The organism is Pseudomonas sp. MHK4 (genome assembly GCF_054600775.1).
Genome location: NZ_BAAIAK010000004.1, coordinates 169,269 through 399,954, shown reverse-complemented (window position 1 = coordinate 399,954; position 230,686 = coordinate 169,269). Strand labels below are relative to the sequence as shown.

Sequence of the window (230,686 nt, the reverse complement as noted above, 5' to 3'; positions counted from 1 at the left end):
AACTGACTCATGACTTGGCCTTAGGTTTACGCGCCCCGCCGCTTTTGGCTGGAGCCGAGCCCGCTTTTGGCGGGCCTTTACGATGTTTGCTCGGTTTGGCTGGCTTGCCGCCGGAGGCCTTTTCAGGCGCCGACCGTCCGGTCTTTCCCGTAGACGCCGCTTTACCGCCGCTTTTCGCGCCGGCGAGCAACGCCTGCTTCATTTCACGGCTCTTGCGCACTTCGGCGTTTTTCGCCGCAGCATCACTCGGGCGATAAGCCTCGACTGCCTTTTCCTTGGCAGGACGACGACCGGTTTTTGCCGGTGCCGGCTCTACTTCGGCTTTCGCGGCAGGCGCTGCGGTTTCAGCACCGCGCTTTTTGCGGCCGATCGGTGCGCTGATGGTTTTTTCGGCCATCTCGAAATCGATCTTGCGCTCGTCGAGGTCGACGCGCATGACCCGTACTTCAACGGTGTCGCCCAGACGGAAGCTGCGACCGGTACGCTCACCGGCCAGGCGGTGATGCACAGGATCGAAGTGGTAGTAGTCGCCCGGCAGCGCGGTGACGTGCACCAAGCCTTCGACGTAGATGTCGGTCAGCTCGACGAACAGGCCAAAGCCGGTCACGGCAGTGATCACACCCGGGAACGACTCGCCCACGCGATCTTTCATGAACTCGCACTTGAGCCAGTTCACCACGTCGCGGGTCGCTTCGTCGGCACGGCGCTCGCTCATCGAGCACTGCTCGCCGAGCTGCTCCAAGGCCGCCTCGTCGTACGGATAGATGCGCGCCTTCGGAATGGTCATCGCACCGGCACGGCGAACGTGCGGGGTGTTCTGCTTGGAATGGATCACGCTGCGGATCGCCCGGTGCGTGAGCAAGTCCGGGTAGCGACGGATCGGCGAGGTGAAGTGGGTGTACGCCTCGTAATTCAGGCCGAAGTGGCCCTGGTTATCGGCGCTGTACACCGCCTGGCTCAACGAACGCAGCATCACGGTCTGGATCAGGTGGAAATCCGGACGATCCTTGATGCCGGCCAGCAACGCCTGGTAATCCTTCGGCGACGGGCCGTCCTTGCCTTTGTGCAGGGACAGGCCGAGTTCACCGAGGAACGCGCGCAGTTTTTCCAGGCGCTCCGGCGGCGGGCCGTCGTGCACACGGTACAGCGCAGGAATTTCGTGCTTTTTCAGGAATTCGGCGGTGGCCACGTTGGCCGCCAGCATGCATTCCTCGATCAGCTTGTGCGCATCGTTGCGCACGGTCGGACGGATTTCCGCGATCTTGCGCTCGGAGCCGAAGATGATCCGGGTTTCCTGGGTTTCGAAATCGATCGCGCCACGCACGTGACGAGCGGCCAGCAACACCTTGTACAGCGAATACAGCTGCTTGAGGTGCGGCACCACGTCGGTGTACTCGCCACGCAGCTTGCGCGCTTCGGTGGCTTTCGGCGTTTCCAGCATCGCGCTGACCTTGTTGTAGGTCAGGCGGGCGTGGGAGTGGATCACCGCTTCGTAGAAGCAATAGTCGGTCATCTCGCCGGATTTGGAGATGGTCATCTCGCAAACCATGGCCAGGCGGTCGACCTGCGGGTTCAGCGAGCACAAGCCGTTGGACAGCTGCTCTGGCAGCATCGGAATCACGCGCTCGGGGAAGTACACCGAGTTGCCGCGAACCTGCGCCTCGGCATCCAGCGCCGAACCGAGTTTCACGTAGCTGGAGACGTCGGCAATCGCCACGTACAACTTCCAGCCGCCGGAGAACAGGCGCAGCTTGCCCGGACGGGCCTCGCAGTAGACCGCGTCATCGAAGTCGCGGGCATCTTCGCCGTCGATGGTGACGAACGGCAGATGACGCAAGTCGATGCGTTTCTCTTTGTCTTTCTCCTCGACTTCCGGCTTGAGCTTGCCGGCTTCCTTGAGCACGGCGTCAGGCCAGACGTGCGGAATGTCGTAGGTGCGCAGGGCAACGTCGATCTCCATGCCCGGCGCCATGTAGTTGCCCACGACTTCGACCACGTCGCCTTGCGGCTGGAAGCGTGGCGTCGGCCAGTGAGTGATCTTCACTTCGACGAACTGACCGATCTGCGCGTTGGCGTTACGGCCCGGCGTCACCAGCACTTCCTGCTGGATCTTCGGATTATCCGCGACGACAAAACCGATACCGCCTTCTTCGAAGTAGCGACCGACGATGGTCTCGTGAGCACGGGACACCACTTCGACGATCATGCCTTCGCGGCGACCGCGACGGTCCAGCCCGGAAACACGCGCCAGTGCACGGTCGCCGTCAAACACCAGGCGCATTTGCGCCGGGCTCATGAACAGGTCGTCACTGCCGTCGTCCGGCACCAGGAAACCGAAACCGTCACGGTGACCACTGATGCGGCCCAGGATCAGGTCGAGCTTGTCCACCGGCGCATACGTGCCGCGACGGGTATAGATGAGTTGAGCATCGCGCTCCATGGCGCGCAGGCGGCGGCGCAGGGCTTCGATCTGGTCTTCCGTGGTCAGACCAAACTCTTCGACCAGTTGCTCGCGGTTAGCAGGCGAACCCCGATCAGCAAGGTGCTGAAGGATCAGTTCGCGGCTAGGAATGGGGTTTTCATATTTTTCCGCTTCACGAGCGGCCTCGGGATCGAGGGACTGCCAATCGGCCATTAGAGAGTTTTCACCTTGTCTATATACGGGTTAGTTTGGCATAGGCGTAATGAAACGGGAAATTTCAGGCTAAGACGCCTCATCTAAAGCCCTTTATCGACACCAGGATGTTGATTTGAATACCACTGGTGAAATTTTTCAGGTTTTTTTGGTGTCGGGGGTTTACAGTTAAAAAGACGCTCCGTATAGTGCGCGCCATCGACGACGCACAACGTTGCCGATACTGCCCAGATGGTGAAATTGGTAGACACGCCAGCTTCAGGTGCTGGTGACCGCAAGGTCGTGGAAGTTCGAGTCTTCTTCTGGGCACCAATTTCGAGTTTGAGATTAGTTCAATTTCAAGGCTCACACAAAAACCCGCGAAAGCGGGTTTTTGCATTCTGGAGATCTGATTAATTAATTTTAAATCAGGGGTTTACAGATCAATTGGCGCTCCGTATAGTGCGCCACATCAACAGCGGCAACGCTAGCGATGAAATGCCCAGATGGTGAAATTGGTAGACACGCCAGCTTCAGGTGCTGGTGACCGCAAGGTCGTGGAAGTTCGAGTCTTCTTCTGGGCACCAATTCAAATTCAAGGTTACGGCCTTGAATTTCACAAAAACCCGCGAAAGCGGGTTTTTGCGTTTCCGGGGTTTGAAAACCTGCCCCCGCAGAGCCCATTTGAGAAACAATATCGTTTATCATTGTTGCAAGTTTTTGCAATGCGACAGTGAGGAACCCTGCGAATGATGTTTCGAAATACCCTGCGCCGCGGCCTGACCACCACCCTGCTCGGCCTGGCACTCGCCACTCCCCTCACCCAGGCTGCGGACCCAGTTTCCCTGACCCTCTACAACGGCCAACACAAGGAAGTCGGCGACGCAGTCGCCAAAGCCTTCGAAGCCAAGACCGGCATTCACGTCAATGTGCGCAAAGGCAGCAGCAACCAGCTCGCCAGCCAGGTCGTCGAAGAAGGTGATCGTTCCCCTGCCGACGTAATCTACACCGAAGAATCGCCGCCCCTGAACAAGCTCGGCGAGCAAGGCCTGCTGGCCAAGGCCGATGACACCACGCTGGCGGTCCTGCCCAAGGACTATGTCGCCGCTGATAGCACCTGGATTGGCGTCACCGCCCGGGTGCGCGTCGTCGCGTTCAACCCGAAACTGATCGACGAAAAAGACTTGCCGAAATCGGTCATGGAATTCTCCGATCCAAAATGGCAAGGCAAGGTCGGCTTCGTACCCACCAGCGGCGCGTTCCAGGAACAAGCCGTGGCGATCATCAAGGTGCATGGCATGGAGGCGGCCGAAGAATGGCTGACCGGCCTGCGCGCCTTCGGCAAGACCTACAGCAACAACATGGTTGCCCTCAAAGCCGTGGAAAACGGCGAAGTGGCGACGGTGCTGGTGAACAATTACTACTGGTTCGCCTTGCAGCGTGAAAAGGGCCAGCTCGATTCGAAACTGCATTACTTCACTGGCGGCGACGTCGGCGGCCTGATTACCGTATCGAGCGCGGCCGTACTGAAATCCAGCAAGCATCCAAAAGAAGCCCAGCAGTTGCTCGCCTACATGGCCAGCGAAGAAGGCCAGCGCGTGATCACCCAGACCACCGCCGAATACCCGCTGCACAAAGGCATGCAATCGGATCGTGGCCTCAAGCCTTTCAGCGAGCTGCAAGCGCCGAACGTCACGCCCGCCGACCTGGGCAATGCCGAAGAAGCCCTGGACCTTGAACGCGAGGTTGGCCTGAACTGATGAGCGCTTCGCTATCCGCCTCCGCCACCTATGGCCGGTATGTGCCAAGGCGCAAGCGGCCCTCCATCTGGCTGGTACTGCCGGTTCTACTGCTGGTAGTGCTCAGCTTGCTGCCCTTGGCCTACGTCGGCTTGAAGACCTGGCAAGCGGGCTGGGCGCAAGCGCTGCATTTGCTGTGGCGGCCTTATGTGTTTGGCCTGCTGCGCAATACCCTGGCACTGATGGCCGGCGTCACGCTGGCCTGTGGCGTGATCGGCCTGTCACTGGCCTGGCTGCTGGAGCGCAGCAATCTGCCGGGGCGGCGCCTGTGGGGGGTGATCCTGTGCTTGCCATTCGCCGTGCCGGCGTTTGTCAGTAGTTTTACCTGGGTGTCGCTGAGCGCCCATTTCGAAGGGCTCGGCGGGGCGATCCTGGTGATGAGCCTGTCCAAATACCCGCTGATCTTCCTGCCGGTGGCGGCTACCCTGCGCAATCTCGACCCCTCGCTGGAAGAGTCCGCCCGCACCCTGGGGCAGAATCGCTGGGGGGTATTTTTCCGCGTCACCCTGCCGCTGCTCTGGCCTTCGCTGCTGGCGGGGTCGTTGCTGATCGCCCTGCACATGCTGGTGGAATTCGGTGCGCTGTCGATCATCGGCCTACAAACCTTCACCACCGCGATCTATCAACAGTTCGAGCTGGAGTTCAGCAACGCCAACGCCGCGATGCTCTCGGCCGTGCTGCTGGCGCTGTGCCTGATGTTGTTGTGGCTGGAACTGCGCGTTCGCGGTAAAGGCCGGCACGTGCGCACAGGGCAAGGCGCGGCGCGCCAGGCAGAACAGGTCCGATTGGGCCCTTGGATGGTGGCTGGGCAGCTTTATTGCCTGTTGCTGGCGATCATCGGCAGCGGCATTCCGCTGGGGATGCTGGCGTACTGGCTGGCCGTGGGCTCTTCGGCGGCATTCCCGGTGGCGGCCATCGGCGAGGCGTTGCTTTCATCCCTGGCGCTGTCATTGGGCGGCGCGGCGCTCTGCCTTGTCCTGGCGGTGCCGGTGGGACTGCTGGTGGTGCGCCACAAAGGCCAACTGGCGATCTGGGCCGAACGCTTGCCGTATCTGCTGCACGCGCTGCCAGGTCTGGTGATCGCGCTGACCCTGGTGTATTTCGCGTTGCACTATGTGCCAGCGCTGTACCAGACGTCGACGCTGTTGCTGATCGCTTACGCACTGCTGTTCTTGCCACTGGCCCAGGCGCCGATTCGCACGGCGCTGAACAAGGCTGCACCGCAACTGGAAGAGGCGGCGCGCACGTTGGGTGCGTCATCGTTCAGTGCGTTTTGCCGGGTGACGTTGCCGATCATTTTCCCGGCATTGGGGGCGGCGTTTGCGCTGGTATTCCTGGATGCGATGAAGGAACTGACGGCGACTTTGCTGCTGAGTCCGACCGGGCTTAATACCCTGGCCACCGAGGTCTGGGCGCATACCGCGAACGTGGAGTTTGCGGCGGCGGCGCCTTATGCGGCGTTGTTGATATTGGTGTCGGGGTTACCCGTGTACCTGTTAACGACCCGGATGTATTTGAGCCGCTGAGGCCGTCATCGCGAGCAGGCTCGCTCCCACAGGGTTCGGTGGATCAACTGTGGGAGCGAGCCTGCTCGCGATGAGGTCAGCCCTGGCAACCCATCAAGCCCTGAACTGCCCCAGGCTCGCTTTCAACTGTGCCGCCAGGCCATCGAGCACCTTGCCGCTGGCCGTGGTTGCCACCACCGCCTGAGCCGCCTTCTCGGCCTGCACATGAATGGTCTCGACCCGACCGCGCACCGCCTGGGCTCCGCGAGCCTGATGCTCGGCGGCCTGGGTCGCCAGGCCGATCGCCGTGTGCACCTGCTCGACCGAAGCCTGCACCGATTGCTGCAACCGAGCACTATCACGCAGAACCAGCAGGCCTTCGCTAGCCTGACGCCCGGCCTGGCCGATCGCCGCCACGGCTTCGCGTGCGCCTTGCTGCAACGCCACGATATGCGCCTGGATATCGCCAGTGGAGCTTTGGGTCTTGCTCGCCAACGCGCGCACCTCATCAGCCACCACCGCAAAGCCGCGCCCGGTCTCGCCTGCGCGCGCCGCCTCAATGGCCGCATTAAGCGCCAGCAGGTTGGTCTGCTCGGCAATCCCGTGGATCACCGTCAGCACCACCTCGATCTGCTCGCTCTGCTGCGCCAGGCGCTCGATCACTTGCGCGCCGGTTTCGACCTGGCCAGCCAATGCTTCAATCAGGTTGCCAACTTTCGCTGAGGTCCGGGTGTTTTCATCGGTGGCCTGACGAATATCCACCACCTGCTTCAAGGCCGCCTGCATGGCCTGGCTTTCGGACTGCGCTTCATCCGCCATTCGCGACAGGGCCCGCAGACTTTCCGCCACTTCATCGCGTTGCATGCCTGCCGCCGCATCCGCCCCGGCGTTACGCAACGTCATGGCACCGATTTCCACACCGGTACGCTGAGCGACATCCCCCGCCTCGCGCACGATCGGCTGCAACTTATCCACAAAGCGATTGACCGCCGAAGCCATATCACCGATTTCGTCCTTGCTGCTGATCTGCACGCGCTTGGTCAGATCGCCCTCGCCTGCCGCCAGGTCATCCATGGCGACAATCAGCATCTTCAAGCGATTGACCACTCGACGCCCGAGCACTACCGCCAGCAACAGCAGGACACCAAAGCCCACCACCGCCAGGCTCACACCAATTCGCCAGCGCAAGGTTGCCGCGGCTTCCTGCACGGTGCTGGTGGTGTTGGCCTTCATTTCAGCGGCCGTAGACTGGGCCGATTGCAGACGCGCACGCATGGCGGCTGCGCTATCGGCCGCGGCGCCTTTCAGGCTGTCGCCCACCAACTGGTCGCCACTGGCGATCAAGGCCGAGAAGCGCTTGTCCAGCGCCGCCAGATCGGCCTCCACCGAAGCCGTCGAGACGCCCATCAGGACCTTGCCGATTTCCACGCCATTGGGGTTGATCGAAGCCTCGATGTAGAACACCGATGGATCGTTCTTAGCCGCATCCAGCACCTTGTCCAGCGCACGTTCGCCCTGGCCTTTTTCCAAAAGGGCCTTGTTGATCGGGTTTTCCCGGTTGAGGTAACGCGTCAGGTGCTGGCCGTTGGCGTCGTCGTACACCACGAACAGGACGTTGGGATTGCGCTGGGCCCGACGGGCGAACTCGGACAAGGTCGGAACGTCGTTGTCCCACATGGCGCGGGGAGCCACCGATGCCAGAAGCTGGGCCATGTCGCTGGCGGAATCCTTAAGGTCTTTTTCCAGGGTCGAACGCAACTGCGCCTGCTCATCCTTCAACCGCGAAGACAAACCAACCGTGAGGCGCTGACGGGTACTGGCAGACAGACTGTCGAGGCTCGACGTGACTTCACGTCCCGCCTGCTCGAGCTCACCGGAGAGTTTTTGGCTGTCCGCGCCCAGGCGCTGACCGAGATCGGCTTCCAGCGCCGTCACGGTGCTCCGGGTCAGAGCGACCGCCACCAGCACCTGCACTAAAAGGGCGATACCAAGGGTAACGAATACGGGCCGCAACAAACGGCTTTGTAACAATGAGAGAACGGCCGACAATTGAAATCCCTCTGCTTTAGCGCCATTAAATTGATGGCACGCCCGAAAGTGACGCTTTAGGCAAAGCTAATAGCAAAGGTCATGCCGTTCGACAGGCATAAACGACAAAGGCCCCTATTGAGGGGCCTTTGTGTTTTACATCAACAGCTTATCAAGCGAACGGATGGCGCAGGACGATGGTTTCGTTGCGGTCCGGACCCGTCGAAATAATGTCGATCGGCGCGCCGATCAGCTCTTCGACGCGTTTGATGTAAGCACGGGCGTTAGCTGGCAGCTCTTCCAGGGTTTTGGCACCCACGGTCGACTCGGTCCAGCCCGGCACTTCTTCGTACACAGGCTGCAGGCCCACGTAGCTGTCAGCATCAGTCGGGGCAACGGCGTTGCCTTCTGCATCCTTGTAGCCGACGCAGATGTTGATGGTTTCCAGACCGTCGAGCACGTCCAGCTTGGTCAGGCAGATGCCCGAGATGCTGTTCACATCGATAGCGCGACGCAGGATAACAGCGTCGAACCAGCCACAACGACGAGCACGGCCGGTCGTCGCGCCGAACTCGTGACCTTGTTTAGCCAGGTGTGCACCGACTTCGTCGAACAGCTCAGTCGGGAATGGACCCGAACCTACACGCGTGGTGTAAGCCTTGGTGATGCCCAGGATGTAGTCCAGGAACATAGGGCCAACACCCGAACCGGTAGCGACGCCGCCAGCGGTGGTGTTAGAGCTGGTCACGTACGGGTAGGTACCGTGGTCGATGTCCAGCAAAGAGCCTTGGGCGCCTTCGAACATGATGTCTTTGCCAGCGCGACGCAGGTCGTGCAATTCGGCAGTCACGTCCAGCATCAGCGGCTTGAGCAGCTGCGCGTATTCCTTGCATTCGGCCAGGGTCTTGTCGAATTCGATGGCTGGCTCTTTGTAGTAACCCACCAGCATGAAGTTGTGGTAATCCACCAGTTCACGCAGTTTGTCTTCAAAGCGCGGCATGTTGAGCAGGTCGCCCACACGCAGGCCACGACGTGCAACCTTGTCTTCGTAGGCCGGGCCGATGCCGCGACCGGTGGTGCCGATCTTCAGCTCGCCGCGGGCCTTTTCACGGGCCTGGTCCAGCGCTACGTGGAAGGACAGGATCAGTGGGCAGGACGGGCTGATACGCAGGCGCTCACGCACCGGTACGCCTTTCTCTTCCAGCTTGGTGATCTCACGCAGCAGGGCGTCAGGTGCAACCACCACGCCGTTGCCGATCAGGCACTGCACGCCTTCGCGCAGCACGCCCGACGGGATCAGGTGCAAGACAGTTTTTTCGCCATCGATCACCAGTGTGTGACCAGCGTTGTGGCCACCCTGGTAGCGCACTACGGCGGCAGCATGTTCGGTCAGCAGATCAACGATCTTGCCTTTGCCCTCATCACCCCATTGGGTGCCCAGGACTACGACATTCTTACCCATAACACTTGTCCTCATTCGCGCAAACTTGGTGCCGGCGGCAGCCGGCGGGAAATCTCAAGAAGCCAGTGGCGATACTTGCCAAAGCCCGTTCTGCTGGATCAATTGCCGGTCGCAGTCCGCTTCACGGGCGGCGGCCAATGGCTGCCCAGGCAACGCCTGGACGACACGCTGACCCTCACTGCGCAACTGGCAAACCTGCTGCCAGAGTGCCGCATCCGTACTGTCAGGCATCCAGATACCGCCAGACGGTAGCTCGATTTCAGCACGCCCCAGGGTCACCAGGGTTTTCAAATCGGTGGAGAAGCCGGTGGCCGGACGGGCACGCCCGAAGTCGGCGCCGATGTCGTCGTAGCGACCGCCCTGGGCGATGGACTGGCCAACGCCCGGCACGAATACCGCGAACACTACACCGGTGTGGTAGTGGTAACCGCGCAGCTCGCCCAGGTCGAAGTACAGCGGCAGCTCCGGGAAACGCACGGACAGACGCTCGGCAATCGCCAGCAAGTCATCCAGTGCCGCCAGTACCGGGGCCGGAGCCTTGGCCAGACGCTCACGCGCGGCCGCCAGCACTTCGCGGCCGCCACACAGGTCGACCAACGCGCGCAGCATGCCCGACAGGTCAGCCGGCAAGCCTTCGGTCAAGGTAATGACCTCGTCGATGGCCTTGCGTTGCAACGCATCGAACAACTGCTGTTCAACTTCGCCGGACAGGCCGGCGGCGCGGGCCAGGCCGCGGTAGATGCCGACATGCCCCAGGTCCATGTGCACATCCGGCACATCGGCCAGTTGCAGCATGGCGAGCATCAGGCTGATGACTTCCACGTCGCTGCTCGGGCTGGCATCGCCATACAACTCGGCGCCCAACTGGATCGGGCTGCGCGAGGACGACAAGGCCCGCGGCTGGGCATGCAGCACGCTGCCGGCATAACACAGGCGGCTCGGACCTTCGCGACGCAGGGTGTGTGCATCGATGCGCGCTACTTGCGGCGTGATGTCGGCACGGAAACCCATCTGCCGGCCCGATTGCGGGTCGATGACCTTGAAGGTCCGCAGGTCCAGGTCCTGGCCCGCGCCGGTCAGCAGGGATTCCAGGTACTCGATATGGGGAGTCACGACAAACTCGTAACCCCAGCTCTGGAACAGATCCAACACCTGACGACGCGCGACTTCAATGCGCGCCGCTTCAGGTGGCAGTACTTCTTCGATGCCATCTGGCAGAAGCCAGCGGTCTACCGTTGCCATTACGCCTTCCCCTGTATCCGGGCGGTCAGCCTGTGGCCGAGCCTTGAGTGAAGCAGAAAATGATCAGCCCATGTGCATAAATCAGGCGCAGGAGCAACGAAGCGAAACGCCTGCTACCGGCTTCGCCAATCACTTTCCTCGAAAAACCTGTCGAGCATTCAGCTCGGGCGCCTGCACAAAACAGCAATCAAACATGCAGACGCAAAAAAGCCGGGAATTTCCCGGCTGCCGCATCATACACACGTTTTCCCAAAGGATCACCCCGCCAGAGGTTTTAGCCGCCCGGCGGGATGAATCAGGTCAACGTCGTATCAAGGCTTGGCTTTTTCCAGGTAATGGAAGAAGTCACTGCTTGGGTCCAGGACCATGACGTCGGATTTGTTCGCGAAGCTTTCACGGTAGGCACGCAGGCTACGGTAGAACGCGTAGAACTCCTGATCCTGACCGTAGGCCTTGGAGTAGATCGAAGCGGCCTGGGCGTCGCCGTCACCGCGAATCTCTTCGGATTCACGATAGGCTTCAGCCAGCAGCACGCGGCGTTGACGATCGGCGTCGGCACGGATGCCTTCAGCCAGCTCGTTACCCTTGGCGCGATGCTCGCGAGCTTCACGCTCACGCTCGGTGCTCATACGTTCGAACACGCTACGGTTCACTTCCTTCGGCAGGTCGATGGTCTTGACCCGAACATCGACAACCTCGATGCCCAGCTCTTTTTCAGCCATCTTGTTCAGCGAAGCGGTGATATCCGCCATCAGCGCATCACGCTCACCGGACACTACTTCGTGCAGGGTACGCTTACCGAACTGGTCACGCAGGCCCGACTCGAGACGACGGGACAGACGCTCGTCGGCAATTTGCTTCAGACCGGAAGTCGCGGTGTAGAAACGCTCGGCGTCCTTGACCCGCCACTTGGCGTAGGCATCGACCATCACGGCTTTCTTTTCCAGCGTCAGGAAGCGTTGCGTCGGTGCATCCAACGTCATCAGGCGTGCGTCAAATTTACGCACCTGGTTAACGTAGGGCACTTTCACATGCAGGCCTGGCTGAACATCGGCCTGGACCACGCGTCCGAACTGCAGCAACACCGCACGCTCGGTCTGAGCCACGATGTAGAAGCAGTTCCAGGCAGCGATCGCCACGACGACGCCGACAATAAGGGCGATCAGCGATTTATTGCTCATCAGCGACTCTCCCTGGTACGTGCTTGCTGTTGCTGCAGATCAGCTGCCGCACGCGCATTCGCTTCATTGCTGGTGGCTGCCGCGCCGGTCACCTGAGTGCTGGTGCTGCGACCACTTTCGACCATCTTGTCCAGAGGCAGGTACAGCAGGTTGCTCTGGCCATTCTTGTTGCCGGTCACGAGAACCTTGCTGGTGTTGCTGAAGACTTCCTGCATGGTGTCCAGATACAGACGCTGGCGGGTGACTTCAGGTGCCTTGCGATACTCGGCGACCAGCTTGGTGAAGCGATCGCCCTCACCCTTGGCGCGCGAGACGGTTTCGTCACGGTAGCCATTGGCATCTTCAAGGATGCGCTGGGCCTGGCCACGGGCTTCCGGCACGACGCCGTTGGCATAGGTTTCAGCCTGGTTGCGCGAACGCTGCTCGTCTTCACGGGCGCGGATCACGTCATCGAAGGCTTCCTGCACTTCACGCGGTGCCGCTGCGCTCTGTACGTTGACCTGGGTGACGGTGATACCGGTGCGATAGGTATCCATGAAGCGTTGCAGGCGCTCCTTGATTTCGCTGGCCATCAATTCACGACCTTCGGTCAGCACCTGGTCCATCGCGGTGGAACCCACCACATGGCGCAGGGCGCTGTCGGTCGCGTGCTGCAGGCTGATTTCCGGCTGATCGACGCTCAGCACGAAGTCCTGCAGGTTGCTGATCTTGTACTGCACGGTCAGCGGCACTTCGACGATGTTCTCGTCTTCAGTCAGCATTTGACCCTGCTTGGTGTACGCCCGCTCACGCGTGACGTTTTCCATGTACTTCTTGTCGATCGGCGGGAAGTAGATATTCAGGCCGGGGCCGACGGTTTCGTAGTACTTGCCGAAGCGCAGCACCACGGCTTGCTCCTGCTCGTCGACGACATAGACCGCGCTGTACAGCCATACGGCTGCCAACACGACCAGGCCGATGCCCAGCAGGCCGCCGAAGCCGCCGCTCTTGCCCGAGCCACCACCATCATCCCCGCGTTTCTTGCCACCACCGAACAACCCATTCAGGCTTTCCTGCAGCTTTCGGAAGGCCTCGTCGAGATCTGGTGGTCCCTTGCGGTCGCCATTATTGCGGCGCTTGCCACCCCAAGGATCCTGATTATTCGAGTTGCCACCCGGCTCATTCCAAGCCATAGCGCTCTCCATCTGATAAAGCAAAGACGCACCCACGGCGCGCCGACCAATGCTACAGAATGCCTGTCACCACGGCACAACCGCTTTCTCAGGCTTTTATTGCAAAGTGTGTTGCTCGATGAATTCCATCGGCTGCAATCCTTCGCGGCTTACCAGTCGATTCAACTCGACCCGGGGCAAACGAACGGCCAGCAAACTGATGCCTTCTTCGTCGTGCTCTTCTTTTTGCACCGCACCGAGTTCGAAAAACTGCGCACGCAGTCGGGCGAATCGTTGCGGCAAGCGCAGGGTACCGATAAACAAATCACTGCCAAGCAATTCGGCAATGGCTTGCTCAAGCAATTCCAGACCAGTGCCATCGCGCGCCGACAGCCAGACCCGCTGGGGTTTGCCGTTTTCATCGCGCTGGATTTGTGGCTCAACGCCTTCAAGCAAATCGAGTTTGTTATAGACCTCGAGGATCGGCAAGTCCTGGGCACCAATCTCGCCCAGCACCACCATCACCTGCTCGATCTGCAACATGCGATCCGGTTCCGCCGCATCGATCACGTGCAACAACAGGTCGGAGTTGCTCGACTCTTCGAGGGTAGACCGAAATGCCTCGACCAGCTTGTGGGGCAAGTGGCGAATGAAACCCACCGTGTCCGCCAGGACAATCGGCCCCAGATCGTCCAGATCCAGACGACGCAAGGTCGGGTCCAGCGTGGCAAACAGTTGGTCAGCCGCGTAGACGTCGGATTTCGTCACATTATTGAACAGCGTGGATTTACCGGCGTTGGTATATCCCACCAGCGACACGGTAGGGATATCCGCACGGGATCGGCCACGCCGCGACTGTTCGCGCTGGCTGCGCACTTTCTCCAGCCGACCCTTGATCTGGCGCAGGCGCACCCGCAGCAAGCGGCGGTCGGTTTCCAGCTGGGTTTCACCAGGGCCACGCATGCCGATACCGCCACCCTGGCGCTCAAGGTGAGTCCACCCGCGAACCAGCCGGGTGCTCATGTGGTCAAGCTGGGCCAGTTCTACCTGGAGCTTGCCTTCATGGGTACGGGCGCGCTGGGCGAAAATATCGAGAATCAGGCCGGTACGGTCGATCACGCGACACTCGAAAACACGTTCGAGGTTACGTTCCTGACTGGGCGTGAGGACGTGATTGAAAATCACCAGATCGGCTTCTTCGGCTTTGACCAGGTCGCGCAGTTCCTCGACCTTACCGCTGCCAATCAGGAATTTGGCGGTTGGCCGATGACGCGGCACGTTAAAAAACGCAACGGTCTCGGCGCCAGCCGAATTAGCCAATTCCTGAAACTCCTGCGGGTCTTCGCGCGCCTCAGGGTCCTGTCCATCCAAGTGAACGAGTATGACTCGCTCACCACCACCGTGGCGCTCAAAGAACAAAGGAGACTCCTATCAGGCGTTACCTGGCTCAGCATCACCCGCTTCCGATTCGGTTGCGCTAGGCAGACGAATTGGACGAACCGGCACTACTGTAGAGATAGCGTGCTTGTAGACCATTTGGCTGACGGTGTTTTTCAGCAGGATAACGAACTGGTCGAAAGACTCGATCGTACCTTGCAGTTTGATACCGTTGACCAGGTAGATGGACACCCCAACTTTCTCTTTACGTAAAGTATTCAAGTAAGGGTCTTGTAGCGAATGCCCTTTTGACATGTGCCGCACTCCTTTAAGGATTCAAAATAAAAAAATAGGTAAACAGATGGCTTTGGCCGCCCCACCCCCAAGGATAGACGGCAATTGCAAGGACTCAGCTCAATATGGAGATGGTCCCCAGGTATTTCAAGGCGCGCGGCAGATTGTCGCAATCGAGGCTGTCCAGCCAGTGCAAATCAGCCCAACTGCGAAGCCAGGTGAACTGGCGCTTCGCCAATTGGCGCGTGGCAATGATTCCACGCTCCTGCATCTCGGCTGACGTCAGCTTGCCATCCAGGTAATCCCAGACTTGGCGGTAGCCTACCGCACGTATAGACGGCAACCCGGTATGCAGGTCACTTCTATTACGCAGGGCTACGACCTCGTCGATGAATCCCTGTTCCAACATTAAAGTGAATCTTTGTTTAATTCGCTCGTGCAATACCTGGCGATTCGCCGGGGCAATGGCCAAGTTCGCGACAGTATAGGGCAATTGTGCCCGTCCCGAAGCGGCTGCTTCAGTACTTTGCGCAGATTGTTGCAAGCGCAGCTCGGTCATGCTCTGACCGCTAACACGAAAAACTTCCAGTGCTCGACTCAGACGCTGAGGATCGTTCGGATGAATACGCGCCGCGGAAACCGGGTCAATGATCGCCAACTGATCGTGCAACGCCTGCCAGCCAAGGCGAGCGGCCTCTTCCTCGATCTGCGCGCGGATCTGCGGGTCGGCGGCCGGCATGTCCGCGAGCCCTTCGACCAAAGCCTTGTAATAGAGCATCGTGCCGCCGACCAACAGCGGAATCTTACCCCGCGCGGTGATCTCGGCCATGGCTTGCAGGGCATCGCGACGGAAATCCGCCGCCGAATAAGCCTCGGCCGGGTCGAGAATATCGATCAGGCGGTGCGGAAATTCTGCCAAAAGCTCTTTTGAGGGCTTGGCGGTACCGATGTCCATGCCGCGGTAGACCAGCGCCGAATCGACGCTGATCAGCTCGCAAGGCAGGACCTTGGTGAGTTCGATGGCCAGGTCGGTCTTGCCGGCGGCGGTCGGGCCCATCAGGAAAATCGCAGGAGGGAACTGGCTCATCAACGACCGCGCAAGAACAGTTTGTCCAGATCGTCCAGGCCCAATTGGGTCCAGGTCGGTCGGCCATGGTTGCATTGACCGCTGCGCTCGGTGTTTTCCATGTCACGCAGCAGACCGTTCATTTCCGGCAAGGCCAGGCGCCGATTGGCCCGGACCGCGCCGTGGCAGGCCATGGTCCCGAGCAGTTCGTTCAGGTGCGCCTGGATCCGGTCGCTGGTGCCATATTCCATCAGGTCGGCCAACACGTCACCCACCAGTCGATTGGCCTCAGCCTGCTTGAGCAAGGCCGGTATCTGCCGAATGGCCAGGGTTTCCGGACCGAGGCGCTGCAGCTCGAAGCCCAGGCGCTGGAACCAGGCGATGTGCTCTTCGGCGCAGTCGGCTTCACGCTGACTGACCGCCAGGGATTCCGGCACCAGCAGCGGTTGCCCGCTCAAGCCTTCGCTGGCCATGGCGACTTTCAGTCGTTCGTACATGATCCGCTCGTGAGCGGCATGCATGTCTACCAGCACCAAACCCTGGGCGTTCTCCGACAGAATGTAGATGCCCTTGAGTTGCGCCAATGCATAGCCCAGCGGCGGAATGTCGTCCTGACCGGCTGGCAGCGCTACCGCGTTGGCCTCGGGCAACGGCGCGAAGAACTCGCGATAGGCGGCCTGCGCTTCTGCAGCCGGAACCGCTGACTGCGGACGCGGAGTGTATTGATACTGGTATCCGGCGCCAGAACCCGAACCGGCCGGCGCATTGAACGACGGCTGGGCCTGAGGCTGCTCCAGCAGCGCATTGGCGGCCAGGCGCATTTCGCCCTGGGGGCCGAATTCACCGGCTTCGAGGCCAGTAGGCCGGACGATGGCCGTGGCAACCGGCGCCGCCAGCTGATCGTCGGGTCGCACATCGCCCAAGGCACGGTGCAAAGTGCCATAGAGGAAATCGTGAACCATGCGCCCTTCACGGAAGCGTACTTCGTGCTTGGTGGGGTGCACGTTGACGTCGACGCCCGTCGGATCGACCTCGAAAAACAGCACGAAGGTCGGATGCCGGCCATTGAACAGCACGTCGCGATAAGCCTGGCGCACGGCGTGCGCCACCAGTTTGTCGCGCACGGCACGGCCATTGACGAAGAAATATTGCAAGTCGGCCTGGCTGCGGTTGAAGGTCGGCAAGCCGACCCAACCCCATAGATGCAGGCCATTACGTTCGATTTCGATCGGCAGCGCCTGCTCCAGGAACCCTGGCCCGCAGATTGCCGCTACGCGCCGGGCGCGAGCCGCGTCATCGTGGGCTTCGTGCAGGCTGAGGATGGTCTTGCCGTTATGACGCAGATGAAAGGCCACGTCGAACCGCGCCAGCGCCAGACGCCGGATGACTTCCTGCAGATGATCGAATTCGGTTTTTTCGGTCTTGAGAAACTTGCGCCGCGCCGGCGTATTGAAGAACAGGTCGCGCACTTCAACCGAGGTGCCGACCGGATGGGCCGCGGGTTGTACGCGGGGCGCCATGTCTCGACCTTCAGTTTCGACTTGCCAGGCCTGCTCGGCATCACGGGTGCGCGACGTCAGGGTCAGGCGCGCCACCGAACTGATCGATGCCAGGGCCTCACCACGAAAACCCAGGCTCATGACCTGTTCAAGGTCTTCCAGGTTACGGATCTTGCTGGTGGCATGTCGCGCCAGGGCCAGCGGCAGGTCATCGGCGGAAATGCCGCTGCCATCGTCGCGCACCCGCAGCAACTTGACGCCGCCTTGCTCCACGTCGACATCGATGCGCCTGGCACCGGAGTCGAGGCTGTTTTCAAGCAGTTCCTTGATCACCGAGGCCGGGCGCTCGACCACCTCACCCGCAGCGATCTGGTTCGCCAGGCGCGGGCTGAGCAGCTCGATGCGAGCGCCGTTGTTCACCACCTGATTCATTCTTTGGCCGCCAGTTCAGTTCCCGGGATGGTCAGGTGCTGACCGATCTTGAGCTCATCACTCGACAGGTTGTTGGCGCTGCGCAGGGTCGCCGGCGACACCTGATAGCGCACAGCGATCATCGCCAGCGTCTCGCCCGGGTTGACCCGATGGTCACGGGGGCCTTGGGCGATTTTGCCGGAATCACGCAGCCAGGCAATGTAAGTGCCTGGAGGCGGGTTCTGCTGGAAGAACTGGCGCACGCCGCTGCTGATGGATCGCGCCAGCGCCTGCTGGTGGCTCGCTGCAGCCAGTTTCGAGGCTTCGTTGGCGTTGGAGATGAACCCGGTTTCGACCAGGATCGATGGGATGTCCGGCGATTTCAGCACCATGAACCCGGCCTGCTCGACCCGTTGCTTGTGCAGCGGCGTGACCCGGCCGATGTTGCTCAGGACTTTCTGGCCGACGTTCAGGCTCGAGGTCAGGGACGCGGTCATCGACAGGTCGAGCAATACACCGGCCAGCATGCGGTCCTTGTCGTCGAGGCTGACATTGCCGGCGCCACCGATCAGGTCGGAACGGTTTTCACTGTCGGCCAGCCAGCGCGCGGTTTCCGAAGTGGCACCGCGATCGGACAGGGCGAACACCGAGGCACCGAAGGCCGCGGCAGAAGGCGCGGCGTCGGCGTGAATCGAGACGAACAGGTCGGCGCCTTTCTTGCGGGCAATTTCCGTACGGCCACGCAGTGGAATGAAGTAGTCGCCGGTGCGGGTCAGTTCGGCGCGGAAACCTTTCATGCCACTGACCTGGCGCTGCAGTTCGCGGGCGATGGCCAATACCACGTCTTTCTCGCGCTGACCGCGGGAGCCGGAGGCGCCCGGGTCTTCACCACCGTGACCGGCGTCGATCACCACAATGATGTCGCGTTTGCCAGCCGGTGCTGGCGGCAACTTGATTGCCGGCTCCGAGGGCGTGACCGGCACGGCCGGCACTGTGGCGACCGAAGGGGTCGGCGCTGGCGGCGGCGCGGCGTCGGCCGGGTTGTCGAACAGATCGACTACCAGTCGATTGCCGTACTGGGCGTTGGGCGCCAGGGAGAAGCTTTTCGGCGTAACGGCCTTTTTCAGGTCGATGACCACCCGCAGGTCGGTCGGCGTACGCTGGGCCGAGCGCATGGCGGTGATCGGGGTGTTGGCGCTGTTGACGTTCAACGGCGCACCGAGGCTCGCGCCATTGATGTCGATGACCAGGCGATCCGGGGACGTCAGCGTAAAGACGCTGTGCTGCACGGGGCCGGTCAGGTCAAACACCAGTCGCGTGTTATCCGGCGCCCGCCACAGGCGAACGCTGTTGACCTTCGTCTCGGCCACAGCGTCGACGGTCACCGCCAGAAACAACACCCCTACGGCAGCCACCAACGCGCGAAAGCGCATACCTAACCCCATCATCTATTTGGATTCCAATGCCAAAGCGGCACACCAGGCCTCGCCACGCGAGCCCTGGGATAAAATTTTCAGCGAACGCCCGCTGTCTTGCGGGCTAATGGTAATGGTCAGGTCGGGCTTTGGCAAAAAGCCTGCACCTTTATCAGGCCACTCGATCAGGCACAGGGCATCGTCTTCGAAATAGTCGCGGATGCCCAGATACTCCAGCTCCTCCGGATCGACCAGGCGATACAGATCGAAATGGAAAGCGCGAATGTCGCCGATCTCGTAGGGCTCGACCAGGGTGAAGGTCGGGCTCTTGACCGCGCCGACATGCCCCAAGGCGCGGATGATACCCCGGGACAAGGTGGTTTTGCCCATGCCGAGATTACCTTCAAGGAAGATCAGGCCATGCCCCTCGGTGATACGGGCGATGCGTGCGCCAAAGTCGCTCATGGCCTGCTCGTCGGCCAGGTACAGGGTTACTTCAGACACGGTGCTTGCTCCTCCAACAACTGACGAATGGCTGGTATCAGATCACTGGCCGCCAGCCCACGGCCGAATTTACCCTGGTGCTCACCGGCATTGGCGTGAAGCCAGACCGCCAGGCAAGCCGCGTCGAACGCCGCCAAGCCCTGCGCCAGCAATGCCCCGACCAGACCGGCCAGAACATCGCCCAGCCCCGCCGTGGCCATCGCCGGATGGCCCTGATGACACAGGGCAAGCCGCCCGTCAGGACAGGCGATCAGACTACCGGCGCCCTTGAGCACGACGACAGCGGTGTATTTTCTACTCAGCGCATGGACCGCCGCCGGGCGATCCGCCTGAACCTGGGCAGTGCTCAGACCCAGCAACCGCGCGGCTTCCCCCGGGTGCGGCGTGATCACACTCCCCTTGGGCAAGCACACACGGCCTTCCGCAAGCAGGTTCAGCGCATCGGCGTCCCAGACTTGCGGCAATGGCGCGTTGGCGGCGGCCGACAACAGGCTTCGTCCCCAGGCGCCCTGACCCAGCCCAGGACCTACCACCAACACGGACACCTTTTGCAGCAAATCCATCAACTGATTGGCCGACGCGGCGCCCAACACCATCGCTTCGGGGATCCGCGCCAGCGCAGCGGGCACATGCTCGGGACGGGTCGCCACCGACACCATGCCCGCGCCGCTGCGCAGGGCACTTTGCGCGCTCAACAGGATCGCCCCGCCCAGGCCACGATCACCACCGATCAACAGGACATGGCCGAATCGGCCTTTATGGGAAGCAGGGGCTCGAGGAACCAGGAGTGGCAGATTGCCAGCGGCGAGTCGGCGAGCAGTGGTCGGCGCGCCCTCAAGCAGCTGCGGATCGGCGTGCAGGTCGTTGAAAACCAGCTCACCCACGACATCCGCCGCGTCACCGGTGAACAGGCCCAGTTTCAGCCCGATAAAGCTTACCGTCAGATCGGCGCGCACCGCGCAACCGAGGATGCGACCGGTATCGGCGCAAAGCCCCGAGGGGATGTCCACCGCCGCCACGCAAAGGCCGCTGGCGTTGATCGCAGCGATGACACTGGCATACGGTTCACGCACGTCACCGCTCAGGCCGGTTCCGAGCAAGGCGTCCAGCACGATGCCACGAAAGTCCGATTGCGCGCTCCACGCTTCGATCACAACGTTTTCGGACACTGCTTCGGCATGGGCCGAAGCCGCATCACCGCGCAGCTGCTGCGGATCGTCCGCCGCCAACACCCGCACCGTCCACCCGGCGCGCCTGGCCAGCACGGCGACCAAATAACCGTCGCCCGCGTTATTGCCGCCACCTACGACCACCGTCAGCTCACTGGCCGTCGGCCATTGCCGGACCAGTGCCCGCCAGGTAGCCCGTGCGGCGCGCTGCATCAGTTCGAAGCCCGGGGTGCCGGCCGCGATCAGGCTCGCATCGAGCCCTCGGACCTGCGCGGCGCTGTACAGCGCGTCGGGTAAATCATCTTTAGCGTGCGGCATGCGTCTATGGGCTCCGATGTCTGGCAGAATTATACGCACCTCAGCTCCGGTTTCTCTCGCCTCATGCCCGCTATTACTACAGATTTGCCCGCTCTCGCCCAATCCATCAAGGACTGGGGCCGCGAGCTGGGCTTTCAGCAAGTCGGCATCAGCGGCCTGGACCTGGCCGAGCATGAGCAGCACCTGGAACGCTGGCTCGCCGCCGGCTACCACGGCGAAATGGAATACATGGGCGCCCACGGCAGCAAACGCTCGCACCCCGAAGAACTGGTGCCGGGCACTCTGCGCGTGGTGTCGCTGCGCATGGATTACCTTTCGGGCGATACCAGAATGGCGCAACTGCTCGCCCAGCCGGAAAAAGCCTACGTCTCGCGTTATGCCTTGGGCCGCGATTACCACAAATTGATCCGTAAACGTGTGCAACAACTGGCGGACAAGATTCAGGCAGAAATCGGCCCATTTGGTTTCCGGGCCTTTGTCGACAGTGCCCCGGTGCTGGAAAAAGCCATCGCAGAGCAAGCGGGCCTGGGCTGGATCGGCAAAAACACCCTGGTCCTGAATCGTAAGGCCGGCAGCTATTTCTTCCTCGCCGAACTGTTCGTCGACTTGCCGCTGCCAGTGGACCCGCCCCATGCCACCGAACACTGCGGCCGCTGCAGCGCCTGCCTCGATATCTGTCCGACCAATGCCTTCGTCGGGCCCTATGTGCTGGACGCCCGGCGCTGTATTTCCTACCTGACCATCGAACTTAAAGGTGCAATTCCGCAAGAACTGCGGCCGCTGATCGGCAATCGGGTGTTCGGTTGCGATGACTGCCAGATCGTCTGCCCGTGGAACCGCTTCGCCCGGCCGTCCGGCGAAAGCGACTTCAAGCCTCGGCACAACCTGGACAACGCCGAACTGGCCGAGCTGTTCATGTGGGACGAGGGCAAGTTTTTAAGCAGCACCGAAGGCTCGCCGCTGCGCCGGACCGGGTACGAAAACTGGCTGCGCAATCTGGCCGTCGGCCTCGGCAACGCGCCTTCGACCATTCCGGTGCTGGAAGCGTTGAAGGCGCGACGGGAGTATCCGTCCGAATTGGTCCGTGAGCATGTCGAGTGGGCGTTGCAGCAGCACGCCGAGCGTCAGGCCTCGTCGTTGTAGACGAATTTGGGCATTTCCCAGTGAAAGCGGATCGCCAGCAAGCGCAGCAGGAAACCGCCGAACAGGGTGATCAAGATCGCCTGTTCCCCCGGCAAGTTCAGGTATAGGCAAAGCATGTAGCACCACGCCGCCGCGAACGAGACGCTGGCGTACAGCTCGCGCCGGAAGATCAGCGGAATGTCATTGCAAAAGATATCCCGCAGGATGCCGCCGAATACTCCAGTGATCACACCACTGACCGACGCGACCAACATGCCATGCCCCATTTCAAGGGCGGTCATGCAGCCGATCAGCGTGAACGCCACCAGGCCGACGGCGTCGAGCACCAGAAACAATGAACGCAGATGACGCATCCAGCGCGCGGTGAATACTGTGAACATTGCTGCGATGGTGGTCAGCACCAGGTATTCCGGGTGTTTCACCCAGGTCAGTGGATAGTGGCCGAGCAACACGTCGCGCACCGAACCACCGCCCAGCGCCGTGACACATGCAATCAGCACCACGCCGAACCAATCCATGCCGCGACGCCCCGCAGACAGGGCGCCGGTCATGGCCTCGGCGGTGATGGCGATCAGGTAGAGCATCAGCAACATGGTGGCGATCCTTGCAAAAAGGCGCGCAGTCTACGCACTTCGCCGAGGCACCAAAAGAGGGCACCGCTATCTGTAGGGGCCGGCTCGCTGGCGATAGCGTCTTCAAAGCCCCCTTCGCTGGCAAGCCAGTTCCTACAGAACCGCGCAAACCTGTAGGAGCTGGCTTGCCAGCGAAAGGGCCATAACAGACGCTACACAATCAGGCCTTGATGAAATGCTGGCGATAGTGCTGCAGCTCGGCGATCGACTCGCGGATGTCGTCCAGCGCCAAATGAGTGCTGCCCTTCTTGAAGCTGTCACGCACGTCCGGCGCCCAGCGCGCAGCCAGTTCCTTGAGGGTCGAAACGTCAAGGTTGCGGTAGTGGAAATAGCTTTCCAGGGATTTCATGTGGGTATAAAGGAAGCGACGATCCTGGCAGATGCTGTTGCCGCAGATCGGCGATTTGCCCTTCGGCACCCACTTTTCCAGGAAGGCGATGGTCTGGGCTTCGGCTTCGGCCATGCTGATACGGCTCTCCCGCACGCGCTGGGTCAGACCCGAACCGCCGTGTTGACGGGTGTTCCACTCGTCCATGCCGGCAAGGATTTCGTCGCTGTGGTGAATGGCGATCACCGGACCTTCGGCCAGTGTGTTCAGGTCGCTATCGGTGACAATGGTCGCCATTTCGATGATGACATCGGTATCCGGGTTCAGACCGGTCATTTCCAGGTCGATCCAGATCAGGTTCTGCGGGTTTTGCATGTGTCGGCTCCTAGGCAATGCTGCGCAGTTTAGCCTAGGCCGGTGGCCGGGCGTGCTAAACTCGCGGCCGTTTTACCTAATCGCTGCATTCTTGATACGGAACACCCATGGCCAAACGCCAACTCAATCGTCGTCAAAACTGGCGCATCGAAAAGATTCAGGGCGAACGCGCTGCCCGCGCCGCCAAACGCGAGTCCTCGGCCGTCGAGGCACTTGAGGGTGGCGACCTGGGCCCGGAACAGCACGGCCTGGTGATCGCCCACTTCGGCGTGCAGGTCGAAGTCGAAGCCCGTGATGGCGAGCTGGCCGGCCAGGTGTTCCGTTGCCACCTGCGGGCGAACCTGCCCGCACTGGTGACCGGCGACCAGGTGGTCTGGCGTGCCGGCAACCAGGGTATCGGCGTGATCGTGGCGCAATTGCCGCGCAATACCGAACTCTGCCGTCCGGACAGCCGTGGCCAGCTTAAACCGGTGGCGGCGAACGTCGACATGATTGTCATCGTATTCGCGCCGCTGCCTGAGCCCCATGCCAACCTGATCGACCGCTACCTCGTCGCCGCCGAACACGCGGGCATCAAGCCGCTGCTGTTGCTGAACAAGTTCGACCTGATCGACGAACACAACGCCCCGGCGTTGAACGCATTGCTCGCGGTCTACCGCACCCTGGGTTACCCGGTGCTGGAAGTGTCGGCCCACCACGGCAACGGCATGGAACAGCTTCAGAAGCAGTTGGACGGGCGCATCAGCGTGTTCGTCGGCCAGTCCGGCGTCGGCAAGTCGTCGCTGGTCAACAGCCTGCTGCCAGAGGTGGAAACACGCGTCGGCCCGTTGTCCGAGCTGTCCGGCCAGGGCACCCACACCACGACCACTGCGCGCCTGTTCCACTTCCCCGGTGGCGGTGAGCTGATCGACTCCCCGGGTATCCGCGAATTCGGCCTGGGTCACGTCAGCCGTGCCGATGTCGAGGCTGGCTTCATCGAGTTCAGCGACCTGCTCGGTACCTGCCGCTTCCGCGACTGCAAGCACGACCGCGAACCCGGTTGCGCCCTGCTCAAGGCCCTGGAAGATGGCCGAGTGCAGCAGCAACGAATGAACAGCTACCGCTCGATCATCGCCAGCTTGCCGGAAAACGGCTACTGAGCCGCTTCCCGCAGACATGAAAAAGCCGCGATGATCGCGGCTTTTTTTTGCGTTACGGCTTCGGGGGCTCTCCCGGCTTCGGCGCAGGGTCATCGAACAGGTTCAGCCGTTCGCGCAGTTCGTGAGCCGGCAACGGCTCCTTGTCTGCCGGCAACGCGTTCGGGTCGGCTGGAGTGGCCGGCGTTGATTCCGGAGTTTCCTGTGAGCTATCGGGAGCCGGCTCCACCCCTTGCGAACCTTCAATGGCACGCTGGGCCTTCTTGGTCAGCACGATAATGTCGATACGGCGGTTCACCGGGTTGAACGGATGTTCGCGATCGAACAGGGCCGACGAGGCGTAACCGACCACACGCGCCACCTGTGCCTCCGGGTAGCTGCCCGCCACCAGGGCACGGCGCGCGGCGTTGGCACGGTTGGCCGAAAGCTCCCAGTTACCGAATTCACCGCTGCCGCTGTACGGCTTGGCATCGGTGTGGCCGCTGATGCTGATCTTGTTCGGCACCGCCTTGATGGTGTCGGCCATGGCCAGCAGGATGTCTTCGAAATACGGTTTCAGGCGGGCCGAGCCTGAGTCGAACATCGGCCGGTTCTCGGCATCCACGATCTGGATACGCAAACCATCCGGGGTAATCTCGAACAGGATCTGGTCCTTGAACTTCTGCAGTTGCGGGTTCTCTTCGACCTTGTTCTGCAGTTCTTGCAGCAGCAGTTCCAGGCGCTCCTTTTCCACCGTCTCGGCCATGCCTTCGACCTGATCGACGTCGACCGTCACTTTGTCCGGCTGCGGCTGGGTCTTCATCTCGGGGTTGAGGGTGTTATCCGGCGCCATGGTCGGCGTGCCACCCAGATCGATGACGTAGGGCGTGCCACTTTCGGAAAAGCCGATCGGGTCCTTGAAGTAACCGGCGATGGCGATTTTCTGTTCCGGCGTTGCCGTGGATAGCAGCCACAACACCAGGAAGAACGCCATCATCGCCGTGGCGAAGTCGGCGAAGGCGATTTTCCAGGCGCCCCCGTGATGCCCACCGGCGATGCGCTTGACGCGCTTGATGATTATCGGCTGGTTATTTTCCATAACTTAACGACCGCGAACCGCTTGTTCCAGCTCGGAGAAACTCGGACGGTGCGCCGGGTACAGGACCTTGCGCCCGAACTCCACGGCCAGCGATGGCGGCATGCCCGAAGCGGAAGCCACCAGTGAGGCCTTGATGGCTTCGTAGACGTTCAGTTCTTCCTTGGCATCGTGGGCCAGGGAATGCGCCAGCGGGCCGAAGAAGCCGTAGGCGGCGAGAATACCGAAGAAAGTACCGACCAGTGCCGCACCGACGTGCAGGCCGATGGACTTCTGGTCGCCCTCACCCAGCGAAGCCATGGTCACCACGATACCCAGGACCGCCGCGACGATACCGAAACCGGGCATGGCGTCGGCGATACCGTTCACTGCGTGGGACGGGTGCTCCAGGTCTTCCTTGAGGCTGTAGAGCTCCATGTCGAACAGGCCCTCCAGTTCATGGGGCGCCATGTTGCCGGAGGACATGATGCGCAGGTAGTCACAGATGAACGCGGTCATGCGCTCGTCCTTGAGAACAGTCGGGTATTTGGCGAAGATCGGGCTGGCCGCGGCGTCTTCGATGTCCGCTTCGATGGCCATCATGCCTTCGCGGCGGCTCTTGTTGAGAATCTCGTAGATCAGGCCCAGCACCTCAAGATAGAAGGCATGGCTGAAACGCGTACCGAACATGCTCAGGGATTTCTTGAGCACGTGCCTGGTCATGTAACCGGGGTTGGCCTGCAGGAATGCGCCGAGGGCCGCACCACCGATGATCATGACCTCGAAAGGCTGGATCAGGGCGGCAATCTTGCCATGGGAGAGCACGTATCCGCCGAGCACGCTCGCGAATACGACGATGATGCCGATAATTTTAGCCATAGGTAGGAGAGCACTTACTGAGTCGGGTTCAAGGTCATATTCGGAAGTTAAAAAATCTCTTCTTCTACTTATCGGCAAAACTGCGCCAGACTATAGCCAGTTCAGGCGAAAAGCCAATTTGACCCCCTCCGGGCCCAGGTATTGTTGACGATGATCGCCTCCAGACATGGCTAGACAAACGAACTCCCCGACGCCAACACCGGACACGCTCGAAGGCTGGGTCAAGCTTCTCGACGGCGTGCGCCTGCCGGTTCCGCAGGCCAGTCATGACCGCGTGTGCCGAGCCCTGCGCGACAGTCGCAGCTCGCTGCGCAATATCGCCGACTTGATGCAGGGCAGTCCGGCCTTGGCCTTGAGCGTGATTCGCGAGGCCAACCGGTACAACCATGGCGGCATGAGCGAGCCTGCGGAAAACCTTGAGGTCGCCATCAACCGCCTCGGCTTGAAGCGTACCGAGGAGCTGCTCGCGCGACTGCCCGCCATGCCCCAGGCCGAGATTCCGAAAGCCCTGCGCCAGTTGCAGATGATCAGCCAACACGCCAGCCAACAGGCCAACGGTTTTTTTGCCAGCCGCCTGGCGCGCCTGTGGCAGGACATCCACTGGGGCAGCCTGCTGTTCCTGTCACCGCTGTGGCCGCTGGCCCTGACGCATCCGCACCTGCTCGAAGCCTGGGAGCTGCGGGTCATTCATAAAGGCGAATCGGCGCGCACCGTCGAACAGCAACTGTTTGGCGCACGCCTGCTTGAAATCGGCCAGGCCCTGGTGGACCTCTGGCACCTGCCGATCTGGGTGCAACAGGGGTATCGACTGCTGCTCACCGAACAACGGGAACTGGTAAAAGTCCTGCGCATTGCCCGCGACAGCGAACATCCGCTACGCCAGCAGAACCGCCTGGATGACGACCCGACCCTGCGCCGCTGGCTCAATCAACCGGCCAACACGGTGCTATTGGCCAACGGCCTGGCCCTCTCTGCGCAGCAGGCCTGGGACAGTCCGCACAGTGAGCGCTGGCAGTACTTGACCAGCCTTTACCTGCAAATACCGATGGACGAGGTGCAACAGCAATTGCACCAGCAAGCCGCCAACAGCGCGCGTTATCACGCCATGCCCGATCTCTGGCATCCCGCTGTTTCATTGATCTGGCCGTGGGGCACGAATCCTGTGCATGCCGGTTTGCAGCCAGCCCCGGCCCCCACCGCCGAGGACCTGGCGAAGTGGCGAAAACAATGTGCCGAGCTGTTGCACGAGCCAAGTCGCTTTACCAACGCCTTCCACCTGACCACCTCTGCCCGCGACGCACTGGTGGCCTGTGGCATGCGTCGGGTGATGATCCTGATGGCCGACCGCACCCACGCCAATCTGCGGGTACACCAGACGGCCGGCCTGCCTGACGAAGTGGCCGGGCTGAATTTTGTCGTCAGTCAAAGCCCGGTATTGCAACGCCTGCTCTCGCAACAGGCCCAGGTACGCCTGACACCGCTCAACAACGCGCAATTTTCCGCCTTGCTGCCCAACAATCTGCGTAGCCAGTTCAGCGGCGAACACCTGTTGCTGCGTTCGCTGCTCAACAATGGGCGGGTGATCATGATCGTCGTGGCGGACCAGGGTGGCGGGCCGTTCTCGGACATCACCGTGCAAGCCTTCGGCAAAACCGCGCAATGCATCGAAAAAGCACTGCACAGCTTTAGTCAGCGCGGCCAATAAGGCTGCGCTACAATCCTCCCTTTTGTGCCCTGGAGACCTCACATGTCTGACTTCTCTGGCTTGCCGCTGGTGATCGAGCCGAGCGACTTGCTCCCTCGCCTCGAAGCCTGCCAACTGATCCTGGTGGACCTGACCAGCCACGCCCGCTACACCGAAGGGCATATTCCCGGTGCGCGGTTCGTCGATCCGAAACGCACACAACTCGGCCAGGCGCCCGCGCCAGGGCTGATGCCGCCGCAAGCGGCCCTCGAAGCATTGTTCGGTGAGCTGGGGCACAACCCCGATGCCGTCTATGTGGTCTATGACGACGAAGGCGGCGGTTGGGCCGGGCGCTTTATCTGGCTGCTGGATGTGATTGGCCACAGCCAATACCACTATCTCGACGGCGGGCTGACGGCCTGGCTGGCAGAGGGCATGCCCATGTCGATCCAGATCCCGTCGGCCGCTGGTGGCCCGGTTGCGTTGACCTTGCACGACGAACCCACTGCTACCCGCGAGTACCTGCAAAGCCGTCTCGGCGCTGCCGACCTGGCGATCTGGGATGCACGCGGGCCGCTGGAGTACTCCGGTGAAAAAGTCCTGGCAGCCAAGGTCGGGCACATCCCTGGTGCGGTCAATTTCGAATGGACCGCCGGCATGGACAAGTCACGTCAGCTGCGCATTCGCAGCGACATGCCGCAGATCCTCGAACAGCTGGGCATTACGCCTGACAAAGAAGTGATTACCCACTGCCAGACTCACCATCGATCTGGCTTCACCTATCTGGTGGCCAAATCCCTCGGTTATCCGCGGGTCAAAGGCTACGCCGGCTCCTGGGGCGAATGGGGCAACCATCCCGACACGCCCGTAGAGATTTAAGGTTTTTAAGGACAGTTAATGAACAAGCGTCTGTTTATCGTCAGCCAATACCTGCTGCCCCACAACCTGCTCTCGCGACTGGCCGGCTGCATCGCCGAATGCCGCGTGCGCTGGTTCAAGAATGCGTTCACCGCGTGGTTCGCCAAGCGTTACCAGGTGAACATGTCCGAGGCACTGGTCGAAGACCTGACCGCCTACGAGCACTTCAACGCGTTCTTCACTCGCGCGCTGAAAGACGGTGCCCGCCCGTTGGACGAAACCCCGGGCGCTATCCTCAGCCCCGCCGACGGCGCAGTCAGCCAGCTCGGCCCGATCGAGCACGGTCGCGTGTTCCAGGCCAAGGGCCACAGCTTCAGCGTGCTGGAACTGCTGGGTGGCGATGCGGCGAATGCGGCGCCGTTCATGGGCGGCGACTTCGCGACCATCTACCTGTCGCCGAAGGACTACCACCGCGTGCATATGCCGCTGGCCGGCACCCTGCGCGAGATGGTCTACATCCCGGGTCGCCTGTTCTCGGTCAACCAGACCACCGCTGAAAACGTGCCGGAGCTGTTTGCCCGCAACGAGCGCGTAGCATGCATTTTCGACACCGAGCGCGGGCCGATGGCCGTGGTGCTGGTGGGCGCGATGATCGTGGCCTCGATCGAAACCGTGTGGGCCGGACTGGTGACGCCGCCGAAACGCGAGCTGAAAACCTTGCGCTACGACGAAGCCGCGCGTGCGCCGATCCACCTGGAAAAAGGTGCGGAGCTGGGTCGTTTCAAACTGGGGTCGACCGCTGTCGTGCTGTTCGGTCCGGATCAAGTACAGTGGGATGCAGAGTTGCTGGCTGGTTCGCCGGTGCAGATGGGTCAGGGTATGGGTCTGCCGAAGGCCTGATAGAGACTGCAACTAACTGTAGGAGCGAGCTTGCTCGCGAAAAAATCGAAGGCGCCGCGGACATTCAGAATGCCCGCGTCATCGTTAATGTCCTTCGCGAGCAAGCTCGCTCCTACAGTAGTTTTGTGGTGCTGTTAGAGCTGGCCGTCGCGGTCGCGGAAGCCCAGCAAATACAGCACGCCATCCAGCCCAAGGGTGGAGATCGCCTGTTTCGCCGACTGCTTGACCAGCGGTTTGGCGCGGAACGCCACGCCCAACCCGGCAATCGCCAGCATCGGCAAGTCATTGGCACCGTCGCCGATCGCAATGGTCTGCTCCAGACGCAAGCCTTCCTTGTGTGCCAGTTCCTTCAGCAGATCAGCTTTGCGCTGGGCATCGACAATCGGCTCGACCGCCACACCGGTCACCTTGCCGTCGACCACTTCCAATTCGTTGGCAAACACGTAGTCGATACCCAGCTTGGCCTGCAATTGCTTGGCGAAGTAGGTGAAGCCGCCCGACAGGATGGCGGTCTTGTAACCCAGGCGCTTGAGTTCGGCGAACAGGGTTTCAGCGCCTTCGGTGAGGCGCAGCGAGGCGCCGATCGAGTCCAGCACGCCGACATCCAGCCCTTTGAGCAACGCCAGGCGCTCCTTGAAGCTGGCGCGGAAATCCAGTTCACCGGCCATCGCCCGCTCGGTAATTTCCGACACCTTGTCGCCCACGCCGGCTGCCTTGGCCAGTTCGTCGATGACTTCGGCTTCGATCAGGGTCGAGTCCATGTCGAACACCGCCAGACGGCGGTTACGACGGAACAGCGAATCTTCCTGGAAGGCGATGTCCACGTTCAGTTCCTGGGCAACGCTGAGGAATTCGGCCCGCAGCGCCTGCGGATCAGCCGCTTCGCCACGCACGGAAAACTCGATGCAACCCTTGCCTTTATCAGCCGGGGTGTCCAGCGGCATGCGCCCGGACAGACGATCGATATGGTCGATGTTCAGGCCATATTTAGCGGTGATCGAACTCACGGCCTGCAATTGCCCGGCAGTAACCTTGCGAGTCAGCAGGGTCACGATGTGGCGTTTTTTGCCCTGGTTGCCGACCCACTGCTGGTAATCCTCTTCGGACACCGGCGTGAAACGCACCTGTTGATCAAGCTCGTAGCCCTTGAACAGGATGTCCTTGAGCACCGACTTGCCTTGTTCGGTGTCAGGAATTTCAACCAGGATGCCGAACGACAGGGTGTCGTGGATCACCGCCTGACCGATGTCGAGAATGTTCACACCACCCTGGGCCAGAACGCCGGTAATGGCCGCAGTCAGACCCGGACGGTCGACTCCCGTGATGTTTATCAGGACGATTTCGCGCAAGGCGCACCCCCGCAGGTGGAAAAAAACCGCATTCTACCCACATTCAGTGACCATCGGGCACCGTGAGCGCTTTGACGGCCTAGGGCCTGTCGCTATACTGCGCGTCAACTTCACGGACAAAAGAGCCGAGCTCAAGTGAACCGGCCCACGCCAGTAAAAACCGATAACTTCTTCCTGCTGATCTTCCGTGCACTGCGCCACCGCCGTGTACCGATTGCATTGCGCATTGCCAGCCATAACGTGATCCTGGTCGCTCTGGCCCTGGTGATCTACGCCTGTGTGATGGGTTTGCAGTTCAAGCAGGCCATGCACGAGCAGGCGGATGCGCTGGGTGAAAGCCTGACGATGCAGACGGCCACCTCGGCCACTGAGCTGCTGGTGTCCAACGACATCCTCAGCCTCAACGTCCTGCTCAATAACCTGACCAAGAACAAGCTGGTGGCCCACGCCGCCATCTACAGCGTGGATAACCGTATCCTCGCCGAAGCCGGCCAGCGTCCCAAGCATGGTTTGTTGGGCGAGGCCGAGGGCATGTACCAGAGCAAGATCACGTTCCAGGATGTGACCGCCGGTCAGCTGCGCATCAGCCTGGACATGGATCAGTTCCAGCAGCCGATGACCATCAGCCTGCAAAGCATGGGCATCTTGAGTGCGATCCTGCTGGCCCTGTCCCTGGCCTTGAGCCTGCGCATGGGCCGCTACCTTTCCACGCCGCTGCTGCAACTGCGGGTATGGCTGCGCAACATCGACGAATACACCCCGGCCACCGAGCGTAATGACGAGATCGGCGACCTGGCGCGCCAGCTGCACGCCGACTTCGCACCGGAACCGGTCGAACCGCAACCCGAGCCGGAACCCGAATTCGACGACAACGATGACGACGAAGGCGAGCCGGGTTTCGAAGTGCGTAACCTGCGCGATCCGAGTTTTGATGAAAGTCGCCCGATGGCCGCGATGAAAGCCGCGCCACGGCGTGTCGTCAGCACCGTTGAAGACGATGACGATGATGCGTTCGCCGATTTGCTCGATGAGGCCCCGCAGAGCGTGGCGAAACCGTTGGCCAAACCCGTGGTTTCCAACGTGCCGCAGCACAGCGCCGTGCTGGCCGTACAGCTGGGCTCACAGGAACAGCTGCGACGCCTGCCGCGTACCCGCCTGGAAGAACTGCTCAAACGCTACCGCGACTGCCTCGACCAGGCCGCCTCGCTCTACGAGAGTGAGCTGCACACACTGAACGATGGCAGCACCCTGATGCTGTTCCACTCCGAAGACAGCGGCGACGATTACCTGACCAACGCCATCTGCTGCGGCGAGCTGCTGCGAGCGCTGGGGCATCAATTGCAGATCGAAGTCGCCGACAGCGGCATCACCTTGCAATTGCAACTGGGCCTGACCCTGGGCGAGGAGCTGTTCGGCCTGAGCCAGATCGACCTGTTGCTGACCGACGCCGCGCAGGATGCCCTGGCCCTGTCGCAACACAGCCGCAACCTGCTGCTGGTGGAGCGCAAGATCAGTGACGATGCGCTGATCCGCCAGCGCGCACGGATCCGCCCGATAGCCAGCCCTGAAGGCGCCTGCTGCGTAGAGCGGCTGATGGAGCCTTATCCGTCGATGCTGGAACGCCAGCTGGCGCGGATGCACGAACGCCGGGCGTAAAAACCCTGTTATAAAAAAGCCCGCAGACAAGTGATTGTCTGCGGGCTTTTTTGTTGCCTGTCCTTCCGCTAACGCTGGCAAGCCACCATACGAACCCTGAGCTGGCTTGCCAGCGATGAGGCCATCAAAAGCGCTGGAAATCTCCAACCTGCAGAAACAACAAGGCCCGCATCAACGCGGGCCTTGTTTCACATCCATCAGGCTTTAGAAGCGAAACACTTCCATATCCGTACGAATCGGCGCAGCCATCGGGATCTTCGGCTGTTTTTCCTGTTCCGCCGCAGGTGCCGCTGGCTTGGCTGCCGGTTTGCGTGGCGCTTCGGCAATCGGTGGCTGGTTGGCCAGCGGCTTGAGCGCTACCGAGAGCTGTTCAGCGAGCTTCTGCAGCAACACACCCTGCGCCTGGACCTGTGCGGCCGTGTTGCCGGCGTGCTGTTCCTGCAGGTGAATGATGCGGTTATCGCGCACCTGGCCACGACGGTCGATCAAACGCCACTGGGCATCGAGGATCGCCGGTTGCGACTTCCCCGAATCCAGGCGCGTGATGGTCAACAGCACTTGGACATCCGGTGTGAACCCGGTTGTCGCAGGTGCCAGCACGACACGCTGGCTGTCCAGGTGACCGGCCACTTGACGCAGCAACAGCTGGTCGATGTCGGAGGACAGGCTGCCAGCCCAACGGCCGTCGACCGAGGCTTGCAGGCTGCCATCGGGCTGACGCTGCAACAGGGTTTCGCGCTGCAGGTAATCCGCCACGGTTACCGGGCCCAACAGAACCGCCATGCCCGCGCTTTGCGCAGGCTGAACCGGACTTCCGCTGTCCAGTTGATACAGCGACACCGGCTGGTGAACGCTGCAACCCGCCAGGCCAAGTACACCGGCGAGCATCAAAATAAAAGGAAGGCGCAGAGCAGTCATCGTCCCATCCAGGTGATTGCCACAAGGCTAATCACAGTGAAAATACTCAATAAATATGAAGAACGCTCGGCCACGCCGGCGCTTGAAAGGCCATATCATCCGTGAATATGCGTTCCGACTCCAGCGCCAAAGCGTCGATCTACGCGTTAAATCGTAGATCGAGCGCTCTAGGACGCTTAATTGAGGTTTTCGACGAGCAGCGCATCCACCCGCTGAAAGCCACGTGGCAGTTTGTTACCACGACGGCCACGCTCACCCTTGTAGTGTTCGAGGTCGTCCGCTTTCAGTGACAAGGTACGTTTTCCGGCCTGTAGCACCAAAGTGGCGCCATCCGGCACAACGGCGATGTCCGTGACATATTCTTCGCGACTGGCCACACGCTCACCGGAAATCCCGATGATCTTGTTGCCTTTGCCCTTACCTAATTGTGGCAGATCGCTGATCTTGAAGATCAGCAGGCGACCTTCGGTGGTCACCGAAGCCAGCCAGTTCTGCTCACGGTCAGCCACCGGACGCGGCAGGATCACCTTGGCGTTGTTCGGCAGGCTCAGCAGGGCCTTGCCCGCCTTGTTCTTGGCCTGCAGGTCTTCACCCTTGACCACGAAACCGTAACCGGCGTCCGAAGCGATGACATACAGCGCATCGTCTTCGGGCATCAGCACGCATTCGAAACTTGCCCCTGGCGGTGGTGTCAGACGACCGGTCAGCGGCTCGCCCTGGCCACGGGCCGAAGGCAAGGTGTGCGCCGCCACCGAATAACTGCGCCCGGTGGAATCGATGAACACCGCAAACTGGTTGGAACGCCCCGCCGCCAGGGCCTTGAAACCATCCCCGGCCTTGTAGGAAAGCCCGGTGGCGTCGATGTCGTGGCCCTTGGCGGAGCGCACCCAGCCTTTTTCAGACAGCACGACGGTGACTTTCTCGTTTGGCAGCAGGTCGTGCTCGGTCAGCGCCTTGGCTTCGGCACGCTCGACGATTGGCGAGCGACGGTCGTCGCCATAGGTCTCGGCGTCCTTGATCAGCTCGGTGCGTACCAGTTTTTTCAGCTTGGCTTCGCTGCTCAGCAGGGCTTGCAGCTTGGCTTGTTCCTTGAGCAGTTCGTCCTGCTCGGAACGCAGCTTCATTTCTTCCAGTCGCGCCAATTGGCGCAAACGCGTGTCGAGGATGTAGTCGGCCTGGATTTCGCTCAGGGCGAAACGCTCGATCAGCGCGGCTTTGGGCTGCTCCTCGGTGCGGATGATGTGGATCACTTCATCCAGGTTGAGGTAAGCGATCAACAAACCGTCCAACAGGTGCAGGCGACGCTCGACCTTGTCCAGGCGGAATTGCAGGCGACGACGGACGGTCCGGACCCGGAACTCCAGCCACTCGACCAGCAGGGCCCGCAGGTTTTTCAGCTGCGGCTTGCCGTCCAGCCCGATGATGTTGATGTTGACCCGGTAGCTCGACTCCAGCTCGGTGCTGGCGAACAGGTGCTGCATCAACGCATCGTGGTCAAAGTTTTTCCGCGCGCCGGGAATAATCACGATCCGGCACGGGTTCTCGTGGTCCGACTCGTCCCGCAAGTCGGCAATTTGCGGGGCTTTCGACGGTTTGGCCTGCATCATCGCCGCGATCTGTTCCAGCACCTTGGCACCGGAAACCTGGTGCGGCAGCGCGGTGACAATGATGTCGCCGTCTTCAATGTGATAAACGGCGCGCATGCGCACCGAACCGCGTCCGGTCTCGTAGATTTTCAGCAGGTCGGCGCGCGGCGTGATGATTTCCGCTTCGGTCGGGTAATCCGGGCCCTGGATATGCTCGCAGAGTTGTTCGACCGTGGCCTTGGGCTCATCGAGCAAACGCACGCAGGCGCTGGCGACTTCGCGCAGGTTGTGCGGCGGTACGTCGGTGGCCATGCCCACCGCGATACCGGTGGTGCCATTGAGCAGGATATTCGGCAAACGTGCCGGCAACACCAGCGGTTCGTCGAGGGTGCCGTCGAAGTTCGGCCCCCAATCCGCCGTGCCCTGGCCCAGCTCGCTGAGCAGCACTTCGGAGTAGCGAGACAGCCGTGCTTCGGTGTAACGCATGGCGGCGAAGGACTTGGGATCGTCCGGCGCACCCCAGTTACCCTGGCCGTCCACCAGCGTATAGCGATAGCTGAACGGCTGGGCCATCAGGACCATGGCTTCATAGCAGGCCGAGTCGCCGTGCGGGTGGAATTTACCGAGCACGTCACCGACGGTACGCGCCGACTTCTTGTGCTTGGAATCGGCGTCCAGCCCCAACTCGCTCATCGCATAAATGATGCGGCGCTGTACCGGTTTCAGGCCGTCGCCGATATGCGGCAAGGCACGGTCCATGATCACGTACATGGAGTAGTTGAGGTAGGCATTTTCGGTGAAGTCAGCCAGTGACCGGCGTTCTACACCGTCCAGGCTGAGATCAAGGGAGTCGCTCATGCGGGCCTCATCGGTTCGTTGTCTGGCGCAGCAGCATGGTGCCACCGCGCTGGGTAAATTCAAGTTTGTTCAGTGCGCTCATACCGAGCAGCACTTGCTCGCCATCCAGGCCTGGCACGACGATGGCGCGCACATCACGCAACACAATATCGCCCAGTTGCAGCCGGTCGACGCGGGTTCGATAACCCTCGGTGCGACCGTTGGCGGTGCTCAGGATCACCCCGAAGCCTTGTTCCAGTTTCAGCCGTTCGGCCATTTGCGCCGGGATCGCCACATCGGTCGCCCCGGTATCGAGCATGAAATTCACCGGCTGGCCATTGATATGGCCGCTGGCAACGAAATGCCCCTGGCCATTGCTGACCAGTTTCACTTCGACGAAACCCTCGCCGCGTTCCGAGCTGACGACCACGTTCGGATTCTGCTGGCGCTCTTCCCACTGGCCGAAAAACCGCGTCGCCAGAAACAGCGCGGCACACCAGGCCAGTACCATCAATACCCGACCAGCACGTTTGCCCGGCGTTTGCTGGCTCATGACTTGGCGCTCCAGCCACCTTCAGGCGCGGCAAAGCGCCAGACGATCGGACGGACCTCGCCGTCGGCGCGGGGACCGGTGTTGTTGTCGATACCGATCCAGGCACCCTCGGCGTCCACGATCAAGGCTTCCGTCAACGCAAAGTCCTGGGGAAAACGGCGATTTTCCTGCAACGCCTCATCGGCAAACGACCAGCAGCGTTCAACCTTGGCCGTCAGCGCATCACGGCGGCAAATCTCGTACGCATTGCGCTCGAGGGTAAACAGCTTGCCGTCGAACCATGACAGATCGGCAAAATCCCGAGGCATCGCCCTGGCATTGGGAAATTGAGCTGGTTGCATTTCCTTTCCGCCTTCGCTCAACAGCACACAGCCGCCATCGCAGTCCCAGACGGTCTGCTTGCGCTTGACCAGTAGCAAGCCGCGGCTTTCGCGCTCGGCAGCCAACCACAACTGGTCGCCTTGCGGGTTAATCGCCAGGCCTTCGAACAACGCATTGAAGCGCAACAACATACCGCTGGCCCGCGACTCGCGAACCATGATTGGCGAAATCTTCAGCCAGGAGGTCGGCCCGGTTGGCGGAATTTGCAGGACCGCCGCATGGGACTCGCTGACCACGTAGCGATTGCCGGCGCTGTCGCAGGTGATCCCTTCGAAATCCAGGTCACCGCCGCGCACGAACGACGACACCCAGGCCCGCGAACGCAGGCCCCAGGGCAAGCCGCTGTCCGGCACGGGCGGGATGCCGATGCCCACCGCCTCTGCTTGCCAGACACCCTCGCCCGTCTGGAGGCGGTAGATCTGGTCGTCGTCGCGGTCGGAGACCGTCCACAACTGCGTACCGCACTGGGCCAGCCCGGACAGGTTGCCGCCGCGCATGCCGTCCACGGCGTGCTCGGACAACAGACGCAGCTGCGGTGTCGGCTTGGCAGACACCGTGATCGAGGTCAGCAGCAACGCACACGCCAGGGCAAAGCCCAGCCGCATCAGCCCAGCACCTCCGCCAGGTTGCCCTTGGACTCCAGCCAGGTCTTGCGGTCGCCGGCGCGTTTTTTCGCCAGCAGCATGTCCATCATTTCCGAGGTCGCGTCGAAATTATCGCCCAAGGTCAGTTGCACCAGGCGCCGGGTGTTCGGGTCCATGGTGGTTTCGCGCAGTTGCGGCGGGTTCATTTCACCCAGGCCCTTGAATCGGGTGACCTGCGGCTTGCCGCGCTTCTTCTCGGCCACCAGGCGATCGAGAATGCCATCGCGCTCGGCTTCGTCGAGGGCGTAGTAAATCTCTTTGCCCAGGTCGATGCGGTACAGCGGCGGCATGGCGACGTAGACGTGGCCGGCATCCACCAAGGGGCGGAAATGCTGGACGAACAACGCGCAAAGCAGGGTTGCAATGTGCAGACCGTCGGAGTCGGCGTCGGCGAGGATGCAGATCTTGCCGTAGCGCAGCTGGCTCATGTCCGCGGCGCCCGGATCGACGCCGATGGCCACGGCAATGTTGTGCACTTCCTGGCTGGCCAGCACTTCGCTGCCGTCGACTTCCCAGGTATTGAGGATCTTGCCGCGCAACGGCAGGATCGCCTGGAACTCCTTGTCCCGCGCCTGCTTGGCCGAACCGCCGGCGGAATCACCTTCCACCAGGAACAGCTCGGAACGCATCGGGTCCTGCCCGGCGCAGTCAGCGAGCTTGCCCGGCAACGCCGGCCCCTGAGTGATGCGCTTGCGCTCGACCTTCTTGCTGGCCTTGAGGCGACGACCGGCGTTGTTGATCGCCAGTTCCGCCAGCGCCAGGCCGGTTTCCGGGTGCGCGTTGAGCCACAGGCTGAACGCATCCTTGACCACGCCAGAGACGAACGCAGCCGCTTCACGGGACGACAGGCGTTCCTTGGTCTGGCCGGAGAATTGCGGCTCCTGCATCTTCATCGACAGCACAAAAGCGATGCGTTCCCAGACGTCTTCCGGCGCCAGCTTCACGCCGCGCGGCAGCAGGCTGCGGAATTCGCAAAACTCGCGCATGGCGTCGAGCAAGCCTTGGCGCAGACCGTTGACGTGGGTACCGCCCTGGGCCGTCGGGATCAGGTTGACGTAGCTTTCCTGCACCGCGTCGCCACCTTCCGGCAACCACAGCAGGGCCCAGTCCACAGCTTCCTTGTTACCGGCCAGGCTGCCGCAGAACGGCTCGTCCGGCAGGCGCTCGAACTCGCTGACGGCGTCGACCAGGTAGGAACGCAGGCCGTCTTCGTAATGCCACTCGACCTTCTCGCCGGTGGCCTTGTCTTCAAAACTGACCAGCAGCCCTGGGCACAGGACAGCCTTGGCCTTGAGCACGTGCTTGAGGCGGCTGATGGAGAATTTCGGTGAATCGAAGTATTTGGGGTCCGGAGCGAAGAACACGCTGGTGCCGGTATTGCGCTTGCCAACCGTACCGACGATCTCCAGCTCGGTTTTCTTGAAACCGTCGGCGAAGGTCATCTGGTATTCGTTGCCGTCACGTTTTACACGCACCCGGACTTCGGTCGACAAGGCGTTGACCACCGAAATACCCACCCCGTGCAGACCGCCGGAGAACTGGTAGTTCTTGTTGGAAAACTTGCCACCCGCATGAAGCTTGGTGAGGATCAGTTCGACCCCGCAAACGCCTTCCTCGGGGTGAATGTCCACCGGCATGCCGCGGCCGTCATCGCTGACTTCCAGCGAGTGATCGGCGTGGAGGATGACCTGCACCGATTTGGCATGCCCGGCCAAGGCTTCGTCGACGCTGTTGTCGATGACTTCCTGGGCGAGGTGGTTCGGCCGACTGGTGTCGGTGTACATGCCGGGGCGTTTGCGCACCGGGTCGAGGCCCGAGAGGACTTCGATGGCGTCGGCGTTATAAGAGCTAGCGCTGGGAGTGGCCATGGGGTCTCGTCGTCAGTCTTTCATTGAAAATAGGGGCAAGGTTTCACAGCGCGGTGAAATCAATCGCCTGATACAAATCTGCGCCAATGCCGGCAAAACTCAGCATTGCCGGAAGCTGCGCGGCAAAACCCTGGAAACCATGGTCGCCACCGGCCTGGATGCGCAAGGCACAGGCCCGGTAATACTGCTGTGCGAGGCGATAGTCCAGCGTTTCGTCACCGGTCTGCAACCATACCTGATAGCGGTCCGGGTCCTGGGGGGCCGGCACTTCCAGCTCGGCGAGGGCCGTCACATGGTCGTGGGTCATTTCCCAGGTCTCGTCGGTATACAGGTTTTTCTGTGTACCCAGGAATCCGTCGAACATCCGGTGGGGACTGACGGCAGGGTTGATCAACAGGGCTTTCAAGCCATGGCGCTCGGCCAGGTGAGTCGCATAGTAGCCGCCGAGCGAGCTGCCGACCAGCAGTGGCCGTCCGAGCGCCTCAATCGCCTGCTCCAGCTGACCGATGGCCTCGCGGGGATGGTGATGCAGGGCCGGCACACGCAAATGGTCGCTCAAGCCCAGGCGTTCCATCACTTCGCTCAACTGAGTGGCCTTTTTCGACGCAGGCGCGCTGTTGAAACCGTGGATATAAAGGATCGAGCCGGACATTTGAACTCCCTGAGCGTCGGGCAAAGAGGCGGAGTTTACAGGGAGACGCAGATGTTGGATGCACCTGTAGGAGCGAGCATGCTCGCGATGGTCGTCAACGATAACGCTGGCTGCCTGATTTCCAGTGTCGTCATTGCGTTTTTCGCGAGCGTGCTCGCTCCTGCAGTGAAGGCGGGCGTGTCAGTAGCCGTCGGAGCCGTAATCGACCTGAAAATCGAATCCGGTGAGCCGCTCCACACCCGTTTCCAGCCGCCCATCCGGCAACAGCCGCAACCACCGATACCCCGGCGCCTGCTCCCCGACCTTGAAGTCTTCGCTGCCTGGCTCGAACTGGATGCACGTCGACGGCGAGGCGATCAGACGCACGCCTTTACGCAATTGATCGATTTCCTGATGCACATGCCCCCACAGCACGGCACGTACCTGTGGAAAACGATCCAGAACGTCAAAAAACGCTTCGGGATTGCGCAGCCCGATCGGCTCCATCCACGCACAGCCGATCGATACCGGGTGATGGTGCAGGCACACCAGATGGTGCCGCTCAGGCGCTTCGCTCAACGACCGGGCGAGCAATTGCAGCTGGTCATCCTGCAAATACCCGGGCACCGAGCCCGGCACTGCCGAATCGAGCAGGGTGACCCGCCAATTGCCGGTATCCACCACCGGTTCCAGCAAGGCACTTTGCACCGCCGCCCCGGCCATGATCCGTGGTTCGTCGTGATTGCCGGGAATCCAGCGCGCCGGCGCGTCGAGCTGTCGGGTCAATTCGCGAAACTGCTGATAGGACGCCAGCGTACCGTCCTGAGAAAGATCGCCGGTGGCCAGGATCAGATCGATCCGAGGCTGCTGCTCGCGCACCAACTCGATGACCTTCTGCAGGCTGTCACGGGTATTCATGCCCAGCAGCGAGCCGTCCGCCTCGGCAAACAGATGACTGTCGGAGAGTTGCACCAGCAACGCCGGATCGGCGGTGGTCAAGTTGGATACGCTCGGCAAGGCGTTCTCCCAGGGCGTGATCGCGGGATTGGATAATGACGCAATTATGCTGGGGGATGATCGAAAAGGGGAATCCGCGAACCTGACGCTGTTCACAAGATCGCTAACGGACCACTTCGTACTCGTGCCCCAACGCCAGGCAATGGCTCAACCACTCGCCCAGGAACATGTTCAGCTGGGCCTTTTCGTCGGGCTGATGCATCGAGGCGTTCGGGTAAGGATAGATGCCGCGAAAGCGTCGCGCATGTTCGGCGCTGACCACTTCGGCCATGCACGCGTCGTGATAGACCTGCACTTCCAGTTGCGGCACCGGTAGCCAGGGCAGGCTGTGTTCCTGGCGCACCTGCAGGGTAGTGGTATAGGGACAGACCTGCAGCACCTCCAGCGCCAGCACGCCGAGCATCTGGTCGCCATGGGTCACGGCGATACGCCGTGCTGCCGGCTCGCTGCGCATGTCCGGCAACAGTCGCATCAGGCGCGCGTAATTCGCCTCGCAGGACGCCTGCAGCCCCACGAGGTCCACCCGATAGCGATCGCGCAGCTTGTTTACGACCATAGCCCCCTCACTTCAACGCGATTAAGTGCCAGCCATTGCAAGGCAATGATGCTGGCCGCGTTGGCAATACGTCCGTCGCGTACGGCTTGCAGGGCATCCTCGAACGCCCACACCGTGACGCGAATATCTTCAGCCTCTTCCTCCAGCCCATGCAGGCCGCCTACCCCACTACTATCGCAACGTCCCAGGTACAAATGCACGAATTCGTTGCTGCCGCCCGGCGATGGAAAATATTGGGTCATCGGCCATAGTGCCCCGATGACAAGCCCAGCTTCCTCCTGCGCTTCGCGGTGAGCAACTTCTTCCGGTTGCTCATCCTTGTCGATCAGACCAGCGACCAGTTCGATCAGCCACGGATTGCCGGTCTTGCCCAGGGCGCCGACGCGAAACTGCTCGATCAGCACCACTTCGTCGCGCTGCGGATCGTAGGGCAGCACGCACACCGCATCGTGGCGCACGAACAGTTCACGGCTGATCTCGCGGCTCATGCCGCCGGCGAACAATTCGTGGCGCAAGTGCACGCGATCGAGCTTGTAGAAACCCTCGAAGCACTTTTCGCGCCGAACGATATCCACGGCGGTCGGAATGGCTTTGGCAAAATCAGTCATGACAATCCTCGTATCTAACACCGAGGCTCCAACCTCGACTTCGCGCCATCCTAACGCGCCCGTGAGGTTTGATGCAGCCCCTTTACCTTCATCGAGATGGACGGTGAGGGCGAAACCCACTCTAATTAGCTTAGTGGCGAACTGACTGCTCCGTTGATAGTCGAAGCGGGTAACTTTTTGCCTTTCCCTGTTTTATGAAGGACGCCCATGTCGCTTTTTAAAATTGCCTCCGTGGCCGCTCTCGCCCTGACCCTGGGCGCTTGCCAGAGCCTGTTCCAGCCCAATTATCGCGCGCCGCTGGAAACCACCCGCGACGCCACCGAGCAACTCAAGCCAGGCTGTACGGACCAGGACTGTCCGCTGGTGAACATCGACACCCTGCACTTCCCCGCCGAGCCTGAACTGGACGGCATCATCGAAAAACGCCTGCTGCAAATGACCCGCACCTCGCCCGATGCCCCGGTGGCACCGACCCTGGCGGCCTATCGCGAACAGTTTTTGCGCACCGCAGGCCCGCGCAACAGCATTTACCTGCAGGCCAAGGTACGTGAGCAGCATGACGGCTTGGTGATCATCGAGTTGTCCAGCTACCTGGACACAGGCGGCGCCCATGGCACGCCGGGTCGGGGTTTCATCAACTATTCGCGTCAGCAGCATAAAGTGCTGACGCTCTCGGACATGCTGGTACCCGGGCAGGAAGAGGCGTTCTGGAAAGCCGCGCAGGTGGCGCACAACAGCTGGTTGATCAGCACCAAGCTCGATCAGGAACCGGAGTTCGTCAAGAGCTGGCCGTTCCAGAAAACCCAGAACGTGGCGCTGACCTACGGCGGGGTGATCCTCAAGTACGAAACCAGCAGCATCGCGCCTTACGCGCTGGGCCATGTCGAACTGAAGATCCCCTACCCTCGCCTTAACGGCATCATCAAGCCCGAGCTGTTTCCCGGCCGTAACTGAAGGCCCGGCCCAGCACCAGCTGCAGCAGCCCTGCCAGGATCAACGCCGGCAGGGTTGCGCCGATGTCCGGATACAGATTAGCCAGCAAGTGATAGGTGCTCACCCCGCCCAACCAGGCAAGCAGCGCCGGCCAACGCAATGCGGCTGACGCCACTTGGCCACTGCGTTTGCGCAGGATGAAGTGATCCACCAGCACCACGCCGAACAGCGGCGCAAACACCGAACCGATCAACAGCAGGAAGTTCTGATACTGGGCCAGTGGCGCCAGCAAGGCGACCAGGGTGCAGACCACGCCGATGGCCAAGGCCAGGTGCTCGACTTTCAGGCGCAACAGGATCCCGCTGGAAACGGCTGCCGAGTGAATGTCGGCAAAGGCGTTTTCCGACTCATCGAGCAGGATCAGCAGCAGCGGAATGCCCAGGCCTGCGCCCGCCAATGCCAGCAGCAAGGCATTGACTTCACCACTCGGCGCGAACGCCAGGGTGTAGGCTACGCCCAGGCTCATCAGCCAGAAATTACCAATAAAGAAACCGATCGCCGTACCGCCGAAGACATTCTTCGCACGCTTGCCGAAACGCGAGTAGTCGGCAATCAGTGGCAGCCACGACAGCGGCATCGCGATAGCGATGTCGAAGCCCACGGCGAACGGCATCGAACCGTCACCGGCCTGCGCCCACAACGCGGCCAGATCGGCTTTGGCGAACAGGTTCCAGGTCAGCCAGATGCACGCGGCCAGCAGCAGCCAGATGCCCCATTTGCGCAGGATCTGACGCACGAAGGTCAATGGACCGCTGACGGCCAACAGGGTCGCCAGTGCACCGAAAAACAGGGTCCACAGCACTGGATTGGACAGCACGCTGCCATCGCTGAAGGCCTTGGCACCCAACAGACTGGCGGCATCGCGCATGACGATGATTTCGAACGAGCCCCAACCGATCAGTTGCAGCAGGTTCAGCACCGCCGGCAGGCTTGCGCCACGTTTCCCGAGGCTGAGCTTGAGTGCAGCCATCGACGACAGGCCGGTGTCACTGCCGATCACGCCGACAGCGGCCAACAGCAGGACGCCGACCAGCGTGCCGAGGAAAATCGCCAGCAACGAGCCGGACAGGCCCAGGCCTGGCGCGAGCAATGCGCCGGTCTGCAGGACCATAAGGCCGATGCCGAGGGAGAACCACAGGGAAAACAGATCACGGCCGCCGAACACACGCTTGTCGGTCGGCACCGCGATGTCGGGGGAATAAGTACTCGGTTGAATGCTCAAGGGTGTTATCTCAGAGGGACATTTGTTGTAGTGTCGATCGCTATCGCCAGCAGGCTGGCTCCCACAGGGGACTTGTGCAACTCACAGATCCAATGTGGGAGCCAGCCTGCTGGCGATGGGGCCTGTGCAGGCCCCACCCTTTCAGGTCAGATCAAACTTTCTGGTACAGCTGACTGCCTTCCTGCTTGAAGCGCTCGGCCTGTTCGGCCATGCCCTGGGCGACCTCCACGTCGACCGCCTCGATCCGTTGGTTGGCCGCATACTCGCGGACTTCCTGGGTGATTTTCATCGAGCAGAATTTTGGCCCGCACATCGAGCAGAAGTGCGCGACCTTGGCCGAATCCTTCGGCAATGTCTCATCGTGATACGAACGTGCGGTGTCCGGATCAAGGCCCAGGTTGAACTGGTCTTCCCAACGGAATTCGAAGCGTGCCTTGCTCAAGGCATTGTCGCGGATCTGAGCGCCCGGATGCCCCTTGGCCAGATCGGCGGCGTGGGCAGCGATCTTGTAGGTGATGATGCCGGTCTTGACGTCATCCTTGTTCGGCAAGCCCAGGTGCTCCTTGGGCGTGACGTAGCAGAGCATGGCGCAACCGAACCAACCGATCATCGCCGCACCGATGCCGGAGGTGATGTGGTCGTAGCCCGGCGCAATGTCGGTGGTCAGCGGGCCGAGGGTGTAGAACGGCGCCTCGTCGCAGCATTCCAGCTGCTTGTCCATGTTCTCTTTGATCAACTGCATCGGCACGTGGCCCGGGCCTTCGATCATGCACTGCACGTCGTGCTTCCAGGCAATCTTGGTCAACTCGCCGAGGGTTTCCAGTTCGCCGAACTGCGCTTCGTCGTTGGCGTCGGCAATCGAGCCCGGACGCAGGCCATCGCCCAGCGAGAAGCTGACGTCGTAGGCCTTCATGATTTCGCAGATGTCTTCGAAATGGGTGTAGAGGAAGTTTTCCTTGTGGTGCGCCAGGCACCACTTGGCCATGATCGAACCGCCACGGGAGACGATGCCGGTCACGCGCTTGGCGGTCATCGGCACGTAGCGCAGCAACACACCGGCGTGGATGGTGAAGTAATCGACGCCCTGCTCGGCCTGCTCGATCAGCGTGTCGCGGAACAGCTCCCAGGTCAGGTCTTCGGCCACGCCGCCGACTTTTTCCAGGGCCTGGTAGATCGGCACCGTACCGATCGGTACCGGCGAGTTGCGGATGATCCACTCACGGGTTTCATGGATGTGCTTACCGGTGGACAGGTCCATGACAGTGTCCGAACCCCAGCGAATGCCCCAGGTCAGTTTCGCCACTTCTTCTTCGATGGACGAACCCAGGGCGCTGTTGCCGATGTTGCCGTTGATCTTCACCAGGAAGTTACGGCCGATGATCATCGGTTCCAGTTCGGTGTGGTTGATGTTGGCCGGAATGATCGCGCGGCCACGGGCGATTTCGTCACGGACGAATTCGGGGGTGATGATTTTCGGCACGCTGGCGCCGAAGCTGTGACCGGCGTGTTGCTGGTCCAGCAGGCCGGCAGCACGAGCCACTTCCAGCTTCATGTTTTCGCGGATGGCGACGTATTCCATCTCGGCGGTGATGATGCCCTGGCGCGCGTAGTGCATCTGGCTGACGTTGGCACCCGGCTTGGCGCGGCGCGGGTTGTTCACGTGGGCAAAACGCAGCTTGGTCAGTTCCGGATCGGCGAGGCGTTCCTGGCCGAAGTTGGAGCTCAGGCCGCTCAGGCGTTCGGTGTCGCCACGGGATTCGATCCACGGTGAGCGCACATCGGCCAGGCCTTTGCGCACGTCGATGATGACGTTGGGGTCGGTGTACGGGCCGGATGTGTCATAGACCACGACCGGTGCGTTGACCTCGCCGCCGAAGTCGGTCGGCGTCACGTCGAGGCTGATTTCGCGCATCGGCACGAGGATGTCCGGGCGAGTGCCCTGGACATGGATTTTTTGCGAGCGGGTAAACGGCTGCACCGATTGTTGATCGACCTTGGCCGAGTCACTCAGGTTGGTGGCGATTTTTGCTTTTGTAGTCATCACGGGCTCTCCAGACAGCATCCAGGCAGTGGAATTTTGTCGGAGCGAACCTGCAAACGAATGGACGCACGGGCGCTGGAAAACCAGCTGTGCTGTGCTCAGTGCTCGAGGGGTGTTCGATTGTCGAACAACATCCCGGACGAAGCACAAGAGGACTCGCCGGGTGACGAGAAATCTTGTTCCCTACGCAGGCGCTAACCTGATCAGGTTCAACGGGATCCGAAATTATTCGATCTCAGCCTCATAGCAAGGCACCCCGACAAGAACCCGGCCAGTCTAGACACAACTGGCAAAGAACGCCAACACCGTTGCAAACACCGTGATGAATGGCGCAATTACCGGGATCGTCAGGATTGTTGCCGCTCGAATGCACAACTACACTCGCTACGCCAAGCTGCGCATTGACGTTGCACAGGCAGCGCCTTAGCCTTGGCGCTCAAATTACTTGTGTAATATTTTTACTAGGGAACGCCTATGCTGCGCAAACTCTCACTGGCCCTTGCCGTGTCTTGTGCGTCCAATGGAATGGCCTGGGCAGCAGAAGCGCCCTTATCGACCAGGACCGACCTGGTCAGCGTCTACCAGGAAGCAGTGAACAACAACGCCGACCTCGCCGCCGCCATCGCCCAATATGGCGCCCAGAAGGAAGTCGTACCCCAGGCCCGCGCCGGGTTGCTGCCCAACCTGTCGGGCGGCGCCGATGTTGCCAGCGTGCGCACGGCGATCGACCAGCCTTCGGCCACGACCAACCGCAATGCCCATTCGTACCAGGCGACCCTGGCGCAACCGCTGTTTCGCGCCGACCGCTGGTTCCAGTTCCAGGCCGCCAAGGACGTCAACGAACAGGCTGCGCTGCAACTCTCCGCGACCCAGCAGAACCTGATCCTGCAGACGGCCGACAGTTACTTCAACGTGCTGCGCAGCCAGGATAACCTGGCCTCGACCAAGGCCGAGGAAGCCGCGTTCAAGCGTCAACTCGACCAGTCCAACGAGCGTTTCGATGTCGGCCTCTCGGACAAGACCGACGTGCTGAACTCGCAAGCCAGCTACGACACGGCACGCGCCAACCGCATCGTTGCCCAGCGCCAGGTAGATGATGCCTTCGAAGCCCTGATCACCCTGACCAACCGTCAGTACAAGTCGATCCAGGGCATCAGCCACAACCTGCCGATCCTGCCGCCCGCGCCCAACGACGCCAAGGCCTGGGTCGAAACGGCGGCCAGGCAGAACCTCAACCTGCTGGCCAGCAACTACGCCGTCAGCGCCGCCGAGCAAACCCTCAAGCAGCGCAAGGCCGGACATGCCCCGACCCTCGACGCCGTGGCGCAATATGAAAAAGGTGACAACGATGCGCTGGGGTTCAGCAACCCGAACAACCTCCCACAGGCGTATGGCGGCAACGTCGAGCAAACGACTGTAGGCCTGCAACTGAACATCCCGATCTACAGCGGCGGCCTGATCAATTCCCAGGTGCGCCAATCCTATGCGCAACTTGACCAGACCGAGCAGCAACGCGAATCCCTGCGCCGGCAAATCGTCGAAAACACCCGCGACCTGCACCGCGCGGTGAATACCGATGTCGAGCAGGTTCAGGCGCGCAAGCAGTCGATCATTTCCAACCAGAGTGCGGTGGAAGCGACCGAAATCGGTTATCAGGTGGGCACGCGAAACATCGTCGACGTGCTGGATGCGCAACGCTCGCTCTACACCTCGGTGCGTGACTACAACAACACCCGCTACGACTACATCCTCGACAACCTGCGTTTGAAGCAGCAGGCCGGTACCTTGAACCCGGGGGATTTGCAGGATCTGGCACGTTGGCTCAATCCCAACTACAACCCGGACAAGGACTTCCTGCCGCCGGATCTGGCGAAAGCCGCGGCTGAACAGCTCAAAGCCAGGCCCTGACACAGATCCTGTAGGAGCCGGCTTGCCGGCGATGGCGGTTTCAAAGACGCCATCGCCGGCAAGCCGGGCTCCTACAAGTCAGCGGTCAATTAACCGGCCTAGTCCATCCAGCAAACGCTGTAACGCGCCCTGATTGGCCCGCATCACTTGCAACCCCGCCTGCGACATCCGCTGCGCATCGCGCGGCAATTCGAACAAGCGCTGCACTGCCACCGCCAGCCCTTCGGCATCCTCAACCTCCTGCAACGCCCCGGCACTGCGCAACTGCGCGGCGATTTCAAGGAAGTTGAACAGGTGCGGTCCACTGAGCACCGGCTTGGCCAACGCCGCCGGCTCAAGCAGGTTATGCCCGCCATTAGGCACCAGGCTACCGCCGACGAACGCGCTGTCTGCCAAGGCATAGAGAAACAGCAACTCGCCCATGGTGTCACCCAACAGCACCGAAGTGGCGGCGGTGACCGCCTCTGCGCTGGAGCGCCGCACCGTGGCAAAACCCTGCTGGCGGCACAAGTCGAATACCGGATTGAAACGCTCAGGATGGCGCGGCACCAGAATCAGCAAGGCATCGGGATGGCTGGCGAGCAACTTGCGATGGGCCGCCAGGACCACCTCGTCTTCACCATCATGGGTACTGGCGGCGATCCATACCGGGCGATCCTGCGCCTGCCATAACCCGCGCAACTCGGCGGCGCGCTGTAACAGTTTCGGGTCGATGGCCAGGTCGAACTTGATCGAACCGGTGACTTCGACGGTTTCCGCCCGCGCACCCAACTCACGAAAACGCTGGGCCTCGGCTTCGGTCTGCACCGCAAACAGGCTCATCTCGGCCAGCATCGGCCCGGTCAGTTTACCGAAGCGGCCATAGCCCCTGGCCGAACGCTCGGACAGGCGCGCATTAGCCAGCGCCACGGGAATCCCGCGCTTGGCGCATTGATGAATATGGTTGGGCCAGAGCTCGGTTTCCATGATCACCGCCAGTGTCGGCTGGACCCGATCAAGAAATCGCCTGGCGGCGCACGGCAAGTCGTACGGCAGATAACAGTGCTGGATGCGCGGTTCGTTGGCGAACAATGCCTGGATGCGCTCCGAACCGGTGGGGGTCATGCAGGTCACGGTGATCGGCAGCTGTGGATAACGTTGCAGCAAGGCGCGAATCATCGGCGCGGCAGCGATGCTTTCACCCACAGACACCGCGTGCACCCAGATTCCTCCGGGTTTCATCGTCGGCATCGCGTAGGAGAAACGCTCGCCGATGCGCTTGGCATAGGCCGGCGCCTTGCGCGAGCGCAGCCACAGACGAATCGCCACCAATGGCAGCCCCAGGTAAAACAGCGCGGTATAGAGAGTTCTATTCATGGCGGCGGAGTTTATCGGTTTTTTCGCCGATCGCCTGCAGATGCACGGCAAAACGCTCCGCCAGCCAGCGAGCGGCGGGGCCAAGTGGCTCGTCACGGCGCCAGACCAGTTCCACCACCAGGGCAGGAGGAGTCCATTCGCTGACCAGTTCGACCATCAAATCCTGATACGCCGGGTACTGCACCACGTGCCGTGGCAGCCAGGCCCAGCCGAGGCCGCGCACCAGCCATTCGGCCATCACGTAAAAACTGTCGGCCCGCCAGACCTGCGGGCTGGCCGGCTCGCTGCCGGGGTAGACGCTGGACTGGGTGGACATCAACAGCTGGCGATGCTGCGCCAGTTCCTGGCAGTTCACTTCAGTCTTTGCCGCCAACGGATGCCCCACACCGCACACCGTGACCATCTCGACACTGCCCAGCACCCGCCGCTCAAGGGCCTCAGGAATTTGATCGTGGTAAAACAGCAAACCCAGATCGGCCCGACGTTCCACCAGTTTGCGTGCCACATCGCCTTGGGCAGCACTGGTCAGTTGCACTTCAATGCTGGGAAATTTTTCCGCCAGGGCCTCAAAGCTTTCGATGATCGGCTGGTATGGCATCGCCTCGTCCTGGGCCAGACGCAGGCGAGCCTCCTGGCCGCGCATCATTGCCAGCGCCCGGCCATTGAGGCGCTCGCATTGGCGCAGCACTTCCCGCGCCTCTTCCAGCAACGCGTTGCCGGCCTCGGTGAGTTTCGGCTGGCGGCCGCTGCTGCGGTCGAACAGGCTCACGCCCAGATCTTCCTCCAACAGCGCAATCGCACTGCTGACTGCGGACTGGGCCTTGCGCTGGTCCCGCGCCACGGCAGAAAACGAACGTTGCTCTGCCACTCCGACAAACAGGCGCAGTTGTTCAAGGTTCCATTGCATCGGCAAACCCATCTTCATAACAGATAGGTAATGACTTTACCGCATCTGGAGAATCTCTAGAATGCCGAACTCAGCAAGCAACACTTCATACGAGGATTGACCCATGACCGCTTACTATTACCTGGCCATTGCCATCTGCGCCGAAGTGATTGCCACTGTTTCGATGAAAGCGGTCAAAGGCTTCAGCACCCCGTTGCCGCTGCTGCTGGTGATCGTCGGCTACGGCATCGCCTTCTGGATGCTGACCCTGGTAGTGCGCAGCGTGCCGGTGGGCGTGGCTTACGCGGTGTGGGCCGGCATGGGCATCGTGATGGTCAGCGTCGCGGCGCTGTTCATCTACGGGCAGAAGCTGGATGTGCCGGCGATGCTGGGGATGGCGTTGATTGTGTTGGGGGTCGTGGTGATTCAGCTGTTCTCCAAGACCGCGGGGCATTAACACTCTGTAGGAGCCGGCTTGCTGGCGATCCGGCCAACGCGGTGTGCCTGATACACCGCTATCGTCGGAACGCCGCCCGCAGCAAGCCGGCTCCTACAGGGTCACCTGTATCCTGAAGATGCCTTGTATACTGCGCCCTCGTCTTGAACACTGAGGTCGCCGCATGCCATCCGTTATTTCCACCGACGTTCTCATTGTCGGCGCCGGTGTCGCCGGCCTCTGGCTGAACGCGCGCCTGCGCCGCCAGGGTTTTTCGACCGTGCTGGTGGAAAGCGCCAGCCTCGGCGGCGGGCAGAGTGTGAAGTCCCAGGGCATCATCCATGGCGGCGCCAAGTACGCACTGCATGGCGCCCTGACCGGCGCTTCGGAAGCCATCGCCGACATGCCGCGGCGCTGGCGTGAAGCCCTGGACGGGAATGGCGAACTCGACCTGTCGGGCGTGCGCCTGCTGTCCGAGGCTCACTACCTCTGGTCCCCGGGGACGATCGCCGGCAACCTCACCAGCTTCTTCGCCAGCAAAGCCGTGCGCGGTCGCGTCGATCAAGTCAAGGGCGACCAACTGCCTCCCGCCCTGCAAGACAAGCGCTTCAAGGGCAAGGTCTATCGCTTGGCGGAACTGGTGATCGATGTACCGAGCCTGATCCAGCGCCTGGCTGACCTCGCGGGTGACGGCCTGCTCGCCGGTCAGAAGATCGAGCCGCTGCTGGAGGGTGGTGTGCTGGTCGGCCTGAAGGTCGACGAACGCGAGATTCGCGCCCAACGCATCGTCTTGAGCGCCGGTGGCGGAACGGCGGCGTTGCTCGAAGCATTGGGGCTGACTCAGCCCGCCATGCAACGGCGCCCGCTGCACATGATCATCGCCAAAGGCCCAAGCCTCAAACCGCTGTACGCCCATTGCCTGGGCGGCGGAACCAAACCACGCATTACCGTGACCACGCACCCGGCGGCCGATGGTCAGTGGGTCTGGTACCTGGGCGGCGATATCGCCGAAGCCGAGGGCGTGGCCCGAGAGCCCGCCGAACAGATCGCTACTGCGCAGAAAGAACTTGGCCAGTTATTGCCATGGATCGACCTCAGCACCGTGCAATGGGCAACCTTGCGCGTTGACCGCGCGGAGCCATTGCAATCGGGGCTGACCCGTCCCGACAATGCTTTTGTTGCCGAGGAAGGTCGCCTGGTGGTGGGCTGGCCAACCAAACTGGCACTGGCGCCGGACTTCGCCGACCGGGTGATCGCCAGCCTTGCGCGCGATGGCATTCAACCAGGTCCGGCCAGCGCGTTGCCGCCGCTGCCAAAACCGCCAATGGGCGTCCCGGCCTGGGAGCAACTGCTGCCATGAGCCAACCAACTTTGCACGACCTTCACCGCCCCTTGGGCAGCACTGGCCTGACGGTATCGCCACTGGGCCTGGGCACGGTAAAACTCGGCCGCGATCAAGGGGTGAAGTACCCTAGCGGGTTCAAGATCCCCGATGATGACGAAGCGCGCATGCTGCTCAAACTCGCGCGTGATATGGGCATCAACCTGATCGACACTGCGCCGGCCTATGGTCGCAGCGAAGAGCGCCTCGGCCCGCTGCTGCGGGGCCAGCGTCAGGATTGGGTGATCGTCAGCAAGGTCGGCGAAGAGTTCGCCGACGGGCTGTCCCGCCACGATTTCAGTGCCGCGCACACCCGCCTCTCGGTGGAGCGCAGCCTGCGACGTCTTGAAACTGATTTTATCGACCTGGTGCTGGTGCACTCTGACGGCAACGACCTGGCGATCCTCAACGACTGCGAAGTCTATGCAACGCTTGCCGCGCTCAAGGCCGAAGGCAAGATTCGCGGCTTCGGCTTTTCTGGCAAAACCGTCGAAGGCGGCTTGAAGGCGCTGGAGCAAGGTGATTGCGCCATGGTCACCTACAATCTGAACGAGCAAAGCGAAAAGGCGGTCATTGACTATGCTGCTGCTCACGGCAAGGCCATTCTGGTCAAAAAAGCCCTCGCCAGCGGTCATGTGTGCCTGAGTCCAGGCGTGGACCCGGTGCGCGCCAGTTTCGAGTTGTTGTTCGAACATCCCGGTGTGGCCAGTGCTATTGTCGGAACGATCAATCCGCTGCACCTCGCCCATAACGTGGCGACCGTTGCCCAGGTCCTACGTAGCAACTGATGCCGCCTCACGCGGCCTAAAGCAGGAGCCGACATGCCGCGTACGCTCATCAGAAAGAACCCGAGCAACTTCAAGACCCTGCCGTTATTCGTCGAAGCGACTCCCGAAGGCTTGAGTTATCAGAGCGTCGGGAGGCCGTTGAATTTCTCTCAGATCCTGCAACGTCGGCGTCCGGTGACCGTCGCCGATTCGCAACGGTTTTCCCTTGAGTTGGCCAACCTCGGGGTTTCGGTACGCCTGACACTGCATTGGCAGAATCGCGATTACTGGGTGCTGGTGCGCCAACGGCGGCAGGACCGCGGTGACGTGGTGCTCAAACTGATTTCCGGCTACGTGCCGGCCCATGAGCTGAATCTGCCGTTGCACACGGCCATCCAGGAAATTGCCGAGGAATGCCTGCTGGAAACCCCGGAAGGCTGGCTCGGCGGGCGCTTCAATGACACCTGGCTACCCGCGCCCTACTCGAGCGCCCTGCACTATCGCGAAGCCCTGCCGTTTCGCCTGTCACCGTTGTCCGGATCGGCGCGCCCGGTGCGATGCGCCAACCTGCCATTGATCGAACGACCACGGGCTTACGTGCACTTGCCGACCGCATCGCTACAGTTGATTTACGACTTGCGCCTGGAGGTGCCCAAGGAAGCCAAATCCCTGAGCCTGTTTCACGTCGACGAACGCCTGGAAGGCGATCAATTGGTAGCCCGTCTGGATCGCAAACGTCCCGACCTGTACCTGATGCCTTTGAAGGACGGCCACCCCCTGGCCGAGCTCTACACCTTGAAAAAGGATCAACTGCACCCGGCGAGCACACGTGGACTGTACCTGGCCGAAAGCTTTGCCCGACAGGAAGGCTGGCTGGTGAACGATGAGCGGATTCGCTGGAAGGACTGGGTGCGGCAGCAGGGTTTGACGCCGCCGGGGAAGGCTTCGGGATTGGCGCGATTGCGTGGCAAGGCCAGGCAACTGCTCAAGAAGATCGTACCGCGTGCCTTGTAGGAGCGAGCTTGCTCGCGATGGAAGTAGGGGCACCGCGTTGAATCAGGTAGCCCGCGTTATCGTTAACGTCCATCGCGAGCGAGCTCGCTCCTACAAGGGCTTTATTCTGACTTGCGGATCTTCTCGACAATGGCGGTGGTGGAGCTATTTTCCACCAGCCCCAGCACTTTCACGGTGCCGCCGTAGGCGGTAACGATGTCCGCGCCGACCACCTGGTCAATCCCGTAGTCCCCACCCTTGACCAGCACGTCCGGCTTGACCTCGCGCAGCAGGTTCTCCGGTGTGCCCTCAGCGAAACTGATCACCCAGTCGACCGCGCCCAGACCTGCCAACACCGCCATGCGCCGATCGACACTGTTGATCGGACGGCCAGGCCCTTTCAGGCGGCTGACCGAGGCATCGTCATTGACTGCAACGATCAGGCGATCGCCTTGAGCCCGTGCCTGCTCCAGGTACGTCACGTGCCCGGCATGCAGGATGTCGAAGCAGCCGTTGGTGAAGACGATCTTCTCGTTATGCGCACGCGCATCATCGACTGCCAGCAATAGCTGTTCCAGGCCCAGCACGCCGCGCTCGGAGCCTTCTTCACGCTGGATAGCCCGACGCAGTTCCGGCGCGCTGATGGCCGCCGTACCGAGCTTGCCAACCACGATGCCTGCCGCCAGGTTAGCCAGGCCCACCGCGTGCGGCAGCTCTTCACCCGCGGCAATCGCCGCTGCCAGGGTGGAAATTACCGTATCGCCAGCACCGGTCACGTCGAACACTTCACGGGCGCGAGCCGGCAGGTGCAATGCCGGATGATCGGGGCGCAGCAAGGTCATGCCATGTTCACCACGGGTCACCAGCAAGGCGCCGAGGTCCAGGTCTTGCATCAGCTGCGCGCCTTTGCTGACCAACTCGTGCTCATCGGCGCAACCACCAACGATGGTTTCGAATTCGCTGAGGTTCGGCGTGATCAGGCTCGCACCACGATAAATGGAGAAATCCTTGCCCTTGGGATCGGCCAGCACCGGAATGCCACGGGCACGGGCGGCCTGGATCAACACCTGATGGTTTTTCAGCGCGCCTTTGCCGTAGTCGGACAGTACCAGCACCTTGATGCCTTCGAGCAGTTCGTCGACTTGTACGGACAACGCCAGGGAGTCAGTGGCGAACGGTTCTTCGAAGTCGATCCGCAACAGTTGCTGGTGACGACTCATGACCCGCAGCTTGACGATGGTCGGCTGGTGGGCAATGCGCTGAAACAACGCGCGCACACCGGCACCCTTGAGGCTATTGACCAGACTGTCGGCGGCTTCATCGTCGCCGGTCACGCCGACCAGCGAGGCCGGCGCGCCAAGGGCGGCAATGTTCAACGCAACGTTGGCGGCACCGCCCGGGCGGTCCTCGATGTGTTCGACCTTGACTACCGGTACTGGCGCCTCAGGGGAAATCCGTGAGGTACCACCATGCCAGTAACGGTCGAGCATGACATCGCCGACCACCAAGACAGGGGCTTGATCGAATCGCGGCATGGACAACTTCATGGAGCAACCCACATACAAAATGAACAGGGGCGCGATATTAACACAGGGTGGGCACAGGCTTGTGTGACGGCTGCAACGGGATCTTGCCGCAAGGCTTTTTGATCAATTAATGAGCAAGAACAGCGCGCGGATACTGGTCGGCGCATTGCACGCCGCAAGAGCATCAGGGTGAGCCATGCCCACCCTGAAGTCGGTATCAGGCGATGTCTTCGGCCGGAGAATCGAGCCCCATCGCATGCAGGCGTGAATAGTAGCCATTTTGCGCCAGCAGTTGCGTGTGGGTGCCACGCTCGACGATTTCGCCGTGATCCATCACCAGAATCAGGTCAGCCTTTTCGATAGTCGACAACCGGTGAGCGATGACCAGCGTGGTACGACCTTTCATGACTTGATCCAGCGCTGCCTGAATGTGACGCTCGGACTCGGTATCGAGTGCCGAGGTTGCTTCGTCGAGAATCAGTAACGGCGCATTTTTCAGCAAGGCCCGGGCAATCGCCAGGCGCTGGCGCTGACCGCCGGACAGCAGTACGCCGTTCTCCCCGACCTGAGTATCCAGGCCTTGCGGCATCTGCGCGACGAAGTCCATTGCATAGGCGTCCGCAGCAGCCTTTTCAATGTCGGCGCGAGGTGCGCCGGCCAGATCACCGTAGGCGATATTGTTGGCGATGGTGTCGTTGAACAGGGTCACATGCTGTGTGACTTGCGCTACGTGCCGACGCAGATTGCGCAGGCGATAGTCTTCGATTTCAACATCATCGAGCAGGATCTCGCCGACGTCATGATGGTAGAAGCGCGGAATCAGGCTGGCGAGTGTCGATTTGCCACTGCCAGAGCGGCCAACCAGAGCGATCATCTGCCCCGGCGCTGCAGTGAAGCTGATGTTCTTCAGCACTTCTCGCTCTGTGCCAGGATAGGTAAAGCTCAGGTTGCGCACCTCCAGGTAGCCGTTGACGCGGTCGCGCTCAACGGTACCGAGGTCGACTTCCGGCTCGACGTCCAGTTGCTCGAAAATGCTTTCGGCACCGGCGACACCTTTCTGAATGGTCGAGCTGACTTCCGACAACTGCCGGATCGGCTTGGGCAGCAGACCCGCCGCAGTGATGTAGGCCACCAGGTCACCGGCAGTTGCATCACCACGCAGGAACAGCACCAGGAACATCAATACGGCCATGGCGGTGTAGATCACCAGCTGCAACATCGGCGTGTAGACCGCCCCGGTCTTGGTCATGCGCAATTGCTTGTCGGTATTGCCCTGGCTGGCTTCGGCAAAGCGCCGCTCTTCGTAGCTCTCGCCACCGAAGCTGCGCACCACGCGATAACCCTGGATGGTCTCGGACGCCACATGGGTCACATCGCCCATGGCCACCTGGATCTTCTTGCTCTGCTTGCGGAATTTCTTGCTGGTGTTACCCACCATCAGCGCAATCAGCGGCAGGATGGCCAGCATCACGATGGTCAGTTTCCAGTTCATCCACAGCAGGTAGGCAAACAGGAAGACCACCGTCAGGCCTTCGCGGATCACTACCTTGATGGCATCGGTAGCGGCACCGGTAACCATGGTCACGTTGAACGTGATACGCGAGATCAGATGCCCGGAATTATGGGTATCGAAATAACGGTTTGGCAGGACCAGCAATTTATTGAACAACTCGACGCGCAGGTCATGCACCAACCCCAACGAAACCTTCGCCAGGTAATAGTTGCCGAGGAAGGAGCCCAGGCCTTGCCACGCCGCGATCAGGATGATCAGCAATGGCACGGCCATCAGCAGTTGCAAGTCCTTCAGATAGGGGACGTCAGGGAAGAGCACCGCTTCAGGATTGCTCAGGCCATCGACGAAATACTTGAGAATCCCCGCCAGCATCGGCTGTGTGGAGGCGAAGATCACGAAGCCCACGATACTCAGCAAGAAAAGACCGAGATAAGGTTTTACATACCCCAACAGCCGAAAATAGATTTTCAGGCTGGAGTCCTGTCCCGCTTTGGGCGGTGCGTCACTCATCGTAGAGCTCACTGGTTAGGAAGAACGCGAAATTTTATCACAAGCGTCGGGATTGGCCCGCGCCCATACCAAAACACTGGCCAGGCCAATGGGCAACCAGCTGATAAACCATTCAGCCCTCGGTGTCCCGTTCAGGCTGGCGGCATCGAATTGCATCGCCAGGGTAGAGAATAACCATATGCCGATGATCCCCTTGGCATAGAGTGTTTCCCGAACCTTCCAGGCCTCGCGCAGGACTGCGATCCAGGTCGCCGCCCACAACAACAACCCTGGCAGACCCAATTCGATGGCCACATGGGTAAACAGGTTATGGGCGTGATCAAAGGACTGCCCATCGGCGAACACCCTGTAGTTACTGCCAAGGCCCAGGCCCCGCCATGGGTGCTCAGCGATCATTTGCAAACTGGCCATCATGATCTGCGGGCGATAGGAAGCGCCGCGCGCCAGGACCAGGGACTCGAAAAGCCAGAACGCCAGCATGGCGACGATCAGCGCGAGCGCCGCGACGATGCGACTGCGCCGGTCACCGCACCAGATCGGCATGGCCAGTATCGTGAGAAACAATGCCAAGGCAGCACCTCGACTCTGGCTGAGCAGAACGAAGACACCCAGAAAGCCCAACGCAACAGCACAGACCACCTGCATCACACCTGTACGCGGCGTCCAGAGCACCAGCCACACTGCTGCCAGCCCGATGACGTAGCCGCCCAGAATCGGATGGGCCAATTCACCCAGCCCTTCCACGCGAGAACTCCAGACGTTGCCATGCATTCCATAAAATTTGACGATCGCCACCAGCGCGGTGACAGCCAGTCCTACCCCCCCCCATTGCATGACGCGGATCACGCGCTCAGGTCGGGCATTGGCGAAAATCGGAAAAAACAACAGGAACACCACGATGTACAGCACGCGCTTGGCCGCTCGTTCCAGATCAGGCGCGTTCGACCATGAAAGACTGAGCAGTGACCAGATCACCAACCCAAGCATCGGCAGGTAGATCCAGCGCTGGTCATGGAACAATTCCCGAAGCCGGGCCCGTGCGGGCCAGCAGAGCATGATTGCAGGCAACCAGAGAAACACCACCAAGCCTTGCTGATAGAGCTTGTTGGTAGGCGCAATGGCGATGGCCAACAAAAACCACAAAAGACCTGTTGCCATCCATGCTTGCGCCCAACGAGTTTCTTGCATCAAATTGCTCCTGTAAGCGTTCGCTCACCCAACCCGACATGGTTAAAGCTGAATTTTTTCGGCATCATTGCCCGCCATGACGCCCCGTTCTTCCAACAAGGCTTTCTACGATGCAATGTTCCCGGCTCCCTCAAGCCGCCCTAAATCAAATGATTGACGGTGCCAAAGTACTGGAGGCCGATAGTTACGGGCCAAAAGTCTACCTGTTGCAAGATGGGAATATCCTTAAACTATTTCGTCGCAAGCGTATTTTTTCATCCGCCCTGTTCCGGCCTTACTCGAAACGCTTCATCGACAATGCCGTAGAGCTGCAAAAGCTCGGCGTTCCGACCTTGCAGGTCCTGCAGTATTACCGACTGCAGGCGCCCGGCATGACAGCCGTTCTGTACCAGCCACTGCCAGGCGAGACCCTGCGCCAGATCGCCAGCAAAGACGGTTTCAACTGGCCGCAAGCCTTGCCTGAGCTGGCCGGACTGATACGCCGACTTCATCAATCGGGGATTTACTTCCGGTCACTGCACCTGGGCAACATCGTGATCACGCCCGACAATCAAATGGGCCTGATTGATGTGGCTGACATGCGCTTCCTGCGAGCCCCCTTGCCTCGGCATCTGATCAAACGCAACCTGCAACACTTCGCGCGCTATATTGCGCGCGAGAACCTGAACGACACCTTTCCGATGCAAGCATTGGAGCAGGCAGTGCTGCCCTCATGAAAGTAGCGCACGGGCAGTCTGGCTGAAGCTCTGCCAGGCTTGGTCCGGCCCTAAGGCCTGAAACTGATCCGCGGCGACCGCTTCGGCGCAAACGCTGAACGCTCGCAAGATCGCGTCACTCCAGGCGTTCACATCATCAACCGGGGCGTACCAGCCGCTATCGGCCAACTGTTCGCGAAATACCGCCAGGTCACTGGATAGCACCGGAACGCCAGCCATGACTGCTTCCTGCATGATCAGCCCCAAACCTTCCTCCCGCGACGGAATCGCGACCCAGTCGAACGCACGATAAAGACGCGCCGCATCGTCGAGATGGCCCGGCAGCAAGACTTTGCCGCGTAGTTCCAACTCATCGATACGTGCTTGCAGCCTGGCACGAGAGCTTCCCTCCCCGAGGATGACCAGTCTCATGTCGGCGCGCTCCTGCAATGCCTGCGCAAAAGCGTCGAGCAGGCAGTTGAAGCCTTTTTCCGAAACCAGGCGCCCCACCGCTCCCAATACCGGGCCACCATCCGCAGGCAGGCCCAATCGGGTCCGCGCCTCCTCCCGAGGAAGCAAAGCGCTACGGAAAGCGGCAGGCTCAAAGGCACTGCGCAAGGTCACGACCGGTATGTGCAAGTCACTGCTCAGTGAAGCTGCGAGGGTGTTCGACACTGCAGCCAATGCCAGCTGGGAAGCCGGCAGCTGTTGAAAGAGCACTCGGTCATCCGCATGCAGTCGCGTCGCCCCATGAAAAATCACCACAACACGGATATGCGGCAATGACTTGAGTATCGGCAACAGCGTGCGCGCAACCCCCAACCCGTCAAGCAATAGCAGACGCGCATCGCTGTCCTGGAGGGCGCGGTGAAACCGGGCTCGCATCCAGGGTTTGGTCAATCGCCAGAAATGCCGTCCTTTCAAACGTGCAGAAGACAGCCCCCATTCCCGTATCTCACCGATGTTCACGCCACATTCGGCGGCGCCTCCCTGAAGCAACCAGGTTTTCACCGGGGCCGAGGGCAAGGCCTGAGACAGTATCTGCTGATGCACCTTGTGGATCGAGGCAAACGGAGCTCCACCGACCCACATCACGTTGAGAATACTCATAGGGCAAGCAGCCAATACGGAAGGTTATGGGGATACGCTGCGGTGTCGCTACTTGATGGTCCAGCCAATGCAGACTCCCAACAACAAAAACAATACGAACTTGACCTGTTCGCGTCGACTGCGACGCGCTTTGCGCTGTCGCTCGACAGGCGTTTGCACGTGCAGGCCAAACCCGGTGTGCATGACTGCGTCCGCTTCAAGCGTCAGGGCAGCCAGATTCAACTGTGCGTATCGCTGTGACAGCGCTTTCTCGCCAGTGTGCCCGGAAAAGGGCGCGCACAATCGATATTCCTTTACCCGGCGCAGGCCCGGGTTCAGCGAGAACCCCTGCCACTGCGGCTTGTCGGAAATCAATGGATGGCAAGCCACTCCACCGACGACCTCACGGGGTCCCAGATGAATATAGGGACTGTGAACCCGCAGATCATGAGTATAGCTACGCAACCATATTTGCAGGATTTCCGGGCGGGATTGGAGAATGGTCATGGAGTCTTCCACAAACCCTGGGCGATAGAATTCCCAGTCATCCTCGCAATGGAAGATGTAGCTCGTGCCGACATGTTCGTACGCCAGGTCGATCGACGCCAGTTGACCCAGTTTGGGCCGATTGACGAACACCGTGCAGTGGTCCTTCCAGTGGGTTGGAATGACCGAGTGAACACCTTCGTCACCTGCATCCTCAGTGATGAACACTTCGCGGATCGGGGCCGTATTGAATCGGTCGAAGCTCTCGAGTGTGGTCTTGAGCAGATCCAGGCGACCACAGCTTGTGACCACTAGCGTGATGTCACTCTCGCGGGAAAAATGCACGGCTGTCTCAATAAAGTAGAAGTGGCCAGCAATATCGATGGCTGGCCAACACTTGTCAAACGCCCAAATTGAGTCGAATTCTTTCCAGCAGACTCAACGGCGCGCGAGTGCGCAGTGCAGGCTCAAGTTCTTCAACGATACGTTGGCCAATGCGTGCAAAGCTGAACTGGCTGACCGCCAGCTCCCGACCATTGCGAGCGATGCCCTGCGCCAGTTGTGGGTCGCTGCGCAATCTGGCCAACTTCTCCTGAAGCTGCGCAATGTCCTGGTAGAACACCACGTTGTGCATGTCCTGCAAACCCAGCGCCTGGCTTTCCGCAGCGCCCTGATCAAAGGCCAGCAATACACAGCCACAGGCCATGGCCTCGAAATTCTTGATCATGAATTCGCCCATGCCGACGTCGGCACTGACGAAAAAGCGAATGCGGTTGAGCGTGTCGCGGTACTCCTCGCCGGATTTCGTGCGAGTCACCACCAGGGGCTCGACGCGGCCCAGCTCATCGAGCAGGGCCTTGCGGCCACTGTAGGCAACGCTGTTGGTACTGCCGACGAACGCCAGCTCGATATCGCGCTCGCGCCCCTGATCCTCAAGCTGCGTCTGGTCATAGCCCTTGGGCACGAACACCGCATCGAAACCTTCTGCACGCAGGCGTTCGGTGACAACGAAACCGGAACTGATGACCCGCGCCCACGGCAGGCGACGGTAGTGCGCGCTGAACTTGCCGGTGTACTTGCAAGGAATGTAGTTCTGGTAGGCATCGTGTTCGAGAATGACCAGGTTGGGAATCGTGCGGATAAATCCAACCTGGCGGATCTCCTGCTTGAAGCGCAGGAAAAACACGATCCGGTCGTAGCGCGACACATCGACTTCACGCCGGAAATAACTGCGCAGGTTGCGCTGTTCCTTGCTGCTCAACCACCGCAGGTCGCACTCGCAATGAGCCGCCACGCCGTCGTACAGACGGTCCAGAATGGCCCGCTGATCTTTCTGCACCAGAAATAGAACTTTCATCGTCTTCCTTGCCACAACAGGCAAATGGAGCAACACCTGAATCCGAATCCGCCTTCAGGCAGCCGACCTTCAGGCCCATGACACCTTACAAACGCCAGAACAGTTCCTGGCGCCGCACAGCCTTGCGAAAAAACTCATTTTCGCCGTATCGCGAACCGACCCGACCCGCCAGCAACCGCTGCAATCCGCGCCGCAGGCGACGCTTGAAGGGTGCCGGTGGTTGCAGGTCGTGCATCATTGCCAATGCCATGGCCTTGTCACGCTGCTGCGCCAGGGAAAGCTGCAGGCAGTAGGGATGCATCTGCTGGCCGAGATCGAAGCCGGGAGGTAGGGCAATACCGGCTCCGGTGTCCCCCATGGGCCAGCGATCGTTGTCGTGCAGGTGATTGGCATACCCCAACAACGTCGGTTGCCAATCAAGACCTTTGAGCGCTTCGAGCACCGCGGCCTGCGCACAAATGTGATCGGGGTGCGGGTCGAGGGTCGGGTGCGGCAACACGATCACCTCAGGTCGAGCCCGCAGCAGCAGGGCCTGCAGATCCGCCAGCAGGTTGTTCCAGGTTGGCGCGCCGTCAACATCGCCCGGCAGGCCAAACGGGTTCAATTGGCGAAACAACCGGGTGTCGCTCAAATCCGCTTCTCGCGAGCCTATCGGCTTGGCGGGCGATGCCTGCATGGCTGCCAGTTGCAGGCAGAAATAACCCAACTGCACGCAATGGGCTTGCGGGACGCCGGCCCAGCGCGGCACGGCAATGCTGTCCCAGGCGCGCAACCGGCCTTTCAGGCGCGCCGCCTCGACCTTGTTCATGCCCATGCGCTGATAATGTTCGGCTTCGATTTCACCAGCGGTGAGCGTCACGATCCAGGTCTCGTCCGCCTGGCTGTACAACCCGTAGGCCGCCAGCTCGGCATCATCGGCATGCGGGGCAATGACCATGACCCGTTGGCGGCGAAAGTCCGGGTGCTCGAATGCCCACAAGACCGGCTCGCCCAGCAGTCGGCAGAAACGCCCGCGCAGACGCAAATCACCACGCGAGAGCACCTGGGCCTGACCACTGAGGTTGAGGTAACGCAGGCCATTCACACCCCGCTCGAAGGTCTGCCGGTCAGGATTGTCGCCACCTTCCAACTCGACCACAGGATCGAAGAAGCGTCCCAGCCACGTGCTTTTTACCTTCAGGGCCAGCACCAGCGTCGCGTCGTCGACCAGCATCACCCCCTCATCCAGGCGTAGGTGCTCCCCGCTCAAGTGCACTTTGGGCTGCGGGGTGTAGGGTGCAAAGGTGTACTGATAGTCGTCTTTTGGCGAATAGAACAGGTGATCGGCAAACCAGGCTTCGTGGGCCATCCAGCCCACCAACGCAAGCACCAGCGGCAGCCACCACGCCACCAGGATGCCGCAAAGGACCAATAGCACCAGCGCGACCAGCAGACCGATGCGTTTGTTGCGCCGGTGGCGCTTGAGCAATTGCTGTTTGCGGCTCATGGCTTTACTCATACGGTGTAGACCGGCACAGGGTTGCACCAGCGATCCTTGTATTCCCGGTCGGCGCGGCCAAAGGAAAAGCGCAAGGGCTTGTCCAGTGCCCTGGCGTGCTCCCAGGCGCTTTGGGTGTTGAGAAAACTCAGCACACTACCGGGGCTGAACTCGCGGGTTTCGGGATCGACACCGCCATTGATGTATTCGACGCTGATCCATTGCGGAGTCTCGACGCGATACACCAGTTGAATGGCAATGGGCGCATCATTGAGGAAAATCACCGAACCGATCAGCAACTCGCGCAACAACTCGATGACCTCGGCCATGCGCTCGGCACCGGTCGCCGCAAACCCCCAGCGGCGCTGGAACAGATCACAATAGATCGCCCCCAGCTCCTGGCTGGAAAACTCGCAGACCGGTCGTACGACGCCACCGGCCTCTTCCAGCAACCTGAGTTCGCGGCGCTGGTTATAGCGAAACTTCTTCGACAACTCTTCGGGCGTGCGGGCCATGGCCAGCTGTTCGGCCTGCAGCCTGATGCCGGTGAAACGGTTTTCGTTGAGCGCCGACAGGTAACGCCCGCGATGGCGCAAAGGTGCCTGGGCATCCGCTGCAGCCGGCAGGATGATCTCGGCATTGCCAAGGTCGAACAAGCCCTTCTTGCCGTTACGCTTGAGCACGTCCTTGGACAAGGCGAGGTCGCGCCCCCAGGTCGGGATCGCAGCCTTGATTTCGCCGTCCTGCTCCCAGGCCAGGTATCGCACCGGGATACCGGCCAGCTGCGCCAGGCGGTCGACTACCAGAGGGTGAGTGGCGACACTGCCGCCATAACGCTGCCAGGTCTCGGCATAGGTCGTGGCATCGGATAGCGACCAGCCACGTTCACGCCAGCCTTGAAATCGGTTGAGCATCAGCCCCTCTGTGCCAGTTCGGTAACGTGCGGCAAATGCCAGAAAACATCGCGCACCGCGCGGTCTGAGAAACGTTCACGCAGGCGCTCGAGCATCAGCTCGGCGCACTGGCGACGTTGCTGCTCGTCCATTGCGGCCAGGTGCTGCAGGCCTTGGGCCAGGTGCTCGGCATCGCCCAGCGGGAACAGGATGCCCACGCCTTCGACCACTTCCTTCGCTCCGCCACAGGCCGTTGCGAGCAACGGCACGCCCGCCGCCATGGCTTCGAGCAGCACCATGCCGAATGGTTCATGGTCGGAACTCAGGGCAAACACATCGAAAGCGCTGAAATACCGCCGGGCCTCAGGGACCTGACCGAGGAACAGCACCCGATTGCCAATCCCCAATTCGCGAGCCTGGGCCTTGAGATCCTGCTCCAGACGCCCGCTACCGAGAATCACCATCTGGCTGTTGGCCGGCAAACCGGGCAGCGCCACGGCAAAACCGTCCAGCAACGTCGCCTGGTCCTTGTCCGGATGCAGACGACCGACGTTGCCGACAATCCAGGCATCCGCCGACAGGCCGAGGGTCTCGCGCGCCTCGCGAACCGACAGCTGGCTCGCCTGCAAAGCAGGCACATCGATCCGGTTATACAGCGTCTGGATCCGCGCCGCCGGCCACTTCGGCAGGCATTGGCGCATGTCATCGCGCACCGCATCGGACACCCCGAGCAGGCTCAGGCGCTTGCGGAAAACATGCGCGAAGAGTTTGCGTGTGCCGCGCTTGTAATCGTCAAACGCATGGTGCACGCCAATTACCGGCAACGAGGTGCCGAGCAAGGCGATGTAGATCGGCTTGAAGCGATGGGCGATGCAGAAACTGAAATTGCGCGACGCGGCGATCTTGCGCAGATCGCCGATGGCACCCAGCTTCAGGCCACGAATGGCCTTGGAGCTGTATTCCATGAACAACACTTCATCGCTGGCGCAACCTGCAGCAACCTCGGCATCGGCGACCCCGGTCAGAAACACCGTAGTCACCCGATAACCGGTCCCCGCGAACAGGCTGGCGTACTGCCGGGCGCAGTCCAGGAACGGCCCGTCATAGCCGTGGCAGAACTGCAACACATGGCGTTCAGCCGAGCGTGTCATAGGTGTCCGCGCCCTCTTTGACCACCAGGATATCTTCCATGATCAGATACTGTAGATCGGAACCGAAGAACATGTTCAAGGCGTCCGTCGGGGAGCAAATCATCGGTTCGCCACGACGGTTGAGCGAAGTGTTCAGCGACACGCCGTTGCCGGTGAGTACTTCCAGCGCCTTCATCATGTCGTAGTAGCGCGGGTTGTATTCGCGCTTGAGCACCTGGGCGCGGGAAGTGCCGTCCTCGTGGACCACTTCCGGCACGCGGGTTTTCCATTCTTCCGCCACTTCGAAGGTGAAGGTCATGAACGGCGCCGGGTGATCGATCTTGATCATCTGCGGCGCCACAGTGTCGAGCATCGACGGGCAGAAAGGCCTCCAGCGCTCGCGGAACTTGATCTGGTGGTTGATGCGGTCAGCTACGCCGGGAATGCTCGGGCAACCGATGATCGAGCGACCGCCCAGTGCGCGCGGACCGAACTCCATGCGGCCCTGGAACCAGGCCACCGGGTTGCCATCGACCATGATCTTGGCGATCTGCTCCGGCATGTTGTCGAGCTTGCGCCACGCGGGCTTGTTCTCGTGACGGGCACAGGCCGCGATCACGTCTTCGTTGCTGTACGACGGGCCGAGGTAGACGTGTTCCATCTTCTCGACCGGTACGCCACGGGCGTGGGACACATAGGCTGCCGCACCCACCGCTGTACCGGCGTCGCCAGAGGCAGGCTGAACGAACAGCTCCTTGACGTCGTCGCGGGCGATGATTTTCTGGTTCAGCTTGACGTTCAACGCACAGCCGCCGGCGTAGGCCAGCTTGCCGGTTTCCTTGAGCACGTCGCCCAGGTAGTGGTCGATCATCTGCAGCGAAATCTTTTCGAACAGCGCCTGGATGCTCGCGGCGTAGTGGATGTACGGCTCGTCGGCGATGTCGCCTTCGCGCTTGGGACCCAGCCACTCGATCAGCTTCGGCGAGAAGTAGTAGCCCTTGCCCTTCTCTTTGTAGCGACGCAGGCCGATGACGTTGGCGTAGTCGGTGTTGATGACCAACTCGCCGTTTTCGAACGAAGCCAGGCGCGAGAAATCGTATTTGCTCGCGTCGCCATACGGCGCCATGCCCATGACCTTGAACTCACCGTCGAGCATATCGAAACCGAGGAACTCGGTGATCGCGCCGTACAGGCCGCCCAGGGAGTCCGGATCGAAGAATTCCTTGATCTTGTGGATCTTGCCGTTTTCGCCATAACCGAAGAAGGTCGTGGCGTACTCGCCCTTGCCGTCGATCCCGAGGATCGCGGTCTTCTCCTTGAAACCGGAGCAGTGGTAGGCACTGGAGGCGTGGGCCAGGTGGTGTTCGACCGGCTCGATCTTGATCTTCTTCGGATCGAAACCCAGTTGCTCCAGGCACCAGACGATCTTGTTGCGATAGCGCTTGTAGCGACGGTTGCCCATCAGGATCGCGTCGAGTGCGCGGTCCGGGGCGTACCAGTAACGCTTGGCGTACTGCCAGCGGGCCTTGCCGAACAGGCTGATCGGTGCGAATGGAATCGCTACCACGTCTACGTCGGAAGGCTTGATGCCGGCCTGTTCCAGGCAGAACTTCGCCGATTCGTAGGGCATGCGGTTCTTTGCATGTTTATCGCGTACGAAGCGCTCTTCTTCCGCCGCCGCGATCAGCTTGCCGTCGATGTACAAGGCTGCGGAAGGATCATGGCTAAGGGCGCCGGACAGGCCAAGAATCGTCAATGCCACAGGGGTCTAGCCTCTTTAGTCTGCGTGCAGGCGCAATGCGCCTCAAAATGAATGTGCCCTCGCAAGGGGCGAGAGACAGCTAAAGGGCGGGATTATAGCTTAAAAGCAGCAGCAAGCCTCTAGAGGCAAGCCGCGAGCGTTTCGGGAGAGTCCCGGGTACTGTCTATCCACGTGCTGGCCGCCAGTAAACCAGGATGTTTCCATCAACCCCCTGCCGGTAAACCGTATACGGCAGGACGACGGTGTCCAGGGCGCCGGAGAAAACCAGGTCCACCAAAACGGCCGCTGCGAGGATACCCGTAGGATCGGGCGGCGCATTCAATACACAAAAATCGTAGGCCAGGCCGCTGTAGATCCGCGGGATGGACTGACAGTAGGTTTTTTGCTTGCGAAGCCCCTGGGCCGCGCTGGTGTCATCCTGCAATACCGATGAAACGGTCCCGCACCCCGTCAAAGCCAGTGAGACCACACCTGATGTGACTATCTTTTTGATCGTCAAAGCTTACCCTCCGTGAACGTCAGGCAAACTAGCATCGTGGTCATTCGGGCCACAGTTCATGGCTTCCCAAGATCCTGTAGGACCGTTCACATGAACTTGTCCGCAAATCTCGGGCGGGACTCAGACAGCGCTGGAGGCGTCTTTCGGAAGCCGCTGATCGATGACCTGATACAACGCACTACTTTGCGGCCAGTTGCGCATGAACCGCGCCCGATCCCGCGCATACGCCGGAGCGAAGCTGACGAGCGAGGCGTGCTGGCACATCGAATCCAGATCGATCAGCGCCCAGCGATCCTGCTGCCAGAACAGGTTGTGGCCTTTGAAGTCGCCATGGCTGATGCGCTCACCAATCAATTCGGCGAACAGGTGATCCAGCGCCAGCAACTCGGCTTCAGGAGCATCGCCGCTCTCAATGTATGGCGCGAAACGCTCGATGATGTCTGGGCCCGACAGATGCTCGGTGATCAGGTAGGCGCGGCTGCGCAACCAGAGAAAACGTTTCTCCAGCACCGCCAGGGGCTTGGGCGTTGCGATGCCGAGAAAGGCCAGGCGATTGCCTTCGCGCCAGGAGTGCCAGGCACGGCTCGGGCGCCAGAAGCGCTTGAGCCAGTGGGCGAAACCCTTGATGTTGTAGCGCTTGATCACCAGCGCACGACCGCCCACCTCGACCTTGCCGACGCTCGCTGCGCCGCCGGTCTTGTACAGGTGCCCCTGATCCAGCAAGGCATCGGCCCGGGCCAGTACCGGCAGCATCGCAGCTTCTTCTTCGCGGCGAATCGCCCGCAAGCCGAACGCTCCGCGCTGGACACTGAACAGCGTGCATTCGCGACCGACCTTGATCAGGAAGTCCTTGAGACGCCAGCTGCGCACCTTGTCGACCTGCTTCTGCAGCGCCTCCATGGGCAGGGCATGCTCACCGTTGCTCAGCAGGTAATACACCAGCAATTCTTCGGTGAACGGCTCCAGCGACTTGGGCAACTGGGCGAAAAACACCCCGAGGTTTTCCAGGACCTTCTGCCGCGAAAGCGGCTGGCCCGCCGTTTCACTGCAGATTCCGGCGCCATCGATCAAGTACAGTCGATTGCCCTGACGCAGCAGGTTGTCCAAGTGCAGGTCCTCCTGCCACAAACCCTTGCGATGCATTTGACCGATCGCACCCAAGGCTTGCGCCAGAACGGCTGATTGTTCATCGGCCAGCACCGGCAGGCCTTCCACCTGTTGCCAGGCATCTCCGAGGCTCTGGGCGCCCTCAAGGAATTCAAACAGCAGCCAGCCACCCTCGCCTTCCTTCAGACCGTCAGCCAACAGCACCGGTGTGGTCAGGCCTTGGGCGGCGAGCAATCGCACGCCGTCCAGCTCGCGCTGGAAATGCCGCGCCGCCTTGCTGCCAACCAACAACTTGGCCAGCACCGGCCGACCGCGCCAGACACCCGCACCGACATAACGCTGTCCGGGCAATACCCGCAACAGGGTCAGCAACTGCAACTGCGCCGGCCCGGCAGCATCGGCCAGTGAAAGACTTAGCGGCAGGCTCGGGTGACGGCCAGCATTTTTCAGTTCGGACAAACGCATCAGCGCTTCTCCTTATGGCTGCGCCGCGCGGTCAGGCGCGTCAGCCAGGTGTCGATCAACGAGCTGTCCTGGGGTAGATCCAGGTAGGCGGCGAGCAGCACCCGCAATTGCGCTGCACTCCACTCGGGTGCCCGACGCAGCAACGGCTCCAGGTCCTTGACCCGGTCACGCAGCCCGAACAACAAGTGCCGGGTCTTTTCCAGGTCGATCAGTTGAGCCTCATAGCCGGCGCCGGTGGCCCGCAGGAAAATATGCTTGGGGTAGAAGCAGCCATGCACCTGGCGCATGCGGTGCAGACGCTGGGCCAGATGCCCGCAAGCTTGCAGAATGGCCACCTGATGCGCCTCGCCGAGATCCGCCCAGCGCTGCAACAGCGAGTCCAGATCATCCCAACCGTCCAGGGCACGCGTGAGAAGAATGGCCCGGGTTTCGCCGCCCACCTTGCGCTCACCGAAGAACACCGCCTTGAGTGCCGGTATGCCGAGCTTTTCGTAGCGGCTGATGTTGCGAAACTCCCGGGCAAAACTCGGCTCGCCAAACGGCGCGTGCAAGGTATGCGTCTGGTAGTTGCTCTGGCGCTTGAGGTAGTAGCCATGACCTTCCAGATCCAGTCGAAACACGCTGCTCCAGCCACCACGCTGGGTGTTGGGTTCGTCCACGGCATCGAGCTGCCGCGCCCAGAGCGCATCGAAACTGCCGAGGCCGTGACGCTCAAGCAGCGCACGGTCTTCAGCGGCCAGGAAATCAGTCATTCGCGTCCCTCGAAAAATCTCACCACGTGCCGGATACGTTTCTTGTCGGCGGCATTGAGCCGGGTCCGTTGGCGGTATTGCAGGTAAAAGCGCAGGCGCTGGGTAGCCGACAGTTGATACTTGGCGACCTTGTCCAGGCAGGCCAGGTCCTTGGTGATTCGGTACTTGAGCCAGAAACCGCTCCAGAAGTCACCGTTGGGACAGTCGATCAGGAACAGCCGGGCCTGATCGTCGACCAGCAGGTTGCGCCACTTCAAATCGTTATGGGTAAAGCGATGCTCGTGCATCGTGCGGGTGTAACTGGCCAGTTGCTGGCTGATACTGTCGACCCAGGCGCGGTCCGCCAGTTTCGCGTCGTGCCGCTCGGCCAGTGCAGACAAATCTTCTGTACGCGGCAGTTCGCGAGTGATCATCGCCCCGCGGTCATAGGCCGCACCGCGACGCTCCAGCCCCCAGGCCACTACCTCTGCGGTAGGAATGCCCCACTTGGCGAAGCGCTTGAGGTTCTGCCACTCCATCTTCACCCGTGGTTTGCCCAGGTAACGGCGCAAGCCTTTGCCAGCCCCCACGTAGCGCTTGACGTAATAGTTGACGCCATTGCGCTGTACGCGAATGACCTCCGACAGCGGATCGCGGGTCAGGCGCTCCCCCTGCAGTGCAAACACGGCATCGAGGGTGCCGAAGTCTTCTGCCAGATCGCAGTAAGCCGGCTCCAGATTCCAACCTGCCATCAGAGCGCGTCTCCGTATCGCTGTTTGCGCTCGTAAAGCTTGTTGGCCTTGCCTTCGAGCCAACTCAACAGCCCTGCTTCTTCGCCCAGGATCTGGCGCAGCGGCCGCTGGAAGTAGCCTTTGAGAAAACGCAATTTGTCGCGCCGGGTAAGGCCGATGTCCAGGGCGGAAAAATACAGCGCCGCCAGATCCTTGTTGCGCCAGCGCGAGGTGATCGTCGGACGGGTCTGGGCGCGGTGCAGGTCAATCACCGAGAGTTTGAAATCGTCCGCGGTCACCGGTTTGTCGGTGTGCAGCAGGAAATGGCAGATGTAACAGTCGCGATGGTTGACCCCGGCACGGTGCATCATGCCGGTCATGCGCGCCACTTCAGCGATCAGCGCGCGCTTGAGTTTTGGCGCGGGCGGCTGCTTGATCCAGTTGATGCTGAAGTCTTCGAGGCTGACGGTCGGCGCCAGCTCCTCGGTGACGATGAACGAATGCTGGTCCGCCGGGTTGCTGCCCTTTTCGCCATAAGCGACGGCAGTCATGGTCGGCACGCCGACTTCCTGCAGGCGTTGGATGGCCTTCCACTCCTGACCGGCCCCGAGGACAGGCAGCTTGGCGGTGAGCAGGTTCTTGAAGATCTCGCCCCAGCCGATGCCACGGTGGATCTTTACGAAAAATCCGTTGCCGCCCACCTCGGTACGCAGGGTACGGCGAGCTTCGAGCTCTCGGTACACCTCGCCCTGCAAGCCCTCGACTTCGGCGAACGGGTCGCGTCCGGCCCAGAGGCTCTTGAACGGTTCAGCCAGCATCAACTTCATTTAAGCGTGCTCCGCCAGAATCACATCCGCCGCGTGCTGCGGCATGCTGTAGAGGTCGGCCGTCTCGGCGAAGGCCACACCATTGCGGCTCCAGGCCGCCCTTGCTTGAGCGTCGTTCAACATGCCGGTCAGGTACTGTGTCAGCTGGGCTTGATCGAACGGCTCGTCCAGCACCAGGCCCGCGTCAGCCTCGGCGATGTAATGGGCGTACCCGCAGACCGCACTCACCAGCACCGGCAACCCGGCCACCAGTGCTTCGAGCAGCACGGTACCGGTGTTTTCGTTGTAGGCCGGGTGGATCAACAGATCGGCGCCCAACAGGAAACGCGGAATATCGCTGCGACCCTTGAGGAACGTCACGTTGTCGCCGAGCCCCAGCGTGGCGCTCTGCATCTGGAACAGTTTGGGGTCATCCTGGCCAATTACAAACAGCCGGGTGCGCTTCTTCAGATCAGCGGGCAACGCCGCCAGGGCCTTGAGACTGCGATCCACGCCCTTGGTCTTGAACCCGGAGCCGATCTGCACCAGCAGCAGGTCATCGTCCTTCAGGTTGAATTCAGCGCGGAAACCGGCGCGAATCTCGTCCGCATCCGCCGGCCGACGACGATCCTGGGCGATGCCTGGCGGCAGCAGGTGGAAGCGCTCCAGCGGCGTATCGTAATGCTTGATGAACAGCGGTTGCTGGACCTCGGAAATCATCAGCACTTCAGTCTTGGCATCCCTGGCGAACACCGCACGCTCGTACTCGGCGAAATGGCGGTAGCGACCCCAGCGCCGGTACAGCGAATTGCGCAGGTTCTGCGCCTTGTCTTCAAAGCAGCCGTCAGCGGCGTAGTAGACATCCAGGCCCGGCATCTTGTTAAAACCGATCAGGCGGTCCACCGGACGCTTGGCCAGGTCCGCTTCCATCCACTCGCTGAGCTTTTCGTTGCGTCGATGGTTGAAGAAGGCCTTGACCGGCGCCACCAGCACTTCGAAACCCGGCGGCACCTCGCCTTCCCAGATCAGCGTGTAGACGCGGATCTGATGGCCGCGCTTCTGGCACTCCAGGGCGATTCGCATGAAATCGCGCTGCAGGCCACCAAAGGGAAAGTACTTGTACAGGACAAATGCCAATTGCATCAGCGCAGCTCCTCAGCCAGTAATAACGTGCTCAGTCGGCTCGCGACACGCTCGGGGTTCAGACGCGTGAAGCACAATGGCCACTCGCGTTTCAGGTCAAACTGACGGGCATCTTCGGCCGTCGGTTGATAAGTGCATTTCTTTTGCAGGCACGGCGCGCAGGGGAAGTCGCTGGCCAGGTGAATCTGCGACTTGCCATAGGCGCCGGTCAGGCCCGGATTGGTCGGGCCGAACAGCGACAGCGTCGGCACATCCAGCGCCGCGGCCAGATGACCAAGGCCGGTGTCCACCGCCACGCAGGCCTGTGCGCCGGCCAGCACCTTGCCAACCCCGGCCAGATTCAGCTTGGGCAACACCTCGGCGTGCTTGAAGCCGGCGGCGATGCGCTCGGCGCGGGCTTTCTCCACCGCGTTGCCCCACGGCAGTTTCACGCCCACCCCGAGATACCCGACCCGCTCGGTCAACTCTCGCCAGTAGGCTTCAGGCCAGTGCTTGGTGTCCCATGTCGTGCCATGCAGGAACACCACGTACGGATTCTTGCGCGGCAGTTCCACCAGGCGTTCGACGCTCAGGCCGTAGTCGCCCAGTCCCTTGGGCAAGTCATAACCCAGGGCAATGGCAAACAACTGACGCACCCGCTCTACCGCATGCTGGCCACGGGCAACCGCCAGGCGTCGGTTATAGAACCGCGCGGCGATGGGCTCGCGCGCCGAACTTTTATCGAGTCCGGCCACCGGTGCTTTCACATACCGGGTGAGCAAGGCGCTTTTGAGCAGGCCCTGGGCATCGATCACCAGGTCGTATTGGCTGGCGCGAACGCTTTGCTTGAAGCGCTTCCACTCGCCACTCTTGATGGTCTGCCAGATGTTCTTGCGCCAGCGACGGATCGCTACCGGAATCACCTTGCCCACCGCCGGGTGCCAGCTCGGAATTTCGGCGAAGCCTTCTTCCACCACCCAGTCGAACGTGATGCCGGGGATGGCCCGCGAGGCGTCGGTCAGCGCCGGCAGCGCATGAATCACGTCGCCCAGCGATGAAGTCTTGATCAGCAGTACCCGCAAACTATTTGACCTCGACCACAGTGCCCTGCAAACGCTGCAAGGCTTCGTTCACCGCTTGCGGCATCAGCTGGCGCAGGCAGTTGTAATGGCCGAAACGGCATGTGCGGTCGAAGCATGGGCTGCACTCGATGCCCAGGCGCACGATCTCGACATGCTCGGCCAGCGGCGGCGTGAAGCCCGGCGACGTCGAGCCGTAGACCGCCACCAGCGGGCGGTTCAGCGCGGCGGCAACGTGCATCAGGCCAGAGTCGTTGGACACCACCGAATCGGCACAGGACAGCAAATCGATGGCCTCGGCCAACGAAGTGCCGCCACTGAGGTTCACCGACTCCTCCCGCAAGCCGGGAATCAGCCGCGAACGGATGTCTTCACCCACGGCATGATCGTTTTTCGAGCCGAACAGCCAGACTTGCCAACCCTCGCGAATCTTCGCCTCGGCGACCTTGGCATAGTGCTCGGACGGCCAGCGCTTGGACTCGCCGAACTCGGCACCGGGGCACAGGGCCAATACCGGACGATCGAGGGCCAGGCCAAACTTGGCCAATGCGGCCTCGCGAGTCACCGGATCGATCTGCAGGCTCGGGCGCGGGTAGGGTTTGGGCAGTTCAACGCCCGGCTCGTAGGCCAGGGCCATGAAACGCTCGATCATCAGCGGGTAACGTTCTTTATCCAGCGTGCGCACGTCGTTGAGCAGGACGTAACGGAACTCGCCTCGCCAGCCGGTGCGTTTGGGGATACCGGCAAAGAACGGCACCAGTGCCGATTTCAGGGAATTGGGCAAAAGAATCGCCTGGTCGTACTGGCCGGCCAGGGATTTGCCGATGCGTCGACGCGTCGCCAGTTCCAGTGCACCGTGGCCGAGCGGAAAGCTCAAGGCCTGGCGAACTTCGGGCATGCGCTCAAGAATCGGCCGGCTCCACTCGGGGGCCAGCACGTCGATTTCGCATTGCGGGTGGCGTTGCTTGAGACACTGAAACAGTGTCTGCGCCATCACCATGTCACCGACCCAACTGGGCCCAACGATCAGAATTTTCATGTGGTTTCCATAAACGAACCGGGGAGGCCTACGCCTCCCCGCCTCGAGAATTCTACAAAACACTGCAAATCTACTGTAGGAGCGAGCCTGCTCGCGAAAGCGACATGACCATCAGCATCGATGCTGGATGTGACGGCCTCATCGCGAGCAGGCTCGCTCCCACATTGGGTATTCGGTGTGGCAAATACCGCATTTCAGCTTAGCCCCAGCTCACGCCAGATCCGCATGACTTGTCGCCGTTCGTCCGCGAACTGGTCTCCCGGTATCACCCCGGCATCCTTCTGCAAGGCCTGCCGGTGGGCGGCGGAGCGGTAGGCTTTATAAGCCTCACGCAACAGGCTGGCGTCCTCGACGGGCATCAGCCCTGCCTTCTCCAGCTCTTCCAGAATGCGGATATTGTCCGTCCAGCGCAGCAGTGGCGGATGTGTTTCGGACCACGCCAGGGCCGCGTATTGCACCATAAATTCAATATCGACGATACCTCCAGCGTCCTGCTTGAGGTCGAAGGGTGCCGTGGCCTCGAAGGCATTTGCCCCGGTGCCGGCCGCGGTACTCTTGCTGCCCAGGTTATCGCGCATCTTGGCGCGCATCTCGCTGACCTCCTGGCGCAGGGTCGACAGGTCGCGTGCCTTGCCCAGGATCGCCGCGCGAACCTGCTCGAACGCCCGACCGACATCCTCGCTGCCGACCAGCACCCGCGCCCTGACCAGTGCCTGATGCTCCCAGGTCCAGGCTTCATTTTCCTGATAGCGGGCAAAGGCCCCCAGTGAACTCACCAGCAGCCCGGATGCACCGGACGGTCGCAGGCGCATGTCGACTTCATAAAGCTGACCGGAGTTGGTCTGCGCCGTCAGCAAGTGAATGATGCGCTGGCCCAGTCGGGTGAAAAACTGCGCGCCATCGATCGACTTCGGCCCGTCGGTTTCTGCCTGTGGATCGCCATCATGGATGAACACCAGGTCCAGGTCCGAACCATGCCCCAATTCCAGGCCACCGACTTTCCCATAACCGACAATGATGAAGCCGGGATCGCACAAGGTGCCGTCGGTGCGCAGTGGAGTGCCGTACTTGGCGACCGTTTGCCGCCAGGCCAGGGCCAGCACCTGTTCCAGGATCGCTTCGGCGAGCCAGGTCAGGTAATCGCTGACTTTCATCAGCGGCAGGCTGCCGGCGATTTCCGAAGCGGCGACCCGCAAGCGGTGCGCCAGCTTGAAATGGCGCAAGGCTTCCATTTGCTGCTCGAGGTCGTCCTCGGGAATCCGCGTCAGACGTTCGCGCAACTCGGCGGCCAGTTCCGGCGCCAACGGCGGCTTGAACAACCGGCCTTCGTTGAGTAACTCGTCGAGCAGCAGCGGAAAGCGGGTGATCTGTTCGGCGATCCACGGGCTCGCCGCACACAATGTCAGCAAGCGTCGCAGTGCACCGGGGTTTTCGGTCAACAGCACCAGATAGGCCGAACGGCGCGCCACGGCTTCAACCAGTGGCAATACCCGCTCCAGCACCAGATCCGGGTTGGCATGTTCTACAGCCTGAGCCAGCAAACGCGGAATAAAGGCATCGAGACGTTCGCGCCCCAGACGCTGCATGGCGCGCAATTGCGGACTGCCGCGCAGGCTGGCCAAGGCCTTCAACGCTTTGCCGGCATCGGCGAAACCGCCCTCCTGCAACTGACGGCAGGCGGCTTCTTCATCCTGGGCCTCCTCCCACAATGGCAGCCATTCGCCGCCCACCACCACTTCGCTTTCGGCGCCCTGCTCCTCATCGGGATCGGCGATCACCTGGCCGAAATGCCAGGCCACACGACCACGCCAGTGCATCAATTGCTCATGGAACGCCGGCCAGTCGGCGAAGCCCAGCATGAAGGCAATGCGCGCCTGGTCCTGGGCGCTGTCGGGCAGCATCTGCGTCTGGCGATCGGCAATCGCCTGGATCGCGTGCTCGGTATAACGCAGGAACTCGTAGCCTTCGCGCAGTTCACTGATCACCGCTGGCGGCAAATAACCCTGCCCCTCCAGCGTGCTCAGCACTTTCAATAGCGGACGCTGCTGCAGACTCAGGTCGCGACCGCCATGAATCAGCTGGAAGGCCTGGGCGATAAATTCCACCTCACGGATGCCGCCGGAGCCGAGCTTGATATTGTCGGCCATGCCCTTGCGTCGAACTTCCTGCTGGATCAGCTGCTTCATGGTGCGCAGCGCTTCGATGGCGGAAAAGTCCAGGTAGCGCCGATAAACGAACGGCCGCAGCATCTCTTGCAACTGCGCACCGGCCACTTGATCGCCGGCCACCACCCGCGACTTGATCATCGCGTAGCGTTCCCAGTCGCGACCCTGGTCCTGGTAGTACTGCTCCAGCGCATTGAAACTCAACACCAGCGCACCCGACGAACCATAAGGGCGCAGGCGCATGTCGACGCGAAACACGAAGCCGTCGACAGTCATCGGGTCCAGGGCCTTGATCAGGCGCTGGCCGAGACGAATGAAAAATTCCTGGTTGTCCAGCGGGCGTTTGACCCCGACGGTTTCGCCGCCTTCGGGGTAGGCAAAGATCAGATCGATGTCCGACGACAGATTGAGCTCCACCGCACCCAGCTTGCCCATGCCGAGGATGACCATCTGCTGCGGCTCGCCGCTACGCCGGCCGGTCGGCACGCCGAACTGCTGGCAATGCCGGGTGTACAGCCACTGATAGGCCAGGTCGATGCTCGCATCGGCCATGTCCGAGAGGTCGCGACAGGTCTGCACCAGATCGGCCTGGCGAGTCAGGTCGCGCCAGACGATCCGCACCTGCTGGCGCGCGCGCTGGCGGCGCAAGGCACGACCGAGTTGCTCTTCCGTTTCAGCGGCGTCCACGGCGGCGCCAATCTGCGCGCGCATCTCGCCAGGGGCAAAGCTGCGGTCGAGTTCGCCGGACTGCACCAGCGCCAGCAACATCAGCGGATCACGCACACTTTGTTCGATGACAAAGTCGCTGGCGGCAGTGACGCGAGCGAATTGCGCCCAGCGTTCCGCGGTCCAGGTGGTCAGACCATGGTCATCATCCAATGCGTCGACGGCGGCGCGGAACGACTGCTCGGCGCGGGTGACAAACGGCAACAGAATGGCGGGCAGGTCGGCAAGCGGGGGCAGGCTCATGGTCTATCCTTGATCGGCGTGTGACGGGCTGCATGTAGTGAATCTCGCAAACCCACTACCTGAAGGAGTGTCGAACAAAAGTTAGAAATAGCTGAAAATTCTTTTTTATTGGCAGCCAACATCAAGCTTTCACCTTTTTCGGTTGGCAAAAGACCAACCTTAACGATTATTCTCACAACGCAGCCGGGGGCCACAAGCCGCTCATCTGTAGTTTTACTACTCGTATATACATTAGCAAGGCTGAAATGCCGGAAGATTTGTAGTAAAACTACACACCGCCGGACCAACCTATCGGCAATCCAAGAATTCATAACGTCTGCCCACAAGGCCAGTCGCTAACTCAGGCAACCGATTCTGGTAGCCTTTCCGCCCTGGAGCAAGCCATGCAAGACCTCGATCCCGTCGAAACCCAGGAATGGCTGGACGCCCTGGAATCGGTTCTCGACAAAGAAGGCGAAGACCGTGCTCACTATCTGATGACCCGTATGGGTGAACTCGCGACCCGCAGCGGTTCGCAGTTGCCTTACGCCATCACCACGCCTTACCGCAACACCATCCCGGTGACCCACGAAGCACGCATGCCTGGCGACCTGTTCATGGAACGCCGCATTCGCTCGCTGGTACGCTGGAACGCGATGGCCATGGTGATGCGTACGAACCTGAAAGATTCTGACCTCGGCGGTCACATCTCCAGCTTCGCTTCCAGTGCGACCCTGTATGACATCGGCTTCAACTACTTCTTCCAGGCCCCGACCGACGAACACGGCGGCGACCTGATCTACTTCCAGGGCCACACCTCGCCAGGCGTCTACGCCCGTGCGTTCATGGAAGGCCGCATCACCGAAGACCAGATGAACAACTTCCGCCAGGAAGTCGACGGCCAGGGCTTGTCGTCCTATCCGCACCCTTGGCTGATGCCTGACTTCTGGCAGTTCCCGACTGTATCCATGGGCCTGGGCCCGATCCAGGCGATCTACCAGGCACGTTTCATGAAGTACCTGGAAGCCCGTGGCTTCATTCCTGCCGGCAAGCAGAAAGTCTGGTGCTTCCTGGGCGACGGCGAGTGCGACGAGCCGGAATCCCTGGGCGCGATCTCCCTGGCTGGCCGCGAGAAGCTGGACAACCTGATCTTCGTCATCAACTGCAACCTGCAGCGCCTCGACGGCCCGGTTCGCGGCAACGGCAAGATCATCCAGGAACTCGAAGGCGTGTTCCGTGGTGCTCAGTGGAACGTGACCAAAGTCATCTGGGGCCGTTTCTGGGACCCACTGCTGGCCAAGGACGTCGACGGCATCCTGCAACGTCGCATGGACGAAGTCATCGACGGCGAGTACCAGAATTACAAAGCCAAAGACGGCGCGTTCGTGCGTGAACACTTCTTCAACTCGCCAGAACTCAAGGCGATGGTCGAAGACCTGTCCGACGACGAAATCTGGAAACTCAACCGTGGTGGCCACGACCCGTACAAGGTCTACGCGGCGTACCACGAAGCGGTCAACCACAAAGAACAACCGACTGTCATCCTGGCCAAGACCATCAAGGGTTATGGCACCGGTGCTGGCGAAGCGAAGAACACCGCGCACAACACCAAGAAGGTTGATGTTGAAAGCCTGAAGCTGTTCCGCGACCGCTTCGACATCCCGGTCAAGGACGAAGAACTGGAAAACCTGCCGTTCTTCAAGCCGGAGCCAAACAGCGCCGAAGCCCGCTACCTGAGCGAGCGCCGCACTGCCCTGGGCGGTTTCGTGCCACAGCGTCGCGCACAAAGCTTCAGCGTACCGACTCCGCCACTCGATACCCTCAAGGCCATCCTCGACGGCTCGGGCGACCGTGAAATCTCCACCACCATGGCCTTCGTGCGGATCCTCGCGCAACTGGTCAAGGACAAGGAAATCGGCCCGCGCATCGTGCCGATCATCCCGGACGAAGCCCGTACCTTCGGTATGGAAGGCATGTTCCGCCAGTTGGGCATCTACTCGTCCGTCGGCCAGCTCTACGAGCCAGTCGATAAAGACCAGGTGATGTTCTACAAGGAAGACAAGAAGGGCCAGATCCTCGAAGAAGGCATCAACGAAGCGGGCGCCATGAGCTCCTTCATCGCTGCCGGTACTTCGTACTCCAGCCACAACCAGCCGATGCTGCCGTTCTACATCTTCTACTCGATGTTCGGCTTCCAGCGCATCGGCGACCTCGCGTGGGCCGCTGGCGACAGCCGTACCCGTGGCTTTCTGATCGGCGGCACCGCCGGCCGTACCACCCTGAACGGTGAAGGCCTGCAACACGAAGACGGTCACAGCCACCTGCTGGCAGCGACCATCCCGAACTGCCGCACCTACGATCCAACCTACGGCTATGAGCTGGCGGTGATCATTCAGGACGGCATGAAGAAGATGACCGAAGAGCAACAGGACGTCTTCTACTACATCACCGTGATGAACGAGTCGTACCAGCAGCCAGCCATGCCGGCCGGTGCCGAAGAAGGCATCAAGCGAGGCATGTACCTGCTCGAGGAAGACAACCGCGAAGCGGCGCACCACGTCCAGCTGATGGGCTCCGGCACCATCTTGCGTGAAGTCCGTGAAGCGGCGAAGATCCTGCGTGAAGAGTTCAACGTTGGCGCCGACGTGTGGAGCGTTACCAGCTTCAACGAACTGCGTCGCGACGGCCTGGCCGTTGAGCGCACCAACCGTCTGCACCCTGGCCAGAAGCCTAAGCTGAGCTATGTGGAAGAGTGCCTGAACGGCCGTAAAGGTCCGGTCATTGCCTCGACCGACTACATGAAACTGTTCGCCGAGCAGATCCGTCAGTGGGTACCGTCCAAGGAATTCAAAGTCCTGGGCACCGACGGTTTCGGCCGCAGCGACAGCCGCAAGAAACTGCGTCATTTCTTCGAAGTCGACCGTCATTTCGTGGTGTTGGCAGCCCTGGAAGCACTGGCTGACCGTGGTGACATCGAACCTAAGGTCGTGGCTGAAGCCATCGCCAAGTTCGGTATCAACCCGGAAAAACTCAACCCACTGGACTGCTGAGGAGAGATTCTGTGAGCGAACTCATTCGCGTACCTGACATCGGCAGCGGTGAAGGTGAAGTAATTGAACTGTTTGTGAAGGTCGGCGACCGTATCGAAGCCGACCAGAGCATCCTGACGCTGGAATCGGACAAGGCGAGCATGGAAGTGCCTGCGCCGAAGGCCGGTATCATCAAGAGCCTGAAAGTGAAGCTGGGCGATCGCCTGAAAGAAGGCGACGAGTTGCTGGAGCTGGAAGTCGAAGGCGCTGCTGCAGCTCCTGCGGCTGCCGCTGCACCTGCTGCCAAAGCCGAAGAGAAACCGGCCGCTGCACCTGCGCCGGCCGCGCCTGCTGCTGCACCGGCTGCCGCTTCGGTTCAGCAAGTACACGTGCCGGACATCGGCTCGTCGGGCAAGGCCCAGATCATCGAGATCCAGGTCAAGGTCGGCGACACCGTTGCGGCTGACCAGTCGCTGATCACCCTGGAATCCGACAAGGCCAGCATGGAAATCCCGTCGCCAGCCGCTGGCGTGGTCAAGGCCATCAGCGTCAAGCTCAACGACGAAGTCGGCACCGGCGACCTGATCCTGGACCTGGAAGTGGCGGGTGCTGCGGCACCGGCTGCTGCTGCTCCTGCCCAGGCTGCCGCTCCTGCCGCCGCGGCTCCTGCGCCAGCCGCTGCCGCTCCGGCTGCACCGGTAGCGGACAGCGTGCAGGACATCCACGTTCCGGATATCGGTTCGGCGGGCAAGGCCAAGATCATCGAAGTCCTGGTCAAGGCCGGCGACAGCGTCGAAGCCGACCAGTCGCTGATTACCCTGGAATCCGACAAGGCGAGCATGGAAATTCCATCGCCTTCCGCTGGCGTGGTAGAAAGCGTTTCGGTCAAGCTGGACGACGAAGTCGGTACCGGCGACCTGATCCTCAAGCTGAAAGTCAAAGGCGCTGCTCCGGCCGCTGCTGCGGCACCTGCCGCCGCTGCACCGAGCGCTCCTGCGCCAGCCGCTGCCGCTCCTGCTGCCGCTGCTCCTGCGGCCGCCGCACCGGTAGCCGCTCCAGCCCGGCCTGGCGCCAAGGTTCACGCCGGCCCGGCAGTACGCCAACTGGCCCGTGAATTCGGCGTCGAGCTGAGCGCCGTTGGCGCCAGCGGTCCGCACGGTCGCATCCTCAAGGAAGACGTGCAGGTCTACGTCAAGGCCATGATGCAGAAGGCCAAGGAAGCACCGGCCGCTGCTGCTGGCGCAACCGGTGGCGCGGGCATCCCGCCGATTCCGGTCGTGGACTTCAGCCGCTTCGGGGAAATCGAAGAAGTGCCGATGACCCGCCTGATGCAAATCGGCGCGTCGAGCCTGCATCGCAGCTGGCTGAACATCCCGCACGTGACTCAGTTCGATTCGGCTGATATCACTGAGCTGGAAGCGTTCCGTATCGCTCAAAAAGCCGTTGCAGAGAAGGCTGGCGTCAAGCTGACCATCTTGCCGCTGCTGCTCAAATCCTGCGCGCACCTGCTCAAGGAACTGCCGGACTTCAACAGTTCGCTGGCGCCAAGCGGCAAGGCGATCATCCGCAAGAAATACGTGAACATCGGCTTCGCGGTCGACACTCCAGAAGGCCTGCTGGTACCGGTCATCAAGAACGTCGACCAGAAGAGCCTCCTGCAGCTTGCGGCTGAGGCGGCTGCGCTGGCTGCCAAGGCCCGCGACAAGAAGCTTACCGCTGACGACATGCAAGGCGCCTGCTTCACCATTTCCAGCCTCGGCCACATTGGCGGCACCGGCTTCACGCCGATCGTCAACGCGCCGGAAGTGGCGATCCTCGGTGTTTCCAAGGCAACCATCCAGCCAGTCTGGGACGGCAAAGCCTTCCAGCCGAAACTGATGCTGCCGCTGTCGCTGTCCTACGATCACCGTGTGATCAACGGCGCCGCTGCTGCACGCTTCACCAAGCGTCTGAGCGACCTGCTGGCGGACATCCGCACCATCCTGCTGTAACACCGGCCGGCCCTCCTTCACCGGAGGGCCTGTCGCGTTTCACGTTTTCCGAGCGCCACGCTCGTACCTCAACCCCGCCAATTTGGCGGGGCTTTTTTTGCCCACAGCTTTACCTAAACAGATGCCTTCCTACATTTGTGGCTGATATCCCCCACAAATCGAATCCATTTCCGCCCGGTATTTTTCAAGGCCAAATAACTAGCCTGCTTGCACGGCTACTTAAAGCCGATTGCTCCTTATATAAGCCGAATGGATTCGAACATGTTCAAACCAACAGTCGGGCCAATCCTTGGCCACACCACAACTAACCATGCACGTATTTTCTTGCGTGGAAACTTAATCAAAGACGGCTGTGCATTTGCCGGTATTCGCTATCGACGACTCGGTGACGAGAACTGGTCAAGCGGAGTCTTCGCTGAACTCGAGCAAGCCCGTGACATGTCCGCCGTTCTGGCTCTCAACGACCTGACTGCCGACACCGTGTACGAATATCAGGCCAGCTGGTTCAGCCCGGTGAAGCCTGTAAGCTTTGTGAAGACACTGCAGGAACTGCCCTTGCAGTGGCCACCGCAGATCTACCGCCTGCGCACCCGCTCAAGCCAGGCCACACAACCCAGGGCCTATATCGTGGGTTCTTGCCGCTATCTGCGGCTCACCGCAGGCATTGCAGCCGAACCGCATCTGGGCGACAGGATGTTCGCGACAATAACAAGACTGGCCGAGCAGACCGACCCGCCTGTCAGCGCCATGTTGATGACCGGTGACCAGGTCTATGTCGATGATTTGAACCTCATTGCCCCGGACCGCGAACTCAAGGATATTCTTCACAAGTATCGCGTGGCCTTTTCACAGCCGAACATTGCAAGGTTAATGTCTGCCCTGCCAACTTACATGACCCTCGACGATCATGAGATCGAAGACAATTGGCCGGCCAACAGAAACAAGTCCGATGACTCTCTATATGCCAATGCAATAAACGCCTATGAGTTGTACCAAGCCAGTCATGGCCCGGCACACGAACTTTGCGCCGATGGGCAAATCAACAGGAAGCTGGACAAATACTGGTACCTGTTCACCGACGGCGATATCGAGTGGTTTGTCAGCGACACCCGCACCCGACGCAATCTTGCAGCCAACGACCGACGCATCCTCGATACCGAGCAGGAACAGGCCATGTGCGCATGGCTGGTCAACAGCTCGGCCCGGGTTAAATTCGTGGTCACCAGCGTCATGTTCTACCCCGACAGCAAACGCCCGGACAATGACGCCTGGCAGGGCTTTCCCGAACAACGACTACGGCTGCTGGAAACGATTCGCACACACGCGATCAAGAATGTCTTCTTCGTTTCAGGCGACGTCCACGGCTCATTGACCAGTCGGCTGACCCACAGCACGGATCCGGATTTCGAAGTTCATACCATCGTCTCCTCGCCCCTGTGCAACAGCAAACTGCTGCCCTATTCCAGGGCCTCCACCTTCATCCTCGATCAACCCTTGGCCCGAACCGCCGGGGGTGATTATCGACACGAATTGACCAGTAACGTGATCAGCCAGGATAACTTCGCGCACCTGGTCGTCGACACGGAGCAGGTTCATGTGCGTTATCACGATAGGGATGGCAGCCTTTTACAATCGATCGCCATCCCGCTGCATTAAAAGCAAAAGATCGCAGCCTTCGGCAGCTCCGGTGTACGCATAACCCTGGAGCTGCCGAAGGCTGCGATCTTTTCGGCTCAATACAATCTTTCAGTCGTGTGCTGGAGAAATCTTCCCTCCTGCCGACATATTCTTATAGCACTTGGCCTTCATGTCTCTTGTCAGTCAGTGTCGCAATGATGCAACCTTGCCGCAGGCAACAGTAAAGAGGGCGAGAGCCCGGCGCGATCAGCATATTCGAAGCGAGTTTCCCTCCATGAAAAGCCAACCCGATGCCGCCAGCCGTATGGTGGCCGAGGTAGTGACGCAGCTGCCTGTGCCCTCGCGGCTCGGCATGCTGCGTTTCGAAAGGCTGAATGAACCAAGCTGGGCGCTGCTGTTTCTCGACCCCAATTGCGAACGCCAGTTCGGCTTGCCAGCCGTGGAACTGTGCGCCCTGGTCGGCTCGCCCTACGCCAGCCTGATGGAACCGGAAGCTCGCTATCAGCTGCATGACGCAATTCAGGCGCAGTTGAGCCAGAGCCCCCACTATCTGATCCGTTACACCCTGCATACCGCTTCTGGTTCGCTGAGCCTGCTTGAACTGGGCGAAGCCTACAAACAACACAATCGACATCTGTTGCGCGGTTACCTGCTGGTCATCGACGGCCTGTTCGAGGATGACCCGTTGCTGCCGGCGCTGGACCTCGAAACCCAGAACTCGCGCCTGCAAATCGCCCTGGAGCTCAACCAGCGCGCCCAGCAGGAACAATTGCAGCACCTGGACCGGGTACGCGCCCAGCAGGACTTGATCCTGCTGCTGACCCGTCAGCGCTACAGCAGCAACAACTCCCTGCAGGAGGCCGCCGAACTGATCACCCGCAGCGCCTGCGAGATTTACCAGATCGATTGCGCCAGCCTGTGGCACCTGGAAGGCTCGATGCTGGCGCCCATCTCGGCCTATCACCGCTCGACCCAGGAATACCTGCTGCCGGCGCCGATCGACGTCAGCGTTTTTCCCGATTACTTCGACGCCCTGCAAACCGGGCGCGCCATCGATGCCCACAACGCCATGCGCGACCCGCGCACCCGGGAAATGGCCGAAAGCCTACGCCCGCGCAATGTCAACGCGATGCTCGATGCCAGCATTCGTGTCGATGGACAGGTGGTTGGCGTGCTGTGCCTGGAACAAATCGGCGCGACCCGCGCCTGGCAGTCGGACGAAATCGCCTTCGCCGGCGAGCTGGCGGATCAGTTCGCCCAGGTCATCAGCAATCACAACCGACGCACTGCAACCAGCGCCCTGCATCTGTTCCAGCGTGCGGTCGAGCAAAGCGCCAACGCCTTCTTGCTGGTCAATTGCGATGGCATCGTCGAGTACGTCAACCCGAGCTTCACGGCGATCACCCAGTACACCACCGAAGAAGTCCACGGCCAGCGCCTGGCGGAACTGCCGGCGCTGGAGAACCTCAGTGAACTGCTGTTCGACGCGCCCTCCGCGCTGGCCAAGAGCAACAGTTGGCAGGGCGAATTCAAGAGCCGTCGCAAAAACCTCGAACCCTACTGGGGCCAATTGTCGATATCCAAGGTCTATGGCGACAACCGCGAGTTGACCCATTACATCGGCATCTATGAAGACATCACCCAGACCAAGCTCGCCCAGCAACGCATCGAGCGCCTGGCCTACACCGACAACCTGACCAACCTTGGCAACCGCCCGTCCTTCATCCGCAACCTCGATGAACGTTTTGCCCGCGACAGCGACGCGCCCATCAGCCTGTTGCTGGTGGACATCGACAACTTCAAGCGGATCAACGACAGCCTCGGCCACCAGACCGGGGACAAGCTGCTGATCAGCCTGGCCCGGCGTCTGCGCAACAGCCTCAACCCGGGTGGCAGCCTGGCGCGGTTTGCCAGTAACGAATTCGCGGTCTTGCTCGACAACACGAGCCTTGAGCTCGGGCAGCAGGTCGCCAACCAGTTACTCACGACCCTCGACAAACCGATGTTCGTCGACAATCAACTGATCAGCGTGACCGGCTCGGTGGGCCTGGCCTGTGCCCCCTTGCATGGGCGCGACCCGCAGACCCTGATGCGTAACGCCGGGCTGGCCCTGCACAAGGCAAAGGCCAACGGCAAACACCAGGTCCAGGTCTTCACCGAAGCCCTGAACGCCGAGGCCAGCTACAAGCTGTTCGTCGAGAACAACCTGCGTCGCGCCCTGACCCAGAACGAACTGGACGTGTTCTACCAACCCAAGCTCTGCCTGCGCAGCGGACGCCTGCTGGGGATGGAAGCGCTGCTGCGCTGGAATCACCCGGAAAAAGGCATGATCCGCCCGGACCAGTTCATCAGTGTCGCGGAAGAAACCGGCCTGATCATCCCGATCGGTAAATGGATCGCCCGCCAGGCCTGCCGCATGAGCAAGGCACTGACCGCCGCCGGCCTGGGCAACCTGCAGGTGGCAATCAACCTGTCCCCCAAGCAGTTTTCCGACCCGGACCTGGTGGCGTCCATCGCCAACATCCTCAAGGAAGAAGCGCTGCCTTCGCACCTGCTGGAGCTGGAACTGACCGAAGGCCTGCTGCTGGAAGCCACCGAAGACACTCACCTGCAACTCGACCAGCTCAAGCGCCTGGGCCTGACCCTGGCGATGGACGACTTTGGCACCGGTTACTCGTCGCTCAGCTACTTGAAAAAATTCCCCATCGACATCATCAAGATCGATCGAAGCTTCATTCACGAAATCCCGGATAACCAGGACGACATGGAAATCACCTCCGCGGTGATCGCCATGGCCCACAACCTGAAACTCAAGGTCGTGGCCGAAGGCATCGAGACCGCCGAGCAGCTGTCCTTCCTGCGTCGCCACCGCTGCGACGTTGGCCAGGGCTACCTGTTCGACAAACCGATCCCGGGCCTCGACCTGATCGACAAGCTCAAACGCTACCCGCGCGGCCCGATCGCCTGACAGCGAGGCTACACTCGGGCAAACTGCATCTCTGATTATTCCAACGACTGAGAGGACTGAAGATGGTTCTGCGCTCGGAAATTCTGGTGAACAAAAACGTGCTCCCTACTAAAGAACAAGCTCTGCCTGGCCGCGAAACCCCCATGACCGTGCCGGAAAAACACTTCGTCCACGACGCCCCGCTACTGGGCCCGTTCGCGATGGACGTGGATTTCGCGATCTTCGGCCTTGGCTGCTTCTGGGGCGCGGAACGCAGGTTCTGGCAGCGTGAAGGCGTGGTCAGTACGGCCGTGGGTTACGCTGGCGGCTTTACCCCGAACCCGACTTACGAAGAGGTCTGCTCCGGCTTGACCGGCCATAGCGAAGTCGTGCTGGTGGTCTACGAGCCGGCAAAAGTCAGCTACGAAGAGCTGCTGAAGATGTTCTGGGAACTGCACAACCCGACCCAGGGCATGCGCCAGGGCAATGACCTGGGCACCCAGTATCGTTCGGTGATCTACGCGACCAACCCGAGCCAACTGGAAGCCGCGAAAAAAAGCGCACAGGTATTCCAGGTCGAACTGACCAAGGCCGGCAAGGGCATCATCACTACCGAAATCGACGAAGCGCCGACGTTCTTCTTCGCCGAGGCTTATCACCAGCAGTACCTGGCCAAGAATCCGGAAGGGTATTGCGGGATTGGCGGTACGGGCGTTACCTGCCCGATCTGATTTGGCGCAAAGTCTTATGTAGGAGCTGGCTTGCCAGCGATGGCGGCGGGAAGCCTTACGGTGATCTCCCGGCCGCCATCGCCGGCAAGCCGGCTCCTACAGGCCGAGCATTACTCGGCAATCAACCAATCCATCCGCCACCCGCCCTGCGTCTGCCCAAGCTTCTCGGACAACCACGGCAGCAACTCGCGCAACTCTTCCTCCAGCCCCCACGGCGGATTGGCAATCGCCAAACCGGAACCGTTCAGACTGTTAGGCGTATCCAGCGGATGCACCAGCAACTCCACCCGCAACAACTTCGGCGCACCGGTACCGGCCAGGTCCTGATAGAAACGCCGCAACGCGCGCTGATCCTTCACCGGGTACCAGATCGCCGCCACGGTCTGGCGCATCCGCCCAACCGCCTCTTTCAAGGACGCCGCGCAGCGCTGCATCTCGTCGAGTTTTTCGAAAGGCGGATCGATCAACATCACCGCCCGCTTCTCCGGCACCGGCAGCAACGCCCGCGGCACATGCCAGCCTTCGCCAAGATGCACCTTGACCCGCCGATCACCGGCCATGTTGTCCTTGAGCAACACGCCGTCTTCCGGGTGTTTCTCATTGAGCAGCACACGGTCTTGCGGGCGAGTCAGGCGCCGCGCCAACTCCGGCGACCCCGGGTAATAGCGCAACTGGCCATCCGGGTTCATCTCGTGCAGCACCTGCATGTAATCAGCGGTCAGGATCGGCAGGTCCGGCTGATCCCACAAACGCGCAATGCCTTCCAGGTACTCACCAGTACGGCTGGCCTGATCGCCTTGCAGGTCGTACAGACCAATGCCGGCGTGAGTGTCGAGATAGGCAAACGGCTGCTCCTTGCGCGACATCAGGGCGATGAGGCGGGTCAAGGTCAGGTGTTTGAACACATCGGCGTGATTGCCGGCATGGAAGGCGTGGCGATAATTCATGGTTGCTCCTGCGAAGGCCGGCAAGTTTACCTTTTACCGGCCAGCAAGTCAGGACCTCGCAGCTGAGTGGCGAACCCGCCCCGCGTCCACCTGTGAGACTTGCGAGGTATCTGTAAGTCGCAAGCCGCTACCTGCGATATTCTTCTCCAAAAAAAAATATCGAAATAAAATACAAAATCCAACCAGCATAAAAGCAGTTTTTTATTATTTTTTTATATGTTTTCGCTAGGATCCCGAAGGCAATTAGAAATAATTAAAGACAGAAAACTAATTGAAAAAATATCAATGAAAGCGCTGGCTCCAGAGCTCCAAGCCCTGAAAATTCTACCCGCCAATCCCGACCACGAGGGCCGCCGGGCAACACAAGATATTGATGAGAAATCGCATAAATTGAAAGCACTAAAAAAAGCAAAGAGGTGCCACCTAGCAGCAACTTCAATCGTAGTGGCGCCTCCTTCAAAATATTGAAGTTTCCTGCGTCGTATATTTTATCCTGCATGAAAGACAACGCCCTCCTTCTATTCGCGAGAAGCCATCCTCATCCAACACTCCGCATTTTTTGCATTGTTTCATTTTAGGCTTCATTATTCACGATCCATCTATTCATATAGAGGAGTTGTACAGTCCTTGCGTGTCATCGCATTACTTCTGGGTGCCGCGCTGACGCGCAAGTGCTGGTACGGTGCGTGGGAGGGGGCTGAGGATTTTTGGAATTAACTCCCAATCCAGCACAAGCCCCCCTGAATTGCAGCGCCTCTGCGTTCGTTGGAGACTGCAGAGGCCGATTAGACAATCTCCATTTCAACCAACGTTGCGAGGCAGAACAGAATAAATAGCAGGACGTTCACAGATAATGACTGGCTAAGCGCAGGACCTGTGGTCGTTATATCCAGCCTACAATTACACCAATGCCACCGAATAACAAAAACAACCCACAAAGGATTAATATTCCCCAGCGCCAAATGACAAGCTTGCGTTTAATTGGAGCCGGTAGATTGTCTATATCCTCGGCACTGAGAGAGCCACTTTTAATATGCCGTCCGGGGAACGCGACGAGCGCTGCTATTCCCGCAATCAAATGAAAGTTCCCCCACGCTCCGAGATGCCGATAATGGGATAAAGCCATGACTGCAGTGCTATTTTTCAGATGCTTGAGCATCACGTCCATCTTGGTGTAGGCCAAGTAAAGGGCGAACCCTATCCAAATGAAGATCATCAGGAAAATCGCGCCACCGAAAAGGCCAAAAGCAAATTTTGCAGGGCTCATTTACGCATCTCGTAAATAATGTCTCCCAATGACTCACCAAGCCTGTTACCCACCGCACCACCTACTAACGATCCCGCCGTCACCACCACCACGCCACATACTAAGGTTCCGATTCCGGCCGAGGTCACGCCAACCGCGAGACAAATCCCACCAACAGTCTTAGCTGTTAAGGTCGCACCTATTAGAGCACCGCCTGCAATTTCGCCGGTGAAGCTCCCCGCTTCAGTAAATTTAACTCGCTTACAGGCCTCCGTATTGCCCGCCGCGCACACATCTTGAACCTTGAGGGCAGATACTCCACCACCTACGGCCGTCCCGACCCAGCCGCCGTACTTGAGGTACTTGGAAGCCTTCGCCACCCCCTCCAGATGAGTGGCGTACCCCGGCATCTGCCCCACGCCGCCGGCCTCCGTCCAGCGATGAACCAGACTGGGAGGCGAAAGGAACATTGCACGATTCAAATTGGGGTGGTCGGGTAAGCCGATACCTTTGCGCGTCAGGCTTGTCAGGTGGATATCGAGTTGAGCGAGCAGCTTTTGGCGCTCTGCCAGAAACGTCGGTGAACTCAGATGGCCATCGCGTAGGAATGAATGCTGATGCAACGCTTCGATTTTCTTCAGGGTGTCGCTGACGTTATCCAGATTGTTTTTCAGAACACTCGCGCCGACGCCGATTGCGGTAGAGCCATGGCCCAGGATGCTCTGGATGGCATCACGGTGCTGCACCATGAAATCCGCCTCTTCCGGGCTGAGTGTTTCAAGCACCTGATTGGTCCTGGCCGCCACGTCCATGAGCAGGGCTTCTTCACGGGTGCACTGGTGGTTGTTGGGGTCGCTCAGCACGATCATCGAGCCGGCTTTGACGTCGCGCAGGCTGGGATTGAGCAGCTTGAATTTGCCCATCACCGCCGGGTCGCGCAGGGTGAACAAGGAGGCTTCGAGCTGTTCGCGGGTGGTGCTCTTGGGCACGATGTAGAAGCCAGGCTCCTGGGCGGCTGCACTGCCCAGGGGCACTGGCTTGGGAGTGCTCGTCGCAGACGCGAAACCGGCTGGCCGTGGCGCTGCCGGATTGCCGGCGAGAGGTGTGGTCGGTTGGGACGCAGCCCTTGTGGTCTGGGGCGCAGCACTGTGGCTCGATTCATACGTGGCGTTGAACACCGACGGGATCAACCTGGCTCTGCACGGGCAGGTGCTGTAGCTGTCCAGCGAGCCCGCCACGATCCTGCCATGACTGTTGATGTAAGAGACGCCTCCCACGATCTTGTAGGTTTCGTCGTTTTTTCCGCAGGATACGCGGTCGCCTTCACGCGCATGGGCGATACCAAACATCATGACGCGTGTGTCGGCTTCCAACACCTTGCCGCCGCAAGTGGTCTCGTCACCCAGGCGAATGAAATGTCCTTTGGCCATTGCTGATCTCCCTCTCTACGGGCGCCCCAGTCATTGAAAGCGCACCACTGTTAACCATCGATAAGCCGACTCGGGGTGAGTGGCCTAACGCAAAGTACGTGGACAGAGAGGAAACTCAAGATGGTCGAGAAAATCAGGAAATGCCTTACGAGTTGCACGGAAAAGGACCACGGAAACTGGAGTACTAATGCCTGTTTTCGATCCTGGCTTGCCAAAAAAAGGCCCGCACTATCAATCGGCGAGCCATTTTTTACATGAACGAATTCGATTCATAGGCGACGTCTACGCCCCCGCCGAAGACCGCCCCCGCAACCGCCGCCCAACCACATCCAGCACATCGCAGCCATCGCGCAACGGAATGGCGCAGAGCAAGGCAAAGTCGCTGAGGATAAAAGACTCGCACTCGATGGAGCCCCGCATCGACAGGTTTTCAAGCACTTGGGTCACTGCGCGGATTCGGTAGTTTGCAGCGTCGGTAAGGATGTCGAGTGGCGCGTGGGTGTCGACGAACAGTGTGGGCATGTCGGTGCAGTTGCTGGTCAATGCCATGAAGCGATTGTCGGGATGGGGGATCGGATTTTCGTAGGGTGGATCGGGATTTATTGATTTCATTTTTTATGCTCCAAGACGCAAATATGGCTCTCCCGGTCTTGAGAGGTTCCTACACCCCGTCACTGAACAGTCAATGACCACCAAAGACTATCCATGAAACCTACGCTCTACCAGTTCATGGAAACCGCTACGTCTTGAAGGAAACGTCCTAGGACCTTGACCGGAAATTTCGCAAGACTGACGATGCTGCAGACTCAGATCTGAATTCGGCCCCAAAAAAAACGGCCCATCTCCTGTAGGAGACGGGCCGTTTTTTGTGAACGGTCAGAGCCTCAGCTCATCCCCATCACTTGTTCATACGGAAGTCTGCCTCGGCAGCAGCGAAGCGCGAAAGCATGCCGGTAGTCGGCGTACCCAGCTTGCTGACGATGTAGATCGCCAGGCTGGCGAAGATGAAACCAGGGATGATTTCGTACAGGCCCAACAGTTCGAAATGCTTCCAGACGATCACGGTGATCGCGCCGACCAGGATACCGGCCAGTGCGCCGTTGCGGGTCATGTCTTTCCAGATCACGGAGATCAGTACGACCGGACCGAATGCGGCGCCGAAACCAGCCCAGGCGTAGCTCACCAGGCCCAGTACGCGGTTTTCCGGGTTGGCTGCCATTGCGATGGCGATCAGGGCAACCAGCAGCACCATGGCGCGGCCGACCCAGACCAGTTCAACCTGGGAAGCGGATTTACGCAGGAAGGTCTTGTAGAAGTCTTCGGTCAGGGCGCTCGAGCACACCAGCAGTTGGCAGCTCAGGGTGCTCATGACCGCCGCCAGGATGGCCGACAGCAGTACACCGGCAATCCATGGGTTGAACAGGATTTTCGCCAGTTCGATGAACACACGCTCGTGGTTTTCGCTCACGGGACCGGCCACGTCAGGGTGCGCCGAGAAGTAGGCGATACCGAAGAAGCCAACCGCCACAGTGCCGCCCAGGCACAGGATCATCCAGGCCATGGAGATGCGACGGGCCTTGGCGATCGACTTCACGGAATCGGCTGCCATGAAACGCGCCAGGATGTGCGGCTGGCCGAAGTAGCCCAGGCCCCAGCCCATCAGCGAGATGATGCCGATGAAGGTGGTGTTTTTCAGCATGTCGAAGTTGCTGGCGTCTTGCGCTTCGATGGCCAGGAACGTGGTGTCAACGCCACCGGTGGCCAGCAGCACGATGATCGGCGTCAGCAACAGGGCGAAGATCATCAGGGTCGCTTGTACGGTGTCAGTCCAGCTGACCGCCAGGAAACCGCCGACGAAGGTGTAGGCAATCGTCGCCGCAGCGCCGGCCCACAGCGCAGTCTCGTAGGACATGCCGAAGGTGCTTTCGAACAGGCGGGCGCCGGCCACGATGCCGGAAGCGCAGTAGATGGTGAAGAACACCAGGATCACGACGGCGGAGATGATCCGCAGCAGGCCGCTTTTGTCTTCGAAACGGCTGGAGAAGTAGTCTGGCAGGGTCAGCGCATCGCCGTTGTGCTCGGTCTGCACGCGCAGACGGCCAGCGACGAACAGCCAGTTCAGGTAGGCACCGACGATCAGGCCGATGGCGATCCAGCTTTCGGACAGGCCGGACATGTAGATGGCGCCCGGCAGGCCCATCAACAACCAGCCGCTCATGTCGGATGCACCGGCGGACAACGCGGTCACGACGCTGCCCAGGCTGCGACCGCCCAGGATGTAGTCGGAAAGGTTGTTGGTAGAGCGATAGGCCATGAAGCCGATCAGCACCATTGCTGCGATGTAGATCACGAACGTGATCAGGGTTGGATTGCTTACGCTCATTTAAGTGACGCCCTGGCTTTGTTTTTATGTAGCAGCGGCTGGTGAATCGCTGGCAAACGGTGATGTTTGACAGACGATCCGGGATCCCGCGCATTTATGACCGATGTTTCCCCAGGAAAGCCATCAGCCGGAGCAACCGAATATGCTTCGGGTTGCACCTTGGGCGCGAATGCTATTCAACAAAGCAAATAAGGTGCAACCAGTTTCTCGAGAATAAGTTGCACCCAGTCGGAAATAAACTTTAAACCCTGTTTCTTGCTCCTTTTCGGAGCAAGAAGGAGGACCGCCCGCACAAAAAGCACCAAGCGGAGACGGAACTTGCGTACCAGAATTTAATTCCTGACGAGCTGCGTAACATTCCGACAAAAAAAGGGTTGCACCCGGTTGCACCTCAACAGTCGCGCGGCTAATCTTGCCGCCAGCTGATGCCACGCAGTCGTGGCAAACATGAGGATAAAAACATGGCTACCACCACCCTTGGGGTCAAACTTGACGACCCGACCCGCGAACGCCTCAAGGCTGCCGCGACCTCGATTGATCGCACGCCGCACTGGCTGATCAAGCAGGCAATTTTCAATTACCTGGAAAAACTCGAGGGTGGTGCAACCCTGTCCGAGCTGAACGGTTTGACCAAGGATTCCGACGACAGCGTCGACGCGCCTCTGGATCACGCCCACCAGTGCTTCCTTGAGTTTGCCGAAAGCATCCTGCCGCAATCGGTCCTGCGCGCTTCGATCACCGCCGCCTACCGTCGCCCGGAACCCGAAGTGGTGCCGATGCTGATCGAGCAGGCTCGCCTGCCGGCGCCGATGGCCGAGGCCACCAACAAGCTCGCCGCCTCGATCGCGGAAAAACTGCGCAACCAGAAGAGTGCTGGCGGCCGTGCTGGCATCGTTCAGGGCCTGTTGCAGGAATTCTCCCTGTCGTCCCAGGAAGGCGTGGCGCTGATGTGCCTGGCCGAAGCGCTGCTGCGCATTCCGGACAAAGGCACCCGTGATGCCCTGATCCGCGACAAGATCAGCACCGGCAACTGGCACCCGCACTTGGGCAACAGCCCGTCGTTGTTCGTCAACGCCGCCACTTGGGGCCTGTTGCTGACCGGCAAGCTCGTATCCACGCACAACGAAGCAGGTCTGACGTCGTCCCTGAGCCGCATCATCGGCAAGAGCGGCGAGCCGATGATCCGCAAGGGCGTCGACATGGCCATGCGCCTGATGGGCGAGCAGTTCGTCACCGGCGAAACCATCGCCGAAGCCCTGGCCAACGCCAGCAAGTTCGAAGCCAAGGGCTTCCGCTATTCCTACGACATGCTCGGTGAAGCCGCACTGACCGAGCACGATGCGCAGAAGTACCTGGCCTCGTACGAACAAGCCATCCACTCGATCGGCAAAGCGTCCCACGGTCGTGGGATTTATGAAGGCCCGGGCATTTCGATCAAGCTGTCCGCCCTGCATCCGCGTTACAGCCGTGCGCAGTACGAACGCGTGATGGACGAGCTGTACCCGCGCCTGCTGTCGCTGACCCTGCTGGCCAAGCAATACGACATCGGCCTGAACATCGACGCCGAAGAAGCCGACCGCCTGGAGCTGTCGCTGGATCTGCTCGAGCGCCTGTGCTTCGAGCCGCAACTGACTGGCTGGAACGGCATCGGTTTCGTCATCCAGGCTTACCAGAAGCGTTGCCCGTACGTGATCGACTACGTGATCGACCTGGCTCGCCGCAGCCGTCACCGCCTGATGATCCGCCTGGTGAAAGGCGCGTACTGGGACAGCGAAATCAAGCGCGCCCAGGTCGAAGGCCTGGAAGGCTATCCGGTCTACACCCGCAAGGTGTACACCGACGTGTCCTACATCGCTTGCGCACGCAAACTGCTGTCGGTGCCGGAAGTCATCTACCCGCAATTCGCTACGCACAATGCCCACACCCTGTCGGCCATTTATCACATCGCCGGTCAAAACTATTACCCGGGCCAGTACGAGTTCCAGTGCCTGCACGGCATGGGTGAACCGCTGTACGAACAGGTTGTAGGCAAAGTTTCCGAAGGCAAGCTGAACCGTCCGTGCCGTGTGTACGCACCGGTCGGTACCCACGAAACCCTGTTGGCCTACCTGGTACGTAGACTGCTGGAAAACGGCGCGAACACCTCGTTCGTCAACCGCATCGCTGACCAGTCGATTTCGATCCAGGAACTGGTAGCCGACCCGGTAGCCAGCATCGAGCAGATGGCGACCGTGGAAGGTGGTTTCGGCCTGCCGCACCCGCGCATTCCGCTGCCGCGTGACCTGTACGGTTCCGAGCGCGCCAACTCAAGCGGCATCGACATGGCCAACGAACATCGCCTGGCGTCGTTGTCCTGCGCCCTGCTGGCCACCGCGCACAACCACTGGAAGGCCGCGCCGATGCTCGGTTGCGCGTCCAGCAGCGAAACCCCTGCGCCAGTGCTGAACCCGTCCGACCTGCGTGACGTGGTTGGCCATGTACAGGAAGCGACCGTCGAAGACGTCGACAACGCGATCCAGTGCGCCCTGAATGCCGCGCCGATCTGGCAGGCCACCCCGCCAGCCGAACGCGCCGCAATCCTGGAACGCGCCGCCGACCTGATGGAAGGCGAGATCCAGCCGCTGATGGGCCTGCTGGCTCGCGAAGCCGGCAAGACCTTCGCCAACGCCATCGCCGAAGTGCGTGAAGCCGTGGACTTCCTGCGCTACTACGCGGTACAGGCACGCAACGATTTCACCAATGACGCCCACCGCCCTCTGGGTCCAGTGGTGTGCATCAGCCCGTGGAACTTCCCGCTGGCGATCTTCAGTGGCCAAGTGGCTGCGGCACTGGCAGCCGGTAACCCGGTACTGGCCAAGCCTGCGGAACAGACTCCCCTGGTTGCTGCGCAAGCCGTGCGCCTGCTGCTCGAAGCCGGTATTCCCGAGGGCGTGCTGCAACTGCTGCCGGGCCGTGGCGAAACCGTCGGTGCCGGCCTGGTCGGCGACGATCGCGTCAAAGGCGTGATGTTCACCGGTTCCACCGAAGTGGCGCGCCTGCTGCAACGCAACATTGCCGGTCGCCTGGATAGCCAGGGTCGTCCAATTCCGCTGATCGCCGAAACCGGTGGCCAGAACGCGATGATCGTCGACTCTTCGGCACTGACCGAACAGGTTGTGATCGACGTGGTCTCCTCGGCGTTCGACAGTGCCGGCCAGCGTTGTTCGGCCCTGCGTGTCCTGTGCCTGCAGGAAGATTCCGCCGACCGCGTGATCGAAATGCTCAAGGGCGCCATGGCTGAAAGCCGCCTCGGCAACCCTGAGCGCCTGTCCGTGGACATCGGCCCGGTGATCGACGCCGAAGCCAAGGCCGGCATCGAGAAGCACATCCAGGCCATGCGCGACAAAGGTCGCAGCGTGTACCAGGTGGCCATCGCCGATGCCGAAGAAGTCAAACGCGGCACCTTCGTGATGCCGACGCTGATCGAACTGGAAAGCTTCGACGAACTGCAACGGGAGATCTTCGGTCCGGTGCTGCACGTGGTGCGCTACAAGCGCAAGGACATCGACCAACTGATCGCTCAGATCAACGCTTCCGGCTACGGTCTGACCCTGGGTGTGCACACCCGTATCGACGAGACCATCGCCAAGGTGATCGACAACGTCAATGCCGGTAACGTCTACGTCAACCGCAACATCGTCGGTGCCGTGGTCGGCGTGCAACCGTTCGGCGGCGAAGGCCTGTCGGGTACTGGCCCGAAAGCCGGTGGCCCGCTGTACCTGTACCGCCTGCTGTCGACCCGTCCTACCGATGCGATCGAACAATCCTTCGCCCGTGGCGACGCGATTGCCGCACCGGACGTTCGTCTGCGCGACGCCATGAGCAAGCCGCTGACCGCCCTGAAAGCCTGGGCCGACAGCAACAAGTTCGCCGACCTGAGCACCCTGTGCGTACAGTTCGCCGCACAATCGCAAAGCGGTATCACCCGTTTGCTGGCCGGCCCGACCGGCGAGCGCAACAGCTATGCGATCCTGCCGCGCGAACACGTGCTATGCCTGGCGGAAGTCGAAGGCGACCTGCTGACACAACTGGCGGCGGTATTGGCTGTCGGCGGTTCGGCGGTATGGCCGGAAGCCGAGCTGACCAAGGCGTTGTTCGCCCGCCTGCCGAAAGACATTCAGGCACGCATCAAGCTGGTGTCCGACTGGAACAAGGACGAAGTGGTGATTGATGCGGTTCTGCATCACGGCCACTCCGACCAGTTGCGCGCGGTTTGCCAGCAAGTGGCCAAGCGTGCCGGTGCCATTGTCGGGGTTCAGGGTCTGTCGCAAGGTGAAACCAACATTGCGTTGGAGCGATTGGTGATCGAGCGGGCGTTGAGTGTTAACACGGCTGCGGCGGGTGGTAATGCCAGCTTGATGACCATCGGCTAAACCGCAACAGGAGCGGGCAGCTGCGGCTGCCCGATCTTTGGAAGCAAGATCAAGAGATCGCAGCCTTCGGCAGCTCCTACACTGGAATGCGTTTCCCTGTAGGAGCTGCCGAAGGCTGCGATCTTTTGCTTCTCCATCACGTTCATCAATCATCCTGTTCAACCATTATTCTCACGCCTAGACTCGGCCCATCCCAACAAAAGGTAGGCCGCCATGTCCGAGACGTTGCTCAGTTCCCGCAATCTGGCTTTCGAGCTGTACGAAGTCCTCGATGCCGAGGGCCTGACCCAGCGTGAGCGTTTTGCCGAGCACAATCGCGAAACCTTCGATGCCGCCCTCGGCACCGCCCGCAACATCGCCGAGAAGTTCTTCGCCCCGCACAACCGCAAGGGTGATGAGAACGAGCCGCGCTATGAAGACGGCAAGGCGATTCTGATTCCGGAAGTGAAACCGGCGGTGGATGCCTTCCTTGAGGCCGGTTTCCTCAATGCTGCGCGCAGTTTCGATGCTGGGGGCATGCAGTTGCCTACGCTGCTGTCCCAAGCCTGCTTCGCGCACTTTCAATCGGCCAACGCGGCGACGACTTCCTATCCGTTCCTGACCATGGGCGCGGCGAACCTGATCGAAAGTTTCGGCACGGAAGAGCAGAAGCGCCGCTTCCTGCAACCGATGATCGACGGTCGCTTCTTCGGCACCATGGCCCTGACCGAACCCCATGCAGGCTCGTCGCTGTCGGACATTCGTACACGGGCCGAGCCTGCGCCGGACGGCACCTATCGACTCAAGGGCAACAAGATCTTTATCTCCGGCGGCGATCATCCGCTGTCGGAAAACATCGTGCACATGGTCCTGGCCAAGCTGCCGGATGCACCCGCCGGGGTGAAGGGCATTTCGCTGTTCATCGTGCCCAAGTTCCTGGTCAACGATGACGGCAGCCTGGGTAAGCGCAACGACGTGCTGCTGGCCGGTCTGTTCCACAAGATGGGCTGGCGCGGCACTACATCCACCGCGCTGAACTTCGGCGATAACGGCGAGTGCGTCGGCTATCTGGTGGGCAAGCCGCACCAGGGCTTGAGCTATATGTTCCAGATGATGAACGAGGCGCGAATCGGCGTCGGCATGGGCGCGGTGATGCTCGGCTACGCCGGCTACCTGTATTCGCTGGAGTATGCCCGCGAGCGCCCGCAGGGTCGCGTGCCGGACAGCAAGGACCCGAACACCGCTCCCGTGGCGATCATCCAGCACGCCGACGTCAAACGCATGCTCCTGACGCAGAAGGCTTACGTCGAAGGCTCGTTCGACCTGGGGCTGTACACCGCCCGCCTGTTCGACGACACCACTACTCTTGAGACCGAAGCCGAACGCAAGCAAGCCCATGAACTACTGGACCTGCTGACGCCCATCGCCAAATCCTGGCCGTCGGAGTTTTGCCTGAAAGCCAACGAGCTGGCGATCCAGATCCTCGGCGGCCACGGTTATACCCGCGAATATCCGGTTGAGCAGTACTACCGCGATAACCGCCTCAACCCGATCCACGAAGGCACCCACGGCATTCAGTCGCTGGACCTGCTGGGGCGCAAACTGGCACAGAACGGCGGCGCGGGGCTCAAGCAACTGATCCGCCTGATCGCCGACACCGCAGAGCGCGCACAGCCCCATGATTCGCTGACCGCACTACGTGAGCCGCTGGAGAAATTAGTGGCGCGCCTGCAATCCGTAACCATTGGCCTGCTGACGGACCTGGCCCAGGGCAAGGTCAATAGCAGCCTGGCGAACTCGGCCTTGTACCTGAAAGTGTTTGGCCATGCAGTGATTGGCTGGCGCTGGCTGGAACAGGCGATTCGTGCCGAGGAAGGGCTGGCCAAGGGGAATGCGGCGGATGTGAGCTTCTATAAAGGCAAGTTGCAGGCGGCGCGCTATTTCCTGACCTGGGAAGTGCCGGGCTGCCATCATGAGCTGGCGATTCTTGAGGCTCGGGATGATGTTTGCCTGGACATGCAGGACGAGTGGTTCTGATCTGCGCCTTGTGCAGCCTTTGAAATCCAATCGCTGGCAAGCCAGCTCCTACAGGTTTTGCGTTGAACACAAAATTGGTGAACAACAAAAATCCTTGTGGGAGCCTGCTCGCGATGGCGTCAGCGCAGACAGCACATCAGCTCAGTTTGAAGCCACCCATCTGCCGCGCCAGATCATCCGCCAGGCGCTGCAACGTCTGACAATCCTCCCGACAAGCCCTGACCTCCCCCGCCGTCGCCCGGGCCAGATCGGAAATTCCCTGCACGTTGCGATTGATCTCCTCGGTCACCGCCGACTGCTCTTCAGTCGCCGTCGCCACCTGGTGGTTCATGTCGCTGATGCGTTCTACCTGCCCGGTAATTGCCGTCAACGAGGCCCCGGTGCGCTGGCTCGACTCAACCCCCGTGCCCGTGGCCGCCTGCCCGGAATGCATCGACGACACCGCATTCTCCGCACCCTGCTTGAGGCTGCCGATCATCTGCTGGATCTCATCAGTGGAAGCTTGGGTACGTCGAGCCAAGGTGCGCACTTCATCGGCAACCACCGCGAACCCGCGCCCCATGTCCCCGGCCCGCGCGGCCTCAATGGCAGCGTTGAGCGCCAGCAGGTTGGTCTGTTCGGAGATCCCGCGAATCACCGCCAGCACCTGATCGATCGATGCCACCTGGTTGGCCAACTCGCCCACTGCGCTGGCGGCGACACCGATTTGGTCGGACATGCTTTCAATATGGCGGATTGAACCGCCGACCACTTCCCGCGCCTGCATGGCTTCATCCCGGGCATTTTGCGAAGCGACTGCCGCGTTGCCGGCGTTTTGCGCAATTTCCTGCACGGTCAGGCCCATTTCGTGGACGGCGGTGGCGACCATGTCCGTCATCTCCTGCTGTCGCCCGGAACGCTGCGCAGTGTTGTCCACCACCCGCGCCACCTGCCCGACCGCGCTGCGCAAGCGTTCGCTGGTGGCCAGCACTTCGCCGATCATCTCGCGCTGGCTGTCAAGGAATCGATTGAACCCGCGCGCCAGATCGCCCAGCTCATCGGCGCGGCTGGAATCCAGCCGATGGGTCAAATCTCCACCACCGCTACCGATGGCGACCAGCGCCGCTGTTACCTGACGAATCGGCCGTACCAGGCCACGGGCCAGCAACACCACCAGCAACAGACACACCAGAGCTACCGCCAGGCCGATACCGCCGCTCATCCACATGGCGCGACGGGCCTCGGCGTAGATTTGCGACTGTGGCACTTCGGCCACCAGGGTCCAGCCGAGATCGCGAAGGGGCAGGCTCAATGCCAGGAAATCTTCGCCATCGCGCTGGAAGCTGCTGTTGGTGCCGCTTCCTTGACTCATGACTGCTTGCGCCGCAGAGCTACCCAACTGTTCAGCCAAGGTGCGCTTGCCGCTGAATTGCGCTTCAGGATGGACCTGGATCAAACCGTCGGAACGCACTAGATAGACCTTGCCACGCTCACCGAAGCTGAAGTTGTGAATCAGCTCGGACAGCGCCTTCATGCTCAATCCCAACCCGGCAACGCCCACAACCTTTCCTGCCTTCTCGACTTTCAGGTCGATGAAAAGCGCCAATTCTCCGGTGGCCGTGTCGTTGTCGATATTGAGAGTGCGCGGCTGGTTACTATCGAGAAACGAGTAGTACCAGGCGTCTTTTGGATTGGAACGACTGAGGGTCCGGTCCAGGCCTTTTTCGTTGAAGTAATGATTGGACGCGGTGCCGACAATAATCGTGGTAAAGGCCCTGTGCTCGGCGCGGATGCCTTCGAGATAGGTCGTAAAGGTGTCGACCTGGGCACTGTCTTCACCCGCGGCCAGCCAATCGCGCACCATGCTGTTGCTGGCGATGTCCTTGGCGGCGGTGAGGGGTTGGACAAGGATGCGTTCGATGTCGTTGCGCATCGCTTCGATGCTCGACGGCAGCGCCTGTTCGACCAGATAGCGCTGGGCGAGGCGGTTGACCACGAGGGTATAAACGCCAACCACGATCACGATGCTGACCAGCAGGGCGGTGCCCATGCTCAGGATCAATTGCCACTGAATACTGCGACGCCAGAACTGCATGGAGCACCCCCAAAGAATAAGAGGCTGAAACACTGCAACAGCCGTGCCGATTGTATACAACTCAACCGACAATTTATTCTTTGGTTGTGCGCAAAGTCGATCAGGCCTGATTGATCGTCTTGGAGATCACTTCAACCGTGGCGCTGACTTGCTCTTGGTAACGGTCGAGTTCCTGCTTGTGCTGCTTTTGCATTTCGATCTGCTGGGAACACAGATTCATCGCCGCCAGCACCAGCAGTCGGTCGCCGATCAGGGTCGGGTACTTCTTTTTGGTGTCGGCCAAGGCAGCCTTCAACATCAACGCGGCGTCCAGCAGGGTCTGCTCTTCCCCGGCCGGTGCCTTGATCGAATAGTCTTCCCCCAGGATCGAGACGACTTTCACACCTGGGCCGTAACTCATGCGTTGACAGGGCCAGCGCTGACGCGCTCAACCAGGGCCTGGATGCGTGCCACGGTGGCGCCTTGCTTCTCTTCCTGTTCCATCAGGCTCAGTTGCAGGCTTTCGTTTTCGTCCTTGGCCTGGGCCAGTTCGGCGCTCAGGGCCTGGTTGGTGCCGACCAACGACTGGTTCTGTTGCACCAAGTCGCTGACCAGTTGTTCCAATTGGCTTAGGGATGCTTCCAACATTATGATTTTCCGGGCATTTTCAAAGGGCGCGTACGATAAAGAAAAGTCACGGTGGATGCCAGGGTTATACGGGCGCAAGGCCTTGATTATCCTGACCAGTGACCATTCTCGCGAACTGTAGAGACTGTGATTGGCCCATCTGGTTCCTGCACTTCGTCGCCCTGCCGCAAATCAGCGAGCGCCGAGCGGGTAACCCTGAAAAGCTTTTTGACAGCATCACATTTCAACAGGTTAGAATCGCTGGCACGCAGACTGCATGGTCAGTTTGTGCCCGCCTTTCAGCCTTCCGGAGTACTGCCTTTGAATGCGACGACCATCAACAGCCTGTTCTTGATCGGCGCGTTGCTGGTAGGTGCGAGCATTCTGGTGAGCTCACTTTCGTCGCGCCTCGGCATCCCGATCCTGGTGATCATCCTGGCCGTGGGCATGGCGGCAGGCGTCGATGGCGGCGGCATTATCTTCGACAACTACCCCACCGCTTATCTGGTCGGCAACCTGGCATTGGCGGTGATCCTGCTCGACGGCGGTTTGCGTACCCGCGTGTCGAGTTTCCGCGTGGCGTTATGGCCGGCGCTATCGCTGGCCACGGTCGGGGTGTTGATCACCACCGGGCTGACTGGAATGGCTGCGGCCTGGCTGTTCGACCTGAACCTGATCCAGGGTCTGCTGATTGGCGCCATCGTCGGCTCAACCGATGCCGCGGCGGTATTTTCTTTGCTGGGCGGCAAAGGCCTGAACGAACGGGTTACCGCCAGCCTGGAGATAGAATCCGGCAGCAACGACCCGATGGCGGTGTTCCTCACCGTCACCCTGATCGACATGCTCGCCAGTGGCCAGACCGGCCTGCACTGGAGCCTGCTGACCCACCTGTTGCGCGAGTTCGGCATCGGCGGCGTCATCGGCCTCGGCGGCGGCTGGCTCATGCTGCAACTGGTCAACCGGATCAATCTGGCCACCGGCCTCTACCCCATCCTGGTCATCGCCGGTGGCCTGGTGGTGTTCGCCCTGACCAACGCCCTGCATGGCAGCGGCTTTCTGGCCGTGTACCTGTGCGGCCTGGTCATTGGCAATCGGCCAGTGCGCAGCCGCCACGGCATTTTGCACATGCTCGACGGCATGGCCTGGCTGGCACAGATCGGCATGTTCCTGGTGCTGGGGCTGCTGGTCACGCCCCACGACCTGCTGCCGATTGCATTGCCGGCGCTGGGTCTGGCGCTGTGGATGATCCTGTTTGCCCGGCCGTTGTCGGTGATGGTCGGCCTACTGCCGTTCAAGGCGTTCCATGGGCGAGAGAAAGCGTTCATTTCCTGGGTCGGCCTGCGCGGTGCGGTCCCGATCATTCTCGCGGTGTTCCCGCTGATGGCGGGCCTGCCCAACGCCCAGCTGTATTTCAACCTCGCCTTCTTTATCGTGCTGGTGTCGCTGCTGGTGCAAGGCACAAGCCTGCCGTGGATCGCCAAACTCCTGAAGGTGACCGTGCCGCCCGAGCCGGCTCCAATCTCCCGCTCGGCCCTGGAAGTGCATGTCACCAGCGAGTGGGAACTGTTCGTTTATCGTCTCGGCGCGGAAAAATGGTGCATCGGTTCGCCCCTTCGCGAACTGAAAATGCCGGAAGGCACGCGCATCGCCGCCCTGTTTCGTGGTCAGCAACTGCTCCATCCGTCGGGTAGTACGGTGCTCGAAGTCGATGATTTACTGTGTGTTATCGGCCACGAGCACAACCTTGCGGCCCTCGGAAAACTGTTCAGCCAGGCACCTCAGCGCGGCCTCGATCTGCGTTTTTTCGGCGACTTCGTACTCGAAGGAGACGCCCAGCTGGCCGCGGTTGCTGCCCTGTACGGGTTGAAGGTCGAAGGCATCGATCCGAGCATGTCGCTGGGGCACTTCATTGCCCAGAAGGTTGGGGGCGCACCCGTGGTCGGTGACCAGGTTGAATGGAACAACACCATCTGGACCGTTGCAGTCATGGACGGGAACAAGATCGGCAAAGTGGGCGTCAGATTCCCCGAAGGAAGTCGCCCGGGTCCGGGACTCTTCCTCTAAACTCCATTCTTCGTCTCGTTTTCGATCGGTCACTATGTCAAGCCTGCGCACCTTTTTCGTCATGGTCCTTCTGGGCCTGAGCCTTTCTGTCGGTACATTACAAGCAGCCGAACCGCCCACCCGCGAATCCGTGCAGGCAAGCCTGGACAAGATCGCCGACCGCAAGCTGCCGGAAGCCGATCAGAAGGCCCTGCAATCGGTCCTGCAAAGCACGCTGACACAGCTCAACAACCAGCGCGACTACGAGCAGAAGCTGGTCGACCTCAAGCAACAACTGGCGACCGCTCCCAAACTGACCATCGAGAACCAGCGTGAACTGGCCCGCCTGAAAGCCAGCAGCGTGCTACCGGTGGCGCAACGCTTTGCCAAAGAGTCGATTCAGCAGCTTGAGCAAATGCTCACCGAACGCGCGACCCAGCAAAGCGATCTGCAAAAAGCCCTGGGCGACGCCAACAGCCTGATCATCACCGCCCAGACTCGCCCCGAACGCGCCCAAGCGGAAATTTCCGCCAGCCAGACGCGCATCCAGCAGATCAACAACATCCTCAAGGCAGGCAAAGACGCCGGCAAGACCCTGAGCCCCGAGCAGCGCGACCAACTCAATGCCGAACTCACGGCCTTGAACGCCCTGATCCCGCTGCGCCGCCAGGAACTGGCGGGCAACACTCAACTGCAAGACCTGGGTAACAGCCAGCATGATCTTTTATCGGAAAAGTCCGATCGCCTGGACCAGGAAATTCAAGAGCTGCAAAACCTGATCAACCAGAAGCGCCTCGCGCAGTCCCAGGAAACCGTCACCCAGCAATCGATCGAAGCGCAGAAGGCTGGCGGCAGCAGCCTGCTGGCGATCGAAAGCACGGCCAACCTGAAGCTCTCGGACTACCTGCTCAAAAGCACCGACCGCCTCAACGAAGTCACTCAGAAAAACCTGCAGACCAAGCAACAGCTGGACAGCCTGACCCAGAGCGATTCAGCCCTGGACGAGCAAATCAACGTGCTCAAGGGCAGCCTGCTGCTGTCCAAGATTCTCTACAAACAGAAACAGGCCTTGCCACGCCTCAGGGTCGACCGTGACCTGGCGGACCAGATCGCAGACATTCGCTTGTATCAGTTCGAAGTCAGCCAACAACGGGAGTTGCTCAGCAACCCGGCCACCTACGTCGACAACCTGCTGTCGACCCAGCCGCCGGAACAGGTTACCCCGCAGCTGCGCAAAAGCCTGCTGGAGTTGGCCACTACCCGGGCCGACCTTCTGGAACGACTGAACCGCGAACTGAGCGCGGTGCTCAACGAATCCATCACCCTGCAACTGAACCAGAAGCAACTGCTCAGCACTGCGCAAAGCCTGCGCGCGACACTCGATGAGCAGATGTTCTGGATTCCCAGCAACAAGCCACTGGACCTGGAGTGGATGCGCGCTGTGCCGGAACGCCTGAGCCGTCAGGTTGATACCCTGCCCTGGGCCTCGAGCCTGAGTGAACTGGTCGACGGCCTGACCCAGCGCCCACTGCTGTTCCTGCCGCTGGCGTTGCTGATTGGCGCACTGCTGTGGCGACGCAAGCAGCTGTATGCGCGCCTGAACAAAGTTCACCAGGACATCGGCCACTTCAAGCGTGACAGCCAGTGGCACACGCCCCAGGCCATTCTGATCAACATCCTGCTGGCGATGCCGGTGTCGCTGGGCCTCGCCCTGTGTGGCCTGGCCCTGCAGATCGACGCCCGCGGGCAGAACGCGAGCATGGGCGCGGCATTGCTGCAAATGGCCGGAGCCTGGCTGGTGTTCTACACCGCCTACCGAATCCTCGCACCGGCTGGGGTCGCGGAACTGCATTTCCGCTGGGAAAAGCCCCAGGTCGAATTCCTCCGCGGCTGGGTCCGTCGCCTCGGCATGGTGGTAATGGCGCTGGTCACCGTGGTGGCGGTTGCCGAACTGCAACCGGCGGCATTGGCCGATGACGTGCTCGGCATGCCGGTGGTACTGATTTGCTACGCCCTGATGACCTGGCTGCTCAGCCGTCTGTTGATCAGCAGCCCGACCCACGAGAACGCCTCGCTGTTCCGCAAGGTCCTGGGCATCCTGTTTACCGCGCTGCCCATCGCGCTGTTCGTGGCTGTGTGCTTTGGCTACTACTACACCGCGCTCAAGCTCAGTGACCGGCTGATCAATACCCTTTACCTGCTGATGTTCTGGCTGGTGATCGAAGCGACCTTCGTGCGCGGCCTGAGCGTGGCGGCACGTCGCCTGGCTTACCAGCGCGCCCTGGCCAAGCGCCAGGCGGCGAAAGAGGCCGGCGATGGCGAAGCGGTCATCGAAGAACCGACGATGGACATCGAGAAGGTCAACGAACAGTCCCTGCGCCTGATCCGCCTGGCGCTGCTGGGCGGCTTCATCGCCGCGCTGTACTGGGTCTGGGCCGACCTGATCACGGTGTTCTCGTACCTGGACAACGTCACACTCTACGAATACACCAGCGGCACCGGCGCCAACATGAGCATGGTGCCGATCAGCATCGGCGACATGCTCGGCGCTCTGATCATCATCGGCATCACCTTCGCCCTGGCGCGTAACTTGCCGGGCCTTCTGGAAGTGTTCGTACTGTCGAAGCTGAACCTGGCCCAGGGCAGCGCCTACGCCACCACCACCCTGCTGTCCTACGTGATCGCCGGTGTCGGTTTCGTCTCGACCCTGTCGACCCTCGGCGTGAGTTGGGACAAGTTGCAATGGCTGGTCGCGGCGCTATCGGTAGGCCTTGGCTTCGGCATGCAGGAGATCTTCGCCAACTTCATCTCCGGCATCATGATCCTGTTCGAACGCCCGGTGCGGATCGGCGACACCATCACCATCGGCAACCTGTCGGGCACGGTGAGCAAGATCCGTATCCGCGCCACCACCATCACCGACTTCGACCGCAAGGACATCATCGTCCCGAACAAGACGTTCATTACCGGGCAACTGATCAACTGGTCGCTGACCGATACCATCACCCGAGTGACGCTCAAGCTCGGGGTCGACTACGGCTCGGACCTGGACCTGGTGAAAGAACTGCTGTTGAAAGCCGCGCGGGAAAACCCGCGGGTGCTCAAGGAACCCGAACCCCACGTGTACTTCCTGAACTTCGGCGAAAGCACGCTCGACCACGAGCTGCGCATGCATGTGCGCGACCTCGGCGACCGCAATCCGGTGCTCGATGAGGTCAACCGCTTCATCAACCGCGAATTCAAGAAGCAGCACATCAACATCTCGTTCCGCCAGATGGAGGTCTACCTCAAGAATCTCCACGGCCAGGAATACAAGATGGTGCCGATCGAGCCGGAAACGAAAACCATTGTGCCACTGGTCGATGGCAAGCCGGCGCAAGAACCGCCCGCCGCCAAACTCGACTAACCGGCCATTCCCCAGCAGAATGCTCGGACATTCTGCTGGAGCCGGCCCTTGAAAGCCCTCGACGAACTGACCTTCGACAATCGCTTCGACCGCCTGGGCGATGCGTTTTCTGCCCACGTGCTGCCCGAACCTATCGATAACCCTCGCCTGGTTGTCGCGAGCCCGGCTGCCATGGCGTTACTCGACCTCGACCCCGCCGTGGCCGAGACTCCGGAGTTCGCCGAGCTGTTCAGCGGCCACAAACTCTGGGCCGACGCGATTCCCAGGGCGATGGTCTATTCCGGTCATCAGTTCGGCTCCTACAACCCGCAACTGGGCGATGGTCGGGGCCTGTTGCTGGGCGAGGTGTACAACGAGGCCGGCGAGCATTGGGACCTGCACCTCAAGGGTGCCGGCCAGACGCCCTTTTCGCGCATGGGCGATGGCCGCGCGGTGCTGCGCTCCTCGATCCGCGAATTCCTTGCCTCCGAAGCTCTGCATGCCCTGAGCATCCCGACCACCCGGGCGCTGTGCGTGATCGGCTCGGACACCCCGGTCTGGCGCGAAAAGCAGGAGCGCGCGGCCATGGTCCTGCGCCTGGCGCCGAGCCATGTGCGCTTTGGGCATTTCGAATATTTCTACTACACCAAACGCCCCGAGCAGCAAAAATTGCTGGGTGAGCATGTCCTGGCCATGCACTTTCCCGAGTGCCTGGAACAACCGGAGCCGTATCTGGCGATGTTCCGTGAAATCGTCGAGCGCAACGCCGAACTGATCGCCAAGTGGCAGGCTTATGGCTTCTGCCACGGGGTGATGAACACCGACAACATGTCGATCCTCGGCATTACCTTCGACTTCGGCCCGTTCGCCTTCCTCGATGACTTCGACGCCAACTTCATCTGCAACCACTCCGATGACCAGGGTCGCTATTCATTCAGCAACCAGGTGCCCATCGGCCAGTGGAACCTCAGCGCCCTGGCCCAGGCCCTGACACCGTTCATCAGCGTCGAAGCCCTGCGCGAAACCCTCGGCCTGTACCTGCCGCTGTTCCAGGCCCATTACCTGGACCTGATGCGCCGCCGCCTCGGCCTGACCACCGCCGAAGAGGAAGACCAGAAGCTGCTGGAGCATCTGCTGCAGCTGATGCAGAACAGCGGCGTCGATTACAGCCTGTTCTTTCGGCGACTGGGCGAAGACTCACCGGAAGCGGCTATCGCCCGGTTGCGTGATGACTTCGTCGACCTCAAGGGCTTTGATGCCTGGGGTGAACTTTATGTCGCCCGTGTGGCCCGTGAAGGCGAGGTGGATCAGGAGGAACGTCGCAAGCGGATGCATGCGGTGAATCCGCTGTACATCCTGCGCAACTACCTGGCGCAGAAGGCTATCGATGCGGCGGAAAGTGGCGACTACTCGGAAGTTCGCCGACTGCACGCCGTGCTGAGCAAGCCGTTCGAGGAGCAACCGGGGATGGAAAGCTATGCCGAACGGCCGCCGGAGTGGGGCAAGCATCTGGAGATCAGTTGTTCGTCGTGAGGCGGGTCAGATAAAGACGTCCACCGGCACGTTGAAGCGCTCGGCCAACCAGCGGATCTGGCGCAGGTTGAGCTGGCGCTTGCCGCTCAGGATCTCGGAAACGACCGACTGAGGCCCGACACCCGGCAGGTCACTTTGAGTCAAACCATGTTCGCGCATCATGTATCCAAGCACTTCAGCACCTGTGGCTTGGGGCATTGGGTGATGCTTGTGATCCCATTCCTCAATCCAGTCACCGATGATGTCCACCAGACTCATCAGAGGATGCGATTCGTCAACTCCGGTCATCTCGAGTAACTCGTCGAGTGCCTGCACCAGCGTGTCATAGTCGTCTTCGTTTTTAGGTTTGCGTAGCAATGGCGCTACAAACTCCCAGTGCTCCGCTGCGTTTTTTATCAGAATGCTCATACCCTACCCTCCTTCCATTTACCGCGGTCATATTCGCGGTGATCCAGCACATGCTTGATGTAGATTTTTTGATGCCGATATCGAACGTAGGCGATCAGCCGTAATTTGTTACCACCAATATCGAAAACATGAAGCTCACCAACCTTGTCGGTTGCGGGAAATGAAGACTTCATTGCTGCAAAATCATTTGGCGTGACGCGCTTTACCGTTCGATACCACTGGTCCAGTGCACTGGCCGCCTGCGGCCACTTTTCCTTGGCATCCCAGATTCGTTTTTCGGAAAACACTCGCATGCAACAACCTTATCGCATTTCGCTATGGTGAGTTAATCACAGACTGAAAATATCGCAATATGCGATAACCCTAAGCAGACCAGTGGTCTCGCTCAGTACGACTCAGCCTAGTTTTATCGAGCGACACCGCACAATTGAAAATATGAGCAAACGTCTCCAAATAGCAGTGATCGGCTTCTCAACAGGACCTCCCTCATGACCGACCCACTCCTCATCCCCTGCCCCCACTGCAACGGCCTGAACCGTATTCCGGCGGAGCGCCTCAACGACCATCCGAAATGCGGACGCTGTAAGGCCGAAGTCCTGCTGAACAAGCCCTTCGAACTCAAGCAGGGCGATTACGCCAGCCAGATCAAGGGCGATCTACCGCTGCTGGTGGACGTATGGGCGGATTGGTGCGGGCCGTGCAAGTCGTTTGCGCCGGTGTTCGAGCAGGCGGCGGGGCAATTGACGGGCAAGTGTCGGCTTGCCAAGCTGGACAGCGAGGCGAACCAGCAATTGTCGGCACAACTGGGAATTCGCTCGATTCCGAGCCTGATTCTGTTCAAGAACGGCCGGGAAGTTGCACGCCAGAGCGGGGCCTTCCCTTTACCGCAGTTGATGAGCTGGTTGCGCGGCCAGGGGATCTGAGGCCGCCATAAAGATCGCAGCCTACGGCAGCTCCTACATGGAAATCATGTGTTGAACCGATCTCTGTAGGAGCTGCCGCAGGCTGCGATCTTTTGATCTTCAGCTGTTTTCCAGCAGGTTATGCAACTCAACAAACTGCTGCGTCAACTTGTGCCGCGGATCGAGATGGATCAGCGGCGTATTCGCCTGATGAGATTCACGCATGCGCACCGAGCTGGCCAGGTACACGGGCAGCACCGGCAGGCCCTCGGCGATCAATTCATCGAGGATTTGCTGGGGCAGGCTGGCGCGGGCCTGGAACTGGTTGACCACAATGCCTTCGACTTCCAGCCCTTCGTTGTGGTCTTCCTTCAGTTCTTCGATCTCTGCCAGCACGCCGTACAGTGCTTGACGCGAAAAACTGTCGCAATCAAAGGGAATGAGCACTCGATCGGCGGCAATCAGCGCTGATACAGCATAAAAATTCAATGCGGGCGGCGTATCGAGGTAAATCCGGTCGTAGTCCTCGTCCAGCTCCTCGAGCAATTTACGCAGCTTGTTGATCTTGTGCTTGGCCTCAAGCTTGGGCTGCAGGTCCGCCAATTCGGCGGTGGCGGTCACGACGTGGAGGTTGTCGAACGGCGTTTCGTAGATGTCGACCTGGTTCTTCCTGGAAAAAGGCCCGGAGGACAGGGTCTGCTTGAAGAAATCGGCAATACCCATCGGGATATCGTCACCGGTGAGCCCGGTCAGGTACTGAGTGGAGTTGGCCTGGGCATCGAGATCGACCAACAAGGTGCGATAACCCTCGCTGGCGCTGACCGCCGCCAGATTGCAGGCAATACTTGATTTGCCCACGCCACCTTTCTGATTGAACACCACGCGCCGCATTGCAAAACCTCCGTGTATCAAAGAATGACCGAGTGTAGTGGTCCACGGCATGGCTTCGCTACCTCCCGGACACAGGGACTACACGGTCATCAGCCTTTTCTTGCCGAAAAAGCCGCTGGCGCCTCGATGAACCGAGAGCAAAGCCGACAGACGGCCCATGAAAATGTGAATAATTGCCAATCGTTCAGTTTTTGCGAACTGACCGGTGCATCGTACTGGGCAAAATGTAACCAGCATTTGCTACAGGTTCGTCGCACCGGGATAATGCGCACCACTCGGCGCCAAGCGCCACGTAGGGTGCCGTAACCATGCGCCACTCACCGCGTCAGGAAGCCTGCAAGGGCGGGATTGAATGTCTGTGATCAATTTCAACATCGCCCAGTGGCGCGCTTGGGCCCCGGGGCTTGAAAGCGTGGATGACTGGCAGGCCTGGTGCCGGCAGCCATCGATGTTGCCGGGCAGCGATGCCGCACCCGACGTCTCGTTCCTGCCGGCCATGCAGCGGCGGCGGCTCAGCCGTCTGGCGCGAATGGCCTTCAGTGTCGGCTGGCCGTTGGCCGAAGGGCGTCAGGACCTGCCATTGGTCTTTGTTTCCCGTCACGGCGAAACCCCCCGCACCTTCGATATTCTCAGCGACCTGGCCGTCGACCAGCCGCTGTCGCCGACCCAGTTCAGCCTGTCGGTGCATAACGCGATCATCGGCCTGTGGTCGATCATGCGTGGCGAAACCAGTGAAATGACCGCCCTGGCCGCCGCTGGCGACGGCCTTGAGCACGGCATGCTGGAGGCCGCGGCCCTGCTGGCGGAAGGCTCGCCCGCGGTATTGCTGGTGGTCACCGAAGAGCAGCCGCCGCAGGCCTATTCGACCTGGATCGACGATGTGCCCTTCCCTTATGCCGTGGGCTTGCTGATTACCCCGGGCAATGACTGGCAGTTGTCCCTGAACAGCGCCACGGATGCGTTGTCCAAAGCTCGCTGGCCTCACGCGCTGAATCTGTTGTGCACGCTGCTCGGCCCGCAAACCACCTGCCAACATGCCTGGAAAAATCGTGTATGGACCTGGCAACGCAACCCGTGACCGAAAAAAACCGCGATGCCTATTATTGGCGCCTGCTGGCCACTGCCGCGAGCTTTGCCCTGTTCGGGTTGGGCGGCCTGTGCCTGCGCCTGGTGTTTTTTCCGCTGCTGGCCTGCCTGCCGGGTGATGCCCAGACCCACCGGTTGCGGGCGCGACAGACTGTCAGCCGCTGCTTCTGGCTTTTCGCGCGCTTCATGGCCCGCACCGGTGTGCTGACCTACGAGATTCAAGGCGCGGAGAAACTCGGGCGACCGGGGCAGATGATCATCGCCAATCACCCATCGCTGATCGATGTGGTGTTCCTGATCGGGCTGGTCCCCCACGCCAACTGCGTGGTCAAGCAAAGCCTTTGGGATAACCCCTTCACTCGCACCCCCCTGCGTCGCACCGAATACATCAGCAACGACGGCAGCATGGACATGCTCGACGCCGCCGCCGATGCGCTCAAACAAGGCCAGCCCCTGATCATTTTTCCCGAAGGCACTCGCACCCAGCCGGGCCAGGCGCCCGCCTTTCATCGGGGGGGAGCGGCAATTGCCCTGCGTGGTGCGAAAATCCTCACCCCCGTGGTGATCAAGGTCAGCCCGACCACACTGACCAAGGCCGAGCCCTGGTATCGGATCCCCAAGCGTCGCGTACACTTCAGTTTCCGCGTCGGGGCCGATATAGACCCCCAGACTTTCGCAGCGCTAGGCCCGCCTCCCCAGGCCTCGCGCAAGCTCAACGATTATTTGCATAGCTATTTTATTAAGGAGCTCGCCAAAGATGAGCGATCTGCAGATTCATAACCTGGTGCTGGAAATAAAAACCCTGATCATCGACGCCCTGGGCCTGGAAGACATCAGCGCCGAGGACATCGGCGACGAGCAGACGCTGTTCGGCGAAGGCTTGGGCCTGGACTCGGTGGACGCCCTGGAACTCGGTCTCGCCATCCAGAAAAAGTACGGCATCAAGATCGATGCCGACGCCAAGGACACGCGCAATCACTTCAGTAACGTGGCGAGCCTTGCGGCTTTCGTCACCGCAAAACAGGCAGCTTGAGACCGGACCATGCAAACTCGTGACGACATTTTCATAACCCTGCGCGATGCCTTGGTCGAGCTGTTCGAACTGGACCCCGAACGGGTGAACCTTGAATCCAACCTGTACCAGGACCTGGAAATCGACAGCATCGACGCGGTCGACCTGATCGACCACATCAAGCGCCAGACCGGCAAGAAAATCGCAGCCGAAGAATTCAAGTCGGTGCGTACCGTCAGCGACGTGGTCGAGGCGGTCTACCGTCTGGTTCAACCGGCCGCATGAGTCGACTGATCGGCCTCGGCCTGCTGCTGGCGGGCCTGCTATACCCTTTTGCGGTGTATTTCGGCATGGAGCATTTCGCGCCTTGGCAGTTCGGGCTGCTGCTGGGCAGCCTGTGGCTGGCCCGCGCGCTGACCGGCAAGCGACGCCCAGGCAGTTCGTGGATGGCATGCGTGGCCATCCTGTTCTGTCTGTTGCTGGCACTGTTCGACAGTCCGTTACTGCTGCGCTGGTATCCGGTACTGATCAGCGGGTTCATGCTGGGCCTGTTCGGGCTGAGCCTGAAGTACGGCCCGCCGATGGTCGAACGCCTGGCCCGCCTGCGCGAAGCGCATTTGCCGGCCAAGGCCATCCGCTATACGCGCCAGGTGACCATCGCCTGGTGCGTATTTTTTCTGTTCAACGGGATCTGCGCTGCAGCCCTGACACTGTGGGCGCCGCTGAGCTGGTGGATGCTGTACACCGGCCTGATCTCCTACGGATTGATAGGCCTGATGTTTGCCATTGAATGGCTGATACGACAACGGGTACGAGGCCGCCCATGAACTGGATAAAACTTGAGCATCTGCTGCTCAAGGCCGAGCCGGAGCGTGCCGTGACGGCCGACCCGCAGCTCGATCACGCACAATTGCGCGAGCAGGCCCTGCGCCTGGCCGCCGGCCTGCAAACCCGAGGCGTGCGGCGCATTGCCGTGTACCTTGAAGATGCCGCCGACCTGGCGATTGCCCTGTTGGGCGCCTGGCGCGCCGGGGTCAGCGTGCTGCTGCCGGCCGACCTGCAACCGCAGACCCGCCAGCGCTGGTCCGGCGAAGTGGATGTATGGCTCACCGATCAGCCCGACGATGCACACCTGGACGATTACCAGGACTCGCCCCTTGACGCCGCCGCCCTCGACCTTGATCGCTGCTCGCTGAGCCTGTGCACCTCCGGCTCCAGCGGCGAACCCAAGCGCATCGAAAAGACCCTGGGCCAACTGGTCAATGAAGTCGAGGCCCTGGAACGGCTGTGGGGCGCCGACCTGGGTCCGGCTTGCATCATTGGCAGCGTCGCCACCCAGCACATCTATGGCCTGCTGTTCCGGGTGCTGTGGCCACTGTGCGCGGGGCGCCCATTCGTGCGCAGGCAACTGGCCTTCCCGGAAGACTTGCAGCGCGCCAGCCGTGAGCACCCGGCCTTCGCCTGGGTGGCCAGCCCGGCCCTGCTCAAGCGCATGGGCGACAACCTCGACTGGCCAGCGCTGAGCGCGGTGCGACGGGTGTTTTCGTCCGGTGGCGCGCTGCCGGCCGAGGCCGCGCAGCGTCTGCAACAACGCCTGCAACAATGGCCGACGGAAATTTTCGGCAGCTCGGAAACGGGCGGCATCGCCTGGCGCCAGGGCCAATCCCTGTGGCAGCCCTTTGCTGACGTCCGGTTGAGCCAGGACCAAGAGGGGGCCTTGCTCATTGCCTCACCCTACTTGCCTGAGGGCCATATCGAGCACACGGCCGATGCCGCGCGAATCGCGGCTGACGGCCGCTTCGAACTGCTCGGACGACTGGACCGGATCGTCAAGCTGGAAGAGAAGCGGATCTCGTTGCCAATGCTGGAGCAAGCGCTGATGACCCACGACTGGGTGGCCGAAGCGCGCCTGGGTGTGGTCCAGGAAAATCGCGCCTCGTTGGGCGCGTTGCTGGTCCTGACTGACGCGGGCCTGCATGTGCTGCGCAATCAGGGGCGACGCACACTTACCGAACTTCTGCGACAACACCTGAACCTGCATTGTGAAGCCCTGGCCTTGCCAAGGCGCTGGCGCCTGCTGCAACAACTGCCGCTGAACGCCCAGGGCAAACTGCCACAGGCCGACGTCGAAGCCCTGCTGCTGGCACCGCGCCCCAAGGCGCCTGTGGTGCTCGAACAGGTCGAAGCCAACGGTGAGTGGAGCCTGCAGCTGGCCGTACCGCCGGACCTGGCCTATTTCAGTGGGCACTTCCCCACCGCGCCGGTGTTGCCCGGCGTGGTACAGGTGGAGTGGGCCATGCACCTGGGCCAGCAACTGATGAACCTGCCGGAGAAATTCGCCGGCATGGAAGTGCTCAAGTTCCAGCAACTGATCCGCCCCGGCGATGAAGTCCAGTTGCACCTGCGTTTCGACCCGAGCCGCGGCAAACTGTATTTCGCCTATCGCAATGAAACCGCCACCTGTTCCAGCGGGCGGATCCTGCTGGAGGCGGCGCATGTTTAAGCCCTGCGCCGTGGTGCCGGTCTACAACCACGAAACCGCGATCACCACCGTGGTCGATGCGCTGCTCGCCAGCCACCTGCCGTGCATTCTGGTGGACGACGCCAGCAGCCCGGCCTGTGCCAGGGTGCTCGATCAGTTGGCGCTGCACGACAACGTGCACCTGATCCGCCTCGCCGCCAACCAGGGCAAGGGCGGGGCGGTGATGACCGGTTTTCGCGAAGCCTCGCGCCTGGGTTTCAGCCACGCCTTGCAGGTGGACGCCGACGGCCAGCACGACTTGCAGGATGTCCGACGTTTTGTCGAACTCTCCCGCGCCCATCCCGAAGCCGTGATTTGTGGTTATCCGCTTTACGATGACAGCGTGCCGAAGGGTCGTTTGTACGCCCGCTACCTGACCCACGTGATGGTCTGGATCAACACCCTGTCGCTGCAGATTCGCGATTCCATGTGCGGCTATCGCGTCTATCCCTTGGCCCCGGTGCTGGCGCTGATCGAATCGGCGAAGATCGGCAAGCGCATGGACTTCGACTCGGACATCCTGGTCCGCCTGGCCTGGCGCGGATTGCCGATGAAATGGTTGCAAACCAGGGTCCATTACCCGCTGGACGGTGTTTCGCATTTCCGCATGTTCCACGACAACGTACTGATTTCGAGCATGCACACCCGGTTGTTCTTTGGCATGTTGTTGCGCTCCCCCGTACTCCTCTGGCGACGGTGGCGCCCATGAGCGTCAACAAGGAGCACTGGGCCGATCGCGAGGAGCGCGGCAGTTTCTGGCTGATGAAATTCACCGCTGTCGCCGCCAAACTGCTGGGGCGTCGACTGCTGAGCCCGTTGCTGTACGGCATCGTCCTGTACTTTTTCCTGTTCGGCCGCAGTGCCCGTCATAGCGCCTGGCAGTACCAGCAACGGCTCGCCGACTGGAGCGGTCGCGTCGAATTGCGCCCGAGCCATTGGCGGGTGTTCGGCCAGTTCATGGCCTTCGCCGATTCGCTGCTCGACAAGCTCGACGTGTGGAACGGCAAGCTGAGCATCGAGCAGATCGAAATTATCGACCCGGCGCTGCTGCGCAACCAGTTACGCGGCACCCGCGGGCAAATGCTGGTGGGCGCCCACCTTGGCAACCTCGAAGTCTGCCGCGCCCTGGCGGAGATCGGCGAACGGGTCACCATGAACGTGCTGGTGCACACCAAGCACGCCGAGCGCTTCAACCGTTTGCTGGGCGAAGCCGGTGCGACCAATCTGCGGCTGATCCAGGTCAGCGAACTGGACCCGGTGATCATGCTGCAACTGCACGAACGCCTGGAGCGTGGCGAATGGCTGGCGATTGCCGGCGACCGCGTACCGCTGCACGGTGGGCGCAGCGTGACCGTGGACTTCCTCGGTTACCCGGCAAAATTCCCGCAAGGGCCGTGGCTTTTGGCCGGGCTGCTGAAATGCCCGGTCAACCTGTTGCTGTGCCTGAAGAAACCCGATGGCGACTATCGACTGACCCTCGAACCCTTCGCTGACGCGATCACCTGGAAACGCAACGACCGCGAACAGGTCATTCATCAGTGGGCCTCCCGCTATGCCGAACGCCTGAGTCACTATTGCCTCGAAGCGCCTCAACAATGGTTCAACTTTTACCCTTTCTGGAAGACCGATGACGACGCCAACGCTTGAGCCTGTAATCTTCGGCGAACGCCCTTTGCGCATCGACGATGTGCTGGCCCTGGCCAACCACCAGGCGCCGACGCAGTTGCAGGGCGACCCGCAGTTCCGCCAGCGCATCGCCAAGGGCGCTCAGTTCCTCGATTCCCTGCTGGACAAGGAAGGCGTGATCTACGGTGTAACCACCGGCTACGGCGATTCCTGTGTGGTCGCGGTGCCGCTGCATCACGTCGAGGCATTGCCGCGTCACCTGTACACCTTCCACGGCTGCGGCCTGGGCAAGTTGCTGGACGCGCAGGCCACCCGCGCGGTGCTGGCCGCTCGCTTGCAGTCGCTCTGCCAGGGTGTATCCGGGGTGCGCGTGGAACTGCTGGAACGCCTGCAAGCGTTCCTTGAGCACGACATCCTGCCACTGATTCCGGAGGAAGGTTCGGTCGGCGCCAGCGGCGATCTGACGCCGCTGTCGTACGTCGCCGCGACACTGTCCGGCGAGCGTGAAGTGATGTACCGCGGCGAGCGCCGGCAAGCCGCCGAGGTGCACCGCGAACTCGGCTGGCAGCCGCTGGTGCTGCGGCCCAAGGAAGCCCTGGCGCTGATGAACGGCACCGCCGTGATGACCGGGCTCGCCTGCCTGGCCTACGCCCGCGCCGATTACCTGCTGCAACTGGCCACGCGCATCACCGCGCTGAACGTGGTGGCGCTGCAAGGCAACCCGGAGCATTTCGACGAGCGCCTGTTCGCCGCCAAACCGCACCCGGGGCAGATGCAAGTTGCCGCGTGGCTGCGCAAGGACCTGGCCATTGACGCCCCGACCGCGCCGCTGCACCGCCTGCAGGATCGCTACTCGCTGCGTTGCGCGCCCCATGTCCTCGGCGTGCTGGCCGACAGCCTGAACTGGCTGCGCTCGTTCATTGAAATCGAACTCAACAGCGCCAACGACAACCCGATCATCGATGCCGAGGCCGAGCGCGTGCTGCATGGCGGCCACTTCTACGGCGGGCACATCGCGTTCGCCATGGACAGCCTGAAAAACCTCGTGGCCAACGTCGCCGACCTGCTCGATCGACAACTCGCCCTGTTGGTGGACGAGCGCTACAACCACGGTCTGCCAAGCAACCTGTCCGGTGCCACCGCCGACCGCGCCATGCTCAACCACGGCTTCAAGGCCGTGCAGATAGGCACCAGCGCCTGGACCGCCGAAGCGCTGAAAAACACCATGCCCGCCAGCGTTTTCTCGCGCTCCACCGAGTGCCACAACCAGGACAAGGTGAGCATGGGCACCATCGCGGCCCGGGATGCGATCCGCGTGCTGGAGCTGACCGAGCAGGTCGCCGCCGCTACCTTGCTGGCCGCCAACCAGGGCGTCTGGTTGCGCGCCCAGGCCGAAGATGCGCGGCCACTGCCACCGGCCCTGGCCGCCATGCACGAAGCATTGGCCGAGGATTTCCCGCCGGTCATCGAAGACCGCGCGCTGGAAGGCGAATTGCGCCTGTGCCTGCAACGAATCGCCGCACAACACTGGAGGTTGCATGCGTAGCAAGGGAGTGCTTCACACCGATACGCAAATCGTCGTGCCGTTCTTTGACGTCGACCGGATGAACGTCGTCTGGCACGGTCATTACGTCAAATACCTGGAAATCGCCCGCTGCGCATTGCTCGACAAGATCGGCCACAACTACACGGCGATGTCCGAGTCCGGTTATGCGTGGCCGGTGATCGACCTGCAATTGCGCTACGTACGCGGTGCGGAGTTCGGGCAGAAGCTCAACGTGCGCGCCAACCTGGTGGAATGGGAGAACCGGTTGAAGATCAACTACCTGATCAGCGACCTCGAAACCGGCGACCGCCTGACCCGTGCCGTGTCCGTGCAGGTGGCCGTCGACATGAGCAATCGCGAAATGCAGTTGGCCTCGCCCAAGGTGTTCACCGATGCCGTAGAGAGGGCCCTGCCATGATTGTGTCCCCTGTAGGAGCGGGCTTGCCCGCGATGATCGTTAACGATGACGCTGGGCACCTGACACCCCGCGGTGCTCTCAGGTTTTTCGCGAGCAAGCTCGCTCCTACAGTGTTCTGCTTGTTACTGGGTATTCCAGGGCTGGCCAACGCCTTTGACCTGCAACAGCTCAGCGAGCAACTGGCCAGGCCCGATGTCATCCACGGCAGTTTCATCCAGGAAAAGCACCTGCGGGCCCTGCCCCAGCCACTGACCAGCAAGGGCACTTTCGTCCTGGCGAAAAATCATGGCTTGTTGTGGCTGCTCAAAACGCCCTTGCAACAGGACTACCGCATCACCACCAACGGCATTGCCCGGCGTGATGCCAGTGGCTGGCAGATGTTGCCAGGCAAGAGTGCCGGTGCCGAGCAGAACCGCTTGTTCCTGGCCGTCCTGCAAGGCGACAGCAGCGGACTGCAACGGGACTTTGAGCTGTCGCTCGCGGGCAACGCGCAGAACTGGACACTGACGTTGACGCCGCGCTCGATGCTGCTCAAGCAGGTGTTCAACCAGATCAATATCACCGGCGGCGAACTGGTGCACAGCATCGAGCTGCTGGAGACCCAGGGCGACAGCACGTTGTTGCGCATGCAAGACAGCAGCAGCGCGCAACCGTTGAGCGACGCGGAGCAGCATGACTTTGCCGAGTGAACGCAGGCTGCCGTGGCTGTTCCTGACCCTGCTGCTGGCAGTGCTGGCGCTCGCCGGCTGGCAATGGCGCGACGGCGCCCCGCTGTCGGCCAACCTGATGGAACTGGTGCCCGGCACCGCTCCGGATCCGCTGGAACTGCGCGCCGAACAACGCATGCAGGAACCGCTGAACCGCGACATGCTGGTACTGGTCGGCCACGCCGATCGCCAGCAAGCCATTGCCATGGCGCAAACGCTGGGGGATCAGTGGCAGGCCAGCGGCCTGTTCGAAAAGGTCCAGTGGAACCTGCAGGCCGACTTGCCGGCGTTGCGCACGCAACTGCTGCAAGGCCGACTTGCCATGCTCGCGCCAGACGATCGCGAGCAATTGATCGAGCACCCCGATGTCTTTATCCAGCAACGGGTCCAGGCGCTGTTTGATCCCTTCACTGGCTTCAGCCTGGTGCCGAGCCAGGATGACTGGCTGGGCCTGACCGGGCGCATCCAGAACAGCCAGCCACAGCACGGCGCGGTGCAACTGGACATTGGCAGTGGCGCCCTGATCGCCGAGGCCGATGGCAAACACTGGGTGCTGTTGCGGGCGCGGGCCACCGGCAACGCCTTCGACATGAACTTGCCGCTGCAAGTGGCCGACCTGCTCCAGCACAGCCGTGAGGAAGCCGGCCGGGCCGACGTGCAATTGCTTGCCGCGAGTGGCTTGCTGTACGCGGCCAACGGCCAGCGCCAGGCGTCCCGGGAGATGACCTGGGTCGGCGGCGGTGCCACCGTCGGGATCCTGTTGTTGCTATTGCTGGCCTTCCGCCGCTGGCGTGTCCTGCTGGCGTTCGTTCCGGTGCTGGTGGGCATGCTGTTCGGCGCGGTGGCCTGCGTGGCGCTGTTCGGCCACATGCATGTGATGACGCTGGTGTTGGGTTCGAGCCTGATCGGTGTCGCCGTCGATTACCCGCTGCATTACCTGTCCAAGAGCTGGAGCCTGAAACCCTGGCACAGCTGGCCGGCGTTGCGCCTGACCTTGCCGGGCCTGACCCTGAGCCTGGTCACCAGCGCCATCGGCTACCTGGCCCTGGCCTGGACGCCCTTCCCGGCCTTGACCCAGATTGCCGTGTTCTCGGCAGCGGGACTGCTGGGTGCCTATTTGTCCGCGGTGTGCCTGCTGCCGGCGCTGCTCAAGGGCGCCGAGCTGCGCCCGGCGCTATGGCCACTGCGACTTTGCGAATATTTACTGGCGTCCCGCGAAGCGTTGCTGCGGCATCTGAGCACGCCGGTATTGCTGGCGCTGCTGATCGCTTTTTGTGCCGGTGGCCTGGTGCAGCTCCAGACTAAAAACGACATCCGCCAATGGGTCGGAGCGCCGCAAAAGTTGACTGACGAAGCGCAGACCATTGCGCGAATCACCGGCTATCAACCCACCAGCCAGTTCTTCCTGGTGCAGGCGGCTGACCAACAGCAATTGCTCGAACGCCAGGGCGCCCTGAGTGAGCGTCTGGATCAGTTGGTTGGCCTGGAGAAACTCCAGGGTTACCTGTCGCTCAATCAGCTGGTCAGCCCGCCCAGCGAACAACTCAAGGTTCGCGAAGCGTTGAACAGACTGCCGGCGTTCTGGCAGCCGCTACTCGATGTCGGCGTACCGGCACAGGCGCTGCAGGCGGAGTTGAGCCAATTGCAGGCACTGCCCGTCGAAGATATCGACAGCGCGCTGGCAGGTCCGTTGGCCGAGCCTTATCGCCTGTTGTGGCTGGGGCCAACCGCTGACGGCGTGGCGGCAATGGTCAGTTTGCAGGGCCTGAACAATCCAGCTCTATTACGTGTACAGGCTGAGGACTTGCCGGGCGTGAAACTGGTGGATCGACTGGGCGAGTTGAACACTGTGTTCGCTAACACCCAGATCAGTGCCGCCGAACTGAAACTCGCCTCCTGCGTGCTGATCGTGCTGGTGCTGATCCTGCCATTCGGCCTTGGCGGCGCGCTGCGCATCGTCTCCCTGCCCTTGCTGGCGGCCTTGTGCAGCCTGGCCAGTCTTGGCTGGCTCGGGCAGCCATTGACCCTGTTCAGCCTGTTCGGCCTGCTGCTGGTGACCGCGATCAGCGTCGATTACGCCATCCTCATGCGCGAACAGGTCGGCGGCGCTGCCGTCAGCCTGCTGGGTACCTTGCTGGCAGCGCTGACCACCTGGCTGTCGTTCGGCCTGCTGGCGGTGTCGAGCACGCCAGCGGTGAGCAACTTCGGCCTGTCCGTGAGCCTGGGCCTGATCTTCAGCTTCCTGCTCGCGCCCTGGGCCGGTCGCCACGTTCACGCCGCCAGCCTAACGGAGCCAACCCCATGATGATCGGGCTTTTTTGGGCAATGGCCCTGGTACTGTTCGCCGTAGCAACCCGGGTCGGGCGTCATTTCGGCCTGATTCCCATCGTCAGCCAGTTGTTGCTGGCGACCCTCGGCTTGCCACTGCTGATGTACTTCTGGATCGAACCGCAATGGCAACTTAGCGGCGCGGCGCTGGTGTCGCCAGGTTGGCTGAACAATCTCTACAGCCTGAGTTTCGCCCTGCTGCTGGGCTATATCCTCAGCGATGTGATCGATCTGCAACTGGACCGCCAGAGCCTGAAAATCGCCCTGCCGAGTTTCTGCATTCCGTTCGCCTGCGGCCTGGCCACGGCCATCTGGCTGTTGCCGGCGCAACCCTGGATAAGTTCGCTGGCGGTCGGCCTGCTGTTCGCCATTACCGCGATCCCGGTGTTGTACCTGTACCTGCGGCACATCAATTACCCCCACAGCGCTACCCGGCGACTGGTGCAGACCGCGATCATCATCGACCTGGCCTGCTGGACCCTGTTCGCCATCGCCCAGGGCAGCCTGCACCTGAGCAGCCTGTTGCTGCCCTTGGCCGGCGCGTGCCTGCCCGTGCTGCTGCGGTTGTTGGGCCTGCGGCAAACCTGGCTCTACAGCCTGGGCTTTTTCGCCTTGCTGGTGGTCGCCGAACACTACAAGCTCAATGCGCTGATTTTCGGCATCGGTTATGTATTGATCATGGCCGCACTCAAGGCGCCGCTGGTGCTGCCGTTGCCGGCGATCTGGATGAACCGCTTGCAGACGTACATCGCCATTCCATTGATACTCACGTTCGGTATCGTGCAGATCAACGTGCACAGCGCCATGGACAGCCTCGGCTGGGTGCAGTTGGCGGCCCTGCTGCTGTTGCCGATTGCCAGCAAGCTGCTGGGCAACTGGCTCGGCCTGGGCTGGGCCGGCGCTTCGTTCCAGGGCGCCAGTCGCTGGCGCGAAAGCGTATTGCTGAATATTCGCGGCTTGAGTGAGATCGTCTTTCTCAACCTGCTGCTGCAACAACAGCTCATCAGCCCGGCGCTGTACTTTGCGTTGATGCTGATGGGCCTGGTCGCGACCCTGCTGCCGGCACTGACCGGCATGCACCGGATCCCATTGATAGCTGCCGCCCCGGCAAGGAGCCCACATGCCAACCGTTGAAACGCAACGTCGTCAGATCGTGGTCATCGGTGCGGGTCCCTCAGGGGCCATCGCCGCCGCGCTGCTCAAGCGCAAGGGGCATGACGTACTGGTGATCGAGCGCCAGCATTTCCCGCGGTTTTCCATCGGCGAAAGCCTGTTGTCCCACTGCCTGGATTTCGTCGAAGAAGCGGGCATGCTCGATGCCGTCAATGCGGCGGGTTTCCAGTTGAAAACCGGCGCGGCGTTTGCCTGGGGCGAGCGCTACAGCAGCTTCGATTTCGGCGACACCTTTACCCAGGGCAAGCCGACGACTTTCCAGGTCCAGCGCGCCGATTTCGACAAACTGCTGGCTGACCAGGCCGCGCTGCAAGGCGTGGAAATCCGCTATGGCGAAACCATCGTCAGCGTCGATATCGATCAGGCCAAGCCGCTGCTCGGGGTACGCCGCGAAGATGGTAGCGAGTATCGCATCGAGGCTGACTTCATGCTCGACGCCAGCGGCTACGGCCGCGTCCTGCCGCGCTTGCTCGACCTTGAAGCACCGTCGAATTTTCCGGTACGCCAGGCGGTGTTCACCCATGTCGAAGACCATATCGACCACCCGAACTTCGACCGCACCAAGATCCTCATCACCACCCATCCCACCCAGCGTGACATCTGGTTCTGGACCATCCCGTTCAGCAATGGCCGCTGCTCGGTCGGTGTGGTGGCAGCGGCAGAGCACTTCGAGGGCCGCAGCGATAACCTCGACGATTGCCTGCGCGGCTTCATTGCCGAGACCCCAAGCCTGGCCGGGGTACTGGACAACGCCGTATGGGATACGCCCGCCCGCACCATCGGCGGTTACTCGGCCAACGTCAAAACCCTGCACGGTCGCGGTTTCGCCTTGCTGGGCAATGCCGCGGAATTTCTCGACCCGGTGTTTTCCTCCGGCGTGACCATCGCCATGCGCTCGGCGAGCATGGCCGCAGGCGTCCTGCACCGCCAGCTGCAAGGCGAGTCCGTGGACTGGCAGCGGGAATTCGCCGAACCGCTCAAGCGCGGGGTCGATACGTTCCGCTGCTACGTCGAGGGCTGGTACGCCGGGACTTTCCAGGACGTGATCTACTATCCGGACGGCAATGTGGAGATCCGCCGCATGATCAGCTCGATCCTCGCCGGTTATGCCTGGGATGAACGCAATCCATTCGTCGCCGAGCCGAAACGTCGACTACGGATGTTGTCAGAACTCTGTGCAAGGGATGCGACATGAACGACTTGAGCAATGCGGTGCGCAAGTCCGTTGAAGGGTGTGCCTGATGATTCGATGCCTGCTGCTCGGTTGCCTCCTGCTGCTGAGTGCCTGCGTCAGCCAGGCGCCGCTGCCCGAACAGACCCCGAGCATGGCGTTGCCGCTGCAATTGCACATCCAGCGCCTGCAGGCCGAGCAGCGCCAGGATTGGGTACTGGTCATCCAGCGCGAAGGCCCTGGGATTCGCTGGTCGATGATGGACCTGCTGGGTATTCCCCAGGCCCGTCAGAAACTGATCGACGGCCATTGGCACGCCGATGGCCTGCTGCCGCCTAATCCGGAAGCCCGGGAACTGTTCGCCGCATTGTTGTTTGCGCTGACCCCCAGGGATGAACTGCCTGGCAACTATCCGCACGCGTGGCAACACGGGGCACAACGCTCGCTGCCAGAGCGCTGGGATGTCCGTTACTCACAACCATTGAGCTTCGAATTGAACCTGCCCAAAGGCCCGAAATATCAAATCACGCCCCTGAGCGGTGACACGCCATGACGGCCTACCTCAATGCCCTCGGAGTCATCTGTGCCCTGGGCCGCGACAAGCATGAAGTCGCCCGCAACCTGTTTGCCGGCGATTGCTCCGGCATGCGCAGCGAGGCTGGCTGGGTGGCGGAGAAATCATTGCCGGTCGGTGCAGTCACGGGCGAACTCGTGGCGATTCCCACAGAGCTGACCTGCCAACGCAGCCGCAACAATCAATTGCTGATGGAGGCCGCGCTGCAGATTCGCCACGACATCGACCAGGCCATCCAGGTCTATGGCCGCGACCGCATCGGTATCGTGCTGGGCACCAGCACGTCGGGCATCGACGAAGCCAGCCAGGGCCTGGCCCGTTATGTGCGCGAACAGCAATTCCCCGCCGATTACGACTACCAGCAACAGGAACTCGGCGCACCGGCGAATTTTCTCGCCGACTGGTTGCAATTGAGCGGCCCGGCCTATGTGATCTCCACTGCCTGCACCTCCAGCGCACGCGCGTTGATGAGTGCCCAGCGCCTGCTCGACCTGGGCGTGTGCGACGTTGTGCTGTGCGGTGGCGTCGACACGCTGTGCAAGCTGACCCTCAACGGTTTCTCGGCACTCGAAGCGGTGTCCGGGCAACGCTGCAATCCGTTTTCGGTGAACCGCAACGGCATCAATATCGGCGAAGCGGCCGTGCTGTTCCTGATGAGCAAACAGCCTGTCGAAGGCCAGCCAATTGCTTTGCTGGGCAGTGGCGCCAGTTCCGATGCGCACCATATTTCCGCCCCTGAGCCTACCGGCCGTGGCGCCCAACAAGCGATGCGAAAGGCGTTGAGCCGAGCCGGACTGCAACCTGAGCAGATCGCCTACCTGAACCTGCATGGCACCGCCACCCAACACAACGACGCCATGGAAAGCCACGCGGTGTCGGCGTTGTTCCCGGCCGGCGTGCCCTGTTCTTCGACCAAACCCATGACCGGTCATACCCTGGGCGCGGCCGGTGCGCTGGAAGCCGCGTTCTGCTGGTTGAGCCTGAGCAACGGCAACCGCGAACACCGCCTGGCGCCGCATGTCTGGGATGGCCAGCCCGACCCCGAACTGCCGCCCCTGAAATGGGTGACTCCCGCCGATCGCCTGGCGTCCACTGGACCTCGCTACCTGATGAGCAATTCCTTCGCCTTCGGTGGCAACAACGTCAGCCTGATTATCGGAGACGCCCCATGATTGACTGGCCGCTCGCCGAACTGCTGCCCCATGCTGGCGACATGATCCTCATCGAGCAGATCCTGGCATTCGATGAAGAGCAGATTCATACCCGCCTCAGCGTCAAGCCCGACGGCCTGTTCAACCTGCCCGACGGCAGCCTGCCGGCCTGGGTCGGTATTGAGCTGATGGCCCAGAGCGTCGCGGCCTTCGCCGGTTGTCATGCGCGCCAGCGCGGCGATGCCGTGGAGCTGGGCTTCTTGCTCGGTTCGCGCAAGTTCGAATGCAACGTCGACCGTTTCCCGGCCGGCACCGAGCTGACCCTGCATGGCATCCGCTCGTTGGAAGACGACAATGGCATGGGCGTGTTCGAGTGCCACATCAACGCACCCGGCATTCACGCCAGCGCCCGCCTGAACGTGTATCGCCCGCCTCAGGCGGCTCAATATCTTCATGAATCCGAAGGAGTCCAGTCATGACTGAATTCGTACTGGTCACCGGTTCCAGCCGTGGCATCGGCCGCGCCATCGCCCTGCGCCTGGCCCGCGCCGGGCATGAGATCGTGCTGCATTGCCGCAGTGGCCTGGCGGACGCCCAGGCCGTGCAAGGCGAAATCGAGGCTCTGGGACGCACTGCGCGCATCCTGCAATTCGACGTGTCCGACCGCGCCGGTTGCAAGGCCATGCTTGAGGCCGACGTCGAAACCCATGGTGCCTATTACGGCGTGGTGCTCAACGCCGGGCTGACGCGCGATGGTGCTTTTCCGGCGCTGAGCGAGGATGATTGGGATGTGGTGATGCGCACCAACCTCGACGGTTTCTACAACGTGCTGCACCCGGTGATGATGCCGATGATTCGTCGTCGCGCCGCCGGACGGATTGTCTGCATCACCTCGGTGTCCGGCTTGATCGGCAATCGCGGCCAGGTCAACTACAGCGCCTCCAAGGCTGGATTGATCGGCGCGGCGAAAGCATTGGCGATCGAGTTGGGCAAGCGCAAGATCACCGTCAACTGTGTCGCACCCGGCCTGATCGACACAGCCATGCTCGATGAAAACGTGCCGGTGGACGAACTGATGAAGATGATCCCCGCAGGGCGCATGGGCACCGCTGAAGAGGTGGCCGGCGCGGTGAATTTCCTGATGTCGGCGGAAGCCTCGTACATCACCCGGCAGGTTCTGGCCGTCAACGGAGGCCTGTGCTGATGAAGCGCGTCGTCGTCACCGGCATGGCCGGCATCACCTCCCTGGGCAACGATTGGGAAACCATCGCCGGCCACTTCGCGGCCAACCGCAGCGGCATCCGTCGAATGGATGAATGGGACCGCTTCACCGAACTCAATACACGCCTGGCCGGGCCCATCGATGACTTCAAGGTGCCGAGCCACTGGACGCGCAAACAACTGCGCAGCATGGGTCGCGTTTCACGGCTGGCCGTCGGCGCTGCGGAACAGGCGCTGGCCGACGCCGGATTGCTCGGTGACGAATCGATCAAGGATGGGCGCATGGGCGTGGCCTGCGGTTCCTCCACCGGTAGCACCGACGAGATCAAGGCGTTCGGCAACATGCTGCTCAACTCGGTGGCCGAAGGCCTGAACGCCAACTCGTACGTGCGCATGATGCCGCACACCACGGCGGCCAACATCAGCATCTTCTTCGGTCTCACCGGCCGCCTGATCCCAACCTCCAGCGCCTGCACCAGCGGCAGCCAGGGTATCGGCTATGCCTACGAAGCCATCAAGTTCGGCCGCCTGCCGCTGATGCTCGCCGGCGGTGCCGAAGAACTGTGCCCGACCGAAGCCATGGTCTTCGACGCGCTCTACGCCACCAGCCTGAAAAACAGCGCACCGCACACCACCCCACGCCCCTATGACAAAGGCCGCGACGGCCTGGTGATCGGTGAAGGCGGTGGCATGCTGGTGCTCGAGGAACTGGAACACGCCCTGGCGCGGGGTGCCCGTATCCATGCCGAATTGGTCGGTTTTGGCAGCAACGCCGACGGCCAGCACACCACCCGCCCGGAGCAAGTCACCATGCGCCGGGCCATGGAGCTGGCCCTGGAAGACGCGGGCTTGAGCCCTGCCGACATCGGCTACGTCAACGGTCACGGCACGGCCACCGAACAGGGCGACATCGCCGAAACCCTCGCCACCAGCAGCCTGTTCGGCGAACACATGCCGATCAGCTCGCAAAAGAGCTTCCTCGGCCACACCCTGGGCGCCTGTGGCGCGCTGGAGTCCTGGTTCAGCATCGAAATGATGAACCGCGACCTGTATGCACACACGCTGAACCTTGATGAGGTCGACCCGCACTGCGGCAAGCTGGACTACCTGCGTGGCGAATTCCGGCAGATGAGCAACCAGTATGTGATGAACAATAATTTTGCGTTTGGCGGGGTGAATACGTCGCTGATTTTCAAGCGCTGGGTGTAAGGCCAGAAACGACAAAGGGCGCCTTTCGGCGCCCCTTCACAGACAGGTGGGCTTGTCATCGCCCTTTACCTGCCTGGCTCTGTGATGGCTGGTTGCCCAGGATCCTCAGAGTCTCACAAGCCCCTTTCGGGAACGTCGTCAGTATTGTCCGAAATCACCTGGCGAACAACAGCTAGCAACTGGCCTGTCTCCATCAGACTGGCTGCGATTACAGGCCTAAGGCCTTGCGCACCGCGACTTTGATCGCAAAAAACTCGTCTGTTTCAAGTTGTAAAATGACGTAAGTGCGCTTCCCTCGACGATCTCTGCTCTTGATCCGGTCGAGCCTGGAAAGACTGACGGTGGCAACCATATCGCATTTAGCCCAACAGGTCGGACTTGCTCCCTGCAGTTGATTTGGCAGCTCCAGGTGGTGTTCAAGCATATGATTGGGAGCGGTTGTACTAAGCGGCACAACCGTCACCAACAGGTTGTTGGTTCTGTGTTTGCGGATCACGACAACCGGCCTGATCTTGATCATCTCGGGAACTTCATACCCCCTGAAATCACAAATCAGCACGCTGCCTTCCTTGGGTTGATATAGAAGTGGCATCCATGGCACTCAACTAAAGAAATCGATTCTGCTCAATAACCGGGTAAATCACGAAACCAGATCCGTTACGTGAAGTATCCCAGCGCTCCCTGGATGATTCAGGGTGGATCGAGGTTATCCAGCACCCTATTCACCGCCAGTTCCCCTAGCATGATCGATTGCTGAATCCCCAGCAGTGTGTGGCTCTGCGCTGCGTTCAGGCTCCGCGCGAAGTCGCTCGCCATGACATTGGCTGATGCCAGTGACACGCAGGCGTATTCGAGCAGGGTGTGATTGTCGATTTCGGGGGCAATGAGGAAGATATTGCTGGCTTGGTGTGGAGTGTCTGGGTCGATATCCGGTGGGTTTGAGTTATTGGTCATGATTCAGCGTCCTGACAGTGGGGGCCACACCGAATCGCTACTGATCAAAAGGGTGGCAGCTGTACGCAGGTTAGTAGACCGGGCAAAGCGAAAACCGGCGCGCCCGAAGGCGCCCTGCGCACAGCTACCGTCAAGGGCAGGTATGGACATACCTGCCTATCAGGAGCGCATGTGCACTTCGATTTGCTAAGGGCTACTAAACCCGATCACTGACAATCAGTGACCCGGATCAAGCTACCGATGGCCCTCAAAGCGCACAAGCCGGCGGATTCTGGAGTAGTTGTAGGCAACGCCGCAAGGCGCTGTAGCCCCTCCGGGATAGTTCAGAAAAGTCCCACGAGCAGCGGCGAAAAATCTGATCCTGTAGGAGCGAGCTTGCTCGCGATGGACGTTAACGAAGACGTGGGTTCCTGGGTGCACGCAGTGTTCTTTGGTTCATCGCGAGCAAGCTCGCTCCTACAGCGGTTCAACCTTGCGCGTGAGCAGTTCCACAAACGCCCGCGCCATCGGCGACTTCTGGTCCTTGCGCTGTACCAGCCAAACCGCCGACACCGCCGCTGGATCGAGCAGCGGTCGATAGACCACGCCATCAATGCGCATCCGCTGATAAGACGCCGGGAGCACCGAAACACCCAGCCCCGCGGCCACCAGGCCAATGATGGTCATTGCCTCGCCGGCCTCCTGGGCGAAGTGCGGGCTGAAGCCGGCATCCCGGGCCAGGCTGAGCAGTTGCGCGTACAGGCCGCTGCCGTAGCTGCGGGGGAAGAATACGAAGGGCTCGAGGGCCAGGGCTGACAGATACAAACCCTCCTCGCTGCCCTCTACCAACGGGTGCTTGGCGCTGAGAACGGCGACCAGCGGCTCGCGCATCAGCTCGACCACACTGAGCGAATCGGGCAGCCCGAGCGGGCGCATGATGCCGACTTCGATCGACTCATCCACCAGCGCATCGGCCACCTGGGTGCTGCTCATTTCCCGCAGGTTCAGGTGCACCGCCGGGAAGCGCTGGCGGAAAGAGAAAATCGCCTGGGGAATGGTCGAGTTGAACGGTGCCGACGAGGTGAAGCCGATTTTCAGTTCACCCAGCTCGCCCAGCTGTGCCCGCCGCGCAACATCCGCCGCCTTATCGACCTGCGCCAGCACCAGCCGCGCCTCTTCCAGGAACAATCGACCGGCCTCGCTCAGCTCGACCCGACGATTGGTACGCTCGAACAAGCGGGCGCCGAGCTCCTGCTCCAGCGCCTGGATCTGCTGGCTCAGCGGCGGCTGCGAGATGCCCAGCACCTGTGCGGCACGGCCGAAATGCAGTTCTTCGGCGACGGCGATGAAGTAGCGCAGATGACGCAATTCCATGAATACCTCATTAGGTCGTTAAAGCTATCAAACAGGTCGAACAATATATTGGATTGAATCATTAGCCAGCTATATGCTTTTTTCATTGCCTGACCGGCTGCGCTCCTCCGAGGTCCACCGTGAAAACTGCTGTCGCTCCACTCGCCCACGAAGTTCAACCCGCCGCTCAGGGCGAAGTCGTCGCCGAGCTGGCGGAGATCTACATCGAAAAAGGCACGCCGGCGTTCATGCGCACAGTACTGGCGCTGTTCTGCGGCGGCTTTGCCACCTTTGCCCTGCTCTACTGCGTGCAGCCGATGATGCCGCTGTTGTCCCACGAATATTCCATCAACGCGGCGCAGAGCAGCCTGATCCTGTCGGTGGCCACGGGCATGCTTGCCATCGGCCTGCTGATCACCGGCCCGATCTCCGACCGCATCGGGCGTAAACCGGTGATGGTGGCAGCACTGTTCGCCGCCGCACTGTGCACCATGGCCAGCGCGATGATGCCGAGCTGGCACGGCGTGCTGGTCATGCGCGCGCTGATCGGGTTGTCATTGAGCGGTCTGGCAGCGGTTGCGATGACCTATTTGAGCGAAGAGATTCACCCACAGCACATCGGCCTCGCCATGGGTCTGTACATTGGTGGCAATGCCATCGGCGGGATGAGCGGGCGTCTTATCACCGGCGTATTGATCGACTTCGTCAGCTGGCACACCGCAATGCTGGTGATTGGCGGTCTGGCGCTGATTGCGGCAGCGGTGTTCTGGAAAATCCTCCCCGAATCGCGCAACTTCCGCCCGCGCTCGCTGCACCCGCGCAGCCTGGTCGACGGTTTCACCATGCACTTTCGCGACGCCGGCCTGCCGCTGCTGTTCCTCGAAGCCTTTGTGCTGATGGGAGCGTTCGTCACCTTGTTCAACTACATCGGCTACCGCCTGCTGGCCGAGCCCTATCACATGGAACAGGCCTTTGTCGGACTGCTCTCGGTGGTGTACCTCTCGGGTATCTACAGCTCGGCGAAAATCGGCTCGCTGGCCGACCGACTCGGCCGCCGCAAAGTGCTCTGGAGCACGATCGCGCTGATGATCGGCGGCCTCGCCCTGACCATGTTTACGCCATTGCCGCTGGTGATCATCGGCATGCTGGTCTTCACGTTCGGCTTCTTCGGTGCCCACTCGGTCGCCAGCAGCTGGATCGGCCGCCGTGCCACCAAGGCCAAGGGCCAGGCATCGTCCTTGTACCTGTTCTGCTACTACGCCGGGGGGAGCATTGCCGGTACGGCGGGCGGCGTGTTCTGGCACTTGGGCGGCTGGAATGGCATCGGCCTGTTCATTGGTGGGCTGCTGGTAGTGGCATTGCTGGTGGCGTTGAAACTGGCGAAGTTGCCACCACTGCCGGGAGCCGGCACGACTATCTGAGTACCACCCGCGCCTCCAGCACCGTGTTGCGCTTTTCCAGGGTCAAGGATTGCAACACAGTGCCATTGCGTTCGATGCGGTCCAGCCATGCCAGCAAGGCCTTGGCGTCACCGCTGAGACTGAGGCGCAACTGATCACCGTCGGTATTGACCTGATGCAGGTCCAGCCCCGCCTCGGTGGCACTTTCGCTGACGTGTAGCGACAGCGGCTGGGCGACAGGTTCGCGTGCGCTGCGCGGACGCGCCAGCTGCAGTTGCGCCGCCAGGGCCAGTTGCTGATGGTATTGGCGTTCGGCAGTCGCAAGGCGCTGCTGTGTCGGTTGCCAGACCAGGCTGAATGCTGCAACGCCAAGGGCAAATGCCCCCAACATCAACAGCAACCGACGTTCGCGCAGCGACAAGCGTTGCCAGCGCTGCAGCAGTGCCGGCATTGGAATCAACCCGTTCACCTTCATGCGCCTTGCTCCAGAGTCAGGGTCGCCTGCACCCGATCGCCTTCCTTGCTCGCGCTGTCGAGTCGCACCGGCAGGCCTTGTTGTCGACCCCGCTCGCGCAGTAACTCCAGTTCGGTGAAGCTGTTGGCGGTGAGCTGGACTTTCCAGCCATCGCTTTCGCGAAACTCAATGCGCTGGACATCGACGTTGCTGGCGCCGATGACCTGTTCGACGAGCTTGACCAGCCCGGCGATTTGACCGTCCTGGGAGGCCGCATTCGTGCTTTGCAAGGCCTTGAGTTGCAATGCCAGGTCAACGATGCGGGTCTGGTCCGGGTACAGCGCCTTGAATTGCTGCTCGTTGCGGCTGTAGAGCTGACGGGTCTGGCTTTCGAGAAAACCGATACGTGCCGCGCTGGCGCCCCAGTCGAGCAGCAGCAGCGCCAGCACGACCAGCCCGCCGAGATGCCAGGGCAGGCGCTTGCGGGGCGCAGCGAAATCACCGTGCAACAGATTGATTGCCTGCCCACGCACCGAGGCCAGCCATTGATCGATATCAGCGCAGTCCTGACGCTCGTCGCGCCACTCAATACCCACGGGCAAGCCCGGCTTGAGCGCCAGCAATGCGGCATCCGACAAGGTCAGGCGAGCCGGCAAGCCGCCTCCGAGCAACCAGCGGCCAAACCAGCGGATACCGAGCGCCTGGTCACGGGGCAACAGATCGGCATCGACAAACACGGACCGCACTTCAAGACCCACTTCGGCCAGCAGCGCGAGCACGACGGCAAATCGTTCGCGGTCGACCACCATCACCGGATAGCGACCTTGTGCATCGCGCACATCGGAGCTCAAGTGCAGTTTTTCCAGGGCTTGGCTCAGTTGCTCTTCGACGGCGAACGCGATGGCCTGGGCAGCAGGCTGGCGCCTGGACGGCCATGGATCGCTGAGCACCCAACTGCACAGCTCCATGGGCAACAGCAGATCGACCGTCTGCCCTGCCAGTGCCTGGGCCGCTTGATTCAAGGGCAAGTGCTGCCGTTTGCCGGTCGAAGTCCATCGGCAACAAGGCCAGGAAGCCGTGGGCATGGCCAGGCCTTCGGCTGTCAGGTAAAGCCAGGTTTTCATTGCGCTATCTCATTGGGGTTCGAGGGCAGGACACGCCGTTGCAGGATGTTCAGCTGACGTGTCCTTGGGTCGCGTTCGACATCAGTGGCCAGCCGCAGATGGCCCTGCCCCTGGGTCACTTGCACGGTCATCCGGTACCAGCGGCTGGCAACGCCCAGGCCATGGCTGCTCAAGCCCAGGCCGGATAACAGCGGGTCCTGAGTAAAGGCTTGAATGCTTGGCCAGCCGGCCGTGGAACGCTGGTGTACCAGGGCTTCGGCTGTTGCAGGCTCGATACCGTCGAGCGTGCGCAACACCAGCGCCGGTGCCGTGTTGATGTTCGTCGCAGCCTCTACCGGTAACAGTGCGACCCAGGGCTCCAGGCGACGCAACAACTCAGCGTCGACACCGGGAAGCAGTCGCAGCTGGCTGAGCTCTCGCAGCGCCCCCACTTGTTCCAGTTGCATCGGCGGCAGTTCGAGCAGCGCCAGCAAACGCGTCCAGCGATTGAGCGTGACTTGATCGATCTGGCCCTGAATCAACAGGGCATTGAGGTTGAAACGCCCGGCCAGGTCCTCGATATCGACACGGATCTGCGCGTCTTCAATGGCGAAAACGCTGGACGGCTGAGCAATCGGGTCGCTGTCTTTTTGCTGGGCCTTGAGCAACATCAGGCCCCAGGTCTCCCCAGCGACGCCGAGTTGCCTCAGGTGCATCTGTTGCAGCTGTTGCCCGGTGCCTTGCAGCAAAGCGCGATGGCTGCGCAGCATGCCGCCGATGATCAGCAGCGCCAGGCTCATGACCAGCAACACACTGATCAACGCAACACCGCGTTGACCGGCCCTCATGGCAATGCCCCCGGCAATAACAGCACCCGGCGGATCGCCTGGAAACGCCCGGCCGATAGCTGTATTTCCAGCGCCAAGGGCGCCTTCAGGTTCGCCGCAGACGGCCAATAGCTACGCCAACCGACCTGGCTGTCATACAGACGCCAACGCAGGTCTCGAACATCCTCCAGCAGTTTTTGTTGCTGTACGCTCTGAGCGCCTTCAGCCCGGCTGTCGCGCCACAGCACGCCGTTGTCGAATCGATAGGTCAGCACCTGTCGCTCACTGCGTGGCAAGTCCAGCGGATTACGCCAATTGCCGCGCAACAGTTGCAACCGCGTCGGGTCAAGCAACACAGGCTGTTGCGCGATGTGCAGCAGGTCGCGTTCGATCACTGCCACGGCGCGTTGCAGGTTCCTGAGTTCTCGTTCGTGGCTCAGGGTGCCCTGCTGCACACGCACCACACCGTCGAACAGCGTCCAGCTGGCCAGCCCCAGCAATGCAAAAATCGCGATGGCAATGACCAGTTCCAGCAGGGTGAATCCGTCTTGCTTATTCATGGCCGATTGGCTATCCAACCGGTCGTACGGAACAGGGAATGGTCACGCCCGGCAAGGCCGACCTCGACCTCTACCAGCCACCCCTGCGGATCGCTCGCCATGGCGACGGATTGACGTACAACCCAGTCACGACTCCCCATGCTCACCACCGGTTGTGGCGGTGCGATCACGGGGGACGTTTGCAGGCGCAGCTCGTTCAGCTGGTTGTCCGCTACCCAGGCCGCGAGAAGGCGCTCTTCGGCAGCACCGGCCTGCCTCACCACGTATTGGCTCGCGGATAGCACGGCGGTGGCCAGGGTCGCGAAAATCGCCAAGGCCACCATGACTTCAAGCAAGGTGAAGCCACCCATGCGCGGCTGGAAAGACGGCTCATTCATCGATCATGACCTCGCTGATGCCATCGCTGGCCAAGGTCGCCCAGACCCTGTCTTTGCCAGCGAATTTCAGGATGAAGCTGCTGGTTTCATCGCTGCTGTACAGCTGAATCTGGGGTGGGCCGGCGTCAACGCCCAGGCTCATGGAATAGCCTTCCTGGTCAAGGCTCAGGCGCAAGTTATCGGGCCATCGGTGGAAGGCTGACAGCGGCTCCCAGACACGCCCATCGAGGCGCATTGCCCGATACCCTTCGACGCTCAACCGCAGACCGAACTCCCTTCCCTCGAGCACGGCCTGTTCACGCAGTTGACGAATGACACCAGCAAGCGCACCCGCTTCCTGCCTGGCTTGCTGCGCCGGATTAACGCCAGTGGCAAGACTCACCATGCCCACCAGCACACCTACAAGAACGATCACAATCATCATTTCCAGCAAGGTAAATCCCCGGCATCGGCGCGGCATGCTTCAACCACCCCAATTGCCGATTTCCGCCGCGCGCCCTTCGCCGCCTGCTACGCCATCGGAGCCGAGGGAATACAAGTCATAGCCGCCATCAGCCGACTTCACACCGGGATTGAGGTACTGGTAGGGCGTGCCCCATGGGTCAACGGGCAAGCTTTTCAGGTAACCCTGAGGGTTCCAGCTACGTGCCGCCGGCAACCCGGAAGGACGTTTGCTCAAGGCCTCCAGCCCTTGTTGCGTGGAGGGGTAGTGGAAGTTGTCGAGGCGATACATTTCCAGGGCGGTGCCAATGGCCTGGAGATCGACTTTGGCTGCGGTGACCTTGGCCTGATCGGGACGGCTCATGAACTGTGGCACCACGATGGCCCCCAGGATGCCGATGATGACCACCACCACCATGATCTCGATCAAGGTAAAACCGTGCTGGGAAGTTCTGTGACGTGGAGCATTCATGGGTCAATTCACCAATTGGTTGAGGCTGAGAATCGGAAGCAGGATGGCCAGGACGATCAGCAGCACGACGCCGCCCATCAGCACGAGCATGGCCGGCTCGAACAGGCTCACCACCAGGGCAATACGCGCCGCCAGGCTGCTTTCCTGTTGTTCGGCGGCCCGGGCCAGCATGCGATCGAGTTCGCCCGCCCGCTCGCCACTGGCGATCATGTGCAGCATCATCGGCGGGATGTCGCCGCTCAGCTCCAGGCCATGGGCCAGGGTTCCGCCTTCGCGGACCGAGCGGGCGACATCGGTCATGCGCGCGCGGATGGTCAGGTTGCCGATCACCGCAGCGGCGATTTCCAGTGCATCGACCAGGGGCACGGCGCTTTTGCCGAGGATGGCCAGGGTGCTGGCAAATCGTGCGGCTTCCATCGCACGCAGCACATCGCCACAGATCGGCAGGCTCAACGCCAGGCGATGCCAGCGCAGGCGCCAGACCGGTTGACGCAAACTCCAGCGCCAGAGGGAGATCAGCAGCGCCAGTGCGGCGATCAACAACAGGCCATGGTTGCGCAATCCGTCACTGGTGCGGATCAACGCACGGGTCAACCACGGCAATGGTTGGCCGCTGTCGACGAAAATCTTCACCACGTCCGGCACCACGTAACCGAGCAGAAAGCCAACGATGACTACGCTTGCCAACATCAGGATCAGCGGGTACACCAGCGCCATCTGGATTTTTTGCCTTGAGGCCTGGCGGGCCTGGGTATACGCGGCCAACTGCTCCAGAACATGACCCAGATGACCGGAACGTTCGCCGGCGGCCACGGTGGCTCGGAACAGTTCCGGGAACGCCTTGGGAAACTGCGCCAACGCAGCGGCCAGGGCGTGACCTTCCATGACCCGGCTCCTGACCGCTGACAGCAAACTGGCAACCCGACGCTTGGCACTCTGTTTCGCCACGGCCTCAAGGGATTCTTCCAAGGGCAAACCGGCCTGCACCAGCGTGGACAATTGCAACGTCAGCAGTGCCAGGTCGGCGGCACTCAGTCGCCCAGGCTTGTTGTCGCCAGCAGCGACGCGGATTTCTTTGATGTCGCGCGGCCACAACCCGCGCTCACGCAACAGTTGCCGCGCATGCCGGGGATTATCGGCCTCCAGCCGCCCCTTGCGCCGGCGGCCCTGATCGTCATCGGCGCGGTAATCGAATGTCGGCATGACCTAGTCCTCCCGAGTCACGCGCAACAGCTCGTCGAGACTGGTCAGCCCATCCAGCACCCGTTGCCGGCCGTCCTGGAACAGACTGCGCGACATCTGGCGCGCCTCGTTGGCCAAGGCCTGTTCACTGGCGCCCTGATGAATCAGCGCTGCCACGGCCGGTGTCACGCTGATCAACTCATAGATGCCGACGCGCCCACGATAGCCGTGCTGACACTGTTCACAGCCCACGGCCCGGAATAGCTGCAGCGGTGCCGCAGCCTGGCCCAGACGCTGGCAGGCAGCCGCATCCGCGCTGTAGGGCGCCTTGCAATGAGGGCATAACGTGCGCAGTAATCGCTGGGCCAGGACCCCCACCAGCGACGAGGCCAGCAGGTAGGCATCGACCCCCATGTCCGCCAGGCGCGTCACCGCGCCGACCGCACTGTTGGTGTGCAGCGTCGAGAGCACCAGGTGACCGGTCAGGGAAGCCTGGACGGCAATTTCAGCGGTCTCGCGGTCACGGATTTCGCCGACCATCACCACGTCCGGATCCTGTCGCAGGATCGCGCGCAAGCCCCGGGCAAAGGTCATGTCCACTTTCGGATTGACCGGCATCTGCCCGACGCCCGGCAGGTGGTACTCGATGGGATCTTCGACCGTGAGGATGTTGCGGGTCTGGTCGTTCAGGCTGTTGAGCGCGGCGTACAGGCTGGTGGTCTTGCCGGAGCCGGTGGGCCCGGTCACCAGCAGAATCCCGTGGGGTTTGCCCAGCAACTGGCGCAGGTCCCGCAGGATGTCGTCCGGCATGCCCAGGCGCGACAACTCAAGGCGCCCGGCCTGTTTGTCGAGCAAGCGCAGTACTACCCGTTCGCCGTGTGCCGAGGGCAGGGTCGAGACCCGCACATCGACTTCATGCCCGGCCAGGCGCAAGGCCATCCGCCCATCCTGGGGCACGCGCTTTTCAGCGATATCCAGGCGCGCCATGACCTTGATGCGCGACACCAGCAGCGTTGCCAATTCGCGTCGAGGCCGGAGCATTTCGCGCAATTGCCCGTCGACCCGCATACGTACCGACAGGTACTGCTCGAAGGTTTCCAGATGCACGTCGGAGGCGTGCTCGCGCATGGCCTCGCTGAGCAGCGCGTTGATCAGGCGGATGATCGGTGCATCGCCCTGCTGCTCCAGCAAATCGGCGGTTTGCGGCACCTTGTCCACCAGGCTGAGCAGGTCCAGTTCTTCGTCCAGCCCTTGGGCAACCTGCTCGGCGGCGCTCTGGCCCTCGCGGTAGGCGGCTGCCAGGCGGGTCGCGAAAATCTCGGGTTCCAGCACCCGCAGCGGCAGCTCGCGAGCGCATGCCCGGCGGGCTTCCGCAAGGGCAGTGAGCGGCGTATCGGCGCGCACCGCAAGGCTCGACTCGCCGTCTTCGCACTCCAGCAGCACACCGAACCGACGGGCGAAACCAAAGGGCAGCTGGGTCATGGCGTATTCAGCGCGGGCTTGCGCAGATCGAACACCGGAGCATTGGAAGCCGGTTCGAACAGCTGACGTGAATCCGCTGGCAGCAGCAACGAGTTGTTATCCCGCGCCACGGACTGGCTCAAGTCACGCAGCGCGTTGTAACGCTGCTGGCTGATGCCGCTCAGGTCTTCCTTGCTGCGCACGATCGTGGGCCGCAGGAACACCATGAGATTGCTTTTGCTCTGGGTTTCCCGGTTCCAGCGAAACAGAGCGCCCAGGTAAGGAATATCCCGCAACAAGGGCACACCGCTTTTCTGGGATCTGACGCTGTCCCTGATCAACCCGCCAATCACGATGATTTCGCCATCGTCGGCCAGGATGGTGCTCTTGAGTGCGCGCTTGTTGGTGATCAGGTCCGAAGAATCGATGCCCGATACCGAGGGCGCGATGTCCGATACCTCCTGCTCGACTTCCAGCCGCAGCGTCGAGCCTTCGTTGATGTACGGCTTGATCTTCAGGCTGATGCCCACGTCCTTGCGTTCGACTGTGGTGAACGGATTGTCCGCACCGTTGCTGTTGGTGGCGTAGGAGCCGGTCTTGAAGGGGACATTCTGGCCGACGATGATGTGTGCTTCCTGATTGTCCAAGGTCAACAGGCTTGGCGTAGAGAGCAGGTTGCTGTGAGTGTTGCTGGCCAAGGCCGAAATCAGTGCGCCAAAACGATCGCTACCCAGGCGCAAAATCGCGCCTTCGGGTGCGGACTTTTTCTCGTCGAAATCCAGGCCGCCGACAATCGGAATATCAGTGCCGGGGAAGTTGATGAAGCCTTTTGCATCCCCCGTACTGATGCCCCACTGCACGCCAACCGCCTCGGCGATGTCCCCGGAGATCTCGACGATGGCGGCATGGATCAGCACCTGCGCGCGCGGCTGGTCCAACTGCCGCACGATGCTTTCGATGGTCCTGACCTGCTCTGGTTCGGCGATCAGCACCAGCGCATTCTGGCTTTCGTCGGCCTTGATCATGAAAGCAGTGCCAGGCGCTGGGTCCTTGCTGCTGCCAAGGGCTGGAGGCGCTTTTCGGCCTTGTCCCATGCTTTCCAGAATCTCGGCCAACTGCTTGGCGTCACTGTGACGCAAACGGATCACCCGGGCGTTGTCCGCGGGCGCCGTGGCAGGAATATCCAGACCGCGCGCCAACTCGGCCAAGCGTTGGCGAACGGCTGACGGGCCAATCAGGATCAGGCGGTTGGTTCTGCTGTCGGCCAATACCTGGATCGCGCTCTCGGCAGTGCGCTTGCCCAGCGAAGCTTCCATCACGGGGGCCACATCACTGGCCCTGGCGTGGCGCAATTGCACCACGGCGTGCATATTGCCTTGTCCGGAGTCCAGCTGGCGGATGATTTGGACGACGCGGTGCGCGTTGGCTGCCGTCTCCGTCACCACCACCGCATTGGCCGACACGGACGGCCCGACATAACCGTTGGCCGAGACCAATGGCCGGACCAGTCCGGCGATGTCGGCGGCACTGCTGTTGTTCAGCTCGATTACCCGGGTGACAAATTGCGAGGGCGTAGTGTTTTTTGCAGGGTTGGTGCTGGCGCGAGTCTTGGCTTCGGTCACTGGCGTGATCAGTATCCGGTCGCCTTCATCGATCACCGTGAAGTTGTGGGCGTCGAGTACCGCATAAAACAAGCGGCGGACGCCTTCGCGATCAAGGGCTTGTTGAGACATCACGGTGATGCGTCCGGAGACCCTGGGATCAAGCACCACGGTGGTCCCCAGAATGCCGGAGATCTCTTCAACGATGTCGCGCAGCTCGGCGTTGTTCATCGCCAACTGCCACTTTTCTTGCGCAGCCTGCAACGTGCCCGACCAAGCCAGACTCGCCATAACGACCAATAAAAGCATGGAGCGCAGGGCCTGCGGGCCAATGAAACTGTTCATGATGAAGATCACTCTGACAGCCCGGAAACCGGGCGTAGATAACGCGTGGAAATAGCGGAAACCTGTGTTTCGCCTGGCGACTCAAGTCGGCGCAGGAAACGCGCGGCGGACGGTTGCAGCGTCAATCGCTCTTCCCGCCCCTTGTTCCACAGCACCACTTGATTGGCCTCGACGCGACGCAGGACGCTGCCACCGGGCAAGCGTTCGCCAACCTGGTACATACGCGAACTCTGGGCATCGGCGAGCAGTGCTCTGGACAAGCCATTGGTGAAAATGAAGCTGGCCTGCAAGGTCAGCGGCTCGGCACTGGCCAGCAACGAGGTTTCTTGCGTCAGGCCCAGCACCGATGCCACCGCAGTAGCATCCAGCGGAACAAGGGCAGGAACAGAGGGCGGCGCAGCCCCTGACAATGGCGGTGGCATCAAGCGCTCACGCCAGTGCAACTCCTGCCAGATCAGCATCAATGCATAACACAGCGGCATGACCAGCAGGCCAAAACGCCTTATTACCTTCCACGAACGCTTCACGAGTGGTTCACGCGAGCCGTTCGATAACCCGAAACCGTCATTTGCAACTCGATAAAAAAGTGAACCTTCAGGCGGCCTTCTCAGGCCACCTGAAGTACTGCGAGGGATTTACAGTTTGTTCCAGGCCATGTGCCAGTGCGCACCGATGCCAGGTTCAAAACCATTGGCAGACGGGCTGTACTGCTTGCAATAACCGGACTCCGGGAATGGCTTGCACTCGAAGACTTCATTGGTCTTCGGTTGCAGTACCTTGGTACCGGCGGTGTACTCGCTGATGCCTTGCGGGAACACGAAGTCGTAGTCGGTACCGGCACCTTCACCGGTCAACTGGGTCACCTGAGTATCCTGACGGGTGGTCCGGCCATCCAGGGTCGTGCCGACCAACGTCAGGGTGTGCTTGCCGGGGTTGCTGCGCACATCTATGACGAGGTGGGTCGAGCCGCTGTCCACTTGCCCGGAGGTGGAGCCGACCGGTTTGTTGCCCTCATCGAACAGCGTCGCTTCGACGTTCATTTTGCGATTGGACAGAATACTGAAATCGATCTTGGCCAAGCCTTTGTCCAACACATATTCAGCTTGCGCCGAAGCTACCGACAGACGAGCCGCAGCATCTTCCTGCATCTTCAGCTGCACTTCGTAGCGCGTCACGCCGCTGTCTTTTTGCGCGTACACGCTGTTGTTACCCTTGACCGGCTCGATCGTGCCGCTTTCATCACGAACACCTGCACGGATAAGGGTGTGAGCCTTGTTGATGGCTTCTGCCAACTTGAACGACCAGTTGTTTGGCGAACCTTCTACGGCGCTATCAATGGAGATTTCAACGCTGTAGTCCGGGTTCTCGCCATTGGCGGTGAATGCGCGGGCCTTGACCTTGTCACCGACCAGCAACGAGGTCGACGGCGCGATGCTGCCGACGGAGGACCAACCGCCCGGAAGTTCTGGCTCGGCCAGGATGTTCACATCCGTCGCATTATAAAATGCTGCATCGGTATCACCGACCGTCCAGATCGCCAGGATGACGTGTTGGCCGGATTTATCCGCAGGGATGTTGCAGTTGTGTTTGGCACCCGGCTCGGGCTTCTGGTTGCCGCCGTCGATGGTGCAGAATGGCGTGCTTTCGAACGTGGCTCGCTTGAGTGCTTCGTTCGGGTTCCAGCCGTTGCGGGTGATGAAATACTCATGTTTGGTGGCCGGATGCACAGCCGTGTAGCGCCACTGGAAATCGATGTTGCGCTCCTTGATTTCCGTCATTTGCCAACGGGTGGCCGATTGGGCGTCCAGAGCCGAGAACAACGAGTGACCGCCACTCGGGATCTTGCCATCGACCGGTCCTTGCAGAGGCGCGCCGCCAACACCCGCCGGAAAACCCTTGAAGGTTTCACCAACACTTTGAGGTTCGTATTGGGCGCCACCGCAATTGGTATTCACGCCTTTTTGACAAAGCAGTGCACGCGAAGGCGGTACTTCCAGATAGCCATGCGCGGAAACACTTTGTGACGCCAACATTGCCGATAACAGGATCACTGAAGACGTGCAAGCGGCCAACGCACTTCCTTTGTAGCAAGTGTTTTTCATCCAATAAATTCCAGACTGCTTATCGAAGATAACGGCCCGTTGCTGGCGCCGTTAGTTGCAATTGCGCTCGACACTGGTGAGCACGGGTCTGTAAATCTACTTTGATGGAAGAATTTTATATGTAGGGAAAATCAACACTTACCGTAGGACTGTTCAATTAAATCTTTTATTCGCCAAGAATGTAAAAATTCTTACAAGAGGCAATACTTAAATCGGACATGAGAAACTAAGAGTATAAAAAAACCCGTCAGGCACCAGTCCGAACGGGTTTTAAACAACTTAAACGCAATTACTCGTGATACTGCGCCGACAACTCATGCACCGCGCGCAGGAAGGCGCCGGCGTGTTCCGGATCGACTTCCGGGGTGATGCCATGGCCGAGGTTGAACACGTGGCCGCTGCCTTTGCCGTAGCTGGCAAGAATGCGCCCGACTTCGGCGCGGATCGCTTCCGGCTTGGCGTAGAGCACGGTTGGGTCCATGTTGCCTTGCAGGGCGACTTTGCTGCCGACACGCTCACGGGCACTGCCGATGTCGCAGGTCCAGTCCAGGCCCAGTGCATCGGCGCCGGCATCGGCAATGCTTTCCAGCCACAGGCCGCCGTTCTTGGTGAACAGGATCACCGGCACCTTGCGGCCTTCGTGTTCGCGGATCAGGCCGCTGACGATTTTCTTCATGTAGGCCAGGGAGAACTCCTGGTACGCCGCCGCCGAGAGGCTGCCACCCCAGCTGTCGAAGATCTGCACCGCTTGCGCGCCGGCCATGATCTGGCCGTTGAGGTAGCTGGTGACCGTCTGCGCGAGCTTGTCCAGCAGCAGGTGCAAGGCTTGCGGGTTGTCGTAGAGCATGGTTTTGGTCTTGCGGTAGTCTTTCGACGAGCCGCCTTCGACCATGTAGGTGGCCAGGGTCCATGGGCTGCCGGCGAAGCCGATCAGCGGTACGCGACCGTTCAGTTCGCGGCGGATGGTGCTGACTGCGTCCATCACGTAGCCCAGGTCTTTGTGTGGATCAGGAATCGGCAGGGCTTCGATGTCGGCCAGGGTGCTGACGACTTTCCTGAAGCGCGGACCTTCGCCGGTTTCAAAGTACAGGCCTTGGCCCATGGCGTCGGGAATGGTCAGGATGTCGGAGAAGAGGATCGCCGCGTCCAGCTGCGGATAGCGGTCGAGCGGTTGCATCGTGACTTCGCAAGCGAACGCCGGGTTCATGCACAGGCTCATGAAATCGCCGGCCTTGGCACGGCTGGCACGGTATTCAGGCAGGTAGCGACCGGCCTGACGCATCATCCACACTGGGGTGACGTCTACGGGTTGCTTGAGCAGGGCGCGCAGGAAACGGTCGTTCTTCAGGGCAGTCATGTCGGCATCCGGAAAAAAAGTGCGGGCATTTTCTCAGAGCCGGGCGCAAAAGGCACGGATGCACGTCAGCCTTTTGTCTATCGGGTCAATTTGTCGCATTTTTGCTGCACCACAAAACACTGTAGGAGCTGGCTTGCCAGCGATAGCATCACCTCCGTGCATCTGAAGCACCGAGGTGTCTGCATCGCTGGCAAGCCAGCTCCTACAGGTATTGCGTAGCAGTTTCGAACGGGGCTTAGACGCCCAGGTAATCCAGGATCCCTTCAGCCGCATTGCGACCTTCGAAGATCGCCGTCACCACCAGGTCAGAGCCACGAACCATATCGCCACCGGCGAAGATCTTCGGGTTGCTGGTCTGGTGCTTGTACTGACCCTGTTCCGGGGCGACAACGCGGCCCTGGCTGTCGGTCTGGATGCTGAACTGCTCGAACCACGGCGCCGGGCTTGGGCGGAAACCGAAGGCGATGACCACGGCGTCGGCCGGGATGATCTCTTCGGAGCCCGGGATCGGCTCGGGGCTGCGACGGCCACGGGCGTCCGGTTCGCCGAGACGGGTCTCGACCACTTTCACGCCTTCGACCTTGTCTTCGCCAACGATGGCGATCGGCTGGCGGTTGTAGAGGAATTTCACGCCTTCTTCCTTGGCGTTCTTCACCTCTTTGCGCGAGCCCGGCATGTTCGCTTCGTCACGACGATAGGCGCAGGTCACCGACTTGGCGCCCTGGCGGATCGAGGTACGGTTGCAGTCCATCGCCGTGTCGCCGCCGCCCAGTACCACAACCTTCTTGCCTTTCATGTCGACGAAATCTTCCGGCGACTTTTCAAAGCCCAGGTTGCGGTTGACGTTGGCGATCAGGAAGTCCAGCGCGTCGTACACGCCCGGCAGGTCTTCACCGGCAAAGCCGCCCTTCATGTAGGTGTAGGTGCCCATGCCCATGAAGACCGCATCGTATTCTTCGAGCAGTTGCTCCATGGTCACGTCCTTGCCCACCTCGGTGTTGAGGCGGAACTGGATGCCCATGCCAGTGAAGACTTCGCGGCGATTGCTCAGCACGGTCTTTTCCAGCTTGAACTCGGGGATGCCGAAGGTCAGCAGGCCGCCGATTTCCGGGTTCTTGTCGAAGACCACCGGGGTCACGCCACCTCGCACCAGCACGTCGGCACAGCCCAGGCCAGCCGGGCCCGCGCCGATGATCGCGACACGCTTGCCGGTCGGCTTGACCTTGGACATGTCCGGACGCCAGCCCATGGCGAACGCGGTGTCAGTGATGTACTTCTCCACCGAACCGATGGTCACCGCGCCGAAGCCGTCGTTGAGGGTGCAGGCACCCTCGCACAGACGGTCCTGCGGGCACACCCGGCCGCAGACTTCCGGCAGGGTGTTGGTCTGGTGCGACAGTTCGGCGGCCTGGAGGATGTTGCCCTCGGCCACCAGTTTCAGCCAGTTGGGAATGAAGTTGTGCACCGGGCACTTCCATTCGCAATACGGGTTACCGCAACCCAGGCAGCGGTGGGCCTGGTCGGCCGACTGCTGGGGTTTGAAGGGCTCGTAGATTTCCACGAACTCTTTCTTGCGTTGACGCAACAGTTTCTTCTTCGGATCCTTGCGCCCGACCTCGATGAACTGGAAGTCATTATTCAGACGTTCAGCCATTTTAAAACCTCATCAAACTCTTCAGGCGCATATCACTGCGGGTTGGCACGGGTGCTGGAAAGCAACGACTTCAAGCTGGCAGCCTTGGGCTTGACCAACCAGAAACGACGCACGTAATCATCGAGGTTTTCGGCGAGTTCACGACCCCACTCGCTGTCGGTTTCCTCGACGTACTCGTTCAGCACGCGTTGCAAATGGCTACGGTAGGCTTCCATCGCCTCGCCGCTGATCCGCTGGATTTCCACCAGTTCGTGGTTGACCCGGTCAACGAAGGTGTTGTCCTGGTCGAGCACGTAGGCGAAACCGCCGGTCATGCCGGAGCCGAAGTTGTAACCGGTCTTGCCCAATACGCAGACGAAACCACCGGTCATGTACTCGCAGCAGTGATCGCCAGTGCCTTCCACAACGGTGTGGGCACCGGAGTTACGCACGGCGAAACGCTCGCCCGCGGTGCCGGCGGCGAACAGCTTGCCGCCAGTGGCGCCGTACAGGCAGGTGTTGCCGATGATGGCACTGTCCTGGGTCTTGTAGATGCTGCCCTTCGGCGGAACGATCACCAGCTTGCCGCCGGTCATGCCCTTGCCCACGTAGTCGTTGGCGTCGCCTTCCAGGTACATGTTCAGGCCGCCGGCGTTCCACACGCCGAAGCTCTGACCGGCCGTGCCTTTGAAGCGGAAGGTGATTGGCGCGTTGGCCATGCCCTGGTTGCCGTGTTTACGGGCGATGTCACCGGAGATCCGCGCGCCGATGGAACGGTCGCAGTTGCAGATATCCAGGGCGAAATCGGCGCCGCTCTTGTCGTTGATCGCCGAGGTGGCCATGTCGACCATTTTTTCCGCCAGCAGGCCCTTGTCGAACGGCGGGTTACGTTCCACGCCGCAGAACTGTGGCTTGTCCGCTGGCACATGGTCGCTGCCCAGCAACGGGGTCAGGTCCAGGTGATGCTGCTTGGCGGTCTGGCCTTCGAGGACTTCCAGCAGATCGGTACGGCCGATCAGCTCTTCGAGGGAGCGCACGCCCAGCTTGGCCAGCCACTCACGGGTTTCTTCGGCGACGTAGGTGAAGAAGTTCACCACCATGTCGACGGTACCGATGTAGTGATCCTTGCGCAGCTTCTCGTTCTGGGTCGCAACACCAGTAGCGCAGTTGTTCAGGTGGCAGATGCGCAGGTATTTGCAGCCCAGGGCGATCATTGGCGCGGTACCGAAGCCGAAGCTTTCAGCGCCGAGGATGGCCGCCTTGATCACGTCGAGGCCGGTTTTCAGGCCGCCGTCGGTCTGTACCCGGACCTTACCGCGCAGGTCGTTGCCGCGCAGGGTCTGGTGGGTTTCGGCCAGGCCGAGTTCCCACGGAGCGCCCGCGTATTTGATCGAGGTCAGCGGCGATGCACCAGTGCCACCGTCGTAGCCGGAGATGGTGATCAAGTCCGCATAGGCCTTGGCCACACCGGCGGCGATGGTGCCGACGCCCGCTTCCGCTACCAGCTTCACCGAGACCAGCGCCTTCGGGTTGACCTGTTTCAGGTCGAAAATCAGCTGCGACAAGTCTTCGATCGAATAGATGTCATGGTGCGGCGGTGGCGAAATCAGGGTCACGCCCGGCACTGCATAACGCAGCTTGGCGATCAGACCGTTGACCTTGCCCCCTGGCAGTTGACCGCCCTCGCCTGGCTTGGCGCCTTGGGCAACCTTGATCTGCAGCACTTCGGCGTTGACCAGGTATTCCGGGGTCACACCAAAACGGCCGGTGGCAACCTGCTTGATTTTCGAGCTCTTGATGGTGCCGTAGCGCGCCGGGTCTTCACCGCCTTCACCGGAGTTGGAACGCGCGCCAAGGCGGTTCATGGCTTCGGCGAGGGCTTCGTGAGCCTCAGGCGACAGGGCGCCCAGGGAGATACCGGCGGAGTCGAAGCGCTTGAGCACCGATTCCAGCGGTTCGATCTCGCTGATGTCCAGCGGCGTGTCGAGGGTTTTGACTTTCAGCAGGTCGCGGATCATCGACACCGGACGGTTGTCCACCAGCGAGGTGTATTCCTTGAACTTGCTGTAGTCGCCCTGCTGCACAGCGGCTTGCAGGGTGTTGACCACGTCCGGGTTGTAGGCGTGATATTCGCCACCGTGGACGAATTTCAGCAGGCCACCCTGCTGGATCGGCTTGCGCGGGCTCCAGGCTTCGGTGGCCAAGGCTTTCTGCTCGGCTTCGATATCGACGAAACGCGCGCCCTTGATGCGGCTCGGTACGCCCTTGAAGCTCAGGTTGCAGACTTCCTCGGACAGGCCGATGGCTTCGAACAGTTGAGCGCCACGGTACGACGTGATGGTCGAGATACCCATCTTCGACAGGATCTTTAGCAGGCCCTTGGTGATGCCTTTACGGTAGTTCTTGAACACCTCGTAGAGGTCGCCCAGCACTTCACCGGTACGGATCAGGTCGCCCAGCACTTCGTAGGCCAGGAACGGATAAACGGCAGAGGCGCCGAAACCGATCAGCACGGCGAAGTGATGCGGGTCACGTGCGGTCGCGGTTTCCACCAGGATGTTGGAGTCGCAACGCAGGCCCTTCTCGGTCAGGCGGTGGTGTACCGCACCGGTGGCCAGGGAAGCGTGGATCGGCAACTTGCCCGGGGCAATGTGACGGTCACTCAGGACGATCTGGGTACGACCGGCGCGCACGGCTTCTTCAGCCTGATCGGCAACGTTGCGGATCGCGGCTTCCAGGCCGATGCTTTCGTCGTAGTTGAGGTCGATTTTCTGGCGTTCGAAGCCCGGACGATCGAGGTTCATCAGCGAGCGCCACTTGGCCGGGGAAATGACCGGCGAGCTGAGGATCACGCGCGAAGCGTGTTCCGGCGACTCCTGGAAGATGTTGCGCTCGGCACCGAGGCAGATCTCCAGCGACATGACAATGGCTTCACGCAGCGGGTCGATCGGCGGGTTGGTCACCTGCGCGAACTGCTGGCGGAAATAGTCGTACGGCGTGCGCACGCGCTGGGACAGCACGGCCATCGGCGTATCGTCGCCCATCGAGCCCACGGCTTCGTAGCCTTGCTCGCCGAGCGGACGCAGCACCTGATCACGCTCTTCGAACGTGACCTGGTACATCTTCATGTATTGCTTGAGCTGATCGACGTCGTAGAACGCCGAACCGTGGTCGTTGTCTTCCATGGTCGCCTGGATGCGCAGGGCATTCTTGCGCAGCCATTGCTTGTACGGATGACGGGACTTCAGGCGGTTGTCGATCGCGTCGGTGTCGAGGATCTGACCGGTTTCGGTGTCCACGGCAAAGATCTGGCCCGGGCCAACGCGGCCCTTGGCGATCACGTCTTCAGGCTGGTAGTTCCAGACACCGATTTCCGACGCCAGGGTGATGAAACCGTTCTTGGTGGTGACCCAACGCGCCGGACGCAGACCGTTACGGTCGAGCAGGCACACCGCGTAGCGACCGTCGGTCATTACCACGCCGGCCGGACCGTCCCACGGTTCCATGTGCATCGAGTTGTATTCGTAGAACGCCCGCAGGTCCGGGTCCATGGTCTCGACGTTCTGCCACGCAGGCGGAATGATCATCCGCACGCCACGGAACAGGTCGATGCCACCGGTGACCATCAGCTCCAGCATGTTGTCCATGCTCGAGGAGTCGGAACCGACGCGGTTGACCAGCGGGCCGAGTTCTTCCAGGTCCATCAGGTCGTTGCTGAACTTGGTGCGACGGGCCACGGCCCAGTTGCGGTTGCCGGTGATGGTGTTGATCTCGCCGTTGTGCGCCAGGAAGCGGAACGGTTGAGCCAGCGGCCATTTCGGCAGGGTGTTGGTGGAGAAGCGCTGGTGGAACACGCAAATCGAAGTTTGCAGGCGCTCATCGCTCAGGTCCGGATAGAAGGCGGTCAGGTCCGCCGGCATCATCAGGCCTTTGTAAATAATGGTCTTGTGCGAAAAGCTGCAGACGTAGTGGTCGGTATCGGCGGCGTTGGCCACCGATGAGCGACGACGGGAGGTGAACAGCTTGACGGCCATGTCCTGGTCGCTCAGGCCTTCGCCACCGATGAACACCTGCTCGATCTGTGGCAAGCGCTCAAGGGCCAGGCGGCCGAGGACGCTGGTGTCGATCGGCACTTTGCGCCAGCCGACGAGAGTCAGGCCCGCAGCCAGGATCTCGCGGTTCATGTTCTCGCGAGCGGCTTGGGCTTTGACCGGGTCCTGGTTGAAGAAGACCATGCCCACGGCATATTGCTTGGGCAGTTCAACGCCAAAGGTTTCCTGGGCGATGGCTCGCAGGAACACGTCCGGCTTTTGAATCAGCAGACCGCAACCGTCACCGGTCTTGCCGTCAGCATTAATCCCACCGCGGTGGGTCATGCAGGTCAGGGCCTCGATGGCCGTTTGCAAAAGGGTATGACTGGGCTCGCCTTGCATGTGGGCAATCAGGCCGAAACCGCAGTTATCCTTGAATTCATCTGGTTGGTACAGACCTGCTTTCATAGACACTTTCTCACCAGGCTGCCTCTTGTCGAGGCAAATTTCTTTTCAATTCAACCACTTACCATCCGCGCCGAACGTACGCCAGCTTTGCGGGGGCAAAAGGGAGGTCATTGTACACACCGACACTTGGCCTCACAAATTTGGCGACGAAATGTCGCAAATCTATGTCGCATTTGTGAAAGGTTTAAAGCGATCCGCTGTGCTAGTCAAAACTTTTTTAATGTTGACCGCAACGACTCAAAGACTACTGTGACGCAGACACCACAAGGCACGCGGCCTGTAGAGGCGGCATGCCGTGCAGAAATTTTGAGGTGCTTGGAGAGGCGGCCTGGGTAAGGCCGCCGAATCTTCAGCGAGCTGTTGCCAGTTCCTGTTGGACGCTGGCGACAGAGCGTGGCCAAGGTTTACCAGCCTGAACCTTCGCTGGCAAGGCCTTGATGGCGGAAACGGCTGCATCACGATTGGCGAAACTGCCGTAGGTGATCACGTAGAGCGGTTTGCCGTTAAGGACTTTCTTGAAGTAACGATACTCACCGCCCTGCTCCTTGACGAAGCTTTGCGCGGCCGCTTCGGAGCTGGTGCCGAGGATCTGCACCACGTAGCTACCCGGTGCCTGGCCGGCGTACCAGGTGCCACCGGCCGCCTTGGCGACGGTTGCTGGTTTCTCGGCCGGCTTGGCGGCAACGGCGGCTGGCTTGGCCGGCGCTGGGGCTGGCTTGGCAGCTGGAGCAGGCGCTGGCTTGGCGGTAGCGACCTGGGTCGGCGCTGGTGCCGGCTTGGCGGTTGGCGTTGGCGCAGGACCGGCCGGAACGCCCGCTGGCGGTGCAATGGTGGTCACGGTCGGCGGTGTCGCGCTAGACCCTTCGACCGGCACGCCATCATCGCCCTCGGTGATGCCACCCGCCGCTTCGGCCAACGGGCCACGCATGACCGGTTGCGAATTACCGACCAACGGCAATGGCGTTGGCTGCGTGTTGCCGGCGAATTCGACGGCCGGAGCACCACCCGAACCCTGGCCGAGCGGCAGTTGCGCCTGTTCGTTGGCAGGCGCCCCCGTGGTCGGTGTCTTGCTGCGACCCGGCATCAACCAGGCGGCAGCCACCGCGACCACAACGACGGCGGAAATCGCCAATACGTGTTTCTTCGGCATATTGAACCCCATACTTGGACGCTTTACCGCGGAGCGGCTGGCAATCATGGCTTCGATCATCGCATCGCGGGCAACCTGATTGATGTTGCCAGGCCAACCCTCGGAGCTTTCGTGAATATCAGAGATCTGATTTGCGGTGAAAAGTTCGATACCCCGGCCGGCGCCTTCGAGCCGCTGGTCCAGATATTCGCGGGTTTCCTCTTCGGTGTAAGGCTGCAGCTCGATGACGTGGAAGCGTTCTTCCTCGAGTTGCAAAGCCTCAAGCTGGGCGATCATCGACGACTCGCCGAACAGGAACACATGCGGACGGCCTTCCGGCGCACCGGCGGCCAGGGCCATCAAGGCTTCGAGCGCGGACTCATCGAGCTGCTCGGCATCATCGACCAGCAGATAGACTTCCTGCCCCGTGAGAGCAAGCTGCACCACCTGTTTGAGGATTGCACCGACCTCGGCCTGGGCAACGTTCAATGCCTGGGCGACCTGGTACAACACACCAGCCGAATCACCGGCACCACGGGCGGAAACCACCACGCTCTGCACGGTCTGCTTGTTGGTGCTGGCCACCAGGGCCTGACGCAGCAGAGTCTTGCCACTGCCATGCGGGCCTGTAACCACCAATAGCAACTGGCTGTACCGCGCCAGATGGTGCAACTGCCCCAGCACCGGCTTGCGCTGGGCAGGGAAAAATTTGAAGCCAGGAACCCGAGGAGCAAAAGGGTCATGACTCAACTGGTAGTGGCCGAGGAAAGCCTCGTCGGCATGCAAACTAGTCATCGCGTTCTTATTAACCTTTAAGCTGAGCCAGGGCGCGGTAATCCGCTCCCAGCGTGGCCTGTAGAACCTCTTTCGGATAATCGTCGGTCACCACCGCTTCGCCCATGTGGCGCAGCAGCACCAGGCGCAAACGACCGTCGATCACTTTCTTGTCAATTGCCATGTGTTCGAGAAAATCGGCTTCCGTCATTTCTTCAGGCGGGATGACCGGCAGGCCGGCGCGCTGGAACAATCGAATGCCGCGGTCGCGCTCCTGTTCGCTGATCCAGCCCAGGCGAGCGGACATTTCCAGAGCCATTACAGTACCAGCAGCCACCGCTTCACCATGCAACCAGACACCATAGCCCATGTGGGTCTCGATGGCGTGACCGAAGGTGTGACCCAGGTTGAGCGTTGCCCGAACACCGGTCTCCTTCTCGTCGGCGCCGACCACGGCCGCCTTGGCTGCACAGGAGCGCTCGATGGCATAGGTCAGGGCTTGCTGATCCAGATTGCGCAGGCGGTCGACGTTGTCTTCGAGCCAGGTCAGGAACGGCTCATCGCAGATCAGCCCGTACTTGATGACTTCCGCCAGGCCGGCAGACAGCTCGCGGGCCGGCAGGGTATTGAGGGAAGCGGTGTCGATCAGCACGACGTTCGGTTGATAGAAGGCACCGACCATGTTCTTGCCCAGCGGATGGTTGATCCCGGTCTTGCCACCCACCGAAGAGTCGACCTGCGACAGCAGCGTGGTTGGAACCTGGATGAAATCGACGCCGCGCTGGTAGCAGGCCGCCGCGAAACCAGCCATGTCGCCAATCACGCCGCCGCCCAGGGCGATCACCGTGGTGCGCCGATCATGCCGCGCGGTCAGCAGGCCGTCGAAGATCAGCTGCAGGGTTTCCCAGGTCTTGAAGGCTTCGCCGTCAGGCAGTACCACGGAAATCACCGAGAACTGCGCCAGGCTGCGGGTCAGACGTTCGAGATAGAGCGGCGCGACGGTTTCATTGGAAATGATTGCCACTTGCCGTCCGCGAATATGCGGGGCCAGCAGCTCGGGCTGGTCCAACAAACCTTCGCCAATATGAATCGGGTAGCTGCGCTCGCCTAGATCGACCTTGAGTGTCTGCATGTGTCCCCACAGTGAAGATGGAATCAGGCAACCTGCCTTGAGTTATCGAATGTCTACGGCCACTGCTGCTGTGACGCCGTTCGTCGGCCGTTCGCCACAACCTGAGCGGTCATGGCTGGACGCCGAGGATAGCGCATTTCGTGCGGCGCTTTAACGGGGCGGCAATTGCTGCAGACGCTCCAGGATATCGAGCACGACCATTCGCGGCGGTCGTTCATCGGTTTCCACCACCAGATCGGCGATTTCCCGATATAGCGGGTCACGGATAGCCAGCAGATCCCTAAGGGTCTTGGCCGGGTCGGCGGTGCGCAGCAACGGCCGATTGCGGTCACGGGACGTGCGGCCGACCTGCTGCTCGACAGAGGCATGCAGATAGACCACCCGTCCACCGGCGCGCAACGCCCGGCGATTGGCTTCGCGCATGACTGCCCCGCCGCCGGTCGCCAGCACCACACCGTCGTAATCGCACAGCTCGGCAATCATTGCCTGCTCGCGCTCACGAAAGCCTGGCTCGCCTTCCTTGTCGAAGATCCATGGGATATTGGCGCCCGTGCGTAATTCAATTTCCTTATCGGAATCTTTGAATGGCAAGCGCAGCTCTTTGGCCAGCAATCGGCCGATGGTGCTTTTGCCAGCCCCCATCGGTCCTACAAGTATCAAATTTCGCACAGAATCAACGACTCACAGCAATCGCCTGGTTATTCATGATACGCGGTGTGAGAAACACCAACAGCTCGGATTTTTTCTCCGAAACCACGTCACGCCGGAAAAGTCGGCCAAGATACGGCACATCGCCAAGAAATGGCACCTTATCTACAACCTTGCTCTGAGTATTTGAGAAAACACCCCCGATGACGATGGTCTCGCCATCGTTGACCAGGACCTTCGCGTTGACCTCGTTTTTTTTGATCGGCGGCACATCCTGGACCTTGTTCAGGTAGTCCGGCTCGTCCTTGGTGACCTTGACCTCCATGATGATCCGGTTGTCCGGCGTGATCTGCGGCGTCACCTCCAGAGACAGCGAAGCCTCCTTGAACGAGACCGAGGTAGCGCCGCTGGAGCTGGCTTCCTGGTACGGAATCTCCGTGCCCTTGAGGATCTTCGCGGTTTCCTTGTCGGAGGTGACAACCTTGGGTTGCGAGACGATTTCGCCATTGCCGGTCTTTTCCATGGCCGTTAATTCAAGGTCCAGCAATACGTTGTCCGTGATGAAAGCGATGCCAATGCCCGACGTGTTGTTCGCGACGCCCAGGTCGACGAACGGCGAGCTGGTGCTGGTGCTGCCGCTGTCGCTTGCGCCGTTACCGACCCCGGAAGCATTCCAGTTGCCTCTGTTCTGTATGGAGCCACCCCAGCGGACGCCAAGACTCTTGTCATAGTCGACATTGGCTTCGACGATGCGTGCCTCGATCATCACCTGACGCACCGGGATATCCAGTTGCGCCACGATTCGCCGCAGTTCATCGAGGCGGTCCTGGGTCTGGTAGGCAATGATGTTGTTGGTGCGCTCGTCGACAGTGATCGACCCCCGCTCGTCGGCTTTCGCTTGCGCGCTGGTCACCGACTGGAACAGTTTGGCGATATCGGCCGCCTTGGCGTAATTGACCTGCAACAGCTCGCGACGCAGCGGCGCAAGGTCGGCAATCTGCTTCTGCGACTCCAGCTCCTGACGTTCACGGGCGGCAATTTCGTCGGCCGGGGCTACGAGCAGCACGTTACCCACCTTGCGCTTGTCCAGGCCCTTGGTTTTCAGCACCAGGTCCAGCGCCTGGTCCCAAGGCACATTTTGCAGGCGCAGGGTGATTCCGCCTTGCACCGTGTCACTGGCGACCAGATTGAGGTTGGTGAAATCGGCAATCAGTTGCAGCACCGAGCGCACGTCAATGTCCTGGAAATTCAGCGAGAGCTTTTCACCGGTGTAAGCATTGCGGTCGGCGTTGCGCTTTTGCAGGTCGTCGACGGTCATCGGGCGGATGCTGACAGTCAGCTTGTTGTCGGTCTGGTAGGTCGAATAATCGAAGGCGCCGCCGGGTTCGATGGTAATCGTCGCTTTATCCCCGCTGGCACTGGCATTGACGAACTGCACTGGCGTGGCGAAGTCCTTGACGTCCAGGCGTACGCGCAATGGCTCGGGCAATCGGGTTTTGGCAAAGCCGAGAATGATCTTGCCTTCGCGCTCCTGAATGTCTGGCGCAATGGACGGATCCGACAAATCGATCACGACATTGCCTTCGCCTTGGGTGCCACGCTGGAAGTCCACCGCACGAATGGCCTTGCCAGCCGGCGCAACCGCTCGCTTGGGAGCCGGAACCGGGACGGCGGCAGCGGCCGCTCGCGGGGCCTGGCTTTTGTCACCTTGCCCGATCACCACAAACAGGTTGTTGCCTTCGACCCGGAAGTCGTAGGGGCTCAGCTGGTTCAGATTGACGATCAGCCGCGCACGATCCTTGGCCTCCACCACAGTTGCGCTGCGGGCATTGCCATTGCCCAGGTCACGAGTCTTGCTCGCCAGCTGACTGACGACACCGGGCAGATCAAGGGCAATCCTGGCGGGAGATTCCGTGGTGTAGCCACGGGGCGTTGGGGGTGGCTCGTCGAACACCAGCTTCAACTCAACGCGATCTCCCGGCAACGCGGCGACATCCAGCGCCTTGAGATTGGCTGCTTGTACCATCGGCGACAGCAACGCCATCCATAGCGATACTCCGAGGGCGGAGAAAATCCTGTTCATCGTTCAAGTTCCACTATGAATGCTCTTTCAAAGGAAGGGTCCGCGGCCGCTCCAGCCAGGCACCTTCGCCGTCGGGAACGATTTCGACCACATCGACTTGCGAGCCACTGATGGCGACTATCCGGCCGTCGTTACGCCCCAGGTAATCACCGACTTTCAACCGATACACCCCACCGGCACCGCGCAACAAGGCAAAGGAGCCAGCCACATTTGAGATCGTGCCGACCATTTCAAACTGCTCGATATTGAAGCCCTCGAGGTACTGCTTGACCCGGTTGGGGTCCGGCTGGACATTGCGCGCCCCCTGCTTGAGTGCCGGATCGACTTTGACCTGCCGGGAAAACGGGCTGCGCAGGTTGGCGGCGTTATAGGTGAATGTCGGGTAAGACAGGAATGTCGGCGTTGGTTCAATCTTGCCCGGCGCCCGCAGGCGCATCTCGTTCATGTAGGCGTCCAGGTCACTGAAATCATCGCTGCCGCCACAGCCCGCCAACACGGCCATCAACACCACCAGCGAAAAACCACGAAGCGGGCTCATCATTGCAGCCCTTTGTCGTTGTAGCGGTAGGTCTTGGCCAGGATGCTCATGCGCAGTTTCGGACCGGCGTCGGGATTGACCGGCGCCAGGTCGAAATCATGCAGGGTGACGATGCGCGGCAAGCCGGCCACGCCACTGACGAAAGTGGCCAGGTCGTGATAGGCGCCGGTGACCGTGATCTGGATCGGCAGTTCGATGTAGAACTGCTGGGTGACCTCCGGCAACAGCTTGATCTCTTCGAACTCCAGGCCACTGCCCAGCCCCGTTCGCGTGATGTCTTCCAGCAAGCCGGGCACTTCAGTGTCGCTGGGCAGTTGTCGCAGCAGCACGCCGAAGGAATTCTCCATCTCCTGCATCTGCTGGGTGTAGAGATCCATGTTCGCTGCCATGCCGGACTTGCTGGCAAATTGCTCCTTTAGGGTCAACTCTTCCCCGCGCTTGAGCTCGAGCTGATGCTCAAGCTCGCGGGTGGAAAAGTTGTAGCCGATCAAAAGCACCAGGATCGCGACCACAATGCCCATCAGGAACTTGATCGCAGGCGGCCAGGACCCCATGTTGTGGGTGTCCAGTTCGTTGATGTCGATCCTGCGCAGCCCTTCGATCCATTCGGACGGACTCATTCGCCGCCCTCCGCAGCCGCTGGCTGGGTTTGCCCAACGGTCAACTGAAAGACGTTGGCCTGGTCCAGTTGCCCCGCGGTCGTTGACTTGACTTCAGTGAGGCTGGGCGCGTCGAACCAGTCGGACGCATCCAGGTTACGCATCAGGTCCGAAACACGGTTGTTCGATTGCGCCGCACCGGTGATGGACAGGGTTTTGCCGGCCATTTTGACTTCGGTGAAATACACGCCATCGGGCAGGGTCCGCGCCAGCTGATCAAAAATTCGCCCGCTGATCGGGCGATTGCCCTGCAGGTCCTGGATGATGCGCATGCGCTCGACTAATTGCTGACGACGAGCCTTGAGATCGCTGATCTGCTTGATCCGTTCGTCGACCGCGGCGATCTGTTTGCCGATGTAATCGTTACGCGCAATTTGCCGCTCGATTGCGCTGCTGACGACCTGGTTGGCCATGAGCAATGCACCCGCCGACCCCACCAGCACTCCCGCAAGCACCAGCAGAAAGCGCTTGCGCCGCTGTTCACGTCGCTCCTCGCGCCAGGGTAGTAGATTGATCCGCGCCATCAGTCGAAACTCCTGAGGGCCAGCCCGCAGGCGATCATCAGCGCAGGCGCGTCGCTGGCCAGGGCCGCGGCGTTGACCTTGCTGCTCAAGGTCATGTCGGCAAACGGATTGGCCACCTGGGTCGGCGTGCCCAATTGCTGCTCGATCAACCGCTCCAGACCGGAGACCGAAGCGGTCCCGCCCGCCAGCAGAATCTGGTCGACCGAGTGGTTCTGGCCCGAAGCAAAGAAGAACTGCAATGAGCGCGATACTTGCTGCACCAGCGCCTCACGAAATGGCTGCAACACTTCGCTGACATAATCGTCCGGCAAACCGCCCTGCTTCTTCGCCAGGCCGGCCTGCTCGACGGTCAGGCCGTAGCGGCGTTGAATGTCCTCGGTGAGCTGGCGGCCACCAAACAATTGCTCGCGGGTGTAGATGATCCGCCCGTCAAGCAGCACGCTCAGGGTGGTCATGGTTGCCCCCACATCGACCACCGCCACCAGACGCCCTTGAGCGCCCCCTCCCTGGCTCCTCAGCAAACGGCAAGATCGCTCCAGGGCGTAGGCCTCGACGTCGACTACGCGCGCAGTCAAGCCCGCCAGGGCCAGCGCTGCCTCACGGATCTCGACGTTTTCCTTGCGACAGGCGGCGAGCAACACATTGACCCGCTCAGGATTGCGCGCTGAAGCGCCCTGGACTTGGAAATCGATGGCCACTTCGTCCAGCGGATAAGGAATGTACTGATCGGCCTCGATCTTCAGCTGGTCTTCCATCTCGTCGTCGGAAAAGCCGGCATCCATCTCGATGGTCTTGGTGATCACCGCCGAGCCGGCCACAGCCACGGCAACGCCCTTGAGGCTGGTTCGGGCCTTGACCAATACACGCGTCAGGGCCTGGCCCACGCCATCGGGCTCGGCGATATTTTTCTCGATGACCGCCCTGGGGGGTAACGGCTCGACCGCGTAGGCTTCGACACGATAACCATTGCCCTGCCGGCTCAGCTCCAGCAGCTTCACCGATGTCGAGCTGATATCGATGCCCAGGAGCGCCCTGGCTTTTTTATTGAAGAGTCCTAGCACTACCAATTCCCTATGACTTTCCGTGTGTTACGGACTCCATAACGGGGGTTGCGTTCAAACCACCCGTCTTGACAGCAGCGCAAATAACGCCATGGACGGAAAAATGCTTATAATGCCCAGCGTTTTTTTCCGCTTTTTCTCAAGCGCGGGTCGTTCGCCTTTAGCCTGAACCCTGATGCCAAATTCATTTTTTGCCCTGGATGTCCAAAAGCCTTGATTCGTCTGCTGAAATTTTTCGGTTGGTCCATCGTCGCCGTATTCTGCGGACTGCTTCTGGGTCTGAGTGGGGCGTTTCTTTACCTTAGTCCCGGATTACCGTCCGTAGAGGCACTGAGAAGCATCCAGTTGCAGATCCCTTTGCGGGTCTACAGCAGCGATAACAAGTTGATCGCAGAATTCGGCGAAATGCGCCGCACACCGATCCGTTTCGCCGACATTCCCCCCAATTTCATTAATGCGTTACTAAGTGCTGAAGACGACAACTTCGCCAACCACTACGGCGTCGACCCCAGCAGCCTGATGCGCGCCGCCACGCAACTGGTCAAAAGCGGCCACATCCAGTCCGGCGGCAGCACCATCACCATGCAGGTGGCGAAGAACTTCTTCCTGACCAGCGAACGCAGCTTCTCGCGCAAGACCACCGAAATCCTCCTGGCCCTGCAGATCGAACGGCAACTGACCAAGGACGAAATCCTCGAGCTCTACGTCAACAAGATCTATCTGGGCAACCGTGCCTACGGCATCGAAGCGGCGGCGCAGGTGTATTACGGCAAGTCGATTCGCGACATCAGCCTGGCGCAGATGGCGATGATCGCCGGCCTGCCCAAGGCCCCTTCGCGGTTCAACCCGCTGGCCAACCCGGCCCGCAGCAAGGAGCGTCGCGACTGGATCCTGGGGCGCATGTACAAGCTGGGCAAGATCAGCGAAGCCGACTACACCACCGCTGTCAACGAGCCTCTGAATGCCAGCTATCACGTGCCGACGCCGGAAGTGAACGCGCCCTACATCGCCGAGATGGCCCGCGCCGAAATGGTTGGCCGCTATGGCAGCGATGCGTACACCGAAGGTTTCCGCGTCACCACCACGGTGCCAAGCAACCTTCAGGAGATGGCCAACACCGCCGTCCACGAAGGCTTGATGACCTATGACCAGCGCCATGGCTATCGGGGCCCCGAATCCCGCCTGCCGGGCAAGACCCGCGAGGCATGGGCGACCGAACTGACCAAGCAACGCACCATCAGCGGTCTTGAGCCGGCCATCGTTACGCAGGTCGACAAGAGCGGCCTGCAGGTGCTGACTCGCACTGGCAGCGAACACGTTGGCTGGGACAGCATGAAATGGGCTCGCCCATTCCTGAACACCAACAGCATGGGCGCCAATCCGAAACAACCTTCGGACGTAGCCCAGGTCGGCGACCTGATTCGCGTGCAGCGCCAGGCTGACAACTCGCTGAAATTCAGCCAGATCCCGCAGGCCCAGGGCGCACTGGTCTCCCTCGACCCGCAAAATGGCGCCATTCGCTCGCTGGTCGGTGGTTTCGCCTTTGAGCAGAGCAACTACAACCGCGCCCTCCAGGCCAAGCGCCAGCCGGGCTCGAGCTTCAAGCCATTCGTCTACAGCGCTGCACTGGATAATGGCTACACCGCCTCCAGCCTGGTGAACGACGCACCGATCGTGTTTGTCGACGAGTACCTGGACAAGGTCTGGCGTCCGAAAAACGACACCAATACCTTCCTCGGCCCGATCCGTCTGCGTGAAGCGCTCTACAAGTCGCGCAACCTGGTTTCGATCCGCCTGCTGCAGGCGATGGGCGTTGGCAAGACCATCGACTACATCTCCCGCTTTGGCTTCAACAAGCAGGATCTGCCACCCAACCTGTCCCTGGCCCTGGGCACCGCGACCCTGACGCCGATGGAAATCGCCACGGGCTGGAGCACCTTCGCCAACGGCGGCTACAAGATCACCCCTTACATCATCGACAAGATCGAAAGCCGTAATGGCGACACGCTGTTCGTCGCCAACCCGCCCAGCGTGCCAAAAGGCGCTGCCGCGACCGACGGTATCGCCGCACCTGCCGCCGAAGCCTTTACGGTCAATGCAACACCTGGCCAGGCACCCAGCGAGCAGCCAGCAGCACAAACGCCCGCCGTGGCTGAGCGCATTGTCGATGGACGGACAACCTACATCCTCAACAGCATGCTCGAAGACGTGATCAAGCTCGGCACTGGCCGTCGCGCGCTGGCCCTGGGTCGCGGCGACATCGCCGGCAAGACCGGTACCACCAACGAGTCCAAGGATGCCTGGTTCTCCGGCTACAACGCCGATTACGTCACCACCGTCTGGACCGGCTTCGACCAGCCCGAAAGCCTGGGTCGCAAGGAGTTTGGCGGTACCGTCGCCCTGCCGATCTGGATGAACTACATGGGGGCCGCGCTCAAAGGCCTGCCGCCACATACCCAGCCAGAGCCGGAAGGCATACTCAGCCTGCGGGTAGACCCTGTCAGCGGTCGCGCAGCCACTCCAGGCACGCCAGGGGCCTACTTCGAACTGTTCAAGGTCGAAGATACACCGCCGACGGGGAGTGAGCTGGGCAACGGCACTGCGCCAGGCAGCCCGCTGCCGGCGGATGAAGCGGCGCCGATCGATTTGTTCTGATCGCAGGACCAACAGAAAGCCCCGCTATTCTTCAGAAAGCGGGGCTTCTTTTTACCCGGGCTTCCTGTCAGGCCATCGCCAGCAGGCTGGCTCCCACAGGGAACGCATTCCAATGTGGGAGCTAGCCTGCTGGCGATGGCCTGACAGACAATACAAAACCATCAGGCATAAAAAAGCCCCGACTTTCACAAGCCGGGGCTTTTGGTTGAAGCGCTACACGGCTTAGCCGTTGAACACGTCATCCACGCTTTTCAGCGGGTAGTTCTTCGGATATGGCAGGGTTGCCACGCCGGTCTCGATTGCGGCCTTGGCCACGGCATCGGAGATGACGGTGATCAGGCGAGCGTCCATTGGTTTCGGAATGATGTACTCACGACCGAATTCCAGCTGGATGCCGCCGTAGGCGTCGCACACTTCCTGAGGCACTGGCAGCTTGGCCAGTTCGCGCAGGGCGTTGGCTGCAGCCACTTTCATCTCTTCGTTGATACGCTTGGCGCGAACGTCCAGGGCACCACGGAAGATGAACGGGAAGCCCAGCACGTTGTTGACCTGGTTCGGGTAGTCCGAACGGCCAGTGGCCATGATCACGTCGTTACGGGTGGCGTGCGCCAGCTCCGGGGAGATTTCCGGATCCGGGTTCGAGCAAGCGAACACGATCGGGTTGGCCGCCATGGACTTCAGGCCTTCAGGGCTCAGCAGGTTCGGGCCGGACAAGCCGACGAACACGTCTGCGCCTTGCAGGGCGTCAGCCAGGGTACGCTTGTCGGTCGCGTGAGCGAAGACAGCCTTGTACTGGTTCAGGTCGTCACGACCGGAGTGGATCACACCGGTACGGTCGACCATGTAGATGTTTTCGATGTTGGCGCCCATGCTCACCAGCAATTTCATGCAGGAGATGGCGGCAGCACCGGCACCCAGGCAGACGATCTTCGCGTCAGCCAGGGTTTTTCCAGCGATTTCCAGGGCGTTGATCATGCCGGCCGCAGTCACGATGGCGGTGCCGTGCTGGTCGTCGTGGAAAACCGGGATGTCACACTGCTCGATCAGCGCGCGCTCGATCTCAAAGCACTCAGGCGCCTTGATGTCTTCCAGGTTGATGCCACCGAAGGTGATGGAGATGCGCTTGACGGTGTCGATGAAGGCTTGCGGGCTTTCGGAATCGACTTCGATGTCGAAAACGTCGATGCCGGCGAAGCGCTTGAACAGCACGCCCTTACCTTCCATCACTGGCTTGGAGGCCAATGGGCCAAGGTTACCCAGGCCCAGAATCGCGGTGCCATCGGAAATGACTGCAACCAGGTTGCCTTTACCGGTGTATTTGTAGGCCAGCTCCGGATCGCGGGCGATCTCGCGTACTGGTTCAGCTACGCCGGGGCTGTAGGCCAGCGACAGGTCGCGGGCGGTAGCGGTGGCCTTGGTGAGCTCGACACTCAGCTTCCCTGGACGAGGATTGGCGTGATATTCGAGAGCGGCAGTTTTCAGATCAGACATTTTGGCATTCCGCTTTTACTGTTGGACAGACTGGTCAGCGAGGATACGCGCCTCGCAAAATCCCCACAAGACTGACCGGTCACCCCTGTCAAGCACCCCGCCTTACGACTTTGGGCCAAGAGCCGCGGAACACAAGGGATAGACTGTTCACAATCCACTTAAAAAATGTCTACAATTACTTGAAAAAGACCAGCGCAGCCAAATCACGGACACAAAAAAGGCGTCCCGGAGGACGCCTTTTTCATCAGCATGGAAAAACGGTGACGCTTTTCCAGGTTGATCGGCCTTAGGCCTTTTTCGCACCGAAAGCACCGAAACGGTCTGCGAAGCGCTGAACGCGGCCGCCAGTGTCCAGAGTCTTCTGCTTACCGGTGTAGAACGGGTGGCATTCGTTGCAAACGTCGATCGCCAGGGCTTTGCCGAAGGTCGAACGGGTTTCGAACTTGTTGCCGCAGCTGCAGGTAACAGCAACTGCTGGGTATTCTGGATGGATATCAGCTTTCATGGTGTCTTCCTCGGGCTAGCGTGCCGCCACCCAACACTATTGTTGAATACCGCACGTAATTAGGCCGCGGATTCTACCAGACAATGCCAATCACGCAAGCTGTCCCTCAAACCGGTCGTCTGCTAGGCTCGCGTCCTTCTTCATTGCTCCCTCATCGAGAAAACGCGTGCCCGACGCCATTCTGCGCCTCGCCTTGCCTTCGCCCCTGCGCCGCCTGTTCGACTACCGGGCGCCGGCTGGCGTGCTGCGTGCGCAGTTGCACCCCGGCATGCGCTTGCGGGTGCCGTTCGGCCGCCGCGAGATGATCGGGATCCTGGTGGAAGTCACCGACACCAGCGAAGTGCCGGCCGAGAAACTCAAGCCGGCCCTGGCCCTGCTCGATGCCACGCCTCCGTTGCCGCCCGCTCTGTTCAAGCTCTGCCTGTGGACCTCGCAGTATTACCAGCACAGCCTCGGCGACACTTTGAGCTGGGCGCTGCCGGTGTTGCTGCGCCAGGGCGAACTGGCCGAGGCGCGCCAGGAGCGCTTCTGGTCGGCAGCGCCAGGCGCCAGCCTCGATGACCCACGTATCGCCCGTGCTCCGCGCCAGCGCGAAGCCCTGGCAACGCTGGCCCAGCACCCCCACGGCGTCGCCCATCAGTTGCTGAGCAAGCTGATGCTGAGCAAGGACAGCCTCGATCTGTTGCTGGCCAAGGAACTGGTCCAGGTCGAAATCCGCAGGCACGCCCCCGGTGCCCGACACGAACACTGGCTGGCCCAACCCGAACTGCCACTCAATCCGGAACAGCGGGCAGCCTATGAAGCCATTCGCGCCGGGTTCGACAGTTACCACGCGTTCCTCCTCGCCGGCGTTACCGGCAGCGGCAAGACCGAAGTCTATCTGCAGCTGATCCGCGAAACCCTGGAGGCCGGCAAGCAAGCGCTGGTGCTGATCCCGGAAATCAATCTCGGCCCGCAGACCCTGGCGCGCTTCGAGCAGCGTTTTAACGCGCGAATCGCGCTGATTCACTCGGCGGTCAATGATCGCGAACGTCTCGACGCCTGGCTCGCCGCCCGCGACGGTGAAGCCGACATCATTATCGGCACCCGCTCGGCGCTGTTCACGCCGATGAAAAACCCGGGGCTGATCATCATCGACGAAGAGCACGACGGCTCTTATAAACAGCAGGAAGGCTTGCGTTATCACGCGCGCGACCTGGCGCTGGTCAGGGCACGCCAGGAAAACATCCCGATTGTCCTGGGCTCCGCCACGCCATCACTGGAAAGCCTGCACAACGCCTACACCGGCCGCTATGGCCTGCTGCGGCTGAATGAGCGCGCTGGCGGCGCCAAGCAACCACGCTTCCTGCGCCTGGACGTGAAAAGCCGTCCACTGGACAGCGGCATTTCCGGGCCCATGCAACAAGCCATCGGCCAGACACTCGCTGCCGGCCAGCAGGTGTTGGTATTCCTCAACCGCCGCGGTTTTGCCCCGACCCTGCTGTGTCACGACTGCGGCTGGATGTCCGAGTGCCAACGTTGCGATGCGCGCATGACCGTGCACCAGCGCTACGGCGAGCTGCGCTGCCACCATTGCGGTTATGTCGAACGCGTGCCGCGCCAATGCCCCAAGTGCAACAAGGTCGACTTGCGCCCCGTGGGCGCCGGCACCGAACGGGCCGAGGAGCGCCTGGGGATCCTGTTCCCGGACTATCCGGTGCTGCGGGTCGACCGCGACAGCACGTCGCGCAAGGACGCGATGAACCAGTTGTTCGCGACCATCCAGAAAGGCCAGCCCTGCATCCTGGTCGGCACGCAGATGCTCGCCAAGGGCCACCACTTTCCACGGGTAACCCTGGTCTCGATCCTGGATGCCGACGGCGGGTTGTTCTCCGGCGACTTCCGCGCCAGCGAGCGCATGGCGCAACTGATTGTCCAGGTCGCCGGGCGAGCGGGTCGGGCGGAAGAGCCGGGCAAGGTGATCATCCAGACACACCTGGCCGACCATCCGCTGCTGGTGCAGTTGACCGAACAGGGTTACTTCGCCTTTGCCGAGCAAGCCTTGAGCGAGCGCCGCGCGGCGGGCTTGCCGCCGTTCGCGCATTTGGCGCTGCTGCGGGCCGAAGCGCACAAACCGGGGCAGGCCGAAGGCTTTCTGGATGAGGCGTGCAGCGAAGCCGAACGCCTGCTGGCCGAACAGAATCTGACCGGTATCGAATTGCTCGGGCCGGTGCCGGCGCCGATGGAGCGGCGGGCCGGACGTTATCGTGCGCAGTTATTGTTGCAGGCTACGGCACGGGCGCCGCTGCATCGGTTGCTTGCCAGTTGGTTGCTGGTGCTGGAGCAGATGCCGAGTGGGCGGGCGGTACGCTGGTCCCTGGATGTTGATCCTGTGGACCTGTATTGATTTGAAATCGCTTTCGCGAGCAATTTGTCACCACATATCCATAACCTGCCCGCTATAGTTGGCAAGCTCGCCCCGGCAACGGATAATGCCCAGTTTTTCCACCAGCGCACGATGCGCCGCCGCGCCAGCGGTCGAAAGAGAAGACCATGAAAGACACCATTCGCCAGCTGATCCAACAAGCCATCACCCAACTCGTCAACGAAGGTGTGTTGCCTGAAGGCCTGTCGCCGGCGATCCAGGTGGAAAACTCCCGCGACAAGAAGAACGGCGACTTCGCCAGCAACATCGCCATGATGCTGGCCAAACCGGCCGGTATGAAACCACGCGACCTGGCGGAAAAAATCATCGCTGCGCTGCCGGCTGACGAAAATGTCTCCAAGGCCGAAATCGCAGGTCCCGGCTTCCTGAATTTCTTCCAGAACACCGACGCCCTGGCCTCGCGCCTGGACGCCGCCCTGGCCGACGCCAACATCGGCGTGCGCAAGGCCGGCCCGGCGCAGCGCACCGTGGTCGACCTGTCGGCACCGAACCTGGCCAAGGAGATGCACGTCGGCCACTTGCGCTCGACCATCATTGGCGACGGCGTGGCCCGCGTGCTCGAATTCCTCGGAGACGAAGTGATCCGCCAGAACCACGTTGGCGACTGGGGCACCCAGTTCGGCATGCTGATGGCCTACCTGCAGGAAAACCCGATCACCAGCGACGAGCTGTCCGACCTGGAAAACTTCTACCGCGCCGCCAAGCAACGCTTCGACGAATCCGAAGAATTCGCCGACCGCGCCCGTGGCCTGGTGGTCAAGCTGCAGGCCGGCGATGCCGATTGCCTGGCGCTGTGGACCAAGTTCAAGGACATCTCGCTGTCCCATTGCCAGAAGATCTACGAACTGCTGAACGTCAAGCTGACCATGGCCGACGTGATGGGCGAAAGCGCCTACAACGACGACCTGATCAACGTGGTCAACGACCTCAAGGCCGCCGGCATGCTGGTCGAGAGCAACGGCGCCCAGTGCGTGTTCCTCGACGAATTCAAGAACGCCGACGGCGACCCGCTGCCAGTGATCATCGTCAAGGCCGACGGCGGCTACCTCTACGCAACCACCGACCTGGCTGCCGTGCGCTACCGCAGCGGCAAGCTCAAGGCCGACCGCGCGCTGTACTTCGTCGACCAGCGTCAGGCCCTGCACTTCCAGCAAGTATTCGCCGTGGCACGCAAGGCCGGCTTCGTGACCCATCCGATGGAAATGGAACACATGGGCTTCGGCACCATGAACGGCGCTGACGGCCGTCCGTTCAAGACCCGTGATGGCGGTACCGTGAAGCTGATCGACCTGCTGACCGAAGCCCAGGAACGCGCCTACACCCTGGTCAAGGACAAGAACCCTGAACTGGCCGAAGCCGAGCTGCGCAACATCGCCAAGGTCGTGGGCATCGGCGCGGTGAAATACGCCGACCTGTCCAAGCATCGCACCAGCGACTACAGCTTCAACTTCGACCTGATGCTGAACTTCGAAGGCAACACCGCACCGTACCTGCTGTATGCCTACACCCGCGTGGCTGGCGTGTTCCGCAAACTCGGCAAGGACTTCAGCGAAGTCGAAGGCCAGATCGTGCTCCAAGCACCGCACGAACACGAACTGGCGGCAAAACTCGCACAGTTTGGCGAAGTACTGAACAACGTGTCCGAGAAAGGCACGCCGCACATCCTCTGCACGTACCTGTACGACGTCGCCGGCCTGTTCTCCAGCTTCTACGAGAACTGCCCGATCCTCGCCGCCGACACCCCGGCGCAAATGCAGAGCCGTCTGCGCCTCGCAGCGCTGACCGGACGCACTCTCAAGCAAGGCCTGGAACTCTTGGGCCTGGAAACTCTGGAGCGTATGTAAGTTGGCTGCCAAGAAAAAACCTGCACCCAAGCGTGGCGCCAGCCGTTACCAAGCTCCAGCGAAGCAACCGATCCCGGGTTGGCTGTGGATGGCCATCGGCCTGACGGTCGGCGCGTTCGTCGTATTCCTGATGAAACTGGAGCCGGGCAAGGGCAGTGACACGGTCAAACGCGAGAAGGTGGAACAGCAACAGAAAGCCACCAAGATCGCCGAAGCCAACAAGACCCCGCCGAGCCCGACGCAACCGGTGAAGCCGAAATACGACTTCTACACCCTGCTGCCGGAATCGGAAGTCATCGTGCCGCCGGATGCCGTACCGGAAAAAACCCTGCCGACACCGCAAGTGCCTGCGATCCCGACGACACCGGTGACACCGGCTGAAGCGGCGAAGATCGATACTGCTCGCGCCCAGGCTGCTCTGTCCGGGATTACTCCGCCACCTGCCCCACCGGTCAAGGCTGCGCCTGTGACGAAGTTTTTCCTGCAGGCTGGCTCGTTCCGCAAAGAGACTGATGCGGACAAGGTCCGGGCGCAGATCATTCTGCTGGGCCAGGCCGTAGCGGTTGAATCCGGCACGGTGAAAGACGAAACCTGGTATCGCGTCCTGGTCGGACCGTTCAGCAACCGCGAACAACTGACCACCGCCCAGAAACAACTGGCCGGCGCCGGCTTCAGCAATTTGTTGTTACAACAACGCCAGAACCGCTGATTTCGGCAGGGGCACCGCGTCATCGTTCATCGCCAGCTAGCCGACTCCTACAGGAATTACGCGATCCCCCTGTAGGAGCCGGCTTGCTGGCGATGGCGTCATGACAAACAACACACCCATCCCGGCCAAACACCGCTCGTCCCCCTCCACGCCCCACAGTTGAAATCCTCTCCTCCACCCCCATATGAATGGGCATAAGGCATTTTCGCCCCGCAGCGTGGAGACTCTTCCCTTGACCACCATCGTTTCAGTTCGCCGCCACGGCAAAGTCGTCATGGGCGGCGACGGCCAGGTTTCCCTTGGCAATACCGTGATGAAAGGCAACGCGAAAAAAGTTCGTCGCCTGTACCACGGCCAGGTCATAGCCGGTTTTGCCGGTGCCACCGCTGACGCCTTTACCCTCTTCGAACGCTTCGAAGGCCAACTTGAAAAGCACCAGGGCCACCTGGTACGCGCCGCTGTCGAACTGGCCAAGGAGTGGCGCACCGACCGCTCCCTGAGCCGCCTCGAAGCCATGCTCGCGGTCGCCAACAAAGACGCCTCCCTGATCATCACCGGCAACGGTGACGTGGTCGAACCTGAAGACGGCCTGATCGCCATGGGTTCCGGTGGTGCCTACGCCCAGGCGGCCGCCAGCGCGCTGCTGAAAAAAACTGACCTGTCGGCCCGGGAAATCGTCGAAACCGCCCTCGGTATCGCCGGCGACATCTGTGTATTCACCAACCACACCCAGACCATCGAGGAGCAGGACTGCGCCGAGTAAGCCCATGCAGCCCACCGCACCACGGCTCATTCTTGCTTGAGGTCCACTGAATATTATGTCCATGACTCCCCGCGAAATCGTCCACGAACTCAACCGCCACATCATCGGCCAGGACGATGCCAAGCGCGCCGTCGCCATTGCCCTGCGCAACCGCTGGCGCCGCATGCAGCTGCCGGAAGAGCTGCGCGTTGAAGTAACGCCCAAGAACATCCTGATGATCGGCCCGACCGGTGTCGGTAAAACCGAGATCGCCCGTCGCCTGGCCAAACTGGCCAACGCACCGTTCATCAAGGTCGAAGCGACCAAGTTCACTGAGGTCGGCTATGTCGGCCGCGACGTCGAGTCGATCATTCGAGACCTCGCCGATGCCGCGATCAAGCTGCTGCGCGAGCAGGAAATCGTCAAGGTGCGCCACCGCGCCGAAGACGCTGCCGAAGAGCGCATTCTCGACGCCCTGCTGCCGCCGGCACGCATGGGCTTCAGCAACGACGATACCCCGTCTGCCGACTCCAACACCCGCCAGCTGTTCCGCAAGCGCCTGCGTGAAGGCCAGCTGGATGACAAGGAGATCGAGATCGAAGTGGCCGAGATGGCCGGCGTCGATATTTCCGCGCCGCCGGGCATGGAAGAAATGACCAACCAGCTGCAAAGCCTGTTCGCCAACATGGGCAAGGGCAAGAAGAAAGCCCGCAAGCTCAAGGTCAAGGAAGCACTGAAGCTGGTGCGCGACGAAGAAGCCAGCCGCCTGGTCAACGATGAAGAGTTGAAGGCCAAGGCCCTGGAAGCGGTCGAGCAGCACGGCATCGTGTTCATCGACGAAATCGACAAGGTCGCCAAGCGAGGCAATTCCGGCGGCGTCGATGTGTCCCGCGAAGGCGTGCAGCGCGACTTGCTGCCGCTGATCGAAGGCTGCACCGTCAACACCAAGCTGGGCATGGTCAAGACCGACCACATCCTGTTCATTGCTTCGGGTGCGTTCCACCTGAGCAAGCCGAGCGACCTGGTGCCCGAGCTGCAAGGCCGCCTGCCGATCCGTGTCGAACTCAAGGCCCTGAGCCCGGAAGATTTCGAGCGCATCCTCAGCGAGCCTCACGCCTCGCTCACCGAGCAATACTGCGCACTGCTGAAAACCGAAGGCCTGGGCATCGAGTTCCTGCCGAGCGGCATCAAGCGCATTGCCGAGATCGCCTGGCAGGTCAACGAGAAAACCGAAAACATCGGTGCCCGTCGCCTGCACACCTTGCTTGAACGCCTGCTGGAAGAAGTGTCTTTCAGCGCCGGCGACCTGGCCAGCGTGCATGACGGCAAGGTCATCCAGATCGACGCCGACTACGTCAACAGCCACCTCGGTGAATTGGCGCAGAACGAAGACCTGTCCCGTTATATCCTGTAGGTCATGTGACTCCTTGTAGGAGCCCGGCTTGCCGGCGATGGCGCACCTGAGATCGCCATCGCCGGCAAGCCGGCTCCTACAAGGGTCAGGCCACGCATACAGACGGACATCCGGTCATGACCCAGCTCCCCACCGACATCAAGCTGCACAAAGCCTCTAAAACCCTCACGCTCAAATACGCATCAGGCGAGGAATACACCCTGCCCGCCGAGTTCCTGCGCGTGCACTCCCCTTCCGCCGAGGTCCAGGGCCACGGCAAACCCATCCTGCAATTTGGCAAGATCAACGTAGGACTGAGCAAGATAGAACCAGCCGGTCAGTACGCTCTGAAACTGACCTTCGACGATGGCCATGACAGCGGCCTGTTCACCTGGGAATACCTCTACGAACTGGGGCGACGTTATGACGCACTCTGGGAGGATTATCTTGCCGAGCTCGAAGCCGCAGGAAAAACCCGCGACCCGAACGAATCCGTCGTCAAGCTGATGCTCTAGCCTGAGCCTTTTGCTCTTTAGAGAGCATTTTCTAATTTCATCTGTTTGAATGCTCGGCTTCAGGGCCGACGCTTGGCCCGCTTGCGAAAAAAATTAAACTCGGGTAACCAATGGATTGGCAAGTTCCCTGCAGTGCTCTCTGAATTAAAAAGCAGCGATGCAGAATTAAAGTCACCCGTGCAGTAGTACCTGGCGTTGCTGTGTGACTACACAGCAGGACACGGTACTCGTCTGAAGGGCAATGGAGCGTCGTAGATGAGTAACAAGAGTAACGATGAGTTGAAGTATCAAGCCTCGGAGAACACCCTGGGGCTCAATCCTGTCGTTGGGCTGCGTGGAAAGGATCTACTGGCTTCTGCTCGAATGGTGCTCAGGCAGGCCATCAGGCAACCGGTGCATAGCGTCAAACATGTCGCGCATTTTGGTCTTGAACTCAAGAACGTGCTGTTTGGCAAATCCGGGCTGCAACCGACCAGCGATGACCGTCGCTTTGCCGATCCGGCCTGGAGCCAGAACCCACTCTACAAACGTTATTTGCAAACCTACCTGGCGTGGCGCAAGGAACTCCACTCCTGGATCGACGAAAGCACCCTCAGCCCCAGCGATGTGGCGCGCGGGCACTTCGTGATCAACCTCATGACCGAAGCCATGGCGCCGACCAACACCGCGGCCAACCCGGCGGCAGTCAAACGCTTTTTCGAAACCGGCGGCAAGAGTCTGCTTGACGGTCTCTCGCACCTGGCCAAGGATCTGGTGCACAACGGTGGCATGCCGAGCCAGGTCAACATGGGTGCGTTCGAGGTTGGCAAGAGCCTGGGCGTGACCGAAGGCGCGGTGGTATTTCGCAACGATGTCCTGGAACTGATCCAGTACAAGCCGATTACCGAGCAGGTCCACGAGCGTCCATTGCTGGTGGTGCCGCCGCAGATCAACAAGTTCTACGTGTTCGACCTGAGCCCGGACAAGAGCCTGGCGCGGTTCTGCCTGCGCAACAACGTTCAGACCTTCATCGTCAGCTGGCGCAACCCGACCAAGGAACAGCGCGAGTGGGGCCTGTCGACCTATATCGAAGCCCTCAAGGAAGCGGTTGACGTCGTCACCGCGATCACCGGCAGCAAAGACGTGAACATGCTCGGGGCCTGCTCCGGCGGCATCACTTGCACAGCGCTGCTGGGCCACTACGCGGCGATCGGCGAGAACAAGGTCAACGCCCTGACCCTGCTGGTGAGCGTGCTGGACACCACCCTGGACAGCGACGTCGCCCTGTTCGTCAATGAGCAGACACTCGAAGCCGCCAAGCGCCACTCGTACCAGGCGGGTGTTCTGGAAGGCCGCGACATGGCGAAAGTCTTTGCCTGGATGCGTCCCAACGACCTGATCTGGAACTACTGGGTAAACAATTACCTGCTGGGCAACGAGCCGCCGGTTTTCGACATCCTGTTCTGGAACAACGACACCACCCGGTTGCCCGCAGCGTTCCACGGCGACCTGATCGAGCTGTTCAAAAATAATCCACTGATTCGCCCGAATGCACTGGAAGTGTGCGGCACCGCCATCGACCTCAAGCAAGTGACGGCCGACATCTTTTCCCTGGCCGGCACCAACGACCACATCACCCCGTGGCGGTCGTGCTACAAGTCGTCGCAACTGTTCGGCGGCAACGTTGAATTCGTGCTGTCGAGCAGCGGGCATATCCAGAGCATCCTGAATCCGCCGGGTAACCCGAAATCCCGCTACATGACCAGCACCGAACCGGCGAGCAATGCCGATGAATGGCAACAGAATGCCACCAAGCACACCGATTCCTGGTGGCTGCATTGGCAGGCCTGGCAGGCCCAGCGCTCGGGCGAGCTGAAAAAGTCCCCGGTGAAGCTGGGTAACAAGGCTTATCCGGCGGGCGAGTCGGCGCCAGGCACTTACGTACACGAGCGTTAGACCCACAAACCTGTAGGAGCCGGCTTGCTGGCGATTGCATCACCACGGTGAGACTGGCGAACCACGGTGATCGCATCGCCAGCAAGCCGGCTCCTACAGCATGTGTGTCAGGAACCACGATCCACCCACAGGGCCAGAAGCATGCCGCAACCGTTCATATTCCGCACCGTCGACCTGGATGGCCAGACCCTCCGCACGGCGGTGCGCCCCGGCAAGCCTCACTTGACGCCCTTGCTGATTTTCAACGGCATCGGCGCCAACCTGGAGCTGGTGTTTCCGTTCGTCGCAGCGCTGGACCCGGACCTGGAAGTCATCGCCTTCGACGTACCCGGTGTCGGCGGTTCGTCGACGCCGAATCTTCCGTATCGCTTTCCAAGCCTGGCGAAACTCACGGCACGCATGCTCGACTACCTCGACTACGGGCAAGTCAATGTGATCGGCGTGTCCTGGGGTGGCGCCCTTGCGCAACAGTTCGCCTTTGACTATCCGGAGCGTTGCAAGAAGCTTGTCCTGGCAGCGACGGCAGCGGGCGCGGTGATGGTGCCGGGCAAGCCGAAAGTGTTGTGGATGATGGCCAGCCCACGGCGCTACATCCAGCCCTCCCATGTAATCCGCATTGCGCCGATGATCTACGGCGGCGCGTTCCGTCGCGATCCGACCCTGGCCGCGAGCCATGCAGCGAAGGTCCGTTCGGCAGGCAAGCTTGGTTACTACTGGCAGCTGTTCGCCGGCTTCGGCTGGACCAGCATCCACTGGCTGCACAAGATCAATCAGCCGACCCTGGTCCTGGCCGGCGACGACGATCCGCTGATCCCGCTGATCAACATGCGTCTGCTGGCCTGGCGAATTCCCAATGCCCAGCTGCACATCATCGATGACGGCCATCTGTTCCTGATTACCCGGGCCGAAGCGGTCGCGCCGATCATCATGAAATTCCTCGAGGAGGAGCGCCTGCGTGCGGTGATGCACCCGCATCCGGCGCCACTGGGCGGCTGATCGGCCCATTTTTTGTATGGGAAAGAGGAGGCGGCTGGACATCGCACCGCGCAACAACCCGTTACAGCGTCTATGGTGTTCTGGTTCGGTGTTTTGTATTTGGCCTGGAAGACGAAGGAGTGTTGAGTCATGCGCGATAAAACTGCGAGGGAGTCACTACCCACTCCCGCCGCGTTCATCAACGCACAAAGTGCGATTACCGGCCTGCGCGGCCGGGATCTGGTTTCGACTTTGCGCAGTGTTGCCGCCCATGGCCTGCGCAACCCCGTGCACACCGCTCGACACGCCTTGAAACTGGGTGGTCAACTGGGCCGCGTGTTGCTGGGCGACACCCTGCACCCGACCAACCCGCAGGACCGTCGTTTCGACGATCCCGCATGGAGCCTCAACCCCTTTTATCGACGCAGCCTGCAGGCCTACCTGAGCTGGCAGAAGCAGGTCATAAGCTGGATCGACGACAGCAACATGAACCCGGACGACCGCGCCCGCGCGCACTTCGCGTTCGCCCTGCTCAACGATGCCGTGTCGCCGTCCAACAGCCTGCTCAATCCCCTGGCGATCAAGGAAATCTTCAACTCCGGCGGCAACAGCCTGGTGCGCGGGATCGGCCACCTGGTCGATGACCTCCTGCACAACGACGGGCTGCCCCGACAGGTCACCAAGCACGCATTCGAGGTCGGCAAGACTGTCGCCACCACCACCGGCGCCGTGGTGTTTCGCAACGAACTGCTGGAGCTGATCCAGTACAAGCCGATGAGCGAAAAGCAGTATTCCAAACCGCTGCTGGTGGTGCCGCCACAGATCAACAAGTACTACATTTTCGACCTCAGCCCGCACAACAGCTTCGTCCAGTACGCGCTCAAGAACGGCCTGCAGACCTTCGTGATCAGCTGGCGCAATCCGGATGTACGCCACCGCGAATGGGGCCTGTCGACGTACGTTGAAGCGGTGGAAGAAGCCATGAACGTCTGCCGGGCAATCACCGGCGCGCGCGAGGTCAACCTGATGGGCGCCTGCGCCGGCGGGCTGACCATTGCCGCCTTGCAAGGTCACCTGCAAGCCAAGCGCCAGCTACGCCGCGTTTCCAGCGCGACCTACCTGGTGAGCCTGCTCGACAGTCAACTCGACAGTCCGGCCACGCTCTTCGCTGACGAACAGACCCTGGAGGCCGCCAAGCGACGTTCCTACCAGAAAGGCGTACTGGATGGCCGCGACATGGCCAAGGTCTTCGCCTGGATGCGCCCGAACGATTTGATCTGGAGCTACTTCGTCAACAACTACCTGATGGGCAAGGAGCCGCCGGCGTTCGACATTCTCTACTGGAACAACGACAACACCCGCCTGCCGGCCGCCCTGCATGGCGACTTGCTGGACTTTTTCAAGCACAACCCGCTGAGCCATCCCGGCGGCCTGGAAGTGTGCGGCACCCCGATCGATTTACAGAAGGTCAACGTCGACAGTTTCAGCGTGGCCGGCATCAACGACCACATCACGCCGTGGGACGCGGTGTATCGCTCGACCCTGCTGCTCGGTGGCGAGCGCCGCTTCGTCCTGTCCAACAGCGGCCACATACAGAGCATTCTCAATCCGCCGAACAATCCGAAAGCCAACTACGTCGAAGGCGCCAAACTGAGCAGCGACCCCAGGGCCTGGTACTACGACGCCAAGCCCGTCGACGGTAGCTGGTGGACGCAATGGCTGAGCTGGATTCAGGAGCGCTCGGGCGCGCAGAAAGAACCCCACATGGCCCTCGGCAATCAGAATTATCCACCGATGGAGGCAGCGCCCGGGACCTACGTGCGCGTGCGCTGATGTTCAACGACCACGGCCCCTGCCGGCCGTGGCATGACCCGATCATAAGAAGACTGGATGAAAACCCGCGACCGGATCCTCGAATGTGCCCTGCAATTGTTCAATGAGAAGGGCGAACCGAATGTTTCCACCATGGAAGTCGCCAACGAAATGGGCATCAGCCCGGGCAACCTCTACTACCACTTCCACGGCAAGGAACCGCTGATTCTTGGTCTGTTCGAACGTTTCCAGGCCGAACTGGCGCCGTTGCTCGACCCACCGGCCGACGTCGAACTGGCCCCCGAGGATTACTGGCTGTTCCTGCACCTGATCGTCGAGCGCCTGTCCCACTATCGCTTCCTGTTCCAGGACCTGTCGAACCTGGCCGGGCGCCTGCCAAAACTGGCCAAGGGCATTCGCAACCTGCTCAATGCACTCAAGCGCACCCTGGCATCATTGCTGGCCCGATTGAAAGCCTTGGGGCAGCTGGTCAGCGATACCCAGGCGCTGGGGCAACTGGTGGAGCAGATCACCCTGACGCTGCTGTTCTCGCTGGACTATCAGCGGATTCTCGGCCGCGAGGGCGAAGTGCGATTGGTGGTCTACCAGATCATGATGCTGGTGGCACCGCACTTGTTGCCGCCGATCAAGGCGGCGACCGAGCAGATGGCGATGCAGTATCTGGAAGAGCATTAAGATTAAAAGATCGCAGGCTGCGATCTTTTCAGCTCACAAAAAAACGCCCGACCTTGGCAGGCCGGGCGTTTTTTTGAGCCCTGGAATCAGGACTGACTGGTTGGCGTCGATGGAGCTGGCGCGGCAGTCGGGGTCACAGCAGGGGTCGGCGCGGTAGCGGAGTTCGAGGTGCTTGCCGGCGTTACCGGGGTTGCCGGTTTGGCGGCAGCCACTGCTGGTTTGGGTGCGGCTGCTTTAGGAGCGGCCGGTTTTTTCACTGCTGGTTTCTTCGCCGCAGCAGGTTTTGCCGCTGGCTTGGCGGCCGGTTTGGCAGCAGCGGTTTTCGCTGCAGGCTTGGCGGCGGTTTTAGCAGCTGCCGGCTTGGCCGCTGGTTTGGCGGCGGCTGGCTTGGCGGCTGCAGTTTTTGCAGCAGGCTTGGCTGCCGCTTTGGCCAATGGCTTGGCCGCGGTTTTGGCGGCCGGCTTGGCTGCCGCGGTTTTCGCCGCAACAGGCGCAACCTTGGCACCGGTGAGTTTTTCGATTTGCTTGGTCAGGGTATCGACCTTGCTGTGCAGCGCCTTGACTTCATTGCGGCTCGGTACGCCCAAGCGCGAAATGGCGCTGTTCAGGCGCTTGTCGAAAGCCCCTTCAAGCTCATCCCACTTGCCCAATGCACGGTCTTTCACGCCGCTGATGCGCGACTTGGCCGAAGTAGCGGAGTCCTTGGCGGCGTCGACAGTCTTGCCAACAGCGCTCTTGGTGAGCTTCTCGGCTTTCTCGCCGTCTTTAACCAGTGAGTCGAAGAGCTTGCTGCCGTCAGTGTCGATCTTCGAGTACACACCCAAACCAGCAAGCCAGATCTTGCGGGAGTAGTCTTCGACTTTCCCGATCCACGAGCTGCCTTCTTTTTCGGTGTTCTTTTTACCAGCCATCCCGTTCTCCTTAAGATTTACGCGCGACGCGTTCGAGCAGTGCCGTCAGCTCATCGAGCTTGGCAGAGAGTGTCTCAACGTCATGTTTAGACGGAATGCCGATACGATTCAAGGTACTTGCGACACGCGAGTCGAACGCTCTCTCGACTTTGTCGAGCTGAACTTCGACCTTGCCTTTGAAAGTGCTGACTTCAGTCTTGGCTTCGTCGATCTCGGCATTGGCCGCTTCAAGCTTCTCGGCAACTACTTTTTTGCCTTTGGTTTCAACTGCTTGTCCAGCCTTGATCAGCTCTTGAAAGTACTCGCTACCCTCTTGGCCGACCTTGGTGTAGGCACCCAGGCCTGCCAGCCAGATCCGGCGTGCATAGGATTTGACGTCATGCAGAGCGGTCGTCGATGCGTCGATTTTTTTCTTCAAAATAACTTTGGCCATGGTGCACCTCACGCGCAGAAGGTTTGAGGAACTGCCCGCGAAAGTGTCGGGCTCAGGCACAAAGTAGGGAGAAAAATTAGAAACGGCACCCTAACAACTGACATGAACAGGTGGTGATCTCACCACTCACTGCAGGAGCAAGCTTGCTCGCGATGCAGGCACCTCGGTTTTCCAGATACACCGCGTAGATGCCATCGCGAGCAAGCTTGCTCCTACAAGATCGCGTGCCTTATGCCAGGGCTTTGTCCAGCGCCTTCTCGATCTCGGCTTTGATCATGCCGCTCATGGCCGACATCATCAGGCCCAACTCCACATCGACCTTGATCGAATCCTCGGTGACATGCACCGCACCTTTCACACCTGAACGCTTGAGGTTCAGGGTGTCGCCGGACCATTGCGGCTCCAGGCCATACTGATCCTGAAGTTTCTGCGCCAGCTTGTCGGCCTTCTCGCGCGCCGCTTCCTTACCCAGGCCGTGGGCCCGTTCAACACTAATATGGGCCATCGAATGACTCCTGCTTTATGAATGCCTGTTCGTTGAATCTTGACCGCTGCTGCGGCAAAACGTCCCGAGGGTGAACCATCTTACCTTCAGCCTTGCCAAGACAAAGCATGCCTTGGGGATTAGAATGTCGCGCATTCTCTTTTGGTGACAGCGATATGACTGATCAGCGCAAAGGCAACGACGCCGAACCCACCACTCACTTCGGCTTCAAAAACGTTCCGGAAAGCCAGAAAGCGGAAAAAGTCGCTGAGGTTTTCCACTCGGTGGCCGCCAAGTACGACCTGATGAACGACCTCCTGTCGGGCGGCATGCACCGTCTGTGGAAGCGTTTCGCGATCGAGCTGTCGGGTGTGCGTACGGGCAACCGGGTGCTGGACATCGCCGGCGGCACGGGCGACCTGACCCGCAAATTCTCGCACCTCGTGGGCCCGACCGGCCAGGTGGTGCTGGCCGACATCAACGAATCCATGCTCAAGGTCGGTCGTGATCGCCTGCTGGACCTGGGTGTGGCCGGCAACGTCGAGTTCGTCCAGGCCGATGCGGAAAAACTGCCGTTCCCGGACAACCATTTCGACTGCGTGACCATCGCCTTCGGCCTGCGCAACGTGACGCACAAGGAAGACGCCCTGCGCTCCATGCTGCGCGTGCTCAAGCCAGGCGGCCGCCTGCTGGTGCTGGAGTTCTCCAAGCCGACCAACGCGCTGATGTCCAAGGCCTACGACGCCTACTCGTTCGCCTTCATGCCGCTGATGGGCAAGCTGATCACCAACGACTCGGAAAGCTACCGCTACCTGGCCGAATCGATCCGCATGCACCCGAACCAGGAAACCCTGAAGTCGATGATGGTCGAGGCCGGTTTCGACCGCGTGACCTATCACAACATGACCGCAGGCATCGTCGCCCTGCACCGCGGCATCAAGCCCTGATGCTGCTCGCCGGCCTGCTCGCCAGCGTTGAACTCGGCCTGAACCGGGTGCTGCGCCTCGACAGCACGGCGCTGCCGCGACTGGCGCACTTGAGCGGCAGGGTGATTGCCGTCGACTGCCGCAGTCCGGCGTTGCAAGTGTTCATCCTGCCCAGCGATGAAGGCCTGATGCTCGCCTCCCAGTGGGAGACCGGCGCCGACTGCACCCTGCGTGCACCGGCTTCGAGCCTGCTGAAACTGGCCATGAGCAAGGACAAGACCGCGATCCTGCACAGCCCTGGAGTCGAACTCGACGGCGACAGCGGCGTGCTGCTGGAACTGGCGGCGATCCTTCAGGACCTGGAGCTGGACTGGGAGTACGAACTCTCGCGCTGGCTGGGACCTGTCGCCACTCAACTGGTCGGCGGTCATCTGCGCAGTCGGGCCCGCTGGTATCAGCAGGGGTTCGCCAGCCTGGGCCAGAACCTGGGCGAATACCTGGCCGAAGAGTCTCGCACCCTGGTCGGCCAGCGCGAAGCCGAAGCCCGATTCAGTGAACTGGACCAGATCAAAGTCGATCTGGAACGTCTCGAGGCGCGTTTCGAGCGCCTTTCCCGATCCCTCGACCCAAGCGATAACGCATGAAGCTGCTTGCCGTCCGCCGTTTGTTGCGCATCCAGCGCGTCGTGATCCGCTACCGCCTCGATGACCTGCTGTTCGCCCTGCCACTGCCCTGGTTTCTACGGGCTTTGCGTTATGGCCTGCCGTGGCGCTGGTTCCCGCGCAAGACCCTGGACCTGAGCCGTGGCGCGCGCCTGCGCCTGGCGTTGCAGGACCTGGGACCGATCTTCATCAAGTTCGGGCAGATCCTGTCCACCCGCCGCGACCTGCTGCCGGAAGACATCGCCGATGAGCTGATGATGTTGCAGGACCGCGTGCCGCCGTTCGACTCGCAGCTGTCGGTCAAGCTGATCGAAGAGCAGCTGGGCAAGAAAATCAGTGAAGTGTTCAGCCGCTTCGACGTCGAACCGCTGGCCTCGGCGTCGGTGGCCCAAGTGCACGCCGCGCAGCTGAAAACCGGCGAGGAAGTCGTGGTCAAGGTGATCCGCCCGGGCCTCAAGCCGGTGATTGCCCAGGACCTGGCGTGGCTGTTCATCCTCGCCCGCGCCGCCGAAAAACTCTCGGCCGATGCGCGCCTGCTGCACCCGGTGGACGTGGTCCAGGACTACGAAAAAACCATCTACGACGAACTCGACCTGCTGCGCGAAGCGGCCAACGCCAGCCAGTTGAAGCGCAACTTCGACGGTTCGCCACTACTGTACGTGCCACAAGTCTATTGGGACTGGTGCCGGCCGAAAGTGCTGGTGATGGAGCGCATCTACGGCATCCAGGTCACGGACCTCGCGACCCTGGCCGACCAGCGCACCGACATGAAAATGCTCGCCGAACGTGGCGTGGAGATCTTCTTCACCCAGGTCTTCCGCGACAGTTTCTTCCACGCCGACATGCACCCCGGCAACATCTTCGTCAGCACCGTCAGCCCATGGAGCCCGCAGTACATTGCGATCGACTGCGGCATCGTCGGCAGCCTGACCCCGCAAGACCAGGATTACCTGGCGCGCAACCTGTTCGCGTTCTTCAAGCGTGATTACCGGCGTGTGGCACAGCTGCACATCGATTCGGGCTGGGTGCCGGCGGAAACCAAACTCAACGAATTCGAAGCGGCGATCCGGACTGTCTGCGAACCGATCTTCGAAAAACCGTTAAAAGATATTTCATTCGGCCAGGTGCTGATGCGCCTGTTCCAGACGGCGCGCCGGTTCAACATGGAAGTGCAGCCGCAGCTTGTCCTGTTGCAGAAAACCCTGTTGAACATCGAAGGCCTGGGTCGTCAGCTGTACCCGGACCTCGACCTGTGGAATACCGCGCAACCCTTCCTCGAACGCTGGATGCGCGAACGCGTCAGTCCCAAAGCCCTGCTCGGCAACGTGCAGAGCCAGTTCGAGCAGTTGCCGCACCTGGCCAACATGGCCCGCGACCTGCTCGAACGCATGTCCCACCCGCACGCCTACGACCCACCGCCACCCTGGCATCGACGCCGGGACGACTGGTTCCTGCGCCTGCTTGGCACGGCGCACCTGGCCGGTGGGGCGATCCTCGCTGTGGGCGGGCCGTTGAACGAGCTGGCCTACTGGCCGGCGGGCATCATGATGGCCGTCGGCTTGTATCTGGTCGTTCGCCGATAGCCAGTTGTGCTGCGCACTGGCACACTGTTTCAACGTTGAGCCTGACTAATGAAGTGTCGGGCTCGCTGTCGGAGTCGAAGATGAAAAACTGGCTGGACGAGATCAAATGGGATGCCGACGGCCTGGTGCCGGCGATTGCCCAGGACCACAAGACCGGGCGCGTCCTGATGATGGCCTGGATGAACCGCGAAGCACTGGAACTGACGGCAGCCGAGAACCGCGCCATCTACTGGTCGCGCTCGCGTGGCAAGCTTTGGCGCAAGGGCGAAGAGTCCGGCCACGTGCAGACCCTGCACGAGATGCGCCTGGACTGCGACGCCGACGTGATCATCCTGATGGTCGAACAGATCGGCGACATCGCCTGTCATACCGGCCGCCAGAGCTGCTTCTACCGCGTCTACGAGAACGGCGACTGGACAACCGTCGACCCGGTCCTGAAAGATCCGCACGCCATCTATTCCGCAGGACACAAACATGAGTGACACTCTGACCCGTCTGGCCCAGGTGCTGGAAGAGCGCAAAGGCGCCGCCGCCGACAGCTCGTACGTCGCCAGCCTGTACCACAAGGGCTTGAACAAGATTCTGGAAAAAGTCGGCGAAGAGTCGGTCGAGACCATCATTGCCGCCAAGGACGCCGCCATCAGTGGCGACTGCAGCGATGTGATCTACGAAACCGCCGATTTGTGGTTCCACAGCATGGTCATGCTCGCCCAATTGGGGCAGCATCCCCAGGCTGTACTCGATGAACTGGACCGTCGCTTCGGTCTGTCCGGACACGCCGAGAAAGCCTCGCGCCCGTCCGCCTGAATAACTATTAGAGAGGAGCTGCAGCATGGGCATTTTTGACTGGAAACACTGGATCGTCATCCTGGTCGTCGTGGTACTGGTATTCGGCACCAAGAAACTGAAAAACCTCGGCACCGACGTCGGCGAGTCGATCAAGGGCTTCAAGAAAGCCATGAACGACGACGAGAAACCGGCCGAGCCAACCGTGACCCCGGCCCAACCGGTGCCGCCGGTTCAGCCTCAGGCTTCGGTGAACCAGCCGCACACCATCGACGTGCAGGCGCAGAAAGTCGAAGAGCCGATCCGCAAAGACGTGTGAGCACTGACTAATGTTTGGTATCAGCTTCTCTGAACTGCTGCTCGTCGGCCTCGTCGCCTTGCTGGTGCTGGGCCCCGAGCGCCTGCCGGGCGCTGCGCGCACCGCCGGCCTGTGGGTCGGGCGCCTCAAGCGCAGCTTCAATGCGATCAAACAGGAAGTTGAACGTGAAATCGGTGCCGACGAAATCCGTCGGCAACTGCACAACGAGCACATCCTGTCGCTTGAACAGGAGGCCCGCAAGATCTTCTCGCCGACCCAGCAGCAGCCGACGCCAGTCGAGCCTGTGGCCACGCAGGCGGTTGATGCGCCTGTCGTGGAATCTGCGCCTGTCGCAGCTGCACCGATCGAAGCCGCGCCTGTCGCAGCGACGCCGGTCGCCCCCGTTACACCCGCGGCTGCGCCCGTTGCGCCGGCCCCTCATGACCCAACACTGCCGCCGCGAGCCCCATGAGCGATCTTCCTGAAAACGACCAGCACATGCCGCTGGTTTCGCACCTCACCGAGTTGCGTACCCGCCTGCTGCGCTGCGTAGCAGCGATCTTCATCATCTTTGCCGGGCTGTTCGCCTTCACCCAGCAGATCTACACCTTCGTCTCGACACCGCTGCGCGCATACCTGCCAGCCGGCGCGACGATGATCGCCACCGATGTGTCGTCGCCGTTCCTGACGCCACTGAAGCTGACCATGATGGTGTCGCTGTTCCTGGCGATCCCGGTGATCCTGCACCAGATCTGGGGTTTCATCGCACCGGGCCTGTACAAGCACGAGAAGCGCATCGCCGTGCCCTTGCTGTGCTCGAGCATCGTGCTGTTCTACGCCGGCATGGCGTTCGCCTATTTCCTGGTATTCCCGTTGATCTTCAAATTCTTCGCCGCCGCCACCCCGGCCGGCGTGGAAATGATGACCGACATCACCAGCTACCTCGATTTCGTCATGACGCTGTTCTTCGCCTTCGGCGTGGCGTTCGAAATTCCGGTGGCCGTGGTGCTGCTGGTGTGGATCGGCGTGGTCGACGTCAAGTACCTGAAGAAAATCCGCCCGTACGTGATCATCGGCTGCTTCGTGGTCGGCATGATCCTGACCCCGCCGGACATCTTCTCGCAGACCCTGCTGGCGGTACCGATGTGGCTGCTGTTCGAGATCGGCATCCTGTTTGGCAGCCTGATCAGCAAGCGTGGTGAGCACCCGGACGACCAGACTGCCGACGATCACAACGACCAGCCGCCTGCGACCCAACCGTGAACCTGCTGCTTCTTGAAGACGCCGACTTCATTGCGGCCGACCGGGTGGTCCTGCGTGATCGCCGGTTGACCCACATGCAGGAAGTCCATCGCTGCGAAGTCGGTGACAGCATGCGAGTCGGCCGCATCGGTGGCTTGATGGGCTCGGCCGAGGTCCTGCGCCTGGACGCTACCGAGGCGGAACTGCGCGTCACCCTCGACCAGCCTCCGCCCGCCAAGCTGCCGTTGACCCTGGTCCTGGCCCTGCCGCGGCCCAAGATGCTGCGCAGGGTGTTCCAGACCGTCGCGGCCATGGGTGTGCCACGTGTCGTGCTGGTGAACAGCTATCGCGTCGAGAAGAGCTTCTGGCAGACGCCGTTCCTGGAGCCCGAGGCCATTCGCGAGCAATTGATCCTTGGCCTCGAACAGGCCAGGGACAGCGTCTTGCCACAAGTGGTGATCGAGAAGCGCTTCAAGCCGTTCGTCGAAGACCGCCTGCCTGCCATCACCGAGGGCACCCTCGGCCTGGTTGGTCATCCAGGCCAATATCCGCCCTGCCCCCGCGCCCCGAGCGAGCCGGTGACCCTGGCCATCGGCCCGGAGGGCGGCTGGATCCCCTACGAGATCGACTTGCTGGGCAAATCCGGCCTGCAACCTGTGCAGTTGGGCGAGCGCATCCTGCGCGTGGAAACTGCCGTCACGGCACTGCTGGCACGCCTCTTCTAGCCATATCGCGATTCCTGTAGGAGCGAGCTTGCTCGCGAAGGACGTGACGGCGCCGCGCTCATTCAGAAAGCCCTCGTCATCGTTAACGTCCATCGCGAACAAGCTTGCTCCTACAGAATGCTCCCCGCCTGCCGATACACCTCCCATGAAACCAATGTGTGGTCCAAGGGAGTTGCAGCATGTACCAATGGCTGGCCGATAAACTGGGTAACGTGAGCGTGAACCGCAAGCTGGGCGTCGGCTTCGGTCTTGTGCTGCTGCTGACGATGCTGATCACCTTCACCGGCTGGACCGGCCTGAGTGACGTCACCCGTCGCGGTGATACGCTGGGGTTCATCTCCGAGATCAACGGGATGACCAAGGACCTGCGCATCGCCCGCCTGGATTACGAAATGCGTCGCGGCGAACAAGGCCCCGGCGCCGTCAGTAATTTGCTGGGCAAGCTCGACACCAGCCTGCAAGCGGCTCGCAAGATGATCGAGCAACCCGCCGACGTGACCATGATCGACCAGCAACTGGCCGCCGTCAGCCAATACAAGCAAGCCTTCGCCACCCTGACCCAGGTCAGCGCCAGCCGCGAAGACGCCCGTAGCAAACTGGGCGCCACCGCCGACAATGCCGTGGCCAAAGTCGCCGAAGTCGAAAAATCCATGCTGCAAGGCGACAGCGTCGCGCAGTTCAACAGCGTGATCGACCTGAGCAAGCTGATCCAGCAAGCGCGCTTCCAGGTGCGTGGCTACACCTACAGCGGCAAGGCCGAGGCCGAGCAGCCGGCGCTGGACGCCATCGACAACGCCCTGAAATATCTGCAAGGCCTGCCGTCGCAGCTGCCGGAACAACACATCGGTAACCTGCAGCAAGCGACCGACTCGCTCAAGGCTTACCGCGCCGCGGTCAGCCAGTACCGTGATTCCCAGACCGCCAGCGCCGACGCCTTCAAACGCATGGCCGCCCAGGGCGAAATCCTGCTTGAGGTCAGCAACAAGCTCACCGCCTCGCAAACCCTGGTGCGCGATACCGACGTAGCGCACGCCAAGAACATGTTGTTGCTGGCCACCGTCCTGGCGCTGGCCTTTGGCCTGTTAGCCGCCTGGGCCATCACCCGGCAGATCGTGATCCCGCTGAACCAGACCCTCAAGGCGGCCGAGCGCATCGCGGCCGGCGACCTGACCCACAACCTGCTCTCACAACGCCAGGACGAACTTGGCCAGCTGCAACGGGCCATCCAGAGCATGACCCTGGGCTTGCGCGAACTGATCGGCGGCATCAGCGATGGCGTTACACAAATTGCCAGCGCCGCCGAGGAACTGTCCGCCGTCACCGAGCAAACCAGCGCTGGCGTCACCAGCCAGAAGGTCGAGACCGACCAGGTGGCCACCGCCATGAATGAAATGACCGCTACCGTGCAGGAAGTCGCGCGTAACGCCGAGGAGGCCTCCGAGGCCGCCGTCGCCGCCGATCAACAGGCCCGCGAAGGTGACAAGGTGGTGGGCGAAGCCATCGCCCAGATCGAGCGTCTGGCCGTGGAAGTGGGTCACTCCACGGAAGCCATGGGCGAACTCAAGCGCGAAAGCGACAAGATCGGCAGCGTGCTCGACGTGATCAAGTCCGTCGCCCAGCAAACCAACCTGCTGGCCCTCAACGCCGCTATCGAAGCGGCCCGTGCCGGCGAGGCCGGGCGTGGTTTTGCCGTGGTCGCCGATGAAGTGCGCAGCCTGGCGCAACGCACGCAGAAATCCACCGAAGAGATCGAAGAGCTGATCGTCGGCCTGCAGAACGGCACCCAGCAAGTGGCGACCATCATGGACAACAGTCGCGCCCTGACCGACAGCAGCGTGGAACTGACCCGCCGCGCCGGCGGCTCACTTGCGAACATCACCCGCACGGTGTCGGCGATCCAGGCAATGAACCAGCAGATTGCCGCCGCCGCAGAGCAGCAGAGCGCCGTGGCCGAAGAGATCAACCGCAGCGTGCTGAACGTGCGCGATGTGTCGGATCAGACGTCGGCGGCGAGTGAAGAGACGGCGGCGTCCAGCATTGAGCTGGCGCGGTTGGGGACGCATTTGCAGATGCTGGTGGGCAAGTTCAAGGTTTGAGGTGATTGATGTGCATCGGTTCGCTATGGACCGAGGTGACGCAATCCACCGAAAACGAGAAAAGCCCTGCTGGCGTGAACCTGCAGGGCTTTTCGGTCAGGCTGACCCCGCCGTCAAGCGGGGCTTTTCATCAGGCCGGCTGGGCCTGAACGCTCAGCGGCTGCAGCGGCAACAGCGGTGCATGCGGATCGGCCTGGACCGATTTGCGCCACGCGCCCAGCCACTCGGGGTGACCTTCGCTCCAGATCTGCTCATGCAAGCGAGCCAATGCCACCGGATCGCTCAGCAGCTGCACACGCTCATTGTTGGACAGTCCTTCAGGCCCGACTTTCATGGCGTGGCGGACCCGCTCGACCCGTAGCCATTCGATCGGCTCGGCCTCACGGTGGCGCGAGGTAGCCAGCGAGCAGGCCAGGGCGTTCTGCTGTGGATCGACCACCGCACGGACAAAGCCGTCGTTCAGCGCATGCCAGCGGTTTTCATGGGTGTACTGGTCGGTTGCCAACAACGCCTGTGGCGGATTGTATTCTTCAGGAATCAGGAACAGGCTCTCGTCACGGGACTTGAGGCCCAGGCCGACGCGGCTGGAAATCACCGACACCGGGATCGACAGCATCAGCGAACCGACAATCGGTACCAGCCACCACAGGAAGCTCGGGTTCAGCCAGATCACCAGCAGTGCCCAGAAGAACCCCAGCAAGGTCTGCGGACCGTGGCGCTTGACCGCTTCGCTCCATGGCGTGGAGTCGTCGTCACGTTGCGGCGAATTCCAGGTCGCGGCCCAGCCGAGGAACGCGGCGAGCACGAAACGGGTATGGAAAATCATCCGCACCGGCGCCAGCAGCATGGAGAACAGCATTTCCAGCAGCATGGACAGCGTCACCTTGAACTTGCCGCCGAACTCTTTTGCGCCCTTGGCCCATATCAGGATGATGCTCAACAGTTTCGGCAGGAACAGCAGCACGACCGTGGTCGAGAACAGCGCGATCGCCTTGTCCGGGTGCCATTGTGGCCACAATGGGTAAAGCTGGCGCGGTTCGAGGAAGTACTGCGGCTCCATCAGCGTATTGACTGCCAGCAGCGCGGTCGACAGCACCAGGAAGAAGAACCACAACGGTGCTGACAGGTAGGACATCACGCCAGTCAGGAACACCGCACGGTGCACCGGGTGCATGCCCTTGACCAGGAACAGGCGGAAGTTCATCAGGTTGCCGTGGCACCAGCGACGGTCGCGCTTGAGTTCGTCCAGCAGGTTCGGTGGCAGTTCTTCATAGCTGCCCGGCAAGTCGTAGGCAATCCAAACGCCCCAACCGGCACGGCGCATCAGCGCGGCTTCGACGAAGTCGTGGGACAGGATCGCACCGGCGAACGCACCTTTACCCGGCAACGGCGCCAGGGCGCAGTGCTCGATGAACGGCTTCATGCGGATGATCGCGTTGTGGCCCCAGTAGTGGGATTCGCCCAACTGCCAGAAGTGCAGGCCGGCGGTGAACAGCGGACCGTAGACGCGGGTGGCGAACTGCTGCATGCGTGCATACAGGGTGTCCATTCCCGACGCGCGCGGCGCGGTCTGGATGATCCCGGCGTCCGGCGTGGCTTCCATCAGGCGCACCAGGCTGGTCAGGCACTCGCCGCTCATCACCGAGTCGGCGTCGAGCACGACCATGTACTTGTAGTCACCGCCCCAGCGACGGCAGAAGTCGTCGAGGTTGCCGCTCTTGCGTTTCACACGGCGACGGCGGCGGCGATAGAAGATCTTGCCGAAGCCCTTGGCTTCGCGGCAGACGTCCAGCCAGGCCTGTTGCTCGGCGACGCAGATATCCGCGTCGTTACTGTCGCTGAGGACGAAGAAATCGAAGCGATCGAGGTCACCGGTGGCCGCGACCGACTCGAAGGTCGCGCGCAGGCCGGCGAACACCCGAGGCACATCTTCGTTACAGATCGGCATTACCAGTGCGGTGCGCGCGTCCTTCGGAATAGGCTCGTTGCCGGCGCTTTTACCGGAGATGCGGTATTTATCGTGACCGGTGAGCAACTCGAGGAAGCCCATCAGCGCGGTCCAGAAACCCGCCGAGACCCAGCAGAACAAAATCCCGAACAGGATCAGGATGCTGGTCTGCAAGGCGTACGGCAGCACTTGCGTGGCGGTTTGCAGCAACGGTTGGTGCAGGACTTCTTCGAGGTCGACGAACGACCAGCCCTGGTACGGCATGAGGCCTTTCATGAACCAGCCGGCGACGATGGTCTGGCCGAGCATCAGTACCAGCAGAATGTAGCGACGGATCGAACCGACCGTGCGCCAGCGCGCCGCCGGCAGGACGTTCTCATCCTTCGGTGGCTTTGGCGGGTTGGTGCGCCCGGTCAGGCGACGCCAGCCACGCACCAGGATATTGGTACGCCACGGTTCCGGCACGACCTTGGTCCGGCGAATCGGCGGGGTCGCCTTGAGGACGACCCGACCACTGACGTCGAGCGCCAGCATTTCGGCGTCCTGCAACTCTTCGGCGGTGCTCAAGGTCAGGCGCTTGCCCACCGAGGCCTGCGCGGCCTCGGTCGGGGCGTCGAATGTGGAAGACGACAGACGCTCGTGCAATTCGCTGAAGGACTGGCAGCCCGCGAGTTCCGCGCGCTGCTGGTCGGTCATCGGTAGATGCGCCAGATACTCGGAAAGCGTCTCTGGCTGTACTTGAGAATTACTCATCGGCAGGCAACTGGTAGCTCCAGGTCTCGGTCAGGACTTCTTCAGTCGGTGCCGATTCCGGTGTGGCTGGGGCCGCGTCGGCAGCGACAGGCTGCTTGGCGTCTTGGTTATTCGCCGTGTCCTTGGCATCTGCGACTGGCTTGGTCTCGGCCTGCTTGGCTTCGGCTGCCTTCGCTTCCTTGTCGACTTTTTCCTGCTGCTTGGCGGCGACCTTGTCGGCCTTGGCAACGGAAGAGGTGGACGCTGGAATCGAAGTCTTGGCCAGATCGGCAGGCACGATGTTCTGCACCAGTGCAGCACGCATCTCGGTGGATTTGCCCGGATCCTTGATCTTCATGCGCAGGGTCAGGCGCCAGCCCTTGGTTTCAGGGTTGTAGCGCACGCTGTTCTCGACCAGTTCGGCGTTTTCGCCGACGCTGACCTGACTGCGCACATCGGTATCCGGTGCCAGTGCCGCCAGGGACGGACCTTCGAAGTCCACCAGATAGGCAACGCTGCCGTCCGGCTGACGAATCAGGTTGGACTGCTTGACGTCACCGGTGGATTTCAGGGTCTGACTGACCCAGGCACTGTCCGGTGCGTGCAGCGCGGCTTCGTCCATGGTCCAGTGCATGCGATAGGCGAAGTCCAGCGGCTGGCCTGGCTCCGGCATGGTTTCCGGGCTCCAGAAAGCCACGATATTGTCGTTGGTTTCGTCAGCGGTCGGAATCTCTACCAGATCGACGGAGCCCTTGCCCCAGTCGCCCTTCGGTTCGATCCATGCGCTTGGGCGCTTGTCGTAGCGGTCGTCGAGGTCTTCGTAGTGGCTGAAGTCACGGCCACGTTGCAGCAAGCCAAAGCCACGCGGGTTCTCGACCGAGAAGTTGCTCACCGCCAGGTGTTTCGGGTTGTTCAGTGGACGCCAGATCCACTCGCCATTGCCGGCATGGATCGCCAGACCGCTGGAGTCGTGCAATTCGCGGCGATAGTTGAGCACTTTCGACGGCTGGTTGGCGCCGAACAGGAACATGCTGGTCAATGGCGCGATGCCCAGTTTGCCGACCTTGTCACGCAGGAACATCTGCGCCTTGACGTCGACAATGGTGTCGCTGCCCGGACGCAGGGTCAGGCGATAGGCACCGGTCGCCCGTGGCGAATCCAGCAGCGCGAAGATCACCAGGTGCTTGTCGCCCGGTTTCGGCTGTTGAATCCAGAACTCGCGAAAACGCGGGAATTCTTCGCCGGACGGCAAAGCGGTATCGATCGCCATGCCGCGAGCAGACAAACCGTAGACGTGACCCTTGCCGACAACGCGGAAGTAACTCGCACCGAGCATGGTCATGATTTCGTCTTGCTTGTCAGCCTTGTTGACCGGGTACAGGACACGGAAACCGGCATAACCGAGTTGTTCGGTGGCCTTTGGGTCGAACTTGACGTCACCGAAATCGAAACGACTTGGGTCGTACTTGATCTCTTCGACGGTGTTCGCCGTGATTTCGTTGATTTTCACCGGCGTATCGAAATGCATGCCCTGGTGATAGAACGACAGCTTGAACGGGGTCTTCTGGTCGGCCCATTCGGCTTTTTCGGTCAGGAAGCGAATTTTCTGATAGTCGGCGAATTTCATCTCGCGAAATTCGGTCGGCAGGTTACTGCGCGGCGCTTCGTACTTTTGCCCGGCCAGCTCTTTTGCCTTGACCGATACATCATCCAGACTGAATGCCCAAAGCTGGCCGGCGCTGAGCAGGCACAGCAGTGCCGAGCCCGCTACCAATGCGCTACGAAACCGTTTGGCAGTCAATTTTGGTGCGTTACAGGGACTAACAATCACGAGCAACCCTCGCCGAAAACAGATCAAAAAACCAACGGCCAGTTAAAGGGCCTGTAGCATCCGGTGAGAAAAAACCGGTCCTGCAGACCACTCTTGCCAAGTTGGCGAGCATTGTTCCGACTCCGCTGGGGCAAAATGATTCCCCAATCGGATCCGGACAAGTCTCTACCTAAGTCAAAATGGACCAACGAACGCTGATCCCCGTAGCGCGCGATTATCTAGTAGGCCGCGTTACAACGCATCAGGGGTAACAAAGTATTTATCGGGGAAAACGCCTGTTTTCAGCCGAAAAGCGCTTAAAAAGATGTTTCAAGCGCTTTCAGGTCTGTAACAGGAAGGTCACCGGGCCATCATTGACCAGGTGCACCTGCATATCCGCGCCGAATCTACCTGATGCCACAGTGCCATGCACCTGTTTCGCTTTGCTTAATAGATAGTCGAAAAGCTCCTCGCCCAAGGCCGGAGGGGCGGCGGTCGAAAAACTCGGACGCAACCCGCTCTTGGTGTCGGCGGCCAGGGTGAACTGCGAGACCAGCAGCAACCCGCCACCCACGTCCGCCAGGGACAGGTTCATCTTGCCCTCAGCGTCGCTGAACACTCGATAGTTAAGCAGCTTATTGAGAAGTTTGTCGGCGCTGGCCCGCGTGTCGTCCGGCTCGACGGCTACCAGCACCAGCAACCCCTGGTCGATCGCGCCGACCACCTGCCCGTCTACCTCGACTCGCGCGCCGCGCACGCGTTGCAGCAGCCCCTTCATGCTTCTTCGGGAGCGAGGTCGAGCAGACGGCGGGCCATTCGATCGGCAGCACGCACCAATGCATCGGTAATTCCCGGTTCGGCAGCCGCATGACCCGCGTCACGGATGATTTGCAGTTCGCTGTTCGGCCAGGCCTGGTGCAGTTCCCAGGCGTTATCCAGCGGGCAGATCACGTCATAGCGACCGTGGACGATCACGCCTGGCAAATGGGCGATCTTGCCCATGTCGCGAATCAGCTGGTTCGGCTCAAGGAAGGCATTGTTGGTGAAATAGTGGCATTCGATACGGGCGATCGACAACGCGCGCTGCGGCTCGGAAAAACGATCGACTACCATCGGGTTCGGACGCAGGGTGGCGGTGCGACCTTCCCAGGTGGACCAGGCTTTCGCCGCGTGCATCTGGGCGATCTGGTCGTTGCCGGTCAGGCGTTTGTGGAAGGCGTTGAGCAAGTCATGGCGCTCGTCCGCCGGGATCGGCGCAATGTAGTCCTGCCAGTAATCCGGGAACAGGCGGCTGGCGCCCGCTTGATAGAACCATTCGATTTCCTGCGGGCGGCAGAGAAAAATCCCGCGCAGGATCAGCCCGTGCACGCGCTCTGGATGGGTTTGCGCGTAGGCCAGCGCCAGGGTGGAGCCCCAGGAACCGCCGAACAACACCCACTTGTCGATGCCCAGGTGCTGGCGGATCCGCTCAAGGTCGGCGACCAGATCCCAGGTGGTGTTGTTTTCCAGGCTTGCGTGGGGGGTGGAACGACCGCAGCCGCGCTGGTCGAAGGTGACAATGCGATACAGATTAGGATCGAAGTAACAGCGACTCGCGGCATCGCAACCGGCGCCGGGGCCGCCGTGAATGAACACCACCGGCAAACCTTGCGGTGAACCGCTTTCGTCGACATACAGCGTATGGGTCTCGTCGACGGCCAGATCGTGCCGGGCGTGGGGTTTGATCTGCGGGTACAAAGTCTGCATTGCGCACTCCGTAAGGGGTCGAGGTCATCCCTGGGGGGACTTCTATTATTCTGCCGTTGGGCATCATAAACCCGAATTACGTCAATGAGCATGCCCCCTGTAGGAGCGAGCTCGCTCGCGAAGAACGTAAGGGCGCCGCATTCCTCCAGATTGCCCTCATTATCGTTAACGTCCATCGCGAGCAAGCTTGCTCCTACAGGGATCGCGCTGGGATTCAGTGTTTGTAGTGTTTCTCGGCCCACGCCAACAAACCTTGCAACAACTCTTTCAATACCACCCGCGTCGGCTCCGCCAGATCCGGCCGATAACGGAACGGCTCGAACTCTTCCATGTAGGTGCACTGGCCCAACTCCAGTTGCACGGCATGGATGTTTTCTGCCGGATTGCCGTAATGCCGGGTGATGTGGCCGCCTTTGAAGCGTCCGTTCAACACATGGCTGTAATCCGGATGCCCGGCGAAGATGGCTTCCAGCTGCGAGGCCAGCTGCGCATCGCAACTGGCGCCATTGAAGGTGCCGAGATTGAAGTCCGGCAGCTTGCCGTCGAACAGGTGCGGGATGATCGAGCGGATCGAGTGCGCATCGAACAGCAACGCGTAGCCGAACTCGGCTTTGAGTCGCGCCAGCTCGTTCTGCAAGGTGCTGTGGTACGGCGTCCAGATCTGTTCCAGATAGGTTGCACGCTCATCGGCAGAAGGCTCGAGGCCTTCGCGGAACAACGGGATGCCGTCGAACAGTGTCGCCGGGTACAGACCGGTGGTGGCGCCGACATACAAAGGCTTGTCGTCGGACGGCCGGTTCAGGTCGATGACGAATCGTGAGTACTCGGCGGCCAGGGTGCTGGCACCCAGCTCGGCGGCGAAATCGTAAAGCGTTGGGATGTGCCAATCGGTGTCCGGCAGGCTTTTCGCGTCGGGAATCAATCCCGCCTCGACCGCCGGGGTCAGGCGCACACCGGCGTGGGGCATGCTGATCAGCAGCGGCACGCGGCCTTGTTTGAAGTTCAGAACCTTATCCACAACTGTTCTCCTAAACGCTCGTTTCGACGCCGTGACGCACGACGCGTTTTTCCAGGTCACCGCCCAGCCAGTAGCACAGGTCGGCCGGGCGATCGATTTGCCAGGCAACGAAATCCGCAATCTTGCCGGCCTCAAGCGAACCGTGGGTCTCGGCCATGCCCAACGCTGTTGCGGCATGGATTGTTGCGCCAGCCAGAGCCTCCTCTGGAGTCATGCGAAAACAGGTGCAGGCCATGTTCAACATCAGGCGCAACGACAGCGCCGGCGAGGTGCCGGGGTTGAGGTCGCTGGCGATGGCGATTTTCACGCCATGCTTGCGCAGGGCCTCCATCGGCGGCAATTGGGTCTCGCGCAGGAAGTAGAAGGCGCCGGGCAGCAACACGGCTACTGTGCCGGACTTGGCCATGGCGATGGCGTCGTCTTCTGTCATGAATTCCAGATGATCGGCCGACAGTGCGTGGTAACGCGCCGCCAGGCTCGAACCGTGCAGGGACGAGAGTTGCTCGGCGTGCAGCTTCACCGGCAGGCCCAGTTCCTGGGCGGTGATGAATACGCGCTCGACCTGGGCAGGGGAAAACGCCAGGTATTCACAGAAGGCATCCACCGCGTCCACCAGCCCTTCGGCGGCCAGGGCCGGAAGCATGTCACTGCAAATGTGATCGATGTAATCGTCGGCGCGATCGGCGTATTCCGGCGGCAACGCATGAGCCGCCAGGCAGGTGCTGCGTACGCTGACCGGCAGTTCGGCGCCAAGGCGACGAGCTACGCGCAACATCTTGCGTTCGTTGACCAGGTCGAGGCCGTAGCCGGATTTGATTTCAATGCTGGTGACGCCGTCGCGCATCAGGCTTTTCAGACGCTTGGCAGCGCTGGCGAACAGCTCATCTTCGCTTGCCGCGCGAGTGGCACGCACGGTACTGGCGATTCCGCCGCCGCTGGCGGCGATTTGCGCGTAGCTGACGCCTTGCAGGCGCTGCTCGAATTCGCCGCTGCGGTTCCCGCCGAACACCGTGTGGGTATGGCAGTCGATCAGGCCTGGCGTGACCCAGGCCCCGTTCAAATCATTGACCGCCGGGTACTCGCCGGACGGCAGCTCACTGCGCGGGCCGACCCACTCGATGTGCGCACCGGTCGTCACGATGGCCGCGTCCTCGATGATCGAGTAGACGCCTTGCGCCATGGTTGCGACGTGGCAGTGTTGCCAGAGGGTTTTCATCCCTTAGTCTCCACAGTATTCAAAATCGAATCGCCAGCAGGCTGGCTCCCACGGTTGGGTGGGAGCCAGCCTGCTGGCGATGAGTCCATCACAGGCTAGGCAAAAACTTGGCCGAAACCAGCTCGTTCAGGCAACGCGAAGCCAACAACTCGGTCGCAGCATTGATGTCCGGCGCAAAGAAGCGGTCCTTCTCATAGAACGGCACTTCGTTACGCAGGATGGCCCGAGCCTTTTCCAGTTTCGGCGAGCTTTTCAGGCCATTGCGCAGGTCCAGACCTTGAACCGCCGCCAGCCATTCAACGGCCAAAATCCCACGGGTGTTCTCGGCCATTTCCCACAGACGCTTGCCCGCAGCCGGCGCCATGGAGACATGGTCTTCCTGGTTGGCGGAGGTCGGCAGGCTGTCCACCGAATGCGGGTGGGACAGTGCCTTGTTTTCGCTGGCCAGCGCCGCTGCGGTCACCTGGGCGATCATGAAGCCGGAGTTCACGCCACCGTTGGCCACCAGGAACGGCGGCAGTTGCGACATGTGCTTGTCCATCATCAACGAGATGCGACGCTCGCTCAGGGAGCCGATTTCGGCGATGGCAAGGGCCATGTTGTCAGCAGCCATGGCCACCGGTTCGGCGTGGAAGTTACCGCCGGAAATCACGTCACCTTCAGCGGCGAATACCAGCGGGTTGTCCGATACGGCGTTGGCTTCGATGGCCAGCACTTCGGCGGCCTGACGGAACTGGGTCAGGCACGCACCCATGACTTGCGGCTGGCAGCGCAGGGAGTATGGGTCCTGCACTTTTTCGCAATTTTCGTGGGAGTCGGAGACCTCACTGCGCTCGCCCAACAGGTCGCGGTAAGCGGCAGCGGCGTCGATCTGGCCTTTCTGGCCACGGGCAGCGTGGATACGCGCGTCGAACGGCGAGCGCGAGCCCAATACCGCTTCAACGGTCAGGCCGCCCAGTGCCAAGGCGCCGGCGAACAGGTCTTCACCTTCGAACAGGCCACGCAGGGCAAACGCGGTGGAAACCTGGGTGCCGTTGAGCAGCGCCAGGCCTTCTTTCGCGGCCAGGGTCAGCGGGGTCAGGCCAGCGACTTTCAGTGCTTCGGTCGCCTCCATCCACTCGCCCTTGTAGCGCGCCTTGCCTTCACCGAGCAGCACCAGCGACATGTGGGCCAGAGGCGCCAGGTCACCGGATGCACCGACCGAACCTTTCAGTGGAATGTGCGGGTAAACCTCGGCGTTGATCAGGGCAATCAGCGCGTCGATCACTACCCGGCGGATACCGGAGAAACCACGGCTCAGGCTGTTGACCTTGAGCACCATGATCAGTCGCACCAGGTCGTCGCTGATCGGCTGGCCGACACCGGCGGCGTGGGACAGCACCAGCGAGCGCTGGAGGTTTTCCAGGTCTTCGCTGGCGATGCGGGTCGAAGCCAGCAGGCCGAAACCGGTGTTGATGCCATAGGCGGTGCGGTTCTCGGCGAGGATCTGTTCCACGCAGGCAACGCTGGCTTCGATCTGGGCCGCGGCGCTGTGGTCGAGGGTCAGCTTCACCGGCTGCTGGTAGACATCACGCAGCTGGGACAGGCTCAGTTGGCCGGGAATCAGGTTTAGCGCAGTCATTTTGTTCTCCTTTTGAGAGTTTTTTATCAACTACCAGACGCTCCGGAGATATCCGTTGTCCGTCGCTTCCCCCTTCTTGAGGGGGCTGGCGCCTTGGCACGCTGGTTGGGTATGGAAATCAGTTCAGGTTCGGCAAAGCCTTGTGCAGCAAATCCGGTTCTTTCAACACGCCCGCAGCGGCAGCAATGTCCGGCGCCAACCAACGGTCTTGATCGTAAGCCGGGACGCGCTCACGCAGCAGACGCCACGCCGCATCGGTGCCAGCGCCGAAGCGCTGCTCTTTCAGGAACTCGAACGCCTGGGCCGCCAGCAAGTACTCGATGGCGAGGATCTGCGTGCAGTTTTCCAGGGCGCGATGCAGCTTCAGCGCGGCGTTGGTGCCCAGGCTCAGGTGATCTTCCTGCAGGCCCGAGGTGACATAGTTGTCGAGCACCGCCGGTTGCGCCAGTTGGCGGTTTTGCGCACACAGCGAGGCAGCGACGTACTGCACGATCATCATCCCGGAGTTCACACCCGGGTTGGCTACCAGGAAGGCTGGCAGGCCGCTGACGTGCGGGTTGATCAAGCGGTCCAGACGTCGCTCGGCGATGGAGCCGATTTCGGCCATGGCGATGGCCAGCAGATCCGCCGCCAATGCCACGGACTGGCCGTGCGGGTTGGCTTGGGAAACGACGCGGTAGTTGTCCGCCGTGCCCAGCACCAGCGGGTTGTCGGTGGCGCTGTTGAGTTCGGTTTCGATCTGCTGGGTCGCGTGAAGCAACTGATCGCGAGCAGCACCGTGCACCTGCGGAATCGAGCGAATGCTCAAGGCATCCTGGGTGCGAATGCCCTTGCTCTGGGCAATCACTTCGCTGCCGTCGAGCAGGGCGCGCAGGTTGATCCCGACCTGCTGCATGCCCGGATGCGGCTTGAGTGCGATGATTTCGGCATCGAACGCATCGATCTGCCCGCGCTGGGCCTCGAAGCTCATGGCACCGATCACATCGGCCCAATGCAACAGATGGGCGGCGTCGGCAATGGCCAGGCAGCTCAGGCCGGTCATGCATGGCGTGCCATTGACCAGGCACAGGCCATCCTTGGCGCCCAGCTTGACCGGTTGCAGCCCTTCTTCAGCCAGGGCCTGCTGCGCGCCAATGATCTGCCCGCGATAGCTGACATTGCCGACACCCAGCAAAGCGATGCCGATGTGGGCCATGTGGGTCAGGTAGCCCACGGAGCCTTGAGAGGGAACTTGCGGGGTAATGCCACGGTTGAGCAGCGCCAGCAGCGCTTCGACCACCTGGCGGTGCAGGCCGGATTTGCCGTGGCTGTAGTTGACGACGGCGGCGCACATGATCGAGCGGGTCTGCTCGTTGGCCAGCGGCGCGCCGACGCCACAGGCGTGGCTGAGCAAGGTGTTGCGCGACAACTGGCTGAGTTGTTCGTCCTGCAGCGACACGTTGCACAGCGCGCCCAGCCCGGTGTTGATGCCGTAGGCACGCTCGCCGCTGGTAACGATGCGCTGGACGATGGCCTGTGCTTTTTCAATCCGTGCCCAGACCGGTGCCGACAGCTCGAGTTGCGCGCCATGACGGGCGACGGCGACTACGTCCTGCCAGGTGACCTGCTTCTCGGTGATAACGATTTTTTCAGCCTGGGACATCTTCAACCTCATCCAAATATTGATGCAGCTTCACCGCCGCCTTCGCTGGCAAGCCAGCTCCTACAGGGGATTGCTTACACCTTGTAGGAGCTGGCTTGCCAGCGAAGAGGCCGGCACATTCACCGCAAATCTTTAAACCACCGCCGCCCGACGCTGTACAAAGCGGTCGACATACTCATCCGCCGGCGAATGCAGGATCTCTTTCGGCGTGCCGACCTGGATCAGGCGGCCATCCTTGAGGATCGCGATGCGGTTGCCGATGCGCACGGCCTCGTCGAGGTCGTGGGTGATGAAGACGATGGTCTTGTGCAGGGTCTTTTGCAGTTCCAGCAACTGGTCCTGCATCTCGGCGCGAATCAGCGGGTCGAGGGCGCTGAACGCTTCGTCCATCAGGATGATGTCGGTGTCCGCCGCCAACGCACGGGCCAAACCAACACGCTGACGCATACCGCCGGAGAGCTGGTGCGGGTATTTGTTTTCGTAGCCCTTGAGGCCCACGGTGTTGATCCAGTGCAACGCGCGCTCGGCGCACATTTGCTTGCTCTCACCACGGATTTTCAAGCCGTAGGCGACGTTGTCCAGCACGCTCTTGTGCGGCAACAGGCCGAAGCTCTGGAACACCATGCTGATCTTGCGTCGACGAAATTCGCGCAGGGCTTCCATGTCGTATTGCAGGATGTCCACACCGTCCACCAGGATCGCGCCGCTGGTCGGGTCGATCAAGCGGTTGAAGTGGCGCACCAGGGTGGATTTGCCGGAACCCGACAGGCCCATGATCACGAAGATCTCGCCGCTGCCGATGCTCAGGGACAAATCGTTCACGCCGACCACGCAGCCGGTTTCGGACAGCACCTGATCCTTGGTCTTGCCCTGGCCGACCATGGCCAGCGCTTCCTTGGAACGGTTGCCGAAAATCTTGAAGACGTTCTTGACTTCGATCTTGCTCACGGTTGCGTTGTTCATTTGCTCACCTCATGCCGTGCACGACCGTACGCCTGTGTAATGCGGTCGATCACGACGGCCAGAATCACGATCGCCAGACCGGCTTCGAGGCCGCGTCCGACGTTGAGGGTCTGAATCCCCACCAGCACGTCTTCGCCCAGGCCACGGGCACCGATCATCGAGGCGATCACCACCATCGACAGGGCCATCATGGTGGTCTGGTTGATCCCGGCCATGATGCTCGGCAGGGCCAGCGGCAATTGCACGCCGAACAGTTGCTGCCAACGGTTGGCACCAAAGGCGTTGATCGCTTCCATCACCTCGCCGTCAACCTGGCGAATCCCCAGGTCGGTCAGGCGGATCAGCGGTGGCGCGGCGTAGATCACGGTGGCGAAGATCGCCGGGACCTTACCCAGGCCGAACAGCATCAGCACCGGGATCAGGTACACGAAGCTCGGCATGGTCTGCATGATGTCCAGCAATGGCATCAGCACCGAACGCAGGCGATTGCTGCGTGCCGAGAGAATGCCCAGCGGGATGCCGATCAACACCGAAATGATCGTCGCCACCATCATCAGCGCCAGCGTCTGCATCAGCTTGTCCCAGAGGCCAACCGCGCCCACCAGGAACAGCAAGCCGACGATCACGGCGGTGGTCACGACCTTGCGGGTCGCGTGCCAGGCCACGCCCGCCACGATGGCCAGCATCAGCCACCAGGGCGCTGCACGCAGCAGGCTTTCAAGATTGACGATGGCCCACAACAGGGTGTCGGAGATGTGCCGGAACACGTCGCCATAGTTGGTGACCAGCGAATCGACCCAACCGTTGACCCAGTCGGCGATGGAAAAGGTAAAGCTTTCGGGAAACATAAGAGACTCTCAATCAAGGGGTTGCGATCAAGCATCCGACTGTCGTCGTCGACAGCCGGAGAAGCCCAACCTACAAGGCCGCGTCGATTTTCTTGGCTGCGTCTTCGCTCACCCATGCGTGCCAGACTTCAGGATGTTCCTTCAAGAAGATCTTGGCCAGTTTTGGCGACTCGATCCGCTCTTTGGTCATGCGGCCCAGGTTCTGGTTCAGCAGGTCGATTGGCACGTTGACCTTTTCCAGCACGGCCACCAGTTCCGGCGCTTCTTCGTGAAAAGTCTTGGACAGGCCGACCTTGATGGTCACGGTCTTGTTCACGCCTGGTTTTTCTTCGAGCTTCACTACGTCGACCTGGCCCATCAGCGGGGTTGGCGACCAGTAGTAGAACAGGATCGGCTCGCCACGCTTGTAACTCGACAGCACGGCGGCATCGAGTGCCGGGCCGGTGCCTGGGCGGAAGTTGGTGTAGGTGCTTTCCAGGCCGTAGCTTTTCAGCATTTCGCTGTTGTCCAGCTCACAGGTCCAGCCGGCCGGGCAGTTGTAGAAACGCCCTTTGGAGGGCTCTTCGGCGTCCTTGAACACCGCCGAGTATTTGCCCAGGTCGGCAATGTTCTTCAGGTCCGGGGTCTTGGCTTCCAGCTTACGCTTGGCATCGCCTTCGATCACGTAGCGCGGCACGTACCAGCCTTCGACCGCACCGACGACCGGGGCGCCGACACCGACGACCTTGCCGGCCTTCTCGGCCTTGTTCCAGACCTCGCTGCGGCCAACCCACTCTTCGGCAAACACCTGGATGTCGTTGCTGCTCAGGGCGTTTTCCATGGTGATGGAGTTGCCTGGCAGGCTGTCGGTCTTGCAGTCGTAGCCTTTTTCCAACACCAGCTGCATCACGTCGGTCAGCAACATGGCGCTTTCCCAGTTCAGGCCGGCGAATTTCACCGGTTTGCCCGACTCGCACCAGCCCGCTGCCTGAGTGGCGCCGGCGCTGGCCAGCAGGCCCATGGAAAGCAATGTGGTCAGCAGGGTCTTGTTCGATTTCATTGTAGTGACGCTCCTAATCATGAATTGGCTTACGGCAGTCAAGAGGCATCCAGCCCTGTCCACGTCCAATCAGGCCTGCGCCGCAGCGCGACCGACAGTCAGCTTTTGTTCGGTGACCACCTCCTGCTCGACCGGCAGGATCAGTTGATCGGGCACTGAGCCGTGCCATTTTTTCGCACACACGTAATACAGGGCTGCGGGAACCACCAGGCCGATGATCCAGGAAATATCCACATCACCCAGGGCCGCCACCAGCGGACCGGTATAGAACTTGGTGGAGATGAACGGCAGCTGCACCAGCACACCGAACACATAGACGCTGATACCGAGGGCGTTCCAACGGCCGTAACGACCGTTCGGATCGGACAGTGCCGGCACGTCATAACGCTCGCGAGTGATGCAGTAGTAGTCCACCAGGTTGATCGCGCTCCATGGCGTAAAGAACGCCAGCAGGAACAGGATGAAGGACTTGAATGCACCGAGGAACGAGTGCTGGCCGAGCAACGCCATCAGGGTCGCAGCACCGACGATGACCAGCACGAACACCAGACGTTGCAAGCGCGATACTTTCAGGTCACCACGAAAGCCGCTGATGATGGTCGCAATGCACATGAAGCTGCCGTAGGAGTTCAGCGTGGAGATGGTGACTTTGCCGAACGCGATGCTGAAGTACAGCAGCGCAGCGGTGGCACCGGTACCGCCCAGACCAACGATGTAGGCCACTTCGTGGCCGGCGAATTGCCCGTTGGCCGAAGCGGCAGCGAACACGCCGAGGACCATCGCCACCTGTGCACCAATGACCGAACCTGCGCCTGCGGCAAAAAAAGTTTTCACCGAGGAAATCTTGCTCGGCAGATAGCGAGAGTAGTCCGCCACATAAGGGCCGAAGGCGATCTGCCAGGACGCCGCGAGCGACACCGCGAGCAAGAAACTGCTCCAGCTGAAGTGGCGGATCTGCAGCAGCGCGCCAACGTCAACCTGGCTGATCAGACGACTGAACAGATAAACAAAGGCAATCACGCCAATGACACTGGCAATACGGCCGATCCAGTGGATTACCCGATAACCGAGCACCGTGACCAGCACGATGACACTGGCGAAAAGAAGGATACCGACGGTGTCGCTGACGCCAAACAACTGGCCCAGCGCCTGGCCGGAGAGCACGGTTCCTGTTGCGGTGAAGCCCAGGTACATCAGGCACACCAGCACGATCGGGATGGCCGCGCCATAAACGCCGAACTGTACCCGACTGGAAATCATCTGCGGCAGGCCAAGCTTGGGTCCTTGCGCCGCATGCAGCGCCATCACACCGCCGCCGATCAGTTGGCCGATCAACAGACCGATCAACGACCAGAACACGTCACCGCCCAGCACCACGGCCAGGGCCCCGGTGACAATCGCGGTGATTTGCAGGTTGGCACCCATCCACAGGGTGAACTGGCTAAACAGACGACCGTGTCTTTCCGCCTCCGGGATATAGTCGATCGAGCGCTTCTCGATCAACGGTTTGTTGCCTGCACGTTCGCTGCTGACAGCCATGATTCAACCTCTGTGGATTGTTATTCTGGGTTGGGATGATCCCCCTGTAGGAGCGAGCGATGGTGTGTCATTCACCGCTGCGTCGACTGACACGCCATCGCGAGCAAGCTCGCTCCTACAGGGTTTTGCGTTATTTGCCGGTGATCATCGGCAGGTTCAGCCCCTGTTCCTTGGCGCAGTCGATGGCGATCTGGTAACCGGCATCGGCATGGCGCATCACGCCAGTTGCCGGGTCGTTGTGCAGCACGCGCGCGATACGCTCGGCCGCTTCATCGGTACCGTCGCAGACAATCACCATGCCCGAGTGCTGGGAGAAGCCCATGCCGACGCCGCCGCCGTGGTGCAGGGACACCCAGGTCGCGCCGCTCGCGGTGTTGAGCAGGGCGTTGAGCAGTGGCCAGTCGGACACGGCGTCGGAACCGTCCTGCATCGATTCGGTTTCGCGGTTCGGGCTCGCTACGGAACCTGAGTCCAGGTGGTCGCGACCGATCACGATCGGTGCGGACAGCTCACCGCTGCGCACCATTTCGTTGAACGCCAGGCCCAGCTTGGCGCGCAGGCCCAGGCCTACCCAGCAGATACGTGCCGGCAGACCCTGGAAGCTGATGCGCTCGCGGGCCATGTCCAGCCAGTTGTGCAGGTGGGCATCGTCCGGGATCAGTTCCTTGACCTTGGCGTCGGTCTTGTAGATGTCTTCAGCATTACCCGACAGCGCAGCCCAACGGAACGGGCCGATGCCACGGCAGAACAGTGGACGGATGTAGGCCGGTACGAAGCCCGGGAAGTCGAATGCGTTTTCCACGCCTTCTTCCTGGGCCATCTGGCGGATGTTGTTGCCGTAGTCGAAGGTCGGCACGCCCATTTTCTGGAAGTCCAACATCGCTTTGACGTGCACGGCCATCGATTGCTTGGCGGCCTTGATCACGGCAGCCGGCTCGGTCTTGGCACGAGCGCGGTATTCGTCCCAGCTCCAGCCGGCCGGCAGGTAGCCGTTGAGCGGGTCGTGGGCGCTGGTCTGGTCGGTGACCATGTCCGGGCGTACGCCGCGCTTGACCAGTTCCGGGAGGATTTCAGCGGCGTTGCCCAGCAACGCGATGGAGATCGCCTTGCCTTCCTTGGTGTACTTGGCGATGCGGGCCAACGCGTCGTCGAGGTCTTTGGCTTGCTCGTCGACATAGCGGCTTTTCAGGCGGAAATCGATGCTGACCTGCTGGCATTCGATGTTCAGCGAGCAAGCACCGGCCAGGGTTGCCGCCAGAGGCTGGGCGCCGCCCATGCCGCCCAGGCCAGCGGTCAGTACCCACTTGCCTTTGAGGTCATCGTTGTAGTGCTGGCGACCGGCTTCGACGAAGGTTTCGTAGGTGCCCTGGACGATGCCCTGGCTGCCAATGTAGATCCAGCTGCCGGCGGTCATCTGGCCGTACATGGCCAGGCCTTTGGCGTCGAGCTCGTTGAAGTGTTCCCAGCTCGCCCAGTGCGGTACCAGGTTGGAGTTGGCGATCAGCACGCGTGGTGCGTTGGTGTGAGTCTTGAACACGCCGACCGGCTTGCCGGATTGCACCAGCAGGGTCTCGTCGTCGTTCAGGTTGGTCAGGCTTTCAACGATCTTGTCGTAGCATTCCCAGTTACGTGCCGCACGACCGATGCCACCGTAAACCACCAGTTCTTTAGGGTTCTCGGCGACTTGCGGGTCGAGGTTGTTCATCAGCATGCGCAGCGGCGCTTCGGTCAGCCAGCTCTTGGCGGTCAGCTTGTTACCGCGGGCAGCGCGGATTTCAACGTCACGAAATTTAGTCACGAAAAGAACTCCTCAGCAATCAATCCAAAAACCAACCCAGGCAGTGGGCGAGCAAGCCAATGGGCGACAGGGCACACCGGCGAATCAGTGGACGATGGTCGAGTCCTCGTGACTCATACGCATACGTCTTTACTTGTACATACAAGCATATGCAATCAAGCGGCCAACTTGTTGGTCAGGCATTCAAGAAAAGTTCTGAAATGGCTGGAGAGCGCCTGAATCAAGGGTTCTGGCGTAGATGAAATTTTTCGGAGGGATTTTGTGGAGGACGTGTGCGTTGTTACTTGAGCGGGGTTTTGCGCCACGCTGGGGCATTCGGTAACAAAGTGGTGCGCTTTGGGGAACGATCTTTCTGTAGGAGCGAGCTTGCTCGCGATGGTCGTGAACGATGACGCGTAAAACCAGATGCCCAGCGGCGTCCTCTGGTTTTTCGCGAGCAAGCTCGCTCCTACAGGGAAAGATTTTGGATCAGTGTGCAGTCAGTTCAATCACGCAGCATGCGCCATTGACGGATATGTTCAGCAGAGCGGTGTTACCGCCCAGTTGCAGGCAATCATGCCGACCAAGCTGCGAAGCACTGTTACCGACTTTCACCTCCAGCGTTTCGCTGACACTAAACACCAGCACAGTCCCCGCCGAACTGAAGAACCGCTGCTCGCCACTCAACCACTGCAACCGCGCTCCATAACGCTGCGGTGCATAAATCAGGTTGAAATCGCGGATCGGCCCACCGAGCAATGTGCAGGACACCTTGCTTTCACCGCTGAAGGCAAACGGGTCCAGCGGTAACAGTGGCCGAGCATTCTGCCCATCCACCGTCAGGGTCATGCCGTCGCCCTGTAAAACGGTGATCACCCGCTCATAACCGGCAAAGGTGGAAAACCCGCCCGACTCACCGATATCGGCAATCGACAAGCGCCAGCCGAAGCCATCCAGGCCAGTGCCAGCATCGCGGGTAATTTCTTCAGTGCTGCCGCCGCCGTTCTTCCACGGCATGCGCGGGTAGTCTTTGGCGCGTAAGACCTTCAACTGATTCATTTATGCTCTCTATTTATGAAACCGACCTTCCAGACGATGACGGGAACCGGGGTGGATCAAACGAGCGGCGGTCACCGGCTGGCGGCCAGACCAGGTGCGGCGACGGATCAGCAGGCACGGCTCGCCTTTTTCGATTTGCAGCAGCTTGCATTCGGATGGCTCGGCCAGGATCGCCTCGACCACGTGCTCGCCTTCGGTCAGCGGCGCGACCTGGTTCAGGTAGGCGTACGGTGTTTGCAGGGTGAAATCCTGCTTGAGGTACTCAGGCGCCACCAACGCGTTGACGAAACGGTCTTCGATTTGTACCGGAATGTCGTTTTCGAAATGCACGATCAGCGAGTGGAAAACCTTCTGGCCTTCGCGCATGTCCAGCGCCAGGGCACGTTCGGAGCCAGCAGCCTCTTCTTCAAGGGTGATCACCTTGCAGGTGTGGCGATGGCCACGGGAGGCGATTTCGTCAGCGATGTTGTGCACTTCGAACAGGGCGGACTGGCTTTTCGGCTCGGCAACGAAGGTGCCGACACCTTGCATGCGCACCAACAGACCGTCGGCGGTCATTTCGCGCAAGGCGCGGTTGATGGTCATGCGGCTGAAACCCAGCTGGCTGACCAGCTCGCTTTCCGACGGAACGCGGTAGTGCGGTGGCCAGTTTCCACTGTCGATTTGCTGGGTGATCATCTGTTTGACGCGAGCGTACAGGGGCGCCGGACTGTCGCCCATGTTCGCGGCCAACGGTGAGACTGGAGGCGGAGTCGGCACGGTTAATCCTTGGTCATTTGGTTGATGTCGCTAGCTTGCCGGAGTTTACCGGGCAGGCAAACGTCTGTATATGTATATACAAATAACACACGATGGGGTGCTGAACCATGTCCGCCTTCTTTGCCGAACGCGCGCTGCTGCCTAACGGATGGGCCAACAATGTACGTCTTGAGGTCAGCGCCGACGGCGTCTTGACCCATATCCAGGCCAATTCCCATGCAGATGGCGCCGAACGGCTGAGCGGTCCGCTGCTGCCGGGCATGCCGAACCTGCACTCCCACGCCTTCCAGCGGGCCATGGCCGGGCTGGCGGAAGTGGCGGGCAATCCGAACGACAGTTTCTGGACCTGGCGCGATTTGATGTATCGCCTCGTCGGAAAAATCAGCCCGGAGCAATTGGGCGTCATTGCCCGACAGCTGTACATCGAAATGCTCAAGGCCGGTTACACCTCGGTGGCCGAATTTCATTACGTGCACCATGACACGAGCGGCCAGCCTTACGCGGATCCAGCCGAACTGGCCCTGCGCATCAGCCAGGCGGCCAGTTCTGCGGGTATCGGCCTGACCCTGTTGCCAGTGCTCTACAGCCATGCAGGTTTCGGCGGACAGACCCCGAACGACGGTCAGCGCCGTTTTATCAACAGCACCGAAAACTACCTCAAGCTGCAATCACGCCTGCAGCCGATACTGGCGCAGCAACCGGCTCAGTCCCTGGGATTGTGTTTCCACTCATTGCGCGCGGTCACACCACAACAGATCAGCGAAGTGCTGGCGGCCAGCGACAAGCAATGCCCGGTGCACATCCACATCGCCGAGCAGCAGAAGGAAGTCGACGACTGCCTGAGCTGGAGCGGTCGCCGTCCGCTGCAATGGCTGTACGAAAACGTCGAAGTCGAGCAGCGCTGGTGCCTGGTCCACGCCACTCACGCCAACCCGGAAGAAGTCACGCTGATGGCCAGGAGCCAAGCCATCGCCGGCCTGTGCCTGACCACCGAGGCCAACCTGGGCGACGGGATTTTCCCGGCCGTGGATTTCCTCGCCCAAGGCGGGCGCATGGGCATCGGTTCCGACAGCCACGTGTCATTGAGCGTGGTGGAAGAGTTGCGCTGGCTGGAATACGGCCAGCGTCTGCGTGATCAACGGCGCAATCGCCTGTATGGCGCGGATCAGCCGATGGTCGGTCGCACGCTGTTTGATGCGGCACTGGACGGCGGTGCCCAAGCGCTGGGGCAACCGATCGGTGCATTGGAAGTCGGCAAGCGTGCCGATTGGCTGGTGCTGGACGGCAACGATCCGTACCTGGCGACCGCCAGTGGCGACGGGATTCTCAATCGTTGGTTGTTTGCCGGTGGCGATCGCCAGGTGCGCGACGTGCTGGTCAATGGCCAGTGGGTCGTGCGTGACGGGCGGCATGCCGGGGAAGAGGAAAGCAATCGCGCCTTCACCCAGGTCCTGCGCGAACTCCTGGGCTGACCAAAAACCCTGTAGGAGCTGGCTTGCCAGCGATGAGGCCGTCAGATTCAACATCATTGTTGCCTGACAGACCGCCATCGCTGGCAAGCCAGCTCCTACAAAGGGGTTGCGTGATCAGTTCGAGGTCTTGGCCATCTGCGTATCCGACGCCCGCCAGATCAGCCGCGTCGTATCGTAACCCTGCTGACGTGCCTTGCTCAGCAATTCTTCACGCACCACGCCGTTGACGGTCGGGGTACGCGACAACAGCCACAGATATTTCCGGCTCGGATCCCCAACAATCGCGGTCTTGTAGTCATCGCTGACGTACAACACCCAGTATTGACCCTTCGCCACGCCCGGAATCAGCCTGGAAAACCAGGTATCGAATTCGACCCATAATTTGTCGCTCTTGCCGGGCACTTGCGGGTAAGCCGTGCCCTTGACCTCTTCCCATTGCCACTGCGCCGTCAGGCAGCGATTCAACACCGCGACGTTACCGTCAGGCTTGAGCGTGTAATGAGCTTCGGATTGCGCGCAGTCGCGCTGGAAATACATCGGCATTCGCGCCAACTCGTACCAGGTGCCCTGGTAGCGCTTGAGGTTGACACTGTCGACGGTCTTGGGCGCCAACGGATCCTGGCCAGAACTGGCACAGCCGGCCAATACCAGGCCGGCAAAAAGCATGATCAATAACCGCTTCATTGTTTTTCTCCCGTGGGCGCGTGGCCCCGGTTTACTTCAGGCCTTGGCCGGAAAACATCAACACTTTGTCACCGGCGAACTGCACGCTGATAAAGCTGTTCTTGTCGCCCCATGTGCAACTGGACATGCCGAGCGCGCCTGAGCAATCGGCGGGTTTGCCCAACAGGGTCTCGACCTCGGCCTTGGCCATTCCTGACGACAGCTTCGAGTAGTTTTCCTGATTGACCTTGCTGCACGCAGCCAGCAACACGCAAAACGACAGCAGGGCGATGGATCGCAGCGACATGTAAAACTCCACGGACGAAGGGATTGGCATGACTGCCAAGCTGAACCTTAGAAGAGAAAACACCTATCTGGTTCCCTGCCCGACGGGCTATTTGTCAGGCCGCTCGTCTACCTTTGCAGGAATAATCAGCCACTTCGTTTGGCTATCGGGTATTTCGTCGTTTTTTGCACAAAGCGCCTAATCTTTGGCGCCGCTCAGTCGACATACAGGCAACGCAAAGTCACGTCCGTGGCATTTGCCTCCCCTTTTTGTCGACCCGATCTCCTGCGGTAGCTCATCCCATGACCAGAAACATGAAATTCAGCCACAAGATCCTGTTGGCTGCCGCCCTCGTGGTGGCCGTCGCATTCGCTTGTTTCATCCTGTTCAACGACTATCGCCAGCGCCAGACCTTGCGTAGCAGCACCCAAGCCTCGATGCAGGAATTGGGCAGCCTGACCACCAGTAACATCCAGACCTGGCTGGAAAGCCGCATGCAGTTGCTGCAATCGATGGCCCAGCAGGTCAGCGCCGATGGCAATGCCCCCGCCAGCCTGAAACGGGTCATCGACCTGCCCGCCTACACCGGCAATTTCCAGCTGAGTTACTTCGGTGGCGCCGACGGCGTGATGTTCTCGGTTCCGGCGGGCAATCGCGCGCCAGACTACGACCCGCGCGCCCGCGGTTGGTACAAGGCGGCCAACAGCGCCCAACAGACCATCGTCACTGAGCCGTACATCGCCGCCTCCTCCGGCAAGCTGGTGATCACCGTGGCCACTGCGGTCCAGCGCCAGGGCCAGATGATTGGCGTTGCGGGCGCCGACATCGACCTGTCCAGCGTCAGTGCGATCATCAACTCACTGAACTTCGGCGGCCACGGCCATGCCTTCATCGTGGGGGCCGACGGCAAGATCCTGATTCACCCGGACAGCAAATGGGTCCTCAAGAACCTGGCCGACGCCTACCCCAACGGTGCGCCGAAAGTCAGCCCGGGCATGAAGGAAGTCGAGATCGACGGCAAAAGCCAGTTCATCTCCTTCACCCACGTCAACGGCGTGCCGTCGGCAGATTGGTACGTGGCGCTGGTGCTGGATCAAGACACCGCGTTCTCGATGCTGAGCGAATTTCGCACCTCGGCGATCATCGCCATGGTGATTGCAGTGGTGATCATCATCACGTTGCTGGGCATGTTGATCAGTTTCCTGATGCAGCCATTGCTGACCATGGGCCGTGCCATGCACGACATCGCCGAAGGCGAAGGAGACCTGACCAAACGCCTGACCATCCACGGCCATGACGAATTCGGCGCACTGGGGCTGTCGTTCAACCGTTTCGTCGAACGCATCCACACCTCGATCAGCGAAGTATCCTCGGCCACGGGCCAGGTCAACGAAGTGGCCCTGCGCGTGGTCGCCGCCTCGAACTCGTCAATGTTCAACTCCGACCAGCAAGCCACGCGCACCAGCAGCGTGGCCGCGGCGATCAACCAGCTCGGTGCCGCCGCCCAGGAGATTGCCCAGAACGCCGCCCTCGCCTCGCAGCATTCGAGCGATGCGCGCACGTTGGCCGAAGAGGGTCAGCAGGTTGTGGATAAAACCATTTCGGCGATGCACCAGCTGTCGGCAAAAATCAGCGACTCGTGCGGCAACATCGAGACGCTCAACAGCAACACCGTCAACATCGGGCAGATCCTGGAGGTGATCACCAGCATTTCCCAGCAGACCAACTTGCTGGCGCTCAATGCGGCAATCGAAGCCGCGCGCGCCGGTGAAGCCGGACGTGGTTTTGCGGTGGTTGCCGACGAAGTGCGCAACCTCGCCCACCGCACGCAGGACTCTGCGCAGCAAGTACAGAAGATGATCGAGGAACTGCAGGTTGGCGCCCGGGAAGCGGTCACGATCATGACCGACAGCCAGCGCCAGAGCGAAAGCAGCGTCGGTATCGCCAACCAGGCCGGCGAGCGCCTGGGTAGCGTGACCCAGCGCATCGGCGAGATCGACGGCATGAACCAATCCGTGGCGACCGCGACGGAAGAGCAGACGGCCGTGGTGGAATCGATCAACGTCGACATCACCGAGATCAACACGTTGAACCAGGAAGGCGTGGAAAATCTGCAGTCGACCTTGCGCGCATGTGCCGATCTTGAGCAGCAGGCGGCGCGGCTTAAACAGTTGGTGGGTAGTTTCAGGATCTAAGTCACTATCACCGGCCCCTTCGCTGGCCCAGCTCCTACAGTGATCGGCGGTGCGACAAAGATCCCTGTAGGAGCTGGCTTGCCAGCGAAGGCAACATCCGTAACGCTGATAAATCATCGGTCAGCCCACACTGACACAAGACTGAATTAAGACTAAACTCGGTCTTACTCATTTTGACGGGAGCCCCGCCATGAAGTTTTCATCTCAAATCAAGCCCATCAGCTATTTGAAAAGTCATACCGCGGAAATCGTCAAAACACTCACAGAAAGCCGCGAGCCATTGGTGATCACCCAAAACGGTGAAGCAAAGCTTGTCGTCATGGACGTAAAAAGCTTTGAAGAGCAGGAAGACACAATGGCCCTGTTAAAGCTTCTTGCGATGGGCAATCGTGAAATTGTAGAAGGCAAGTTTCGCGAGGCCGAGGATGTTTTCGCCGACTTGGACAGGGCTGACCACCAATGAGTTTAACGGTCGTCATTCTTCAGTCCGCCGAAACAGACTTGAAAGAACTTCGTACCTATCTCATTAAAAATTTCTCAAGCCAAACCTGGCAAAGCACTTACTCCAGCCTGAAGGCGGCCATCCGCCATTTGGGGGAGCAACCCTATTCAGGGTCGATACCGGAAGAAATCGAGAAGCTGAATCTCAGCCAGTATCGACAGATCCTCTCAGGAATGAACAGAGTCATTTATGAGGTTCGCGAACAGACAGTCTTCGTCCATATCATTGCCGATACGCGAAAAAGCCTGCCCTCATTACTGATGAAGCGGCTGCTTCAAGACAATCCATAGGCAGCGTTTAGAAGCGCGACCCGGGTTTCGAAAGAAACACCAATTCCTCAGCCGTACTCTCGCGCCCCAACACCGCATTGCGATGCGGAAACCGTCCAAACTGCGCAATCACCTGCTGATGCCGCTCGGCAAAATCCAGATAATCGGCAAACAATGCCCGATCAGCCTCCGGTTGTTGCGCCACCAGGTCGATATAGCGCGAGACGCCTTCGTTCTGCACCGCGAGGTTCTCGCTGTGTTCGAACACCAGGTAGATGAACACCCGTTGAATCGGCTGCAATTGCCGATCGAAATCCGCGGCAATGCCCTGGGCGACCAGCTTCTGGGCCCGCAGGTCACCGGAAAAGGCTTTGGGGGAGTCGCGAAAGATCATGCGCGGGAGTTGATCGAGCAACAGCACCAGTGCCAGCCAACCTTCGGGACGTTGCATCCACTCGGTCAATCCGCCGGTCAGTGCCTGTTCGACCTGGCCCCCGAAACGCTCACGCGCCTCGAGGTCCTGGCTGTCACGCTTGCCGAACCACAACTTGCTCTTGTCAGCCGCGATTGCCCTGGCTGTTTCGGCTGAACCGAACCACCAATCGAGCAACGGCTGCCAGGGCGCGTCCATGGTTTATTCCTTGTGGTAAGCCGTCACGCGTGCGACTTCTTCTTTCGAGCCGAGGAACACCGCTACGCGCTGGTGCAGACCTTCAGGCTGGATGTCGAGAATGCGCTGGTGACCATTGGTGGACGCGCCGCCCGCTTGTTCCACCAGGAACGACATCGGGTTAGCCTCGTACATCAGGCGCAGTTTGCCCGGCTTGGAGGGCTCGCGGCTGTCGCGTGGGTACATGAACAGACCGCCACGGGTCAGGATGCGGTGCACGTCGGCCACCATCGCGGCAACCCAGCGCATGTTGTAGTTCTTTTTCAGCGGGCCTTCATCGCCTGCCAGCAATTCGCCGACGTAGCGCTGTACCGGGGCTTCCCAGTGACGCTGGTTGGACGCGTTGATGGCGAATTCCTGGGTGGTTTCAGGAATGGTGATGTTTTCGTGGGTCAGTACGAAGCTGCCCATTTCACGGTCCAGGGTGAAACCTTTCACGCCGTCGCCCAAGGTCAGGATCAACATGGTCTGAGGACCGTAGATCGCGTAACCGGCAGCCACTTGCTGGGTACCTGGCTGCAGGAAAGCCTTCTCGTTCAAGGGCTCGTTCTGGCTCAGGTATTCGTTCGGGCAACGCAGTACCGAGAAGATGGTGCCGACCGGGGCGTTGATGTCGATGTTCGACGAACCGTCCAGCGGGTCGAATACCAACAGGTAGGCGCCTTTCGGGTATTTGCCCGGGATCTGGTAGGCATTGTCCATTTCTTCGGACGCCATGCCAGCCAGGTGACCGCCCCATTCGTTGGCTTCGAGCAGGATCTCGTTGGAGATCACGTCGAGCTTCTTCTGCACTTCGCCCTGGACGTTTTCAGTGCCCATGCTGCCCAGAACGCCGCCGAGGGCGCCTTTGGACACGGCGTGGTTGATCTCCTTGCAGGCACGCGCCACCACTTCGATCAGGAAGCGCAGATCGGCAGGAGTGTTGTTGCTGCGGGTCTGCTCAATCAAATAGCGACTCAAGGTAACGCGGGACATGGAAGGCTCCGGTGGAATGGGGGACTAAAAACCCGCGCAGTTTAACGCGAGTCGGGGCGCATTTCCTCCTATCAGACGTGATCGGCGCAAGAGAGTTCATGCGCGGGGTTCAGCGTAGTTCGAAAAATAGCGGGCATATCAGCATTTTATCCATCGTTCGAGAGCATTCTCAGGGATTGGCTGGCGGCTTGCGCAACAGGCTGAAGGCCATCGCCGCCAGAAACAAAACACTGAGCAGCAGCACCGCCCACAGGCCGAATTTCTTCCAGTCGGTGCCCACCGATACCGGCACGGTCGATACCGGGGTAAGCAGCGCCCCGCCATCAACCGACGCCTGGCCCAACTTCGCCAGCTTTGCCGGGCTGTAATCGGGGATCAACGTCGATAACGGCAGACTCGCCGCCTTGGCCGTCGCATTGCCCAGCACCAGCGTAAAGGGCCCGGGCCCGCGCGCCAGAAACACCAATTGCGTTGCGCGCACGGCGAACTTCACCGTTGGCGCCTGTGCGCCCAGGCCACCGCCGCGCTCGTCCACGGTCAGTTTCAACTGCTGCACGGCCTGCCCCGGCAAATGTAATTCGTTTTGCATCACCTCCTCGCCACTCTGGATCAGGCGATAAAGCAAGCCGCTGCTCAAGGGTTGCCAAGGCAAGCTACTGTCGCGACGCCCGGACAGGATGACCGGTGCCAGGCTATTGGGCTGACTCAACTCGACCTGCAAACGCTCGACGTTCAGTACTCTCGGCAATTGCCAGGTGTATTCACCCGCCTTCACGCTGCTGCCGGCCAACGCGTGTGACCAGACCAACGGCAGCGGCAAGCTGCGCGCGCTTTGCAGTTGCGCCGAGGTGAGTATCGGCGCCGATTGCGGCGTTTCCCACAGCAAGCGCAGGTAGCGTGCCGATTGCCCCGGCAGGCCCACCTCATGCTGTTCGACCCGTTCATCGGCAAACGTCAGCCGCGCCAGTTGCCCCTCGCCCCAGGACCGCCAATGCTGCAAATCGTCGCTGGCCTCGATGCTGAACCGCTGGAAGCCATCATGCTCACTGGTCCAGTCGAGAATCAGTTGCTGCAATGGCGCCTTGATGGCGCTGGTGTCCAGCAGCCAGCCACGTAACGCTTCTTCACCTACCTCCAGCGCAATGGACGGCTGCACCTGGACCAAGGTGCCATTGGCGCTCGATTGCACGCGCACGCTCGGCGCATTCCCGGTAGCGTCCGCCGAGTCGTACAGCGGGAACCATTTGACGTCGGTCAGCGTGCGCTTGTCCTCAGCTGGCGCGATTGCCCGCGACAGGGCATAGGCTTGCGGTTCGCCAGCGGCGTTGAACACGCGCACATCACTGAGGTCGGCCTGACGTGCGCTCAGTTGCACGGCCAAGGGCAGCTCAAGGCGATACCATGGACCTTCGCCACTCACGGACAGCGGCACTTGTGTGGCGAAGTCCGCCGGTGTTTCCTGGGCAGAGGCACCCAGCGCCGCGCCCATTGCAACGAGGCCTAACCAGACCAGGCTCAGCTTGCGACTCAAGACGACACTCCTTGGGTTTGCGGCGCCGGTTTCTCGGCGTCCGCAACGGTCTCGACGCGCCTGGGTGGCAACGGGGCGAAATAGCCCACCACCAGCAGCAACACGCCAACGCCGATAAACGACACGATCCGCGCCAGCCCGCCACGGTTGCTCAATTCCACAAAAAACAGTTTCGCCACCACCACGCCGATCAGTGCTGCGCCGATCAACCAGACTTCACGGCGATGACGCAAATGGCCGCCGATCATCAAGCCCAGCGCCATCAGGGTCCAGACGATGGACAGGCCGGCCTGGACCAGCATGGATTCGAGCAACGCCTCCAGTTCGAACGGCACACCGCCCCAATGGTGTGCCGCGCGCATCACCAGTGCGGTGAAAAAGGCGAACAGCGAGACGCCCGCGACCACTTGCGTGGCGTATGCGGTGTAGTCCTTGCGAATCGCCAGTGGCGTCACGGCGCTGCGCGACCACACATACACGCCGAACAGCGTGAACAACAAACCCAACTCCAGCGGATTGATCAGCGGCACGTAAGGCAGCGGCTCGGCGGTGCCGTCGCTGACGCTATTAGCCAGCCAGAACCAGCCGAGCATCAACAACGCCAACGGCGCGGCGGCATACACGCGGTACTCGCGCGGATAAGCCGATACCGGCCAGGGCCAGGCACGCGGGGACGCCATCAGCAGCAGATACAGACCTGGCAGAATCGCCCAACCCAACCAGCGCCAGGCGTTGTACTGCTCGGACAACAGCAACAGGCCGTAACGCAACTCCAGGGCCAACACGCCGATCAGCAGCCAGCAACCGATCACATGCGCGGCACCCAGCGCGAGCGCCGGCAGCATCGGCGCCAGACGCCGCAGAGAAATGAAATGCACCACGAACACCGTCGGCCACACCAGCCAACCGAAATCGGCCGCCGGGTGATACCGCGAGTGCCAGGCCGCCAGCAACACCAGCGCGGCAGCGGGCATCAGCAAGGTGCAGAGCAGCCCCAGCGACGGCCATTTCAGGCGCAGTGCCAACACCGTCCACAACGCAACGCTCGCGGCCGCGACAGCCAGCAGCAACGTCGCTTGCAGCGGCAAGGGTGCAAAGCGCAGCACTTCACTGAGCCACGCCAGTGCCCACCAACCCGCGCCCCACGCCAGCCATACTTGGGACAACCGCTGCAGGCTCAATCCATCGAACGCCATGGTGGCGTTGCCGACCTGCAATCGCCAGGCACCGATCAACGCAGACAGTCCCAACACCAACGGCGCCCAGAATCCGCCATGGGCCAACAGCCCCCGCTCATCACCGAGGGGTGGGCCGGCCACCAGGAATAACCCACCCGCCAGCAGCTGCACGGCAAACGCGGTAAACAGGAACGTGCGCGATGGCTGGCGCAGGCCGACCCACAACGTCGCGAGCCCCGCCAATGCCCAACTGATCGCCGTGCCATGGCTGAAGAAGAACAGCGGCGCCAGCAGATACAGGAACGTCAGGCCGAGACAGGCGAGCACCGGCAAGCCCTTGCGCTCCCACGCCTGCGTTTGCTCAGGCAAGGCTTTGCGCAACTGGTAGAAACTGAATAGCAGCGCGCCGCCCAGCAACAACGCACCCAAAGGCACGCCGCTGATCAGGCTGCTTTGTCCGCTACCCAACTCGCTGAGAAATGACAGCGCCGCACCCAGTTGCAGCAGCAAGGCAAAGGTCCGGGCCACTGGTCGTTGCTGACGCAGGCCGAGCCAGTAGATCCCGGCGCCCTCCACCGCCCACGCGGCGGTCGTCCAGCGCGCATCGAGCCCCAACGGAATCGCCAGGCTGGTGAAGATCACACCCAGGGCCAGGCAAGTTTCCCCCAGCAGCAACGCACGGCCACGCATCAGCAGTCGGGCCAGGCCCATATAGATCATGCCCAAGGCCAAGGCGCTGAACGCAGCGGCGAACTCCAGGTGCTGAACCAGGGCGAACTGCAGCCCGAAGCCAACCAACGGTGGACCGAACAGCAGCGTGCCGTCGACGTAATCACCCTTGCGCGATGACCAGCGCAACAGCGCTTCCCGGCCGTCGATCTCGGGCGCATCGCTCAATTGCAGCAATTTACGCCGGGTGAACAGCAAGCCGATGGCCAGGTACATCACGAAGAACAGAATCAGGAACGGTTCGGTGCTCCACAGCAACTCTGGCGTATAAGAGCGCAAGCCCCAGGCGACCCCGATACTGAAGGTGCCGGTAAAGCCAATGACATTCAGCAAGCGCCAGGCCTTGAACCAGGCGATGACGAGGATGCCGGCGTTGAGCAAGGCGAAGTAGCTGAACAGTGCGACGTGGCTGCCGGCCCCCGTGGACACCAGCAAGGGCGCGGCGAATCCACCCAGCGCCGCAGCGGCAGCCAGGCCCAGTGCATCCTGGGTAATGGCGAGAATCGCCGAAAACACCGTCACCGCGACCAACAGGCCAAACGCCGCCGAGGGATCGAGCAACGGATGCAGACGCATGGCGGCAAACACCGTCAGGTACAGCACGGCGATACCGGCGCCTTGCAACATCAAGGCGTAAGCGCTGTTACGGATTCGCAGCCACCAGCCGAGGCCGAGCAAGCCCAATGCAGCAGCCGCGACACCGGCGTAACGCAACTCGATCGGCACTACCAAGCCCTCGGTGGCGTAACGCAGCAGGAAGGCCAGGCCGAGGAACAACAGCAGCACACCGACCCGCAGCACGGTATTGCCGCCCAACAGCCACGCATGTGCAGCGTTGATGGCGCGCTCGATGAAGCCAGGTCCGGAAGGCGTGTCGCGGGTTTGAGGTTCGCGGTTGGCGGGTGCTGATTTCCAGGCATCGAAGGGCTGCGCTGCGGCGACCGGTTCAAGTTCGGGCGGCAGTTCCCAGATCAGTTCCGGGGTTTCGACGGGGGCTTGAGCGGCAATGATGTCAGGAACTGGAACGGCTGCGCTGGCTTCAGGCACCTTGACACCGGCATCTTCCAGCACGGCCAGGCGTTGCTCGACCGCCCGCAGCGCAAGCTGCGCCTGTTCAAGCAAGCGGCGCTGCTCGTTGGCCTGCGACCCCAGCCGGCCGATGCGAACAGCCTGCCCGATACCCAGCCCGAGCAACGCGCCCAGCAACGCATCGCTGAACGACTCGTCGAGTATCCAGCCGAGCACCAGGCCCACAAGCATGAACATCCATTGCATGGTCGATATCCCTAAGCGCAATCCAGGAAGATTAGCGCAGCCAGCTCCAAAAAAGATCGCAGCCGCAGGCAGCGCCTACCTGCAGGCGCGCCTGCGGCTGCGATCTTTTGCGGCCGCCAGTATATCGAACCGCTGGAAGCGTTACTCCAACGCCTTCCAGATTTCCGTGGCGTACTCGCGAATCGTCCGGTCGGACGAAAACCAACCCATCCGCGATGTATTCAACACCGCCGATCGCCACCATTGCTGGGCATCGTGCCAATGGGCCTCGACGCGCATTTGCGCATTCCAGTAGGAATCGAAATCGGCGCAGACCAGGAAGCGGTCGTAGTCCACCAGCGAATCGATCAGCCCGGTGTAACGGGACGGATCATCCGGCGAGAACACCCCGCCGCGAATGGCTTGCAGTACATCGTTGAGTCGATGGGACGCGGCAATGTCCGGCACCGCGCTGAACTCGTGGTTCTGCTTGCGCGCTTCAACCTGCTGGGCGCTGAGACCAAAGATGAACATGTTCTCGACGCCGATGCGCTCGGACATCTCCACGTTGGCACCGTCCAGCGTGCCGATGGTCAACGCACCGTTGAGGCCGAATTTCATGTTGCTGGTGCCCGAGGCCTCAAAACCCGCAGTGGAGATCTGCTCGGACAGATCCGCCGCCGGAATGATGCTCTCCGCCAGGCTGACGTTGTAGTTGGGCAGGAACACGACCTTGAGCAACCCGCGAACGGTCGGGTCGTTGTTCACCACCCGGGCGATGTCGTTGGTCAGCTTGATGATCAGCTTGGCCTGGTGATAGCTGGCTGCCGCTTTACCGGCGAAGATCTTCACCCGGGGTACCCAGTCGATTTCAGGTTCGGCGCGAATCGCCTGGTACAACGCCACGGTGTGCATCAGGTTGAGCAGTTGGCGTTTGTATTCGTGGATCCGCTTGACCTGCACGTCGAACATCGCCGCCGGGTTGACCGCCACCCCCAATCGTTCGTGAATCAGGTAGGCCAGGGCTTTTTTGCTGTGCAGGCGTTGTTCGGCGAACGCCTTGCGGAACGCCGGCTTGTCGGCGAACGGCTGCAGGTCGATCAAGCGCTCCTCGGGCTTGTCCAGCAAGTCCGGGCCGAGGGCATCGACCAGCATCGAAGTCAGTTCCGGGTTGGCCTGGTACAGCCAGCGGCGGAACGTGATGCCGTTGGTCTTGTTGTTGATCCGCTGCGGATAGAGCTTGTGCAGCTCCGAGAACACCGTCTTGCGCATCAGTTGCGTATGCAGGCCGGATACGCCGTTGACGCTATGGGAGCCGAGGAACGCCAGGTTGCCCATGCGCACGCGGCGGCCGTTGTCTTCCTCGATCAGACTCACCGCGCGCAGCACGTCGAAATCGTGGATGCCCTTGGCCCGCAGCGAGTCGATGTGCTGGGCGTTGATCAGGTAAATGATCTGCATGTGCCGTGGCAGCATGCGCTCCATCAGACCCACCGGCCAGGTTTCCAGCGCCTCGGGCAGCAAGGTGTGGTTGGTGTAGGAAAGTGTATCGACCGTGACCTGCCATGCCGCATCCCATGCCACGTCGTAGACGTCGACCAATTGGCGCATCAACTCGGCCACGGCGATCGAAGGGTGGGTGTCGTTGAGCTGGATCGCGGCATGATCGCCCAGGGTCAGTACCGAGGTGTGCATGTTGCGATGGCGACGCAGCAAATCCTGCAGGGATGCGGCGACGAAGAAGTATTCCTGGCGCAGCCGCAGTTCCTGGCCGGCCTCGGTGCTGTCCGCCGGGTAGAGAACCCGCGAGATGCTTTCGGCCCGGGCCACTTCTGCCACCGCCCCCAGGTGGTCACCGGCATTGAAGCGTTCCAGGTGCAAATCTTCCATGGCCCGTGCGCGCCACAGCCGCAACGTGTTCACGCTTGCCCCGCGCCAGCCGACCACCGGCGTGTCGTAGGCAATGGCCCGCACGGTTTCCGCCGGGTGCCAGACTTGCTTGGACTTGCCGCTTTCATCGGTCACGGTCTCGACACCGCCGCCAAAGCCGATCGGGTAAACCACTTCCGGTCGCTCGAACTCCCAGGGGTTGCCGAAATCCAGCCAGTGTTCGGTCTGCTCCTGTTGCCAGCCGTCGACGACGGCCTGACGGAACAAGCCGTGCTCGTAACGAATACCGTAACCATGACCGGCAATGCCCAGGGTCGACATGCTTTCCATGAAGCACGCCGCCAGTCGTCCGAGGCCACCGTTACCCAGTGCCGCGTCGGGCTCCAGCAAGCGGATGCGTTCAAGGTCGACGCCAAGTTCAGTCAGGGCTTCGCGCGCCACGTCGAGCAGGCCGAGATTGCTCAGGCTGTCGTAGAGCAGTCGGCCGATGAGGAATTCCAGGGAGAGGTAATAAACCCGCTTCTGTCCTTTGCGGTAGATCTGCCGGGTATGGTCCATCCAGTGCTCGACCATGTGATCTCGCGCTGCCAGGGCGATGGCTTCGAACCAGTCATGGTCGAAGGCGTGATCCGGGTCTTTGCCCACCGCGTAGGTGAGTTTGGTCAAGACGGCGTCGCGGAATGCGGCCACCTCTGCTTCGCGAACAAGTGGTTCTTGAGTCATCGATAGGACCTCGAGCGAGCTTGGAATTGTCTGAGACTAGACGGTCTGACAGACGGTATAGACTCTGGTTCGGCAGTTTTTCCTGTTAATGCGCGTAAGGCCGGCAATACATTGTCGTGTACCTGAATCAATGCAGGGGCCGTGCCGGATTAGCGGTGCTGCCGGGTGCCCGCGAAAAAAAACTGGCGAAAGGTTGTTCAAAAATCCACCAGTCCCGGTATGATCGCGCGCCCTGATGCACACGCTGGTAACAACCGATGATGAAGCCCAACCTGATCGCCGCCGCGGAGATCGACCGACTCGATACCTGGGCCAAGTACTCTGCCCCGATGTGCGGCTCGTGCATGTCCAGCTGTTGCACCCTGCCCGTCGAGGTCAAGATCAAGGATCTGATCCGCATCGGCGTGGTCGATGAGTTCGAGCTGGGTGATCCGCCGAAGAACATCGCCAAACGCCTGCAAAAGGAAGGTCTGGTCGAGCGCTTTAATCAGAAGTCAGGAATCTTCACCCTCCAGCGCATGAGCAACAACGATTGCCTGTACCTGGATCGTAAGAGCCGTCTGTGCACTATTTATGATAAGCGCCCGGATACCTGCCGTAACCACCCGAAAATCGGCCCGCGGCCGGGGTATTGCGCTTACAAGCCGAAAGAAGTGGTGCGTGAAACCAATTCGCGGTCGATTGAGCGGTTCTGATATTTCCTGATTTCTGCGGCGGCTGTTCGGCCGCCTTCGCTGGCAAGCCAGCTCCTACAAAGCGTACGACACAAAACCCTGTAGGAGCTGGCTTGCCAGCGAAGGGGCCAGCACAAACAACCCCTAAATTGCAGACAAACAAAAACGCCCCCGGTCTCTCGACCGGGGGCGTTTTTGTTCAGCCGGGGCTAAATCTTACGCCTTGGCTTTCTTGGCAGCGCGGGTACGCTCGCTTTCGTCCAGGATCTTCTTGCGAAGACGGATGGACTTAGGCGTCACTTCACACAACTCATCGTCCTGGATGAATTCCAGAGCCTGTTCCAGGGTGAAGCGAACAGGTGGAACCAGGGCGATGGTTTCGTCTTTACCCGAAGCACGCATGTTGTCGAGCTTCTTGCCCTTGGTAGGGTTAACGCCCAGGTCGTTGTCACGGCTGTTCAGGCCAACGATCTGACCGTTGTAGATTTCCTGACCGTGTTCTACGAACAGCTTGCCACGCGCCTGCAGGGTTTCCAGGGAGTAGGTCAGTGCCTTGCCGGTTTCAACCGAAACCAGAACGCCGTTCTGACGACCGGACATGTCGCCGGACTTCATCACGTCGTAACGGTCGAAGATCGAGGTCAGGATGCCAGCACCGTTGGTCAGGGTCAGGAACTGGTTACGGAAACCGATCAGACCACGAGCAGGGATGTTGTATTCCAGACGTACACGGCCCTTGCCATCCGGCACCATGTTGGTCAGGTCGCCCTTACGCAGGCCCATCTCTTCCATCACCTTGCCCTGGGATTCTTCCGGCAGGTCGATGGTGACGTTTTCGTACGGTTCGTGCTTCACGCCGTCAACCAGACGGATGATCACTTCCGGACGGCCTACAGCCATTTCGAAGCCTTCGCGACGCATGGTTTCGATCAGTACCGAAAGGTGCAGTTCGCCACGGCCGGAAACCTTGAACTTGTCAGCCGAGTCGCCTTCTTCAACGCGCAGTGCAACGTTGTACAGCAGCTCTTTGTCCAGACGTTCCTTGATGTTACGGGAAGTCACGAACTTGCCTTCTTTACCGCAGAATGGCGAGTCGTTTACCTGGAAGGTCATGGAAACGGTTGGCTCGTCGACGGTCAGCGGCTTCATCGCTTCGACGTTGTCCGGGGTGCACAGGGTGTCGGAGATGAACAGCGATTCCATACCGCTGATGCACACGATGTCGCCTGCTGCAGCTTCTTCAACGTCTACACGGTGCAGACCGTGGTGACCCATCAGCTTCAGGATACGACCGTTACGCTTCTTGCCGTCGGCGCCGATAGCGACAACCGGGGTGTTCGGCTTGACGCGACCACGAGCGATACGGCCAACGCCGATAACACCCAGGAAGCTGTTGTAGTCCAGTGCGGAGATCTGCATCTGGAACGGACCGTCACGGTCAACAGCCGGCGCCGGTACGTTGTCGACGATCGACTGGTACAGCGGGGTCATGTCTTCAGCCATTTCGTTGTGGTCCAGACCGGCAATACCGTTCAGGGCCGAGGCGTAGACGACTTTGAAGTCCAGCTGTTCTTCGGTGGCACCCAGGTTGTCGAACAGGTCGAAGATCTGGTCCAGAACCCAGTCCGGACGCGCGCCTGGACGGTCAACCTTGTTGATGCACACGATCGGACGCAGGCCGGCTTCGAAAGCCTTCTTGGTCACGAAACGGGTTTGCGGCATAGGGCCGTCTTGAGCGTCAACCAGCAGCAGAACGGAGTCGACCATCGACATTACGCGTTCAACTTCGCCGCCGAAGTCGGCGTGGCCCGGGGTGTCCACGATGTTGATGTGGTAGCCGTTCCAGTTGATGGCGGTGTTTTTCGCCAGAATGGTAATACCGCGCTCTTTTTCCTGGTCGTTGGAGTCCATCACGCGCTCGTCGTTGAGCTCGTTGCGCTCCAGGGTGCCGGATTGACGCAGGAGTTTGTCTACCAGGGTGGTTTTACCATGGTCAACGTGAGCAATGATGGCGATGTTGCGTAGATTTTCGATCACTTGTGTATCTCGATCAGAGGATTCGGTGTGCTGACAAGTCTTGGCAGCGATTTACAGTAGAGTCAGGCCTTGCCGTTACAGCTTGACGGCGGCGTCGGGGGGCCGGTGACGCAAGCCACAGGCAAACAGCCCCGGGCACTTAGCTCGGTCGATAAACGCGCACATTGGCATGCCCCTCACTGAGCAAATGGTGGGCATGCAGGCGACTCATCACGCCTTTGTCGCAATAAAGCAGGTACTGGCGAGTAGGGTCCAGTTCCTTGAAACGAGCGTTCAGTGCATAAAACGGCATCGTTTGTACCTCGATGCCAGCGAGGTCCAGCGGGTCGTCTTCAGCGGCATCCGGGTGACGGATGTCGATGACGATCTGACCGGCCAGCGCTTCGCTGACTTCTTCAATTTGCAGATCCTGGCCCAATTCGTCGATCACGCGATCGATCGGTACCAGCTTGGCGTTCTCGAGCGCACGCTCGAGGACTGCCATGTCGAACTCTTTCTCTTCGTGCTCCACGCGATGGCGCTTGGCAGCGGTCTTGGGGTTCACCGAGATGACCCCGCAGTACTCCGGCATGTGCCTGGCGAAGTCGGCGGTGCCGATTTCGTTGGCCAGGTCGATGATGTCCTGCTTGTGACTGGCGATCAGCGGACGCAAGACCAGCTTGTCGGTCACGCAGTCGATCACGGACAGGTTCGGCAGCGTCTGGCTCGATACCTGGGAGATCGCCTCACCGGTGACCAGTGCCTCGATATGCAGTCGGTCGGCAATTTGTGAGGAAGCGCGCAACATCATACGCTTCAATACTACGCCCATATGACTGTTATCGACTTTTCCGAGAATTTCTCCCAGCACTTCCTCGAACGGCACACTGACAAATAACACGCGTTGCGAGCTGCCGTACTTCTTCCAGATGAAATGCGCGACTTCCATTACGCCCAATTCGTGGGCACGTCCGCCCAGGTTGAAGAAGCAGAAATGCGCCATCAGGCCGCGTCGCATGATCTGGTAGGCCGCGACGGTGGAATCGAAGCCACCGGACATCAGGACCAGCGTTTGCTCCAGCGCACCCAGCGGATAACCGCCGATGCCGTTGTGCTGGCTGTGGATCACGAACAACCGTTGGTCGCGAACTTCGATGCGGACTTCGATTTCAGGCTTTTTCAGGTCGATTCCGGCGGCACCGCACTGGCGGCGCAACTGGCTGCCGACATATTTCTCGATATCGATCGAGCTGAACGGGTGCTTGCCGGCGCGCTTGCAACGTACCGAAAAGATCTTGCCGGCCAGTGCGTCGCCGTAGTGCTGCTTGCACTTTTCGACGATGTCATCGAAGTCACCCAGCGGGTACTCGTCGATCTGCAGGAAGTGCGCGATGCCCGGCATGCAGCTCAGGCGCTCGCCCATCTCCTTCAGGGCCTTGGGCTCGCTGACACGGGTTTCCAGCTCGAGGTTGTCCCACACACCGTTCACCACCACAGCCGGGTCCAGGTCACGGAGCACGGCACGGATGTTCTTGGCCAATTGACGGATGAAACGCATCCGTACCGGGCGGCTCTTGATGGTGATCTCGGGAAAGACTTTTACGATTAATTTCATGGAAACAGCGCGCGCAAGGCCTGCCGAAAAAGGGGGGCGCGGATTATAGCGGAAATTGCTCAAGGTTTAACCAGTTTATGTGCAGAAGGTTTTGCACGCACCAAAACAGGTCATTTTGTGAATCAGGCGCTACATTAAGGGGCGCTATTTTCCGCATTTATACGCTTTGCACCTCTATAAGCGTGAAATTGGGGCAAAAAACCCATGGTGGGGCACTGGCATGCAATTTGCTCCCTTGTGAGGCAGGTTGCCTTGGCAGAGTATTCGCGCCGGCATCACCAACTATTAAGGGCATCCACTACCAGCCCTAAGCCACCCGGAGGACACTATGTCGAAGTCGGTTCAACTCATTAAAGATCATGACGTCAAGTGGATTGATCTGCGCTTCACGGACACCAAAGGCACTCAGCACCACGTGACCATGCCGGCTCGCGATGCGCTGGATGATGACTTCTTCGAAGTCGGCAAGATGTTCGACGGTTCGTCCATCGCTGGCTGGAAAGGCATCGAAGCCTCCGACATGATCCTGATGCCGGACGATTCCACCGCTGTCCTGGACCCGTTCACCGAAGAGCCGACCCTGATCCTGGTCTGCGACATCATCGAGCCTTCGAGCATGCAAGGCTACGACCGCGACCCACGTGCGATCGCCAAGCGCGCCGAAGAGCACCTGAAAGCCACCGGTATCGGTGACACCGTATTCGCCGGCCCAGAGCCAGAGTTCTTCATCTTCGACCAAGTGAAGTTCAAGTCCGACATTTCCGGCTCCATGTTCAAGATCTACTCCGAACAGGGTTCCTGGATGTCCGACCAGGACATCGAAGGCGGCAACAAGGGCCACCGTCCAGGCGTCAAAGGCGGCTATTTCCCGGTGCCACCGTTCGACCACGACCACGAAATCCGTACTTCCATGTGCAACGCGCTGGAAGAAATGGGCCTGACCGTCGAAGTTCACCACCACGAAGTGGCAACTGCCGGCCAGAACGAAATCGGCGTCAAGTTCAACACCCTGGTGAAGAAAGCCGACGAAACCCAAACCCTGAAGTACGTCGTGCACAACGTTGCCGACGCCTACGGCCGCACCGCTACCTTCATGCCTAAGCCGCTGTACGGCGACAACGGCTCGGGCATGCACGTGCACATGTCCATCTGGAAAGAAGGCAAGAACACCTTCGCTGGCGAAGGTTATGCCGGCCTGTCCGATACCGCCCTGTACTTCATCGGCGGCATCATCAAGCACGGTAAGGCCCTGAACGGCTTCACCAACCCGGCTACCAACTCCTACAAGCGTCTGGTTCCAGGCTTCGAAGCGCCGGTAATGCTGGCCTACTCGGCTCGCAACCGTTCCGCTTCGATCCGTATTCCTTACGTGTCGAGCCCGAAAGCCCGCCGTATCGAAGCTCGCTTCCCGGATCCGGCTGCCAACCCGTACCTGTGCTTCGCCGCACTGCTGATGGCTGGCCTGGACGGCATCCAGAACAAGATCCACCCTGGCGATGCAGCTGACAAAAACCTGTACGACCTGCCGCCTGAAGAGGCGAAAGAGATCCCACAAGTTTGCGGCAGCCTGAAAGAAGCCCTGGAAGAGCTGGACAAAGGTCGTGCGTTCCTGACCAAAGGCGGCGTTTTCAGCGACGACTTCATCGACGCTTACATCGCCCTGAAAAGCGAAGAAGAAATCAAGGTACGTACCTTCGTACACCCACTGGAATACGAGCTGTACTACAGCTGCTGATCCGGTAGCGCCTGCGCAAGCGGCGTGACAAGAGAGGCCTCCTTCGGGAGGCCTTTTTTATGCCCGCATGTTAACGGCTTGGGCCAGCCACCTCTCCTGGCCTATGCTGCACCCCATCGCTTTCGTTTCCGGTCGATTTCATGGGTCGTGGTTTACTCTTCATTCTGCTGCTGATCGCCCTGCCCGCTACGGCGCAGATCTACAAGTACACCGATGCCCAAGGCAACACGGCGTATAGCAATCAACCACCTGATGGCGTCACCGCGCAGCCGGTCGAACTGCCACAGCTCAACCGAGCTCAACCCCAGCCCACGCAAGCACCTCCCACACCCACCCCTGCGCAAGTTCCGCAGAGCATCGCCTACAACGTACTGGAACTCACCGGCCTGCCCACCACCGAAGCCCTGCGCGCCAACAACGGCACCTTCACTGTCAACGTGCTGATCGAACCTCGCTTGCAAGGCCCGCATCTACTGCGCCTGTTGCTGGATGACCAGCCTTATGGCCAGCCCAGCAACGTGCCGATCCTGCAACTGGTGAACATCGACCGCGGCTTGCACAGCCTCGCCGTACAAGTCGTCAGTGGCGAAACCATCGTCCAGCAAAGCCCTACCGTCACCTTCACATTGCAGCGGGTGCACAAACGCTGAAGGACTCCTCACCTCGTTCAGCTTTGCGCACTATATTGGTGCGAATGGTTGCACCCCGCGCACATTGCAGCCCATTTTGGTTCGAAACTACCCGCGAAGGCTGGCAGAACGCCACGCAATCGAGCGTCAAACGCCTGTTTCAGGGGTTAAGCGCTTCTTTTCGGAGC

The 230,686-nt window shown here is 60.9% G+C and carries 193 protein-coding genes, 2 tRNA genes, 3 pseudogenes and 1 riboswitch (1 of these 199 running past the window's edge); of the genes and pseudogenes, 78 read left to right on the top strand and 120 right to left on the bottom strand.

What is annotated here, in order from left to right; translation table 11 throughout:
* Both rlmB and rnr read right to left on the bottom strand, forming a co-directional pair.
* A protein-coding gene (gene rlmB / locus ACYP2Q_RS13695; RefSeq protein ID WP_459730944.1) for a 23S rRNA (guanosine(2251)-2'-O)-methyltransferase RlmB crosses the window boundary here: on the bottom strand, positions 1–11 show its beginning. The gene continues 757 nt to the left of window position 1, outside the view; 11 of the gene's 768 nt are visible here — the first part of the coding sequence; its start codon is at positions 9–11; the stop codon falls past the left edge of the window.
* Positions 8–2,635 carry a ribonuclease R gene (gene rnr, locus ACYP2Q_RS13690; protein ID WP_459730943.1) on the bottom strand — a complete coding sequence of 876 codons (2,628 nt, stop codon included), beginning with the start codon at positions 2,633–2,635 and terminating at the stop codon, positions 8–10. The genes rlmB and rnr overlap by 4 nt, the downstream gene beginning before the upstream one ends.
* A gap of 225 nt (positions 2,636–2,860) precedes the next feature.
* Here rnr and ACYP2Q_RS13685 point away from each other — a divergent pair.
* The 4 genes from ACYP2Q_RS13685 (at position 2,861) to ACYP2Q_RS13670 (ending at position 5,939) form a co-directional block, all read left to right on the top strand.
* Positions 2,861–2,947, top strand: a tRNA-Leu gene (locus ACYP2Q_RS13685).
* Between the two features lie 167 nt (positions 2,948–3,114).
* Positions 3,115–3,201, top strand: a tRNA-Leu gene (locus ACYP2Q_RS13680).
* A gap of 162 nt (positions 3,202–3,363) precedes the next feature.
* On the top strand, positions 3,364–4,374 hold the full coding sequence (locus tag ACYP2Q_RS13675; protein WP_459730942.1) for an extracellular solute-binding protein: 1,011 nt from the start codon (positions 3,364–3,366) through the stop codon (positions 4,372–4,374).
* The gene (locus ACYP2Q_RS13670; RefSeq protein ID WP_459730941.1) at positions 4,374–5,939 is read left to right on the top strand and encodes an ABC transporter permease; all 1,566 of its coding nucleotides are present in this window, start codon (positions 4,374–4,376) and stop codon (positions 5,937–5,939) included. The genes ACYP2Q_RS13675 and ACYP2Q_RS13670 overlap by 1 nt, the downstream gene beginning before the upstream one ends.
* A gap of 93 nt (positions 5,940–6,032) precedes the next feature.
* Here the strand turns inward: ACYP2Q_RS13670 and ACYP2Q_RS13665 are convergent, their stop codons facing one another.
* The 12 genes from ACYP2Q_RS13665 to ACYP2Q_RS13610 form a co-directional block, all read right to left on the bottom strand.
* Positions 6,033–7,967 carry a methyl-accepting chemotaxis protein gene (locus ACYP2Q_RS13665; RefSeq protein ID WP_459730940.1) on the bottom strand — a complete coding sequence of 645 codons (1,935 nt, stop codon included), beginning with the start codon at positions 7,965–7,967 and terminating at the stop codon, positions 6,033–6,035.
* Between the two features lie 151 nt (positions 7,968–8,118).
* The gene (locus ACYP2Q_RS13660; RefSeq protein WP_459730939.1) at positions 8,119–9,408 is read right to left on the bottom strand and encodes an adenylosuccinate synthase; all 1,290 of its coding nucleotides are present in this window, start codon (positions 9,406–9,408) and stop codon (positions 8,119–8,121) included.
* Between the two features lie 54 nt (positions 9,409–9,462).
* Entirely contained in the window at positions 9,463–10,650 is a 1,188-nt protein-coding gene (locus ACYP2Q_RS13655) for an ATP phosphoribosyltransferase regulatory subunit (RefSeq protein ID WP_090328525.1), read from the bottom strand.
* A gap of 311 nt (positions 10,651–10,961) precedes the next feature.
* A complete protein-coding gene (hflC, locus tag ACYP2Q_RS13650) occupies positions 10,962–11,831 on the bottom strand; it encodes a protease modulator HflC (protein WP_090465431.1) in 870 nt (289 codons plus the stop codon).
* Positions 11,831–13,003: an FtsH protease activity modulator HflK gene (gene hflK / locus ACYP2Q_RS13645; protein ID WP_459730938.1), complete on the bottom strand. Its 1,173-nt coding sequence runs from the start codon at positions 13,001–13,003 to the stop codon at positions 11,831–11,833. The genes hflC and hflK overlap by 1 nt, the downstream gene beginning before the upstream one ends.
* A 96-nt stretch (positions 13,004–13,099) precedes the next feature.
* Complete coding sequence (gene hflX, locus ACYP2Q_RS13640) at positions 13,100–14,401, bottom strand: ribosome rescue GTPase HflX (RefSeq protein ID WP_046819838.1); 1,302 nt, start codon at positions 14,399–14,401, stop codon at positions 13,100–13,102.
* Between the two features lie 12 nt (positions 14,402–14,413).
* Complete coding sequence (gene hfq, locus ACYP2Q_RS13635) at positions 14,414–14,674, bottom strand: RNA chaperone Hfq (RefSeq protein WP_007902656.1); 261 nt, start codon at positions 14,672–14,674, stop codon at positions 14,414–14,416.
* A gap of 94 nt (positions 14,675–14,768) precedes the next feature.
* Positions 14,769–15,740, bottom strand: coding sequence for a tRNA (adenosine(37)-N6)-dimethylallyltransferase MiaA (gene miaA, locus ACYP2Q_RS13630; protein ID WP_459730937.1), 972 nt, complete (start codon positions 15,738–15,740; stop codon positions 14,769–14,771).
* Complete coding sequence (gene mutL, locus ACYP2Q_RS13625) at positions 15,740–17,650, bottom strand: DNA mismatch repair endonuclease MutL (RefSeq protein WP_459730936.1); 1,911 nt, start codon at positions 17,648–17,650, stop codon at positions 15,740–15,742. Before mutL ends, miaA begins: the two co-directional genes overlap by 1 nt.
* A complete protein-coding gene (locus ACYP2Q_RS13620) occupies positions 17,647–19,077 on the bottom strand; it encodes an N-acetylmuramoyl-L-alanine amidase (protein WP_459730935.1) in 1,431 nt (476 codons plus the stop codon). The genes mutL and ACYP2Q_RS13620 overlap by 4 nt, the downstream gene beginning before the upstream one ends.
* A complete protein-coding gene (gene tsaE / locus ACYP2Q_RS13615) occupies positions 19,078–19,548 on the bottom strand; it encodes a tRNA (adenosine(37)-N6)-threonylcarbamoyltransferase complex ATPase subunit type 1 TsaE (RefSeq protein ID WP_459730934.1) in 471 nt (156 codons plus the stop codon).
* On the bottom strand, positions 19,536–21,035 hold the full coding sequence (locus ACYP2Q_RS13610) for an NAD(P)H-hydrate dehydratase (RefSeq protein ID WP_459730933.1): 1,500 nt from the start codon (positions 21,033–21,035) through the stop codon (positions 19,536–19,538). Before ACYP2Q_RS13610 ends, tsaE begins: the two co-directional genes overlap by 13 nt.
* 63 nt (positions 21,036–21,098) lie before the next feature.
* Here ACYP2Q_RS13610 and queG point away from each other — a divergent pair, with 63 nt between their 5' ends.
* Positions 21,099–22,178 (top strand): tRNA epoxyqueuosine(34) reductase QueG, encoded by a 1,080-nt coding sequence (gene queG, locus ACYP2Q_RS13605; protein WP_459730932.1) that lies wholly within the window; start codon positions 21,099–21,101, stop codon positions 22,176–22,178.
* On the opposite strand, the gene ACYP2Q_RS13600 is transcribed toward queG, so the two are convergent.
* Together ACYP2Q_RS13600 and orn are read right to left on the bottom strand one after the other, a co-directional pair.
* A complete protein-coding gene (locus tag ACYP2Q_RS13600; protein ID WP_075947737.1) occupies positions 22,160–22,771 on the bottom strand; it encodes a trimeric intracellular cation channel family protein in 612 nt (203 codons plus the stop codon). The genes queG and ACYP2Q_RS13600 overlap by 19 nt on opposite strands.
* Positions 22,772–22,970: 199 nt before the next feature.
* Entirely contained in the window at positions 22,971–23,513 is a 543-nt protein-coding gene (orn, locus tag ACYP2Q_RS13595) for an oligoribonuclease (protein ID WP_459730931.1), read from the bottom strand.
* 107 nt (positions 23,514–23,620) lie between these two features.
* Between orn and rsgA the strand changes: the two genes are divergently transcribed.
* Entirely contained in the window at positions 23,621–24,652 is a 1,032-nt protein-coding gene (gene rsgA / locus ACYP2Q_RS13590; RefSeq protein ID WP_459730930.1) for a small ribosomal subunit biogenesis GTPase RsgA, read from the top strand.
* A 52-nt stretch (positions 24,653–24,704) separates the two neighbouring features.
* Here the strand turns inward: rsgA and motB are convergent, their stop codons facing one another.
* Positions 24,705–25,727 carry a flagellar motor protein MotB gene (gene motB, locus ACYP2Q_RS13585; protein ID WP_459730929.1) on the bottom strand — a complete coding sequence of 341 codons (1,023 nt, stop codon included), beginning with the start codon at positions 25,725–25,727 and terminating at the stop codon, positions 24,705–24,707.
* Positions 25,728–25,730: 3 nt separating this feature from the next.
* Positions 25,731–26,582 (bottom strand): flagellar motor stator protein MotA, encoded by an 852-nt coding sequence (gene motA, locus ACYP2Q_RS13580; protein WP_459730928.1) that lies wholly within the window; start codon positions 26,580–26,582, stop codon positions 25,731–25,733.
* A 166-nt stretch (positions 26,583–26,748) separates the two neighbouring features.
* Between motA and ACYP2Q_RS13575 the strand changes: the two genes are divergently transcribed.
* Genes ACYP2Q_RS13575 through asd form a run of 3 tightly spaced genes read left to right on the top strand, consistent with a single transcriptional unit; the run spans position 26,749 to position 30,024 of the window.
* Positions 26,749–28,287: an HDOD domain-containing protein gene (locus ACYP2Q_RS13575; RefSeq protein ID WP_459730927.1), complete on the top strand. Its 1,539-nt coding sequence runs from the start codon at positions 26,749–26,751 to the stop codon at positions 28,285–28,287.
* A 42-nt stretch (positions 28,288–28,329) separates the two neighbouring features.
* Positions 28,330–29,145 (top strand): rhodanese-like domain-containing protein, encoded by an 816-nt coding sequence (locus tag ACYP2Q_RS13570; RefSeq protein ID WP_459730926.1) that lies wholly within the window; start codon positions 28,330–28,332, stop codon positions 29,143–29,145.
* A gap of 18 nt (positions 29,146–29,163) precedes the next feature.
* Positions 29,164–30,024, top strand: coding sequence for an archaetidylserine decarboxylase (gene asd / locus ACYP2Q_RS13565; protein WP_459730925.1), 861 nt, complete (start codon positions 29,164–29,166; stop codon positions 30,022–30,024).
* 134 nt (positions 30,025–30,158) lie between these two features.
* Here the strand turns inward: asd and serB are convergent, their stop codons facing one another.
* Positions 30,159–31,373, bottom strand: coding sequence for a phosphoserine phosphatase SerB (gene serB / locus ACYP2Q_RS13560; RefSeq protein ID WP_459730924.1), 1,215 nt, complete (start codon positions 31,371–31,373; stop codon positions 30,159–30,161).
* A gap of 135 nt (positions 31,374–31,508) precedes the next feature.
* Between serB and ACYP2Q_RS13555 the strand changes: the two genes are divergently transcribed.
* Entirely contained in the window at positions 31,509–33,029 is a 1,521-nt protein-coding gene (locus ACYP2Q_RS13555; protein ID WP_459730923.1) for an AhpA/YtjB family protein, read from the top strand.
* Between the two features lie 204 nt (positions 33,030–33,233).
* Here the strand turns inward: ACYP2Q_RS13555 and ACYP2Q_RS13550 are convergent, their stop codons facing one another.
* The 9 genes from ACYP2Q_RS13550 to ACYP2Q_RS13510 all read right to left on the bottom strand — a co-directional run bounded on the left by ACYP2Q_RS13550 (position 33,234) and on the right by ACYP2Q_RS13510 (position 42,628).
* Positions 33,234–33,947, bottom strand: coding sequence for a PqiC family protein (locus ACYP2Q_RS13550; RefSeq protein ID WP_459730922.1), 714 nt, complete (start codon positions 33,945–33,947; stop codon positions 33,234–33,236).
* Between the two features lie 176 nt (positions 33,948–34,123).
* The gene (gene parC, locus ACYP2Q_RS13545) at positions 34,124–36,391 is read right to left on the bottom strand and encodes a DNA topoisomerase IV subunit A (protein ID WP_459730921.1); all 2,268 of its coding nucleotides are present in this window, start codon (positions 36,389–36,391) and stop codon (positions 34,124–34,126) included.
* Positions 36,392–36,398: 7 nt separating this feature from the next.
* Positions 36,399–36,923 carry a retropepsin-like aspartic protease family protein gene (locus ACYP2Q_RS13540; protein ID WP_459730920.1) on the bottom strand — a complete coding sequence of 175 codons (525 nt, stop codon included), beginning with the start codon at positions 36,921–36,923 and terminating at the stop codon, positions 36,399–36,401.
* Complete coding sequence (locus ACYP2Q_RS13535) at positions 36,920–37,909, bottom strand: esterase-like activity of phytase family protein (protein ID WP_459730919.1); 990 nt, start codon at positions 37,907–37,909, stop codon at positions 36,920–36,922. The genes ACYP2Q_RS13540 and ACYP2Q_RS13535 overlap by 4 nt, the downstream gene beginning before the upstream one ends.
* Complete coding sequence (parE, locus tag ACYP2Q_RS13530) at positions 37,909–39,816, bottom strand: DNA topoisomerase IV subunit B (protein WP_459730918.1); 1,908 nt, start codon at positions 39,814–39,816, stop codon at positions 37,909–37,911. Before parE ends, ACYP2Q_RS13535 begins: the two co-directional genes overlap by 1 nt.
* A gap of 43 nt (positions 39,817–39,859) precedes the next feature.
* Complete coding sequence (locus ACYP2Q_RS13525) at positions 39,860–40,468, bottom strand: YqiA/YcfP family alpha/beta fold hydrolase (protein WP_459730917.1); 609 nt, start codon at positions 40,466–40,468, stop codon at positions 39,860–39,862.
* A gap of 180 nt (positions 40,469–40,648) precedes the next feature.
* Positions 40,649–41,464 carry a 3',5'-cyclic-AMP phosphodiesterase gene (cpdA, locus tag ACYP2Q_RS13520; RefSeq protein WP_459730916.1) on the bottom strand — a complete coding sequence of 272 codons (816 nt, stop codon included), beginning with the start codon at positions 41,462–41,464 and terminating at the stop codon, positions 40,649–40,651.
* Between the two features lie 103 nt (positions 41,465–41,567).
* Complete coding sequence (locus tag ACYP2Q_RS13515; RefSeq protein WP_008063540.1) at positions 41,568–42,020, bottom strand: DUF1249 domain-containing protein; 453 nt, start codon at positions 42,018–42,020, stop codon at positions 41,568–41,570.
* Positions 42,011–42,628: an NUDIX domain-containing protein gene (locus tag ACYP2Q_RS13510; protein ID WP_459730914.1), complete on the bottom strand. Its 618-nt coding sequence runs from the start codon at positions 42,626–42,628 to the stop codon at positions 42,011–42,013. Before ACYP2Q_RS13510 ends, ACYP2Q_RS13515 begins: the two co-directional genes overlap by 10 nt.
* Before the next feature lie 207 nt (positions 42,629–42,835).
* Between ACYP2Q_RS13510 and ACYP2Q_RS13505 the strand changes: the two genes are divergently transcribed.
* The gene (locus ACYP2Q_RS13505; protein WP_323608915.1) at positions 42,836–43,582 is read left to right on the top strand and encodes an RsiV family protein; all 747 of its coding nucleotides are present in this window, start codon (positions 42,836–42,838) and stop codon (positions 43,580–43,582) included.
* On the opposite strand, the gene cytX is transcribed toward ACYP2Q_RS13505, so the two are convergent.
* Entirely contained in the window at positions 43,551–44,843 is a 1,293-nt protein-coding gene (gene cytX, locus ACYP2Q_RS13500; protein ID WP_459730913.1) for a putative hydroxymethylpyrimidine transporter CytX, read from the bottom strand. The genes ACYP2Q_RS13505 and cytX overlap by 32 nt on opposite strands.
* Before the next feature lie 151 nt (positions 44,844–44,994).
* Positions 44,995–46,884: a phosphomethylpyrimidine synthase ThiC gene (gene thiC, locus ACYP2Q_RS13495; RefSeq protein WP_459730912.1), complete on the bottom strand. Its 1,890-nt coding sequence runs from the start codon at positions 46,882–46,884 to the stop codon at positions 44,995–44,997.
* A 163-nt stretch (positions 46,885–47,047) separates the two neighbouring features.
* Positions 47,048–47,153, bottom strand: a riboswitch (TPP riboswitch).
* A gap of 205 nt (positions 47,154–47,358) precedes the next feature.
* On the opposite strand from thiC, the gene ACYP2Q_RS13490 reads away from it, so the two are divergent.
* On the top strand, positions 47,359–48,792 hold the full coding sequence (locus tag ACYP2Q_RS13490) for a TolC family outer membrane protein (RefSeq protein ID WP_459730911.1): 1,434 nt from the start codon (positions 47,359–47,361) through the stop codon (positions 48,790–48,792).
* Positions 48,793–48,870: 78 nt separating this feature from the next.
* Here the strand turns inward: ACYP2Q_RS13490 and waaA are convergent, their stop codons facing one another.
* Both waaA and ACYP2Q_RS13480 read right to left on the bottom strand, forming a co-directional pair.
* Positions 48,871–50,148 (bottom strand): lipid IV(A) 3-deoxy-D-manno-octulosonic acid transferase, encoded by a 1,278-nt coding sequence (gene waaA, locus ACYP2Q_RS13485; protein ID WP_459730910.1) that lies wholly within the window; start codon positions 50,146–50,148, stop codon positions 48,871–48,873.
* Positions 50,141–51,055, bottom strand: coding sequence for a LysR family transcriptional regulator (locus tag ACYP2Q_RS13480; RefSeq protein ID WP_447801822.1), 915 nt, complete (start codon positions 51,053–51,055; stop codon positions 50,141–50,143). Before ACYP2Q_RS13480 ends, waaA begins: the two co-directional genes overlap by 8 nt.
* 103 nt (positions 51,056–51,158) lie before the next feature.
* On the opposite strand from ACYP2Q_RS13480, the gene ACYP2Q_RS13475 reads away from it, so the two are divergent.
* The 4 genes from ACYP2Q_RS13475 (at position 51,159) to ACYP2Q_RS13460 (ending at position 54,632) form a co-directional block, all read left to right on the top strand.
* The gene (locus ACYP2Q_RS13475) at positions 51,159–51,491 is read left to right on the top strand and encodes a DMT family transporter (protein ID WP_008004867.1); all 333 of its coding nucleotides are present in this window, start codon (positions 51,159–51,161) and stop codon (positions 51,489–51,491) included.
* Positions 51,492–51,654: 163 nt separating this feature from the next.
* Positions 51,655–52,830: an NAD(P)/FAD-dependent oxidoreductase gene (locus ACYP2Q_RS13470; protein WP_459730909.1), complete on the top strand. Its 1,176-nt coding sequence runs from the start codon at positions 51,655–51,657 to the stop codon at positions 52,828–52,830.
* Positions 52,827–53,639 carry an aldo/keto reductase gene (locus ACYP2Q_RS13465; RefSeq protein ID WP_459730908.1) on the top strand — a complete coding sequence of 271 codons (813 nt, stop codon included), beginning with the start codon at positions 52,827–52,829 and terminating at the stop codon, positions 53,637–53,639. Before ACYP2Q_RS13470 ends, ACYP2Q_RS13465 begins: the two co-directional genes overlap by 4 nt.
* 33 nt (positions 53,640–53,672) lie before the next feature.
* A complete protein-coding gene (locus tag ACYP2Q_RS13460) occupies positions 53,673–54,632 on the top strand; it encodes a metal ABC transporter ATPase (protein WP_459730907.1) in 960 nt (319 codons plus the stop codon).
* Positions 54,633–54,733: 101 nt separating this feature from the next.
* Here ACYP2Q_RS13460 and hldE read toward each other — a convergent pair whose 3' ends face one another.
* The 3 genes from hldE to ACYP2Q_RS13445 form a co-directional block, all read right to left on the bottom strand.
* Positions 54,734–56,158: a bifunctional D-glycero-beta-D-manno-heptose-7-phosphate kinase/D-glycero-beta-D-manno-heptose 1-phosphate adenylyltransferase HldE gene (hldE, locus tag ACYP2Q_RS13455; RefSeq protein WP_459730906.1), complete on the bottom strand. Its 1,425-nt coding sequence runs from the start codon at positions 56,156–56,158 to the stop codon at positions 54,734–54,736.
* A 196-nt stretch (positions 56,159–56,354) separates the two neighbouring features.
* Complete coding sequence (msbA, locus tag ACYP2Q_RS13450) at positions 56,355–58,160, bottom strand: lipid A export permease/ATP-binding protein MsbA (protein WP_459730905.1); 1,806 nt, start codon at positions 58,158–58,160, stop codon at positions 56,355–56,357.
* Positions 58,161–58,175: 15 nt separating this feature from the next.
* Positions 58,176–59,348, bottom strand: a complete 1,173-nt coding sequence (locus ACYP2Q_RS13445; RefSeq protein ID WP_459730904.1) for an O-antigen ligase family protein — start codon at positions 59,346–59,348, stop codon at positions 58,176–58,178.
* Positions 59,349–59,497: 149 nt separating this feature from the next.
* On the opposite strand from ACYP2Q_RS13445, the gene ACYP2Q_RS13440 reads away from it, so the two are divergent.
* Positions 59,498–60,064, top strand: coding sequence for a BUD32 family EKC/KEOPS complex subunit (locus ACYP2Q_RS13440; RefSeq protein ID WP_459730903.1), 567 nt, complete (start codon positions 59,498–59,500; stop codon positions 60,062–60,064).
* Here ACYP2Q_RS13440 and ACYP2Q_RS13435 read toward each other — a convergent pair.
* From ACYP2Q_RS13435 to glnE, 16 genes are all read right to left on the bottom strand, one after another.
* A complete protein-coding gene (locus ACYP2Q_RS13435; protein ID WP_459730902.1) occupies positions 60,059–61,153 on the bottom strand; it encodes a glycosyltransferase in 1,095 nt (364 codons plus the stop codon). The genes ACYP2Q_RS13440 and ACYP2Q_RS13435 overlap by 6 nt on opposite strands.
* A gap of 48 nt (positions 61,154–61,201) precedes the next feature.
* Entirely contained in the window at positions 61,202–61,963 is a 762-nt protein-coding gene (locus tag ACYP2Q_RS13430; RefSeq protein ID WP_459730901.1) for a glycosyltransferase family 2 protein, read from the bottom strand.
* Between the two features lie 55 nt (positions 61,964–62,018).
* A complete protein-coding gene (locus ACYP2Q_RS13425; protein WP_459730900.1) occupies positions 62,019–62,975 on the bottom strand; it encodes a glycosyltransferase in 957 nt (318 codons plus the stop codon).
* 85 nt (positions 62,976–63,060) lie between these two features.
* Positions 63,061–64,461, bottom strand: coding sequence for a PIG-L deacetylase family protein (locus ACYP2Q_RS13420; protein WP_459730899.1), 1,401 nt, complete (start codon positions 64,459–64,461; stop codon positions 63,061–63,063).
* A gap of 8 nt (positions 64,462–64,469) precedes the next feature.
* Positions 64,470–65,366, bottom strand: a complete 897-nt coding sequence (locus ACYP2Q_RS13415) for an antimicrobial resistance protein Mig-14 (protein WP_459730898.1) — start codon at positions 65,364–65,366, stop codon at positions 64,470–64,472.
* Positions 65,366–66,496: a glycosyltransferase gene (locus tag ACYP2Q_RS13410; RefSeq protein ID WP_459730896.1), complete on the bottom strand. Its 1,131-nt coding sequence runs from the start codon at positions 66,494–66,496 to the stop codon at positions 65,366–65,368. Before ACYP2Q_RS13410 ends, ACYP2Q_RS13415 begins: the two co-directional genes overlap by 1 nt.
* Complete coding sequence (locus ACYP2Q_RS13405; protein ID WP_459730895.1) at positions 66,480–68,237, bottom strand: carbamoyltransferase family protein; 1,758 nt, start codon at positions 68,235–68,237, stop codon at positions 66,480–66,482. The genes ACYP2Q_RS13410 and ACYP2Q_RS13405 overlap by 17 nt, the downstream gene beginning before the upstream one ends.
* A 163-nt stretch (positions 68,238–68,400) precedes the next feature.
* A complete protein-coding gene (locus ACYP2Q_RS13400) occupies positions 68,401–68,736 on the bottom strand; it encodes a YceK/YidQ family lipoprotein (RefSeq protein ID WP_459730894.1) in 336 nt (111 codons plus the stop codon).
* A 120-nt stretch (positions 68,737–68,856) separates the two neighbouring features.
* Complete coding sequence (locus ACYP2Q_RS13395) at positions 68,857–70,308, bottom strand: lipopolysaccharide kinase InaA family protein (protein WP_459730893.1); 1,452 nt, start codon at positions 70,306–70,308, stop codon at positions 68,857–68,859.
* Complete coding sequence (locus ACYP2Q_RS13390) at positions 70,308–71,060, bottom strand: lipopolysaccharide kinase InaA family protein (RefSeq protein ID WP_459730892.1); 753 nt, start codon at positions 71,058–71,060, stop codon at positions 70,308–70,310. Before ACYP2Q_RS13390 ends, ACYP2Q_RS13395 begins: the two co-directional genes overlap by 1 nt.
* A complete protein-coding gene (locus ACYP2Q_RS13385; RefSeq protein WP_459730891.1) occupies positions 71,057–71,791 on the bottom strand; it encodes a lipopolysaccharide kinase InaA family protein in 735 nt (244 codons plus the stop codon). Before ACYP2Q_RS13385 ends, ACYP2Q_RS13390 begins: the two co-directional genes overlap by 4 nt.
* A complete protein-coding gene (gene rfaP / locus ACYP2Q_RS13380; RefSeq protein ID WP_459730890.1) occupies positions 71,791–72,597 on the bottom strand; it encodes a lipopolysaccharide core heptose(I) kinase RfaP in 807 nt (268 codons plus the stop codon). Before rfaP ends, ACYP2Q_RS13385 begins: the two co-directional genes overlap by 1 nt.
* Positions 72,598–73,719: a glycosyltransferase family 4 protein gene (locus ACYP2Q_RS13375; RefSeq protein ID WP_459730889.1), complete on the bottom strand. Its 1,122-nt coding sequence runs from the start codon at positions 73,717–73,719 to the stop codon at positions 72,598–72,600.
* A complete protein-coding gene (waaC, locus tag ACYP2Q_RS13370; protein ID WP_459730888.1) occupies positions 73,719–74,780 on the bottom strand; it encodes a lipopolysaccharide heptosyltransferase I in 1,062 nt (353 codons plus the stop codon). The genes ACYP2Q_RS13375 and waaC overlap by 1 nt, the downstream gene beginning before the upstream one ends.
* 1 nt (position 74,781) lies before the next feature.
* Positions 74,782–75,816: a lipopolysaccharide heptosyltransferase II gene (gene waaF, locus ACYP2Q_RS13365; RefSeq protein ID WP_459730886.1), complete on the bottom strand. Its 1,035-nt coding sequence runs from the start codon at positions 75,814–75,816 to the stop codon at positions 74,782–74,784.
* Between the two features lie 194 nt (positions 75,817–76,010).
* Positions 76,011–78,950: a bifunctional [glutamate--ammonia ligase]-adenylyl-L-tyrosine phosphorylase/[glutamate--ammonia-ligase] adenylyltransferase gene (glnE, locus tag ACYP2Q_RS13360; RefSeq protein WP_459730885.1), complete on the bottom strand. Its 2,940-nt coding sequence runs from the start codon at positions 78,948–78,950 to the stop codon at positions 76,011–76,013.
* 383 nt (positions 78,951–79,333) lie between these two features.
* Between glnE and aceE the strand changes: the two genes are divergently transcribed.
* The 5 genes from aceE (at position 79,334) to msrA (ending at position 89,265) form a co-directional block, all read left to right on the top strand.
* A complete protein-coding gene (aceE, locus tag ACYP2Q_RS13355; protein WP_459730884.1) occupies positions 79,334–81,979 on the top strand; it encodes a pyruvate dehydrogenase (acetyl-transferring), homodimeric type in 2,646 nt (881 codons plus the stop codon).
* Positions 81,980–81,990: 11 nt separating this feature from the next.
* Positions 81,991–83,949, top strand: a complete 1,959-nt coding sequence (gene aceF / locus ACYP2Q_RS13350) for a dihydrolipoyllysine-residue acetyltransferase (RefSeq protein ID WP_459730883.1) — start codon at positions 81,991–81,993, stop codon at positions 83,947–83,949.
* A gap of 261 nt (positions 83,950–84,210) precedes the next feature.
* Complete coding sequence (locus tag ACYP2Q_RS13345) at positions 84,211–85,605, top strand: alkaline phosphatase D family protein (protein WP_459730882.1); 1,395 nt, start codon at positions 84,211–84,213, stop codon at positions 85,603–85,605.
* A 256-nt stretch (positions 85,606–85,861) separates the two neighbouring features.
* The gene (locus ACYP2Q_RS13340; RefSeq protein WP_459730881.1) at positions 85,862–88,555 is read left to right on the top strand and encodes a putative bifunctional diguanylate cyclase/phosphodiesterase; all 2,694 of its coding nucleotides are present in this window, start codon (positions 85,862–85,864) and stop codon (positions 88,553–88,555) included.
* A gap of 62 nt (positions 88,556–88,617) precedes the next feature.
* The gene (gene msrA, locus ACYP2Q_RS13335) at positions 88,618–89,265 is read left to right on the top strand and encodes a peptide-methionine (S)-S-oxide reductase MsrA (protein ID WP_459730880.1); all 648 of its coding nucleotides are present in this window, start codon (positions 88,618–88,620) and stop codon (positions 89,263–89,265) included.
* Between the two features lie 110 nt (positions 89,266–89,375).
* Here msrA and ACYP2Q_RS13330 read toward each other — a convergent pair whose 3' ends face one another.
* The 6 genes from ACYP2Q_RS13330 to putP all read right to left on the bottom strand — a co-directional run bounded on the left by ACYP2Q_RS13330 (position 89,376) and on the right by putP (position 95,271).
* Positions 89,376–90,212: a 23S rRNA (adenine(2030)-N(6))-methyltransferase RlmJ gene (locus ACYP2Q_RS13330; protein ID WP_459730878.1), complete on the bottom strand. Its 837-nt coding sequence runs from the start codon at positions 90,210–90,212 to the stop codon at positions 89,376–89,378.
* 253 nt (positions 90,213–90,465) lie between these two features.
* Positions 90,466–90,720, bottom strand: a complete 255-nt coding sequence (locus ACYP2Q_RS13325; RefSeq protein ID WP_459730876.1) for a hypothetical protein — start codon at positions 90,718–90,720, stop codon at positions 90,466–90,468.
* Positions 90,721–91,095: 375 nt separating this feature from the next.
* A complete protein-coding gene (locus ACYP2Q_RS13320; protein WP_459730875.1) occupies positions 91,096–91,479 on the bottom strand; it encodes a hypothetical protein in 384 nt (127 codons plus the stop codon).
* On the bottom strand, positions 91,476–92,888 hold the full coding sequence (locus tag ACYP2Q_RS13315) for a PAAR domain-containing protein (RefSeq protein ID WP_459730874.1): 1,413 nt from the start codon (positions 92,886–92,888) through the stop codon (positions 91,476–91,478). The genes ACYP2Q_RS13320 and ACYP2Q_RS13315 overlap by 4 nt, the downstream gene beginning before the upstream one ends.
* 282 nt (positions 92,889–93,170) lie before the next feature.
* Positions 93,171–93,500 (bottom strand): hypothetical protein, encoded by a 330-nt coding sequence (locus ACYP2Q_RS13310; protein WP_459730873.1) that lies wholly within the window; start codon positions 93,498–93,500, stop codon positions 93,171–93,173.
* Positions 93,501–93,786: 286 nt separating this feature from the next.
* Positions 93,787–95,271: a sodium/proline symporter PutP gene (gene putP / locus ACYP2Q_RS13305; RefSeq protein ID WP_459730872.1), complete on the bottom strand. Its 1,485-nt coding sequence runs from the start codon at positions 95,269–95,271 to the stop codon at positions 93,787–93,789.
* A gap of 461 nt (positions 95,272–95,732) precedes the next feature.
* Between putP and putA the strand changes: the two genes are divergently transcribed.
* Positions 95,733–99,683 carry a trifunctional transcriptional regulator/proline dehydrogenase/L-glutamate gamma-semialdehyde dehydrogenase gene (gene putA, locus ACYP2Q_RS13300; RefSeq protein ID WP_459730871.1) on the top strand — a complete coding sequence of 1,317 codons (3,951 nt, stop codon included), beginning with the start codon at positions 95,733–95,735 and terminating at the stop codon, positions 99,681–99,683.
* A 213-nt stretch (positions 99,684–99,896) separates the two neighbouring features.
* Positions 99,897–101,699 (top strand): acyl-CoA dehydrogenase, encoded by a 1,803-nt coding sequence (locus tag ACYP2Q_RS13295; RefSeq protein WP_459730870.1) that lies wholly within the window; start codon positions 99,897–99,899, stop codon positions 101,697–101,699.
* A 136-nt stretch (positions 101,700–101,835) separates the two neighbouring features.
* Here the strand turns inward: ACYP2Q_RS13295 and ACYP2Q_RS13290 are convergent, their stop codons facing one another.
* The 4 genes and pseudogenes from ACYP2Q_RS13290 to ACYP2Q_RS13275 form a co-directional block, all read right to left on the bottom strand.
* Complete coding sequence (locus tag ACYP2Q_RS13290; protein WP_459731042.1) at positions 101,836–102,567, bottom strand: methyl-accepting chemotaxis protein; 732 nt, start codon at positions 102,565–102,567, stop codon at positions 101,836–101,838.
* 132 nt (positions 102,568–102,699) lie between these two features.
* Positions 102,700–103,728: pseudogene (locus ACYP2Q_RS13285) on the bottom strand (HAMP domain-containing protein); the annotation flags it as partial.
* A gap of 145 nt (positions 103,729–103,873) precedes the next feature.
* Positions 103,874–104,173, bottom strand: coding sequence for a cell division protein ZapA (locus tag ACYP2Q_RS13280; protein ID WP_046819903.1), 300 nt, complete (start codon positions 104,171–104,173; stop codon positions 103,874–103,876).
* A complete protein-coding gene (locus ACYP2Q_RS13275) occupies positions 104,170–104,400 on the bottom strand; it encodes a hypothetical protein (protein ID WP_459730868.1) in 231 nt (76 codons plus the stop codon). The genes ACYP2Q_RS13280 and ACYP2Q_RS13275 overlap by 4 nt, the downstream gene beginning before the upstream one ends.
* Before the next feature lie 300 nt (positions 104,401–104,700).
* Here ACYP2Q_RS13275 and ACYP2Q_RS13270 point away from each other — a divergent pair, with 300 nt between their 5' ends.
* Genes ACYP2Q_RS13270 through selO form a run of 3 tightly spaced genes read left to right on the top strand, consistent with a single transcriptional unit; the run spans position 104,701 to position 111,340 of the window.
* Entirely contained in the window at positions 104,701–106,443 is a 1,743-nt protein-coding gene (locus ACYP2Q_RS13270; RefSeq protein ID WP_046819904.1) for a potassium/proton antiporter, read from the top strand.
* Positions 106,444–106,477: 34 nt separating this feature from the next.
* Entirely contained in the window at positions 106,478–109,828 is a 3,351-nt protein-coding gene (gene mscK / locus ACYP2Q_RS13265) for a mechanosensitive channel MscK (RefSeq protein WP_459730867.1), read from the top strand.
* Positions 109,829–109,876: 48 nt separating this feature from the next.
* A complete protein-coding gene (gene selO, locus ACYP2Q_RS13260) occupies positions 109,877–111,340 on the top strand; it encodes a protein adenylyltransferase SelO (protein ID WP_459730866.1) in 1,464 nt (487 codons plus the stop codon).
* Between the two features lie 6 nt (positions 111,341–111,346).
* Here selO and ACYP2Q_RS13255 read toward each other — a convergent pair whose 3' ends face one another.
* Both ACYP2Q_RS13255 and ACYP2Q_RS13250 read right to left on the bottom strand, forming a co-directional pair.
* The gene (locus ACYP2Q_RS13255) at positions 111,347–111,748 is read right to left on the bottom strand and encodes a helix-turn-helix domain-containing protein (RefSeq protein WP_274076053.1); all 402 of its coding nucleotides are present in this window, start codon (positions 111,746–111,748) and stop codon (positions 111,347–111,349) included.
* Positions 111,745–112,041: a type II toxin-antitoxin system HigB family toxin gene (locus ACYP2Q_RS13250; RefSeq protein ID WP_274076054.1), complete on the bottom strand. Its 297-nt coding sequence runs from the start codon at positions 112,039–112,041 to the stop codon at positions 111,745–111,747. The genes ACYP2Q_RS13255 and ACYP2Q_RS13250 overlap by 4 nt, the downstream gene beginning before the upstream one ends.
* A 195-nt stretch (positions 112,042–112,236) precedes the next feature.
* Here ACYP2Q_RS13250 and trxC point away from each other — a divergent pair, with 195 nt between their 5' ends.
* Positions 112,237–112,671, top strand: coding sequence for a thioredoxin TrxC (gene trxC, locus ACYP2Q_RS13245; protein WP_459730865.1), 435 nt, complete (start codon positions 112,237–112,239; stop codon positions 112,669–112,671).
* Between the two features lie 99 nt (positions 112,672–112,770).
* Here the strand turns inward: trxC and ACYP2Q_RS13240 are convergent, their stop codons facing one another.
* The gene (locus tag ACYP2Q_RS13240) at positions 112,771–113,541 is read right to left on the bottom strand and encodes a ParA family protein (protein ID WP_459730864.1); all 771 of its coding nucleotides are present in this window, start codon (positions 113,539–113,541) and stop codon (positions 112,771–112,773) included.
* Between the two features lie 352 nt (positions 113,542–113,893).
* Here ACYP2Q_RS13240 and ACYP2Q_RS13235 point away from each other — a divergent pair, with 352 nt between their 5' ends.
* From ACYP2Q_RS13235 to ACYP2Q_RS13145, 19 genes are read left to right on the top strand one after another with little or no spacing between them, the layout of a single operon-like run.
* Positions 113,894–114,619, top strand: coding sequence for a beta-ketoacyl synthase chain length factor (locus ACYP2Q_RS13235; RefSeq protein ID WP_459730863.1), 726 nt, complete (start codon positions 113,894–113,896; stop codon positions 114,617–114,619).
* Positions 114,595–115,407 carry a lysophospholipid acyltransferase family protein gene (locus tag ACYP2Q_RS13230; RefSeq protein WP_459730862.1) on the top strand — a complete coding sequence of 271 codons (813 nt, stop codon included), beginning with the start codon at positions 114,595–114,597 and terminating at the stop codon, positions 115,405–115,407. The genes ACYP2Q_RS13235 and ACYP2Q_RS13230 overlap by 25 nt, the downstream gene beginning before the upstream one ends.
* Complete coding sequence (locus ACYP2Q_RS13225; protein ID WP_459730861.1) at positions 115,385–115,660, top strand: phosphopantetheine-binding protein; 276 nt, start codon at positions 115,385–115,387, stop codon at positions 115,658–115,660. The genes ACYP2Q_RS13230 and ACYP2Q_RS13225 overlap by 23 nt, the downstream gene beginning before the upstream one ends.
* Positions 115,661–115,669: 9 nt before the next feature.
* Positions 115,670–115,924, top strand: a complete 255-nt coding sequence (locus ACYP2Q_RS13220) for an acyl carrier protein (protein WP_459730860.1) — start codon at positions 115,670–115,672, stop codon at positions 115,922–115,924.
* The gene (locus ACYP2Q_RS13215) at positions 115,921–116,466 is read left to right on the top strand and encodes a COG4648 family protein (RefSeq protein ID WP_459730859.1); all 546 of its coding nucleotides are present in this window, start codon (positions 115,921–115,923) and stop codon (positions 116,464–116,466) included. The genes ACYP2Q_RS13220 and ACYP2Q_RS13215 overlap by 4 nt, the downstream gene beginning before the upstream one ends.
* On the top strand, positions 116,463–118,142 hold the full coding sequence (locus tag ACYP2Q_RS13210) for an AMP-binding protein (RefSeq protein WP_459730858.1): 1,680 nt from the start codon (positions 116,463–116,465) through the stop codon (positions 118,140–118,142). The genes ACYP2Q_RS13215 and ACYP2Q_RS13210 overlap by 4 nt, the downstream gene beginning before the upstream one ends.
* Positions 118,135–118,869 (top strand): glycosyltransferase family 2 protein, encoded by a 735-nt coding sequence (locus ACYP2Q_RS13205; RefSeq protein ID WP_459730857.1) that lies wholly within the window; start codon positions 118,135–118,137, stop codon positions 118,867–118,869. The genes ACYP2Q_RS13210 and ACYP2Q_RS13205 overlap by 8 nt, the downstream gene beginning before the upstream one ends.
* Positions 118,866–119,807, top strand: coding sequence for an LpxL/LpxP family acyltransferase (locus tag ACYP2Q_RS13200; RefSeq protein WP_459730856.1), 942 nt, complete (start codon positions 118,866–118,868; stop codon positions 119,805–119,807). The genes ACYP2Q_RS13205 and ACYP2Q_RS13200 overlap by 4 nt, the downstream gene beginning before the upstream one ends.
* On the top strand, positions 119,788–121,332 hold the full coding sequence (locus ACYP2Q_RS13195) for an HAL/PAL/TAL family ammonia-lyase (RefSeq protein ID WP_459730855.1): 1,545 nt from the start codon (positions 119,788–119,790) through the stop codon (positions 121,330–121,332). Before ACYP2Q_RS13200 ends, ACYP2Q_RS13195 begins: the two co-directional genes overlap by 20 nt.
* Positions 121,325–121,750: an acyl-CoA thioesterase gene (locus ACYP2Q_RS13190; RefSeq protein WP_459730854.1), complete on the top strand. Its 426-nt coding sequence runs from the start codon at positions 121,325–121,327 to the stop codon at positions 121,748–121,750. The genes ACYP2Q_RS13195 and ACYP2Q_RS13190 overlap by 8 nt, the downstream gene beginning before the upstream one ends.
* Positions 121,747–122,439: an outer membrane lipoprotein carrier protein LolA gene (locus ACYP2Q_RS13185; RefSeq protein WP_459730853.1), complete on the top strand. Its 693-nt coding sequence runs from the start codon at positions 121,747–121,749 to the stop codon at positions 122,437–122,439. The genes ACYP2Q_RS13190 and ACYP2Q_RS13185 overlap by 4 nt, the downstream gene beginning before the upstream one ends.
* A complete protein-coding gene (locus ACYP2Q_RS13180; protein ID WP_459730852.1) occupies positions 122,423–124,762 on the top strand; it encodes an MMPL family transporter in 2,340 nt (779 codons plus the stop codon). The genes ACYP2Q_RS13185 and ACYP2Q_RS13180 overlap by 17 nt, the downstream gene beginning before the upstream one ends.
* Positions 124,759–125,919, top strand: a complete 1,161-nt coding sequence (locus ACYP2Q_RS13175; protein WP_459730851.1) for a cation:proton antiporter — start codon at positions 124,759–124,761, stop codon at positions 125,917–125,919. Before ACYP2Q_RS13180 ends, ACYP2Q_RS13175 begins: the two co-directional genes overlap by 4 nt.
* On the top strand, positions 125,906–127,153 hold the full coding sequence (locus ACYP2Q_RS13170) for an NAD(P)/FAD-dependent oxidoreductase (protein ID WP_459730850.1): 1,248 nt from the start codon (positions 125,906–125,908) through the stop codon (positions 127,151–127,153). Before ACYP2Q_RS13175 ends, ACYP2Q_RS13170 begins: the two co-directional genes overlap by 14 nt.
* A 46-nt stretch (positions 127,154–127,199) precedes the next feature.
* The gene (locus ACYP2Q_RS13165; RefSeq protein ID WP_459730849.1) at positions 127,200–127,682 is read left to right on the top strand and encodes a hypothetical protein; all 483 of its coding nucleotides are present in this window, start codon (positions 127,200–127,202) and stop codon (positions 127,680–127,682) included.
* Positions 127,679–128,875 (top strand): beta-ketoacyl-[acyl-carrier-protein] synthase family protein, encoded by a 1,197-nt coding sequence (locus ACYP2Q_RS13160; protein WP_459730848.1) that lies wholly within the window; start codon positions 127,679–127,681, stop codon positions 128,873–128,875. The genes ACYP2Q_RS13165 and ACYP2Q_RS13160 overlap by 4 nt, the downstream gene beginning before the upstream one ends.
* The gene (locus ACYP2Q_RS13155; protein WP_459730847.1) at positions 128,872–129,333 is read left to right on the top strand and encodes a hotdog family protein; all 462 of its coding nucleotides are present in this window, start codon (positions 128,872–128,874) and stop codon (positions 129,331–129,333) included. The genes ACYP2Q_RS13160 and ACYP2Q_RS13155 overlap by 4 nt, the downstream gene beginning before the upstream one ends.
* Positions 129,330–130,058 carry a 3-oxoacyl-ACP reductase FabG gene (gene fabG / locus ACYP2Q_RS13150; protein ID WP_459730846.1) on the top strand — a complete coding sequence of 243 codons (729 nt, stop codon included), beginning with the start codon at positions 129,330–129,332 and terminating at the stop codon, positions 130,056–130,058. Before ACYP2Q_RS13155 ends, fabG begins: the two co-directional genes overlap by 4 nt.
* Positions 130,058–131,284 carry a beta-ketoacyl-ACP synthase gene (locus ACYP2Q_RS13145; RefSeq protein ID WP_459730845.1) on the top strand — a complete coding sequence of 409 codons (1,227 nt, stop codon included), beginning with the start codon at positions 130,058–130,060 and terminating at the stop codon, positions 131,282–131,284. The genes fabG and ACYP2Q_RS13145 overlap by 1 nt, the downstream gene beginning before the upstream one ends.
* 208 nt (positions 131,285–131,492) lie before the next feature.
* Here the strand turns inward: ACYP2Q_RS13145 and ACYP2Q_RS13140 are convergent, their stop codons facing one another.
* The 3 genes from ACYP2Q_RS13140 to ACYP2Q_RS13130 all read right to left on the bottom strand — a co-directional run bounded on the left by ACYP2Q_RS13140 (position 131,493) and on the right by ACYP2Q_RS13130 (position 133,591).
* Positions 131,493–131,876 carry a type II toxin-antitoxin system PemK/MazF family toxin gene (locus ACYP2Q_RS13140; protein WP_459730844.1) on the bottom strand — a complete coding sequence of 128 codons (384 nt, stop codon included), beginning with the start codon at positions 131,874–131,876 and terminating at the stop codon, positions 131,493–131,495.
* 98 nt (positions 131,877–131,974) lie between these two features.
* Positions 131,975–132,238: a DUF6124 family protein gene (locus ACYP2Q_RS13135; protein WP_459730843.1), complete on the bottom strand. Its 264-nt coding sequence runs from the start codon at positions 132,236–132,238 to the stop codon at positions 131,975–131,977.
* A gap of 456 nt (positions 132,239–132,694) precedes the next feature.
* A complete protein-coding gene (locus tag ACYP2Q_RS13130; protein WP_459730842.1) occupies positions 132,695–133,591 on the bottom strand; it encodes a LysR family transcriptional regulator in 897 nt (298 codons plus the stop codon).
* A gap of 119 nt (positions 133,592–133,710) precedes the next feature.
* On the opposite strand from ACYP2Q_RS13130, the gene ACYP2Q_RS13125 reads away from it, so the two are divergent.
* Positions 133,711–134,991: an MFS transporter gene (locus tag ACYP2Q_RS13125; protein WP_459730841.1), complete on the top strand. Its 1,281-nt coding sequence runs from the start codon at positions 133,711–133,713 to the stop codon at positions 134,989–134,991.
* On the opposite strand, the gene gspM is transcribed toward ACYP2Q_RS13125, so the two are convergent.
* The 23 genes from gspM to ACYP2Q_RS13010 all read right to left on the bottom strand — a co-directional run bounded on the left by gspM (position 134,984) and on the right by ACYP2Q_RS13010 (position 161,932).
* Entirely contained in the window at positions 134,984–135,445 is a 462-nt protein-coding gene (gspM, locus tag ACYP2Q_RS13120) for a type II secretion system protein GspM (RefSeq protein WP_459730840.1), read from the bottom strand. The genes ACYP2Q_RS13125 and gspM overlap by 8 nt on opposite strands.
* Positions 135,442–136,548 (bottom strand): type II secretion system protein GspL, encoded by a 1,107-nt coding sequence (gspL, locus tag ACYP2Q_RS13115; RefSeq protein WP_459730839.1) that lies wholly within the window; start codon positions 136,546–136,548, stop codon positions 135,442–135,444. Before gspL ends, gspM begins: the two co-directional genes overlap by 4 nt.
* Positions 136,545–137,375, bottom strand: a complete 831-nt coding sequence (locus ACYP2Q_RS13110; RefSeq protein WP_459730838.1) for a type II secretion system minor pseudopilin — start codon at positions 137,373–137,375, stop codon at positions 136,545–136,547. The genes gspL and ACYP2Q_RS13110 overlap by 4 nt, the downstream gene beginning before the upstream one ends.
* Entirely contained in the window at positions 137,372–137,914 is a 543-nt protein-coding gene (locus ACYP2Q_RS13105; protein WP_459730837.1) for a type II secretion system protein GspJ, read from the bottom strand. The genes ACYP2Q_RS13110 and ACYP2Q_RS13105 overlap by 4 nt, the downstream gene beginning before the upstream one ends.
* The gene (gene gspI / locus ACYP2Q_RS13100; RefSeq protein ID WP_459730836.1) at positions 137,911–138,291 is read right to left on the bottom strand and encodes a type II secretion system minor pseudopilin GspI; all 381 of its coding nucleotides are present in this window, start codon (positions 138,289–138,291) and stop codon (positions 137,911–137,913) included. Before gspI ends, ACYP2Q_RS13105 begins: the two co-directional genes overlap by 4 nt.
* Entirely contained in the window at positions 138,284–138,751 is a 468-nt protein-coding gene (gene gspH / locus ACYP2Q_RS13095; protein WP_459730835.1) for a type II secretion system minor pseudopilin GspH, read from the bottom strand. Before gspH ends, gspI begins: the two co-directional genes overlap by 8 nt.
* Before the next feature lie 3 nt (positions 138,752–138,754).
* Positions 138,755–139,204: a type II secretion system major pseudopilin GspG gene (gspG, locus tag ACYP2Q_RS13090; RefSeq protein WP_459730834.1), complete on the bottom strand. Its 450-nt coding sequence runs from the start codon at positions 139,202–139,204 to the stop codon at positions 138,755–138,757.
* A 3-nt stretch (positions 139,205–139,207) separates the two neighbouring features.
* Positions 139,208–140,407: a type II secretion system inner membrane protein GspF gene (gene gspF / locus ACYP2Q_RS13085; protein ID WP_459730832.1), complete on the bottom strand. Its 1,200-nt coding sequence runs from the start codon at positions 140,405–140,407 to the stop codon at positions 139,208–139,210.
* 3 nt (positions 140,408–140,410) lie between these two features.
* Positions 140,411–141,868, bottom strand: coding sequence for a type II secretion system ATPase GspE (gene gspE, locus ACYP2Q_RS13080; RefSeq protein ID WP_459730831.1), 1,458 nt, complete (start codon positions 141,866–141,868; stop codon positions 140,411–140,413).
* Complete coding sequence (gene gspD / locus ACYP2Q_RS13075) at positions 141,865–143,793, bottom strand: type II secretion system secretin GspD (RefSeq protein ID WP_459730829.1); 1,929 nt, start codon at positions 143,791–143,793, stop codon at positions 141,865–141,867. The genes gspE and gspD overlap by 4 nt, the downstream gene beginning before the upstream one ends.
* 8 nt (positions 143,794–143,801) lie before the next feature.
* The gene (locus tag ACYP2Q_RS13070; RefSeq protein WP_459730828.1) at positions 143,802–144,320 is read right to left on the bottom strand and encodes a type II secretion system protein N; all 519 of its coding nucleotides are present in this window, start codon (positions 144,318–144,320) and stop codon (positions 143,802–143,804) included.
* A 108-nt stretch (positions 144,321–144,428) separates the two neighbouring features.
* Positions 144,429–145,895, bottom strand: coding sequence for an N-acetylglucosamine-binding protein GbpA (gene gbpA, locus ACYP2Q_RS13065; RefSeq protein WP_459730827.1), 1,467 nt, complete (start codon positions 145,893–145,895; stop codon positions 144,429–144,431).
* 289 nt (positions 145,896–146,184) lie between these two features.
* Positions 146,185–147,252 carry a uroporphyrinogen decarboxylase gene (gene hemE, locus ACYP2Q_RS13060; RefSeq protein ID WP_459730826.1) on the bottom strand — a complete coding sequence of 356 codons (1,068 nt, stop codon included), beginning with the start codon at positions 147,250–147,252 and terminating at the stop codon, positions 146,185–146,187.
* A gap of 235 nt (positions 147,253–147,487) precedes the next feature.
* The gene (locus ACYP2Q_RS13055) at positions 147,488–148,906 is read right to left on the bottom strand and encodes an FAD-dependent oxidoreductase (protein WP_175389976.1); all 1,419 of its coding nucleotides are present in this window, start codon (positions 148,904–148,906) and stop codon (positions 147,488–147,490) included.
* Positions 148,907–148,938: 32 nt separating this feature from the next.
* Complete coding sequence (gltB, locus tag ACYP2Q_RS13050) at positions 148,939–153,384, bottom strand: glutamate synthase large subunit (RefSeq protein ID WP_459730825.1); 4,446 nt, start codon at positions 153,382–153,384, stop codon at positions 148,939–148,941.
* A gap of 349 nt (positions 153,385–153,733) precedes the next feature.
* Positions 153,734–155,308 (bottom strand): AAA family ATPase, encoded by a 1,575-nt coding sequence (locus tag ACYP2Q_RS13045; protein ID WP_459730824.1) that lies wholly within the window; start codon positions 155,306–155,308, stop codon positions 153,734–153,736.
* A gap of 10 nt (positions 155,309–155,318) precedes the next feature.
* Entirely contained in the window at positions 155,319–156,419 is a 1,101-nt protein-coding gene (gene aroB / locus ACYP2Q_RS13040) for a 3-dehydroquinate synthase (RefSeq protein WP_459730823.1), read from the bottom strand.
* A gap of 150 nt (positions 156,420–156,569) precedes the next feature.
* Complete coding sequence (gene aroK / locus ACYP2Q_RS13035) at positions 156,570–157,088, bottom strand: shikimate kinase AroK (protein ID WP_032831512.1); 519 nt, start codon at positions 157,086–157,088, stop codon at positions 156,570–156,572.
* A 4-nt stretch (positions 157,089–157,092) separates the two neighbouring features.
* A complete protein-coding gene (pilQ, locus tag ACYP2Q_RS13030) occupies positions 157,093–159,150 on the bottom strand; it encodes a type IV pilus secretin PilQ (RefSeq protein ID WP_459730822.1) in 2,058 nt (685 codons plus the stop codon).
* 13 nt (positions 159,151–159,163) lie between these two features.
* Positions 159,164–159,688: a pilus assembly protein PilP gene (locus tag ACYP2Q_RS13025; protein WP_459730821.1), complete on the bottom strand. Its 525-nt coding sequence runs from the start codon at positions 159,686–159,688 to the stop codon at positions 159,164–159,166.
* Positions 159,688–160,308: a type IV pilus inner membrane component PilO gene (locus ACYP2Q_RS13020; protein ID WP_459730820.1), complete on the bottom strand. Its 621-nt coding sequence runs from the start codon at positions 160,306–160,308 to the stop codon at positions 159,688–159,690. The genes ACYP2Q_RS13025 and ACYP2Q_RS13020 overlap by 1 nt, the downstream gene beginning before the upstream one ends.
* Complete coding sequence (locus tag ACYP2Q_RS13015) at positions 160,305–160,871, bottom strand: PilN domain-containing protein (protein WP_459730819.1); 567 nt, start codon at positions 160,869–160,871, stop codon at positions 160,305–160,307. Before ACYP2Q_RS13015 ends, ACYP2Q_RS13020 begins: the two co-directional genes overlap by 4 nt.
* Complete coding sequence (locus tag ACYP2Q_RS13010; RefSeq protein WP_459730818.1) at positions 160,871–161,932, bottom strand: pilus assembly protein PilM; 1,062 nt, start codon at positions 161,930–161,932, stop codon at positions 160,871–160,873. The genes ACYP2Q_RS13015 and ACYP2Q_RS13010 overlap by 1 nt, the downstream gene beginning before the upstream one ends.
* Positions 161,933–162,148: 216 nt before the next feature.
* On the opposite strand from ACYP2Q_RS13010, the gene ACYP2Q_RS13005 reads away from it, so the two are divergent.
* Positions 162,149–164,587, top strand: coding sequence for a penicillin-binding protein 1A (locus ACYP2Q_RS13005; RefSeq protein ID WP_459731041.1), 2,439 nt, complete (start codon positions 162,149–162,151; stop codon positions 164,585–164,587).
* Between the two features lie 222 nt (positions 164,588–164,809).
* On the opposite strand, the gene ACYP2Q_RS13000 is transcribed toward ACYP2Q_RS13005, so the two are convergent.
* Positions 164,810–166,078 (bottom strand): malic enzyme-like NAD(P)-binding protein, encoded by a 1,269-nt coding sequence (locus ACYP2Q_RS13000; protein WP_459730817.1) that lies wholly within the window; start codon positions 166,076–166,078, stop codon positions 164,810–164,812.
* A gap of 286 nt (positions 166,079–166,364) precedes the next feature.
* Positions 166,365–166,583 carry a 50S ribosomal protein L31 gene (gene rpmE, locus ACYP2Q_RS12995; protein WP_008047849.1) on the bottom strand — a complete coding sequence of 73 codons (219 nt, stop codon included), beginning with the start codon at positions 166,581–166,583 and terminating at the stop codon, positions 166,365–166,367.
* A 166-nt stretch (positions 166,584–166,749) separates the two neighbouring features.
* Between rpmE and ACYP2Q_RS12990 the strand changes: the two genes are divergently transcribed.
* The 10 genes from ACYP2Q_RS12990 to ACYP2Q_RS12945 all read left to right on the top strand — a co-directional run bounded on the left by ACYP2Q_RS12990 (position 166,750) and on the right by ACYP2Q_RS12945 (position 179,629).
* Positions 166,750–168,969 carry a primosomal protein N' gene (locus tag ACYP2Q_RS12990; protein ID WP_459730815.1) on the top strand — a complete coding sequence of 740 codons (2,220 nt, stop codon included), beginning with the start codon at positions 166,750–166,752 and terminating at the stop codon, positions 168,967–168,969.
* Positions 168,970–169,115: 146 nt separating this feature from the next.
* Positions 169,116–170,852 (top strand): arginine--tRNA ligase, encoded by a 1,737-nt coding sequence (gene argS / locus ACYP2Q_RS12985; protein WP_459730814.1) that lies wholly within the window; start codon positions 169,116–169,118, stop codon positions 170,850–170,852.
* 1 nt (position 170,853) lies between these two features.
* Entirely contained in the window at positions 170,854–171,561 is a 708-nt protein-coding gene (locus ACYP2Q_RS12980; protein WP_459730813.1) for an SPOR domain-containing protein, read from the top strand.
* A 232-nt stretch (positions 171,562–171,793) separates the two neighbouring features.
* A complete protein-coding gene (gene hslV, locus ACYP2Q_RS12975; RefSeq protein ID WP_007975582.1) occupies positions 171,794–172,324 on the top strand; it encodes an ATP-dependent protease subunit HslV in 531 nt (176 codons plus the stop codon).
* A gap of 55 nt (positions 172,325–172,379) precedes the next feature.
* Entirely contained in the window at positions 172,380–173,717 is a 1,338-nt protein-coding gene (hslU, locus tag ACYP2Q_RS12970) for an HslU--HslV peptidase ATPase subunit (RefSeq protein WP_459730812.1), read from the top strand.
* 116 nt (positions 173,718–173,833) lie between these two features.
* A complete protein-coding gene (locus tag ACYP2Q_RS12965; RefSeq protein ID WP_459730811.1) occupies positions 173,834–174,211 on the top strand; it encodes a gamma-butyrobetaine hydroxylase family protein in 378 nt (125 codons plus the stop codon).
* Positions 174,212–174,466: 255 nt separating this feature from the next.
* The gene (phaC, locus tag ACYP2Q_RS12960) at positions 174,467–176,146 is read left to right on the top strand and encodes a class II poly(R)-hydroxyalkanoic acid synthase (protein ID WP_459730810.1); all 1,680 of its coding nucleotides are present in this window, start codon (positions 174,467–174,469) and stop codon (positions 176,144–176,146) included.
* Positions 176,147–176,287: 141 nt separating this feature from the next.
* A complete protein-coding gene (phaZ, locus tag ACYP2Q_RS12955) occupies positions 176,288–177,142 on the top strand; it encodes a poly(3-hydroxyalkanoate) depolymerase (protein WP_459730809.1) in 855 nt (284 codons plus the stop codon).
* Between the two features lie 129 nt (positions 177,143–177,271).
* Complete coding sequence (gene phaC, locus ACYP2Q_RS12950) at positions 177,272–178,954, top strand: class II poly(R)-hydroxyalkanoic acid synthase (RefSeq protein WP_459730808.1); 1,683 nt, start codon at positions 177,272–177,274, stop codon at positions 178,952–178,954.
* Positions 178,955–179,011: 57 nt separating this feature from the next.
* Positions 179,012–179,629 (top strand): TetR/AcrR family transcriptional regulator, encoded by a 618-nt coding sequence (locus tag ACYP2Q_RS12945; protein WP_459730807.1) that lies wholly within the window; start codon positions 179,012–179,014, stop codon positions 179,627–179,629.
* 86 nt (positions 179,630–179,715) lie between these two features.
* On the opposite strand, the gene ACYP2Q_RS12940 is transcribed toward ACYP2Q_RS12945, so the two are convergent.
* The 3 genes from ACYP2Q_RS12940 to ACYP2Q_RS12930 all read right to left on the bottom strand — a co-directional run bounded on the left by ACYP2Q_RS12940 (position 179,716) and on the right by ACYP2Q_RS12930 (position 181,478).
* Positions 179,716–180,540, bottom strand: coding sequence for a phasin family protein (locus ACYP2Q_RS12940; protein WP_459730806.1), 825 nt, complete (start codon positions 180,538–180,540; stop codon positions 179,716–179,718).
* A gap of 10 nt (positions 180,541–180,550) precedes the next feature.
* A complete protein-coding gene (locus tag ACYP2Q_RS12935; protein ID WP_459730805.1) occupies positions 180,551–180,973 on the bottom strand; it encodes a phasin family protein in 423 nt (140 codons plus the stop codon).
* A 229-nt stretch (positions 180,974–181,202) separates the two neighbouring features.
* Positions 181,203–181,478 carry a polyhydroxyalkanoic acid system family protein gene (locus ACYP2Q_RS12930; protein WP_459730804.1) on the bottom strand — a complete coding sequence of 92 codons (276 nt, stop codon included), beginning with the start codon at positions 181,476–181,478 and terminating at the stop codon, positions 181,203–181,205.
* 155 nt (positions 181,479–181,633) lie between these two features.
* Between ACYP2Q_RS12930 and ubiE the strand changes: the two genes are divergently transcribed.
* The 11 genes and pseudogenes from ubiE (at position 181,634) to ACYP2Q_RS12875 (ending at position 189,775) form a co-directional block, all read left to right on the top strand.
* On the top strand, positions 181,634–182,404 hold the full coding sequence (gene ubiE, locus ACYP2Q_RS12925; protein ID WP_033045331.1) for a bifunctional demethylmenaquinone methyltransferase/2-methoxy-6-polyprenyl-1,4-benzoquinol methylase UbiE: 771 nt from the start codon (positions 181,634–181,636) through the stop codon (positions 182,402–182,404).
* Positions 182,404–183,027, top strand: a complete 624-nt coding sequence (locus ACYP2Q_RS12920) for a ubiquinone biosynthesis accessory factor UbiJ (RefSeq protein ID WP_459730803.1) — start codon at positions 182,404–182,406, stop codon at positions 183,025–183,027. Before ubiE ends, ACYP2Q_RS12920 begins: the two co-directional genes overlap by 1 nt.
* Positions 183,024–184,628 carry a ubiquinone biosynthesis regulatory protein kinase UbiB gene (ubiB, locus tag ACYP2Q_RS12915; RefSeq protein WP_459730802.1) on the top strand — a complete coding sequence of 535 codons (1,605 nt, stop codon included), beginning with the start codon at positions 183,024–183,026 and terminating at the stop codon, positions 184,626–184,628. The genes ACYP2Q_RS12920 and ubiB overlap by 4 nt, the downstream gene beginning before the upstream one ends.
* Positions 184,629–184,708: 80 nt before the next feature.
* On the top strand, positions 184,709–185,110 hold the full coding sequence (gene hisI / locus ACYP2Q_RS12910) for a phosphoribosyl-AMP cyclohydrolase (RefSeq protein ID WP_007989281.1): 402 nt from the start codon (positions 184,709–184,711) through the stop codon (positions 185,108–185,110).
* Positions 185,103–185,435, top strand: coding sequence for a phosphoribosyl-ATP diphosphatase (locus tag ACYP2Q_RS12905; RefSeq protein ID WP_007899279.1), 333 nt, complete (start codon positions 185,103–185,105; stop codon positions 185,433–185,435). The genes hisI and ACYP2Q_RS12905 overlap by 8 nt, the downstream gene beginning before the upstream one ends.
* Before the next feature lie 25 nt (positions 185,436–185,460).
* Positions 185,461–185,733, top strand: a complete 273-nt coding sequence (locus ACYP2Q_RS12900; RefSeq protein ID WP_459730801.1) for a twin-arginine translocase TatA/TatE family subunit — start codon at positions 185,461–185,463, stop codon at positions 185,731–185,733.
* A gap of 10 nt (positions 185,734–185,743) precedes the next feature.
* Complete coding sequence (gene tatB, locus ACYP2Q_RS12895) at positions 185,744–186,184, top strand: Sec-independent protein translocase protein TatB (protein WP_459730800.1); 441 nt, start codon at positions 185,744–185,746, stop codon at positions 186,182–186,184.
* Positions 186,181–186,975, top strand: coding sequence for a twin-arginine translocase subunit TatC (gene tatC, locus ACYP2Q_RS12890; protein WP_459730799.1), 795 nt, complete (start codon positions 186,181–186,183; stop codon positions 186,973–186,975). The genes tatB and tatC overlap by 4 nt, the downstream gene beginning before the upstream one ends.
* On the top strand, positions 186,972–187,679 hold the full coding sequence (locus ACYP2Q_RS12885) for a 16S rRNA (uracil(1498)-N(3))-methyltransferase (RefSeq protein WP_459730798.1): 708 nt from the start codon (positions 186,972–186,974) through the stop codon (positions 187,677–187,679). Before tatC ends, ACYP2Q_RS12885 begins: the two co-directional genes overlap by 4 nt.
* 179 nt (positions 187,680–187,858) lie before the next feature.
* Positions 187,859–188,917, top strand: a pseudogene (locus tag ACYP2Q_RS12880) (methyl-accepting chemotaxis protein); the annotation flags it as partial.
* Positions 188,912–189,775, top strand: a complete 864-nt coding sequence (locus ACYP2Q_RS12875) for a methyl-accepting chemotaxis protein (protein ID WP_459731040.1) — start codon at positions 188,912–188,914, stop codon at positions 189,773–189,775. The pseudogene ACYP2Q_RS12880 and the gene ACYP2Q_RS12875, both read left to right, overlap by 6 nt.
* A 130-nt stretch (positions 189,776–189,905) precedes the next feature.
* Here the strand turns inward: ACYP2Q_RS12875 and mdoH are convergent, their stop codons facing one another.
* From mdoH to hutC, 16 genes are all read right to left on the bottom strand, one after another.
* Positions 189,906–192,476, bottom strand: a complete 2,571-nt coding sequence (gene mdoH / locus ACYP2Q_RS12870) for a glucans biosynthesis glucosyltransferase MdoH (RefSeq protein WP_459730797.1) — start codon at positions 192,474–192,476, stop codon at positions 189,906–189,908.
* Positions 192,469–194,286, bottom strand: coding sequence for a glucan biosynthesis protein G (locus tag ACYP2Q_RS12865; RefSeq protein WP_459730796.1), 1,818 nt, complete (start codon positions 194,284–194,286; stop codon positions 192,469–192,471). Before ACYP2Q_RS12865 ends, mdoH begins: the two co-directional genes overlap by 8 nt.
* A 319-nt stretch (positions 194,287–194,605) precedes the next feature.
* Positions 194,606–195,043 carry a D-aminoacyl-tRNA deacylase gene (dtd, locus tag ACYP2Q_RS12860; protein ID WP_459730795.1) on the bottom strand — a complete coding sequence of 146 codons (438 nt, stop codon included), beginning with the start codon at positions 195,041–195,043 and terminating at the stop codon, positions 194,606–194,608.
* Entirely contained in the window at positions 195,040–196,011 is a 972-nt protein-coding gene (gene pip, locus ACYP2Q_RS12855) for a prolyl aminopeptidase (protein ID WP_459730794.1), read from the bottom strand. Before pip ends, dtd begins: the two co-directional genes overlap by 4 nt.
* Positions 196,012–196,225: 214 nt before the next feature.
* Positions 196,226–197,029: an N-formylglutamate deformylase gene (gene hutG / locus ACYP2Q_RS12850; RefSeq protein WP_459730793.1), complete on the bottom strand. Its 804-nt coding sequence runs from the start codon at positions 197,027–197,029 to the stop codon at positions 196,226–196,228.
* A 10-nt stretch (positions 197,030–197,039) separates the two neighbouring features.
* Positions 197,040–198,245, bottom strand: coding sequence for an imidazolonepropionase (gene hutI / locus ACYP2Q_RS12845; protein WP_459730792.1), 1,206 nt, complete (start codon positions 198,243–198,245; stop codon positions 197,040–197,042).
* An 88-nt stretch (positions 198,246–198,333) separates the two neighbouring features.
* The gene (hutH, locus tag ACYP2Q_RS12840; RefSeq protein WP_459730791.1) at positions 198,334–199,866 is read right to left on the bottom strand and encodes a histidine ammonia-lyase; all 1,533 of its coding nucleotides are present in this window, start codon (positions 199,864–199,866) and stop codon (positions 198,334–198,336) included.
* Positions 199,867–199,984: 118 nt separating this feature from the next.
* On the bottom strand, positions 199,985–201,508 hold the full coding sequence (gene hutH, locus ACYP2Q_RS12835) for a histidine ammonia-lyase (protein WP_459730790.1): 1,524 nt from the start codon (positions 201,506–201,508) through the stop codon (positions 199,985–199,987).
* 132 nt (positions 201,509–201,640) lie between these two features.
* On the bottom strand, positions 201,641–202,471 hold the full coding sequence (locus ACYP2Q_RS12830) for a quaternary amine ABC transporter ATP-binding protein (RefSeq protein WP_459730789.1): 831 nt from the start codon (positions 202,469–202,471) through the stop codon (positions 201,641–201,643).
* Positions 202,468–203,319 carry an ABC transporter permease gene (locus ACYP2Q_RS12825; RefSeq protein WP_103396924.1) on the bottom strand — a complete coding sequence of 284 codons (852 nt, stop codon included), beginning with the start codon at positions 203,317–203,319 and terminating at the stop codon, positions 202,468–202,470. Before ACYP2Q_RS12825 ends, ACYP2Q_RS12830 begins: the two co-directional genes overlap by 4 nt.
* A gap of 70 nt (positions 203,320–203,389) precedes the next feature.
* Positions 203,390–204,358 carry an ABC transporter substrate-binding protein gene (locus ACYP2Q_RS12820; RefSeq protein WP_459730788.1) on the bottom strand — a complete coding sequence of 323 codons (969 nt, stop codon included), beginning with the start codon at positions 204,356–204,358 and terminating at the stop codon, positions 203,390–203,392.
* A 69-nt stretch (positions 204,359–204,427) separates the two neighbouring features.
* Positions 204,428–205,897: a purine-cytosine permease family protein gene (locus ACYP2Q_RS12815; RefSeq protein ID WP_459730787.1), complete on the bottom strand. Its 1,470-nt coding sequence runs from the start codon at positions 205,895–205,897 to the stop codon at positions 204,428–204,430.
* 130 nt (positions 205,898–206,027) lie between these two features.
* The gene (gene hutU / locus ACYP2Q_RS12810; protein WP_459730786.1) at positions 206,028–207,695 is read right to left on the bottom strand and encodes a urocanate hydratase; all 1,668 of its coding nucleotides are present in this window, start codon (positions 207,693–207,695) and stop codon (positions 206,028–206,030) included.
* A gap of 155 nt (positions 207,696–207,850) precedes the next feature.
* Complete coding sequence (locus ACYP2Q_RS12805) at positions 207,851–208,135, bottom strand: hypothetical protein (protein WP_459730785.1); 285 nt, start codon at positions 208,133–208,135, stop codon at positions 207,851–207,853.
* 28 nt (positions 208,136–208,163) lie between these two features.
* Complete coding sequence (locus tag ACYP2Q_RS12800) at positions 208,164–208,733, bottom strand: HutD/Ves family protein (RefSeq protein WP_459730784.1); 570 nt, start codon at positions 208,731–208,733, stop codon at positions 208,164–208,166.
* A gap of 9 nt (positions 208,734–208,742) precedes the next feature.
* Positions 208,743–209,453 (bottom strand): histidine utilization repressor, encoded by a 711-nt coding sequence (gene hutC / locus ACYP2Q_RS12795; protein WP_170948611.1) that lies wholly within the window; start codon positions 209,451–209,453, stop codon positions 208,743–208,745.
* A gap of 146 nt (positions 209,454–209,599) precedes the next feature.
* Here hutC and ACYP2Q_RS12790 point away from each other — a divergent pair, with 146 nt between their 5' ends.
* Complete coding sequence (locus ACYP2Q_RS12790; RefSeq protein WP_459730783.1) at positions 209,600–210,964, top strand: formimidoylglutamate deiminase; 1,365 nt, start codon at positions 209,600–209,602, stop codon at positions 210,962–210,964.
* A gap of 114 nt (positions 210,965–211,078) precedes the next feature.
* Here ACYP2Q_RS12790 and ACYP2Q_RS12785 read toward each other — a convergent pair whose 3' ends face one another.
* Both ACYP2Q_RS12785 and ACYP2Q_RS12780 read right to left on the bottom strand, forming a co-directional pair.
* Positions 211,079–211,648: a lipocalin family protein gene (locus ACYP2Q_RS12785; protein WP_459730782.1), complete on the bottom strand. Its 570-nt coding sequence runs from the start codon at positions 211,646–211,648 to the stop codon at positions 211,079–211,081.
* A 31-nt stretch (positions 211,649–211,679) separates the two neighbouring features.
* Positions 211,680–211,934 (bottom strand): hypothetical protein, encoded by a 255-nt coding sequence (locus ACYP2Q_RS12780; RefSeq protein WP_431761870.1) that lies wholly within the window; start codon positions 211,932–211,934, stop codon positions 211,680–211,682.
* A 281-nt stretch (positions 211,935–212,215) separates the two neighbouring features.
* On the opposite strand from ACYP2Q_RS12780, the pseudogene ACYP2Q_RS12775 reads away from it, so the two are divergent.
* The 4 genes and pseudogenes from ACYP2Q_RS12775 to ACYP2Q_RS12760 all read left to right on the top strand — a co-directional run.
* Positions 212,216–213,250: pseudogene (locus ACYP2Q_RS12775) on the top strand (HAMP domain-containing protein); the annotation flags it as partial.
* Between the two features lie 93 nt (positions 213,251–213,343).
* The gene (locus ACYP2Q_RS12770; RefSeq protein ID WP_459731039.1) at positions 213,344–214,108 is read left to right on the top strand and encodes a methyl-accepting chemotaxis protein; all 765 of its coding nucleotides are present in this window, start codon (positions 213,344–213,346) and stop codon (positions 214,106–214,108) included.
* A gap of 190 nt (positions 214,109–214,298) precedes the next feature.
* Entirely contained in the window at positions 214,299–214,571 is a 273-nt protein-coding gene (locus ACYP2Q_RS12765) for a type II toxin-antitoxin system Phd/YefM family antitoxin (RefSeq protein WP_459730780.1), read from the top strand.
* Entirely contained in the window at positions 214,568–214,900 is a 333-nt protein-coding gene (locus tag ACYP2Q_RS12760) for a type II toxin-antitoxin system RelE/ParE family toxin (protein ID WP_459730779.1), read from the top strand. The genes ACYP2Q_RS12765 and ACYP2Q_RS12760 overlap by 4 nt, the downstream gene beginning before the upstream one ends.
* Before the next feature lie 7 nt (positions 214,901–214,907).
* Here ACYP2Q_RS12760 and ACYP2Q_RS12755 read toward each other — a convergent pair whose 3' ends face one another.
* The 5 genes from ACYP2Q_RS12755 to ACYP2Q_RS12735 all read right to left on the bottom strand — a co-directional run bounded on the left by ACYP2Q_RS12755 (position 214,908) and on the right by ACYP2Q_RS12735 (position 223,829).
* A complete protein-coding gene (locus ACYP2Q_RS12755) occupies positions 214,908–215,510 on the bottom strand; it encodes a DUF924 family protein (protein WP_459730778.1) in 603 nt (200 codons plus the stop codon).
* A gap of 3 nt (positions 215,511–215,513) precedes the next feature.
* The gene (locus ACYP2Q_RS12750; RefSeq protein WP_008058033.1) at positions 215,514–216,524 is read right to left on the bottom strand and encodes a class 1 fructose-bisphosphatase; all 1,011 of its coding nucleotides are present in this window, start codon (positions 216,522–216,524) and stop codon (positions 215,514–215,516) included.
* Positions 216,525–216,693: 169 nt separating this feature from the next.
* Complete coding sequence (locus tag ACYP2Q_RS12745) at positions 216,694–218,055, bottom strand: DUF3999 domain-containing protein (RefSeq protein WP_459730776.1); 1,362 nt, start codon at positions 218,053–218,055, stop codon at positions 216,694–216,696.
* Positions 218,052–221,237 (bottom strand): DUF2339 domain-containing protein, encoded by a 3,186-nt coding sequence (locus ACYP2Q_RS12740; RefSeq protein ID WP_459730775.1) that lies wholly within the window; start codon positions 221,235–221,237, stop codon positions 218,052–218,054. Before ACYP2Q_RS12740 ends, ACYP2Q_RS12745 begins: the two co-directional genes overlap by 4 nt.
* 141 nt (positions 221,238–221,378) lie before the next feature.
* Positions 221,379–223,829 carry a glycogen/starch/alpha-glucan phosphorylase gene (locus ACYP2Q_RS12735; RefSeq protein ID WP_459730774.1) on the bottom strand — a complete coding sequence of 817 codons (2,451 nt, stop codon included), beginning with the start codon at positions 223,827–223,829 and terminating at the stop codon, positions 221,379–221,381.
* Positions 223,830–224,086: 257 nt separating this feature from the next.
* Here ACYP2Q_RS12735 and ACYP2Q_RS12730 point away from each other — a divergent pair, with 257 nt between their 5' ends.
* The gene (locus ACYP2Q_RS12730; protein WP_274075164.1) at positions 224,087–224,524 is read left to right on the top strand and encodes a YkgJ family cysteine cluster protein; all 438 of its coding nucleotides are present in this window, start codon (positions 224,087–224,089) and stop codon (positions 224,522–224,524) included.
* A 195-nt stretch (positions 224,525–224,719) separates the two neighbouring features.
* On the opposite strand, the gene typA is transcribed toward ACYP2Q_RS12730, so the two are convergent.
* Positions 224,720–226,540: a translational GTPase TypA gene (typA, locus tag ACYP2Q_RS12725; RefSeq protein WP_008058555.1), complete on the bottom strand. Its 1,821-nt coding sequence runs from the start codon at positions 226,538–226,540 to the stop codon at positions 224,720–224,722.
* Between the two features lie 139 nt (positions 226,541–226,679).
* Positions 226,680–228,134, bottom strand: coding sequence for a tRNA uracil 4-sulfurtransferase ThiI (gene thiI, locus ACYP2Q_RS12720; protein ID WP_459730773.1), 1,455 nt, complete (start codon positions 228,132–228,134; stop codon positions 226,680–226,682).
* Between the two features lie 328 nt (positions 228,135–228,462).
* Here thiI and glnA point away from each other — a divergent pair, with 328 nt between their 5' ends.
* Both glnA and ACYP2Q_RS12710 read left to right on the top strand, forming a co-directional pair.
* The gene (gene glnA / locus ACYP2Q_RS12715) at positions 228,463–229,869 is read left to right on the top strand and encodes a glutamate--ammonia ligase (RefSeq protein WP_046815271.1); all 1,407 of its coding nucleotides are present in this window, start codon (positions 228,463–228,465) and stop codon (positions 229,867–229,869) included.
* 140 nt (positions 229,870–230,009) lie between these two features.
* Positions 230,010–230,519 (top strand): DUF4124 domain-containing protein, encoded by a 510-nt coding sequence (locus ACYP2Q_RS12710; protein ID WP_459730772.1) that lies wholly within the window; start codon positions 230,010–230,012, stop codon positions 230,517–230,519.
* The last annotated feature ends 167 nt before the right edge of the window (positions 230,520–230,686 follow it).

Excerpts from the sequence above, each read along its gene's own strand:
- rnr (WP_459730943.1), bottom strand. The coding sequence starts at position 2,635 with ATGGCCGATTGGCAGTCCCTCGATCCCGAGGCCGCTCGTGAAGCGGAA.
- ACYP2Q_RS13675 (WP_459730942.1), top strand. The coding sequence starts at position 3,364 with ATGATGTTTCGAAATACCCTGCGCCGCGGCCTGACCACCACCCTGCTC.
- ACYP2Q_RS13670 (WP_459730941.1), top strand. The coding sequence starts at position 4,374 with ATGAGCGCTTCGCTATCCGCCTCCGCCACCTATGGCCGGTATGTGCCA.
- ACYP2Q_RS13660 (WP_459730939.1), bottom strand. The coding sequence starts at position 9,408 with ATGGGTAAGAATGTCGTAGTCCTGGGCACCCAATGGGGTGATGAGGGC.
- ACYP2Q_RS13655 (WP_090328525.1), bottom strand. The coding sequence starts at position 10,650 with ATGGCAACGGTAGACCGCTGGCTTCTGCCAGATGGCATCGAAGAAGTA.
- hflC (WP_090465431.1), bottom strand. The coding sequence starts at position 11,831 with ATGAGCAATAAATCGCTGATCGCCCTTATTGTCGGCGTCGTCGTGGCG.
- hflK (WP_459730938.1), bottom strand. The coding sequence starts at position 13,003 with ATGGCTTGGAATGAGCCGGGTGGCAACTCGAATAATCAGGATCCTTGG.
- hfq (WP_007902656.1), bottom strand. The coding sequence starts at position 14,674 with ATGTCAAAAGGGCATTCGCTACAAGACCCTTACTTGAATACTTTACGT.
- miaA (WP_459730937.1), bottom strand. The coding sequence starts at position 15,740 with ATGAGCCAGTTCCCTCCTGCGATTTTCCTGATGGGCCCGACCGCCGCC.
- mutL (WP_459730936.1), bottom strand. The coding sequence starts at position 17,650 with ATGAATCAGGTGGTGAACAACGGCGCTCGCATCGAGCTGCTCAGCCCG.
- ACYP2Q_RS13620 (WP_459730935.1), bottom strand. The coding sequence starts at position 19,077 with ATGATGGGGTTAGGTATGCGCTTTCGCGCGTTGGTGGCTGCCGTAGGG.
- ACYP2Q_RS13610 (WP_459730933.1), bottom strand. The coding sequence starts at position 21,035 with ATGCCGCACGCTAAAGATGATTTACCCGACGCGCTGTACAGCGCCGCG.
- queG (WP_459730932.1), top strand. The coding sequence starts at position 21,099 with ATGCCCGCTATTACTACAGATTTGCCCGCTCTCGCCCAATCCATCAAG.
- ACYP2Q_RS13600 (WP_075947737.1), bottom strand. The coding sequence starts at position 22,771 with ATGTTGCTGATGCTCTACCTGATCGCCATCACCGCCGAGGCCATGACC.
- orn (WP_459730931.1), bottom strand. The coding sequence starts at position 23,513 with ATGCAAAACCCGCAGAACCTGATCTGGATCGACCTGGAAATGACCGGT.
- rsgA (WP_459730930.1), top strand. The coding sequence starts at position 23,621 with ATGGCCAAACGCCAACTCAATCGTCGTCAAAACTGGCGCATCGAAAAG.
- motB (WP_459730929.1), bottom strand. The coding sequence starts at position 25,727 with ATGGAAAATAACCAGCCGATAATCATCAAGCGCGTCAAGCGCATCGCC.
- motA (WP_459730928.1), bottom strand. The coding sequence starts at position 26,582 with ATGGCTAAAATTATCGGCATCATCGTCGTATTCGCGAGCGTGCTCGGC.
- ACYP2Q_RS13575 (WP_459730927.1), top strand. The coding sequence starts at position 26,749 with ATGGCTAGACAAACGAACTCCCCGACGCCAACACCGGACACGCTCGAA.
- ACYP2Q_RS13570 (WP_459730926.1), top strand. The coding sequence starts at position 28,330 with ATGTCTGACTTCTCTGGCTTGCCGCTGGTGATCGAGCCGAGCGACTTG.
- asd (WP_459730925.1), top strand. The coding sequence starts at position 29,164 with ATGAACAAGCGTCTGTTTATCGTCAGCCAATACCTGCTGCCCCACAAC.
- ACYP2Q_RS13550 (WP_459730922.1), bottom strand. The coding sequence starts at position 33,947 with ATGACTGCTCTGCGCCTTCCTTTTATTTTGATGCTCGCCGGTGTACTT.
- parC (WP_459730921.1), bottom strand. The coding sequence starts at position 36,391 with ATGAGCGACTCCCTTGATCTCAGCCTGGACGGTGTAGAACGCCGGTCA.
- ACYP2Q_RS13540 (WP_459730920.1), bottom strand. The coding sequence starts at position 36,923 with ATGAGCCAGCAAACGCCGGGCAAACGTGCTGGTCGGGTATTGATGGTA.
- ACYP2Q_RS13535 (WP_459730919.1), bottom strand. The coding sequence starts at position 37,909 with ATGCGGCTGGGCTTTGCCCTGGCGTGTGCGTTGCTGCTGACCTCGATC.
- parE (WP_459730918.1), bottom strand. The coding sequence starts at position 39,816 with ATGGCCACTCCCAGCGCTAGCTCTTATAACGCCGACGCCATCGAAGTC.
- ACYP2Q_RS13525 (WP_459730917.1), bottom strand. The coding sequence starts at position 40,468 with ATGTCCGGCTCGATCCTTTATATCCACGGTTTCAACAGCGCGCCTGCG.
- ACYP2Q_RS13515 (WP_008063540.1), bottom strand. The coding sequence starts at position 42,020 with ATGGTCGTAAACAAGCTGCGCGATCGCTATCGGGTGGACCTCGTGGGG.
- ACYP2Q_RS13510 (WP_459730914.1), bottom strand. The coding sequence starts at position 42,628 with ATGACTGATTTTGCCAAAGCCATTCCGACCGCCGTGGATATCGTTCGG.
- ACYP2Q_RS13505 (WP_323608915.1), top strand. The coding sequence starts at position 42,836 with ATGTCGCTTTTTAAAATTGCCTCCGTGGCCGCTCTCGCCCTGACCCTG.
- thiC (WP_459730912.1), bottom strand. The coding sequence starts at position 46,884 with ATGACTACAAAAGCAAAAATCGCCACCAACCTGAGTGACTCGGCCAAG.
- ACYP2Q_RS13490 (WP_459730911.1), top strand. The coding sequence starts at position 47,359 with ATGCTGCGCAAACTCTCACTGGCCCTTGCCGTGTCTTGTGCGTCCAAT.
- waaA (WP_459730910.1), bottom strand. The coding sequence starts at position 50,148 with ATGAATAGAACTCTCTATACCGCGCTGTTTTACCTGGGGCTGCCATTG.
- ACYP2Q_RS13480 (WP_447801822.1), bottom strand. The coding sequence starts at position 51,055 with ATGCAATGGAACCTTGAACAACTGCGCCTGTTTGTCGGAGTGGCAGAG.
- ACYP2Q_RS13475 (WP_008004867.1), top strand. The coding sequence starts at position 51,159 with ATGACCGCTTACTATTACCTGGCCATTGCCATCTGCGCCGAAGTGATT.
- ACYP2Q_RS13470 (WP_459730909.1), top strand. The coding sequence starts at position 51,655 with ATGCCATCCGTTATTTCCACCGACGTTCTCATTGTCGGCGCCGGTGTC.
- ACYP2Q_RS13465 (WP_459730908.1), top strand. The coding sequence starts at position 52,827 with ATGAGCCAACCAACTTTGCACGACCTTCACCGCCCCTTGGGCAGCACT.
- ACYP2Q_RS13460 (WP_459730907.1), top strand. The coding sequence starts at position 53,673 with ATGCCGCGTACGCTCATCAGAAAGAACCCGAGCAACTTCAAGACCCTG.
- hldE (WP_459730906.1), bottom strand. The coding sequence starts at position 56,158 with ATGAAGTTGTCCATGCCGCGATTCGATCAAGCCCCTGTCTTGGTGGTC.
- msbA (WP_459730905.1), bottom strand. The coding sequence starts at position 58,160 with ATGAGTGACGCACCGCCCAAAGCGGGACAGGACTCCAGCCTGAAAATC.
- ACYP2Q_RS13445 (WP_459730904.1), bottom strand. The coding sequence starts at position 59,348 with ATGCAAGAAACTCGTTGGGCGCAAGCATGGATGGCAACAGGTCTTTTG.
- ACYP2Q_RS13440 (WP_459730903.1), top strand. The coding sequence starts at position 59,498 with ATGATTGACGGTGCCAAAGTACTGGAGGCCGATAGTTACGGGCCAAAA.
- ACYP2Q_RS13435 (WP_459730902.1), bottom strand. The coding sequence starts at position 61,153 with ATGAGTATTCTCAACGTGATGTGGGTCGGTGGAGCTCCGTTTGCCTCG.
- ACYP2Q_RS13425 (WP_459730900.1), bottom strand. The coding sequence starts at position 62,975 with ATGAAAGTTCTATTTCTGGTGCAGAAAGATCAGCGGGCCATTCTGGAC.
- ACYP2Q_RS13420 (WP_459730899.1), bottom strand. The coding sequence starts at position 64,461 with ATGAGCCGCAAACAGCAATTGCTCAAGCGCCACCGGCGCAACAAACGC.
- ACYP2Q_RS13415 (WP_459730898.1), bottom strand. The coding sequence starts at position 65,366 with ATGCTCAACCGATTTCAAGGCTGGCGTGAACGTGGCTGGTCGCTATCC.
- ACYP2Q_RS13410 (WP_459730896.1), bottom strand. The coding sequence starts at position 66,496 with ATGACACGCTCGGCTGAACGCCATGTGTTGCAGTTCTGCCACGGCTAT.
- ACYP2Q_RS13395 (WP_459730893.1), bottom strand. The coding sequence starts at position 70,308 with ATGCGTTTGTCCGAACTGAAAAATGCTGGCCGTCACCCGAGCCTGCCG.
- ACYP2Q_RS13390 (WP_459730892.1), bottom strand. The coding sequence starts at position 71,060 with ATGACTGATTTCCTGGCCGCTGAAGACCGTGCGCTGCTTGAGCGTCAC.
- ACYP2Q_RS13385 (WP_459730891.1), bottom strand. The coding sequence starts at position 71,791 with ATGGCAGGTTGGAATCTGGAGCCGGCTTACTGCGATCTGGCAGAAGAC.
- rfaP (WP_459730890.1), bottom strand. The coding sequence starts at position 72,597 with ATGAAGTTGATGCTGGCTGAACCGTTCAAGAGCCTCTGGGCCGGACGC.
- ACYP2Q_RS13375 (WP_459730889.1), bottom strand. The coding sequence starts at position 73,719 with ATGCAATTGGCATTTGTCCTGTACAAGTACTTTCCCTTTGGTGGCCTG.
- waaF (WP_459730886.1), bottom strand. The coding sequence starts at position 75,816 with ATGAAAATTCTGATCGTTGGGCCCAGTTGGGTCGGTGACATGGTGATG.
- glnE (WP_459730885.1), bottom strand. The coding sequence starts at position 78,950 with ATGAGCCTGCCCCCGCTTGCCGACCTGCCCGCCATTCTGTTGCCGTTT.
- aceE (WP_459730884.1), top strand. The coding sequence starts at position 79,334 with ATGCAAGACCTCGATCCCGTCGAAACCCAGGAATGGCTGGACGCCCTG.
- ACYP2Q_RS13345 (WP_459730882.1), top strand. The coding sequence starts at position 84,211 with ATGTTCAAACCAACAGTCGGGCCAATCCTTGGCCACACCACAACTAAC.
- ACYP2Q_RS13340 (WP_459730881.1), top strand. The coding sequence starts at position 85,862 with ATGAAAAGCCAACCCGATGCCGCCAGCCGTATGGTGGCCGAGGTAGTG.
- msrA (WP_459730880.1), top strand. The coding sequence starts at position 88,618 with ATGGTTCTGCGCTCGGAAATTCTGGTGAACAAAAACGTGCTCCCTACT.
- ACYP2Q_RS13330 (WP_459730878.1), bottom strand. The coding sequence starts at position 90,212 with ATGAATTATCGCCACGCCTTCCATGCCGGCAATCACGCCGATGTGTTC.
- ACYP2Q_RS13320 (WP_459730875.1), bottom strand. The coding sequence starts at position 91,479 with ATGAGCCCTGCAAAATTTGCTTTTGGCCTTTTCGGTGGCGCGATTTTC.
- ACYP2Q_RS13315 (WP_459730874.1), bottom strand. The coding sequence starts at position 92,888 with ATGGCCAAAGGACATTTCATTCGCCTGGGTGACGAGACCACTTGCGGC.
- ACYP2Q_RS13310 (WP_459730873.1), bottom strand. The coding sequence starts at position 93,500 with ATGAAATCAATAAATCCCGATCCACCCTACGAAAATCCGATCCCCCAT.
- putP (WP_459730872.1), bottom strand. The coding sequence starts at position 95,271 with ATGAGCGTAAGCAATCCAACCCTGATCACGTTCGTGATCTACATCGCA.
- putA (WP_459730871.1), top strand. The coding sequence starts at position 95,733 with ATGGCTACCACCACCCTTGGGGTCAAACTTGACGACCCGACCCGCGAA.
- ACYP2Q_RS13295 (WP_459730870.1), top strand. The coding sequence starts at position 99,897 with ATGTCCGAGACGTTGCTCAGTTCCCGCAATCTGGCTTTCGAGCTGTAC.
- ACYP2Q_RS13290 (WP_459731042.1), bottom strand. The coding sequence starts at position 102,567 with ATGGTCGCCACCGCCGTCCACGAAATGGGCCTGACCGTGCAGGAAATT.
- ACYP2Q_RS13280 (WP_046819903.1), bottom strand. The coding sequence starts at position 104,173 with ATGAGTTACGGCCCAGGTGTGAAAGTCGTCTCGATCCTGGGGGAAGAC.
- ACYP2Q_RS13275 (WP_459730868.1), bottom strand. The coding sequence starts at position 104,400 with ATGTTGGAAGCATCCCTAAGCCAATTGGAACAACTGGTCAGCGACTTG.
- mscK (WP_459730867.1), top strand. The coding sequence starts at position 106,478 with ATGTCAAGCCTGCGCACCTTTTTCGTCATGGTCCTTCTGGGCCTGAGC.
- ACYP2Q_RS13255 (WP_274076053.1), bottom strand. The coding sequence starts at position 111,748 with ATGAGCATTCTGATAAAAAACGCAGCGGAGCACTGGGAGTTTGTAGCG.
- ACYP2Q_RS13250 (WP_274076054.1), bottom strand. The coding sequence starts at position 112,041 with ATGCGAGTGTTTTCCGAAAAACGAATCTGGGATGCCAAGGAAAAGTGG.
- trxC (WP_459730865.1), top strand. The coding sequence starts at position 112,237 with ATGACCGACCCACTCCTCATCCCCTGCCCCCACTGCAACGGCCTGAAC.
- ACYP2Q_RS13240 (WP_459730864.1), bottom strand. The coding sequence starts at position 113,541 with ATGCGGCGCGTGGTGTTCAATCAGAAAGGTGGCGTGGGCAAATCAAGT.
- ACYP2Q_RS13235 (WP_459730863.1), top strand. The coding sequence starts at position 113,894 with ATGTCTGTGATCAATTTCAACATCGCCCAGTGGCGCGCTTGGGCCCCG.
- ACYP2Q_RS13230 (WP_459730862.1), top strand. The coding sequence starts at position 114,595 with ATGGACCTGGCAACGCAACCCGTGACCGAAAAAAACCGCGATGCCTAT.
- ACYP2Q_RS13225 (WP_459730861.1), top strand. The coding sequence starts at position 115,385 with ATGAGCGATCTGCAGATTCATAACCTGGTGCTGGAAATAAAAACCCTG.
- ACYP2Q_RS13220 (WP_459730860.1), top strand. The coding sequence starts at position 115,670 with ATGCAAACTCGTGACGACATTTTCATAACCCTGCGCGATGCCTTGGTC.
- ACYP2Q_RS13215 (WP_459730859.1), top strand. The coding sequence starts at position 115,921 with ATGAGTCGACTGATCGGCCTCGGCCTGCTGCTGGCGGGCCTGCTATAC.
- ACYP2Q_RS13210 (WP_459730858.1), top strand. The coding sequence starts at position 116,463 with ATGAACTGGATAAAACTTGAGCATCTGCTGCTCAAGGCCGAGCCGGAG.
- ACYP2Q_RS13205 (WP_459730857.1), top strand. The coding sequence starts at position 118,135 with ATGTTTAAGCCCTGCGCCGTGGTGCCGGTCTACAACCACGAAACCGCG.
- ACYP2Q_RS13200 (WP_459730856.1), top strand. The coding sequence starts at position 118,866 with ATGAGCGTCAACAAGGAGCACTGGGCCGATCGCGAGGAGCGCGGCAGT.
- ACYP2Q_RS13195 (WP_459730855.1), top strand. The coding sequence starts at position 119,788 with ATGACGACGCCAACGCTTGAGCCTGTAATCTTCGGCGAACGCCCTTTG.
- ACYP2Q_RS13190 (WP_459730854.1), top strand. The coding sequence starts at position 121,325 with ATGCGTAGCAAGGGAGTGCTTCACACCGATACGCAAATCGTCGTGCCG.
- ACYP2Q_RS13185 (WP_459730853.1), top strand. The coding sequence starts at position 121,747 with ATGATTGTGTCCCCTGTAGGAGCGGGCTTGCCCGCGATGATCGTTAAC.
- ACYP2Q_RS13180 (WP_459730852.1), top strand. The coding sequence starts at position 122,423 with ATGACTTTGCCGAGTGAACGCAGGCTGCCGTGGCTGTTCCTGACCCTG.
- ACYP2Q_RS13175 (WP_459730851.1), top strand. The coding sequence starts at position 124,759 with ATGATGATCGGGCTTTTTTGGGCAATGGCCCTGGTACTGTTCGCCGTA.
- ACYP2Q_RS13170 (WP_459730850.1), top strand. The coding sequence starts at position 125,906 with ATGCCAACCGTTGAAACGCAACGTCGTCAGATCGTGGTCATCGGTGCG.
- ACYP2Q_RS13165 (WP_459730849.1), top strand. The coding sequence starts at position 127,200 with ATGATTCGATGCCTGCTGCTCGGTTGCCTCCTGCTGCTGAGTGCCTGC.
- ACYP2Q_RS13160 (WP_459730848.1), top strand. The coding sequence starts at position 127,679 with ATGACGGCCTACCTCAATGCCCTCGGAGTCATCTGTGCCCTGGGCCGC.
- ACYP2Q_RS13155 (WP_459730847.1), top strand. The coding sequence starts at position 128,872 with ATGATTGACTGGCCGCTCGCCGAACTGCTGCCCCATGCTGGCGACATG.
- fabG (WP_459730846.1), top strand. The coding sequence starts at position 129,330 with ATGACTGAATTCGTACTGGTCACCGGTTCCAGCCGTGGCATCGGCCGC.
- ACYP2Q_RS13145 (WP_459730845.1), top strand. The coding sequence starts at position 130,058 with ATGAAGCGCGTCGTCGTCACCGGCATGGCCGGCATCACCTCCCTGGGC.
- ACYP2Q_RS13140 (WP_459730844.1), bottom strand. The coding sequence starts at position 131,876 with ATGCCACTTCTATATCAACCCAAGGAAGGCAGCGTGCTGATTTGTGAT.
- ACYP2Q_RS13135 (WP_459730843.1), bottom strand. The coding sequence starts at position 132,238 with ATGACCAATAACTCAAACCCACCGGATATCGACCCAGACACTCCACAC.
- ACYP2Q_RS13130 (WP_459730842.1), bottom strand. The coding sequence starts at position 133,591 with ATGGAATTGCGTCATCTGCGCTACTTCATCGCCGTCGCCGAAGAACTG.
- gspM (WP_459730840.1), bottom strand. The coding sequence starts at position 135,445 with ATGAAGGTGAACGGGTTGATTCCAATGCCGGCACTGCTGCAGCGCTGG.
- gspL (WP_459730839.1), bottom strand. The coding sequence starts at position 136,548 with ATGAAAACCTGGCTTTACCTGACAGCCGAAGGCCTGGCCATGCCCACG.
- ACYP2Q_RS13110 (WP_459730838.1), bottom strand. The coding sequence starts at position 137,375 with ATGAGGGCCGGTCAACGCGGTGTTGCGTTGATCAGTGTGTTGCTGGTC.
- ACYP2Q_RS13105 (WP_459730837.1), bottom strand. The coding sequence starts at position 137,914 with ATGAATAAGCAAGACGGATTCACCCTGCTGGAACTGGTCATTGCCATC.
- gspI (WP_459730836.1), bottom strand. The coding sequence starts at position 138,291 with ATGAATGAGCCGTCTTTCCAGCCGCGCATGGGTGGCTTCACCTTGCTT.
- gspH (WP_459730835.1), bottom strand. The coding sequence starts at position 138,751 with ATGCCGCGCCGATGCCGGGGATTTACCTTGCTGGAAATGATGATTGTG.
- gspG (WP_459730834.1), bottom strand. The coding sequence starts at position 139,204 with ATGAATGCTCCACGTCACAGAACTTCCCAGCACGGTTTTACCTTGATC.
- gspF (WP_459730832.1), bottom strand. The coding sequence starts at position 140,407 with ATGCCGACATTCGATTACCGCGCCGATGACGATCAGGGCCGCCGGCGC.
- gspE (WP_459730831.1), bottom strand. The coding sequence starts at position 141,868 with ATGACCCAGCTGCCCTTTGGTTTCGCCCGTCGGTTCGGTGTGCTGCTG.
- gspD (WP_459730829.1), bottom strand. The coding sequence starts at position 143,793 with ATGAACAGTTTCATTGGCCCGCAGGCCCTGCGCTCCATGCTTTTATTG.
- gbpA (WP_459730827.1), bottom strand. The coding sequence starts at position 145,895 with ATGAAAAACACTTGCTACAAAGGAAGTGCGTTGGCCGCTTGCACGTCT.
- hemE (WP_459730826.1), bottom strand. The coding sequence starts at position 147,252 with ATGACTGCCCTGAAGAACGACCGTTTCCTGCGCGCCCTGCTCAAGCAA.
- ACYP2Q_RS13055 (WP_175389976.1), bottom strand. The coding sequence starts at position 148,906 with ATGGCTGAACGTCTGAATAATGACTTCCAGTTCATCGAGGTCGGGCGC.
- gltB (WP_459730825.1), bottom strand. The coding sequence starts at position 153,384 with ATGAAAGCAGGTCTGTACCAACCAGATGAATTCAAGGATAACTGCGGT.
- ACYP2Q_RS13045 (WP_459730824.1), bottom strand. The coding sequence starts at position 155,308 with ATGACTAGTTTGCATGCCGACGAGGCTTTCCTCGGCCACTACCAGTTG.
- aroB (WP_459730823.1), bottom strand. The coding sequence starts at position 156,419 with ATGCAGACACTCAAGGTCGATCTAGGCGAGCGCAGCTACCCGATTCAT.
- pilQ (WP_459730822.1), bottom strand. The coding sequence starts at position 159,150 with ATGAACAGGATTTTCTCCGCCCTCGGAGTATCGCTATGGATGGCGTTG.
- ACYP2Q_RS13025 (WP_459730821.1), bottom strand. The coding sequence starts at position 159,688 with ATGAGCCCGCTTCGTGGTTTTTCGCTGGTGGTGTTGATGGCCGTGTTG.
- ACYP2Q_RS13020 (WP_459730820.1), bottom strand. The coding sequence starts at position 160,308 with ATGAGTCCGTCCGAATGGATCGAAGGGCTGCGCAGGATCGACATCAAC.
- ACYP2Q_RS13015 (WP_459730819.1), bottom strand. The coding sequence starts at position 160,871 with ATGGCGCGGATCAATCTACTACCCTGGCGCGAGGAGCGACGTGAACAG.
- ACYP2Q_RS13000 (WP_459730817.1), bottom strand. The coding sequence starts at position 166,078 with ATGTCTGATCTGAAAACTGCCGCTCTCGAATATCACGCCAATCCTCGT.
- rpmE (WP_008047849.1), bottom strand. The coding sequence starts at position 166,583 with ATGAAAGCTGATATCCATCCAGAATACCCAGCAGTTGCTGTTACCTGC.
- argS (WP_459730814.1), top strand. The coding sequence starts at position 169,116 with ATGAAAGACACCATTCGCCAGCTGATCCAACAAGCCATCACCCAACTC.
- hslU (WP_459730812.1), top strand. The coding sequence starts at position 172,380 with ATGTCCATGACTCCCCGCGAAATCGTCCACGAACTCAACCGCCACATC.
- ACYP2Q_RS12965 (WP_459730811.1), top strand. The coding sequence starts at position 173,834 with ATGACCCAGCTCCCCACCGACATCAAGCTGCACAAAGCCTCTAAAACC.
- phaC (WP_459730810.1), top strand. The coding sequence starts at position 174,467 with ATGAGTAACAAGAGTAACGATGAGTTGAAGTATCAAGCCTCGGAGAAC.
- phaZ (WP_459730809.1), top strand. The coding sequence starts at position 176,288 with ATGCCGCAACCGTTCATATTCCGCACCGTCGACCTGGATGGCCAGACC.
- phaC (WP_459730808.1), top strand. The coding sequence starts at position 177,272 with ATGCGCGATAAAACTGCGAGGGAGTCACTACCCACTCCCGCCGCGTTC.
- ACYP2Q_RS12945 (WP_459730807.1), top strand. The coding sequence starts at position 179,012 with ATGAAAACCCGCGACCGGATCCTCGAATGTGCCCTGCAATTGTTCAAT.
- ACYP2Q_RS12940 (WP_459730806.1), bottom strand. The coding sequence starts at position 180,540 with ATGGCTGGTAAAAAGAACACCGAAAAAGAAGGCAGCTCGTGGATCGGG.
- ACYP2Q_RS12935 (WP_459730805.1), bottom strand. The coding sequence starts at position 180,973 with ATGGCCAAAGTTATTTTGAAGAAAAAAATCGACGCATCGACGACCGCT.
- ACYP2Q_RS12930 (WP_459730804.1), bottom strand. The coding sequence starts at position 181,478 with ATGGCCCATATTAGTGTTGAACGGGCCCACGGCCTGGGTAAGGAAGCG.
- ubiE (WP_033045331.1), top strand. The coding sequence starts at position 181,634 with ATGACTGATCAGCGCAAAGGCAACGACGCCGAACCCACCACTCACTTC.
- ACYP2Q_RS12920 (WP_459730803.1), top strand. The coding sequence starts at position 182,404 with ATGCTGCTCGCCGGCCTGCTCGCCAGCGTTGAACTCGGCCTGAACCGG.
- ubiB (WP_459730802.1), top strand. The coding sequence starts at position 183,024 with ATGAAGCTGCTTGCCGTCCGCCGTTTGTTGCGCATCCAGCGCGTCGTG.
- hisI (WP_007989281.1), top strand. The coding sequence starts at position 184,709 with ATGAAAAACTGGCTGGACGAGATCAAATGGGATGCCGACGGCCTGGTG.
- ACYP2Q_RS12905 (WP_007899279.1), top strand. The coding sequence starts at position 185,103 with ATGAGTGACACTCTGACCCGTCTGGCCCAGGTGCTGGAAGAGCGCAAA.
- ACYP2Q_RS12900 (WP_459730801.1), top strand. The coding sequence starts at position 185,461 with ATGGGCATTTTTGACTGGAAACACTGGATCGTCATCCTGGTCGTCGTG.
- tatB (WP_459730800.1), top strand. The coding sequence starts at position 185,744 with ATGTTTGGTATCAGCTTCTCTGAACTGCTGCTCGTCGGCCTCGTCGCC.
- tatC (WP_459730799.1), top strand. The coding sequence starts at position 186,181 with ATGAGCGATCTTCCTGAAAACGACCAGCACATGCCGCTGGTTTCGCAC.
- ACYP2Q_RS12875 (WP_459731040.1), top strand. The coding sequence starts at position 188,912 with ATGACCCTGGGCTTGCGCGAACTGATCGGCGGCATCAGCGATGGCGTT.
- mdoH (WP_459730797.1), bottom strand. The coding sequence starts at position 192,476 with ATGAGTAATTCTCAAGTACAGCCAGAGACGCTTTCCGAGTATCTGGCG.
- dtd (WP_459730795.1), bottom strand. The coding sequence starts at position 195,043 with ATGAAGGGGCTGCTGCAACGCGTGCGCGGCGCGCGAGTCGAGGTAGAC.
- pip (WP_459730794.1), bottom strand. The coding sequence starts at position 196,011 with ATGCAGACTTTGTACCCGCAGATCAAACCCCACGCCCGGCACGATCTG.
- hutI (WP_459730792.1), bottom strand. The coding sequence starts at position 198,245 with ATGAAAACCCTCTGGCAACACTGCCACGTCGCAACCATGGCGCAAGGC.
- hutH (WP_459730791.1), bottom strand. The coding sequence starts at position 199,866 with ATGACTGCGCTAAACCTGATTCCCGGCCAACTGAGCCTGTCCCAGCTG.
- hutH (WP_459730790.1), bottom strand. The coding sequence starts at position 201,508 with ATGTCCCAGGCTGAAAAAATCGTTATCACCGAGAAGCAGGTCACCTGG.
- ACYP2Q_RS12830 (WP_459730789.1), bottom strand. The coding sequence starts at position 202,471 with ATGAACAACGCAACCGTGAGCAAGATCGAAGTCAAGAACGTCTTCAAG.
- ACYP2Q_RS12825 (WP_103396924.1), bottom strand. The coding sequence starts at position 203,319 with ATGTTTCCCGAAAGCTTTACCTTTTCCATCGCCGACTGGGTCAACGGT.
- ACYP2Q_RS12820 (WP_459730788.1), bottom strand. The coding sequence starts at position 204,358 with ATGAAATCGAACAAGACCCTGCTGACCACATTGCTTTCCATGGGCCTG.
- ACYP2Q_RS12815 (WP_459730787.1), bottom strand. The coding sequence starts at position 205,897 with ATGGCTGTCAGCAGCGAACGTGCAGGCAACAAACCGTTGATCGAGAAG.
- ACYP2Q_RS12800 (WP_459730784.1), bottom strand. The coding sequence starts at position 208,733 with ATGAATCAGTTGAAGGTCTTACGCGCCAAAGACTACCCGCGCATGCCG.
- hutC (WP_170948611.1), bottom strand. The coding sequence starts at position 209,453 with ATGGGCGACAGTCCGGCGCCCCTGTACGCTCGCGTCAAACAGATGATC.
- ACYP2Q_RS12790 (WP_459730783.1), top strand. The coding sequence starts at position 209,600 with ATGTCCGCCTTCTTTGCCGAACGCGCGCTGCTGCCTAACGGATGGGCC.
- ACYP2Q_RS12785 (WP_459730782.1), bottom strand. The coding sequence starts at position 211,648 with ATGAAGCGGTTATTGATCATGCTTTTTGCCGGCCTGGTATTGGCCGGC.
- ACYP2Q_RS12780 (WP_431761870.1), bottom strand. The coding sequence starts at position 211,934 with ATGTCGCTGCGATCCATCGCCCTGCTGTCGTTTTGCGTGTTGCTGGCT.
- ACYP2Q_RS12770 (WP_459731039.1), top strand. The coding sequence starts at position 213,344 with ATGTTCAACTCCGACCAGCAAGCCACGCGCACCAGCAGCGTGGCCGCG.
- ACYP2Q_RS12765 (WP_459730780.1), top strand. The coding sequence starts at position 214,299 with ATGAAGTTTTCATCTCAAATCAAGCCCATCAGCTATTTGAAAAGTCAT.
- ACYP2Q_RS12760 (WP_459730779.1), top strand. The coding sequence starts at position 214,568 with ATGAGTTTAACGGTCGTCATTCTTCAGTCCGCCGAAACAGACTTGAAA.
- ACYP2Q_RS12755 (WP_459730778.1), bottom strand. The coding sequence starts at position 215,510 with ATGGACGCGCCCTGGCAGCCGTTGCTCGATTGGTGGTTCGGTTCAGCC.
- ACYP2Q_RS12750 (WP_008058033.1), bottom strand. The coding sequence starts at position 216,524 with ATGTCCCGCGTTACCTTGAGTCGCTATTTGATTGAGCAGACCCGCAGC.
- ACYP2Q_RS12740 (WP_459730775.1), bottom strand. The coding sequence starts at position 221,237 with ATGCAATGGATGTTCATGCTTGTGGGCCTGGTGCTCGGCTGGATACTC.
- ACYP2Q_RS12735 (WP_459730774.1), bottom strand. The coding sequence starts at position 223,829 with ATGACTCAAGAACCACTTGTTCGCGAAGCAGAGGTGGCCGCATTCCGC.
- ACYP2Q_RS12730 (WP_274075164.1), top strand. The coding sequence starts at position 224,087 with ATGATGAAGCCCAACCTGATCGCCGCCGCGGAGATCGACCGACTCGAT.
- thiI (WP_459730773.1), bottom strand. The coding sequence starts at position 228,134 with ATGAAATTAATCGTAAAAGTCTTTCCCGAGATCACCATCAAGAGCCGC.
- glnA (WP_046815271.1), top strand. The coding sequence starts at position 228,463 with ATGTCGAAGTCGGTTCAACTCATTAAAGATCATGACGTCAAGTGGATT.
- ACYP2Q_RS12710 (WP_459730772.1), top strand. The coding sequence starts at position 230,010 with ATGGGTCGTGGTTTACTCTTCATTCTGCTGCTGATCGCCCTGCCCGCT.